At 66.7% G+C, this 223,621-nt stretch carries 204 protein-coding genes, 3 tRNA genes, 1 pseudogene and 2 riboswitches (1 of these 210 only partly in view); of the genes and pseudogenes, 108 read left to right on the top strand and 100 right to left on the bottom strand.

All coding sequences use genetic code 11. The features are described 5' to 3' along the window. Positions 1-621: 621 nt before the first annotated feature. The 3 genes from KW843_RS11765 to KW843_RS11755 all read right to left on the bottom strand — a co-directional run bounded on the left by KW843_RS11765 (position 622) and on the right by KW843_RS11755 (position 4,432). Positions 622-1,065, bottom strand: a complete 444-nt coding sequence (locus KW843_RS11765; protein WP_218295281.1) for an ASCH domain-containing protein — start codon at positions 1,063-1,065, stop codon at positions 622-624. A gap of 701 nt (positions 1,066-1,766) precedes the next feature. Then, positions 1,767-3,743 carry an ATP-binding protein gene (locus KW843_RS11760; RefSeq protein ID WP_255594679.1) on the bottom strand — a complete coding sequence of 659 codons (1,977 nt, stop codon included), beginning with the start codon at positions 3,741-3,743 and terminating at the stop codon, positions 1,767-1,769. Positions 3,744-3,754: 11 nt separating this feature from the next. After that, positions 3,755-4,432 (bottom strand): response regulator transcription factor, encoded by a 678-nt coding sequence (locus tag KW843_RS11755; protein ID WP_218295280.1) that lies wholly within the window; start codon positions 4,430-4,432, stop codon positions 3,755-3,757. Between the two features lie 176 nt (positions 4,433-4,608). On the opposite strand from KW843_RS11755, the gene KW843_RS11750 reads away from it, so the two are divergent. The 3 genes from KW843_RS11750 to KW843_RS11740 are packed head-to-tail and all read left to right on the top strand — an operon-like array spanning position 4,609 to position 11,219. After that, a complete protein-coding gene (locus tag KW843_RS11750) occupies positions 4,609-6,138 on the top strand; it encodes a choice-of-anchor Q domain-containing protein (RefSeq protein WP_218295279.1) in 1,530 nt (509 codons plus the stop codon). Between the two features lie 51 nt (positions 6,139-6,189). After that, positions 6,190-9,933 (top strand): IPTL-CTERM sorting domain-containing protein, encoded by a 3,744-nt coding sequence (locus KW843_RS11745; RefSeq protein ID WP_218295278.1) that lies wholly within the window; start codon positions 6,190-6,192, stop codon positions 9,931-9,933. Then, positions 9,930-11,219, top strand: coding sequence for a beta-propeller fold lactonase family protein (locus tag KW843_RS11740; RefSeq protein WP_218295277.1), 1,290 nt, complete (start codon positions 9,930-9,932; stop codon positions 11,217-11,219). Before KW843_RS11745 ends, KW843_RS11740 begins: the two co-directional genes overlap by 4 nt. A gap of 356 nt (positions 11,220-11,575) precedes the next feature. On the opposite strand, the gene KW843_RS27000 is transcribed toward KW843_RS11740, so the two are convergent. After that, entirely contained in the window at positions 11,576-11,686 is a 111-nt protein-coding gene (locus KW843_RS27000; RefSeq protein ID WP_370628488.1) for a hypothetical protein, read from the bottom strand. A gap of 716 nt (positions 11,687-12,402) precedes the next feature. On the opposite strand from KW843_RS27000, the gene KW843_RS11735 reads away from it, so the two are divergent. The 10 genes from KW843_RS11735 to KW843_RS11690 all read left to right on the top strand — a co-directional run bounded on the left by KW843_RS11735 (position 12,403) and on the right by KW843_RS11690 (position 19,740). Then, positions 12,403-12,960, top strand: a complete 558-nt coding sequence (locus tag KW843_RS11735; protein WP_218295276.1) for a TRAP transporter small permease — start codon at positions 12,403-12,405, stop codon at positions 12,958-12,960. A 26-nt stretch (positions 12,961-12,986) separates the two neighbouring features. Further along, a complete protein-coding gene (locus KW843_RS11730; protein WP_218295275.1) occupies positions 12,987-14,267 on the top strand; it encodes a TRAP transporter large permease subunit in 1,281 nt (426 codons plus the stop codon). 16 nt (positions 14,268-14,283) lie between these two features. Further along, positions 14,284-14,985, top strand: a complete 702-nt coding sequence (locus KW843_RS11725; RefSeq protein WP_218295274.1) for a GntR family transcriptional regulator — start codon at positions 14,284-14,286, stop codon at positions 14,983-14,985. Then, a complete protein-coding gene (locus KW843_RS11720) occupies positions 14,982-15,896 on the top strand; it encodes a fumarylacetoacetate hydrolase family protein (RefSeq protein ID WP_218295273.1) in 915 nt (304 codons plus the stop codon). The genes KW843_RS11725 and KW843_RS11720 overlap by 4 nt, the downstream gene beginning before the upstream one ends. A gap of 64 nt (positions 15,897-15,960) precedes the next feature. After that, positions 15,961-16,362, top strand: coding sequence for a cupin domain-containing protein (locus KW843_RS11715; protein ID WP_218295272.1), 402 nt, complete (start codon positions 15,961-15,963; stop codon positions 16,360-16,362). 46 nt (positions 16,363-16,408) lie between these two features. After that, positions 16,409-17,446: a TRAP transporter substrate-binding protein gene (locus KW843_RS11710; RefSeq protein WP_369643921.1), complete on the top strand. Its 1,038-nt coding sequence runs from the start codon at positions 16,409-16,411 to the stop codon at positions 17,444-17,446. A 28-nt stretch (positions 17,447-17,474) separates the two neighbouring features. Beyond that, entirely contained in the window at positions 17,475-17,765 is a 291-nt protein-coding gene (locus KW843_RS11705; protein WP_218295271.1) for a hypothetical protein, read from the top strand. Positions 17,766-17,789: 24 nt separating this feature from the next. Beyond that, positions 17,790-18,566, top strand: coding sequence for an SDR family oxidoreductase (locus tag KW843_RS11700; protein WP_218295270.1), 777 nt, complete (start codon positions 17,790-17,792; stop codon positions 18,564-18,566). Between the two features lie 15 nt (positions 18,567-18,581). Further along, a complete protein-coding gene (locus KW843_RS11695) occupies positions 18,582-19,361 on the top strand; it encodes an SDR family NAD(P)-dependent oxidoreductase (protein ID WP_218295269.1) in 780 nt (259 codons plus the stop codon). Positions 19,362-19,434: 73 nt separating this feature from the next. After that, a complete protein-coding gene (locus KW843_RS11690; RefSeq protein WP_218295268.1) occupies positions 19,435-19,740 on the top strand; it encodes a Dabb family protein in 306 nt (101 codons plus the stop codon). Between the two features lie 464 nt (positions 19,741-20,204). Here the strand turns inward: KW843_RS11690 and KW843_RS11685 are convergent, their stop codons facing one another. After that, positions 20,205-21,293: a helix-turn-helix transcriptional regulator gene (locus KW843_RS11685; RefSeq protein ID WP_255594678.1), complete on the bottom strand. Its 1,089-nt coding sequence runs from the start codon at positions 21,291-21,293 to the stop codon at positions 20,205-20,207. 193 nt (positions 21,294-21,486) lie between these two features. Between KW843_RS11685 and KW843_RS11680 the strand changes: the two genes are divergently transcribed. The 3 genes from KW843_RS11680 (at position 21,487) to KW843_RS11670 (ending at position 24,243) form a co-directional block, all read left to right on the top strand. After that, positions 21,487-22,803 (top strand): choice-of-anchor Q domain-containing protein, encoded by a 1,317-nt coding sequence (locus KW843_RS11680; RefSeq protein WP_218295267.1) that lies wholly within the window; start codon positions 21,487-21,489, stop codon positions 22,801-22,803. 66 nt (positions 22,804-22,869) lie between these two features. Next, the gene (locus KW843_RS11675) at positions 22,870-23,550 is read left to right on the top strand and encodes a hypothetical protein (RefSeq protein ID WP_218295266.1); all 681 of its coding nucleotides are present in this window, start codon (positions 22,870-22,872) and stop codon (positions 23,548-23,550) included. A 15-nt stretch (positions 23,551-23,565) separates the two neighbouring features. Next, on the top strand, positions 23,566-24,243 hold the full coding sequence (locus KW843_RS11670) for an IPTL-CTERM sorting domain-containing protein (RefSeq protein WP_218295265.1): 678 nt from the start codon (positions 23,566-23,568) through the stop codon (positions 24,241-24,243). A 1,002-nt stretch (positions 24,244-25,245) separates the two neighbouring features. Here KW843_RS11670 and KW843_RS11665 read toward each other — a convergent pair. Both KW843_RS11665 and KW843_RS11660 read right to left on the bottom strand, forming a co-directional pair. Next, positions 25,246-25,719, bottom strand: coding sequence for a DUF2165 family protein (locus tag KW843_RS11665; RefSeq protein WP_255594677.1), 474 nt, complete (start codon positions 25,717-25,719; stop codon positions 25,246-25,248). Positions 25,720-25,730: 11 nt separating this feature from the next. After that, positions 25,731-27,182, bottom strand: coding sequence for an MFS transporter (locus tag KW843_RS11660; RefSeq protein ID WP_218295263.1), 1,452 nt, complete (start codon positions 27,180-27,182; stop codon positions 25,731-25,733). Between the two features lie 69 nt (positions 27,183-27,251). Between KW843_RS11660 and KW843_RS11655 the strand changes: the two genes are divergently transcribed. Then, on the top strand, positions 27,252-27,920 hold the full coding sequence (locus KW843_RS11655; RefSeq protein WP_218295262.1) for a metalloregulator ArsR/SmtB family transcription factor: 669 nt from the start codon (positions 27,252-27,254) through the stop codon (positions 27,918-27,920). A 299-nt stretch (positions 27,921-28,219) separates the two neighbouring features. On the opposite strand, the gene KW843_RS11650 is transcribed toward KW843_RS11655, so the two are convergent. Together KW843_RS11650 and KW843_RS11645 are read right to left on the bottom strand one after the other, a co-directional pair. Continuing rightward, positions 28,220-29,404, bottom strand: a complete 1,185-nt coding sequence (locus KW843_RS11650; protein ID WP_255594676.1) for a serine hydrolase — start codon at positions 29,402-29,404, stop codon at positions 28,220-28,222. Between the two features lie 146 nt (positions 29,405-29,550). After that, entirely contained in the window at positions 29,551-30,498 is a 948-nt protein-coding gene (locus KW843_RS11645; RefSeq protein WP_218295261.1) for a helix-turn-helix domain-containing protein, read from the bottom strand. 423 nt (positions 30,499-30,921) lie between these two features. Between KW843_RS11645 and KW843_RS11640 the strand changes: the two genes are divergently transcribed. Next, a complete protein-coding gene (locus KW843_RS11640; protein WP_255594675.1) occupies positions 30,922-31,641 on the top strand; it encodes an META and DUF4377 domain-containing protein in 720 nt (239 codons plus the stop codon). 19 nt (positions 31,642-31,660) lie between these two features. On the opposite strand, the gene KW843_RS11635 is transcribed toward KW843_RS11640, so the two are convergent. The 7 genes from KW843_RS11635 to KW843_RS11605 all read right to left on the bottom strand — a co-directional run bounded on the left by KW843_RS11635 (position 31,661) and on the right by KW843_RS11605 (position 37,569). After that, complete coding sequence (locus KW843_RS11635; RefSeq protein WP_218295259.1) at positions 31,661-32,104, bottom strand: DNA-binding transcriptional regulator; 444 nt, start codon at positions 32,102-32,104, stop codon at positions 31,661-31,663. A 100-nt stretch (positions 32,105-32,204) separates the two neighbouring features. Next, positions 32,205-33,116 carry a DMT family transporter gene (locus KW843_RS11630; RefSeq protein WP_218295258.1) on the bottom strand — a complete coding sequence of 304 codons (912 nt, stop codon included), beginning with the start codon at positions 33,114-33,116 and terminating at the stop codon, positions 32,205-32,207. Positions 33,117-33,261: 145 nt separating this feature from the next. Beyond that, on the bottom strand, positions 33,262-33,573 hold the full coding sequence (locus KW843_RS11625; RefSeq protein ID WP_218295257.1) for an HU family DNA-binding protein: 312 nt from the start codon (positions 33,571-33,573) through the stop codon (positions 33,262-33,264). A 445-nt stretch (positions 33,574-34,018) separates the two neighbouring features. Next, positions 34,019-35,566 (bottom strand): IPTL-CTERM sorting domain-containing protein, encoded by a 1,548-nt coding sequence (locus tag KW843_RS11620; protein WP_218295256.1) that lies wholly within the window; start codon positions 35,564-35,566, stop codon positions 34,019-34,021. A gap of 74 nt (positions 35,567-35,640) precedes the next feature. Then, a complete protein-coding gene (locus KW843_RS11615) occupies positions 35,641-36,891 on the bottom strand; it encodes a fibronectin type III domain-containing protein (RefSeq protein WP_218295255.1) in 1,251 nt (416 codons plus the stop codon). 50 nt (positions 36,892-36,941) lie between these two features. Beyond that, positions 36,942-37,082, bottom strand: a complete 141-nt coding sequence (locus KW843_RS11610) for a hypothetical protein (RefSeq protein WP_218295254.1) — start codon at positions 37,080-37,082, stop codon at positions 36,942-36,944. 46 nt (positions 37,083-37,128) lie between these two features. Then, positions 37,129-37,569, bottom strand: a complete 441-nt coding sequence (locus tag KW843_RS11605) for a hypothetical protein (RefSeq protein ID WP_218295253.1) — start codon at positions 37,567-37,569, stop codon at positions 37,129-37,131. A 312-nt stretch (positions 37,570-37,881) separates the two neighbouring features. Here KW843_RS11605 and KW843_RS11600 point away from each other — a divergent pair, with 312 nt between their 5' ends. Together KW843_RS11600 and KW843_RS11595 are read left to right on the top strand one after the other, a co-directional pair. Beyond that, on the top strand, positions 37,882-39,003 hold the full coding sequence (locus KW843_RS11600; protein ID WP_255594674.1) for a helix-turn-helix transcriptional regulator: 1,122 nt from the start codon (positions 37,882-37,884) through the stop codon (positions 39,001-39,003). A 37-nt stretch (positions 39,004-39,040) separates the two neighbouring features. Then, positions 39,041-40,138, top strand: coding sequence for a helix-turn-helix transcriptional regulator (locus KW843_RS11595; RefSeq protein ID WP_218295252.1), 1,098 nt, complete (start codon positions 39,041-39,043; stop codon positions 40,136-40,138). 229 nt (positions 40,139-40,367) lie between these two features. On the opposite strand, the gene KW843_RS26770 is transcribed toward KW843_RS11595, so the two are convergent. After that, on the bottom strand, positions 40,368-40,490 hold the full coding sequence (locus KW843_RS26770) for a hypothetical protein (protein WP_255590824.1): 123 nt from the start codon (positions 40,488-40,490) through the stop codon (positions 40,368-40,370). A 326-nt stretch (positions 40,491-40,816) separates the two neighbouring features. Between KW843_RS26770 and KW843_RS11590 the strand changes: the two genes are divergently transcribed. Together KW843_RS11590 and KW843_RS11585 are read left to right on the top strand one after the other, a co-directional pair. Continuing rightward, on the top strand, positions 40,817-41,098 hold the full coding sequence (locus KW843_RS11590) for a hypothetical protein (protein WP_218295251.1): 282 nt from the start codon (positions 40,817-40,819) through the stop codon (positions 41,096-41,098). A gap of 266 nt (positions 41,099-41,364) precedes the next feature. After that, positions 41,365-42,456: a helix-turn-helix transcriptional regulator gene (locus KW843_RS11585; RefSeq protein ID WP_218295250.1), complete on the top strand. Its 1,092-nt coding sequence runs from the start codon at positions 41,365-41,367 to the stop codon at positions 42,454-42,456. A gap of 93 nt (positions 42,457-42,549) precedes the next feature. Here the strand turns inward: KW843_RS11585 and KW843_RS11580 are convergent, their stop codons facing one another. The 3 genes from KW843_RS11580 to KW843_RS11570 all read right to left on the bottom strand — a co-directional run bounded on the left by KW843_RS11580 (position 42,550) and on the right by KW843_RS11570 (position 44,635). Beyond that, on the bottom strand, positions 42,550-43,740 hold the full coding sequence (locus KW843_RS11580; RefSeq protein WP_218295249.1) for an NnrS family protein: 1,191 nt from the start codon (positions 43,738-43,740) through the stop codon (positions 42,550-42,552). Between the two features lie 22 nt (positions 43,741-43,762). Continuing rightward, the gene (locus KW843_RS11575) at positions 43,763-44,056 is read right to left on the bottom strand and encodes a DUF2249 domain-containing protein (RefSeq protein ID WP_218295248.1); all 294 of its coding nucleotides are present in this window, start codon (positions 44,054-44,056) and stop codon (positions 43,763-43,765) included. A gap of 204 nt (positions 44,057-44,260) precedes the next feature. Next, on the bottom strand, positions 44,261-44,635 hold the full coding sequence (locus tag KW843_RS11570; RefSeq protein ID WP_218295247.1) for a PilZ domain-containing protein: 375 nt from the start codon (positions 44,633-44,635) through the stop codon (positions 44,261-44,263). 266 nt (positions 44,636-44,901) lie between these two features. Between KW843_RS11570 and KW843_RS11565 the strand changes: the two genes are divergently transcribed. The 3 genes from KW843_RS11565 (at position 44,902) to KW843_RS11555 (ending at position 46,846) form a co-directional block, all read left to right on the top strand. Continuing rightward, on the top strand, positions 44,902-45,396 hold the full coding sequence (locus KW843_RS11565) for a hypothetical protein (protein WP_218295246.1): 495 nt from the start codon (positions 44,902-44,904) through the stop codon (positions 45,394-45,396). 109 nt (positions 45,397-45,505) lie between these two features. Then, positions 45,506-46,285, top strand: coding sequence for a 2OG-Fe dioxygenase family protein (locus KW843_RS11560; RefSeq protein WP_218295245.1), 780 nt, complete (start codon positions 45,506-45,508; stop codon positions 46,283-46,285). Between the two features lie 123 nt (positions 46,286-46,408). Beyond that, positions 46,409-46,846, top strand: a complete 438-nt coding sequence (locus tag KW843_RS11555; RefSeq protein ID WP_218295244.1) for a universal stress protein — start codon at positions 46,409-46,411, stop codon at positions 46,844-46,846. A gap of 198 nt (positions 46,847-47,044) precedes the next feature. On the opposite strand, the gene KW843_RS11550 is transcribed toward KW843_RS11555, so the two are convergent. The 4 genes from KW843_RS11550 to KW843_RS11535 all read right to left on the bottom strand — a co-directional run bounded on the left by KW843_RS11550 (position 47,045) and on the right by KW843_RS11535 (position 50,785). Further along, on the bottom strand, positions 47,045-48,028 hold the full coding sequence (locus KW843_RS11550) for a tripartite tricarboxylate transporter substrate binding protein (RefSeq protein ID WP_218295243.1): 984 nt from the start codon (positions 48,026-48,028) through the stop codon (positions 47,045-47,047). Positions 48,029-48,201: 173 nt separating this feature from the next. Next, positions 48,202-49,386: a beta-ketothiolase BktB gene (bktB, locus tag KW843_RS11545; protein ID WP_218295242.1), complete on the bottom strand. Its 1,185-nt coding sequence runs from the start codon at positions 49,384-49,386 to the stop codon at positions 48,202-48,204. 93 nt (positions 49,387-49,479) lie between these two features. Continuing rightward, positions 49,480-50,241, bottom strand: a complete 762-nt coding sequence (locus KW843_RS11540; RefSeq protein WP_218295241.1) for an SDR family NAD(P)-dependent oxidoreductase — start codon at positions 50,239-50,241, stop codon at positions 49,480-49,482. A gap of 28 nt (positions 50,242-50,269) precedes the next feature. After that, a complete protein-coding gene (locus KW843_RS11535; RefSeq protein ID WP_218295240.1) occupies positions 50,270-50,785 on the bottom strand; it encodes a MarR family winged helix-turn-helix transcriptional regulator in 516 nt (171 codons plus the stop codon). Positions 50,786-50,862: 77 nt separating this feature from the next. Here KW843_RS11535 and KW843_RS11530 point away from each other — a divergent pair, with 77 nt between their 5' ends. Beyond that, positions 50,863-51,756 (top strand): EamA family transporter, encoded by an 894-nt coding sequence (locus KW843_RS11530; RefSeq protein WP_218295239.1) that lies wholly within the window; start codon positions 50,863-50,865, stop codon positions 51,754-51,756. Positions 51,757-51,780: 24 nt separating this feature from the next. Here the strand turns inward: KW843_RS11530 and KW843_RS11525 are convergent, their stop codons facing one another. Both KW843_RS11525 and KW843_RS11520 read right to left on the bottom strand, forming a co-directional pair. Further along, complete coding sequence (locus KW843_RS11525) at positions 51,781-52,494, bottom strand: RluA family pseudouridine synthase (RefSeq protein WP_218295238.1); 714 nt, start codon at positions 52,492-52,494, stop codon at positions 51,781-51,783. Continuing rightward, positions 52,481-54,697: an ATP-binding protein gene (locus KW843_RS11520; protein ID WP_218295237.1), complete on the bottom strand. Its 2,217-nt coding sequence runs from the start codon at positions 54,695-54,697 to the stop codon at positions 52,481-52,483. The genes KW843_RS11525 and KW843_RS11520 overlap by 14 nt, the downstream gene beginning before the upstream one ends. A 357-nt stretch (positions 54,698-55,054) precedes the next feature. Here KW843_RS11520 and KW843_RS11515 point away from each other — a divergent pair, with 357 nt between their 5' ends. Continuing rightward, positions 55,055-55,717 carry an NAD(P)H-dependent oxidoreductase gene (locus KW843_RS11515; protein WP_218295236.1) on the top strand — a complete coding sequence of 221 codons (663 nt, stop codon included), beginning with the start codon at positions 55,055-55,057 and terminating at the stop codon, positions 55,715-55,717. A gap of 107 nt (positions 55,718-55,824) precedes the next feature. Here KW843_RS11515 and KW843_RS11510 read toward each other — a convergent pair whose 3' ends face one another. The 4 genes from KW843_RS11510 to KW843_RS11495 are packed head-to-tail and all read right to left on the bottom strand — an operon-like array spanning position 55,825 to position 60,007. Further along, complete coding sequence (locus KW843_RS11510) at positions 55,825-57,195, bottom strand: MFS transporter (protein WP_255594673.1); 1,371 nt, start codon at positions 57,193-57,195, stop codon at positions 55,825-55,827. After that, a complete protein-coding gene (locus KW843_RS11505; protein WP_218295235.1) occupies positions 57,185-58,474 on the bottom strand; it encodes an acyltransferase family protein in 1,290 nt (429 codons plus the stop codon). The genes KW843_RS11510 and KW843_RS11505 overlap by 11 nt, the downstream gene beginning before the upstream one ends. 49 nt (positions 58,475-58,523) lie before the next feature. Continuing rightward, positions 58,524-59,585: a MerR family transcriptional regulator gene (locus tag KW843_RS11500; RefSeq protein ID WP_218295234.1), complete on the bottom strand. Its 1,062-nt coding sequence runs from the start codon at positions 59,583-59,585 to the stop codon at positions 58,524-58,526. Positions 59,586-59,593: 8 nt separating this feature from the next. After that, positions 59,594-60,007: an FKBP-type peptidyl-prolyl cis-trans isomerase gene (locus KW843_RS11495; RefSeq protein ID WP_370628486.1), complete on the bottom strand. Its 414-nt coding sequence runs from the start codon at positions 60,005-60,007 to the stop codon at positions 59,594-59,596. A 758-nt stretch (positions 60,008-60,765) separates the two neighbouring features. Between KW843_RS11495 and KW843_RS11490 the strand changes: the two genes are divergently transcribed. The 8 genes from KW843_RS11490 to KW843_RS11455 are packed head-to-tail and all read left to right on the top strand — an operon-like array spanning position 60,766 to position 69,720. After that, positions 60,766-62,439, top strand: a complete 1,674-nt coding sequence (locus tag KW843_RS11490; protein ID WP_218295232.1) for a sugar phosphate nucleotidyltransferase — start codon at positions 60,766-60,768, stop codon at positions 62,437-62,439. Continuing rightward, positions 62,432-62,836 (top strand): GtrA family protein, encoded by a 405-nt coding sequence (locus tag KW843_RS11485; RefSeq protein WP_255594672.1) that lies wholly within the window; start codon positions 62,432-62,434, stop codon positions 62,834-62,836. The genes KW843_RS11490 and KW843_RS11485 overlap by 8 nt, the downstream gene beginning before the upstream one ends. Further along, on the top strand, positions 62,833-63,528 hold the full coding sequence (locus KW843_RS11480; protein ID WP_218295230.1) for a glycosyltransferase family 2 protein: 696 nt from the start codon (positions 62,833-62,835) through the stop codon (positions 63,526-63,528). The genes KW843_RS11485 and KW843_RS11480 overlap by 4 nt, the downstream gene beginning before the upstream one ends. After that, a complete protein-coding gene (locus tag KW843_RS11475; protein WP_218295229.1) occupies positions 63,528-64,133 on the top strand; it encodes a phosphatidylinositol-specific phospholipase C/glycerophosphodiester phosphodiesterase family protein in 606 nt (201 codons plus the stop codon). The genes KW843_RS11480 and KW843_RS11475 overlap by 1 nt, the downstream gene beginning before the upstream one ends. Further along, positions 64,130-66,184, top strand: a complete 2,055-nt coding sequence (locus KW843_RS11470; protein ID WP_218295228.1) for a uridine kinase — start codon at positions 64,130-64,132, stop codon at positions 66,182-66,184. Before KW843_RS11475 ends, KW843_RS11470 begins: the two co-directional genes overlap by 4 nt. After that, positions 66,181-66,924, top strand: coding sequence for an HAD family hydrolase (locus KW843_RS11465; protein ID WP_218295227.1), 744 nt, complete (start codon positions 66,181-66,183; stop codon positions 66,922-66,924). Before KW843_RS11470 ends, KW843_RS11465 begins: the two co-directional genes overlap by 4 nt. Position 66,925: 1 nt before the next feature. Next, a complete protein-coding gene (locus tag KW843_RS11460; RefSeq protein WP_255594715.1) occupies positions 66,926-67,978 on the top strand; it encodes a class II aldolase/adducin family protein in 1,053 nt (350 codons plus the stop codon). Positions 67,979-68,001: 23 nt separating this feature from the next. Further along, the gene (locus KW843_RS11455) at positions 68,002-69,720 is read left to right on the top strand and encodes a hypothetical protein (RefSeq protein ID WP_218295225.1); all 1,719 of its coding nucleotides are present in this window, start codon (positions 68,002-68,004) and stop codon (positions 69,718-69,720) included. A gap of 919 nt (positions 69,721-70,639) precedes the next feature. On the opposite strand, the gene gcvP is transcribed toward KW843_RS11455, so the two are convergent. From gcvP to KW843_RS11425, 6 genes are all read right to left on the bottom strand, one after another. Then, positions 70,640-73,549, bottom strand: a complete 2,910-nt coding sequence (gene gcvP, locus KW843_RS11450) for an aminomethyl-transferring glycine dehydrogenase (RefSeq protein ID WP_218295224.1) — start codon at positions 73,547-73,549, stop codon at positions 70,640-70,642. Positions 73,550-73,619: 70 nt separating this feature from the next. After that, entirely contained in the window at positions 73,620-73,994 is a 375-nt protein-coding gene (gene gcvH, locus KW843_RS11445; RefSeq protein ID WP_218295223.1) for a glycine cleavage system protein GcvH, read from the bottom strand. An 84-nt stretch (positions 73,995-74,078) separates the two neighbouring features. Continuing rightward, positions 74,079-75,248: a glycine cleavage system aminomethyltransferase GcvT gene (gene gcvT / locus KW843_RS11440; RefSeq protein WP_218295222.1), complete on the bottom strand. Its 1,170-nt coding sequence runs from the start codon at positions 75,246-75,248 to the stop codon at positions 74,079-74,081. Between the two features lie 10 nt (positions 75,249-75,258). After that, a riboswitch (glycine riboswitch) is annotated at positions 75,259-75,380 on the bottom strand. A 13-nt stretch (positions 75,381-75,393) separates the two neighbouring features. Further along, positions 75,394-75,492, bottom strand: a riboswitch (glycine riboswitch). A 30-nt stretch (positions 75,493-75,522) separates the two neighbouring features. Continuing rightward, entirely contained in the window at positions 75,523-76,818 is a 1,296-nt protein-coding gene (locus KW843_RS11435) for a TRAP transporter large permease (RefSeq protein WP_218295221.1), read from the bottom strand. Further along, positions 76,815-77,327 (bottom strand): TRAP transporter small permease, encoded by a 513-nt coding sequence (locus KW843_RS11430; protein ID WP_218295220.1) that lies wholly within the window; start codon positions 77,325-77,327, stop codon positions 76,815-76,817. The genes KW843_RS11435 and KW843_RS11430 overlap by 4 nt, the downstream gene beginning before the upstream one ends. A gap of 205 nt (positions 77,328-77,532) precedes the next feature. Further along, entirely contained in the window at positions 77,533-78,507 is a 975-nt protein-coding gene (locus tag KW843_RS11425; RefSeq protein ID WP_218295219.1) for a TRAP transporter substrate-binding protein, read from the bottom strand. A 448-nt stretch (positions 78,508-78,955) separates the two neighbouring features. On the opposite strand from KW843_RS11425, the gene KW843_RS11420 reads away from it, so the two are divergent. From KW843_RS11420 to KW843_RS11380, 9 genes are all read left to right on the top strand, one after another. Further along, positions 78,956-79,414 carry an Lrp/AsnC family transcriptional regulator gene (locus KW843_RS11420; RefSeq protein WP_218295218.1) on the top strand — a complete coding sequence of 153 codons (459 nt, stop codon included), beginning with the start codon at positions 78,956-78,958 and terminating at the stop codon, positions 79,412-79,414. Positions 79,415-79,705: 291 nt separating this feature from the next. Beyond that, on the top strand, positions 79,706-80,644 hold the full coding sequence (locus tag KW843_RS11415; protein WP_255590818.1) for a LysR family transcriptional regulator: 939 nt from the start codon (positions 79,706-79,708) through the stop codon (positions 80,642-80,644). 335 nt (positions 80,645-80,979) lie between these two features. Then, positions 80,980-81,780, top strand: coding sequence for a putative hydro-lyase (locus KW843_RS11410; protein ID WP_255594713.1), 801 nt, complete (start codon positions 80,980-80,982; stop codon positions 81,778-81,780). Between the two features lie 15 nt (positions 81,781-81,795). Beyond that, entirely contained in the window at positions 81,796-82,764 is a 969-nt protein-coding gene (locus tag KW843_RS11405; protein ID WP_218295216.1) for a TRAP transporter substrate-binding protein, read from the top strand. A gap of 67 nt (positions 82,765-82,831) precedes the next feature. After that, positions 82,832-83,380, top strand: coding sequence for a TRAP transporter small permease subunit (locus KW843_RS11400; protein WP_218295339.1), 549 nt, complete (start codon positions 82,832-82,834; stop codon positions 83,378-83,380). 11 nt (positions 83,381-83,391) lie between these two features. Continuing rightward, positions 83,392-84,702: a TRAP transporter large permease gene (locus KW843_RS11395; RefSeq protein ID WP_218295215.1), complete on the top strand. Its 1,311-nt coding sequence runs from the start codon at positions 83,392-83,394 to the stop codon at positions 84,700-84,702. A gap of 82 nt (positions 84,703-84,784) precedes the next feature. Then, positions 84,785-85,747 (top strand): TRAP transporter substrate-binding protein, encoded by a 963-nt coding sequence (locus KW843_RS11390; protein ID WP_218295214.1) that lies wholly within the window; start codon positions 84,785-84,787, stop codon positions 85,745-85,747. Between the two features lie 18 nt (positions 85,748-85,765). Then, complete coding sequence (locus KW843_RS11385; protein WP_218295213.1) at positions 85,766-89,428, top strand: hydantoinase B/oxoprolinase family protein; 3,663 nt, start codon at positions 85,766-85,768, stop codon at positions 89,426-89,428. Positions 89,429-89,529: 101 nt separating this feature from the next. After that, positions 89,530-91,194, top strand: coding sequence for a methyl-accepting chemotaxis protein (locus tag KW843_RS11380; RefSeq protein ID WP_218295212.1), 1,665 nt, complete (start codon positions 89,530-89,532; stop codon positions 91,192-91,194). A gap of 71 nt (positions 91,195-91,265) precedes the next feature. Here KW843_RS11380 and KW843_RS11375 read toward each other — a convergent pair whose 3' ends face one another. Continuing rightward, positions 91,266-92,966, bottom strand: coding sequence for an electron transfer flavoprotein-ubiquinone oxidoreductase (locus KW843_RS11375; RefSeq protein WP_218295211.1), 1,701 nt, complete (start codon positions 92,964-92,966; stop codon positions 91,266-91,268). Positions 92,967-93,106: 140 nt separating this feature from the next. Between KW843_RS11375 and KW843_RS11370 the strand changes: the two genes are divergently transcribed. Beyond that, positions 93,107-93,889, top strand: a complete 783-nt coding sequence (locus KW843_RS11370; RefSeq protein WP_218295210.1) for an SDR family oxidoreductase — start codon at positions 93,107-93,109, stop codon at positions 93,887-93,889. Between the two features lie 142 nt (positions 93,890-94,031). Then, on the top strand, positions 94,032-94,451 hold the full coding sequence (locus KW843_RS11365; RefSeq protein ID WP_218295209.1) for a thioesterase family protein: 420 nt from the start codon (positions 94,032-94,034) through the stop codon (positions 94,449-94,451). A gap of 24 nt (positions 94,452-94,475) precedes the next feature. Here KW843_RS11365 and KW843_RS11360 read toward each other — a convergent pair whose 3' ends face one another. Genes KW843_RS11360 through KW843_RS11350 form a run of 3 tightly spaced genes read right to left on the bottom strand, consistent with a single transcriptional unit; the run spans position 94,476 to position 96,640 of the window. Next, positions 94,476-95,186 carry a hypothetical protein gene (locus tag KW843_RS11360; protein ID WP_218295208.1) on the bottom strand — a complete coding sequence of 237 codons (711 nt, stop codon included), beginning with the start codon at positions 95,184-95,186 and terminating at the stop codon, positions 94,476-94,478. A 4-nt stretch (positions 95,187-95,190) separates the two neighbouring features. Then, positions 95,191-95,772 carry a peroxidase-related enzyme gene (locus KW843_RS11355; RefSeq protein WP_218295207.1) on the bottom strand — a complete coding sequence of 194 codons (582 nt, stop codon included), beginning with the start codon at positions 95,770-95,772 and terminating at the stop codon, positions 95,191-95,193. A 52-nt stretch (positions 95,773-95,824) separates the two neighbouring features. Then, positions 95,825-96,640 (bottom strand): IclR family transcriptional regulator, encoded by an 816-nt coding sequence (locus KW843_RS11350; RefSeq protein WP_255594671.1) that lies wholly within the window; start codon positions 96,638-96,640, stop codon positions 95,825-95,827. A gap of 133 nt (positions 96,641-96,773) precedes the next feature. Here KW843_RS11350 and KW843_RS11345 point away from each other — a divergent pair, with 133 nt between their 5' ends. From KW843_RS11345 to KW843_RS11325, 5 genes are all read left to right on the top strand, one after another. Next, on the top strand, positions 96,774-97,781 hold the full coding sequence (locus KW843_RS11345; RefSeq protein WP_218295206.1) for a tripartite tricarboxylate transporter substrate binding protein: 1,008 nt from the start codon (positions 96,774-96,776) through the stop codon (positions 97,779-97,781). A gap of 275 nt (positions 97,782-98,056) precedes the next feature. Continuing rightward, complete coding sequence (locus tag KW843_RS11340; RefSeq protein ID WP_218295205.1) at positions 98,057-98,743, top strand: RraA family protein; 687 nt, start codon at positions 98,057-98,059, stop codon at positions 98,741-98,743. Beyond that, complete coding sequence (locus KW843_RS11335; RefSeq protein WP_218295204.1) at positions 98,740-99,684, top strand: NAD(P)-dependent oxidoreductase; 945 nt, start codon at positions 98,740-98,742, stop codon at positions 99,682-99,684. The genes KW843_RS11340 and KW843_RS11335 overlap by 4 nt, the downstream gene beginning before the upstream one ends. A 275-nt stretch (positions 99,685-99,959) precedes the next feature. Then, positions 99,960-102,170: a catalase/peroxidase HPI gene (gene katG / locus KW843_RS11330; protein ID WP_218295203.1), complete on the top strand. Its 2,211-nt coding sequence runs from the start codon at positions 99,960-99,962 to the stop codon at positions 102,168-102,170. Between the two features lie 120 nt (positions 102,171-102,290). Then, complete coding sequence (locus tag KW843_RS11325; RefSeq protein WP_218295202.1) at positions 102,291-102,680, top strand: carboxymuconolactone decarboxylase family protein; 390 nt, start codon at positions 102,291-102,293, stop codon at positions 102,678-102,680. Positions 102,681-102,684: 4 nt separating this feature from the next. Here the strand turns inward: KW843_RS11325 and KW843_RS11320 are convergent, their stop codons facing one another. After that, a complete protein-coding gene (locus tag KW843_RS11320) occupies positions 102,685-103,227 on the bottom strand; it encodes a PAS and helix-turn-helix domain-containing protein (RefSeq protein ID WP_218295201.1) in 543 nt (180 codons plus the stop codon). 77 nt (positions 103,228-103,304) lie between these two features. Between KW843_RS11320 and KW843_RS11315 the strand changes: the two genes are divergently transcribed. Next, the gene (locus tag KW843_RS11315; protein ID WP_218295200.1) at positions 103,305-104,012 is read left to right on the top strand and encodes a CoA transferase subunit A; all 708 of its coding nucleotides are present in this window, start codon (positions 103,305-103,307) and stop codon (positions 104,010-104,012) included. Between the two features lie 2 nt (positions 104,013-104,014). Further along, positions 104,015-104,653, top strand: a complete 639-nt coding sequence (locus KW843_RS11310; protein ID WP_218295199.1) for a 3-oxoacid CoA-transferase subunit B — start codon at positions 104,015-104,017, stop codon at positions 104,651-104,653. A gap of 139 nt (positions 104,654-104,792) precedes the next feature. Here the strand turns inward: KW843_RS11310 and KW843_RS11305 are convergent, their stop codons facing one another. The 6 genes from KW843_RS11305 to KW843_RS11280 all read right to left on the bottom strand — a co-directional run bounded on the left by KW843_RS11305 (position 104,793) and on the right by KW843_RS11280 (position 110,874). After that, on the bottom strand, positions 104,793-105,086 hold the full coding sequence (locus tag KW843_RS11305; protein ID WP_218295198.1) for a DUF4148 domain-containing protein: 294 nt from the start codon (positions 105,084-105,086) through the stop codon (positions 104,793-104,795). 281 nt (positions 105,087-105,367) lie between these two features. Beyond that, positions 105,368-106,210, bottom strand: a complete 843-nt coding sequence (locus tag KW843_RS11300; RefSeq protein WP_218295197.1) for a class I fructose-bisphosphate aldolase — start codon at positions 106,208-106,210, stop codon at positions 105,368-105,370. Positions 106,211-106,260: 50 nt separating this feature from the next. Further along, positions 106,261-107,268 (bottom strand): aldo/keto reductase, encoded by a 1,008-nt coding sequence (locus KW843_RS11295; protein ID WP_218295196.1) that lies wholly within the window; start codon positions 107,266-107,268, stop codon positions 106,261-106,263. Then, positions 107,265-108,299: an ABC transporter permease gene (locus tag KW843_RS11290; protein ID WP_218295195.1), complete on the bottom strand. Its 1,035-nt coding sequence runs from the start codon at positions 108,297-108,299 to the stop codon at positions 107,265-107,267. The genes KW843_RS11295 and KW843_RS11290 overlap by 4 nt, the downstream gene beginning before the upstream one ends. Next, a complete protein-coding gene (locus KW843_RS11285) occupies positions 108,296-109,816 on the bottom strand; it encodes a sugar ABC transporter ATP-binding protein (protein WP_218295337.1) in 1,521 nt (506 codons plus the stop codon). Before KW843_RS11285 ends, KW843_RS11290 begins: the two co-directional genes overlap by 4 nt. Before the next feature lie 11 nt (positions 109,817-109,827). After that, a complete protein-coding gene (locus KW843_RS11280) occupies positions 109,828-110,874 on the bottom strand; it encodes a substrate-binding domain-containing protein (protein WP_218295194.1) in 1,047 nt (348 codons plus the stop codon). A gap of 181 nt (positions 110,875-111,055) precedes the next feature. Between KW843_RS11280 and KW843_RS11275 the strand changes: the two genes are divergently transcribed. From KW843_RS11275 to KW843_RS11265, 3 genes are read left to right on the top strand one after another with little or no spacing between them, the layout of a single operon-like run. Next, positions 111,056-112,600: an FGGY family carbohydrate kinase gene (locus KW843_RS11275; protein ID WP_255594670.1), complete on the top strand. Its 1,545-nt coding sequence runs from the start codon at positions 111,056-111,058 to the stop codon at positions 112,598-112,600. Continuing rightward, positions 112,597-114,372 (top strand): glycerol-3-phosphate dehydrogenase/oxidase, encoded by a 1,776-nt coding sequence (locus KW843_RS11270; protein WP_218295193.1) that lies wholly within the window; start codon positions 112,597-112,599, stop codon positions 114,370-114,372. Before KW843_RS11275 ends, KW843_RS11270 begins: the two co-directional genes overlap by 4 nt. A gap of 1 nt (position 114,373) precedes the next feature. After that, positions 114,374-115,129 (top strand): GntR family transcriptional regulator, encoded by a 756-nt coding sequence (locus tag KW843_RS11265; RefSeq protein ID WP_218295192.1) that lies wholly within the window; start codon positions 114,374-114,376, stop codon positions 115,127-115,129. A 130-nt stretch (positions 115,130-115,259) separates the two neighbouring features. Here the strand turns inward: KW843_RS11265 and KW843_RS11260 are convergent, their stop codons facing one another. Together KW843_RS11260 and KW843_RS11255 are read right to left on the bottom strand one after the other, a co-directional pair. Continuing rightward, positions 115,260-115,556 carry a DUF4148 domain-containing protein gene (locus KW843_RS11260; RefSeq protein ID WP_218295191.1) on the bottom strand — a complete coding sequence of 99 codons (297 nt, stop codon included), beginning with the start codon at positions 115,554-115,556 and terminating at the stop codon, positions 115,260-115,262. A gap of 92 nt (positions 115,557-115,648) precedes the next feature. Then, positions 115,649-115,936 (bottom strand): DUF4148 domain-containing protein, encoded by a 288-nt coding sequence (locus KW843_RS11255; RefSeq protein ID WP_218293877.1) that lies wholly within the window; start codon positions 115,934-115,936, stop codon positions 115,649-115,651. Positions 115,937-116,409: 473 nt separating this feature from the next. Here KW843_RS11255 and KW843_RS11250 point away from each other — a divergent pair, with 473 nt between their 5' ends. Continuing rightward, positions 116,410-117,720 carry an HD-GYP domain-containing protein gene (locus tag KW843_RS11250; protein WP_218295190.1) on the top strand — a complete coding sequence of 437 codons (1,311 nt, stop codon included), beginning with the start codon at positions 116,410-116,412 and terminating at the stop codon, positions 117,718-117,720. Between the two features lie 66 nt (positions 117,721-117,786). Here the strand turns inward: KW843_RS11250 and KW843_RS11245 are convergent, their stop codons facing one another. Then, positions 117,787-118,407 (bottom strand): IPTL-CTERM sorting domain-containing protein, encoded by a 621-nt coding sequence (locus KW843_RS11245; RefSeq protein WP_218295189.1) that lies wholly within the window; start codon positions 118,405-118,407, stop codon positions 117,787-117,789. Positions 118,408-118,574: 167 nt separating this feature from the next. On the opposite strand from KW843_RS11245, the gene imuA reads away from it, so the two are divergent. Genes imuA through KW843_RS11230 form a run of 3 tightly spaced genes read left to right on the top strand, consistent with a single transcriptional unit; the run spans position 118,575 to position 124,259 of the window. After that, positions 118,575-119,453: a translesion DNA synthesis-associated protein ImuA gene (gene imuA, locus KW843_RS11240; RefSeq protein WP_218295188.1), complete on the top strand. Its 879-nt coding sequence runs from the start codon at positions 118,575-118,577 to the stop codon at positions 119,451-119,453. A 43-nt stretch (positions 119,454-119,496) separates the two neighbouring features. Then, entirely contained in the window at positions 119,497-120,939 is a 1,443-nt protein-coding gene (locus KW843_RS26765) for a DNA polymerase Y family protein (RefSeq protein ID WP_370628491.1), read from the top strand. Positions 120,940-120,959: 20 nt separating this feature from the next. Beyond that, positions 120,960-124,259: an error-prone DNA polymerase gene (locus KW843_RS11230; protein ID WP_255594668.1), complete on the top strand. Its 3,300-nt coding sequence runs from the start codon at positions 120,960-120,962 to the stop codon at positions 124,257-124,259. Positions 124,260-124,312: 53 nt separating this feature from the next. Here the strand turns inward: KW843_RS11230 and KW843_RS11225 are convergent, their stop codons facing one another. Beyond that, positions 124,313-126,652: an AsmA family protein gene (locus KW843_RS11225; RefSeq protein WP_255594667.1), complete on the bottom strand. Its 2,340-nt coding sequence runs from the start codon at positions 126,650-126,652 to the stop codon at positions 124,313-124,315. 300 nt (positions 126,653-126,952) lie between these two features. On the opposite strand from KW843_RS11225, the gene KW843_RS11220 reads away from it, so the two are divergent. Further along, positions 126,953-127,867: a pseudouridine synthase gene (locus KW843_RS11220; RefSeq protein WP_218295187.1), complete on the top strand. Its 915-nt coding sequence runs from the start codon at positions 126,953-126,955 to the stop codon at positions 127,865-127,867. A 101-nt stretch (positions 127,868-127,968) separates the two neighbouring features. On the opposite strand, the gene KW843_RS11215 is transcribed toward KW843_RS11220, so the two are convergent. Continuing rightward, a tRNA-Gly gene (locus KW843_RS11215) sits at positions 127,969-128,042 on the bottom strand. 166 nt (positions 128,043-128,208) lie between these two features. Here KW843_RS11215 and KW843_RS11210 point away from each other — a divergent pair. Both KW843_RS11210 and KW843_RS11205 read left to right on the top strand, forming a co-directional pair. Further along, positions 128,209-129,174 carry a sulfurtransferase gene (locus KW843_RS11210; protein ID WP_218295186.1) on the top strand — a complete coding sequence of 322 codons (966 nt, stop codon included), beginning with the start codon at positions 128,209-128,211 and terminating at the stop codon, positions 129,172-129,174. A gap of 174 nt (positions 129,175-129,348) precedes the next feature. Beyond that, on the top strand, positions 129,349-130,575 hold the full coding sequence (locus tag KW843_RS11205; protein ID WP_218295185.1) for a YeeE/YedE family protein: 1,227 nt from the start codon (positions 129,349-129,351) through the stop codon (positions 130,573-130,575). Between the two features lie 83 nt (positions 130,576-130,658). Here KW843_RS11205 and KW843_RS11200 read toward each other — a convergent pair whose 3' ends face one another. The 6 genes from KW843_RS11200 to gabT all read right to left on the bottom strand — a co-directional run bounded on the left by KW843_RS11200 (position 130,659) and on the right by gabT (position 138,024). Then, a complete protein-coding gene (locus tag KW843_RS11200; RefSeq protein ID WP_304505114.1) occupies positions 130,659-132,149 on the bottom strand; it encodes an NAD-dependent succinate-semialdehyde dehydrogenase in 1,491 nt (496 codons plus the stop codon). A 184-nt stretch (positions 132,150-132,333) separates the two neighbouring features. Then, entirely contained in the window at positions 132,334-133,155 is an 822-nt protein-coding gene (locus tag KW843_RS11195; protein WP_218295184.1) for an ABC transporter permease, read from the bottom strand. Between the two features lie 21 nt (positions 133,156-133,176). Further along, the gene (locus tag KW843_RS11190) at positions 133,177-134,442 is read right to left on the bottom strand and encodes an ABC transporter permease (protein WP_218295183.1); all 1,266 of its coding nucleotides are present in this window, start codon (positions 134,440-134,442) and stop codon (positions 133,177-133,179) included. Between the two features lie 34 nt (positions 134,443-134,476). Then, on the bottom strand, positions 134,477-135,508 hold the full coding sequence (locus tag KW843_RS11185) for an ABC transporter substrate-binding protein (protein WP_218295182.1): 1,032 nt from the start codon (positions 135,506-135,508) through the stop codon (positions 134,477-134,479). A 79-nt stretch (positions 135,509-135,587) separates the two neighbouring features. After that, positions 135,588-136,688 carry an ABC transporter ATP-binding protein gene (locus KW843_RS11180; protein WP_218295181.1) on the bottom strand — a complete coding sequence of 367 codons (1,101 nt, stop codon included), beginning with the start codon at positions 136,686-136,688 and terminating at the stop codon, positions 135,588-135,590. A 43-nt stretch (positions 136,689-136,731) separates the two neighbouring features. Then, on the bottom strand, positions 136,732-138,024 hold the full coding sequence (gene gabT, locus KW843_RS11175; RefSeq protein WP_218295180.1) for a 4-aminobutyrate--2-oxoglutarate transaminase: 1,293 nt from the start codon (positions 138,022-138,024) through the stop codon (positions 136,732-136,734). 188 nt (positions 138,025-138,212) lie between these two features. Here gabT and KW843_RS11170 point away from each other — a divergent pair, with 188 nt between their 5' ends. Further along, positions 138,213-139,631, top strand: coding sequence for a PLP-dependent aminotransferase family protein (locus tag KW843_RS11170; protein ID WP_218295179.1), 1,419 nt, complete (start codon positions 138,213-138,215; stop codon positions 139,629-139,631). Between the two features lie 105 nt (positions 139,632-139,736). Here the strand turns inward: KW843_RS11170 and KW843_RS11165 are convergent, their stop codons facing one another. The 11 genes from KW843_RS11165 to KW843_RS11115 form a co-directional block, all read right to left on the bottom strand. Next, on the bottom strand, positions 139,737-140,411 hold the full coding sequence (locus KW843_RS11165) for a GntR family transcriptional regulator (protein ID WP_218295178.1): 675 nt from the start codon (positions 140,409-140,411) through the stop codon (positions 139,737-139,739). Between the two features lie 104 nt (positions 140,412-140,515). Continuing rightward, positions 140,516-141,517, bottom strand: coding sequence for a TRAP transporter substrate-binding protein (locus tag KW843_RS11160; RefSeq protein ID WP_218295177.1), 1,002 nt, complete (start codon positions 141,515-141,517; stop codon positions 140,516-140,518). 57 nt (positions 141,518-141,574) lie between these two features. Then, on the bottom strand, positions 141,575-142,840 hold the full coding sequence (locus tag KW843_RS11155; protein WP_218295176.1) for a TRAP transporter large permease: 1,266 nt from the start codon (positions 142,838-142,840) through the stop codon (positions 141,575-141,577). 16 nt (positions 142,841-142,856) lie between these two features. Beyond that, entirely contained in the window at positions 142,857-143,495 is a 639-nt protein-coding gene (locus tag KW843_RS11150; protein ID WP_218295175.1) for a TRAP transporter small permease, read from the bottom strand. A gap of 128 nt (positions 143,496-143,623) precedes the next feature. Then, positions 143,624-144,670, bottom strand: coding sequence for an Ldh family oxidoreductase (locus tag KW843_RS11145; protein ID WP_218295174.1), 1,047 nt, complete (start codon positions 144,668-144,670; stop codon positions 143,624-143,626). After that, a complete protein-coding gene (locus tag KW843_RS11140) occupies positions 144,667-145,968 on the bottom strand; it encodes an FAD/NAD(P)-binding oxidoreductase (RefSeq protein WP_218295173.1) in 1,302 nt (433 codons plus the stop codon). The genes KW843_RS11145 and KW843_RS11140 overlap by 4 nt, the downstream gene beginning before the upstream one ends. Beyond that, positions 145,965-146,240: a 2Fe-2S iron-sulfur cluster-binding protein gene (locus KW843_RS11135; protein WP_218295172.1), complete on the bottom strand. Its 276-nt coding sequence runs from the start codon at positions 146,238-146,240 to the stop codon at positions 145,965-145,967. Before KW843_RS11135 ends, KW843_RS11140 begins: the two co-directional genes overlap by 4 nt. Beyond that, positions 146,237-147,358: an FAD-binding oxidoreductase gene (locus tag KW843_RS11130; protein WP_218295171.1), complete on the bottom strand. Its 1,122-nt coding sequence runs from the start codon at positions 147,356-147,358 to the stop codon at positions 146,237-146,239. Before KW843_RS11130 ends, KW843_RS11135 begins: the two co-directional genes overlap by 4 nt. Before the next feature lie 36 nt (positions 147,359-147,394). Further along, a complete protein-coding gene (locus KW843_RS11125; RefSeq protein ID WP_218295332.1) occupies positions 147,395-148,333 on the bottom strand; it encodes a 4-hydroxyproline epimerase in 939 nt (312 codons plus the stop codon). 85 nt (positions 148,334-148,418) lie between these two features. Next, positions 148,419-149,561: a branched-chain amino acid ABC transporter substrate-binding protein gene (locus KW843_RS11120; protein WP_218295170.1), complete on the bottom strand. Its 1,143-nt coding sequence runs from the start codon at positions 149,559-149,561 to the stop codon at positions 148,419-148,421. An 82-nt stretch (positions 149,562-149,643) separates the two neighbouring features. Beyond that, the gene (locus KW843_RS11115; RefSeq protein ID WP_218295169.1) at positions 149,644-150,558 is read right to left on the bottom strand and encodes a dihydrodipicolinate synthase family protein; all 915 of its coding nucleotides are present in this window, start codon (positions 150,556-150,558) and stop codon (positions 149,644-149,646) included. 476 nt (positions 150,559-151,034) lie between these two features. On the opposite strand from KW843_RS11115, the gene alaS reads away from it, so the two are divergent. Beyond that, the gene (alaS, locus tag KW843_RS11110; protein ID WP_218295168.1) at positions 151,035-153,668 is read left to right on the top strand and encodes an alanine--tRNA ligase; all 2,634 of its coding nucleotides are present in this window, start codon (positions 151,035-151,037) and stop codon (positions 153,666-153,668) included. 98 nt (positions 153,669-153,766) lie between these two features. Further along, complete coding sequence (locus KW843_RS11105; protein ID WP_218295167.1) at positions 153,767-156,745, top strand: HD domain-containing phosphohydrolase; 2,979 nt, start codon at positions 153,767-153,769, stop codon at positions 156,743-156,745. A 93-nt stretch (positions 156,746-156,838) separates the two neighbouring features. Here KW843_RS11105 and KW843_RS11100 read toward each other — a convergent pair whose 3' ends face one another. The 5 genes from KW843_RS11100 to KW843_RS11080 all read right to left on the bottom strand — a co-directional run bounded on the left by KW843_RS11100 (position 156,839) and on the right by KW843_RS11080 (position 161,869). Beyond that, positions 156,839-157,891 carry a GGDEF domain-containing protein gene (locus KW843_RS11100; RefSeq protein WP_218295166.1) on the bottom strand — a complete coding sequence of 351 codons (1,053 nt, stop codon included), beginning with the start codon at positions 157,889-157,891 and terminating at the stop codon, positions 156,839-156,841. Positions 157,892-157,925: 34 nt separating this feature from the next. After that, positions 157,926-158,693, bottom strand: coding sequence for a tRNA (guanosine(46)-N7)-methyltransferase TrmB (gene trmB, locus KW843_RS11095; protein WP_218295165.1), 768 nt, complete (start codon positions 158,691-158,693; stop codon positions 157,926-157,928). After that, entirely contained in the window at positions 158,690-159,667 is a 978-nt protein-coding gene (gluQRS, locus tag KW843_RS11090) for a tRNA glutamyl-Q(34) synthetase GluQRS (RefSeq protein ID WP_218295164.1), read from the bottom strand. The genes trmB and gluQRS overlap by 4 nt, the downstream gene beginning before the upstream one ends. Beyond that, positions 159,664-160,812 carry an NAD(P)/FAD-dependent oxidoreductase gene (locus KW843_RS11085; RefSeq protein WP_255594666.1) on the bottom strand — a complete coding sequence of 383 codons (1,149 nt, stop codon included), beginning with the start codon at positions 160,810-160,812 and terminating at the stop codon, positions 159,664-159,666. Before KW843_RS11085 ends, gluQRS begins: the two co-directional genes overlap by 4 nt. A 118-nt stretch (positions 160,813-160,930) precedes the next feature. Continuing rightward, complete coding sequence (locus KW843_RS11080; protein WP_218295163.1) at positions 160,931-161,869, bottom strand: LysR family transcriptional regulator; 939 nt, start codon at positions 161,867-161,869, stop codon at positions 160,931-160,933. 105 nt (positions 161,870-161,974) lie between these two features. On the opposite strand from KW843_RS11080, the gene KW843_RS11075 reads away from it, so the two are divergent. From KW843_RS11075 to KW843_RS11055, 5 genes are all read left to right on the top strand, one after another. Beyond that, the gene (locus KW843_RS11075) at positions 161,975-162,676 is read left to right on the top strand and encodes a pirin family protein (protein WP_218295162.1); all 702 of its coding nucleotides are present in this window, start codon (positions 161,975-161,977) and stop codon (positions 162,674-162,676) included. A 46-nt stretch (positions 162,677-162,722) separates the two neighbouring features. After that, positions 162,723-163,136 carry a DoxX family protein gene (locus KW843_RS11070; RefSeq protein WP_218295161.1) on the top strand — a complete coding sequence of 138 codons (414 nt, stop codon included), beginning with the start codon at positions 162,723-162,725 and terminating at the stop codon, positions 163,134-163,136. 138 nt (positions 163,137-163,274) lie between these two features. Further along, positions 163,275-163,829 (top strand): flavodoxin family protein, encoded by a 555-nt coding sequence (locus KW843_RS11065; RefSeq protein WP_218295160.1) that lies wholly within the window; start codon positions 163,275-163,277, stop codon positions 163,827-163,829. A gap of 51 nt (positions 163,830-163,880) precedes the next feature. Then, the gene (locus KW843_RS11060) at positions 163,881-164,288 is read left to right on the top strand and encodes an OsmC family protein (RefSeq protein ID WP_218295159.1); all 408 of its coding nucleotides are present in this window, start codon (positions 163,881-163,883) and stop codon (positions 164,286-164,288) included. Further along, positions 164,285-165,175, top strand: coding sequence for a pirin family protein (locus KW843_RS11055; protein WP_218295158.1), 891 nt, complete (start codon positions 164,285-164,287; stop codon positions 165,173-165,175). The genes KW843_RS11060 and KW843_RS11055 overlap by 4 nt, the downstream gene beginning before the upstream one ends. 117 nt (positions 165,176-165,292) lie before the next feature. On the opposite strand, the gene KW843_RS11050 is transcribed toward KW843_RS11055, so the two are convergent. The 4 genes from KW843_RS11050 to KW843_RS11035 form a co-directional block, all read right to left on the bottom strand. Then, positions 165,293-166,039: a sulfurtransferase gene (locus tag KW843_RS11050; RefSeq protein ID WP_218295157.1), complete on the bottom strand. Its 747-nt coding sequence runs from the start codon at positions 166,037-166,039 to the stop codon at positions 165,293-165,295. A 98-nt stretch (positions 166,040-166,137) separates the two neighbouring features. Continuing rightward, positions 166,138-166,995 carry a MinD/ParA family protein gene (locus KW843_RS11045; RefSeq protein ID WP_218295156.1) on the bottom strand — a complete coding sequence of 286 codons (858 nt, stop codon included), beginning with the start codon at positions 166,993-166,995 and terminating at the stop codon, positions 166,138-166,140. Between the two features lie 10 nt (positions 166,996-167,005). After that, positions 167,006-167,773, bottom strand: a complete 768-nt coding sequence (locus KW843_RS11040) for a GGDEF domain-containing protein (protein ID WP_218295155.1) — start codon at positions 167,771-167,773, stop codon at positions 167,006-167,008. Positions 167,774-167,857: 84 nt separating this feature from the next. Further along, complete coding sequence (locus KW843_RS11035; protein WP_218295154.1) at positions 167,858-169,570, bottom strand: SulP family inorganic anion transporter; 1,713 nt, start codon at positions 169,568-169,570, stop codon at positions 167,858-167,860. A 152-nt stretch (positions 169,571-169,722) separates the two neighbouring features. On the opposite strand from KW843_RS11035, the gene KW843_RS11030 reads away from it, so the two are divergent. The 4 genes from KW843_RS11030 (at position 169,723) to KW843_RS11015 (ending at position 172,648) form a co-directional block, all read left to right on the top strand. After that, positions 169,723-170,181, top strand: a complete 459-nt coding sequence (locus tag KW843_RS11030; protein ID WP_218295153.1) for a BON domain-containing protein — start codon at positions 169,723-169,725, stop codon at positions 170,179-170,181. A 74-nt stretch (positions 170,182-170,255) separates the two neighbouring features. Continuing rightward, complete coding sequence (locus KW843_RS11025) at positions 170,256-171,494, top strand: PLP-dependent transferase (protein WP_218295152.1); 1,239 nt, start codon at positions 170,256-170,258, stop codon at positions 171,492-171,494. Between the two features lie 73 nt (positions 171,495-171,567). After that, a complete protein-coding gene (locus KW843_RS11020; RefSeq protein WP_218295151.1) occupies positions 171,568-172,407 on the top strand; it encodes a DUF2189 domain-containing protein in 840 nt (279 codons plus the stop codon). Positions 172,408-172,456: 49 nt separating this feature from the next. Next, positions 172,457-172,648 carry a hypothetical protein gene (locus KW843_RS11015; RefSeq protein ID WP_218295150.1) on the top strand — a complete coding sequence of 64 codons (192 nt, stop codon included), beginning with the start codon at positions 172,457-172,459 and terminating at the stop codon, positions 172,646-172,648. Between the two features lie 15 nt (positions 172,649-172,663). On the opposite strand, the gene KW843_RS11010 is transcribed toward KW843_RS11015, so the two are convergent. Continuing rightward, a complete protein-coding gene (locus KW843_RS11010) occupies positions 172,664-173,344 on the bottom strand; it encodes an arylesterase (RefSeq protein ID WP_218295149.1) in 681 nt (226 codons plus the stop codon). 15 nt (positions 173,345-173,359) lie between these two features. Between KW843_RS11010 and KW843_RS11005 the strand changes: the two genes are divergently transcribed. The 4 genes from KW843_RS11005 to KW843_RS10990 all read left to right on the top strand — a co-directional run bounded on the left by KW843_RS11005 (position 173,360) and on the right by KW843_RS10990 (position 176,979). Further along, the gene (locus KW843_RS11005) at positions 173,360-174,073 is read left to right on the top strand and encodes an ABC transporter ATP-binding protein (RefSeq protein WP_218295148.1); all 714 of its coding nucleotides are present in this window, start codon (positions 173,360-173,362) and stop codon (positions 174,071-174,073) included. 90 nt (positions 174,074-174,163) lie between these two features. Then, entirely contained in the window at positions 174,164-174,910 is a 747-nt protein-coding gene (gene rlmB, locus KW843_RS11000; RefSeq protein WP_218295147.1) for a 23S rRNA (guanosine(2251)-2'-O)-methyltransferase RlmB, read from the top strand. A gap of 34 nt (positions 174,911-174,944) precedes the next feature. Beyond that, positions 174,945-175,676, top strand: coding sequence for an NAD-dependent deacylase (locus tag KW843_RS10995; protein ID WP_255594665.1), 732 nt, complete (start codon positions 174,945-174,947; stop codon positions 175,674-175,676). 136 nt (positions 175,677-175,812) lie between these two features. Continuing rightward, positions 175,813-176,979: an ABC transporter substrate-binding protein gene (locus tag KW843_RS10990; RefSeq protein WP_218295145.1), complete on the top strand. Its 1,167-nt coding sequence runs from the start codon at positions 175,813-175,815 to the stop codon at positions 176,977-176,979. A 90-nt stretch (positions 176,980-177,069) separates the two neighbouring features. Here KW843_RS10990 and KW843_RS10985 read toward each other — a convergent pair whose 3' ends face one another. From KW843_RS10985 to KW843_RS10970, 4 genes are all read right to left on the bottom strand, one after another. Then, positions 177,070-177,690, bottom strand: a complete 621-nt coding sequence (locus KW843_RS10985; protein WP_218295144.1) for a chromate transporter — start codon at positions 177,688-177,690, stop codon at positions 177,070-177,072. Then, positions 177,687-178,286: a chromate transporter gene (locus tag KW843_RS10980; protein ID WP_218295143.1), complete on the bottom strand. Its 600-nt coding sequence runs from the start codon at positions 178,284-178,286 to the stop codon at positions 177,687-177,689. The genes KW843_RS10985 and KW843_RS10980 overlap by 4 nt, the downstream gene beginning before the upstream one ends. A 239-nt stretch (positions 178,287-178,525) precedes the next feature. Continuing rightward, positions 178,526-178,810 carry a DUF6150 family protein gene (locus KW843_RS10975; protein ID WP_218295142.1) on the bottom strand — a complete coding sequence of 95 codons (285 nt, stop codon included), beginning with the start codon at positions 178,808-178,810 and terminating at the stop codon, positions 178,526-178,528. A 235-nt stretch (positions 178,811-179,045) separates the two neighbouring features. Beyond that, positions 179,046-179,678 carry a hypothetical protein gene (locus KW843_RS10970; protein WP_218295141.1) on the bottom strand — a complete coding sequence of 211 codons (633 nt, stop codon included), beginning with the start codon at positions 179,676-179,678 and terminating at the stop codon, positions 179,046-179,048. Between the two features lie 217 nt (positions 179,679-179,895). On the opposite strand from KW843_RS10970, the gene KW843_RS10965 reads away from it, so the two are divergent. Further along, entirely contained in the window at positions 179,896-181,215 is a 1,320-nt protein-coding gene (locus KW843_RS10965) for a sodium:proton antiporter (protein WP_218295140.1), read from the top strand. 94 nt (positions 181,216-181,309) lie between these two features. Here KW843_RS10965 and KW843_RS10960 read toward each other — a convergent pair whose 3' ends face one another. The 3 genes from KW843_RS10960 to KW843_RS10950 form a co-directional block, all read right to left on the bottom strand. After that, positions 181,310-182,359 carry a phytanoyl-CoA dioxygenase family protein gene (locus KW843_RS10960; RefSeq protein WP_255594664.1) on the bottom strand — a complete coding sequence of 350 codons (1,050 nt, stop codon included), beginning with the start codon at positions 182,357-182,359 and terminating at the stop codon, positions 181,310-181,312. Positions 182,360-182,456: 97 nt separating this feature from the next. After that, entirely contained in the window at positions 182,457-183,776 is a 1,320-nt protein-coding gene (locus KW843_RS10955; protein ID WP_218295139.1) for a type II toxin-antitoxin system HipA family toxin, read from the bottom strand. Between the two features lie 46 nt (positions 183,777-183,822). Beyond that, positions 183,823-184,131 (bottom strand): helix-turn-helix domain-containing protein, encoded by a 309-nt coding sequence (locus KW843_RS10950; RefSeq protein WP_218295138.1) that lies wholly within the window; start codon positions 184,129-184,131, stop codon positions 183,823-183,825. A 93-nt stretch (positions 184,132-184,224) separates the two neighbouring features. Here KW843_RS10950 and KW843_RS10945 point away from each other — a divergent pair, with 93 nt between their 5' ends. The 3 genes from KW843_RS10945 (at position 184,225) to KW843_RS10935 (ending at position 187,605) form a co-directional block, all read left to right on the top strand. Then, positions 184,225-184,746, top strand: coding sequence for a hypothetical protein (locus tag KW843_RS10945; protein WP_255594663.1), 522 nt, complete (start codon positions 184,225-184,227; stop codon positions 184,744-184,746). A 132-nt stretch (positions 184,747-184,878) separates the two neighbouring features. Beyond that, positions 184,879-186,438 (top strand): amidase, encoded by a 1,560-nt coding sequence (locus KW843_RS10940; protein ID WP_218295137.1) that lies wholly within the window; start codon positions 184,879-184,881, stop codon positions 186,436-186,438. A gap of 21 nt (positions 186,439-186,459) precedes the next feature. Then, positions 186,460-187,605 (top strand): FAD-binding oxidoreductase, encoded by a 1,146-nt coding sequence (locus tag KW843_RS10935; protein ID WP_218295136.1) that lies wholly within the window; start codon positions 186,460-186,462, stop codon positions 187,603-187,605. A gap of 31 nt (positions 187,606-187,636) precedes the next feature. Here the strand turns inward: KW843_RS10935 and KW843_RS10930 are convergent, their stop codons facing one another. From KW843_RS10930 to KW843_RS10920, 3 genes are all read right to left on the bottom strand, one after another. After that, entirely contained in the window at positions 187,637-187,852 is a 216-nt protein-coding gene (locus KW843_RS10930) for a YjfB family protein (RefSeq protein WP_218295135.1), read from the bottom strand. A 91-nt stretch (positions 187,853-187,943) separates the two neighbouring features. Continuing rightward, positions 187,944-189,359 carry a dihydrolipoyl dehydrogenase gene (locus KW843_RS10925; RefSeq protein ID WP_218295134.1) on the bottom strand — a complete coding sequence of 472 codons (1,416 nt, stop codon included), beginning with the start codon at positions 189,357-189,359 and terminating at the stop codon, positions 187,944-187,946. Between the two features lie 156 nt (positions 189,360-189,515). Next, positions 189,516-190,109 carry a YigZ family protein gene (locus KW843_RS10920; protein WP_218295133.1) on the bottom strand — a complete coding sequence of 198 codons (594 nt, stop codon included), beginning with the start codon at positions 190,107-190,109 and terminating at the stop codon, positions 189,516-189,518. Between the two features lie 207 nt (positions 190,110-190,316). On the opposite strand from KW843_RS10920, the gene KW843_RS10915 reads away from it, so the two are divergent. The 4 genes from KW843_RS10915 (at position 190,317) to KW843_RS10900 (ending at position 192,411) form a co-directional block, all read left to right on the top strand. Beyond that, positions 190,317-190,514: a hypothetical protein gene (locus tag KW843_RS10915; RefSeq protein WP_218295132.1), complete on the top strand. Its 198-nt coding sequence runs from the start codon at positions 190,317-190,319 to the stop codon at positions 190,512-190,514. A gap of 186 nt (positions 190,515-190,700) precedes the next feature. Next, a complete protein-coding gene (locus KW843_RS10910; RefSeq protein ID WP_218295131.1) occupies positions 190,701-191,276 on the top strand; it encodes a TetR/AcrR family transcriptional regulator in 576 nt (191 codons plus the stop codon). After that, complete coding sequence (locus KW843_RS10905; protein ID WP_218295130.1) at positions 191,273-191,623, top strand: SMR family transporter; 351 nt, start codon at positions 191,273-191,275, stop codon at positions 191,621-191,623. Before KW843_RS10910 ends, KW843_RS10905 begins: the two co-directional genes overlap by 4 nt. 179 nt (positions 191,624-191,802) lie before the next feature. Then, the gene (locus KW843_RS10900) at positions 191,803-192,411 is read left to right on the top strand and encodes a pentapeptide repeat-containing protein (protein WP_255590805.1); all 609 of its coding nucleotides are present in this window, start codon (positions 191,803-191,805) and stop codon (positions 192,409-192,411) included. Between the two features lie 33 nt (positions 192,412-192,444). On the opposite strand, the gene KW843_RS10895 is transcribed toward KW843_RS10900, so the two are convergent. Continuing rightward, on the bottom strand, positions 192,445-193,419 hold the full coding sequence (locus tag KW843_RS10895) for a bifunctional helix-turn-helix transcriptional regulator/GNAT family N-acetyltransferase (RefSeq protein ID WP_255594662.1): 975 nt from the start codon (positions 193,417-193,419) through the stop codon (positions 192,445-192,447). Positions 193,420-193,610: 191 nt separating this feature from the next. Between KW843_RS10895 and KW843_RS10890 the strand changes: the two genes are divergently transcribed. The 3 genes from KW843_RS10890 (at position 193,611) to KW843_RS26760 (ending at position 198,005) form a co-directional block, all read left to right on the top strand. After that, entirely contained in the window at positions 193,611-196,028 is a 2,418-nt protein-coding gene (locus KW843_RS10890) for a YgiQ family radical SAM protein (RefSeq protein WP_218295127.1), read from the top strand. A gap of 28 nt (positions 196,029-196,056) precedes the next feature. Next, positions 196,057-196,848: a helix-turn-helix transcriptional regulator gene (locus tag KW843_RS10885; protein ID WP_218295126.1), complete on the top strand. Its 792-nt coding sequence runs from the start codon at positions 196,057-196,059 to the stop codon at positions 196,846-196,848. An 86-nt stretch (positions 196,849-196,934) separates the two neighbouring features. Next, positions 196,935-198,005, top strand: coding sequence for a DMT family transporter (locus tag KW843_RS26760; protein ID WP_255594661.1), 1,071 nt, complete (start codon positions 196,935-196,937; stop codon positions 198,003-198,005). Between the two features lie 16 nt (positions 198,006-198,021). Here the strand turns inward: KW843_RS26760 and KW843_RS10880 are convergent. The 4 genes and pseudogenes from KW843_RS10880 to KW843_RS10865 form a co-directional block, all read right to left on the bottom strand. Beyond that, positions 198,022-199,746, bottom strand: a pseudogene (locus KW843_RS10880) (EAL domain-containing protein); the annotation flags it as partial. 969 nt (positions 199,747-200,715) lie between these two features. Continuing rightward, complete coding sequence (locus KW843_RS10875; RefSeq protein WP_218295125.1) at positions 200,716-201,177, bottom strand: hypothetical protein; 462 nt, start codon at positions 201,175-201,177, stop codon at positions 200,716-200,718. A gap of 191 nt (positions 201,178-201,368) precedes the next feature. Next, positions 201,369-202,070, bottom strand: a complete 702-nt coding sequence (locus KW843_RS10870) for a cold shock and DUF1294 domain-containing protein (RefSeq protein WP_218295124.1) — start codon at positions 202,068-202,070, stop codon at positions 201,369-201,371. A gap of 16 nt (positions 202,071-202,086) precedes the next feature. Then, positions 202,087-202,977, bottom strand: a complete 891-nt coding sequence (locus tag KW843_RS10865) for a CoA transferase (RefSeq protein ID WP_218295123.1) — start codon at positions 202,975-202,977, stop codon at positions 202,087-202,089. Between the two features lie 133 nt (positions 202,978-203,110). Here KW843_RS10865 and ygiD point away from each other — a divergent pair, with 133 nt between their 5' ends. Then, positions 203,111-204,016: a 4,5-DOPA dioxygenase extradiol gene (ygiD, locus tag KW843_RS10860; RefSeq protein ID WP_218295327.1), complete on the top strand. Its 906-nt coding sequence runs from the start codon at positions 203,111-203,113 to the stop codon at positions 204,014-204,016. A gap of 102 nt (positions 204,017-204,118) precedes the next feature. Here the strand turns inward: ygiD and KW843_RS10855 are convergent, their stop codons facing one another. Together KW843_RS10855 and KW843_RS10850 are read right to left on the bottom strand one after the other, a co-directional pair. Further along, complete coding sequence (locus KW843_RS10855; protein WP_218295122.1) at positions 204,119-204,721, bottom strand: nucleotidyltransferase family protein; 603 nt, start codon at positions 204,719-204,721, stop codon at positions 204,119-204,121. Positions 204,722-204,910: 189 nt separating this feature from the next. Then, entirely contained in the window at positions 204,911-206,107 is a 1,197-nt protein-coding gene (locus KW843_RS10850; RefSeq protein ID WP_218295121.1) for an amino acid aminotransferase, read from the bottom strand. A 105-nt stretch (positions 206,108-206,212) separates the two neighbouring features. On the opposite strand from KW843_RS10850, the gene uvrB reads away from it, so the two are divergent. From uvrB to KW843_RS10770, 16 genes are all read left to right on the top strand, one after another. Continuing rightward, complete coding sequence (uvrB, locus tag KW843_RS10845; RefSeq protein WP_255594660.1) at positions 206,213-208,303, top strand: excinuclease ABC subunit UvrB; 2,091 nt, start codon at positions 206,213-206,215, stop codon at positions 208,301-208,303. Positions 208,304-208,546: 243 nt separating this feature from the next. Further along, positions 208,547-209,083, top strand: a complete 537-nt coding sequence (gene iscR, locus KW843_RS10840; RefSeq protein WP_015013980.1) for a Fe-S cluster assembly transcriptional regulator IscR — start codon at positions 208,547-208,549, stop codon at positions 209,081-209,083. Between the two features lie 113 nt (positions 209,084-209,196). Next, positions 209,197-210,417: an IscS subfamily cysteine desulfurase gene (locus KW843_RS10835; protein ID WP_218295120.1), complete on the top strand. Its 1,221-nt coding sequence runs from the start codon at positions 209,197-209,199 to the stop codon at positions 210,415-210,417. Between the two features lie 36 nt (positions 210,418-210,453). Further along, the gene (gene iscU, locus KW843_RS10830) at positions 210,454-210,855 is read left to right on the top strand and encodes a Fe-S cluster assembly scaffold IscU (protein WP_218295119.1); all 402 of its coding nucleotides are present in this window, start codon (positions 210,454-210,456) and stop codon (positions 210,853-210,855) included. Between the two features lie 9 nt (positions 210,856-210,864). After that, a complete protein-coding gene (iscA, locus tag KW843_RS10825; protein ID WP_063459049.1) occupies positions 210,865-211,188 on the top strand; it encodes an iron-sulfur cluster assembly protein IscA in 324 nt (107 codons plus the stop codon). Between the two features lie 86 nt (positions 211,189-211,274). Then, positions 211,275-211,793: a Fe-S protein assembly co-chaperone HscB gene (hscB, locus tag KW843_RS10820; RefSeq protein WP_218295118.1), complete on the top strand. Its 519-nt coding sequence runs from the start codon at positions 211,275-211,277 to the stop codon at positions 211,791-211,793. Positions 211,794-211,865: 72 nt separating this feature from the next. After that, entirely contained in the window at positions 211,866-213,737 is a 1,872-nt protein-coding gene (gene hscA / locus KW843_RS10815; RefSeq protein ID WP_218295117.1) for a Fe-S protein assembly chaperone HscA, read from the top strand. A 34-nt stretch (positions 213,738-213,771) separates the two neighbouring features. Then, on the top strand, positions 213,772-214,110 hold the full coding sequence (fdx, locus tag KW843_RS10810; protein ID WP_218295116.1) for an ISC system 2Fe-2S type ferredoxin: 339 nt from the start codon (positions 213,772-213,774) through the stop codon (positions 214,108-214,110). Positions 214,111-214,196: 86 nt separating this feature from the next. Next, a complete protein-coding gene (gene dnaQ, locus KW843_RS10805) occupies positions 214,197-214,910 on the top strand; it encodes a DNA polymerase III subunit epsilon (RefSeq protein ID WP_218295115.1) in 714 nt (237 codons plus the stop codon). Between the two features lie 37 nt (positions 214,911-214,947). Next, a tRNA-Val gene (locus tag KW843_RS10800) sits at positions 214,948-215,022 on the top strand. A gap of 47 nt (positions 215,023-215,069) precedes the next feature. Then, positions 215,070-215,144, top strand: a tRNA-Val gene (locus KW843_RS10795). Between the two features lie 182 nt (positions 215,145-215,326). Further along, positions 215,327-216,364, top strand: coding sequence for a histone deacetylase family protein (locus KW843_RS10790; RefSeq protein ID WP_218295114.1), 1,038 nt, complete (start codon positions 215,327-215,329; stop codon positions 216,362-216,364). Positions 216,365-216,394: 30 nt separating this feature from the next. Next, positions 216,395-217,492 (top strand): NAD(P)/FAD-dependent oxidoreductase, encoded by a 1,098-nt coding sequence (locus KW843_RS10785; protein WP_218295113.1) that lies wholly within the window; start codon positions 216,395-216,397, stop codon positions 217,490-217,492. Between the two features lie 141 nt (positions 217,493-217,633). Then, the gene (locus KW843_RS10780; RefSeq protein WP_010458410.1) at positions 217,634-217,936 is read left to right on the top strand and encodes a DUF883 family protein; all 303 of its coding nucleotides are present in this window, start codon (positions 217,634-217,636) and stop codon (positions 217,934-217,936) included. A gap of 42 nt (positions 217,937-217,978) precedes the next feature. Next, positions 217,979-218,374, top strand: a complete 396-nt coding sequence (locus KW843_RS10775) for a phage holin family protein (RefSeq protein ID WP_218295112.1) — start codon at positions 217,979-217,981, stop codon at positions 218,372-218,374. Continuing rightward, positions 218,374-218,703, top strand: coding sequence for a hypothetical protein (locus tag KW843_RS10770; RefSeq protein ID WP_218295111.1), 330 nt, complete (start codon positions 218,374-218,376; stop codon positions 218,701-218,703). The genes KW843_RS10775 and KW843_RS10770 overlap by 1 nt, the downstream gene beginning before the upstream one ends. Positions 218,704-218,826: 123 nt before the next feature. On the opposite strand, the gene KW843_RS10765 is transcribed toward KW843_RS10770, so the two are convergent. Beyond that, positions 218,827-219,879, bottom strand: coding sequence for a quinone-dependent dihydroorotate dehydrogenase (locus tag KW843_RS10765; RefSeq protein ID WP_218295110.1), 1,053 nt, complete (start codon positions 219,877-219,879; stop codon positions 218,827-218,829). Between the two features lie 37 nt (positions 219,880-219,916). Here KW843_RS10765 and rpiA point away from each other — a divergent pair, with 37 nt between their 5' ends. Beyond that, positions 219,917-220,606: a ribose-5-phosphate isomerase RpiA gene (rpiA, locus tag KW843_RS10760; RefSeq protein ID WP_218295109.1), complete on the top strand. Its 690-nt coding sequence runs from the start codon at positions 219,917-219,919 to the stop codon at positions 220,604-220,606. Between the two features lie 115 nt (positions 220,607-220,721). Here rpiA and KW843_RS10755 read toward each other — a convergent pair whose 3' ends face one another. From KW843_RS10755 to folD, 3 genes are all read right to left on the bottom strand, one after another. Beyond that, positions 220,722-221,381 carry a glutaredoxin family protein gene (locus tag KW843_RS10755; protein WP_218295108.1) on the bottom strand — a complete coding sequence of 220 codons (660 nt, stop codon included), beginning with the start codon at positions 221,379-221,381 and terminating at the stop codon, positions 220,722-220,724. Positions 221,382-221,454: 73 nt separating this feature from the next. Continuing rightward, the gene (locus tag KW843_RS10750; protein WP_218295107.1) at positions 221,455-223,500 is read right to left on the bottom strand and encodes a M3 family metallopeptidase; all 2,046 of its coding nucleotides are present in this window, start codon (positions 223,498-223,500) and stop codon (positions 221,455-221,457) included. Positions 223,501-223,572: 72 nt separating this feature from the next. Then, positions 223,573-223,621, bottom strand: partial view of a bifunctional methylenetetrahydrofolate dehydrogenase/methenyltetrahydrofolate cyclohydrolase FolD gene (folD, locus tag KW843_RS10745; RefSeq protein ID WP_218295106.1) — the final stretch only. 806 nt of this gene lie beyond the right edge of the window; the window shows 49 of its 855 coding nt (coding positions 807-855); the start codon falls outside the window, past its right edge — the gene reads right to left on this strand; its stop codon occupies positions 223,573-223,575.

The following is a 223,621-nucleotide window of genomic DNA, read 5'->3' as shown; positions in this document are numbered from 1 at the left end:
ACGCTCGGTGATCTGTTTGACCGCTTCGGTCTTGAATTCTTCGGGGTATCTTTGCTTACTCATGGCACCTCCTATTGGGCCTCAGGTTTGAGGCTCAGAGGTGTCTAGAAAACCCGGGGCGATTCACCTTGATATAGCACCATCGGTGAGCAAAAAACGGGCACGCAAGTCGGCTTGTTTTCGAAGGTCAAGCCTTTGCGGGGATGCGCGAAATCGATCGAATTCCTCGCTGTCAAAGAACGCAAAGTCCCCGGCTGCCCCGGTCACGACGATGTGACCATCGGGAAGTAGGCGGTGTCTGGACTGCATAGCCCGAGGTGCGTACCTCACCCGAGCACCTGCGTAGATCGCCTGTCAGTCGATTTTTGATGCTTGACCTTGATCAAGACGCACAGTGCATTGATGCGAGCCATGCCCCCTCCTGTTCCTGAATCTCTTATTCAGAAACATTGTGCAACAACAATTCGCAAAATCGCACCGAAAAATGTGCGGCTTGGTGAGCAGTTGAGATTGAAGGTTCAATCCGAATTGAGGACGGATTCGATGTTGTACGGTCTGCCAACGGCCAGAAGTAGCTGGTGGCGGCAAGCAAAAGCGGACGCTCAACGCTTAGCGCTTAAGCTAACCGGCACTTTGCGCTGGCAGCGGATAAACCACCTTGAACTGCTCACAGGCCAAGGGAATAGAGTCAGAAAAGACGCGCATGGAAGAAGCGCATTCCCGCGTGAAGTAAGCTCTGTGCGCGTCCCGCCAATACGTGAGAGAACCATCACCTTCTCCCTCAATGGACGCGAACTCAGATGTAACTCGATCAAAGGGAACTATATCGACTTGAATGGTTTCGATGATGCATAACGGCTTTCCGCTGGAGTCAGTGACAACACTGAGATCGCCTTTCTTCGGAATTGGCTTCCCGGCATCTTCATACGACCAGACGGAGCCGGCGGTCGCCTGCTTTATGCGACTTAGAACCAACTGTCCGAGTTCGTCTGCCATTGCAGGAGAGTCGCCGAAGGAGAAAGCCTCATAGAAGCGACTTTCCTCGACATCACGAACGATGTCCAAGTACTCGCGCCACATGGATTGGACATTTGCGGGGATCACCATAATGCTGAAAGTGTGCGGCCTAACGTAACTTAGACCGCAAAACCTGGGGAATGGACTGGATTGTTCGGGATACTCTGGACAATTTTTCCTCCTGAAAGCGGCTTGCAGCCTGGGTTTGCAAGCGCAGGGCTGCTCAAACATTCAGGTGTAAAAATTCCCGCAAATCCCGCAGGCTTCATCTGGCCCAACTATAGCCTGCGAATTTGCTAAGGCAGGTCTCTCGACAGTCGCGTTTGGGCCGCAAGCAACTGGGGTACGAATCAATGACCGCTTAGGGGAATGGGGTCCAGCGTCGGCTTCGGGCCCGTTGCCGCTTTCACAACGGTGGCGAGCGGTCATTCAATCGACGATCCGGCGCCACCGGTGCGGTAAGGGCTCGTCGACGCGGCAGGCCGGCTGCCTAGGCAGACGCTCCAGGAGATCGTCTCAGGCATGACCTAGCGCTCGTCATCGACCTGCTTTTCAGCCACTGGCAACTACGCGCTTGCCCAGCAAGCGGCAGCCTTTGATGCCCCCGTTGGAGAAGAGCTTGTTTGGGGCCCGCAGGGCGATTTGGACATGTTCCGTTCCCTGATCAATTCCGTGCCGTTGGCTGATGCCGTAGACGGCCAGATTGCTAAAAGTACAAAAAATGACAACGTGATACTGCCATGCGGCGCTCATCCACCTCGCCGCAGCGGCAGCCATAGAGTGAACACCGTGCCTTGCGCGGAGGGCTGCAGGGGCTGCCAGCCGCAGTGCCCTCCCAGGGCCAGCGTGCGGCTGCGTACGTTGCCCAGGCCCCGGCGGCCGGGGGGCAGGGCGTCGGGAGGCAAGAAAGGGCGGCCATTGTCGTGCACACACACCTGCACGCCGGGCACACCGGGATCTACTCCTTGGGCGGCCTCGGCCGTGGAGACAGTGATGGCCGTGGCGCCGCTGTGCTTGACGATGTTGGTCAGCACCTCCTGAAGGATGCGCAGCACGTGCAGGGCGTTCTGTGCATCAAGCCAGGGCAGGGCGGGCACGTCGCTGGTGCGCCAGTACAGGGTGATGCCGGCCTCGCCCAGGCGCTGCTCCAGCCGAAAGCGCAGGCCCGCCAGTAGGGCCAGCAGGTCGGCGTCCACGGGTTCGAGCGAGTCGATGGAGATCTTCAGGTCGTCGATGCACTCCTTGAGGACCTGGGCCACGTCTACCGGCTGGTGGCGGGCCTGGCCGTGCTGCACCAGGCGCAGCGCGCTGGTCAGCGACGCGCCGACGCCGTCGTGCATCTCGCGCATGAGGCGCTGGCGCTCCAGCATCAGGGTCTGCTCGCGCTCGGCGGTGCGCAGGCGCTCGTGGGTGCGGCCCAGTTCGTGCTCCTGCGCGGCCAGGCGTTCGGCCAGGGTGGCGCGGGCGCGGGCGGCCTGGTCTTGCGCGTGGCTGTAGCGCGAGAATGCGAGGACCAGGAACAGCGTGAACAGGCCCACGCTGACATAGGGCGTGAGGTAGATGCCTTCGATGTTGCCCCAGTAGTTCTGCATGGCCATGTCGTGCAGGCTGATGGGTGCCACCATGGCGCCCCAGGCGGCCAGCAGCAGGTTGCTGGCGCTGCGCAGCCGCCAGGCCCCCACGGCGGCCACCGTGAGCAGCAGCAGCGTGGGCGGCACCATCAGCAGGCGCAGCAGCGGCAGCGTGGCGGTGTAGGCGGGCCACCACGACGGCAGCGCGGCGAGGGCCGCCGCCGCCAGGTACAGCGCCAGCGCCCGGCCCCCGCGCGGCCAGCGCTGGCCGTGAGCCAGGCACAGGAAGCACACCATGCAGCCCAGCGCGGCCAACTGCGCGGCCATGGCGATCCAGGTGAACCAGGCGAAGTCCATGTCCAGCCCCTCGCTGTCCACCAAGTAGGGCAGCGCGGCCACCGACTGGCAGGCCGCCATGGCGAAGAACAGCAGGAACAGGCGCACTTCGCCCTGCTGGCTGCGCCGGTACTTGAACCACAGCGCCAGCGCGAACAGGCTCATCAGCAGGAAGGCGGCGCGCCAGTACGACACCAGCCCCGTCTGCCAGAACATGCGCCAGCGCCAGGGTGTGAGCAGTTCCGTCGTGGGGCCGACCCACAACGACGACAGCGCACCGCCCACGCCCTGCTGGCTGGCCATGCGCAGGTGCACTTGCAGGTCGCCGGTGTGCGCGGCTTCATGAGGCAGGGCGCTCAGGCTGATCCAGATGGGGTCGTTGAAGCTGTTCCAGGGCCGGTCGCCGCGCGACTGCCAGACCAAGCGCCCCTGCACGTACACCGCCAGCGTCCCGATGGTCTGCCAGCGCGGGATGTACAGGCGTGTGCCCTGCGCCGTGGCGGCGAGCGCGCTGGCGGGCAGCGACAGGCGCCACCACTGCACCACGGGCGCGCCGCTGGCCAGCGCCGGATCGAGCACGCGCAGGGATCGGGGCACTGCGTGTGGCAGGTTGACCGCCTGCCAGGGCGTGCCGGAGGCCAGCACCGCGTCGTCTGCCGCGTGCAGCGAGGGCGGCGGCGCCCAGGCGGCACTGGGCGACTGCCAAGTCTGCGCTGCCGCCAGGTGGGCGGAGGTGGCGGCCTGGGCCAGGTGGCAGAAAACTATCAAAAAGAGAGCTGCCAGCGCTTTCTGGATAAGCGCCAGGGCCCGATTTTTCATGGATTGGCGGGTCACTCCAGCCAACCTTGACGCAACGCGGTGGTGACGGCTTCGGCGCGGGTCGTCACCTGCAGCTTGACGTACACGCGCCGCACGAAGGTGCGCACCGTGTTTCGCGACACGCCCATGGCCTGGGCCACTTCGTCCACCGAGTGGCCGTGCGCCACCAGGCGCAGCAGTTCGACCTCGCGCGCGGAGGGGGCGGCGTCGATCTGCGCCGGGGCGGGCGGCGGCAGGGAGGGCAGGGCGTGGAGGCGCTGGCGTACCAGCAGCTTGCGCGCCACCAGCGGGTTGATGGGGCTGCCGCCCGCGTGCAGGCTGCGCACCTCGTCCAGAACGGCCTGGGGCGGCAGGTCCTTGAGCAGGTAGCCCATGGCCCCGGCCTCGATGGCGTGCAGCACGTGCGCCTCGTCGCCGAACATGGTGCTGACCATGGTCGCCGCCGCGGGCCAGCGCGCCTGCAGAGCGGGCAGCACGTCAAGGCCGCTGCCGTCGGGCAGGCCCAGGTCGAGCAGCAGCACGTCCAGCGGCGGGCCGTCCTGCAGGGCGGCCAGCGCCTCGGCCCGGCTGCACGCCAGCCATTGCACGCACATGTCGGGTGCGGCTTGCAGCGCATAGGCCAGGGCGATGCGGCAGGCCGCGTCATCTTCCACCACGGCGACGCGGATGGGGTCGTTGGGCAAGTCCATGCCCGCGGATGCTGCCACAGCCTCCGGCGCGCGTCTGTCGTCCTATAGGGGGACAGACAGGGGCGTGGAGGCTGCGTAGCCTTGCGCTGTGTCAAACCGTAGCCTTGTGTTGCAAGGCGATACAGGTATCCCGGGGCTACAGGCCTTGCGGGACAAGCGCCAGCAGCTATCAAAAAATGACTCAACTCGCCCTCTACCGCCTTCTGTCCTTCACCACCACGCTGCTGCTGTCCTTGTCCGGCGCCAGCGCCCAGGCCGCCGTCTGCCGCGCCAGCCCCACGGGCACGGGCGATGGCAGCACCTGGGCGCAGGCCGCGCCGCTGCCCGCCGCGCTGGCGGATGCCGCCTGCACCGAAATTTGGCTCGCGCAAGGCAGCTACAGCCAGACGGCGGATGCCGAGGGCTTTCGCATCGCGCGCAACCTGGCGCTCTATGGCGGCTTCATGGGCACCGAAAGCACCCTGGCCGAGCGGCCCGCGCCCGTGAATGCCAGCGCCACCGTGCTCGACGGCGAGAACCAGCGCCGCGTGCTGCGCCTGGACGGCACCACGCCCGGCGGCCACATCACCGCCAGCACGGTGATCGACGGCCTGAGCATCGCCCGGGGCCACGCCGCCATGGACGCTGGCGGCGGCCTGCTGTGCCACGGCCCCTGCAGCCCGCGCATCACGCACGTCGTCTTCTCGGGCAACTTTGCCGCTGGCGGTGGCGGCGCCATCTTCAACCGCGCCATGAGCATGGCGCCCGCCAGCCCCACCATCAGCCACAGTACCTTCAGCGGCAACCGGGCCTCCTCGGGCGGCGCCATCGCCAACTTTGCCCCGGGCGCCATCGCCAGCCCCGCCATCAGCCACAGCACCTTTCACGACAACCACGCCGCCACGCACGGCGGTGCTATCTACAGCAACGGCGGCCACCTGGGCAACAGCAGCCCGGTCATCACGCACAGCACATTCAGCGGCAATACGGCGCAGGAAGGCGGCGCGCTCTACAGCCTCGGCGGCGGCGGCGGCATCAGCATGCCCCAGGTCATCGCCAGCATCTTCTGGGGCAACACCACCACCACGGGACCGCAGATCAGCGACATCATCGAGGCCAGCACCACCGTCAGCCACAGCATCGTGGAGGGCGGCTTCGCCGGCACGGGCAACCTGGCCCTGGACCCGCAACTCGGCCCGCTGCAAGACAACGGCGGCCCCACGCTCACCCGCATGCCCGGCGCCACGGGCAGCGCCATCGACGCGGTGGACTGCGCTGCCACCGGCGCCACCACCGACCAGCGCGGTGCCGCCCGCCCGCAAGGCAGCCAGTGCGACATCGGCGCGGTGGAGCGGCGCCTGGGCAGCTATCCGCTGAACGTCGGCATCACCGGCCACGGCACCGTGGCGGGCGGCCCGGCCCTGTGCGCGGCCACCACCACCGCCACCTGCGCCTTCACCTACACGGATGAGGGTGCGCCGCTGCACGTCACCCTGGCCGCCACGCCCGGCACGGGCCAGGCCTTCGCGGGCTGGGGCGGCGCCTGCACTGGCACGGGCGCCACCTGCACCGTGGCGATCGACGGGGCGCGCAGTGTGTCGGCCCGTTTTGCCCCCACCGCGGGCCCCGGCCCCGGCGGCGCGCAGCCCATTCCCACGCTGGGCGGCGGCGCACTGGCGCTGCTGGGTGCACTGCTCGGCCTGCTCGCGCTGCGCCGCAGGGTTTGAAGTGTTTTTGGCCTTTACCCCTTATCCAATAAGCGCAAGAAGCTATAAAAAATGAAGCAAACCATTCTTCCCACGCTCCTCGCCGCCTGCCTGGCGCTGCCCGCCGTGGGGCTGGCCCAGACCTGCGCCAGCCCCAACGCCACCAGTGACTACATCGTGGGCCAGGCCGAAGGCCGCGCCAGCGCGATGCACTGGGAGACGGGGCTGGTCTGGTCGCGCGCCATCGAGGGCAGCACGCTAGCCGATCAGCAAAAGCCCTGGACGGACTGGATTAACAACTGGCTGCCCACGCCGTTCGCCGGGCAGGAGGACTGGGGCGTCAACGCGGCCCTGGCGCAAGACCGCCTGCACACCGGCGTCTGGCGGCTGCCCTACAAGCTGGAGAACAGCGCGCTGGCAGCGGGCTGCCCTGACCCGGACTTCCGCCTCAACCGGGAGGTGCTGCCCACCGTGCATGGACAGGGGGGGCTGCACGGGTCGCTCTGGACGGCATCGCCCCGGCCGGGCAACCAGGGCAGCGCCTGGCAGACCTTGTTCGACCAGCAGCCGCAGGTGGGCACCTGGCTCTCCACCAACTCCGGCGGAGAAACGCGCCTGGTGCGCGGCGGACAGCCGTTTGCCAACCTGCCTGCGTCCCCGCCCGCCGATACCGTCCCGGCGGGCATGGTTGTGATCTACAACATCACCACCCCGCTGGCCAGCCAGTCGGGCGCAGGCGCATCGTGGGGCGGCGTGCGCATCAGCGGCAATGGCCGCCTGCGCGTGAATGGCGCAGGCTCCTGGGTGCGCGAGGCCATCGTGACCAGCGGCGACCAGATCCGCGTGCGCCTGCCGGCCCCGGCCACTGCGGGCCAGCAGGCCACGGCCACCCTGAGCCTGCGCAGCGGCGATACCACCGGCACCGCTGCCGCCGCCGCGAACGGCGGCGACGAAGCCACCCAGGTGCGCGAGAGCAGCATGCTCTTCACCCTCCATGCCAGCGCTGCGCCCGCGCCGCGCGCCTGCCGCGTCACGCCCAGCGGCAGCGGCGACGGCACCAGCTGGCCGCAGGCCGCCAGCCTGGACTTTGCGCTGGCCGAACCCAGTTGCAGCGAGGTCTGGCTGAAGCAATCCGCTGGCACTCCCTACGTGCCGTCCGGCGCGCAGGGCTTCGTCATCGAGCGCAACGTCAAGCTCTACGGCGGCTTCATTGGCACCGAGGCCGCGCTGGCCGAGCGGCCCCAGTCCGTGTCTCCCGGCCTGACGGTGCTGGACGCCAACAACAACAGCCGCGTGCTGTACCTGGACGGCAGCCTGGGCATCCCGCTTGATGACACGCTGATCGACAGCGTGTATCTGCTGCAGGGCGCGGCGGCCGGGCCTGGGGCCAACGGCGGCGCGCTGTACTGCAACGGCGCGGGCGTGGGCAGCGTGTGCAGCCCCTGGATAAACAGGGTGCACATCGGCGCCTCGTACGCCGACGGCGATGGCGGGGCCCTGTTCAACGACGCCAGCGGGGGCGGCGTCAGCAGCCCGGTGCTGACGAATGTCCTCATCAGCAACAACCACGCCGAGGGCCACGGCGGTGCCATCTACAACCGGGGCGAGGGCGGCACCAGCAGCCCCGTGCTGCGCAATGTTTCTATGGAAGGCAACGACGCCTACAACGGCAGCGGTGGCGCCATGTACAACCTCGCCAAGGGCAGCGGCGGCGTCAGCAGCCCGGTGATCGAGCAGGCCAGTTTCACAGGCAACGGCGCGGGTGTGTCCGGCGGCGCCATCCACAGCCTGACGGAGGGCGGCGGCACCAGCCATATGCAGGTGCGCAACGCCACCTTCGCCATCAACCAGTCCTCCGCCGGCAGGCCCGGCGGCGCCATCGCCATCGTGGGGGTGGACGGGGATGCCCGCGTGGACGCGGTGCACGCCACCTTCATGGGCAACATGGCCGGTGGCAACGGCAACGCGCTCTTCACCCAGGGCGGCGTGGTGGGGGTGCGCAACTCCGTGCTGTGGGGTAGCGCGGCCACGCGCTCTCAGGCCGTCACCTTTTTCACGGGCTCCACCACCATCACCGACAGCCTGATCCAGGACGGCTGCGCGGGCGGCAACGTGGCCCCCATGGGCGGCACCGCCACCTGCAACGGCGTGACGCTGGACGCCGACCCCGAACTGGGCGCGTTCGGCGCCAACGGCATGGATGGCTTCCCCAGCCTCTACGGCTACCTGCCCGATCTCACCAGCCTGCTGCAGGACGCCGTGGCCTGCACCCTGCCGATCGACCAGCGCGGCATCGCCCGCCCGCAGGGCATGGGCGCCACGCCTTGCGATATCGGTGCGCTGGAGCGGCGGACCCATGTGGAACTGGCGGTCACCGTCACCGGCATGGGCGTCGTGAACGGCGCCCCGTCGGCCTGCGCCACTGGCACCTGCAGCTACAACTACCCTGGCGAGGGCACCCCGCAGCTCCTTACCCTCGCTGCCATGCCCGCCATGGGCCACACCTTCATCGGCTGGAGCGGCGCCTGCTCCGGCACTGGCACGTGCAGCATCACCATGGACCAGGCGCGCGCCGTGAGCGCCGAGTTCTCCGGCCCCATCGCGCACACCCTGGGCGGCACGGTAGCGGGCCTTACGGGTATTGGCCTGGTGCTGCGCAACGGTGGCGAAGACCTGTCGGTGCAGGCCAACGGCGGCTTCACCTTCTTGCAACCGGTGGCGGATGGCGGCAGCTACGCCGTCACCGTGAAGACCCCGCCCACGGGCCAGACCTGCACGGTAACGGGCGGCAGCGGCACTGCCACCGCCAATGTGATCAGCGTGCAGGTGGCCTGCGCCGCTGCCACTTACGCCGTCACCGCCCTGCCTGCTGGCGCTATGGCCTGCACATCCAACGCGGTTGCCTACCTCGGCACCGTCACATGCCACGCCACGCCGCCTGCGGGCCAGATCACGCAAAGCATCAGCGGCTGCAACGGCACACCCACGGGCGTGGGCGACAACGACTACACCACCGCGCCGGTCACCAGCGCCTGCACCATCACGGCGACCTTTGCGCCGCTGCCGCAGCAAACCCACACACTGGGCGGCACCGCTACGGGCCTTACGGGCAGCGGCCTGGTGCTGCGCAACGGCAACGAAGACCTGGCGGTGCAGGCCAACGGCGGCTTCACCTTCTTGCAGCCCGTGGCGGATGGCGGCAGTTACGCAGTCACCGTGCAGGCCCAGCCCACGGGCCAGCGCTGCACCATCGCCAACGCCAGTGGCAGCAACGTCGCCGCCAACGTGGGCAATGTGCAGGTGGCCTGCGCGCCATACTTCGAAGGCACCACCGTGCCCGCCAGCGGCCCGGGCGGTACCGGCAGCGCTACCTTCACCGGTGGCGGCCCCGCCTGCCGGTTCAACCTGGGCGCCACCCGCTTCGAGGCCGCGCCCGCCGCGCTGCCGCCGGGCCACACGCTGCCTCAGGGCCTGCTGCGCATCAAGCTCGTGGGCTGTACCACCGCCGTTGCCATGCAGGTCACCTGGCCCGAGCCCGTGGCCGGCTACACCAAGTACGGCTTGGCCGCCCGCACCGACACTCAGCCCAGCTACTTCGAGCCTGCCGGCCTTGTCATCAGCGGCCACACGGCCCGCTTCACCCTGACCGACGGCGCGCAAGGTGACGACGACTGGACGCCCAACGGTGAAATCGCAGACCCTTCTGGCCCCATGGCCCTGGCGGCCGAGGCCATTCCCACGCTCTCGGCCTGGGGCCTGCTGCTGCTGTCCGTGCTGCTGGGCCTGATGGTGCTGCACACCAGGAGACTGTCATGACACAACCCCGCCTCCGCCGGCGGTCGCGCTTCCTGTGGCCGTTGCTCGCCGCCTGCGCCCTGGCCGGCCCCGCCCAGGCGGCCCCGTTTGCCTACATTCCCAACAGCAGCTCCGGCACTGTTTCGGTCATCGACGTAGCCAACGACACTGTCACAGCCACTGTGAACGTGGGCACCAACCCCTACGGCGTGGAGGTGAACCCGGCCGGCACCCGCGCTTATGTGGCCAACTCTGGCTCCGGCAATGTTTCCGTGATCAACCTGGCCACCAACACTGTTGTCGCCACAGTGCCTGTGGGCAACACTCCCACGGGAGTGGCGGTCAATCCGGCTGGCACTTATGCCTATGTGGCCAACTACGCCATCAACACTGTCTCGGTGATCGATCTGGCCACCAACACCGTCACGGCCGTTGTGCCTGTGAGTAGCCGCCCTTACGGTGTGGCGGTGAACCCGGTTGGCACTTATGCCTATGTGGCCAACTACGCCGCCAACACTGTCTCGGTGATCGACCTGGCCACCAACACCGTCATTGCCACTGTGCCAGTGGGCTCCAACCCTTCTGCCATAGCGGTGAATCCGGCCGGTACCCGTGCCTATGTGGCTAACCTCACCTCCGACAATGTCTCGGTGATCGACTTGGCTACAAATATCGTCGCAGCCACCGTGCCCGTGGGCAACGGCCCCATGGGGGTGGCGGTGAACCCTGCTGGCACCCGGGCCTACGTGAGCAGCCGCAGCACCGACAATGTCTCGGTAATCGACTTGACCACCGACACTGCCGTCGCCACCGTGTCAGTGGGCGACGGTCCTCTTGGTGTGGCAATAGACCCCGCCGGCACCCGCGCCTACGTGGTCAACCGCGGCTCCAACAATGTCTCGGTGATCGATCTGGCCACAAACACTGTCACCACCACCGTGGCCGTGGGGTGGAGTCCCGGAGCACTGGGCCTGTTCGTCGGCGGCCCCGTGCCAGCACCAGTCTCTCCCGCCGCGATCCCCAGCCTTCAGGCCTGGGCCTTGCTGCTGCTCGCGGCTGGGCTAGGGGGCCTTGGGCTGAAGCACCTGCGGCCTGCGCGGCGCGCTGGCGTTGCCGGACCGGGCTCAGGCTTCGGGGCGGGCCTGCGGGCATCCGGCGGCGCGGCTTGCGTCCCCGCAGCTCTCGAGCGCATATGTTGCCAGCACTGGCACATCCTCTTATGTACACCAATAGCGCCACCGGCAAACCCGCCGCTGTACTGCTCGTTTGGACAGCAGGATCCACTGGCATGCGCTCGACCATTGTAATTTTGCGCCACCTGGCACTGTGGGTCGCTGCGGGCCTGGCGAAGGTATTCGGATCGACCTTCCAGGCCCGATGGCTGAGCAGGTGGGAGGGTGGCTCGGCGTGCGTCTGAGTGCGCTGAAACTTTCCCATTGCCCATTGTCGTCTCAGACCGCCGCAGCTAGCCGGGCCGGTGAGCACAGTTCGCACGAAGTGGGTCTAGCGCCCAGGCTTTTCTGGAGCCTGCGCATGTCCATGCATGCCAGAACACGGCAAGGCAGAGCAACACGCGAACCAAAAAAGCCGCGGCGTTTTTGGCTGCGGCTTTTTGCGAGTTGGGGTTGTTAGAGGCTCTTGCGGAGCAGGGCCGCGAAGCGGGCTAGCGCCTACGGATACCAAAATGTCCACGTGGCATCCCGGGGAAATTGAAGTAGACCGTGCCTTTGAAGGGCTTGTGGCGCGCCAGATAGGCTGCTGCGCCCAGCAGCATGGGGGTATGGGCGTCGTGTCCGCAGGCATGCATCTTTCCGGCGCACTGGGATGTGTGTAGTGGGGCCAAGCTCCTGCATGTTGAGCGCAACTGGGTCTGCGCGTAGTGCAATGCTCGGCCCTTCGCCATTCGAGAGCTTTGCCACCGCACGTGTCACCGCCAGACCACGGTGCACTGGCAAGCCCATCAGCGAGCTGGGGCCGCTGAGTTGGATGGGCATTGATGGTCTCGGTCAGCGCTAGGCACTGCTCTGCTGCCTTGGCGGTAGTGAGGCCCGCATCTTTTTCCGTTTGCGCGGGCTTTGTGAAAAGCACACTGTTTTCTTCGAGCGCTAGGCGTGCGCAGGCCACCTCGACAAGAGGGGGCATCCGGTATGTGCTGCGCAATGACCTCGACCGCTGGCCCCACCGTCCCATGCGGGGTAGATGCACCCAGGGCGTTCGCTTCAGCGCCCGCCGCGCTCAATGCGCTCACACGCCCAGTGAAAGTTTCCGAACCTGCTTCCGTGACGCGAGCAATTTGTGTTGGCGAGGTCCGCCATAGGTCATTGGCTCTCCATTGGGGTAAACCCCAGAGCGGTTTTATGTATCCACGATGAAAATCCGTGCACGAAAATTATATTTTGCATACAAAACTATGAATTGCATACTGAATGGCTCAAAAGCACTGCGGGCAGTCGAGGCCTCGCGTGTTGGGCCGATTGCCAAGGATGGGTCATGAATCGCTTGTTGGATGCCTATTGCCAGGCCTTGGAAGCTGTGTGTGCGTTGTTGATGGCCGCCATGGTTGTCCTGGTATTCGGAAACGTGGTGTTGCGCTATTTCTTCAGCACAGGCTGGCTGATCTCCGAGGAAATCTCCCGCTGGATGTTTGTCTGGATGGTGTTCATGGGCGCTGTGGTCGTAATGCGCGAGCGCGGCCACATGGGCACGGACATGGTGGTCGTGCGATTGCCCGCCTGGGCGCAGCGACTCTGTTTGGTGGCGGTGCAAGTCATCATGCTTTACATCACTTGGCTGATGTTTACCGGCAGTTGGAGCCAGGTGGTGGTGAATCGCGAAACGGAGGCACCTGTCAGTGGCCTCTCGGTCTCCATCTTCTACTTTGCGGGCGTCTTGTTCGCGGTGTCCACGCTGCTCATCCTGCTGCACCAGTTCTGGCTGACAGTGAGCGGGAAGCTCTCAGACGCTGAACTGGTGATGGTGCAGGAATCCGAAGAAACGGCACATCTCGTGCTGCCTCCATCCGTCGTCGCTGTGGATAGGCGCAAGTAAGCATTCATAAGAAATCGGAGACGGAAATGACGGTGCTCATCTTTGTAGGCGCGCTGCTGGCGGCCATGGCGATCGGTATGCCCATCGCCTATGCGCTGCTCTTCTCGGGCTTGGCCCTGATGTTCCACCTGGATCTGTTCGACGCACAGATCCTCGCGCAGAACGTGATCAACGGTGCCGACAGCTTTCCGCTACTGGCTGTTCCGTTCTTTATGCTGGCCGGTGAGATCATGAACGTGGGCGGTCTGTCCAAGCGCATCGTGCACTTGGCTATCACTCTGGTCGGGCACATGCGTGGGGGCCTGGGATTCGTTGCGATCATCGCGGCCTGCCTGATGGCAGCGTTGTCTGGTTCGGCCGTGGCCGATACGGCAGCACTGGCCGCTCTTTTACTGCCTATGATGGTCAAGGCAGGCCACGACAAGGCGCGGGCCGGTGGTTTGATCGCATCGGCCGGCATCATTGCGCCGGTGATTCCCCCCTCCATCGGCTTCGTGGTGTTCGGGGTTGCGGCCAACGTGTCCATCGGCAAGCTGTTCATGGCGGGTATCGTGCCCGGCCTGCTGATGGGGGTGGCCATCGCCGTGGCCTGGTGGCTGGTGGCGTCCCGCGAGAGCGTGAATCTCCCCGCTGCGTCCACGACGCAAGAGAAGCTCCAAGCGCTCAAGGGGTCGCTATGGGCCCTGGGTCTGCCTGTCATCGTGCTTTTCGGACTGAAGTTCGGCGTGTTCACACCCACCGAGGCCGCCGTAGTGGCTGCGGTGTATGCGTTGCTGGTATCTACAGTGGTCTATCGAGAGATCAGCCTGCGCCAGATGTACACGGTGTTCGTCTCGGCATCGAAGATCACCGCGGTGATCATGTTCCTGGTGGCAGCGTCCATGGTCTCGGCATGGCTGATCACCGTAGCCGACATTCCAGACCAAGTGATCGGCATGCTCAAGCCCTTTATGGACAACCCCACTTTGCTGCTGGTGGCAATCATGGTGCTGGTGATGGTCGTGGGAACAGCCATGGACATGATGCCCACCATCCTGATCCTCACTCCTGTGCTCATGCCCGTCATCAAAGAGGCTGGTATCGACCCGGTCTACTTCGGTGTGCTTTTCATCATGAACAATGCCATTGGCTTGGTCACCCCGCCGGTGGGTTCGGTGCTGAACGTGGTGGCTGGTGTGGGCAGGATGCGCTTGGACGATGTGGCCAAGGGGGTGGTGCCATTCATGATCGCCCAGTTCATCGTCATGTTCCTGCTGGTGCTGTTCCCCTCGATCGTGATGGTGCCTCTGAACTTCCTGACCAAGTGATTCTGAGGGATCTGCAATGAATACCAAGCTTTCCCCAAAGTCCACGACTGCTGGCGTGTTCGAGGCCGTGAGCGCGCACCTCAATGAGTTGCGCTCTGCCATTACTGAGCCCGTCCGCGTGCGCGAAGAAGACCTGGCCAACCAACTAGGGGTGAGCCGCACGCCAGTGCGTGAAGCGCTGATTCGGCTCGACAGCACCGGAGTCATCAGCCTGCGCCCGGGGCGTGGTGCGCTGCTGCAACCGGTGAGCGATCGTGACTACCGCGAATGGCTGCAGCTGCGTGAGCAGCTAGAAGGATTCGCCGCGCGCGAGGCAACGCTGAACGCATCGCAGCGTGACGTGATAGCACTGCGCGCCATTTTCGAGCCCTTCCTGGAGCCGGGAGTGGCCGAAGCCAAGGCGGCCCAGTATTCCCAAGCCAATGTGGCCTTCCACGTAGAGGTCATTCGGCTGGCCAACAACCATCTGCTCGAACGTGTGTGGGCGTCTTTCGGCCACCCTCAGACCAGTTACCGCCGCCAGACCATCGCTCGCCTGCACCGCAGCGCCGATTCTCTGCGCGAGCACCTTGAAATCATCGATGCCATCGAGCGGCGAGATGCCGACCTAGCCGAAGCCCTGGCACGAGCCCATGTGCGCGCACTGCTTGTGGCCGTTGAACAAGGAGGCTCGCAGCAAGTCGTGCAAAGTATTTCCCCACAGAAGCAGTCCACATGAAGTTCCTCAATTTCCTCCACGGTGATGGCGTCCGACTCGGCGCCGTGATCGCAGATACCCACATCCTCGACTTGACAGCTGCATGGCCGGTCCAGCCGGCGCCCGCATCGGTGGATGAACTCATCGCAGGTGGTGATGCTGCCGTCGCGCTAGCGCAGCAGGCCATCCAGACGGCCGGCGATGCCCTTGCCAGCGGCAATACCGCCAGCACCGTGCTCTATGCGAGCGCGACCATCCTGCCGCCAGTGGCGCTCACCGGCCGCAACATCTTCAACGTGGGCCGCAATTACCGCGAGCACATCATCGAAGGGAATTTGGCCAATGGCCGCCCGGCCGATGCCTTTCCGCAGGCCATCGAGTTCTTCACCAAACCACGCACCGCCCTGGTGGGGCACCGCGGCTGTGTACTGCGCCACGGCCAGTTGACCAATAGCCTCGACTACGAGGTAGAGCTGGCCATCGTCATCGGCAAGGGTGGGCGCGACATCCCTGTGGAGAAGGCGCACGAATATGTGTTCGGCTACACCATCCTGAACGATGTAACAGCGCGCGACCTGCAGCGCCTGCATGGGCAATGGTTCAAGGGCAAAAGCTTGGACACCAGCTGCCCGCTTGGCCCCGTGGTCGCGCATGCCAGCGCCGTCGAGAATCCAGACAACCTGAACTTGGTGCTGGAAGTCGACGGCGAAGAGCGTCAGAACGACAACACCAACTCCATGATATTCAACGTGGCCACCGTCATCGCGCAGCTGTCGGCGGGCATGACGTTGTTGCCAGGGGACGTCATCGCTACCGGCACCCCCAAAGGTGTTGGTTTTGCCCAGCGCCCGCAGCGGTGCCTCCAGGTAGGCCAGACCGTGCGAGCACGTATCGAGGGGATTGGCGAGCTGACCAATACCGTCGTCGCCTAGCACGCCTCAATAGCTGCGCTGCGCAGCTGTTCCATTCAACTTCCGCTATTCCTGAGGAGACAACATGGCCTTGATGACCCCTTTCCTGCCCAACGCTGAAAAGTACGGCCCCCTTGATTCGCGCAACGTGGCGGTGAACGACCTGCCCTGGAAGCCCACCCCGACGCCGGGCATCGATATGAAGGTGCTGGTGAAGGACGACGACACCGGCTTGCTAACGGCATTGTTTCGCTGGCAGCCCGGCACGGTGCTCGCGTTGCATGAACACGTGGAAATCGAGCAGAGCTATGTGCTCGAAGGTGAGTTCGAAGACGACGATGGTGTCTACATGGCAGGCAATTTCGCCTGGCGCCCCAGAGGCCATCGCCATGTCGCCCGCTCGCCCAAGGGTGCGCTAGTGCTGTGTTTCTTCCTCAAGCCGAACAAGTTTCTGGGTGGGGAACTGGACGGCCAGGAACTGAAGTAATTGACGTAGACCCCTTTCGATGGCCCCATTTTTTTAGGAGACACACGTGACAGCACAAAAGACTTCCCCCCGTATCCGCAACCTGGGCCTGGCCATCACGACCGGCCTGATCGCCATGGGCGGCATGCAAGTTCATGCGCAGGACATCCAGGACCGCAAGATCAAGTTCAGCTACGCCGTCGCCAAGGACAACCCGATCGGCTTGGCCGTGGACAAGTTTGCCCAGATTGTCGGCGCCAAGACCGGGGGCAAGATCAAAGTCACTGGCTACCCTGGCGCCACGCTGGGCAACGAGATCCAGTCGATGTCGTCTGCCCAGGGCGGTATCTTGGAGATGTCGGTGGTCTCCACCGCAGGCGCTGCCGGCAACGTGAAAGAGCTTGCCATTTTCGACCTGCCTTTCATCTTCCGCAGCGAGAAGGAAGCCGATGCCGTCGTGGATGGGGAAGTCGGCCAGTCGTTGCTCAAAAAGTTCTCAGAAAAGAACCTCATTGGCCTGTGCTACATGGACTACGGTTTCCGCCAGGTTACCAACAGCAAGCATCCCATCAATCGCCTGGAAGACTTCCGTGACCTGAAGCTGCGCACACTGCAGAACCGCGTGTACATCGACGTGTTCAAGGCGCTGGGTGCCACGCCCTTGCCCCTGCCTTACCCAGAAACCTACACCGCGCTGGAAACCAAGGCCATCGACGGGCAGGAAAGCGCTTATCTGGTCACCAAGTCCAGCTCCTATCAGGACATCCAGACCTACCTGACCGAAACCCGCCACTTCTATCTGCCTGCCGTCGTATTGGTGAGCAAGAAGTTTTGGGATCGCCTGAGCACCGCCGAGCGTGGCGTACTGGAATCCTCGTGCAAGGAAGCCCAGACCTACCACCGTGAAGTGAGCCGAAAAATGGAAGCAGACGTGGTCAAGGACCTTATCAAGGCCGGCATGAAGTTCAATACCATCGAGCCCGCCGAACACGCCCGCATGGTGCAAGCTACCGCATCAGTGATCGAGAAGTACAAGCCGGAACTGGGTGTCGACTTGGTCAACAAGACCATGGCCACTATCGAGAAGGCCCGCAGGACTCCCTGAACCTGATATAGCGCCTCCCGGACCGGCCATGCCCGGTCGCTTCCTGACAGGACGAGCGGACCTCAACACGGTCGCTTTCCTGCCCCAGAGCTGGCACGGCGTACCGCGCCAGAAGCAAAGGCGAACGCGGTGGCACCGGGTGCCGTCGCAACTCCCCGTGGTAGCAGTGGCCGATCCGGTCACGCTGAAGAATGTGCCGGCACCACGCATTGGCGCGCCGGACGAGATCGCCTGGCTGCTGGCCTTCCTGTGCTCATCAGGTGCCAGTTTGGTCTGCGGCGCCAGGCTTGATGTCAATGGCGGTTCCTATATGCGCTGAAGAGCAACCACTGAGAAACAGAATATGGACATGCAGTTTCAAGATCTGCGCGTGATGATCACCGCAGGTGCTTCTGGCATTGGCCTGGCCATTGCCCAGGCCTTTGCGCAAGCAGGGGCTCGGGTACAAATCAGCGACATCTCGGCGTCTGCCATTGAAGCTGCCGTGCCCTCGCTGCCGGGAGGTGGCGGCTGGATTGCGGATGCGTCCAACCCCGCTGCGGTGGATGCCTGGTTTGCGCACGCCTTGGCGACGCTGGGCGGCTTGGATGTACTGGTGAACAATGCCGGCATTGCTGGTCCCACGGCGCGTATCGAGGAAATCGAACCGCAGCAATGGGACGAGACCATTGCGGTCAATCTGCGCAGCCAGTACCTGTGCGTGCGCCGCGCGATTCCGGCGCTGCGTACCTCGCATCGCGCCAGCATCATCAACCTCAGTTCGGTGGCCGGGCGCCTGGGGTACCCGCTGCGTACGCCCTATGCTGCATCCAAGTGGGCAGTCGTTGGGCTGACCCAAAGCCTTGCACTGGAACTGGGCGGCGACGACATCACCGTGAACGCCATCCTACCCGGCATCGTGGACAGCGAGCGCTCCCGGAACGTCACGGCGGCCAAGGCGCAGGCGCGCCAGATCAGTGAGGCCGACATGCTCACCGAAATCCTGGCTAACGTGGCCTTGCACCGCAAGGTGCAGTTGGCTGACGTAGCACAGACTGCGCTTTTTCTCGCGTCCTCAGCGGGGCGCAGTTTTACCGGCCAGAGCCTGAACGTTTGTGCCGGCATCCAATCCTTGCGTTGAAAGAAAGCAATCCACATGGCAAAGACCTATTTTGAAAAAAACTTTGGCTTACAGGGCCGCGTGGCCTGTGTGACAGGCAGTGCTGCGGGCCTGGGCCTGGCCATCGCCCGCCACCTGGGGCAAGCGGGAGCACGCATCGTGGTCAATGACCTGGACGCAGGCCGCTGCGAAGAGGCCGTGCGCTTGCTGACGGTAGAAGGCGTGGAAGCGCGTCATGCTGTGTTCGACGTATCCCAGGCCGAGGCGGTGGGCCAGGCCATTGACACACTGGCCTTCGACGGCTGGGCGCCCGACATCATGGTCAGCAATGCCGGAAACCAGAACCGCAAGTTGGTGACCGAGATGACGCTTGTGCAGTGGCAGTCGCTGTTCGATGTGCATGTGAACGGCGCCTTCAATTGCGCCCACGCGGTGTTGCCGCATATGACGCGCAAGGGCTTTGGCCGGATCATTTTGATGTCTTCCGTAGCCGGCCAAGCGTGTATGCCCGGTATCGCAGCCTACGCTTCGGCCAAGGGTGCTATCGCCGCATTCACCCGCGCGTTGGCGGTGGAGTACGGCAGCGCTGGCGTCAACAGCAATGCGCTGGCTCCGGGCTTCGTGCGCACCCAGTTCACGCAGGGTCTGCAGGAGCGCGAAGGTTTTGACAGCTTCCTGCAGAGCGCCGTGCCAATAGGTCGATGGGCAGAGCCCGACGACATCGCACCTGCCGTGGTGTATCTGGCGTCGAATGCCGGCTCGTTTGTCAATGGGCATGTTCTCGCCATCGACGGAGGAATGTTGGCCCGCATGTAGGACCGCAGTCCATTTGTCTCTACCCATTGTGTGATGCACCGTGCATCCCCACGAATCAGAAAGATCCCTGCCCATGTACATGCACCTCGTCATGATGGAGTTCATTCCCGATGCCGGCCCCGAGTTTTTCCACAAAGTGGAGGCCTATGCCGTGCGGATTCGCCAAGAATGCGCGGATGTGCTGACCTACCACTTTGGCGCCAATGAAGCAGCTCGATCCGATGGCTACACCCATGCGGTGGTGTCTGCGTTCAAGGGCCGCCCCGCGCACGACGCTTACCAGGCCAGTCCGGCCCATGTGGAAATGAAGACCTATATGGGGCCATACATCCAGCGACTTGTGGTTTTCGATGGCGCAGCGCCCCTGCAATTGCAATAGTCCTAGGTAGTACCTGGCATACGAACTTCTGCCCAGCTGTGGCGGCCATAGAGGGCAAGTTACGCCTGTTTCCGCTGCTGCTATTTACACAGAAAAAAGACGCCCAGCTCTGGGCGAAGGCAAATAATTTGGCCGACGATATTCAGTTCACGGGAGCGTAGTCAGCAATTCGAGACTCGGCACGACAGTGCGGGCCTGATCCTTCAGAGCCTGCTCGGTCGGATTTCTCGCGGTCTGGCTATGCACGGGAGATCCTAGTGCAACGTGGCCGCCATGGCGGCCTCAATTGATCTCGCAAGCTGTTAGAACTGATCGTTGGAGTCCGGGAGAGACAGCGCATTGCGGACCGCACGCGGAGCTGGTGGTCGGCATCCGAGAGGGTCCGTCGGCGGAGAGCCCGGTCCTATCTTTCGATGACTGCATTGCGCCGAAAAACGTGAGGTCAAATCCCCCTTCGCCGGGCTTCAATGCAGCGTAAACAAGAGTGCCTGCAGCTCCTGGCGATTGTGGACACGTAGTCGGTCATAGATCTGGCGTCGATAGGACGTAGTAGTGTGGGTGCTGATACCCATGTGCGCAGCGATCTGATCTTCGGGCAGGCCGCGTGCCAGCCAGTAGGCCAACTCGTGCTGGCGCTGCGGTAACCCAAGCGCACGCAGCGCGGGCAGCAGTTGCGTCACGCGCTGTACCCGCTGCGCGATGTGGATGCCCACCGCCCGGTCTTCGCCCTTGACGTCGGCCATCTGTGTGGCGCGCAGCGAGAACAAGCCGCTGGCGTTATGGAGGTCCATCTGCGGCAGTACGGGCGCGGCACCTTTCACCACGGAGCGCAGGCGCTCCAGCAACACCCGCAGCGCGCATGGCAGCTCGTTGCGCTGATACCACCGCAAGCCAAAGGCTAACGCCATCAACTTGTCTGCCTGGGGGGACGTCCACAGCAGCCGGCCCTGTGGCGTGGCCACCAGCATGGCACTGTCAACCAATACGCTGCCCTGCGGATCTAGTTCGCCAGGCTGCAGGATGCGCGCCAGCCAAGGTTCCAGCCGCCCGAGCATGGCGGCGTCTTCAGGCGCGAAGCGGGGTGCACCAGGCTTGCGGCACAGCTTGAGCGAGCCGACGCCCTGGCTCTGCGGCGTGCGCAGCACCAGGCTCAGAAAGTCTTGCCACTCGCACGGCCGCGCCAACTCGTTGTAGAACTCGCTGCGCATGAACTCATGGCGCGGCACGGTGATGATCTGCTCCATCGATAGCACTCCATGCTCGTGGCGCATGGCGGCAGCGAAGTCGTGCAGGCTGTAGCGCACCAGCTTGAGTTCCGACGCTCTCAGCTGCGGATCGAAATAGAGGTGCATCCACTCGCGCGCGGCCGAGGGTTCGCTATACGCATCCCACACCCCGTCGGTATCGGGGTGGAAGTACACGCCTGTATCAAAGCCGATCAAGCGATGCAGTTCATGCAGCACAGGTTCGATAAGCTCCGGCCCGCTGAAATCCAGGCAGGCCATTTGTTGCAGGCGCGCCACGGCCTGTTGCTGAATGCGGGGAAGAGACATGGAGCCGCGATCTAGTTGTACGTCGCAACGTATCAATGCGCTGCGCACGCAACAACTTAGCACATGGATAACTTTTTTGCCCCACCCCCAAGGGGGTGCTGGCATGCAATGAGCTTCACCCCCCTAGGGGCGTGGCGGCGGGGGATGAGATTTTCTACAGTGCTTGGGATAGAAGTTTTTGCTCCCGTATCACATGAAAAAACAATGCATCGCCGCTTTGCTCGCCCTCACTGCCTGCGCCTGGGCGCAGGCCGCCACCCTGGTCGCCGATACCGCCGCTGACCTGAGCGACCCCACCCCAGGGGACGGCATCTGCGGCACGGGCGTAGCGGGCACCTGCTCGCTGCGCGCCGCCATACAGGAGGCCAACGCGCTGCCCGGCGCCGACACCATCACCCTGTACTCGGGCAACTACGAGCTGACGCAAGCGCCCGCAAACAACCTCCTCACCATCAGCAGCGACCTCACCATCAACGGCATGGGCGTGAGCGCGGGTGCCACCGCCATCAACGGTGGCGGCGACCGCCTGGTGCTGCAAATCACCGGCAACCACACCGTCAACCTGACCAACCTCGCCATCATCGGCGGCACCGGCGCGGGCTCGGCGTTTGGGGGCGGCCTGGTCGTTGGGGGCGGAACGGCCACACTCACTCGGGTGGGGGTGCAAGGCAACAGTTCAGCGAGCTCCACCACCAAGCAGGGCGGAGGCATCTATGTGCACGACACGGCCACACTCCACCTGATCGACAGCGTCGTGACCGGCAACACCGCTGGTATTGCCGGTGGCGGGGTCATGGTGCGCGTCGGCGGCACCGCGCACATCAGCGGCAGCACCATCGACAACAACACCGTGGCCAGCCCTGCCGGCAGCGGGGGCGGCATCGGCGTCGGCGGCACGCTGCACCTCGTCAACTCCACTATCTCGGGCAACACGGCGCCACAAGGCAGCGGCATCAGCGTGACGGCCAACGGCACTGCCGACGTCCGCTTTGTCACCATCGCTGCCAACACAGCCACCCAGCCGGGCGGTGCCCAACTGGCAGCGGTCGGTCCTGCCCAGATCAGCGGCAGCATCGTGGCCAACCCGACGGTGGGCATCAATTGCTGGAACCTGACGGACCAACTGCAATCCGGCGGCAACAACCTCGATAGCGGCACCACCTGCGGCTTTGGCGCGGCGGGCGACATCGCCAGCGCCAACCCGCTGCTGGCGCCGCTGGCCTACGTCAACAACCTGATCGCCCCCATCCACGCACTGCAAGCGGGCAGCCCCGCCATCAACGCAGGCCCCACCAGCGGAGTGATCCCCGCCACTGACCAACGCGGCGCCGCACGTGTGCAGATGGGGCGGGCCGACATCGGGGCCTATGAGTCGGCCCTGGGCATCTGGGCCGGGGGGGGGGGTGGCGGCAACGTGCAGGCCGTGCCCGTGGACAACCCTTTTGCCTTGACGCTGACCGCCGTCGGTCTACTGGGCCTTGCCTTGCGTGGACGGCGCAAGAACTCATAAAAAAGATAGCTTTCTGCGCTTGCTAGATAAGTGCTGGTGGCACTTTTTCTGCCACACCCTCTTGCCATGAAAAAACAACTAGCCCTCATCACCCTGGCCGCATTCGCCCACACGGGCGCCTGGGCCGCCACCTATAGCTACACCGGCAACCTGTATGACTCGGCCACTGTGCACAACTTCACCGCCCCTTGCGGCGCGGGCGATTGCGCCAACTTCAGCACCGCCATGTGGCCGACGGCCACGATCACCACCACCGTGGCGCTCCCGCCCAACATGACGAGTGACTCCATCCCTCTGGGCAATATCACAGCGTTCTCGATTTTTGACGGCCTGGTCGCCTATGCCAGCGGCGACCCCTTGGTCACGCTGAACTTCGCCCAAGCCACCACCGATGCCGCAGGCCAACTGACCAAGCTGCAGATACTCGCTACGCGTTGGCAGCAATCCGGGCCGCATAACGGCGCCAACATGCGCTTGGACGACGTCAACACGACCTCTCGCAGCCGTCACAACGTGATCTGCCTGACCACTGCCCCAGCGCCTGGGGGTGGCGACACATGCACCCAGAGCGAGGGCAACGGCACCTGGGACGACAACACCAGTTGGGCCGACCCAGGCGCCCTGGCGCCTCCAGGCCCCTCCGCTGGCGTGCAGTCCGTGCCGGTGGACAACCCCTTCGCCCTGGCGCTGACCGCCGCCGGCCTGCTGGGCCTGGCCCTGCGCGGGCGGCGCAATCTCACTTCTTAAAACCCACCCGCTTCCATGAAGAAAACCCTCACACTGCTGGCTGCCGCCTTCCTCCAGGCCGGCGCCTGGGCCGCCACCTACACCTACACGGGCCCGGCCTACACCGCCCCCGCCCTGCACAACTTCACCAACTGCCTTGCCGGCAATTGCGGCGCCTACACCACGGCCATGGGGCAGGCAGGCTCGTTCTCCACGGCGTCGCCTTTGCCGAACAATCTCAGCAACCAGGACATCACGGCGCAGGTGACTTCGTTCTCGTTTACCGATGGACTGACCACCTATGCCAGCAGCGACCCGCAGGTGTCGCTGGCCTACATCACGGCCACCACCATGGGCGGGGTGCTGGATCTCGCCGTCGCCGTGCAGCGCTGGCAAACGCCCGCCCCGCATGCGCAGGGCGACCACATCGACTTCACGAACATCCACTACGGAGGCGCCCACAATGGACTGTGCAACGCGCCACCGGGTCTCACCGTGCAGGGCGCCGTGATGTGTGGAAACATCGACTCGGGCGACGCCTATTCGAGCCAATGGGACGGCGAACCGGGCGGCACCTGGGCACTCTCCGCCACACCGCCCACGCCGGGCGGCGTCAACGCCGTGCCCACCTTGGGCGAATGGGGGCTGCTGCTGCTGTCCGCCCTGATGGTGGGGGTGGGCGCGTGGCGGTGGCGCAAGCAGCGTTCTGCATAAAAAGAGGCTGAAGCAACTATGCAGCGGGCGTAAGCAGCTATTGAGTCGTTAGTGAGTTCACTCCATCTTTTGCGGGCAACAGCCCGCCTTTTTTTGTGCAGGAGTCTTTCGAGATCGCCCGAACAAATTCACCTAGTGCGCCAAGGCTTCGCGCAGACCAAATGCCATCAACTTCGATTCCGCAAAACGCTTGAAATGTGAGCAAAATGAAGGATGTAAAGACCGGGGAACAAGCCGGGGAACAAGACGGGTTTGTGTCGTGAAAGTTGGCTTATATAAGCTGTTTCCATAAATCATTCAGTAGACGCCAGCCCACCATAACCCCATCCAAGGGCGTCCACACCAATCCAGTGGACGCCCTTTTTCTTTGCTGAATCAACAACTTGCAGACCATGGCCGTCTACAGCCGTCCATGCCCAGCCAAGCAAAAGTGGGGGTACAAGTGGCGGTACAAACCCAGAAAGCTGGTGAAATCGGGCTTTTGTACCCCCACTTCCCTCTGTAGAAGGGGGTTCGCCATAGGGGAATCTGTACCCCGCCGGCTGCCCTCATCCATCGTTTTGTACCCCCGTGCCCCATCCAAGACACCGCCACGCACTGGAAACCGCTAGTCTGTGGCGGTTTTCTTTGCCCCGAAGTGTCTTCGTAGGGTGCTGAGAATCGCACCGAAGTCGCACGCGAATCGCACCGATCAGGCGCTTCCCACAATGCGCAATTCGGCCTTGGGCTTCTGGTAGTCCTTGCGGATGAACTTTCCGCAGGTCCGGAACACCTCCACGTCTTCATGTCCCAACTGCTGGGCGACGTACCAGGGGTTCTGGCCAGAGGTCGGCAGGGTGGAGGCAGAGGTGTGGCGAACTTGACAGGGGTTCCGGTAAGGTACCCCCGACCGCTTCAACGTCCTTCAGGCCGCCAGTCACCTCCGCTTCTGGCGTGCACTCTGTTGGGGAGCCTTTCCCAGTTTTCAGGCACCGATGGGCGGAGCACGTGGCACTGCCCCGCCTATGCCCACGCCATATTGAAGACAACAAAGGCAGCAGCCACCCAGATCAGCAGGGCGATGTGGGTCAGTTGCAGGCTCTGTTGCCGGATCCAATAGCCGAACCACAGCCCCCCGAGATGCATGGACAACAAGAACGCAGCGAAGGTGCTCAATGCCAGGTTCAGCCAGGGCCGGGCGGTGACCAGGTCGCCCACGGCGAGCAGTTGCCAGCAGCCCGCCCAGCACGCGGCTGCCGCCACGGTCTGCAGCGCCAGCACCCACAGCAGCGCGAGTCGGTGAACGGCGGGCGAATCGATGGCCCGTGAAAAGAGTGGCGTGTCGATCGCGGGCTGCTGCTTCAGCGGCGCCATCGACATCGTTGCGCCGATGGCAGCTGTAGAGCCGCCAAGCGCGTGGCAGTTGTTGATGACGCTGATGGACAGCCAGATCGCCAGGCCCAAGGCATGGACCGCCAGGAACAGCTCCTGTGACATACCGGCCCCCATCACGAAATTCCTTGCCGACGGGTGATCCGGCGCGCCAGCAGTATGGCCACTGCGGGCGGCAGCGCGAAGGTAGCGAACAGCCACAGCGCGGCAGACTGTGCGCCCGCCGCGCCTCCTGGGCGGGTGAGCCCCGCTGCATTGGCCACAAGCCCTGCCATCGCCGCCCCGATCGCCATGCCATAGAGCTGTACCGTCGTGATGGCGGCCGACGCCGTGTCGGTTTCACCGGGCGGAGCGAGTGTCAGCAGGCGGGTGACCAGGTGCGGCCAGCCCATGCCCACGCCGGCGCCGACGCCTGCCAACGCCACACCGCAAAGCGCCATTCCTGCGCTCGCCGGCAGACCGGCGCCGGCAGGCACCAGCACCGCCAGGGCCAGCAGGGCAGCCGCGCACAGCATCGGTCCCGCGCGCTGCAGGCGCTCGGCGCGGGCTCCGGTACATCCCGAAGACACCAGCGAGCTCACACTCCAGCCGGCTGCCATGGCGGCGGTGAGGTAGCCCGCGGCCAGTGGCGTCAGGCCCTGCAGCACCTGCAGAAAGTAGGGCACGAAGATCTCGGTGGTGGTGCCGATCAGCAGCAAGGCGATGCTCGCATAGACCGCTCCCAAAGGTGAGCGCAGCCGCGTGGCGCCCGAAGGCAGCAAGCGCACGGATGCCCGGCGATCCCATGCAATCGCCGCGGCGCCCAACGCCAGCCCCGCTGCGACACCCGCCCCCTGCACCATCAGTGCCGACGAGAGGCCGCCCACGGCGACCACCATCACCGATGCCATCAGCAACACGACCTGGGCCAAAGGGATGCCCGCCCGCGCAGGGACGGCCGCGGCCTGGGTGCGTGCAGGACGCAGCTTCAGGGCGGCCAGCAGCGCCTGTAGCAGCGCCACGGGTAACAGGGTCCAGAACGCCCATCGCCAATGTCCCGCCTGCGCGAACAGGCCGCCCACGGCCGGCCCGCACAGGGTGGCCACGCCCCACATGCCGGACACCAGGGCCACCGCGCGCGGCCACAGCGCAGGCGCGAAAACGATCCGTATCAGCGCATAGCTCAACGCGGCCAGTGTGCCGCCTCCCAGGCCCTGCACGCTGCGCCCGGCCAGCATCCACGGTATGGACGGCGCACCGGCGCAGATGGCCGAGCCGAGCGCGAACACCGCCAACGCCGCCATGCAGGCGTCGCGGGGCCCCGCTACACCGAGCAGCCGAACCGACAGCACGGCCCCCAGGATGGAGGCCACCACAAAGAGAGTGGTGCTCCAGGCGTACCAGTCCAGCCCTCCGATGTCCCGGACCACCGACGGCAATACAGTGGTCACGATGTGCACGTTGACGGCATGCAGCGCCACGCCACCGGTGAGGGCCAGGGCGAGCCAGCCATTCGTGCCGGTGAACAAGTCGCTCCAGGTGGCCGTTGAAACAGAAGGAGAAAGGGAAGGGGACACAGGAGAACTCATGGATTCACGGAGAGGGGAAAACGGGATGGCTTAAAATCCAAGTAATTCCTTGCATATTAAGTGGGCGCCATGCTTTATACAAGTAAAAACTTTGAAAATAAGGCAGATCTGCCGACGGCGGATCGCATCCTTTTTTTCATCAAGTCCAAGGGCGCCGCATCCACTGCCATGCTTGCGACGGCGATGGACCTGACGCCGGAGGCGGCCCGGCAGCAAGTCCAGAAACTGGTGGCGTCTGGATGGATCGAGGGGCGGCAGGAAGCGCTGCCTGGCGTGGGGCGCCCGCGCCAGAACTGGGTGCTGACCGAGGCCGGCAACGGCCGGTTCCCGGACACGCATGCGCAGCTGGCCGTACAGATGATCGGGTCGGTGCGCGCGTTGTTTGGCGAAGAAGGGATGGACCGTCTGATCGCGCAGCGCGAAGCCGAGGCGCGGGCCACGTATTTGCAGGTCTGCAAAGGCCGGACCCTGAAGGAGCGGCTTGAACAGCTCGCCACCGTTCGTACCGAAGAAGGCTACATGGCGCGTGTCGAACGTGACCGGAGCGGCTGGCTGTTGATCGAGGACCACTGCCCGATCTGCATCGCCGCGCGCACCTGCCAGGGTTTTTGCCGTTCGGAACTGCAGCTATTCCAGGAAGTCGCTGGTGCGGATGCCAGAGTCAGTCGTGAGCAACATCTGTTGGCGGGCGCGACGCGTTGCGTGTACCGCATCGTTGCCGTCAACCGCCAGTCCTGAGCGCTCTCAAGACACCTGCAAAGGTGAGATCGGCCTGCTGCAGGTGGAGTGTGGTCGTGAAAGCCTGGCAGTCCACGGGCTGCTTTTCCCGGTGGCTGCCATTGAGGGCCGACCCAAAAAAAGCACAGCCGAAGACTTGGCCTCGGCGGCTCGTCGGCAGGGGTGGATTTTTCAGTTTCGGCCTGGTGCATGCCGCCTGCTCCTTGCTCCTTCCCAACGGCGGCATGCATTTCCTGTTTGCTGTTTGCCTACTTGGCCAGCGCCACCGTTGAGTGGCGCTGGCGGTATGACCTTGTCCGTTATCCCTTCCTTGTCCGGCGCAGGGCGTCGTAGACGCCTTTCTCGTAGGCGTACAACAGATCCATGACCCTTGCATCCGCGAAAGGGAAGGTCTGGGTCGCCAGCAGTCCGGCGATGCCGGTGTGCGGATCGATCCAGAAGAAACTGTTGGCCAGGCCGGCCCACGAGAGGCTGCCTGCGGGGCGGCCCGTAGGGGCTTCCTCTTCATTGATCTGGAATGCCAAGCTCCAGGTTTTTCGCAGGCCCGGGAAGAACTCCGCGTCAGCGGTCAGCGCGATGGCAGCCTTGAGCAGGCTCACTCGCGCGTTGCCGATCTGGTTGAGCATCAGGTGGCTGACCACCGTCTCCGGCTTCAGTACACGCTCGCCGTCTAGTTGGCCGAGGTTGAGCACCATGCGCATGAAGCGGGCATAGTTGCCTGCGGTGCTGTAGAGCGCGCCACCTCCCATGTGGAACTCGGGCTCCTGAGTGATCTCGAAAGGGAAGGGGGCAAAGGCGCCGTCTTCGCCGCGCAGGTGTACGCCGGCAAGGCGCTGGCGCATGTCGGGCGTGATATGGAAGCCCGTGCTGGTCATGCCCAGCGGCCCCCAGAGGTTCTGGTGCATGAACTCACCCAGCGTGAGGCCGGTCACGGCCTCGACCATGCGGCCGGCCCAGTCGATGCCTATGCCGTACTCCCAACGCTCGCCCGGGTCGGCCACCAGAGGCAGTTCCAGCGCCTTCAAGCGGCAGTCGATGGTTCCGGGGATGCCGAGCGCCGCCTGCACTTTTTGCATGTCGGGGTTCCAGATCTCGTAGCTGCAGCCGGAATTGTGCGAAAGCAGATGCCGCAGCGTGATCGGGCGCTTCGGCGGGCGGGTGATCGGTTGCCCTTGCGCGTCAAAACCGGTCAACACCCCCAGCGCGCCAATGGCAGGTACCACACGGGAAGCTGGCGCATCGAGGTCCAGCAGGCCGCGCTCGACGCACTGAATGGCGGCTACCGAAGTAATCGCTTTGGTCATTGAAGCAATCCACAACACCGTGTCGGGGCCCATGGCCGCACCGCCTCCCAACTGGCGCTCACCGGCGCTTCCTTCGTACAGGATGCCGTCCCGATCGGCTACGAGAGCCAGTACGCCCGGTGCGTGACCTCGTTTCACGCCGTCGGCAAGAATTTCGTCGAGCGCATTTTTCATGTTCATGTTGTCTCCTGGGAATTTTTGGTCACTCGCTTCAACGCCGCAGCATTGCGGGCGTCAGCGAGGAAAGTCTAGGAAACGAAGTGCGCTGCGGCTGGCCGTATCACGCCAGGTCTCTGGCCGCCATGTGCCAGCGACGGCTTGCCTTGTCAGCGCAATGCATGCGCCCGGAAAGCCTGTGGCGTCATCTGGCGTTGCCGATGGAACTGGCGAGCGAAATGCGACGCATTGGTGAAGCCGCAGCGCCGGCCAATCTCGCCCACCCCCAGCCGGCGAAACCGCGGCTGAGCGAGCAAGCCCGCTGCCGCCTCCACGCGCAGGGTCATGAGCGTGGTCAGGTATCCCTGGCCTTGCGCGGCCATCGCCCGGTGCAGCGTGCGCAGCGACAAGCCGGCATCGGCTGCAACCTCTGCCGCTGTCAGCCCAGGCTGCATGAAACGGGCGCGCATGACCTGGAGGGACCGTTCGTAGGCCACCTGCATGGCGGGGCGCTGCGCACCATCGACATCGTCCAGCAGTGACAGCAGTCCTCCCAACTGGTCTTCGATCAACTCGTCCTGCGAGCAGGGTCGATCCACAAGGCCGCGAGGGACCAACGCTTCCTTGATGCCACGCAGCGCCAGCCCCCAGCCAGCGTCGCCCCGCAGCGGGCGTCCAATGAGCCGCGAAGGCTCGGGCAGCCACCGTTCAACCCAATCAATGGGCAGTTCGACCGACAGGTCGTCCAGGCCAACGCCAAAGTCGAACTCGTAGGGTTCGCGAGAGTCGATGAGGATGGAATCCCCGGGCTGCAAAATGCTCGTGCGGCCCACGTGTACGGCGCGCCATGGAAGCTGGGGCTGCGATAGCAGGTAGTAGGCATTGCGCGGGCCGCGGGCTATCTCTGCGGCGGAGCGCAGGACCTTCTGCGGCGCACCCCGTGCTTGGTGCGGCAGGATGCAGTGAAGCGTGCAGCGCTCAATGCTGCCGAAGAAACCGTCTCGCTGCAGCGGCAAGGCGTCCATCTCCAGCACTTCGGCATGCAGCGCATCGCGCCAGCCCCGCAACCGCATGGATTCAGGCAGATTTTCCGACGACCAGGAGCTCAGGCTTCGCATCTCAGACCTCGGCGATTGATGGGCAAGCATAACGCGGCACCCACCGGCTTGGCCACCTGGCGCAAGTTGTGGGGCCCAGGAGTCGGCGTGGCCGACCGTCAAGCGACGGGCGGCTGGCAGCAGCGCCAGGGCGGCGCGAAAGGTGTTCCCGATGCCCACCAGGTCAAAGCCATGCAAGCCGTGACACCCCCCGGCGTGAACCAATTGGAAGCGCGGGCATCGAAGGTACTTTGCCGCCCTTGGCATGGCCTCTGTTCACGGCCCCGCAGCTTGCGTGCGGGCACTCCACCCATCAGAAATCAACCCTTTGCAATGACAACGAGACTTGATCACCCCTGGCTACCCCTTCGGGCTGCGACCACCTTCGCTGCAGCCCTGCTGCTGTCGGCGTGTGCCACGGTTGCACCACCTCCAAAAGCACCCATGCCAGAGCCTTTTCCGCCTGCCAGCCTGCCGGGCGCAGTGCAGTCCCATGTGTGGGATGTGACGTCCGCGGTGGACAGCCAGGGGCGGGCGGCCGCCTACTGGCGCCTGGACGGCCGCGCGCCCGTCCGGCTGCAGTTCGACAAGGGGCAGCTTCTGGTGCGCAACCTCTGCAATGCCGTGGGAGCCGCATACCAGCTCGACGGCCATCGCATCCAGCTGGCGCGTCCCACCAGCACGCTGCGCGCCTGCCCCGACAGCGCGCTGATGGCCCTGGAGCAGCAGGTGCTGGCCCAGCTGCCGGGTGCCCAGCGCCTGGATCTGCTGCCCGGCGGGGCATCACAGCCGCGCATGGTCCTGCACTTTGGCGACGGCAGCCGCTGGGAGCTGGCGGGCACGCCCACGCCGCAGACACTGTACGGCAGCGCAGGCGAACGACTGTTCCTGGAGGTCGCGCCCCAGCGGGCGGCCTGCAGCCACGGCGTGATGAAGGGCGCTCAATGCCTGCGCGTGCGCGAGATCCGCTATTCCGCTGACGGCGTGAAGCAGTCGGAAGGCCCATGGAGCCTGTTTTACGACGAGATCCAGGGCTTTGCCCACGAGAGCGGCACCCGCACGGTGCTGCGCGTGAACCGGTTCAAGCGCCAGAACGTGCCGGCCGATGCATCGGCCTACGCCTACGTGCTGGACATGGTGGTGGAGACGGAGACCGTGCGCTGAGGCAGGTTCTCGACTGACTTCAGGCGTGCCCCAGTTTTCGCCGGGCGTTTTTCGGCCCCATGCTCCGGAGGTCGTCAATGCGCGCCAGCTGCGCGGCCCGAGGACGCGCCTTGCCCGACTCCCACCGGCTCACGGACAACTGCGAGGCACCGAGCAACTGCGCCATCTGCGCCTGGGTGATGCCCAATGCGGCGCGCATCTGCCGGACGACCTCGGGGTGGAACTCCGCCTTCGACCCCTGTGCGATGGCCTTCTTGGCAACAGGCGGGGTTTCTTCCGCCACCGGGGGCTGACGCTTCGCAGCCTTGAGCTGCGAAGCGAGCGACTTGACTTCGCGTTTCAGGGCAGCGATCTCCGAGCGGTGGTTCGTGATCGCCTTGCGCATGCTCTGCAACTCAGGCTTGAGCTCCTTGCGCGCCATGCGCACGACTTCGGCCCGGAATGCGTTCGAGAAGGAATTCATGGGCGGATGGTACGTGATCTGCACGCACCCCGCAGGGCGCGACACTGACGACATGACCGGCTTGCACCGGCGGCCCGGGACGCATCTGGCAGCGACCGTGTCACGCAAACCTTCGCCCCACCACCACGGTCGCCACCACCGCCAGCGCAAACCCCAGCGTGGTGGCATCCACCGGTTCGCCGAGCAGCGGTATGGATGCCGCAATGGCAAAGAACGGCTGCAAGAGCTGTACCTGGCCCACGCGCAGCGCACCCCCCAGCGCCAAGCCACGGTACCAGGCAAAGAACCCGGCCCACATGGAAAACACTCCCACATAGACGAATCCCGCCCACGCAGTCGCCGACACGGATTGCGCGGGCCACAACAGGAAAGTGGCGGGCAACGTCACCGGCAGGGCCATCACGCACACCCAGCAGATCACCCGCTCGGCACCCAGTGCAGGAGTCACCTGCGCCCCGTAGACATATCCCACGGAGGCGGCAATGACGCCCCCGACCAGGAGCAGATCCGCGACCTCGAAGCCCAACCCATGGCCGCCAGCACTGTGCGCCCGCAGCGCCGAGAACGCCACCACCAGCGCGCTGCCCAGCAAGGCACAAACCCAGAACCCCGGGCGCGCGCGCTGGCGCAGCACCAAGGCGGCACACACCGAGGTGACCAGGGGCAGCAGGGCCGTGATCACTGCCGCATGGCCAGCCGTCACGGTGCGCAGGGCATAGGCCAGCAGCAAGGGATATCCCAGCAGGTTCCCCAGCACCGCCATCCCGAGCGGCTTCCACTGAACCCGGGTGGGCAAGGGCGGCCTGGTGAGCGCGAGAAACAGGACGGACAGCATGCCCGCAAGCGCGGCGCGCCCCAGCGTGACGAACCAGGGGGACAGCTGCGGCGCATCGGCCGTGCCGGTGGCCAGGCGCGTGGCGGGCAGCGTGATGCCAAAAAACGCCACGCCCAGCACCCCCAGCCAAAGACCTGCGGTCTCGCGCCGGATGGACTGGAATGCGGAAAGCTTCATCGGAAGGGGCACAGGATGGAAGGAGTCCGGTCGTCTCGACACACAACACAAGGAAGCGCAAGGGTTGCGCGCACTGCGCGCAAAACTCCTGGCGTCTGAAGAGACAGGACCGCGCCGGCCCCGGGCCAGCGCGACGGACGCAGGCCTACTTGCCCGCCTTTTCAGCCTTGCGCTGGGCCGCCCTGGGATCCACCACCGCCTTGAACCTGGCGCCGGGCACGAACTTGGGCACCGTGCTGGCAGGGATCTTCAGCGCCGCGCCGGTCGATGGGTTCTTGCCCGTGCGCGCAGCGCGCTTGGCGGACTTGAAGGTGCCAAAGCCCACCAGTTGAACGGCGTCGCCCTTCTTGACCGCAGTCTGGACGGCTTCGATCAGGGTTTCCAGCACCGCATTGGCAGCGGTCTTGGACAGGTTGTTCCTGGAGGCCAGGATGTCAACGAGTTCGGCGCGGTTCATGGTGGTGGCTCTCGATGCAAAGAGATGGGGAAAGTCGAGTTATAGCGCAGACACCCGGAGCGCCGTCGCTCGGTGCGGGGAGGCACCTTTGGCAAGCACTCCACCCCGGTCCTCTCGGCCAGCGCTTGACCGCTGATCGGTTGGTTGGCCGTCTTCCCCTCCCAGCCCTCTTGAGCGGGATCCGCGCAGATTTGCGGCTGCCTGCACACCCGCTTCCCTCCAGGCAAAAAGAAAAGGCGCCCACAGAGAGCCCACAGGGAGCCCGGTCTGCCTGGCCAGTGCGGGTCTGCTCGACACCGGCGGTGGTTGGCCAAGCCTCCGGGCGTGTCCTGCGCGGTGGCCACGGCCGCCCTTGTGCGTGAGGGGGCTGGCAATTGCCGGCGCCCTGCTGCTGGCCTGTGAAACCCTGCCGGCGCTTGTCGGGGTTGCGCTGGCAGCTATCGAATCAGGAGCCCACAGCGCGGAGGCGCACGCCTGCGAGCAGCATCAGCGCGCTGAGCAGCAGCACGCCCCATTGCGACAGCGTGGGCACGGCCTGTGCGTTGCCCGGCCCGCCGGGGGCCGCCGCGCTGGGCGTGGCGGCGGCGGGCGGCGCCGAGGGGGCCGAGTCGATGCCGCCCAGGGCGGAAGCGACAACGGTGAAGGTGTAGGGCGTGCCGTTGGTCAGCCCCGTCACGGTGCAGCTGGTCGCGGGGTAGTTGGCGGTGCAGGTGCGGCCGCCGGGCTGGGCGGTGACGGTGTAGTGGGCGGGCGTGGTTCCGGTGCCTGCGGGGGCTTGCCAGCGCACGGTGACCTGGGTGTCGCCGGGCTGGGCGGTGACGTTGGCGGGGGGCAGGGGTGCGGTGTGGGTGTACAGCTCGCCGGTGTTCGTGACGGCGTCGCCAGTGGTTTCGCCGCCCAGCACCAGCACCTGGCCGCCAGCAAGCAGGGTCGCGGTGTGGCCCCGGCGGGCGGTGACCAAGTCGGGCTGCCGGGTGGCTTGACCCGGGCCGGAGGCAAAGGAGACTGTCGAGGCGATGACGCTGGCGCCACCCGCGCTGTCGCCCCCTGCCACCAGCACGTTGCCAGGGACACCAGGCAGCAGGGTGGCGCTGTTGCCGCCGAACTCGACAGCGGGGAGATTCGGGCCCGCCGCCCAGGTGCTGTCGGCGGGGTTGAACACCAGGGTGGTCGTGACGTGGCTGTTGCCGCCTGCCACCAGCACCCGGCCATCGGGCAACAGCGTGGCGGTGTGCCGCGCACGGTAGAAGGTGTTCAGGGCGGGGACGGGCACCTCCGTCCATGCGCCCGTGGCGGGGTCGCGCAGGTAGGCGCTTTGGGCGGCGATGTTGCCGTTGTCGTAGCCGCCCACCACCAGCACGCGGCCATCGGGCAGCAGCGTGGCGGTGTGCTCGCGCCTGCGGGCGGGCAGGTCGATGCCGCTGGACCAGGTGCCGGTGACGGGGTCGAAGATTTCCACGGAGGACAGCGCCTCCTGCCCCGCGATGCCCCGGCCGCCCACCACGAGCACGGTGCCATTGGGCAGCAGCGTGGCGGTGTGGTGAGAGCGGCGCAGCGTCAGCTGGCCCGTGCTGGCGGCGAAGGTGTTGGTCAGGGCGCTGTAGAGGAGGCTGTTGGCGTTGGCGCTGTTCACCGGGCCGGCCTCCCGCCCGCCGACCAGCAGCACATTGCCGCCGGGCAGCGGGGTGGCGGTGTGGCCGAAACGGGGGCTGGGCAGGTCGGGGCCGCTGCTCCAGGTGTTGGCCGCGGGGTTGTACAGGCGGGTGGTGGCGAGGGCGATGGGGTTGTTTCCGCCATCCACGTTGCCGGTGTCGCCGCCCGCCACCAGCACGGTGGAATCGGCCAGCCGGGTTGCGGTGTGCAGCGTGCGGGCCTCGTCCATGGGCGCGATGGGGGTCCAGCCCGCATGGGCGGCGGCCATGCCCAGGCACAGCGCGCTGGCGTGCAGCAGGCGCCGCAGGGCTCTGCGGTGGTGGTGGGTGGGTGAGTGCATGGGGGTGAGATCCTCTTTTTTGTGGTTAAAAGTGGCTCCAGCGCTTTTCTGGAAAGGCGCTGGCAGCTATCGAATCAGGAGTGGATGGCACGGCGGCGAACGACTGCCAGCAGTACCAGCACGCTCAGCAGCAGCACGCCCCACTGCGACAGCGTGGGCACGGGTTGCACACCACCGGGGCCTGGAGGCATCGCGCGGGGCGTGGCGATGACCAGCGGGAACGAGCTGGCGGACACGCTGCCATTGGCTCCGGTGGCCGTCACCCAGAGGGTGTAGGCCGTGCCATTGGTCAGGCCCGGCACGGTGCAGCGGGTGGTGGGCGCTGGCACGGTGCAGCTGGCGCCGCCTTGGCTGGCCGTGACGGTGTAGCTCACGGGCGGCGTGCCGCCCACGGGTGCCAGCCAGTTCAGTGTGATCTGGCCGTTGCCGGGCTGGGCCGTCACGCCCGTGGGGGCGCCAGGGGCGGGATTGGCGCTGGGTGTCGCGAAGGCCAATGAAGGAGGGGAGATGGACCCGTCCGCTGCGGCCGCCCTCACGAGGAAGCGGTAGCTGGTGCCGTTGCTCAGACCGCTCACGATGCAATTGGTGGCGGGGTGCGGCGCGGTGCAGGTGCCGCTGACGGCGCTCAGGTTCAGGGCGGTGACGGTGTAGCTCACCGGCGTGGCGCTCACCGCGCCGCCCGCGGGTGCTTGCCAGCGCACGGCCACTTCGCCATCGCCGGGCGTGGCGGCGGCCTGGGTGGGCACGCCCGGCGGCAGCGGCGGTGCCTCGCAGTCGCTGGCGACGGCGACGGGGTTGGCGGTGCCTATGCGCAGGCCCAGATTGAGCTGCCGGAAGCTCCGACCGCCCGATATGCCCTCGCTGAAAGTATTGATGCTCCCACTGAACTCGGCATTCCAGCTCGGGGCGGTGGCGAGCACCAAGCCATCGACGGTGTAGGGGTTGTTGTTGCTGGCCAGGCTGGTGATGTTCAAGCCGTTGGGCAGCAGCGCTCCGCTGGCATCCGTGGCGGTAAAGGGGCCCGAGAACTGCGCCCCGTTGAAGCTGGCCTGCGTGTAGACCACGTTGGCGGCATTGTTCATGCGCCAGATGACGCACCTGAGGTCGGCGGGCCGCCATGTCTGGCTTTGGGCGGTATTGCCCCCGTTGTCGTAGACCATTGTGACGGCGTAGCGCTCGCCATCGCGGATTTCGGCGAAGGTGGACTGGTCGATGGTGCCGGTGCTGGTGATGGCGAACGGCGCGGCATGCGCCGCGCAGGCCGCGGCAGTGGCCAGCACGGCTGCGAGCCAGTGGCGCAGGGGGTGGTGCATGGCGTGTGTCATGGGTTGTGGTTAAAAAGTGCCACCGGCGCTTATTTGTCAAGCGTTGGAAGCTATCGAATCAGGAGTGATTCCAATCGCGCCCGCTGGTCCTTGGCGGCGATGGAGCGTTCGTCCTCGTCGCCGAGGTAGGTGACGGGGGCGTCGGGAGCGCGCCACCAGGGCTGGCTGTGGCCGGGCATGGAAAGAAGCATTCCTCTGGATGTGCTGTTGTTGGGAAAAGGACGTGAAATAGAGTGCTCAAGGGCGCCCCTTGCGGCGCGCGCGCATCACTTCCACGTTGGCGCGCTGCTCGGGCGTGAAGCCTGGCGCGGGCTGGGCGCCGGGCGCCTTCTCCACGGCCAGCGCCATGCCCGCGTGCAGGGCGGCCAGCGTGGCGGTGGCGTATTCGCGGCTGGTCAGGCCCTGGCGCGCCAGCGCGGCGCGCACCTGGGGGTGGGCGTCGAGCTTGCGGGCGAGGTCCTCGACCGACTCGGCGTCGGCGTCGTCGTCGTCCTCATCGCCGCTGCTCCCGGGCGCCTGCGGCAGCTTGCGCAGCTCGGCCGCCGCCGCTTCCATGCGGTCCAGCAGCGCGGGCGTGAGGCGAAAGTGCGCCGGGTCGGCGGCGCCCGCCGCCCAGGCGCTGGCGGTGGTGGCGACCAGCGCCAGCGCGGCGAGGGTGTGGGTGATGGCAAGGGGCATGGCAGTGTTCACGAGGACAAGGTTTTGGTTTGAAGTAAAAATGGCCGAAAGCGCTTGCTGTACAAGCGCTGGCAGCTATCAAATTCGATGAGGATTTACGCAAGAACGGGTTCCGGAAAGACGTTTGCACCATGGCAAGGCCGCTGTGGCATCCTTGTTTGCGCACGTCCTGTCGATGTATCCAGGCAGCCGGGCCGGCCCGCCGTGGGGATGCGCGCAAGGCTAGGGGCGCACCGCCCGTGCGGCCCCACCCCGGCGGGGTAGTCGTGCGGCGGCGCGGCGCGCTACATTCGCGCTTTCGTGAAAAAAACCATGCCCACGCCCCGCCGCGCCACCCAAGCCGCCGCCCATCTGCGGCAACTGGCCTGCCTGGATGCCACCGGGCCGCACGCCATCGCGCCCGTGCTGGGCGAGCTGCACCACCTGATCGGGTTCGACGCGGGCTGCCTCATCCACCCCGGCGCGGGCGGCGAGATGGAGGTGTTCGTGGAGAGCCCCGTGTTGCAGGCCGCGATGCCCGACTATTTCGACCCGCGCATCCTGGCGAGCGAGGCGCGGGTGATGCACCGGGGTGCGCGCTTGTTTCAGGAGGCGCTGCGCGTGGAACGCGGCGCGCTGATGCTGCCGCAGATGGCCAAGGTGCCCCTGTCCGAGCTGGTGCGCAGCGACTTCTTCAACGCGGTGCTGCGCCCCGGCGACGTGGGCGATGGCCTGAAGCTGCCGCTGCACACGCGCGCGGGCCAGGGTGTCGGCATGTTGTGGCTGTACCGCCGCGAGGCGGACCGGCGCTTCACGCCCGAGGACGCCGCCGCGCTGGGCCGCCTCGAACCCGTGCTGGCGCGCGCGCTGCAGCCGCTAGATCCGGGCGAGGCCGGTGGCGACAGCGAGGTCTGCGGCCAGGGCCTGCTCGTCGTGTCGCCCGATGGGCGGCTGCAATGGATGTCGCCCGAGGCGCAGGCGCTGCTGGCGCTGGCCCTGGGCACGCGCTGGCGCGCGGGCGGCGGCAGTGATCTGCCGGACGTGGTGCGCCTGCTGGTGCAGCGCCTGTTCTGGCCCGCCACGGACGGCGAGGCGCCGCTGCCCGACCTGGCGGTGCGCAATGCCCACGGCGCGTTCTCGCTGCGCGCCACGCGCCTGGCGGGCGTGGCGGGCGCGGGCGAGGCGGCCGCCATCCACATCACCCGCCGGGTGCCGCGCGGCACCCGGCTGCTCGCGCACCTGCGCGCGCAGGACCTGCCCCGGCGCCAGGCCGAGCTGGCCTACTGGCTCGTGCGCGGTGCGCAGGAGTCGCAGATCGCCGAGCGCATGGGCGTGAGCATCAACACCGTGGCCTACCACCGCCGCCAGCTCTACGACGCTTTGGGCGTGCAGGGCCGCCAGGGGCTGGCCGAGCGGCTGCTGCCACCCCCATCGACAACTACCCCCCTGGGGTAGGCCGCGCGGCGCGCGGGGCCGATAGATTCGGCCCTCCATGCCCACGCACCACCAGGCGACGAACGCCATTGCGCACCTGCGCCACCTCGCCCGCCTGGATGCGAGCGGTCCGGAGCTGATCGCGTCCGTGCTCGCCTCGCTGCACGCGCTCATCGGCTTCGACTCCAGCGGCTACTTCTACCCCGGTGCGGGCGGCGAGCTGGACGTGCACATGGAACACCCCGCCGTGCAGGCCGCCGTGCCCGACCACTTCGACCCGCGCATCCTGGCGAGCGAGGCGCGGGTCTTTCACAACGTGTTGCAGCACGGCGACGACATCGCCCGCCACCCGCGCGGCCCGCAGTCGCTGGCGCAGATGCTGCGCGTGCCCGCCGCCGAGCTGCTGCGCAGCGACTACTACAACGTGGTGATGCGCCCCGCCGGCGTGGCCGACTGGCTCAGCCTGCCGCTGCGCGCGCCGCAAGGCCAGGGCATGGGCCAGGGTGTGGGCATGCTGTTCCTGTTCCGCCCTCCCGGGGCGCGGCCCTTTGCCGACGAAGACCTGGCCATGCTGGCGCGGCTGCAGGCGTGGCTGGCGCGCACGCTGTGGCCCGGCGGCGTGAACGCGGGCGGCGAGGTGCTGCGCGAGGGCGTGCTCGTCGCCACGCCCCTGGGCCAGCCACTGTGGGCCTCGCCCGAGGCCGAGGCGCTCATGGCCCAGGCGCTGGGCTGGCGCTGGCGCGGCGCGGGCCGCGCGCCGCTGCCGCATGCGCTGCAGCTGCTCATCCAGCGCCTGCGCCTGCCCGGTGCGCCCGCGCCGGAAATGGCGCTGCGCAACGCCCACGGCGCGTTCCACCTGCGCGCTGCACCCCTGGCCGCAGCCACCGGCCCCGGCGAGGCCGTGGCCCTGCACATCACCCAGCGCGTGGCCCCCGCGGCCCGCCTGCTGGAGGCGCTCGGCCGCACCGGCCTGCCCCCGCGCCAGCGCGAACTGGCCTACTGGCTTGCGCGCGGCCTGCCCGAATCGCGCATCGCCGGGTGCATGGGCATCAGCGCGAACACGGTGGTCTACCACCGGCGGCAGCTCTATGCGGCGCTGGGCGTGGCGAGCCGGGCGGAGCTGCTCGAGTGCCTGGCGGTGGGCGATATTGTCTGAGGTGTTTTGGCACTCTGGTGCTTGTGCATCAAGCGCTATAAGCTATCAAATTGGGAGCATCCTGGCCATGCGGCAGTCAGCCAGCCAGGCCAGCAACAGCAGGCCGGCGGCCAGAGCCGGCAGCAGGGCTCAGCGGTCCGTCGGGGCGTGAACCCGGTCCACCAGGCTCAAGACGACCCCAAGGCGCCGCACAACAAGCCATGACCTGGGAGGGCAGGGCGTGCGGAGGTCATGCCCATTTCCAAATCCTGCGCAGCACGAGGGCAACGGCGAACAGGCCCACGAGCAGGGGCGTCGTGGCTCCGGCAAAAAGCCAGCAGGGGAGGGCGTGGCTGAGCGCGGCGGTTTTCATGTTTTCGCTCCAGGGAAATACGAATACTGTGTAAATATACAGTATTTGGCTGGACATGTACCGCAGCGGCGCGAAGGGAAGGCCTGGCGGGAGCGGGTTTGGTGGGGCGCGCAATCAGCGAGAGCAAGCGGGGCCTGTCCGCAGGGCGGGACCGCTTGCAGCGGACGGTGGATGCCTTGCCTCTGGAAGGCCGACCACGCTGTCCGCAGGGGTATAGGGGAAACCATTGTTCGCCCTGTCCGCGCATGATGGGGACAAACCTTGGTTGCGACCGGAGCTGGGCAGTTCGCCGTAAGTACCGCAGCGCCCAGAATGGAAGGTGCGGTATGTCCATCACCATCACCGTCGCGCCGACGGTCGCCCGCGAGGCCTTCGAGCGAATAGAGGCCCTGGCCCAGGGGTTGCCAGAAACCGATCCCAACTTCGAAGGCCTGTCCATCCGCGTGGAGCGGCACGACTTCACCGGTGTGCGCGACCCGCACGATGAGTTGCGGGCAGCGCACCTGCTGCATCTGGTCGAGGATGCGATTGAATCCGAGACAAGCCATTTTGGCGAGCTGCAGCCTTCCCCCCAGTGGGAACGGCAGTCACCCTCATCCCTGTTCTAAAGAAACCGCGAGGATGCTGCGCGGCTTGCGGGGGGGGGCGGGTACCCCCAAAGAGACACGCGGCGGTTCGTGGCCGCGCTGAAACCTTGCATGGCGGCCCGGCCGGGGCGCCGCGCCACCACGGGCCGGGCGCCAAAAAGCAGAGGCCATGCGTCCCCGGGGCGCCGCGCCCCACCCCTGGGGGTGGGTTGCTGTGGGGGGCCGGTGTGCTAGCTTTGCCTCCACGCATTGCCTGGATGCGCTGTGGCACATAACTCAACTACTCCATGCCTTTTTCCCGTATTCAGCGGCGCGCCCTGGCGCGCCTGCAACAGCTGGCCTGTCTGGACGTCAACGGTCCGCAGCTCATCGAACCCCTGCTGCATGAGCTGCACCACCTGATCGCCTTCGACACGAGCGGCTACTTCCACCCTGGCAGCGACGGCGCGCTGGATGTGTACATCGAGCCATCGCTGGCGCGTGACTTGATGCACCTGTACTTCGAGCCGCAGGTGAGGGCGAGCGAGCACAAGGTGATCCGCCGCAGCGCCCACGATTTCGCCGCCGCCGTGCGCGACGACCATGGGCCGCAGGTGATGGAGCAGCTGATCACCGTGCCCATGGGCGAGCTGCTGCGCAGCGACTTCTACAACCTGGCGCTGCGCCCTGCGGAACTGCTGGACTGCCTGAGCCTGGTGCTGCGCACGCCACAGGGGGCGGGCGTGGGTGCGCTCAAGCTGTATCGCAGGCCGCAGGCGCCGCGCTTCGGGGCCGAGGACGCAGCCCTGCTGGCCCGGCTGGAGCCGTGGCTGGCGCGCATCCTGCAGCCCGGCGAAGTGGATGCGCACGACAGCGTGGTGCATGAAAGCGCCATGCTGGTGGCCTCGCCGCAAGGGCAGCTGCTGTGGACATCGCCCCAGGCCGACCGGCTGATGGCGCTGGCGTTCGGGCCGCGCTGGTACCGGCGTGCCGAACTGCCGCCCGCGCTCCAGGCGCTGCTGCAGCGCCTGGAACATGCCCGCCAGGGGGGCAGCGTCCGCGCGCCGCCGCAGCTGGACCTGCGCAACGCCAGCGGCGCGTTTTCGCTGCGCGCGACACTGATGGCCGCCGCGGCCGGCGAAGGCCGGGCGGCGGGCATCCACATCACCCAGCGGGTCTCGCGCGTGGCGCAGCTGCTGCCCGCGTTGCGCGCGCTGGGCCTGCCGCAGCGCCAGCACGAGCTTGCGTACTGGCTCGCGCGCGGCCTGCCCGAGGCGCAGATCGCCACGCGGATGGGCATCAGCGAGAACACCACCACCTACCACCGCCGCCAGATCTACACACGGCTGGGCGTGCAAAGCCGGCTGGAGCTGCAGGACTACCTCTTCGCACCGGCATGAGGGAGGGCACGGCCAGCCGCGCGCACGCACCATGGACCCGGTGGGCTGGCGCCGGAGTGGAGATGGCCTTGACGGCGGCGCGGCGCACGGCCGCTACCCCGGATGGCCGTCGGCCCGTGGGCGGGACAGCACCGGCCAGTAGCGCACGGCGTACAGCGCAAAGCCTGCCGACCAGAGGGCGGCGGACAGCAGGCTGGCGTGCACCGTCTGCGCGGGGCTGGCGAGCGGCACCGCCACACGCACGGCGGCGGCCAGCAGCACCAGCAGGTAGCAGGCGGTGTCGCAGCGGTCCGCGCGCAGGGGCCGCCCCGTGTGGCCGCGCGCCGTGCGCGTCATCATTCCGATGATGAGCCCACCCACCGCGCCCACCGTCAGGGCGTGGGTGGCCAGGGAGGAGGCCGCCAGGCCCAGGTCGCCCAGGCAGCGAAGCAGCAGGTGCACGGGAATCCAGAGATAGGCCATGTGCAGCACCCAGACCAGCGGCACGCGCAGCGCCGTCCAGGGCTGCCACAGCGCCCAGCGCCAGGTATGAGCCAGACAGGCGAATGCCGCGATGGTGGCCAGTGGCCATCCGCCCAGGCCCGTGGCGTCCGCGGCGAGCAGGGCCAGCACCGATCCCAGCGCGGCCTTTTCCACGGCAGGCCGCCGGGTTGCTTGCGCGCCCGCCACGCCGTTGTTGGTGAACATCGGGATCACGCGCCCGCCCATGACGGCCAGGATGAAAAGAACCACGTCCAGCGCGATCCGGATGCCGAGCCCTGCGGGGACGGGAAAGACGCCCAGCTGCGACAGATGGAAAAGCAGCATGGCGGCGCCCAGCAGCAGGAGCAGCGCCACAAAGAAATAGTTGCGCTGGTTCCGCGCCTTCCAGAACGCAATGCCCAGGCTGGCCGCCGCGGCCAGCGGAAACGCCACGTTCACCACGGCGGCCGTGGCTGCGAAGGGTGTGAGCACCAGAATCCGTCCCGCCACCCACAGGGCGGCCAGCGCACCCAGGCGCCATCCCGTCGGGGTGGGAAGGTTGGTCCAGTTGCGGCCGGCGGTGAAGAGAAAGCCCACGATGACCGCCAGCGCGAAGCCGAACAGCATCTCGTGGGCATGCCAGAGCGGGCCCGCCAGATAGGGGCGGCCCAGCGCGCCGGAGAACTGCAGCGCCCACAAGGGAACGGACAGCGCTGCGAACACGCTTGCCAGCAGGTAGAACGGCCGGAAACCGAGCGCGAACAGGGCCAACCGCCGGGACGGGGCGGGGCGCGGTTCTTCCATGCCGATAGGGAGTGCCATGGCGGTAGGGCCCCGGCCCGGGCTACGCACCGCCGCAGGCGCCGCAGCATTGCCCGCTGCCGTGGCCTGGGGCGCGTTGTTTCTGGATGCGCACGCGCCATTGTGCGGGCCCGTTCTCCAGGTAGCTCCAGGTGAACTGGCCCGGCAGTTCTTCCTGGAACTGGTAGTACAGCGGCCGGGGATCGTGGTCGTTGACCAGGTCCATGGCCTGCCCGGCAGCCAGCTTGCCAAAGGCGAGAAAAATGGACGGATGGCGCTCGCGGGGGGCGATTGCGCGCACGTCGATGGTGGCTGCGGTGGTTGCTTGGTCTTGCATGGTGCTTAAAGATTCATGTTTTATGAATCTATTATGGCGCGTGCCGCTGGAACGTCAATTGATGAGTGTCAATGAATGGATGCCGTGATGAATGCCGTCGCCATGCCGAGCCCGGGCAGGCACGGCGCGGTCAAGGGCGGGGCCTGCCTGTGCCTGCGCCCGCCGCAAGCCCGGCCGGCTTCGGCGCCGGGGGCCGTCGCTTGTTCAGGAAAGGGAGGAGGCCGCGGTCAGCTCGCCCAGGTCGCGTTCGAGCAGTGCGGGGTCGCCCAGTTGCAGCTCGATCAGGCGGCGCAGGTGGGTCACGCTGTCCAGGTCGATCCCGCGGCACAGCAGACCGGTGTGCAGCCCCTCCACGTGCGCGACCTCGGTGGACATGGCGATGTGGTTGCCGGTTTCGGCCAAGGGAATGGTCAGCTGGCACAGCATGCCGGTCTGCAGGTTCGCCTGCGCCGGTGCCACCAGCAGCGCGCCCTTGAGCGAAAGGTCCTGCACGTGGACGCTGAAGGCGTCGGTGGACGTGGTCAGCAAGGCCGGCGCGTCAAAGCCGACGCGGACAAAGTGGCGGCGTTCGTGGGGCATCGCTGTCTCCTGGACCGAAGCGGGTGGTGGCACATGCTACTCCAAGCCCGGCGGCTGCACGCATTTGCCGGGCACGCCGGGCCGCCGGATGAACCTGCTTCAGGCGGCGTGGGGCGGCGGCGGGCAGCCCGGTTCTGTCGCCATTTGCTTACATCTTTTGCGCGGATTCGGGTTTAGGGTAGGGCGGGCTTTGTTACAAATCAGGGTCCGCGCACCGCAGCCGCACATCGTGTGCTGTTCCGGGCGGTACAAGCAAGGAGTTCCCGATGAAAACCACAACCATGACCACGATGTCCACGATCCGTCTCCTCCTGTCTGGCGCGGCGGCCGCGCTGCTGCTCGCCGCGGCGGGCGGCGCGCACGCGCAGACCTACATCAATGCCACGGTGGGCGGCGAGCTGGCCCCCGGCGTGTACGGCCGCATCAACATCGGCAATGCGCCACCGCCGCCGCTGCTGTATGCCGAGCCGGTCATCATCCACCGCCCCGCGGTCGTGGTGCCGCGCTCGCCGATCTACCTCTACGTGCCGCCCGGCCATGCCAAGAACTGGGGCAAGCACTGTGCGCGCTACAACGCGTGCAGCCAGCCGGTGTACTTCGTGGAGGAGCCGCCACCACGCCGTGGCCCTCCGCACCGGGGCCCTGGCCGCGATGACCGCCGGTGGGATGACGACCATCGCCACGGCGGCAAGCAGGACCGCGACCATGACCGGGGCCGCGGCAACAATGGCAAGGGCCATGGACATGGCCACCGCGACTGACTGACTGACGGACCGCGCGGCGCACCTTCCTGCAAGGCCGCGCCGCGCTGCACTGCGTTTGCGCCATCGCAGACGCGGTGCCGGCACCAGCGGTTAAGCTCGGGCCTCTATGGCCCAAGTCACTTTTTCTCCCCCCTTCACCGCCCCCCAGGATGTCGCCAGCCAGCTGCGGCAGAACGGCTTTGCCGTCCTGTCGCCGGCGGACGTGGCCCGCTGGACGGGCTGCGCCCTGCCGGAATTGCTGGGCCTGAACGGCGACTGGGCGGGGCTGCCCCCCGATGATTTCCTCAAGGACGGCGGGCGCTACCGCCGCCGCCGCCATGCCTGCTTTGTGGTGCAGGACGGGCAGGTGCGGCAGGTGCCGCACCGCGCGCACTGGCAGCCTGTGGAGTACAACGCGCTGCATGGCGGCATGGAGCGCTGGTTTGCCCCCATGGAGCCCGCCACCGTCGCCCGGCCGGTGTGGCAGCAGCTGCTGGCAGCGCTGGCCGGGGTGTCCGATGCCGTGTTTGCGCGCTCCGAGGCGCCTGCATCCTGGTTCGTCGAGGCCCACCAGTTCCGCATCGACACCACCGACGGCATTGGCCGGCCCACCCCCGAGGGCGCCCACCGCGACGGCGTCGACCTGGTGGCCGTGTTCCTCGTGGGGCGCGAGGGCATCAAGGGCGGCGAGACGCGGGTGTTCGAGGCGGCGGGCCCCAGCGGCCAGCGCTTCACGCTGACCGAGCCGTGGTCCCTGCTGCTGCTGGACGACGCGCGCATGATCCATGAATCCACACCCATCCAGCCCCTGGCCGAGGGGGGGTATCGCGACACCCTCGTGGTCACCTGCCGCCGGGGTGGTTTCCAGGGGGCGGATGTGGTCGGGCAGGCCCCTGCGGGCCGCTGAACGCCGGCAAGGGAGTGCGTCCGATTTGATGCGAATCAAGATGCGCGGTATGGTGGGCGTTCAAACTGATGTCCATGGCCGGGCCACAAGCCAGGTCCCACACTCAACTCAAGGAGAAGCACCATGTTCAAGCACATTCTGGTTCCAGTCGACGGTTCCAACACCTCGATGCTCGCGGTCTCCAAGGCCGCGGCCCTGGCCAAGACCTTTGGCAGCGCCGTGACGGCGGTCTACGTGGTCGATCCCTATCCCTTCACGGGCGTGGGGGCTGATTTCGCCTACGGCCAGGCCCAGTACATCAACGCGGCCACCGCCGAGGCCAACAGCGCCCTGGATGCCACCAAGAAGGCCATGGCCGAGGCTGGCGTGCCGGTGACCACCGTGGTGGGCGAAGGCCACGCAGTGCATGAAGGCATCCTGCGCGCGCTGGAAAGCACGGGCGCCGATCTCATCGTGATGGGCTCGCACGGCCGCCGCGGGCTTGAAAAGCTGGTGCTGGGCAGCGTCACGCAGCGCGTGCTGGGCGTGGTGCACATCCCGGTGCTGGTCGTGAGGGACTGAGCGCCATCCCCCATGAGGAACGGCTCCGAAAGGAGCCGTTCTTCATTTCAGTTCTCGATGGCGCCGCGCACCAGCGCATCCCACATTCCACAGCTCGTGGAACAGGCACGCCCTTCGCCAGTGCACCCGTGGATCTGGCTTTGCCAGGCCACCGGCTGCGTCCCCCTTCAGGGGGAAGGCGCGAAGCGCCTCAGGGGGTCACTCAATCTTCGCGCCCGAGGCTTCGACGATGCCCTTCCACTTGGCGTAGTCGGTCTTGAGCAGGGTGCCGAACTGCGCGGCGGACATGGCTTCCGGCTCCGCGCCCTGGGCATGGATGGCGGCCTTCATGTCGGCCGTGGCCAGGAGCTTGTTGATCTCGGCGTTGATGGCACTCACCACGGCGGCCGGCGTGCCGGCGGGGGCGAACACGCCGTACCAGGTGCTCACGTCGAAGTCCTTGAAGCCCGACTCGGCCACGGTGGGCACCTCGGGCAGGGACGAGCTGCGCTTGGCCGAGGTCACGGCCAGGGGGCGCAGCTTGCCGGACTTGATCTGGCCCATGGCCGAGGGCAGGGACGAGACCAGCAGGTCCACATTGCCCGCCAGCGCATCCATCAGCGCGGGATTGGATCCCTTGTAGGGAATGTGGCTCAGCTTCACGCCCGCGGCCTTCTCGAACAGGTCGCCCGCCAGGTGGATGGACGTGCCGTTGCCGGGCGAGCCATAGGTGATGGTGCCGGGCGCGGCCTTGGCGGCGGCCACCACGTCGGCCAGGGTCTTGTACTTGGAGTTGACGCTGGTGGCGATGACCACGGGCGTGTAGGCGACGTGGGCCACGGCGGTCAGGTCCTTGGTGGGGTCCCAGGGCAGGTTCTTGTAGAGCCAGGGGCCGATCACGAGGTTGTCCTTCTGGCCCATCACGAGGTCATAGCCCGTGGGGGCCGCCTTGACGGCCTCGCCGATGCCGATGGTGCCGCCGGCGCCCGCCTTGTTGTCGGCCACCACGGTCCACTTGGCGCTTTCCGTGAGCTTGGTGGCCACCAGGCGCGAGAGGATGTCGGTGCCGCCGCCGGGCGGGAAGGGCACGATCAGGCGGATGGGCTTGGTGGGGTAGGCCGCAGCCGGTGCGGGGGCCTGGGCGTGCGCGGTGGTGCCCACAGCGAAGGCGAGGGCGGTGAAGGAAAGCAGGGTGCGAATCATGGTGAGAGATGTCTCCGTCGGTTCAATATGGACAGGCGGCCGCGCAGGCGCGCTCCGCTCTGCTGGTCTTGGTGCCAGCACCCACGGATGATCGCCGATCCTGCGCGGGGCTGGCCTTGCCGATACAGGGTGGCAACATCGCCACTGGCGATGGCAAGGCCGGGCGGCACGGGTCAGATGCGCTCGAAGATCGCGGCGATGCCCTGGCCGCCGCCGATGCACATGGTCACCAGCGCGTAGCGGCCCTGCACGCGCTGCAGTTCGTGCAGCGCCTTCACGGTGATCAGCGCGCCGGTCGCGCCGATGGGGTGGCCCAGCGAGATGCCCGATCCGTTCGGATTGACCTTGGCCGGGTCCAGGCCCAGGTCCTTGGTGACGGCGCAGGCCTGGGCGGCAAAGGCCTCGTTGGCTTCGATCACGTCGAGGTCGTTCACCGTGAGGCCTGCCCTTTTCAGCGCCAGCTGCGTGGCGGGCACGGGGCCGATGCCCATGTACTTGGGGTCCACGCCCGCGTGGGCATAGGCCACCAGGCGTGCCAGCGGCTTGGCGCCACGGGCCTTGGCGGCGCCGGCTTCCATCAGCACCACGGCTGCGGCGGCGTCGTTGATGCCCGAGGCGTTGCCGGCCGTCACCGTGCCGTTCTCCTTCTGGAACACGGGCTTGAGCCTGGCCAGGTCCTCCATCGTGGCGCCGGGGCGGAAGTGCTCGTCGGTGGCGTACAACACGTCGCCCTTCTTGCTTTTCAGGGTGACGGGCACGATCTGGTCCTTGAACACGCCGGCCTGCGTGGCGCGTTCGGCCCTGTTGTGGCTCTCTACCGCCAACTTGTCCTGGTCTTCGCGGCTGATGCCCCACTTGGCGGCGATGTTCTCCGCCGTCACGCCCATGTGGATGTTGTGGAAGGGGTCGTGCAGCGCGCCGATCATCATGTCCACCATCTTGGTGTCGCCCATGCGGGCGCCCCAGCGCATGTTCAGGCTGGCAAAGGGCACGCGGCTCATGTTCTCGGCCCCGGCGCCAATGGCCACGTCGGTGTCGCCCAGCAGGATGGACTGACTGGCGTTGACGATGGCCTGAAGGCCCGAGCCGCACAGGCGGTTCACGTTGTAGGCGGGCGTGCCTTCGCCGCAGCCGCCGTGGATGGCGGCCACGCGCGAGAGGTACATGTCCTTGGGCTCGGTGTTGACCACGTGGCCGAACACCACGTGGCCCACGTCCTTGCCTTCCACGTTGGCACGCGCGAGCGATTCGCGCACCACGAGCGCGCCCAGCTCGGTGGGGGGCACGTCCTTGAGGCTGCCGCCAAAGGTGCCGATGGCGGTGCGCACTGCGGAAACGACGACGACTTCACGGGTCATGGGGAGGTCCTTTCAGATGAGTTTCAGATCAAATTGGCCGCTAGCGCTTGTCCATAAAGCGCTGGTAGCTATAAAAACAGGAGTATTGGGGCTCTAGGCGTCCCGGACATCGGCCACCGGGTTGGTGCCGAAGTCTGCGCGTTCCAGCCAGGCGAGCACGCGGGTGGCGGCGTCGGCAGGCGATGTGAGCTGGCCACCCGTCTTGAGGTTGGCGAAATTTTGCTGGTCCGGGAACGCCTCGGGGGCGGCGCCGCGCAGCTGCACCTGCATGTCGGTGTCGATCACGCCGGGGGCCAGCGAGCATACCTTGGCGCCCTGGGGCTTGATGGCTTCGTCCAGCGCCACGCAGCGCGTGAAATGGTCCATGCCCGCCTTGGCGGCGCAGTACGCGGCCTGCGAGGCCATGGCCCGGCGGCCCAGGCCCGAGGAGATGTTGAGCACCTTGCGCGGCACCGTCCAGGCATCCGTCGCGCCCAGGAAGGCGGCGGTGAGCTGCATGGGCGCCTCCAGGCCCACGCGCAGGGCATGGGCCAGGTCGGCGGCATCGCTGCCCGAGAGGGGGGCGATGCGCGGGATCACGCCCGCGTTGTTGATGAGCGTGGCGCTGGCGAACACCTGCGGGCCCTGCGCCGCGAGCCAGCTTTGCAGCCTGTGCGCCGCCTGCTCGCCCTGCGAGAGGTCTTGCTGCCATTGTTCGAGGGTGACGCCCGCCGCCTTGGCTTCGGTGGCCAGGTCCGCATTGGCGCTGCGCGCGATGCAGATGAGGGTGTTGCCGCTGCGCAGGAGTTGCTGGGCCATGGCCAGCCCCATGCCGCGCGATGCGCCGGTGAGGATGTAGAGGTGGGTATGAGGCATCCCCCCATCGTACTGCGGGACGCCCGGCTCAGCTGTCTCCGGCAGGCTCCAGCGCCGCGAGCAGCAGCGACAGCCGCGCGTCCAGCGCCGCGAGGTCGGCGGCCTTGAGCGGCGCCAGGATGCGGTGCTCGTTGGCGACGTGTGCCTCGACAGCGCGGTCGATCAGCGCCAGCCCCTCGGCGGTGAGCTGCACCAGCGAGCTGCGCGCATCGTCGGGGTTGGGCAGGCGCGTGATCCAGCCCTGGGCCTCGAGCTTGCCCATGCGGTGCGTCATGGTGCCCGAGGTGACCATGAGGGTGGAGAACAGCGTGGTCGGCGCCAGGCAGTAGGGCGCGCCGCTGCGGCGCAGCGTGGCCAGCACGTCGAACTCCCAGAAGCTCAGTCCGAACCCGGCAAAGGTCTCGTCGAGCCTGCGCTGCAGCAGCGCGGCGCAGCGCTTGATGCGCCCGATGGGGCCCATGGGGCTCACATCCAGGTCGGGGCGCTCGCGGCTCCACTGGGCCAGGATGGCATCTACGGCGTCGGGCTGGCGTGGGGTGGCCATGGGCTTTGTGATCGATTTATCTTGATTTCAAGATTGTATGGTAGAGTATTTTTATCTTGATTTGAAGATAAATTGCCATGCAAAGCACCCGCACCTCTCCCTGGCTGGATGCGCTCGCCACGGCCGTGGGCCCGGTCATCTGGGGCTCCACCTACATCGTCACCACCGAGCTGCTGCCGCCCGACCGGCCCTTCACCGCCGCGCTGCTGCGCACCTTGCCCGCGGGCCTGCTGCTGGTGCTGTGGTGCCGCCGCTGGCCGGCGTGGGGCGACCGGGTGGGCTGGCGGCGGCTGATGGTGCTGGCGGCGCTCAACATCGGCGTTTTCCAGGCGCTGCTGTTCGTGGCCGCCTACCGGCTGCCGGGCGGCGTGGCCGCCGTGGTGGGCGCGGTGGGCCCGCTGGTGGTGATGGGCCTGGCCTGGGCACTGGATCACCGCCGCCCGCCCGCCCTGGCCCTGGGCGCGGGCGCGGCCGGCGTGCTGGGCATGGCCGCACTGCTGCTGTCGCCCGGTGCGCGGTGGGACATGGTGGGCGTCGGCGCGGCATTGGTCGGCACCGTGTGCATGGCGGCAGGCACCTTCTGGTCGCGGCGCTGGCGGTCCGACCTCCCGGTGCTGGCGTTCACGGGGTGGCAACTGCTGGCCGGCGGCATCATGCTCGCGCCCCTGGCCTGGCTGGTGGACCCGCCGCTGCCCGCGCTCACCGCCCCCCAGGTGGGCGGGTATCTTTACCTGAGCATCGCGGGCGCGTTGCTGGCTTATGCGCTGTGGTTTCGCGGCATAGCGCGCCTGCCGTCGGTGGCGGTGTCGTCGCTCGGGCTGCTCAGCCCCGTCACGGCCGTGCTGCTGGGCTGGGTGCTGCTGGGCCAGGCCATGACGGGCGTGTCACTGGCCGGCATGCTGGTGGTGCTGGCCAGCATCCTGGCGGTGCAATGGGCGATGTCGCGGCCCGTGGCGCCGGCGCGGCTGTAGCGGCGGGCGGTACCGGCCGCAGGGTCAAAAATCCGCCGCCCATTCGAGGGCAAGGTGCGCTCCGGTGGCCGGGTGTGCAAAGGCCAGGTGGCTGGCATGCAGCAGCAGGCGCGGCGCGAGGCCCCGGGTGGCCGCGTCGGCATACAGTGCGTCTCCCAGGATGGCGTGGCCCACGGCCGCCAGGTGCACACGCAGCTGGTGGGTGCGGCCGGTGACGGGCGCAAGCTCGACCCGCGTCGTGCGGGCGGCCAGGTCGCAGCTCAGCGCGCGCCAGAGGGTCAGGCTGGGCTTGCCCTGCGTGGCGTCGATCACCCGCAGCGGGCGCCGGGCCCAGTCGGCGGCGATGGGCAGGTCGATCTCCTGCCATGCCGCGGGGTCGGCAGTGCCTTGGCCCATGCATCCCCGCACCACCGCCTGGTACCGCTTGTGCACCGTGCGCTCGGCAAAGGCACGGCTCAGGCGGCGCTGGGCCTCCAGGTGGCGCGCCATCAGCACGAGGCCCGAGGTGGCCTGGTCCAGCCGGTGAACGATCAGCGCCCCTGGCCAGTGCTGCTGGGCGCGGGTGCTCAAGGCATCCTGCTTGTCCGGGCCGCGCCCGGGCACGCACAGCAGGCCCGACGGCTTGCAGAGCACGAGCAGGTCCGCGTCCTCGTACAGCGCCCGTGGGGCGGGGCAGGCGGCGGCTCCAGGCGCGCACGCCTGGGCCGCGGGCGCGGAGGGGCCTTCACCGGGCGGCATCGTCGCCGCCCACCAGGCGCTGCACGGTGGCGCAAAGCTCTTCCACGTCGTTGGGCTTGTGGATCAGCGCCTGCGCTCCCTCGGCCAGCGCGGCCTGTTCGATCTCGGCCGTGACGTAGCCCGAGGCCAGGGCCACCGGCAGGTCGGGCCGGATGAGGCGGGCCTCCCGCACCAGGTCCACGCCGCAAAAGCCCGGCATGTTGTAGTCGGTCACGAGCAGGTCGTAGCAATCGGGCGCCGCGTTCAGAGCTGCCTTGGCCTCGTGCGGGTCGGTGAAGCCGCTGACCTCGTAGCCGCGGCGGCGCAGCAGGCGCTGCACCAGGAACACCAGGGCCTCGTCATCGTCCACGTACATCACATGGGGCTTTCTCGGGGGCGGCTCGCACCCTGGGGGCTCTGGTGTGTCCGGCGCGGCGGCGGGGGCGGTGGCCGTCGCTGCCGGCATCGGCACCGGGGGCTCGGCGGCGGCGCTTGCGGCGGCCACCGGGAAATACAGCGTGAACCGGCTGCCCTGGCCCGGCGCGCTGTGCACGTCCACGCCGCCCTCATGGGTGCGCATCACGCCATGCACCACCGCCAGGCCCAGGCCGGTGCCCTGGCCCACCGGCTTGGTGGTGAAGAACGGCTCGAAGATGCGTTCCAGCGTCGCCGCATCCATGCCCGGGCCGCTGTCGCGCACCGACAGGGCCACGTAGTCCACGGGCGCCAGGCCCAGCCGTTCGCTCAGGCGCTGGTCGGGCTGCACGGTGGCCGCCTCCACATGGATGCTGCCGCGCTCCGTGCCAATGGCGTGGACCGCGTTCGTGCACAGGTTGAGCAGCGCCTGCTCCACCTGCGTGGCATCCGCCAGAACAGGCGGCAGGCCCGCCTGCAGCTGCATGTGCAGCTCGATGGCGGGTGGAAGGGTCACGCGCAGCAGGCGCTCGGTGTCGTGCACGACCTCGGCCAGCGACACGGCCGAGCGCTGTGGCGGTTCGTTGCGGCTGAAGGTGAGGATCTGGCGCACCAGGTCGCGCGCGCGGCGGCCGGCCTTGTCGATTTCCCCCAGGCTCACCAGCACGGGAGAGCCCGGCGCGCAGTCGGCCTGGGCCAGCGCCACGTTGCCCAGAATGGCCCCCAGGATGTTGTTGAAATCGTGCGCGATGCCGCCGGCCATGGTGCCCACGGCCTGCATCTTCTGCGACTCGCGCAGCTGCGCCTCGAGTTCGTTGCGGTGCGCCTCGGCCTTCTTGCGGCCCGTGAGGTCGCGGGCGAAGACGGTGGTGGTTTCGCCTTCGGCGTGGCGCTCGAACGAGACGCTCACTTCCACGGCCAGCTCCTTGCCGCTGGCGGTGAGGGCGGTCATCTCGCCCAGCATGGCCTGCGTGGTGAGCTGCGCAAACGCCAGGGCCTGGGCGGCATCGGGCAGGAAGCGGTCGAGGGTGCTGCCCAGCGCATCGCTCGCGCTGCACTGGAACAGCGCGGCTGCTGTGGGGTTGAAGACCGTGATGCGCCGGTGCTGGTCCACGCAGATGATGGCGTCCAGCGCCGAGTTGATGACGGCTTCGAGCCGCCTTTCGCTCGCGTGCAGCTGCTCGTTGCGCTGCTGCAATGTGGCCGCGCTGTGCTGCAACGCCTGGCGTTCCGCGAGCAGCGGGCCCTGGTCGATCACCGCGCACAGGAACTGCGGCAGCGGCGGGCCGTTGCTTTGTGGTGCCTCGATGTGCGCGATGTGCAGGTCGCCGGTGATGCGCGTGTCCGCATTGATGGAAAACACGACCTCCTTGGCCTCGCTGCGGCCCAGGTCCCGCGCCAGCGCGAAGGCCTCGCGCACGCGCCTGGCGTCCTGCGCGCGCACGAAGGGCATCAGCGCCGAGAGAGGGCGGTCGCGCTCGGTGGGCTGGAATGATCGGTGCGCCATGGAGTTCGCCTGCACCACCAGATCGTGCTCGTCCACCACCATGAGGGCCAGCGGCACGCTGGCGAACAGCGTCTCGAAGCGCTCGTAGGCACTTTCGGCCACCGTCTGGCTGTAGCGCAGGACCTTGTTCTGGCTCTCGAGTTCGGCCTGGTAGGCTCGCAGCTCCGCCACCAGGCTGTCGGCCGGCGAGCCCTCCCGCGCGGCAGGCGGCGCCGTCCGCACGACGGGTGGGCCCGCGGTGTCCGCCGCATGGGCTGGCATCCGGCGGGCAGGATCCAGAAAGGACAGGTCGGGTTCGCTCATGAAGGGGGCGTGGCGTCAACGTGAAGGAGAGGCAGGCGCGGGCGTGGTGGGGCGCCCAGCCGGGGCCGCCCGGGGCGCATGCGCGCAAGTGTACGCCCGTGAGGCCTGGCCCCTGGGGGGCCCACGGCGTAACCCCTGGACGCACAAGGGAGCCGCCGCAGGGCACCCCCCGCGAAGCGGCGCACGCGAACGGGCACGGACCGGTAACCCGCATTTCAAGGGCCGATTGTTGGCCAAATGGGAACAATGCTTTTCCCAGGGATGGCTTACCGAACCGGGGGTGTTTGCCTACAGTTCATTACACCGGGCCCTTGTCACCCATGCCCTGCAAATACCCTTTCACCACAGGATTCGACCATGACCACCCTTGATACCACTGCGGCCGCCCAGCCCCTGCTGAACAAACTGCAATGGCGCTATGCCGCCAAGAAGATGAACCCCGCCAAGGCGGTGCCGCAGGACAAGGTCGAGCGCATTCTCGAAGCCGCGCGCCTCGCCCCCACCTCCAGCGGACTGCAGCCCTTCGAGATCATCGTGGTGACCGACCCCGCCGTGCGCGCGCGCATCCAGCCCATCGCATGGAACCAGGCGCAGATCACCGACGGCTCCCACCTGCTGGTGTTCGCGGCGTGGGACAACTACACGGCCGAGCGCATCAACATGATGTTCGACCTGACCAATGACCAGCGCGGCTTCAAGAACGAGGGCTGGGAAAACTACCGCCAGATGCTGCTCTCCAGCTACCCCCAGCGCGATGCGGAAGTGAACTTCCAGCACGCGGCGCGCCAGGCCTACATCGGCATGAGCGCGGCCCTGATTGCCGCCGCGTTCGAGGAGGTGGACTCCACGCCGATGGAGGGGTTCGACCCCAACGCGCTCGATGAGATCCTGGGCCTGCGTGCACGCGGCCTGCGCAGCGTCTCGATTCTCCCGCTGGGCTATCGTGCCGAGGAGGGCGACTGGCTGGTGAGCCTGAAGAAGGTGCGCCGCCCCCGCGAGCAGTTCGTGACCGAGGTCTGAGCCCGGCGGGGTTTCCCGCGTGCGCCTGCGCTAGGCAGCTTGTCCCAGGCCTCGTATACCGACCCTCCCGGCCGCCCCCTTCCTGGGTGCGGCCGGGTTCTGGGGTTTCAGCGCACCGCCGCAGGTGCATCGCTCACGCGGCGCATGGGCGTCAGCACGAAGGCCAGCGCCGCCAGCACGACCAGCGTGCCGCCGCTGGCCGCGAACAGCTGGGCCAGCGTGATGCTCTTCATCACCCAGCCCGTGACGGCGGCGGAGATGGGTGCCAGGCCCATGAAGATGAACATGAACAGGCTCATCGCGCGGCCCAGCAGCGCGGGAGGCACGCGCTGCTGGATCCAGGTGAACACGCTCACCTGCATGAAGCCGCCCAGCAGGCCGATGGCGAGCATCAGCACAGAGCCCTGCCACACGGCCGTGATCAGGCCCATGGGCATGAACAGGGCGCCGATGACCGCATCGAACGCGAGGATGGTCATGCCCAGGCTGCCGATGCGCAGCCGGGGCACCATGCCGGACACCACCATGCCCAGCAATGTTCCCGCGCCATGGGCGCCCACCATGATGCCGAAGGCCGCCGCGCCCAGCTGCGGCGTGCTGCTGGCCAGCACCGGGATGGCGATGTGGATGGGGCCCATGATGAACAGGGCAATGGCGCTCCAGTAGAGAAAGCAGGTGCGCAGCTCGCCGTCGCGCCAGAAATGAACCAGTCCTTGCGCCACCGATGACAGCACGGCCTGCGGGGCCGCCGCGGGCTGTGGCGTGCCGCCGTGGGTGCGCACCTTGGAGAGCGTCCAGGCCGACAGCGCAAAGCTCAGTGCGTCCAGCGCGAAGGCCAGGCCAATGCCGGTGGCGTTGGCGCGGGTGCCGCCATGGCCGCCGGCGCCGGCCGTGGCGGCGTCGCCAAACAGCGCGATGAGCAGGCCCGCGAGCAGCGGGCCCAGGAACATCGTGAGCTGGCGCAGGCCCAGGTTCACGCCATTGGCGGCCTGCAGCTGGTGGCGGGCCACCACGTGCGGCATCATCGCGACCCCCGCCGGGATGCTGAACGCCGTGGCCAGGCCAATGCCCAGCGACAGCGCGTACACCATCCACAGCGTCAGGCTGCCGGCCAGCACCAGGGCGGCCAGCACGGCCAGCAGCACCAGATTGATGTACTTGGTGATCATCAGCACCTGCTTGGGCGAGTGGCGGTCCACCAGCGCACCGCCGATCAGGATGAACAGCGCGCGCGGCACGCTGATGAGCGCCAGCACGGTGCCCAGCACCAGCGTGTCGCCGGCCATCTGCAGCACCAGCCAGGGCAGGGCGATGAGCGTGAACTGGTCGCCCAGCATCGAGAGGAATGCGCCGCCGGTCAGCCAGCGGAAGTTGCGGTCCTTGAGCAGCACGGCGCGCGGGTCCCCGTTTGCCGGGGCGGGCTGGGCATGCTCGGTGCGCGGCGGCGGATTGTCGCGGGTGGGGGTGTCAGTGGGCATGGGCAGGTTCTCCAGGGTAGGGGCGGGAATGGCGGTGGCCGTTGAGCAACTGGCCCACCGCGGTAAAGCGGACACACAAGTGATAGCTGGCCAAACACAGGGCTGTGGTCGCCAGCACGTTGAGAAAGATCTTGGCCGTCGCGGGGATCGGCACGCCGTACAGCAGCGCGCCAAAGCCCACCGTCAGCGGCAGGTGCACCAGGTACACCCAGTACGCGCTGTCTGCCAGGTAGGCCAGCCAGGCCCTGGGCCGCGCCACATGCCGCAGAAACAGGCCGATGAGCGCAAAGCTCCACAGCCAGGACGCCGCGTTGTAGGCCAGCGCCATCCAGAACTGGAGGTGCCGGGTGGCCGACACGGGCGCGGCCAGCACGTCGGTGAAGCCACCGGTCAGCAGCACCAGCGCGAAGGCCGATGCTTCGGGCTGGGCCAATATCTCCGACAGAAACCCGGTCACCACGAAGCACGCAAGACCCGCGGCGGCGAACACCGGCCACAGCCGTTCGTAGCGCGCCATGAGCCGTCGCCGCTGGGCGTACAGGCACAGGCCGAATGCATAGAACAGGCAGTTGTGCACCCATTCCGCAAGCGGCGGCAGGAAGGACCCACTGGGTGTGACGATGCCGTGGTCGTAGTGCGCGCCGATCCAGGCCAGCGGCAGCGTGAGCACCACCCCACCCACCGGCGATGCGCACAGCCATGCCGCGATGGCCTGCAGGGCGCGCTGCGCGGACTGTGGCAGCGCCCGGGCCATGGCCCACACCGGTGGGGTGAGCAAGGTCAGCCACAGCAGCATCCACAGGAACCACAGGTGCATGGTGGGCGGGCCTTGCGGCACGTTGGGGCCCCGGGGCAGCAGGCTGCGGTCCACACCCCAGGTGCCGTGCGCCATGCGGTGCAGGAACATCAGCCCGAGCAGGGTGGTGGCGATGAACAGCGGCGGCCAGAACACCGCGAACGGCAGGCCCAGGCGGCGCACGCGGTGGCGGGCCATGCCGGCCAGCCCACGCTGCTGCACCAGCAGTGCCACGAAGAACCCCGCCAGGATGAAGAACAGCGGCATGCGAAACGCGTGGATCACCGCCACCAGCAGGTCGGCCACGGGCGTGGACAGGTCGTCGTGCCAGGGCAGGGGCGAGGGGGCTGCCATGTACGCGATGGATGCGTGCAGCACGATGCCCAGCCACATCATGGTGGCGCGCAGGTGGTCCAGCGCGTGCAGGCGCCCTGCGGCGGCAGGGGACGCGGGGAGAACGGGAGAGGAAGGGTCGGCAGTCATGGGTCGGTCTGTCAGAAGACCGACTGTCAAGCCTCACGTTGCGTGAGGGTCAAGCGATTTTTACTGCTTTTTTACGGATGGGTGGCGCGGCTGGCCCCGCAGCGGCGGCATGCACGTGGGCGAGGGCAGCGTGCAGGTACGCACGCACGGGCGCGCTCAGTGGCGAGCCCGCCTGCAGCAAGGGCTCCTGCATCGACGCGGTGAGCAGCTTCTGGCGCAGCGCCGCATCGTTGCGTGTCAGCTGGCCGAACAGCGCATCCCAGCGCCGTGCCGCCGCCGCAGCGTCGGCGTGCTGCGGGGCCACTCCGCGCGCCAGCAGTTGCTGCACCGAGCACTCCAGCGCCGCCCACTGGGTGTGGGGCACATGGCCCAGCGCGCGCAGGTCGTCGCGGGTCAGGTACTTGTCGAGCAGGTTCATGCGCAGCTTGATGGCGACTTCGACGTACTCGATCATTTCGCCCGGCGGCGCATGGTTGCGGCCGTGGGTGGTGGGCTCGGTGCGGAACATGTGGCCCCAGCGCTCCAGCAGGTCCATGTCGCCGCCCATCCAGTGCAGCATCAGCGCCATCCAGCGGTACGCCAGCGCCTGCACCTCCGGGGCGTCGGGCGGCAGCTGGCGGTCCATGGCGCTCTGCACCAGGTCCTTCACGACCAGCCAGTCGGCTTCGATCAGGCTCCAGTTGGTGAAGATCTGCTTGAGCTCGGCCGAGCTGAAGTACTTGCCATAGGTCGTCATGAGCGCCAGCGCTTCGAGCCAGTTGCCCATGTCGGGCTCGGCCCCTGCCATCAGGCCATCGCGCAGCATGGTCAGGCGGCCGCGCAGTTCGGTGGCTTGTGATATCTGTTGGTCGAGCGCGCGGATCTGCTGGCCGATGATGCGCTCGGGCGCCATGGTGTCGCCCACCAGCAGGTCGCCGATGTCGCTGAGCGGCAGGCCCATCTGCCGCATGGTCTGGATGCCATGCAGCCGCTGCACGTCGGCCTGGCTGTACAGCCGGTAGCCGGCGTCCGACCGGCCCGAGGGCTTGAGCAGCCCGATTTCGTCGTAGTGGTGCAGCGTGCGCACCGTGAGGCCGGTGCGCCGCGCGAGGTCACCGACCTTCAGCAGCATGGGTCTTCTTACTTGCGCACCGAGATCAGCTCGATCTCGAAGTTGAGCGTGCTGTTGGGCGGAATCACCCCGCCAGCGCCGCGCTCGCCATAGGCAATCGCTGCCGGGCAGGTCAGCTTGGCCTTGCCGCCGGGTTTCATGCGCTGCACGCCTTCGGTCCAGCAGGGGATCACGCGGTTGAGCGGGAACTCGGTGGGCTCGCCGCGCTTGTAGGAGCTGTCGAATTCCTTGCCGTCCAGGAACGTGCCCTTGTAGTGCACCTTCACCGTGTCGGTGGCCTTGGGCGATTCGCCCGTGCCTTCCTTGAGGGACTCATAGACCAGGCCGCTGGCCGTGGTCACCGGGCCCTGAACCCGTGCGTGCGCGCAGAAAAATGAAGCGGCCAGCGAGCCGGCAAGTATGAGGGAAGAGGAGAGGCGCACGGAATTCCTTAGTAATCTAACGAGGGACGCAAGTGCATGCATGGCGTCAGTGGCGCGCCAGTGTAAGCGTTCGGAACTGGCTCCACCCACAGTCATCGTTTTGGGACGGCGGGCGAACCGTTGTTGTCAGTACCTGTTTAACAACAAGCGATTTACCACTGTCAGCTTTGTACTCCAACTCCTGTGCAGCAATTTAACGAAACTGATGGCAATAAAAGCAAAAAATGCGTAAAACCAATCGAGTAGCGTCGAACGCTTGACATAAGGTCGACGTTGAAAGCGAGATATTGACCTGGAGGACTCTCTCCGCTTGCTGCATGCCTCTTGCCCTTTGTGCGGCATGGAGGAGAAGAACGAGACAGGCGCAGCACGCGCCGATGGTCTTAGGCTTCGGCAGGCTGCTCCGAAGCTATGATCAAGCAAGTCGTGACATCTGGCAAACCCTAGGGGAAGCGCTGCGGACAGGACTGGGGCGCATGCGTTCGAAATCAATGAGCGGCTCTACCGCATGTGAGTCTATGCATGTCCGTGAGATCACCCTATGTGCAACTTGCCAGTCCTCTCCGAGGGTGTTCAACCACTGTGGGGGGAACGGTGTCTGCCTTGTCCATAGACCGATTGATAACCGGTGTCGGCCGGCACAAGATTGAACTGCGCAGTTCTCTGCACGATAAGTGTGTTAGTGGGATGAAGAGAGCATGTCGCAATTTGCTGGACCCGCATATTGCATGAGAATTTTAAACATTAAGAGGCGAACTTTGCAAATAGTTATCCCTATGTCAGGTTTTGGAGAAAGATTTCGTCGCGCCGGTTATGAAGTTCCGAAACCACTGATAGAAATTGAAGGAAAACCGATTGTGGCGCATGTCATTGACATGTTCCCGGGTGAAGAAAACTTCGTTTTTATCTGCAATCAGGCACATCTGGATGAGCCATCATACCGTATGGAAGCAATTTTGCGGCAATATTGCCCATCAGGAAAAATTGTTGGCATACCGCCGCACAAGCTCGGTCCGGTAAATGCGATTCGTCAAGTTGCACATCTGCTTGACCCAAAGCAGGAAGTAGTCATTAATTATTGTGATTTCACGTGTTACTGGGATTGGCATAACTTTAAGGATTTTGTTAAACAGACGGGCTGTTCAGGAGCTGTACCAGCCTATAAAGGATTTCATCCGCATTCGTTGGGGAATACAAACTACGCATACATGCTCGAAAAAGACGGATGGATGCAGGATATCCAGGAAAAGAAACCATACACATCCGACCGCATGAATGAGTATGCATCAAGTGGTACATATTATTTTTCATCTGCACAGCTTATGAGCCGGGCATTTGACGCGGTGATTGATCGGGATCTGAATGTTGGGGGCGAATATTATGTAAGCCTTTCTTGCAAAGTACTGGTTGAAGATGGAAAATCGGTAGCAGTTTATCCATTGCAGCACTTCATGCAGTGGGGTACACCCGAGGATGTTGAAGAATACAATGCCTGGTCAAGAGTATTCAAAGCTTTGATTGCGCCACCGAAGAATAAATCTGTCCCACGTGGGGCTCTGGTAATCCCCATGGCTGGATTGGGCCAGCGTTTTGTGAACGAGGGTTACGTCCAGACTAAGCCTCTTATTCCAGTCTCGGGTCGATCGATGGTGGCTCAGGCTACTCATGATCTCCCCAGCGCAGAGCAGCACGTTTTTGTCCTTCGATCGGATATGGCAGGATACGAGAATATAGTTGATGAGCTAAAAAACCTATATCCCGACGCGATCATTAAAAAAGTCGATCATGTTACGGAAGGCCAAGCATGTACCGCGTCAATTGGTGTGGAGGCACTGGTGCAAGAGCGAGGGCAAAGCATGACTCCAATCACCATTGGTGCTTGTGACAACGGAGCGCTCTATGATATGGATATCTTCTCCAGGCTTGCAAACGATCCTCAGGTCGACGTGATTGTTTGGGGTATCCGGTCATATCCGAACGCCACGCGTCATCCGAATATGTTCGGATGGATAGATGCAGAAGATGGCATAGTCAAGCATATTTCGGTAAAAAAACCACTGGATGCGCCTGCCTCTGACCCCGTGGTCTTGGGAACTTTCACCTTCCGTCGTGAAGCGGATTACCGACGCGCCTACGAGCGACTCCTTGAGCGTGATGGCCGGGTTAACGGCGAATTTTATATTGATTCCCTCATTAATGACGCGATCGCGCTCGGCTTGCGATGCCATCTTTTTGAGGTAGACAGTTACTTATGCTGGGGTACCCCGGCGGATCTGAAAACTTTCGAATACTGGCAATCCTGTTTTCACAAATGGACGAGCCACCCTTATCGGCTGGGCCTAGACCCCCGCATACCTCCCGAGCAAGTGGCGGTCCTAGAGCGAGGCTACCAAGCAATCATTCCCGAATTGCCGAAAGATCCGCATGCTTAGACGCGAGTTGACGATATTTCTGGTTGTCGGCGTGACTACAGTTATCCTGGATTTTTTGACTTACCGCAGTATTGTCGCTTTGGAATTGACCAGGGTCGAAATGGCAAAAACAATTGGATTTTTGGCAGGAACTTTGTTTGCATACTTCGCGAATCGAATCTGGACCTTTGGTCATAAGCCGAAGGTATCCGGCACTATGTGGCGATTCGCAATGTTATATGCAGGGACACTTCTTGCCAATGTTGTTGTCAACTCATTGATGCTGAAATTCTTTAGAGCAAATACTTTTGTAATAAATATTGCATTCATTGTTGCAACAGGGTTTTCGGCTTGTCTTAATTTTTTGGGTATGAAATTTTTCGTTTTCCGCAGTCGCACTGCGGGGAGGCCCCAATGAAATTTTCCTTGGTCATTCCCTGTTATAACGAGGCAAAAAATATCCCGTTACTTCTGGATCGCTGCAAGACACTGACAGAAAGTGAGAATATTGAGGTCATTCTCGTGGACAATGGTTCCACTGACAATACGGGTGAGGTGCTCGATCGGTTGCTTCCCTCGTATCGCGGGTGCAGAAGTACTCGTGTTGAAATCAATCAAGGATACGGATACGGTATTATTGCCGGGTTGAAGGCGGCGCGAGGAAGCCTACTAGGATGGACTCATGCCGATATGCAAACAGACCCCCAGGACGTACTTTCCGGTCTTGATCTGTTTGAAAAGCATGGAGAAGATATATTTGTAAAAGGGCGCCGTTATGGTCGGCCCATTATGGATGTATTTTTTACTGTTGGAATGAGTATGTTTGAAACAGTACTTCTCATGCGTCCGATGTGGGACATCAATGCCCAGCCAACAATGTTCTCGCGAAGATTCTTTGAATCTTGGGAAAGTGCTCCAACAGATTTTTCCCTTGATCTTTATGCATACTATGAAGCTCAGGAGCAAAGGATCAAGGTGTATCGTTTTCCGGTTGCGTTTGGCGAGAGAGCGCATGGCTTTTCGCACTGGAATATAAATTGGGCAGCAAAGAAAAAATTTATAAAAAGAACCATTGATTTCAGCTTCCAATTGAGGAAAAGAGCCAAATGATGGAAATCATCTCTCATCGTCGTAACACAATAACAGAGTTGATATCGACCGATTCGAAGTATGGTGTGGAAGTTGACGTCAGAACGGATCATGGGCAACTTATTATCCACCATGATCCCTGCAAGCCCGGGGAATCTTTCGAGGAGTGGATTGGTCTATATCGACACGGCACTCTTATACTCAATGTGAAAGAAGAGGGGTTGGAGCCATATCTCATCTCATTGATGAAATCCAACGGCATATCTAATTATTTCTTTCTAGATCAATCGTTTCCATTTATGATTAAGTGGTCTAATGCTGGCGAAAGACGTTGCGCGGTACGAGTTTCAGAATTTGAATCCATCGAAACAGCACTATCTTTGGCTGGTAAAGTTGATTGGGTCTGGGTGGACTGCTTCACGCATTTTTCATTGGAAGAAGAAGAAGCGGGCAGATTAAAAGATGCTGGATTCAAACTTTGCCTTGTTTCTCCCGAGCTTCAAGGCCGAGACGCTACTGTGGAAATTCCCGAACTGGCATCGCTTCTGACGGAGCGACACATCGTGGCAGATGCTGTTTGCACTAAACGCCCTGACCTCTGGGAAGCCACGATTAATTTCAAATGAAAAAGCTGTTTATACATCCATTTTTTCTTTTAGGGCTGATGCTGCGGGTGGTGCTGATAATTGCGTTGAGCCCACTACCCATCGCAAACTGGTATGCCCCATTCCTGGATATAGGCACCTCGGTATTAACTGTCGACCCCTGGTCGGTCTGGATGAGCCAGGGCGGTGACCTAGTTGCTTTTCCCTATGGATATGCAATGTGGCTGCCGTTCCTTCCTTTTGTGTTTGCGGCGAAGGTCATTGGCGCTCCTTTGGAATACGCCTATGATTTCACACTGCTGTGCGCTGATTTTTGTTTGTTGCTGACGCTTCGAAAACTACTTCCCAATCAACAAAAATTAATTTTGTTGGCCTATTGGCTGTCCCCCATCATTATTGTTGCGAGTTATGGGTTTGGTTTAAATGATCTAATCCCTGCCTTGTTCTTGGTTCTTTCGATGCTTTGTGTGCGCAGAGTGGATTTAAGATGGGGTGGGGCACTTTTGGCAGTCGCAATTTCAGCAAAATTAAGCATGATCGTGGCCGCTCCATTTTTTGCGATCTATTTAATCCACAATCGCGCTCTTAGGCAGCGGGCACTGGAGTTCGCCGGTGGCTTTTCCCTCGCTGTTCTTGTGCTCGGTGGCGCCTTCGTGTTCTCATCTGCGGGCATGCAGATGCTGTTGAACAATCCAGAAATGGAAAAGATATACCAGCTGGCGGTAGGTCTTGCGGGTAATGTTTACATTTTTATTGTTCCCTTGACTTACCTGCTAGTCCTTTACTTGACATGGCGAGTGCGGCGTCTGAATTTTGAGCTGTTTCAAGCCACTATTGGAATGTCATTTTTGCTCGTTGTCGTATTAACACCTTCTTCACCCGGGTGGTTTGTATGGTGCATTCCATTCCTTGTTCTCTATCAAGCGATGAGTGGTCGCATTGCGGTCTTGCTGGTGGGGGCATTTTCAGTGGTATACGTGGCAAGCGCTCTGCTATTAACACCTTTGCATTTCTCGAATGGCAATAAATTCGCGCTTGCCAGCTTGTTTCCCATTACCGCTCCATTAAGTGGGCACGCAGCATCGCTTCTTTACACGATGATGGCTGCAATCGGTGGAATTCTTGCCATCAGAATTTGGAGGGAAACTATCAGTCGAAACGATTTCTTTCGCCTTAGCCGCAACCCTTTTGTTGTGGGAATTGCGGGAGATTCTGGGGCGGGCAAAGATACATTCGCTGATGCGATTTCAGCATTGTTCGGTGACCACTCGACAGTCAAGCTTTCAGGTGACGATTATCACTTGTGGGACAGGCAGAGGCCGATGTGGCAGGTAATGACACATTTGAATCCCATGGCGAATGACCTAGAAGGATTTTGTAATGATCTTGTCTCGTTATCGGATGGAAAAAACATCCTCTTGCGGCATTATGATCATAAAACAGGAAAAATGAGCAGGCCCTTTGTGCTTCACAGCAATGATTTTATCATTGCGAGTGGATTACACGCACTGTACCTTCGTGCACTTCGAGACTGTTATAATCTCAAAATATATCTTGAGATTGATGAAGGGTTGCGTCGCTATTTCAAGATAAGACGTGACGTGCACCAGCGTGGGCACACGCTGGACAAGGTCTTGGGGTCATTCAAGAAAAGAGAACCGGATTCCGAGCAATTTATTCGACCACAATCCAAGCATGCGGATTTGGTCCTTTCTCTGCAGCCGATTCATCCTGGAATGTTAGAAGGTGTGGATGATAAACATCCGCTTCGTTTGAAATTAATTGTAAATACTAGGAATGGGTTCAACGAACTTACTATTCATCGAATTCTCGTTGGCGTTTGTGGCTTGCATGTTGATGTTGTCATGAGCGATGACGGCTCGGACGTGCAACTCACAATTGAGGGAGAAACATCTGCTGAGGATGTTGCCATGGCTGCGGAAATTCTATGCCCTCGTGTTCGTGACTTTCTAGATATTTCGCCAATATGGCAGGATGGTATGTTGGGGTTGATGCAATTGATCACGCTCACCCATATTAATCAAGCTCTGACTACGCGATTTATTAAATGAAGATTATTAATAATGGGCGATTTGATCGTCTTCCCGATGCGATTTTGTTTGACACGGATAATACGTTATATCCGTATGAGCCCGCGCATTTCGCAGCGCAGCAAGCGATCCGGCAAAAGGCTGCAAAAAGCTTTTCAATATCTGCAGATGATTTTGATAAAGCGTTTAGTCAAGCCCGATCAGAAGTTAAAGAGCGTCTAAAAAATACTGCATCTTCCCATAGTCGGTTACTTTATTTGCAGAGGATGTTGGAGATCATGGGATTGGGTTCCCAGGTGCTTCTGGCGCTCGATTTTGAGCAAACCTATTGGCGAACATTTCTGAGCAATGCAATTCTATTTGACGAAGTCAAGGAGTTGTTGGATGATATTCGTCTGCTGGGTATTCCTACTGCCATTGTTACAGATCTGACTGCGCAGATTCAGTTTAGAAAAGTAGTATATTTTGGTCTTGATCACTATTTCGATTATATCGTCACGAGCGAAGAGGCTGGATTCGATAAGCCACACGAAGCACCCTTTGAAATTGCACTACAAAAAATGCGGCCGAAGGGTGCCTGTATTTGGATGATCGGTGATAGCGCTATCAACGATATACAAGGGGCGCGCGAAAAAATCAATGCTGTGACGCTTCAAAAAATTCATCATGGAGTAAAAGTAGGTGAGGGTTTGGCCGAAGCCGATGCTACATTTGGTGAATTTTCTGAGCTGCGACACTTGCTTAGAAAAATAGGTGGCTGAAATGATTGGCTCTAGAACTGCAATGGAACATGATGTCCGGAGTTACTGCGCAAAGATTGGCACGGACCCGCTGCTGGTTCAAGGAGCTGGAGGGAACGCTTCTTGGAAGGAAGGCGATACGCTTTGGATTAAAGCTTCTGGAACTTGGCTGTCAAATGCTGAAAAGGAAAATATCTTTGTTCCGGTTGACTTGAGCGGGCTGAATGCGGCCATTGCGCGGGATTGTTTTTCTGAAACACCCAGAGTTGTAGGAGATTTCACACTAAGGCCTTCTATTGAGACCATGCTGCATGCATTAATGCCGCATCGAATTGTCTTGCATCTGCATGCCGTAGAAGCCTTGGCGCACTTGGTTCGAAAAAATTATCTTGATGATTTACAGGCCCTCTTGAGGAGAGTTGTTGATTTTGCGGCGATAGAGTATCTGAAGCCGGGAGAGTGTCTTGCGCGTGCGACGGCAAAGGTTTTGAGGGGCCGCCCGGACGTGAATGTAATATTCCTGGCAAATCATGGCGTAGTGTTGGGAGGAGAGAGCATCGCGGAAATCGATGATTTGCTTTCTAACCTACTGACGTGCCTTAGGTGTGAGCGAATTATGAAGGATGCTGAATTTCTGCCATTTTCTGCGGCTAGTGCTGTATCTTCTTATATGCCCGTCGATGACATAGGGATTCAGCAATTGGCGCTGGATGACAGGCTTTTTCGTAGACTGCAATCCGACTGGGCCTTGTATCCAGATCATGTCGTTTTTCTTGGACCTGTTGCCCACGTCTACGCATCGGGTGAGACTTTTCAAAACGAAAATTGCCATAGCGATTCTTCTCCTGAAATTGTTTTTATTAATGAAAAAGGAGTTTTTGCCAAGTCGTCGTTTACACAAGCAAAAAAGGCCCAACTTCGGTGTTACTTCGATGTCTTGGTGCGGCAGCAACCCGAATGTAAATTGAATGTTCTGACAGGCGACCAAATTGCGGAGTTGTTGAACTGGGATGCTGAGAAATATAGGGTGACTCTGGCAAAAAGTGCGACAAATGTGAGCTCTCGTCCGGTATGAAAAACGTGGAGCGACTTCGCCAAATGCGTGATGAGTTGTTCGCTGTCAGTGCATTACCGTCACGCGCCGATCTGAGTCCTGATCGGCGCCCCGGGTGGTTGTTTTCTGCCTTAGTTTTGCTCTACTTGATGGGCCAATTGGTGATGCAGCCTAACTGGATGCTGGGCGGTGAAATGTGGGCCGAGATGGCTACCAACTACTATGCTCACGCCGATTCACCATCAGTTTTGCATAAGCTGTTTTCAACGGATGCCGGGTACATTCCCTTTCCTCAGCGGCTGCTTGCTTTTTTGGGAAATCAATTTAGGATTTCCGCCGCCTGGATTCCATATTTCTATACTTGGTCATCGGTTTTGCTTTCGGCCATGTTGGTTGGCGTATTTTGTTTGGCGCCTTTTAGGAAATTGGCAAGCAGTGACTTGCTGCGTTTTTTTGTCGCATTTTCGGTATTGGCAGTTGCAGATTTTGAAACAAAGACCTTTATAAATTTTAGTTATTTTGCTGCTTTTTTTGTGGCAATTGTCACTGCGCTTGCATTGGTAGATGTGGCGGATGAGAGTCCGTGGTGGGCTTGGTTCGCGCCCATCTTTATGTTGTCTAAACCTGCGCTTCTCGCCGCTTTGCCCGCAATGGTTATCGTGGCGATTGTCAGTCGATCTAGGTTTCGCATGATCGCATTCGCCGCCCTTTTGATGGGATTGATCCAATGCGTGCAAATGATCATCAGCTCTCAGTCAGGTGTCATGCCGTTTAGGGAGAACGAGGTAGTTTTGGGGGTGAAAATACTCGCTGCCATTAAGTATTTTTTAGGCTTTTTGGGGATTTTCGCGGTAGGCCCAATTTTGGTGCTTAAAAAATCCATCTTCATGCTTGTGGGATTGATTATTCTATCGCTCAGTTTATATTTGATTGTTTTGAGAAAATCTACTGCCAATGCATTGATTTTGGTTGGGTTGTGCCTTTCGTTTTTTAACTTCCTGTTGAACGCTTTTGCATTGAGTGATTCATGGACCGTCAATGCGGTGAAGCTGTTGGGTATTCCGATTTATAGGCATACCATTGTTGGTTTTTTTGGATCGATTTTGTTGATGTGTGGGGTGTTTTGTCATCTCGGTCGCATGCTTGAGATGCATTGGGATCTGCGTCTCTCGAAGAAGTTGGTGGCGATTTTATTTTTGATCTGGTTCGTTTCAGTGGGTTGGTTCGCATTTTCGATTCGTACGAGTAAAGAACCTCTCTCTCCCACCATAGGTAATTCTCAGTGGCAAGTGCTGGCGCCTGCGATTGAGGATGGGACTACGCCGCTTTGTGTTCCGATAAACCCGTGGTGGAAAAATGCGAATTGGATTTACCAAAGAGGCTGTACTTCTCTGAATCCGCCACCAGCGTGGGAAGATGGGCACCTTCGGGTCAAGGAGAACCGCATTTTTCAAAGCGAGCCGCCCGCAGTTTTGCTAGATAAAAATGTGGTTTCGGCAGCTGTGCTCGTTAAACCGACGACGGCAGGAATGCACTTGGTAGAGGTGAAAATGCGCGTGCAGCTGAAAAGTGGAGATGTCGAATATTTTTCGGGCTCCCGCGAGGTTGATAAGGAGGGCGGATTGATTATGTTGATTGGAAGGCGTGTAGTTGCCGGTAACGAAATTCAACGGGTTAATATAGAATTTAATTTACCTCTTGATGTCGCACGCGGTGTGAGAGACTCCGGCGATTTCCCAGGTGTTGCCTGGATGGGAAATTAGTTAATTTGCGAAACACCCATCTCTGGATGGTTTTTTTATTTGCGCAAGGAATTTCTGTCGGTGAGGTCTTTCGCTTTCCCATTAACCACTGGGCGAACCGAGCCGTGCTTTGAATTGGCGAAGCGCCATCACGTAGCCCCTAAGCCATAAAGATGGAGAGGGCGCTTGCGCCTCCATCCCTCAAGGGGGAGGCATTGTTTTTCCTGTGACTGATCTTGGCCGCACCGCGCGGCTTCTGCGCATCCGCTTCGGGCCGATTCTGTGCGTGCTCGTCACCTCGCTAGCCGTTGCTTTCGTCGCTATCTGCCTGCCGGTACACAGCAAGCGTTGCAAGCGCACGCAGCAATAGTGCCAGTCGTTGGCCGCGCTATGGCGTATCACCGCACGGATCGCTGCCACTTGAGGTAGAACTACGCGGTGATCGGCTTCACGGTGTGAATGTGCCGGCTGCTGTGTTTGGTAGGCTGCGACCTTTGGCAACCCGGTGCGCATGGATGGCGAGATGGGCTGTCCACGACGGAGGGGGAGCCGTTAGTTGGCAGCTTATTTTTGCGGGAACTGACTCTCGCGCTGGAAGAAAGCGGTACACACCGATCCCTCCACTAGTCACTAGTTGTACCACTGGTCTCAGCTCCGCAGTCGCTGCCGATGACCCCTGCCGCTTTTGAATATTCGAGGTTGGACCAATGCTGCCCCCTCCCAAGGAGGCAGAGGCACCATCATCGGTGGTCACCCAGCACTACGACCTTGCTATTTCGCCAATACTTCGTACTGCAGCGAAGTACTTGCGCTGAGCTGGTACGGCGGCGCGTGTCGCCCCCCGCAGCCAAGTCGGGCAAATGCCGGATGCGCGGTTCCGGCGCGGCAGGTCCGCAAGCGCTGCGAGTGCTGGTCGCGGCGCTCAAGGCACCGCACGCGGTCAGGCGTAGTCGGACACCGGGATGCAGCTGCACGCCAGGTTGCGGTCGCCCCACACGTTGTCCACGCGCCCCACGGGCGACCAGTACTTGCTGCTGCGCAGGGCGGCCACGGGATAGGCGGCGGTCTCGCGGGCGTAGGGGCGGGTCCACTGCGCGCCCAGCAGGCTTTGCGCCGTGTGCGGCGCGTTCTTGAGCGGGTTGTCGTCCTGCGGCAGCGCGCCATTTTCGATTTGCCGGATTTCCTCGCGGATGGCGATCATCGCGTCGATGAAGCGGTCGATCTCGAACAGCGTTTCGCTTTCGGTGGGCTCCACCATCAGCGTGTTGGGCACGGGGAAGGACAGCGTGGGCGCATGGAAGCCGTAGTCGATCAGGCGCTTGGCCACGTCCTCGGCCATCACGCCGCTGGTGTCCTTGAGGCCGCGCAGGTCCAGGATGCACTCGTGCGCCACATGGCCGTTGGCCGAGGCGTAGAGCGTGGGGTAGTGGTCCTTCAGGCGCGCGCTGATGTAGTTGGCGCTGAGGATGGCTGTCTCGGTCGCGGCCTGCAGGCCCTCGGCACCCATCATGCGGCAGTACATCCAGCTGATGGGCAGCACCGCGGCGTTGCCCAGCGGGGCGGCGCTGACGGGGCCGACCTTGCCGGCGCTCGGCTCCAGGGGCTGGTCGCCACGGCCGGGCTGGCCGGGCAGGTAGGGCACGAGGTCTTCCACCACGCACACGGGGCCCACGCCGGGGCCGCCGCCGCCATGGGGAATGCAGAAGGTCTTGTGCAGGTTCAGGTGGCTCACGTCGCCGCCGAACTCGCCGGGGGCGGCCACGCCCACCAGGGCGTTCATGTTGGCGCCGTCCACGTAGACGCGCCCGCCGTGGCTGTGCACCAGGGCACACAGCTCCTTCACCTGGGTCTCGAACACGCCGTGCGTGCTGGGGTAGGTGATCATCACGCAGGCAATGTGCGCGCTGTGCAGCTCGCACTTGGCCTTCAGGTCCGCCAGGTCCACGTTGCCATTGGCGTCGCAGGCCGTCACCACCACCTGCATGCCCACCATCTGGGCACTGGCGGGGTTGGTGCCGTGCGCGCTGCTGGGGATCAGGCAGATGTTGCGGTGGCCCTCGCCCTGGGCCTCGTGGTAGGCCTTGATGGCCAGCAGGCCGGCATATTCGCCCTGCGAGCCGGCGTTGGGTTGCAGGCTGATGCCCGCGTAGCCGGTCGCTTCGCACAGCCAGGCACGCAGCTGTTCATCCAGTTCGCGGTAGCCCTGGAGCTGGTCGGCGGGGGCAAACGGGTGCACGCCGGCGAATTCGGGCCAGGTGATGGGGATCATCTCGCTCGTGGCGTTGAGTTTCATGGTGCAGCTGCCCAGCGGGATCATGCTGCGGTCGAGCGCGAGGTCCTTGTCGGATAGCTGGCGGATGTAGCGCAGCATGCCGGTTTCGGAGTGGTGGGTGTTGAACACCGGGTGCGTGAGGTAGCTGCTGGCGCGGCGCAGCCCGGCGGGAATCAGCGGCTCCACGCCGTGCTCGAACGCCTCGAAGGTGGGCAGGACTTGGCCGTCCTGGGCGAAGATCTTCCACAGCAGTTCGACATCGGCGCGCGTGGTTGTCTCGTCGAGCGAGATGCAGAGGTAGTTTTCGAAGTAGATTCGCAGGTTGGCGCCCATCTGCACTGCGCGAGCAGCTATTGATTTGGTAGCGCCGTCGGTTTTGAGCGTGAGCGTGTCGAAGCAGCCCTGGGGGCGCACAGGGGCGCCCAGCTGCGTGAGTCCCCTGGCCAGGATGGCCGTGTAGCTGGCCACGCGCTGCGCGATGCGTTTCAGGCCGTCCGGGCCGTGGTACACGGCGTACATGCTGGCGATCACGGCAGGCAGCACCTGCGCAGTGCAGATATTGGACGTGGCCTTTTCGCGGCGGATGTGCTGCTCGCGCGTCTGCAGCGCCAAGCGGTAGGCGGGCTGGCCGTGCACGTCCACGCTCACGCCCACCAGGCGGCCGGGCAGGCTGCGCTTGAACTCGTCGCGGCAGGCCATGTAGGCGGCGTGCGGGCCGCCCGCGCCCATGGGCATGCCAAAGCGCTGGGTGGTGCCGACCACGATGTCGGCGCCGTATTCCCCCGGGGGCGTGATGAGCGTCAGGGCCAGCAGGTCGGCGGCCACGATGAAGGCGGCTTGCTTGGCATGCGCCTTGTCCACATCGGCGCGCAGGTCGTCGATGCGGCCGCTGGTGGCGGGGTACTGGGCCAGCACGGCGAAGTAGTCGCCGGCCAGCAGGTCGTTCCATTCCTCGGCGGAGTTGGCCAGGCGCACTTCCAGGCCCAGGGGCCTGGCGCGGGTCTGGATGACTTCGATGGTCTGCGGGTGCGCGTCGCCGGCCACCACGAACACATTGCTCTTGCTCTTGACCGAGCGCCTGGCCAGGGTCATGGCCTCGGCGGCGGCCGTGGCTTCATCCAGCATGGACGCGTTGGCGATCGGCATGCCGGTCAGGTCGCACACCATGGTCTGGAAGTTGACCAGCGCCTCCATGCGGCCCTGCGAGATCTCGGCCTGGTAGGGCGTGTAGGCGGTGTACCAGGCGGGGTTTTCGAGAATGTTGCGCAGGATGACGCCCGGCGTGTGCGTGTCGTAGTAGCCCTGGCCGATGAAGCTCCGCAGAACCTTGTTCTTGGACGCCATTGCCTTGAGTTCGGCCAGCGCAGCGGCTTCCGTGGCGGGCCGGGGCAGCGACATCGCGCGGCTGCGCGCGATGGAGCGCGGCACGATGCTCTCGATGAGCGCGCTGCGCGAGGCTTCGCCGATCACGGACAGCATGTGGGCTTCGTCGGCTGCGTCGATGCCGATATGGCGGGGCAGGAACTCGGTGGTGTTCTCGAGTGCGGCGAGGGTGGGCAGGGGGGCTTGGGAGGTCATCGGCGGCGGCACAGTGCAAGGAAACACATTGGCCCGGCCGGGAGGCGCCGGGCCGCGGGGCATCGGAGGGTCAGGCGTTCTTGGCGAACTCGGCGTAGGCGGGTTCGTCCATGAGCGCATCGAACTGCAGCATGTCCGTCACATGGACCTTGAAGAACCAGCCGGCACCCATGGGATCGCTGTTGGCCAGCGAGGGGTCGGCGCGCAGTGCTTCGTTCACTTCGACGACTTCGCCGGTGACAGGCATGTACACGTCGGCCGCGGCCTTCACGGACTCGACCACGCCGGCCACGTCACCCTGGGTGAAGGTCGTGCCGACCTCGGGGAGGTCCACGAAGACCACGTCGCCCAGGGCGTCCTGGGCATGCAGCGTGATGCCCACGGTGGCGGCTTCGTGGTCGGAGATGTCGATCCACTCGTGGTCCTTGGAATACTTGATGGTCATGGGGGAAGCTCCAAAAAAAGGGGTAAACAGAAAAAGTGCCGATGCCAGCCGCCACTTTAGCCGGGCTGGGGCGGTTGCAGAGGGTCAGCCGCGGTGGTAGCGCGCAGGCGTGAACGGCATGGACACCACCTCCATGGGCACGGCCTTGCCGCGCACGATGGCGTTGACGCGCGTGCCGACGGCGGCAAAGGCTGGCGCCACGTAGCCCATGGCCACCGGCTTGTCCACGGTGGGACCCAGCAGGCCGCTGGTCACTTCGCCGATCTTCTGCCCGTCGGGGCCTTGCAGTTCGGTGTGCTCGCGCACGGGCACGCGTTCCAGCGCGACCAGGCCCACGCGCTTGCGTTGCAGGCTGGCGGGGTTGTCGATCTGCGACAGCACCTTGTCGGCACCGGGGAAGCCGCCCGCGCGCGCGCCGCCGGTGCGGCGCACCTTCTGGATGGCCCAGTTCAGCGCCGCCTCGGGCGGGGTGGTCGTGGTGTCGATGTCGTTGCCGTACAGGCACAGGCCGGCTTCCAGGCGCAGCGAGTTGCGGGCGCCCAGCCCGATGGGCTTGACCTCGGGCTCGGCCAGCAGCGCGCGCGCCAGGGTTTCGGCCTGGGACGCGGGCACCGAGATCTCGAAGCCGTCCTCCCCGGTGTAGCCGCTGCGGGTCACGAAGCAGTCGCAGCCCGCAATGGAAAAGTCGCCACCCGTCATGAATACCAGCTTTTCGACGCCGGGTGCCAGGCGCGCCAGGGCGGTGACTGCCTGCGGGCCTTGCAGCGCCAGCAGGGCGTGGTCGGGCATGGGGATGACGTCGCAGCGCTGGCCGATGCGTGCCTGGATGTGCGCGATGTCGCCTACCTTGCAGGCGCCGTTGACGATGACGAACAGGGTGTCATTGCCCTGGTTGAAGAACATCAGGTCGTCGATGACCGTGCCTTCGTCGGTGAGCAGCAGGCCGTAGCGCTGCTTGCCCACGGGCAGGTCGATCACGTCGACGGGCATCAGGGTTTCGAACGCGGCAGCGGCGCCGGGGCCGACAAGCTTGAGCTGGCCCATGTGCGAGACGTCGAACAAACCCGCCGCGTTGCGCGTGTGCAGGTGCTCGGCCATCAGGCCGGCAGGGTACTGCACGGGCATGGAGTAACCCGCAAACGGCACCATGCGGGCGCCCAGCTCGGTGTGCAGGGCGTTGAGGGGGGTGGTCAGCAGCGGGGCGGTAGGGGTGGTCAAGGCGGACTCCGGGGCAAATGGTGGCCGCGGCCCCATGGGTCGCGGGATTTGCCCTGCTGTCCGCTTTACCTGAGAGATTCACCGCAGCGCCCTGGCTGGCCGCGCGGCTTGCTCCTTCGGTGGATGGGTGCCGTGCTGCACGGTCCATCTCTCTCCAGCAAGGGAACGCCCGCATCACTGCGGGCGGTTGCCAGTCCTTTTGCCTGAGCGTTCGGCTGCTGCCTGCGCCTTCGGCGGCCCCTTTCGTTGATGGGAAGGGGCTCTCTCCTGACGGCCGCCAGTATATCCGCTGGAAGAAGCCGCGCAGACGCTATTTGATGAACCCGAGCACCTTCGGCAGCCAGGTCGACAGCTGCGGGATGAAGGTCAGCACCACCAGCACCACGCCATGCGCCCACAGGAAGGGCACCAGCTCGCGCACCAGCTGCGACATCGGTACGCGCGAGACGTTGCAGGTGACGAACAGCAGCCCGCCCACGGGCGGCGTGATCATGCCCAGCGTGAGGTTGTAGATCACCACCATCGCGAAGTGGATGGGGTCGATTCCCAGCTTCACGGCCACGGGCGCGAGGATGGGCGCCAGCACCATCACGCCCGGCAGCGGCTCGATGAAGATGCCGAACAGCAGCAGGAAGATGTTCACGATGATGAGGAACATCCACGGCGAGAGGTTCATGCCCACCAGCCAGTCGGCCATCTGCTGCGGAATGCCCTCGATGGTCAGGATCCACGCGAACGCGGCCGACAGCCCGATGATGATCAGCACCGAGGCCGACAGCAGGGCCGAGCGTGCCAGGATGTCGGGCAGCGCCTTCCACTGCAGCGTGCGGTAGACGAACTTGCCGCACACCAGCGCATAGAACACCGCCACCACCGAGGCCTCGGTGGGCGTGAACCAGCCGGCGCGCATGCCGCCCAGGATCACCACCGGCAGCAAAATGGCGGGCAGCGCCTTCCAGGTGGTCTGCAGGATCTCGGCCAGCGGCGGCATCCGGCCGTCGCCCTTGTAGTTGCGCTTCTTGGAGACGTGGAAGTTCACGACGCACATGGCCACCGCGATCAGCAGGCCCGGCAGCAGGCCGGCCACGAACAGCGCACCCACCGACACCGTTTCATCCTGCAGCGCATAGATGATCATGATGATGGACGGCGGGATGATGGGCCCGACGATGGCCGTCGAGGCCGTGAGAGCCGCCGCGTACGAACGGTCGTAGCCGGCCTTGTCCATCATGCGGATCAGCATCGACCCCGGCCCCGCCGCATCGGCCAGCGCCGAGCCCGAGATGCCCGAGAAGAAGGTCAGCGAGACCACGTTGGTGTAGCCCAGCCCGCCGCGCTTGTGGCCCACGAACTGCCCGGCAAACCTCAGCAGCACCTCGGTCAGCGAGCCGCCGCTCATGAGCTCGGCCGCGAGGATGAAGAAGGGCACGGCCATCAACGGAAAGCTGTCGATGCCGGTGAAGGTCTCCTTGAGCAGCACCATCAGCGGGTAGCTCTCGGCCAGGATCAGCGTGGCCGCGGTGGCCAGGCCCAGCGCAAACGCCACGGGCACGCCCATGGCCAGGAACAGGCAGGCCGAAACGATGAGGATGATGGACGCGCTCATAGGGAGGCACTCGCATTCGCATCGAAGTGTTCATCGGCCGCAAAGTTGCGGTCGAGCACGTAGCCGCGCACGATGAACAAAAAGTGCACGATCAGCAGCACGCCGCCGATCAGCATGGCGCTGTAGATGTAGGCGAACGGGATCTGCGTCACGGCCGTCATCTGGAACATGGTGCGCTGCATGTACAGCCAGCCGTACCAGACCATGAAGCCGAAGAAGGCGAACAGCAAGGCCGCGACCACGGCACGCAGGGCGATGGCGCCCGCGCGGGGCAGGGCATCCTGCAGGTTCTCCACCGCGATGTGGCCGCCATAGCGCAGCACGGGGCCGGCGCCCAGGAAGGTCAGCCAGATCATCATGTGGCGCGACACCTCCTCGGCCCATTCGAGCGAGTTGTGGGTGACGTAGCGCATCACCACGTTGGTGAAGATGATGATGGACATGGCCGCCAGCAGCAGGATCAATGCCCAGCGGTTGGCGGCCAGAAAATAGCGTTCGAAGGTTTTCACGGGACGGTCTTGGACAAGGGCGTGCAGGGTCAAAGCAAAAGCGCCCGGCGCCTTGTGTGGGCCGGGCGATGCGGGGCGCGGGTCAAGAGCGGCTCACACAGCCCAGCGAAGCGGTCCTGGCTAGGCGTTGCGTCGCAGACAGTACAACCAGTACGGCAAGACGCAACAACGACGCCAGGAGGGCTGTGTGAGTCGCTCAAAAGAGTTAACGAACGTCCTGGATCTTCTTGATGTTGTCGGCGCCGAACTCCTTGGCGTAGCCCACATAGGCGGGCTTGAGGGCTTCGCGGAAGGCCGCGCCGTCCACCGTCTTGGTGACCTTCATGCCTTGCTGCTCCAGCAGGGCGATGCCGTTGTTCTCGTCGTCGTTGACCTTCTTGCGCTGGGCCACCGAGGCGCTCTTGGCGGCATCGGTAAAGACCTTCTTGTCCGCGTCATTGAGCTTGTTCCAGACCTTGGGCGAGAGCAGCAGCAGCGCCGGCGAGTACACGTGGCCGGTGAGCGACAGGTGCTTTTGCACCTGCGAGAACTTGGCCGACAGGATCACGGGGATGGGGTTCTCCTGGCCGTCCACCGTGCCCTGCTGCATGGCGCCGAACAGCTCGGGGAAGGCCATGGGCGTGGGCAGGATGCCGAAGGTGCGGTAGCCGTCCATGTGCACCTTGTTCTCCATGGTGCGCATCTTCAGGCCCTTGGCGTCCTCGGGCTTGACGATGTCGCGCTTGCTGTTGGTCATGTGGCGGAAACCGTTCTCCGTCCAGGCCAGCGCGATGATGCCCTTGCTCGGGAACTTGGTCAGGATGTCCTGGCCGATGGGGCCGTCCATCACCTTGCGCGCATGGTCGTAGTCGCGGAACAGGAAGGGGATGTCCACGATCTTCACTTCGGGCACGAAATTGCCCACGGGGCCGGTGGAGGTGTTCACCAGGTCCTGCGTACCGAGCTGGATGGCCTCGATCTGCTCGCGCTCGCCGCCCAGCGCGGAGTTGGGGAAGTACTGGCACTTGTAGCGCCCCTGCGTGCCCTTCTCGACTTCGTCGCAGAAGACCTTGGACCCCACGCCGTAGTGCGAATCGGGCGCCGTGGCGTAGCCGATCTTGAGCGTGGTGGTCTGCGCGCTGGCGGTGGCCATCAAGCCGAGCGCAAGGCCCAGGCCCGCAGCGAGGGAAGTCAATTGCATGGTGTCTCCTGTGAGTATGTTTCTTGCCGCGCCCCCTTGCACGCACCAGCGGAAAGGGTGCTGGCAGCATGGGTTGGCGGTCCTGAAAATTATGGCGCTGCAGCATGGCCCGGGGCATCGGGGTTTGTGCTGGTAAGCGTGCTTATTAACGCGCAGGAAGGAGGCAATCGTCGCCGAGGCGACAAAGGCAGGCTGCTGGCCTGGGCCAGGCAAGGGGGAGGGGGAAGGGGGCAGCCGGGCGGCCGCGAAGGTAGGTGCTTGCTTGTCAAGCGCCCCGGTCTGGCGGTAACCAGTCCGGGGCCCTGTCAGTTTGTGCGCTCCGGTAAGAGCGCCTTGATGTCCAAAGTATGCGCTGCAAGGCGCAGCAGTTCTTTCCATCTTTCGCTTGAATTTTCAAATTTGCAGAAAAATTTGCTGCATATGGTGATATTCATGAATAATTGTGGCCATGGACCGCCTTGACAGAAAAATTCTCGCTGTGCTTCAGGGGAACGCCCGTGCCAGCCTGCAGGAGATCGGCCAGGCGGTGGGCCTGAGCGCTTCGCCGTGCTGGGGCCGCATCAAGAAGATGGAGGAGGCCGGTGTCATCCAGGGCTACACCGTGCGCATCAACCCGCAGTCGCTGGACCTGGCGGACATGGTGCTCGTGCAGGTCACGCTGGACAGCCATTCGGACAACACGCTTGAAAAGTTTGGCGAAACGCTGGCCAGCATTCCCGAGGTGATCGAGGCGCATCTGGTCTCCGGTGACTATGACTATCTGCTGCGCATCGTGGTCAAGGACACGCGCGACTACGAGCGCCTGCTGCGCGAGAAGCTCTACAAGATCAAGGGCATACGCCACAGCCGCTCGAGCTTCGTGCTGCGCACGCTCAAGAAGGCAGACCTGCCACTGTTTGCGGGCTGATTCGCCTCAGCGTGGCGCTGCAGTGCAGAGGGAGGGGTTCGGACATCGATGGTCCTGATCCGTGTCGTCCATGCACTGCGCTGGCGGCGCGCCATGCCCTGGGTCAGCAGGCGTTGCGTCGTGGCCTCTTTTTTCCTGCCGGCAAAAAGTGTTGTGGAGTCGGCCGTTGCAGAATGGCGCCGTTTTTGCACCGGACGGCATGACGCCACCCAGCCTGGCGCGCTCCTGCGCACCACGGCGGTGCGCGCGCCCCGTCAGCCATTCGTCAGTGATGCCCTGGGACCCCTCGCCATGAACCTGCGTTTCGTCGAAGCCTTCTACTGGGTGGCCTCCCTCAAAAGTGTCACGCGCGCCGCGGAAAAGCTGTTTCTCACGCAGTCGGCCATGTCCAGCCGCATCGCCGCGCTGGAGGAGGAGCTGGGTGTGTTGCTGCTGGACCGGCGCGACAAGCACTTCAAGCTCACCGTGGCCGGCACACGGTTTCTGACCTACGCCAAGCGCATGCTGGAGCTGCAGCGCCAGCTCAAGACCGAGATGGGATCGGGCGGGCCGCTGGAGGTGTCGATCCGGCTGGGCGCCATCGAATCGGTGCTGCACTCCTGGCTCATTCCATGGGTGGAGCAGCTGCGCAAGGACAACCCCTTGCTGGAGCTCGAGCTCACGGTCGAGTCCACGCCCGTGCTGCTCGATCAGATCCGGCGGGGCTCGCTCGACGTCGTGTTCGCGGCGCTGCCTGCATCGGCCGACGGCATGCGCAGCCAGGCGGTGACGCCCATGGAGATGGTGTTCGTGGGCAACGGCAATATCCACCGCAAGCGCCGCTATGTGCTCGATGATTTTGCCGACACGGACATCCTCACCTTCCAGCGCGGCTCGCAGCCGCACGTGTACCTGCTCGACACCTTTCGCAATGCGCAGGTGGAGCCGCGCCGCGTGCACACGGTGTCGTCCATTTCGGCGATGGTGCAGCTGGTGCAGGGCGGCTTCGGCGTGGCCACGCTGCCGCGCCTGGCGGTGGAACGCATGCTGGCGTTTCCAGACCTGCGCGCCCTGGCGTGCGACACCGTGCTCAAGCCCCTGCCCATCCACGTGAGCTACCGCGAGGATCCTTCCTCGCCCGCGATGGAAGCCATCGTTCGCTCCTCGATCGACTTCATCGAGAACATCCAGCCGGGGCCCAAGGGGCCCACCCGCACTCCCCGCAAAAGAAGCAGCGCCCCGCGGTCCTGAGAGGCACAGGGCACCCGAGCACAGGCGTGCCACTCCACGGCCCAGGGCCATGCATCTGCGGATGCCGCAGTGCCTCGGTGTCGCCATCGCAACCGTCCCCGTGGCGGGCGCTCCACAACACCCTGGGGTTAACCCTGAAGCGGATATCAGGGTAATCCCTTGGCACCAACTTGGTTCCCCTTGCCCCAATGAAGTGCATCGAAAAAATCGATGACCTGAGCAAAATTTTTTGAATTTGCCAGCGCCTGCCGCCCCCCAACACAATCCGCCCAACGCCAGACAAATGGCATTTCCCACGACAAGGAAACACGGTGGATTCAGTTCAAGAAAAAGCGCTGGCGGTTTTTGGGTCCGAGGGCATCGACGACCCCGTCCATGTGCGCAGCGTGATCCGGCGAGGCGGCTGGGCATCACACACCAGCGGCCTGGCCCATGGCCGGGTGCAGGGCAACCTGGTGATCCTGCCTGAAGTGCAAGCGGGCGACTTCCTGCGCTTTTGCCAGCGCAACCCCAAGCCCTGCCCGGTGCTGGCGGTGAGCGAGCCCGGCCAGTTCGCGCTGCCCACGCTCGGGGGCGGCATCGACATCCGCAGCGATGTGCCGCAGTACCGCGTCTGGCGCCACGGCGAGCTCACGCAGGAGGTGCCAGACATCGCCGACCTGTGGCGCCCCGACCTCGTGACCTTCATCCTCGGCTGCTCGTTCTCGTTCGAGTCCGCGCTGCAGGAGGCCGGCATCAGCCTGCGCCACATCAACGAAGGCAAGAACGTGGCGATGTACCGCACGAACATTGCCACGCAGCCGGCAGGGCCCTTCGGGGGCGCCATGGTGGTCTCCATGCGGCCCATGCCTGCGGCCGACGTGATCCGTGCGGTGCAGGTCACATCGCGCTTTCCCAACGTGCATGGCGCGCCGGTGCACATCGGCGACCCTGCGCTCATCGGCATTGCGGACATCGCAGAACCCGACTACGGCGACGCCGTGCCGCTGATGCCCGGCGAGATCCCTGTCTTCTGGGCCTGCGGCGTCACGCCACAGTCCGCCATCCTGAACGCCCAGCCCGCGTTCTGCATCACCCATTCCCCAGGGTGCATGTTGGTCACCGACCTTCTCAATCACCACCTCGCCAGCTTTTAACCAAGGAGTTTCCCCATGAAGAAAATGATGTTCGGCCTGTGCGCCGCGGCCGCCGCATGCCTGGCCCATGCCGAGACCAGGTGGGACCTGCCCTCGGGCTATGCCGTCAACACCTTCCAGGTGCAGAACCTGCAGCAGTTCGTGCAGGACGTAGGCAAGGCCAGCGGCGGCAAGCTCAAGATCACGGTGCACCCCAACGCATCGCTGTTCAAGGCCAATGAAATCAAGCGCACCGTGCAGTCCGGGCAGGTGGCGATCGGCGAGTTCATCCTTTCCGGCGCTGCCAACGAGGCGGCGGTCTACGGTGTGGACTCCATTCCGTTCCTTGCCACGAGCTATGCGGACTCCAAGCGCCTGGACCAGTCCTCGCGCCCGCTGCTGGTCAAGACGCTGGGGGCACAGGGCATGAAGCTGCTCTACACCGTGCCATGGCCGGCGCAGAGCCTGTATTCGGTGAAGCCTGTCACGGCCCTCAAGGACCTCAAGGGCACCAAGATGCGGGCCTACAACCCGGCCACGTCGGCCATCGCCAACCTCATCGGCGCGCAGCCGGTGACGATCCAGCTGGCCGAGCTGTCGGCGGCGCTGGCCACGGGCACCGTGGACAACTTTCTCACCTCCAGCGCCAGCGGCGTGGACAGCAAGCTCTACGAAAGCGTGAAGTACTTCTACGGCGTGGCGGCCTGGCTGCCGCGCAATGCCGTGGTGGTGAACCAGAAGGCCTTCGACAGCCTGGACAAGGCCACGCAGGACGCGGTGCTGGCGCAGGCCGCGATTGCCGAGCAGCGCGGCTGGGCGCTGAGCGAGCAAAAGGACCAGGAGTACCTCAAGGAACTGGCCGCCAAGGGCATGCAGGTGGACGTGAGCGCCGAGAACCTCAAGAAGGAGCTCAAGACCGTGGGTGAGCGCATGACGGCCGACTGGATCAAGACCGCGGGCGATGACGGCAAGGCTGTCATCGATGCCTACAACGGCAAGAAGTGAGCAGGCCGCCATGTCCCTCATGCCTCCTACATCGGCCATTGCGGGCGATGCGCCCCCGGCCCTGGCCATGCCGCCGCACGTGCTGCGGCGCGCGCTGGACGGCGCGTACCTGGCCGCCGGCGCCGTCGGGGCTGCCTGCATCGCCGTCATCTGCGTGCTGATGGTGGTCCAGTCGCTCGGGCGCCAGTTCGGCTTTCCGACCGGCGCCATCAACGACGTGGTGGCCTGGCTGTGTGCCGCAGCGGCCTTCCTGACCATGGCCCATGCCTTCAAGCACGGCGATTTCGTGCGCGTGACGCTGGTGCTGGAGAAGCTGTCTCCCGCCACGCGCCGCAAGTACGAGGTGGCCTGCCTGACCGTCGCGGCCGTGGCCATCGGCTACCTCACCTGGTGGGCCTGTGTCTTCACCTACGAAAGCTGGCAGTTCAAGGAACTGGCCCAGGGCCTGTGGGCGATTCCCATCTGGATCCCGCAGATGAGCTTTGCGCTGGGCTCCGTGCTCTTTCTCGTCGCCGTGGTCGATGAGTGGTGGATCGTGGTGCAGGGCGGCGTGCCTACCTTTGTGCGGCTGGTGGAAGAGCGCCACGCCAAGGGCGACTTTTCTTCGGATCTTTAAGGAGCATCCCCATGGACATTCTTTCCATCGGCGCCTTCCTGTTGCTGCTCATGCTGCTCATGCTGTCCGGCGGTGTCTGGATCGCCATGACGCTGGCCATCTGCGGCTGGGTCGGCCAGGCCTTCTTCACCAGCAGCCAGCCCGGGCTGAACCTCTTTTCGGCCTTCTGGGAGAGCAACGCGAGCTGGGAGCTGGCGGCGCTTCCCCTGTTCATCTGGATGGGGGAGATCCTGTTTCGCACCCGGCTGAGCGAGGACATGTTCAGCGGCCTCGCCCCCTGGCTGAGCCGTGTGCCCGGCCGGCTGTTCCACACCACCATCCTGGGCTGCGGCATCTTCGGCTCGGTGTCGGGTTCGTCGGCGGCCACCTGCGCCACCATCGCCAAGGTCTCGCTGCCTGCGCTCAAGAAGCGCGGTTACAACGAGAGCATCGCGATCGGTTCGCTGGCCACGGCAGGCACGCTCGGTATCCTGATTCCGCCGTCCATCACCATGGTGGTGTACGCCGTGGCGGCCGATGCCTCCATCATCCGCATCTTCCTGGCGGGCTTCTTGCCCGGCTTGCTGCTGATGCTGCTGTTCTCGGGCTACATCGCCTGGTGGTCCGTGCGCAACAAGCAGCTCATGCCTGCCGACGAGCCGCCCACCACCTTCCGCGAAAAGCTGTATCTGTCGCGCAACCTGATTCCCTGTGCGCTGCTGATCGTGTTCATCTGCTGGTCCCTGGTGGCCGGCTGGGCGACGGCCACCGAGTGCGCGGCCTACGGTGTGGTGGGTGCCCTGGCACTGGCCGCATGGTGCAGGGCGCTGACCTGGCAGAACTTCAAGGAAGGCCTGGCGGGCTCGGCGCGCACCAGCTGCATGATCATGTTCATCCTGGCGGGCGCCGCGTTCCTCACCAAGACCATGGCCTTTACCGGCATACCGCGCGAGCTGGCCGAATGGGTCGATTCGATGCACCTGTCGCCCTACGCGCTGATCGCCTGCCTGGTGGGCGTGTACCTGGTGCTGGGCACCGCGCTCGACGGCATCAGCATGATCGTGCTGACCGCTGCGGTCGTGATGCCCATGGTCGAGAAGGCCGGGTTCGATCTCATCTGGTTCGGCATCTTCGTGATCCTGCTGGTCGAGATCGCCGAGGTCACGCCGCCCGTCGGGTTCAATCTCTTCGTGCTGCAGAACATGACCGGCAAGGACAGCAACCTGATCGCCAAGGCGGCCATACCGTTCTTCCTGTGCCTGGTGGTGTGCATCGGCCTGATCACGGTCTTCCCGCAGATCGTCACCATCGTCCCTGACCTCGTGATGGGCCAGCCGAAGTAGCAACCGCGGCCTGCGTCGGCCCGTTTTCCCCTGTGTCTGCCGGCCCCCGCGCCGGCCCCTCATCCCCCAACAGGAGCTTGCCATGAAGATGGTCTTGCTGGCCGCGCTCGCCGTGGCCCCGGCGCTGCACGCCCAGACACAGTGGAAGCTGGCCACCGGCTACCGGGTGGAGTCGTTCCACACGCGCAACATCGTCCAGTTTGCGCAGGATGTGGAGCGCGCATCCTCAGGCGCCCTGCGCATCGAGGTGCACGCCAACAACACGCTGGCCAGGCTGGCGGACATTCCGGCCGCAGTGCAGGGCGGCAAGGCCCAGGCGGGCGAGACCATCATGACCAGCCTGGTGGCAGACATGCCCATCGCCGGGGCCGATGCCGTGCCCTTCGTGGTGCACAGCTATGCCGATGCGCGCCGCCTGTGGGACCTGCAGCGGCCTCTGATCGACACGCACCTTGCGGCCAAGGGCATCAAGGCGCTGTACGCCGTGCCCTGGCCGCCGCAGGGGCTCCTGAGCGTTGCACCCGTGCGCTCATCGGCCGATTTCAAGGGCACCCGCATGCGCACGTACAACCCCGCCACGGTGCGCATCGCGCAAATGCTGGGCGCCACGCCGGTGGATGTGCCCATGGTCGACGTCAACAAGGCGCTGTCGGCGGGCAAGCTCGACTCCATGATCACCTCGGCCCTGACCGGGGTGGAAAACCAGGTCTGGGGCCAGATCCGGCAGTACTACGGCATCAACGCCTGGTTTCCCAAGAACATCGTTTTTGTCAACCAGCAGGCCTTCGATGCGCTGCCCGCCAGCGTGCGCGAGGCGGTGGTCCAGGCCGCCGCGCAGGCCGAGGCGCGCGGCTGGGCCCTGAGCGCGGCGGTGGCCGAAGAGTCGGTGGCCGAACTTCAGCGCAGGGGCATCAAGGTGGACCGCGCCCCTGCCGAGCTGGACTCCGAACTCCGGCGCCTGGGAGAACGCTTCTCCCGCGAGTGGGTGCAGTCCGTCGGCAATGAGGCCAACAAGATTTTCATTCCGTACTACTTTCAACGTTAACCAGTGAGTCTCATCACCATGCAAGTTCCCTCTACAGTGACCACCGCACCGGCTGGCAACCGCTGGCAGTTCTGGATCGACCGGGGCGGCACTTTCACCGACATCGTGGCCAGGCGGCCCGATGGGTCGCTCACCACCCACAAGCTGCTGTCCGAAAACCCCGAGCAGTACAAGGACGCGGCGGTGGCGGGCATACGGCACCTGCTGGGGCTGAAACCCGGCGAGCCGGTCACGTCAGCGCAAGTGGAGTGCGTGAAGATGGGCACCACGGTGGCCACCAACGCGCTGCTGGAGCGCAAGGGCGAGCCCACGCTGCTGGTCACCACGCGCGGCTTTCGCGACGCGCTGCGCATCGCGTACCAGAACCGCCCACGCCTCTTCGACCGCCACATCCAGCTGCCCGAGCTGCTGTACAGCGACGTGATCGAGGCCCGCGAGCGCATGGGCGCCCGGGGGGACGTGCTGCAGCTGCTGGATGAAGCCACGCTCCGGGGCGACCTGCTGGCCGCCTATGGGCGCGGCCTGCGCAGCGTGGCCATCGTGTTCATGCACGGCTACCGCTACGCGCAGCACGAAAAGGCGGCGCAGCGCATCGCCCTGTCGGTGGGGTTCACGCAGATCAGCACATCGCATGAAACCAGCCCCATGATGAAGTTCGTGAGCCGGGGCGACACCACGGTGGTGGATGCATACCTCTCGCCCATCCTGCGCCGCTACGTGGACCAGGTGGCCAGCGAGATGCCAGGGGTCAAGCTGTTCTTCATGCAGTCGTCGGGCGGCCTGACCGATGCGGGCACCTTCCAGGGCAAGGACGCGATCCTGTCCGGCCCGGCGGGCGGCATCGTGGGCATGGCGCGCACGGCGGGCCTGGCGGGGCACGAGAAGGTCATCGGCTTCGACATGGGCGGCACGTCCACCGACGTGAGCCACTACGCCGGTGCGTTCGAGCGCGAGTTCGAGACTCATGTGGCGGGTGTACGCATGCGCGCGCCCATGATGAGCATCCACACGGTGGCGGCCGGCGGCGGCTCGGTGCTGGCGTACGACGGCTCGCGGTTCCGCGTGGGCCCGGAGAGCGCGGGTGCCAACCCCGGCCCCGTCAGCTACCGCCGGGGTGGCCCGCTGGCCGTGACGGACGCGAACGTGATGGTCGGCAAGGTGCAGCCACGCTACTTCCCCAGCGTGTTCGGCCCGGCCGCCAATGAGACGCTGGACGCCGACGCGGTGCGCGAACGTTTTCAGGACATCGCCACGCAGACCCGGCGCAAGCCCGAGGAAGTGGCCGAAGGCTTCATCCAGATCGCCGTGCAGCAGATGGCCAACGCGATCAAGAAGATCAGCGTGGCGCGCGGCTACGACGTCACGCGCTACACGCTGCAATGCTTTGGCGGCGCGGGCGGCCAGCATGCTTGTTTGGTGGCCGATGCCCTGGGCATGACGCGGGTGTTCGTGCACCCGCTGGCGGGCGTGCTCAGTGCCTACGGCATGGGCCTGGCGGACCAGAACGTGATCCGCGAGCAGGCGGTGGAGATGCCACTGGCCGCCGAGGTGCTGCCTCTGATCGCCGAGCGCCTGGACACGCTGGGCTCTGCCGCCCAGGCCGAGCTGGAGCGCCAGCAGGTCAGTGCCAACCCGGTGCAGGTGCGCCACAACGTGCATGTGCGCTACGAAGGCACCGACTCCGCGCTGGTCGTGCCCTTTGGCGACATGGCGGCCATCCAGTCCGCCTTCGAAGCGGCGTACCGCCAGCGCTTTGCCTTCCTGATGGTGGGCAAGGGCCTGGTGGTGGAGGCCGTGTCGGTCGAGGCGGTGATCGCCGGCGATGCGCCCGCAGAGCCGCGCCTGCCGGTGCACGCCCACCGCAAGCACCCGCTGCGCGAAACGGTGAAGATGTATTCGGGCAGCGAGTGGCACGACGCAGCCCTGGTGGTGCGCGAGGACCTGCGCCCCGGCGACGTGGTCCCCGGCCCCGCGATCATTGCCGAGAAGAACACCACCACCGTGGTGGAGCCGGGCTGGTCGGCGCGCCTGACCGACCTGGACCACCTGGTGCTGGACCGCGTGACCGCGCGCAAGGTGCAGTACGCCGCCGGCACCACGGTGGACCCGGTGCTGCTGGAGGTGTTCAACAACCTGTTCATGAACATCGCCGAGCAGATGGGCCTGCAGCTGCAGAACACCGCGTACTCGGTGAACATCAAGGAGCGGCTGGACTTCAGCTGCGCGCTGTTCGATGCCACCGGCAACCTGATCGCCAACGCGCCGCACATGCCGGTGCACCTGGGTTCGATGGGCGAGAGCATCAAGACCGTGATCCGCGAGAACACCGGCAAGATGCACCCCGGCGATGTGTTCATGCTCAACGACCCCTACCATGGCGGCACCCATCTGCCCGATGTGACGGTGATCACGCCGGTGTACGTGGCCGAAGGCGCGGAGCCCACGTTCTACGTCGGCAGCCGGGGCCACCATGCGGACATCGGCGGCACCACGCCGGGCTCCATGCCGCCGTTTTCCACGCGCATCGACGAAGAGGGCGTGCAGATCAACAACGTGAAGCTGGTGGACCGCGGCATCTTCCTGGAAGAGGAGGTGCGCACCCTGCTGGCCACGGGCGGCGGCACCACGGCGTACCCGAGCCGCAACCCAGAGCAGAACCTGGCCGACCTGCGCGCGCAGATCGCGGCCAACGAAAAGGGCGTGCAGGAGCTCGCGAAGATGGTGGAGCAGTTCGGCCTTCCCGTCGTGCAGGCCTACATGCGCCATGTGCAGGACAACGCCGAAGAATCGGTGCGCCGCGTGATCACGCAGCTCAAGGACGGGCAGTTCACCCTGCCGCTCGACAACGGCGCGCAGATCAGCGTATCGGTCAAGGTCAACGTGGCCGAGCGCAGCGCGGTGATCGACTTCGCGGGCACCAGCGCGCAGCAGACCAACAACTTCAACGCGCCGCGTGCGGTGTGCATGGCCGCGGTGCTGTACGTGTTCCGCACGCTGGTGGACGACGACATTCCGCTCAACGCCGGGTGCTTGAAGCCCTTGCAGGTCCTCATCCCGCAGGGCTCCATGCTCAACCCCAACCCGCCGGCCTCGGTGGTGGCGGGCAATGTGGAGACGTCCACCTGCATCACCAATGCGCTGTTCGGCGCCTTGGGCGTGATGGCGGGCAGCCAGCCCACCATGAACAACTTCACCTTTGGCAACGCGCAGTACCAGTACTACGAAACCATCGCCGGCGGCAGCGGCGCGGGCGCGGTGTTCGATGCCTCGGGCCGCACGGTGCGCGGGTTCGACGGCACCAGCGTGGTCCAGACCCACATGACCAACTCGCGCCTGACCGACCCCGAGGTGCTGGAGTTCCGCTTCCCGGTGGTACTCGACAGCTACGAGATCCAGCGCGGGTCCGGCGGCGCCGGGCGCTGGGCCGGCGGCGATGGCGGCGTGCGGCGCGTGCGCTTTCTGCAGGCCATGACCGCCAGCATCCTGTCCAACGGCCGGCTCAATCCCGCCTTTGGCATGGCAGGCGGCCAGCCGGGCCGTGCCGGGTCCAACCGGGTGCTGCGCGCCAATGGCCAGGTTGAGGAACTGGGCCACATCGGCGCCGCGCTCATGGAGCCGGGCGATGTGTTCGAGATCTCCACGCCCGGCGGCGGCGGCTATGGGGAATGTGCGGCGCATTGAGCCGGGGCAGGAACGCCGCGGCCAGGGGCAGGCACGGCGCTTGCGTTCCTGCACGCCAGCCGCCCCCGTGGGGCGCATGTTGAACCAGGGAAGGGATTTTCATGAGCTATCTGCCTGCCACCACCGCGTCGGCATTGCCCGCCCAGGCAAGGGCTTCGCCACGGGCCCAGGCGTCGGCGCGCACCGCCGACGGCGGCGGCACCGCGGCGCCCCCCCGGCGGCGCAACCTGAGCGTGGGCCAGAAGCTCGCCACCAGCTTTGGCCTGCTGGGCTGCGCGGTGGCCCTGCTGGGTGCGATGACCTGGATGACAGGCGAGGGCACCCGCCGCCAGGCCGCTCTGCTTGCGGGTGAGCAGCTGCCCATCGAGCGCTCGGTGCGCGACTGGAAGACGCAGTCCGTCACCATCGGCCAGATCGCGCTGCGCGCCACGGTGTCGTCCGACGTTTTCCCCCTGGTGGCCGAGCTGCGCAAGCAGCTGGCGGATGAAGACGCCATGCGCGGGCGCATCGAGGCGGCGCTGGCCGGTGCTTCCACCGCCGAGCACACCAAGCCCCTGTGGGCGGCGGCCCAGGCGCAGCGCCAGCAGTACGCGGCACTGCGCGACACGCTGGTGCAGAACGCCCTGGAGTCCAAGGTGATCAGCCAGAAGGAGCTGCAGGACCATGCCGCAGCGCTCACGCGCTACCTGCAGGCGATCGACCTGTTGCTCGATGCGTCGGAGCAGTCATCGCTGGCGGCGGCCGACACCATGGTCGCCGACGCATTGCGCGCGCAATGGATCAGCGCCATCGCCGTGCTGGTGGTGGTGGGCCTGTCGGGGTTGTTCGGGTGGCTGCTGCGGCGCTCCATCGTGCTGCCGCTGCGCCAGGCGTGCGAGGCCGCCGCGCAGGTGGCGAACGGCGATCTCACGGTGCACCTGGAGACCCGCCGCACGGACGAGATCGGGCAGTTGCTCACCGCGCTCAACGCCATGGTCGAGTCCTTGCACTATGTGGTGACCGAGGTGCGCGATGCGGGCGATTCCATCCACGTGGCCAGCTCCGAGGTGGCGGCGGGCAACACCGACCTGAGCGCGCGCACCGAGCATGCGGCCAGCAGCCTGCAGCAGACGGCGGCGAGCATTGCCCAGCTGGCGCAGATGGTGGCGGCCAATGCCGACAGCACCGGTCAGGCCCATGCGCTGGCGCGCAATGCCAAGGGGGTGGCCAGCAAAGGTGGCGAGGTGGTCGGCCAGGTGGTCACGACGATGGAAGAGATCAATGCCAGCAGCCAGAAGATCGCCGACATCGTGGGCATCATCGACGGCATCGCGTTCCAGACCAACATCCTGGCGTTGAACGCGGCGGTGGAGGCGGCCCGTGCCGGTGAGCAGGGCCGCGGATTCGCCGTGGTGGCCAGCGAGGTGCGGGGCCTGGCCGGGCGCAGCGCCAACGCGGCGCGCGAGATCAAGGCGCTGATCGCCGACAGCGTGGACAAGGTGAGCGACGGCGCGAGGCTGGTGGTGACCGCGGGCTCCACCATGGACGACATCGTCCGCAGCGTGGAGCGCGTGACTGCGCTGATGTCCGAGATCAACGAGGCCAGCACCGAACAGAGCACGCAGATCGGCCAGGTGAGCCAGGCGGTGGACCAGCTCGACCACATGACGCAGCAGAACGCCGCGCTGGTGGAAGAGGGCGCGGCGGCCGCGCAGAGCCTCCAGGACCAGGCGCACCGGCTGGCGCAGGCCATGGGGCAGTTCCAGCTCGTTCGTGCAGCGGTTTGAGTTTGGAAAATCCAATAAAAAAAGGCCTGCAGCGCAGGCCCATCAAGCGCAAGGCGCTATGATTTTTATAGCTACATGCCCGAGTAGTTGGGGCCGCCGCCGCCCTCGGGCGTGACCCACACGATGTTCTGCGTCGGGTCCTTGATGTCGCAGGTCTTGCAGTGCACGCAGTTCTGCGCGTTGATCTGCAGGCGCTGCGCATCGCCGCCCTTGGCGGTGTCGGGCACGAACTCGTACACACCCGCCGGGCAGTAGCGGGCCTCGGGGCCGGCGTACTTGGCCAGGTTGATGTTGACCGGCACGCTCGCATCCTTGAGCGTCAGGTGGGCGGGCTGGTTTTCTTCGTGGTTGGTGTTGCTGATGAAGACGCTGGAGAGGCGATCGAAGGTCAGCTTGCCGTCGGGCTTGGGGTAGACGATGGGCTTGCACTCGGCCGCGGGCTTCAAGTAGGCATGGTCGGGCTTGTCGCGGTGCAGCGTCCAGGGGATGTGGCCGCGCAGCACGAACTGCTCGAAACCGTTCATCAGCGTGGCCGTGGTCAGGCCGTACTTGAACCAGTTCTTGAAGTTGCGGTCCTTGTTCAGCTCGGTGTAGAGCCAGCTGGCCTCGAATGCCTCGGGGTAGGCCTTGAGTTCGTCGTGCTGGCGGCCGGCCACGATGGCGTCGTAGGCAGCCTCCGCGGCCAGCATGCCGGTCTTGATGGCGGCGTGGCTGCCCTTGATGCGGCCCACGTTCAGGTAGCCCGCGTTGCAGCCCACGAGCGCGCCGCCCGGGAAGATGGTCTTGGGCAGGGCGTTGATGCCGCTGGCGTTGATGGCGCGCGCGCCATACGACAGGCGCTTGGCGGTGATCTCGCCCTTGTCGTTCTCGAAGTAGTAGCGGACGTTCGGGTGCGTCTTCCAGCGCTGGAATTCCTCGAACGGGCTGAGGTAGGGGTTCTGGTAGCCCAGGCCGGTCACGAAACCGAGCGCGACCTTGTTGTCGTCCAGGTGGTACAGGAACGCGCCGCCGTAGGTGTCGTTCTCCATGGGCCAGCCGGCGGTGTGCATCACGAAGCCGGGCTGGTGCTTCTTGGGGTCGATCTCCCACAGCTCCTTCACGCCGATGCCGAAGCTTTGCGGGTCGCGGTCTGCGTCCAGCTTGTAGCGCGCGATCAGCTGGCGGCCCAGGTGGCCGCGTGCGCCTTCGGCGAACACGGTGTACTTGCCCAGCAGTTCCATGCCCAGCTGGAAGTTCTCGGTGGGCTCGCCGTCCTTGCCGACACCCATGTTGCCGGTGGCCACGCCCTTGACGGAACCGTTGTCGTTGTAGAGCACCTCGGCGGCCGCGAAGCCGGGGAAGATCTCCACGCCCAGCGCCTCGGCCTGCTCGGCCATCCACTTGGTCACGTCGCCCAGGCGAACGATGTAGTTACCGTGGTTCTGCGCGAACGGCGGCAGGAAGACGTTGGGGACACGAAAGCCCGACTTTTCCGACAGGAAGATGTAGGCGTCATCGGTCACCGGCTGGTTCAGCGGGGCGCCGCGTTTTTTCCAGTCGGGGATCAGCTCGGAGAGCGCCTTGGGGTCCATGATGGCGCCCGAGAGGATGTGCGCGCCGGGCTCGGAGCCTTTTTCCAGCACCACCACCGAGACATCCTGGCCTTTTTCAGCGGCCAGCTGCTTCAGGCGGATCGCGGTGGCCAGGCCGCCGGGGCCGCCGCCAACGACCACCACGTCGTATTCCATCGATTCACGGGGACCATACTGGGCGATGATTTCTTCGTTTGTCATGGGCTTCTCGTCGGGCGTTTGATAATGGGCTATTTTCTACAGAGCAGGGTGCAATGCCCTGTCTGGCTGGCGACTGATTGTATTCACGGAATAGAGACAATCGAACGACCGTTCTATTTTGATCAGTGGGGAAACTCTAAATGGCTTACAGCATCGACTTGTCCGGCCGCGTGGCCTTCATCACGGGCGCCTCCAGCGGCCTGGGCGCGCAGTTCGCCCGCACGCTGGCCCGCGCCGGCGCCGGGGTGGTGCTGGCCAGCCGCCGGGTCGAAAAGCTCAAGGAACTGCGCGCACGCATCGAAGGCGAGGGCGGCGATGCCCATGTGATCGAACTCGACGTGACGGACCATGCCTCGATCAAGTCCGCCGTGGCGCATGCCGAGACGGAGATGGGCTCCATCGACATCCTCGTGAACAACTCGGGCGTGAGCACCACGCAGCGCATCCAGGACGTGACGCCCGAGGACTACGACTTCATCTTCGACACCAACGTGAAGGGTGCGTTCTTCGTCGCGCAGGAGGTGGGCAAGCGCATGCTGGCCCGCTCGCGCGGCGCCGCGCCAGGCAGCTTCACGGGCGGGCGCATCATCAACATCGCCTCGATGGCCGGACTCAAGGTGCTGCCGCAGATCGGCGCCTACTGCATGAGCAAGGCCGCCGTGGTGCAGATGACCAAGGCCATGGCCATGGAGTGGGGCAAGTTCGGCATCAACGTGAACGCCATCTGCCCCGGCTACATCGACACCGAGATCAACCACCACCACTGGAACACCGAGCAGGGCAAGAAGCTCATCGACATGCTGCCCCGCAAGCGCGTGGGAAACGCGCAAGACCTGGACGCGCTGCTGGTGATGCTGGCCAGCGACCAGAGCCATTTCATCAACGGCGCGGTCATTGCGGCGGACGACGGTTTTGCGGTATAGGTTCCCCCTGAGTCGCTGCGCGCCTTCTCCCTGAGGGAGACGCCACCCTGCGGTCTGGCAGGGCCAGTTCCACGGTGGCACGGGTGTTGGGTGGGGCGCGCCAGCTGCGTAGGCCGTGATCGTGCAAACAACTGAGTCAACGATGAAGATCGAAATCCCTGAGGTCAAGAAACTCGTCCATGAAATGCGCTTTCCCGTGCGCTGGGGCGACATGGACGCCATGGGCCATGTGAACAACACCGTGTATTTCCGCTACCTGGAAACGGCGCGCATCGACTGGATGGTGTCCGTGGGCTGCAACCCCGACCCGCGCGGGCAGGGCCCGGTGATCGTCAACGCCTTCTGCAACTTCTACCGCCAGCTCGAATACCCGGCCGACGTGCTGCTCAAGCTCTATGTGAGCGATCCGGGCCGCACCACGTTCGAGACCTGGGGCACGATGGAGCGGGCGGACCAGCCGGGCGTGGTCTGCGCCGCGGGCGGCGCCACGACGATCTGGGTGGATTTTCCGCAGCAGAAGGCCACGGAACTGCCTGACTGGATGCGGGCGCTGGTCAGCTGAGGCGGTGGCGGACGGCCCGCGGGCTCAATCGGCCGGCAGCGCGATGCAGTGGGCCAGCGGCACGCCGCGCTCCTGCGCTGCGCCCAGCAGCAGCACCCGCCGCAACTCGGGCAGGTAGCGGACCGCGGTCTGTGGCGCGCTGTAGCCATTGGTGTCGGACAGGCTTTCCTGCATGCGCAGCATCCGGCCCGTTGGCCGGTGTTCGATGGCCAGGGTGCGCACGCCCGTATAGAAAGTGCTGTCGATGCGGCCTTCGGTGCCGAAGAAGCCGCCGCCCACGCGGGCCTTGCGGTGCGTGCCCTGGAACGTGGTGGCGATGCGCAGCTGGCCGTCGCGGCTGGTGCAACTGCCCTCGAATGCGGCCGCGCAGTCCATGGGCAGCGGGTTCTGCCGCACCATGACGGGCTGCACGGCCGGTGCCCGCAGCGCTGCGACGGGCACCGGTTCCAGGTGGGCGCAGTCCGTATCAGGCACCACCTTCCATGCCGTGGCGCCGGGGGAGTCCGCGATCTGCAGCCGTGGTATGCCCACGCCCGCGCCCAGGTAGTAGGCCGGTGCCGCGTCCCCGCTGCGGTAGAGCGTGGACGACAGCAGCGGCGACAGCGCGCCGGGGGGCACGGCCAAGGGCAGTGGGTGCACGGTCAGCGTTCCGGCGGGAGGCCCGAACCCGGCGCACCGCGCCGCACCCGCCGTGAAGGCGAGCGCCAGCAGCAAGACCCCGGGCGCGGCGCGCATGGCGTCAGGCGGCCGGCTTGGCCTTGGGCACGCGGCCCATCAGGTAGAACTCGGGATTGGGCAGCATGCCCGCGAAGCTGGCCATGCGGTTGGACAGGCCGAAGAACGCGGTGATGGCCGCGATGTCCCAGATGTCCTCGTCGTCGAAGCCGTGGGCGTGCAGCGCGGCGAAGTCGGCATCCTCGATCTCGTGCGAGCGTTCGCAGACCTTCATCGCGAAGTCGAGCATGGCGCGCTGGCGCGGCGTGATGTCGGCCTTGCGGTGGTTGACCGCCACCTGGTCGGCCAGGAAAGGCTTCTTTTCGTAGATGCGCAGGATGGCGCCATGCGCCACCACGCAGTACAGGCACTGGTTGGCGGCGCTGGTGGTGGTGACGATCATCTCGCGCTCGCCCTTGGTGAGGCTGCCTTCTTCCTTGAGCATGAGCGCATCGTGGTACGCAAAAAACGCGCGCCACTCGGCCGGGCGCCGGGCAAACGCCAGGAACACGTTGGGGATGAAGCCAGCCTTCTCCTGCACTTCGAGGATGCGGACGCGGATGTCTTCGGGCAGGCTGTCGAGCGAGGGCACAGGGTAGCGGGTCACAGGGGTCTCCTTGTCGATTTTTCAGTAGGTGGCAGGCATCAGTATCCGGGATTCAGGGATGCCACTGCGTGGCGCGCACGGGGCTTTGCGCGGGCGCTGCCGTGTTGCCCGCCAGCGCATACGACAGCTGCGTCGCGGCGCCGATCACCGTCTGGGCCAGGGCTTCGAGCTTTTCGGCCGGCAGGCGCGATGCGGGGCCGGAGATGCACACCGAGCCCATCAGGCGCCAGTGCATGCCGAACACCGGCGCCGACACCGTGGCCACGCCTTGCTCGCGTTCGCCGATGGACCAGTGGTAGCCCTTCCTGCGGATGTCTTCATAGGCCTTGCCTGGCTCGCCCGAGAACGCCAGGATCACGCGGCCCGGCGAGCCCTTGTCGAGCGGCAGGCCTTCGCCCATGCGGGCGTGGTGGCGCAGCGCCTGGGGGCCCTCCACGCGCACCAGGCAGGTCCGCACGTTCCCCTCGCGCACGTAGAAGGCCGCGCTTTCGCCCGTGGCGTGGGTCAGCTCGCGCAGCGCGGGCTCCAGCACGTTCTGCACGTCAAAGCCCGCCTGGTAGCGCGCGCCCAGCCAGCCCGCGGCCGGGCCCAGGCGCCAGTCGCCGTCCTCGCGCTGCACCATGAAGCCGGACTGTGCCAGCGTGCGCGCCAGGCGCAGCACCGTGGTCTTGTGCAGGCCGCAGCGGCGGCTCAGCTCGGCCAGCGGCAGGCTGGACTCGCCCAGGGCAAAGGCCTCCAGCACCTGCAGGGCCCGGGTGACGGCGATGACGCCCCCGGAGGGCTCGGCCTCGCCTGCGGAGGCCGGTGCGGCAGGCTGGGGCGCGCGGGGCAGCGGAGGGTGTGCGGGCTGGCGGGGGCTGTTGCTCATGGTGCCATTCGTTTCACTGTATGCAACTGCATTGTATGGGTTGAAACGTCTGCGTAAAGTCGCGGCCACGGCGCCGGGCCCTTGCAGGTTCTGCGGACCGGCGTGAAGCACCACCATAAACGGAGACAAATCCATGCCAGCTTTTTCATCGCTTTCGCGTGCCGTCGGCGCGCACCTGTGCCATGCGGCGCTGGGCCTTGCCGCCCTGGCCGCACCCGCAGGCGCAGCCCTGGCGCAGGCCACCTACCCGAACAAGCCCATCCGCCTGATCGTGCCGTTCCCGCCCGGCGGCGGCACCGACATGATCGCGCGCACCGTGGCGCAAAAGCTCACGGACCAGAACAAGTGGAACGTGATCGTGGACAACCGCCCCGGCGCGGGCGGCAACCTGGGCGTGGACGCCGTGGCCAAGTCGGCCCCCGACGGCTACACGCTGGTCATGGGCCAGACCAGCAACCTGGCCATCAACCCCACGCTGTACCCCAAGCTGCCCTACGACCCCATCAAGGACCTGGTGCCCGTGGCACTGGTGTCGTCGTCGCCCATCGTGATCGCCGCGCCGGCCAATTCGCCCTACAAGACCTTTGCCGACGTGGTGGCTGCGTCCAAGGGCAAGCCCGACGCGCTCACGCTGGGCTACTCGGGCAACGGCACGGTGGCCCACCTGGCCGGCGAGCTGGCCGAGAACGCGGCGGGCATCAAGCTGCGCCACATCCCCTACAAGGGCGCGGCCCAGGCCATGACCGACCTGGTGGGCGGGCAGATCGACCTGTACATGTCCTCCGTGCCCACGCTGCTGGGCCAGGTGCGCAACGGCAAGCTCAAGGTGCTGGCCATCACGTCGGCCAAGCGCTCGTCGCAATTGCCGGATGTGCCCACGCTGGCCGAGTCCGGCTACAAGGGCTTCGAGGCCGTGACCTGGTTCGGCATCCTGGCGCCCGCCGGCACGCCCGCACCCATCGTGGCGCAGCTGAACAAGGCGATCAACCAGGCGCTGCAGCACGCCGAAGTGGCCGACAAGCTGCGCTCCGAAGGTGGCGACGTGCTGGGCGGCCCGGCCGATCAGTTCGGCCAGCTGCTGCGCACCGAAGTGCCGCGCTGGGGCAAGATCGTCAAGGACTCGGGCGCCAGCCTGGACTGATTTAGGGCATTGCCTTCAACAGGCCCGTCTCCTTGGGGAGCCTTGCCGTGTACCGCACTGCCTGCGGCTCCCCGCCCAGCGATCCGTTGAAATGCCAAGCGCGCCCCACGCCCGGGCCCCACACGTCGCCCGTCCATCTTTTTCCAACCGCATTGCCTGCAGCCGCTCCACGTCCGCGGTCGCGCTGCGGCATGGGCATTGCGCAGCTGACGCCGTGCCACCGCCGCAGCCGCGCAGGCCCCACCGTTTTCCGTGCTCTCTACAAGGAATTCACCATGAGCCAACCCCCCGACATCATCCGTGACATCGACCGCGTGAGCGCCGAGGTCGTGCACAAAGCCGCGACCTTCCAGGCCGCCATCCTGGCCGACGTGGCGGGCCGCCGCGGCACGATGCATGGCCGCGTGGCCCCGGTGCACCAGGGCATGCAGGTGGCCGGCCCGGCCTTCACCGTGGAAGTGCGCCCCGGCGACAACCTCATGATCCACGCCGCCATCGCGCTGGCCCAGCCGGGCGACGTGCTGGTGATAGACGGCAAGGGCGACCTGACCGCCGCCCTCATGGGCACGCTGATGCTCAGCGCCTGCAAGAAGCGCGGCCTGGCCGGCGTGATCGTGGACGCGGCCATCCGCGACAAGCTCGAGATCCTGGAACTGGACTTCCCCGTGTTCAGCGCGGGCTTCAATCCCGCCGGGCCCACCAAGTACGTGCCCGGCCGCATCAACCACCCCATCTCTGCCGGCGGCGCCACGGTGAACCCCGGCGACCTGGTGGTGGGCGATGCCGACGGCGTGGTCGTGATCGAGCGCGCCAAGGCCCCCGGCATGATGGCCCTGGCCGACAAGAAGGTCGCCGACGAGGCCGCCCGCATCGACGCCATCGCCCGCGGCGACACGGCCTCGAAGTGGCTGCCCGCCGCGCTGCGTGCGGCGGGTGTCCTCCAGGAAGGGGAATCGCTGTGAGCACCAACCCCACCATCATCGTCACGGGCGCCGACCTGGCGCAGCAGGCGCTCGGTCTGCTCACCGGCTACGACATCGTCTACGCCGGCAAGACGCCGACCGAAGACGACCTGGTCGCCCTGGCCAGGCAACACGACCCCGTGGCCATCATCGTGCGCTACGGCAAGGTGGGCCCGGCCGTGATGGACGCGGCGCCTTCGCTCAAGGTGATCTCCAAACACGGCAGCGGCACCGACACCATCGACAAGGTGGCGGCCCAGGCGCGGGGCATCGAGGTAGTGGCCGCCGTGGGCGCCAACGCCGCAGCCGTGGCCGAGCAGGCGCTGGCGCTGCTGCTGGCCTGTGCCAAGTCAGTGGTGCAGCTGGATGCGCGCATGCACGCCGGCCACTGGGACAAGGCCACGCACAAGAGCCTGGAGCTCTACGGCCGCACGGTGGGCCTGGTGGGCCTGGGCGCCATCGGCCTGCGCTTTGCGAAGATGGCCGATGCGTTGGGCATGCGCGTGATCGGTTTCGACCCGTTCGCCAAGAACCTGCCCGACTACGTGCAGAGCGTTCCGCTCGAAACGATCTGGCGCGAGGCCGATGCCGTGTCCCTGCACTGCCCGCTGACCGACGAGAACCGCGGCATGCTGAACGCCGCCACGCTCGCACAGTGCAAGCGCGGCGTGATCGTGGTGAACACCGCCCGCGGCGGCCTCATCGACGAAGCCGCGCTGCTGGCGGCCGTGCGCTCGGGCCAGGTGATGGCGGCGGGCCTGGACAGTTTTGCGGTGGAGCCCATGGTGGCCGGCCACCCGTTCCAGGGCGAGAAGAATTTCATCCTCAGCCCGCACATCGGCGGCGTGACGAGCGACGCCTACGTGAACATGGGCGTGGGTGCGGCCCAGAACCTGCTCGCCGTGCTGGCCCGTGAGGCGGCAGCCGCCCCAGCCGCGTAGCCAGGGCGGGGGACATGCTCGTGAGCACAATTTCCAAGCAAAAATGGCCTCTAGCGCTTACCTGCAAAGCGCTGGAAGCTACGCTATTGATAGCGCCTGCAGCGTGCCTGGCGCAGGCTGGCGACTACCCATCCAAGCCCGTGAAGCTACCGGCCTTTGTGGTTTGATAAATATTGACTATCAATCGAATTCAATCGATTCAATTTACGTGTCATGGATTGCTTCCTACCATTGGTCTCGCCAAGTGCCTGAACCGCTTACACAAGGAGAGACCCATGACGACAGAAGCCCAATGCCCTTTCGACCACGGTAAGGTCGCCGCGCCCAAGGGCCGTGGCAACGCGGACTGGTGGCCCAACCAGCTCAACCTGCGCCCGCTCAACCAGAGCTCTCCGCTCGTCGACCCCATGGGCGACGGCTTCAACTACGCCGAAGAATTCAAGAGCCTGGACCTGGCCGCCGTGAAGGCCGACCTGCACGCGCTGATGACCGACTCGCAGGACTGGTGGCCGGCCGACTTCGGCCACTATGGCCCGCTGTTCATTCGCATGGCCTGGCACAGCGCCGGCACCTATCGCCTGGCCGACGGCCGCGGTGGCGCGGGGGCCGGGCAGCAGCGTTTTGCGCCGCTCAACAGCTGGCCCGACAACGCCAACCTGGACAAGGCGCGGCGCCTCCTGTGGCCCATCAAGCAGAAGTATGGCCGCAAGATCTCCTGGGCCGACCTGATGATCCTCACCGGCAATGTGGCGCTCGAGTCCATGGGCTTCAAGACCTTCGGCTTCGGCGGCGGCCGCCCCGACGTGTGGGAACCCGATGAAAACGTCTACTGGGGCGCAGAGACCACCTGGCTGGGCGGCGACAAGCGCTACAGCGGCGAGCGCGACCTGGCCAAGCCCCTGGCCGCCGTGCAGATGGGCCTGATCTACGTGAACCCCGAGGGTCCCAACGGCAACCCCGACCCCATCGCGGCGGCGCGCGACATCCGCGACACCTTTGCCCGCATGGCCATGGACGATGAAGAGACCGTGGCGCTGATCGCCGGCGGCCACACCTTCGGCAAGACCCACGGTGCGGGCGACGCGGCCCTGGTGGGCAAGGAGCCTGAAGGCGGCGGCATCGAGGACCAGGGCTTCGGCTGGATCAGCAAGCACGGCAGCGGCTTTGGCGGCGACGCCATCACCAGCGGCCTGGAAGTGACGTGGACCACCACGCCCACGCAATGGAGCAACAACTTCTTCGAGAACCTGTTCGGCTTCGAGTGGGAACTGACCAAGAGCCCGGCTGGCGCGCACCAGTGGACGGCCAAGGGCGCCGAGGCGACGATTCCCGATGCGCACGATCCCTCGAAGAAGCGCGTGCCCACCATGCTCACCACCGACCTGTCGCTGCGCTTCGATCCGGCCTACGAGAAGATCTCGCGCCGCTTCCTCGCGCACCCCGAGCAGTTCGCCGACGCGTTTGCGCGCGCCTGGTTCAAGCTCACGCACCGGGACATGGGCCCGCGCGTGCGCTACCTCGGCCCTGAGGTACCGGCCGAAGTGCTGATCTGGCAGGACCCGATTCCCGAGGTGGACCATGCCCTGGTGGACGACCAGGACGTGACCGTGCTCAAGGCCAAGATCCTGGCGTCGGGCCTGTCGGTTGCGGAGCTGGTGTCCACCGCCTGGGCCTCGGCCTCCACCTACCGCGGTGGCGACAAGCGCGGCGGGGCCAACGGTGCCCGTGTGCGCCTGGCACCGCAGAAGGACTGGGAAGTGAACCAGCCTGCGCAACTGGCCAAGGTGCTGGGCCAGCTCGAAGCGATCCAGCAGGACTTCAATGCCGCGCAGAGCGGCGGCAAGAAGGTCTCGCTGGCCGACCTGATCGTGCTGGGCGGTGCTGCGGCCATCGAGTCGGCCGCCCGCAGTGCAGGCCAGGAAGTGGTCGTGCCTTTCACGCCAGGCCGCATGGACGCCTCACAGGAGCAGACCAATGTGCCTTCGTTCGAGGTCATGGAGCCGCTGGCCGATGGCTTTCGCAACTATGTGCGCCCCGGCCTCGAAGGCGCGGTGGCCGAGCTGCTGATCGACCGCGCCAACCAGCTCACGCTGACCGGCCCCGAGATGACCGTGCTGGTGGGCGGCCTGCGCGCCCTGGGCGCCAATGCAGGGCAGGGCGGGCACGGCGTGTTCACGCAGCGTCCCGGTGTGCTCACGAACGATTTCTTCGTGAACCTGCTGGACATGCGCACCCGGTGGCAGAAATCGGCCTCCGAGGCCGGCGTGCTGGAGGGCGTGGACCGTGCGAGTGGCGCTCCGAAGTGGACGGGCACGGTGGCCGACCTCGTGTTCGGCTCCAACTCGCAGCTGCGCGCGCTGGCCGAGGTGTATGGCAGCAGCGATGCGCAGGCGGTGTTCGTGCAGGACTTCGTGAAGGCATGGACCAAGGTCATGAACCTGGACCGCTTTGATCTCGCGCCCGCGGCACATCCAGCACAGGCCTGAGCCCCCGGACTGACGACGTCACCGGCCTGGCCTCCTTGGGGCAGGGCGCTGGTGGCGTTGTGCTTTTCGGGCGGGCAGGGCGGCTACCATGGCGGCCCCAAACCGAACCGGAGAGCCCGCATGACGCAACCCCCATCCTCCAAGGATTTCGACAAAGGCCTGGCCACGCGCAAGCAGGTCATGGGCGAGGACTTCGTGGCCAATGCCTTTGGCAATGCCACGGAGTTCACCCAGCCGATCCAGGAGTTCATTACCCGCAATGCCTGGGGCGATGTCTGGCAGCGCCCGGGGCTGGACATGAAGACGCGCAGCCTGATCACCGTGGCGTTCCTCACCGCGCTGGGCAAGCAGCACGAGCTCAAGGGCCATGTGCGCGGTGCACTCAACAACGGCGCCACGGCGGCCGAGATCCAGGAGGTGCTGCTGCATGCCAGCATCTACTGCGGACTGCCCACCGCCGTGGAGGCTTTCCGCACGGCCGCGGACGTGATCGACGGGCCGAAAAAATAAGGCTTCAGCCCGCCAGGAGCTTGTGCACGAGATCGGCTGCGGTCGACGCGTTGTACTTGCGCATGAGGCGGGCGCGGTAGATCTCCACCGTGCGGTGGCTGATCTCCAGCGTGCGGCCGATCTCCTTGGAGGTCAGGCCTTCCAGCAGGCGTGCCGCCACTTCGCGTTCGCGGCCTGTCAGCTCCGCTTTCACGGGGCGCTGGGAACTCAGGTCCTCGAAGCTCCAGATGCCCGATTCATGCGGTGCATTGCGATTGAGCGCGCGCCCCGATACATGGCACCAGAAGACCTCGCCGTTGGCGCGCTTCATGATGCGGTTGTCGGCGTAGTGGCCCTTGGCGTTCAGGATGGGCTCCATGTGGGCGCCCAGGCGCTCATACTCGTCGGCGCTCGGATAAAGTACCTGGAAGGACTGGCCGATCAGCACCTCGCGCGAGGCACCGAACATCTCGCAGACCTGCCGATTGCAATCGACCATGGTGCGGTTGCGTGACAGCACCAGGCCCACGGGAGCCATGTCGAAAGCGAGCCGGTAATCAACGTCCATAGTGCAAATCTTTAGGGGATACTACTTATTCGGGTACGTAGTATCGTAGCGCATCCAAAATTCACAAGGAGATCGTGGTGAACAAGATATTCCCCTCCGCGGCCGAGGCCCTTCGGGGTGTGGTTGCAGACGGCCAGCTCATGGCTGTGGGCGGTTTCGGGTTGTGTGGCATTCCGGAGGCGCTGATCGATGCGCTGCGCGATTCGGGTGCCAAGAATCTCACCGTGATCTCCAACAATGCGGGCGTCGACGGCTTTGGCCTGGGCAAGCTGCTCGAGACCCGCCAGATCAAGAAAATGATCTCTTCGTACGTGGGCGAGAACAAGGAGTTCGAACGCCAGTACCTCGCGGGCGAACTGGAACTGGAGTTCACGCCCCAGGGCACGCTGGCCGAGAAGCTGCGCGCCGGCGGCGCGGGCATTCCGGCCTTCTTCACCAAGACCGGCGTGGGCACCATCGTTGCGGACGGCAAGGAGCTGCGCGAGTTCGACGGCGAAACCTATGTGATGGAGCGCTCCCTGGTACCCGAGGTGTCGCTTATCAAGGCGGATGTGGCGGACAAGTCCGGCAACCTGCGCTTCAACCTCACCGCGCGCAACTTCAATCCCGCCGCGGCCACGGCCGGCAAGGTCTGCATCGTGGAGGTGGAGCGCATCGTGGAAACGGGCGAGCTTGCGCCCGATGACGTCCATCTGCCCGGCATCTACGTGCACCGGATCGTGCTCAACGCCAACCCTGAAAAGCGCATTGAAAAACGCACCATCACCGAGAAAGCAGGAGCCTGACCATGTCGTGGACCCAAGACCAGATGGCCGCACGCGCGGCGCAAGAACTTGAAGACGGCTTCTATGTGAACCTGGGGATCGGCATCCCCACGCTGGTGGCCAATTTCACGGGCGACAAGGAAGTGTGGCTGCAGTCCGAGAACGGCATGCTGGGCATCGGCCCTTTCCCTACCGACGACAAGGTGGACCCCGACCTCATCAATGCCGGCAAGCAGACCGTCACCACGATCAAGGGCTCGTCGATCTTTGGCAGCGACCAGTCGTTCGCCATGATCCGCGGCGGCAAGATCAACCTGTCGATCCTGGGTGCCATGCAGGTCAGCGAGAAGGGCGACCTGGCCAACTGGATGATCCCTGGCAAGATGGTCAAGGGCATGGGCGGCGCCATGGACCTGGTGGCTGGCGTCAAGCGCGTGATCGTGCTCATGGAGCATGTGGCCAAGAAGAAGGACGGCACTGAAGACCTCAAAATCCTGCCCCAGTGCACGCTGCCCCTGACGGGCGTGGGCGTGGTCGACCGCATCATCACCGACCTGGCCGTGCTGGACGTGACCCCCGAAGGCCTCAAAGTCATTGAACTGGCACCCGGCGTCACCTTCGAAGCCCTGCAGGGCAAGACGGGCGTGACGCTGCTGCCGTAAGGCGTTGCTTCATGCGCCGCCGCATGCGGCGGCGGGTTGACCCTTCAGGCATGCAAGACAAAAAGGCCGGAGCCCTTCACGGGGCTCCGGCCTTTTGCGTGGCGGCTGCGGTGCGCCTGCACCGCATGGCGGTGGCCTTTTACATCGCGCCGATTTCACCAGCGGGGATCTGGCCGGTGCGCACGGCTTCGGCAGCCTGGGCACGCACGGCGGCACGGTCGGCCGTGGACTTGTAGGTCACCACGCGCGAACCTGCGGGCTCGATGGAGCGGGTCTGTGCCACGGTGGCGGCTTCGGCGGCCACTTCGGCGCGCGTGCGGTTGGTGTCGAACTTGGTGGCGAACTGCGAAGCATCGGCCTCGTCGGCCTGGGCACCGAAAGAAGCGAAAGCAGCCACGGCGGCGATGGAGAGGAAGCGGGCGGTCTTGTTCATGATGAAATCCTTCAGGAAGAAAAAAGCGTCTCAGAAAAACCGGGACAAAAACCATTTCTGAACCGGGTTCGGTGAGTCGCCTTGCGGGTTCGGCTCATCGATGGGTTGAACTGTACGCCTGGGGTATCCAAAGAAAAACCATCTGGTCGCGAACTAACTGTTCCAGTTTTGGCAACAGTTGACGGGCGCATGGCGGCACACGCCGCGTCCTGCGCCGGGGCAACAAAAAAGGGCCCGTGGGCGTCTGGCGACCACAGGCCCTCCGGTTTCAGGGATTCATCTCACGCCGCTGTGTAGAGCTCCCAGGCCTCGGATGCGCTCGCGCCGCGGTGGATCATCGCCATCAGTGCGTTGACCACCGCCGACGGGTTGGCGTGCTGGTACACGTTGCGCCCGTAGACCATGCCCACGGCCCCCTGGTCCAGCAGCACGCGCGAGCGCGCGAACACCTGCTGCAGGTCTTCGCGGCCGCCGCCGCGCACCAGCACCGGGCAGCGCGCTGCCTGCACAACGCGGTGGAATTCGGCGGGGTCGGTGGTGGGGTCGGCCTTCACGATGTCGGCCCCCATCTCGCGCGCCAGGCGCACCAGGGTCACGATCTTCTCGGCGTCGCCATCGACCATGTAGCCGCCTTGCTCGCTGTGCGGGCGCATCACCAGCGGCTCGATCATCAGCGGCATGCCGTAGCGGTCGCAGTCGGCGCGCACGCGCGCGATGTTCTGCACGCACTGGCGAAACAGGTCGGGTTCATTGGGCAGCATGAACAGGTTGACCACCACGCAGGCGGCATCGCGCTGCACGGCCGGCAGCACCGGGTCGTGCTCGTTCTGCAGCACGGCCCACATCACGCGGTGGGCGGTGGCGTTGTAGGGGTTGCCCATGTCGATGCGCATCACCAGCGCCGGCTTGCTGCGGCCCGGGCGGTCCTGCAGCAGGTCGGCCTGGCCGTAGTTGAGCTGGATGGCGTCGGGCGCGGCGGCCACGAGCTTGTCCATCACGCCGGGCATGTCCTCCAGCCCGTTGAGGAACGAGGGTTCGTTGCACACGCCGTGGTCCAGGGCGATGTCCAGGCAGCGCCCGTGGGTCAGCAGGCGGTTCAGGCGTGCGGTCTTGTCCTTCGACATACGAAGAGGTCCTTGGTTGGTGGGAGTAAGAAAAAGGGGGAAGAGGTTCGTCAGGCCAGCGCCTTCAGGTGCCGGGCGGCGGCCGTGTCGATGCGCAACACGGCCTCCTCGGGCAGGTCCAGCGCGCCGGCGGTGGCGTTCTCGGTGGCCTGTGCCCGCGTGCGTGCACCGCACAGCGCCACCGATACATTGCCGCTGGCCAGCGTCCAGGCGATCATCAGCTGACCGAAGGAGCAGCCCAGTGGCCGGCGCACTGGTTCGAGTTCGTCGAAGAAGGCCTTGAGCCTGGCGCGGTTGGCCGCGCTGAAACGCGGGTTGCTCGCGCGCTGGTCGTCGCCCGTGAATTCGCGCGCCGGGTCGATGGGGCCGGCGAGCAGGCCCAGCGCCAGCGAGGAGTAGCCCAGCATGGCCACGTTATGGCGGCTGCACAGGGGCAGCAGCGTCTGCTCGATCTCGCGGTCGATCAGGCTGTAGCGCTCCTGCGCCGCGTCCACGGGGCCGTACTGCAGGTACTCGGCCAGCGTCTCGGGGCTCGCGTTGCTCACACCGATGGCGCGGATCTTGCCCTGCTGCTTGAGCGTGAGCAGGGCGTCCATGGTCTCCTCGACCGGCGTGGTGGCGTCCTGCCAGTGGGTGATGTACAGGTCGATGTAGTCGGTCTGCAGGCGTTTCAAGCTCTCCTCGGCCTCGTGGAAGATCGATTCGCGGCCCAGGTGGCGGTACACGGGGTGGCCGTCTTCGTCGAAGAAGTGCGTGCCCTTTTGCGTGTGCCACACCAGGCCGCACTTGGTGGCGATCACCGCCTCGTGGCGGCGGCCCTTGAGGGCGGCGCCAACGATGTTTTCGGAGGCGCCCAGGCCATAGGCCGGCGCGGTGTCGATCAGCGTCACCCCGGCGTCGAGCGAGGCGGCTATGGCGTCGGTGGCGGCGGCACTGTCCTGGCCGCCCCACATCCATCCGCCCATGGCCCAGGTACCGAGGCCGATGGCCGAGCACTGGATGCCCGACGGGCCCAGGGTGGTGGTCTTCATCGCTGCGTTCATCATCACGGCATTCATCGTTGGGTCTTTCGGGTGTTCATGAGGTGGTCGATGGTCACGGCGGCCAGCAGGATCAGGCCCTTGATCACGTCCTGCCAGTACGGCGAAACGTCCAGCAGGATCAGCGAGCTGGTCACCACCGAGAGCAGGGCCAGGCCCAGCACGGCACCGAGCACCGTGCCCGAGCCGCCCTTCAGGCTGGCGCCGCCGATCACGGCCGCGGCGATCACGTTGAGCTCCATGCCCACGCCGAAGGTGGGCGTGGCCGCGCCGAAGCGCGCGGTGTAGATCACCCCGGCCAGGCCGGCGGATGCGGCGCACAGCACCGTCACCCAGAACTTCACGTGGCCCACGCGGATGCCCGAGTACAGCGCCGCCTTCTCGTTGCTGCCGGTGTAGAACACGCGGCGCATCAGGCTCGCGCGGCGCAGCACGAAATCGCTGACCACCACGATGAAAAGGAAGATCAGGATCACCGCCGGGATGCCGAACAGCGTACCCTGGCCGATGAACTTGAAAGAGGCCGGCAGCGAGAACAGCGACTGGGGCGTGCCCTGGGTGAGCGCCAGGCACAGGCCGCGCACGATGACCATGAAGGCCAGCGAGGCGATGAAGTGGTTGAGCCCGATGCGCACCACGCAGCCGCCGATCATGGCGCCGATGAGCGCGCTGGCGGCGATGGCGATGAGCCCGGCCGTCCAGGGATCGAACCCCATCAGGAACAGCTTGCCCGTGACCACCATCGCGAAGCACACCACCGAGCCCACCGACAGGTCGATGCCGCCCACGATGAGCAGGATGGTCATGCCCACGACCACGATGCCCTCGATGGAGAAGGACAGCAGCATGGCGCGGATGTTGTCCCAGGTCAGGAAGTAGGGCGACGCGAAGCTCATGCCCACGCACAGCGCGAGGATGATGACCAGAAGGCCCATCTCGCGCATGCTGGTGAGCTTGGGGGCGCCGGGCTTGCCCGGCCCCCCGGGCGCCTCGCGCGGCGGCTGCAGGCCGGCGACGGAGCCGGCGTCCAATTGTGCGGGGTGATTCATGCCATTTCCTCTTGCTGTCGTTCCAGTCCCGAGGCCAGCCGCAGCAGGGCCTCTTCCGTCATGTCCTTGCCTTGCAGCTCGCCCGCCACGCGCCCATCGCGGATCACCAGGGCCCGGTCGCACAGCCCGATGATCTCGGGCAGCTCCGAGGAGATGACCACCACGCCCACGCCCTGGCTGGCCAGGTCGCGCAGGATGTGGTGGATCTCCGACTTGGCGCCCACGTCCACGCCGCGCGTGGGCTCGTCCATCAGCAGCACCGACGGGTTGGTGGCCAGCAGCTTGGCGATGGCCACCTTCTGCTGGTTGCCGCCCGACAGGCTCGCCACCTCGATCTGCACGCCGTCGGACTTGAGCTTCAGGCGTGCGCCCAGCTCCTGCGCCAGCCGGTGCTCGGTCGCACGCTGCAGCAGGCCCAGGCGCGAGCTCACGCGCGCCAGCGCCATGGAGGCGATGTTCTGCGCGATCGGCAGGTCCAGGTACACGCCTGCGGCCTTGCGGTCCTCGCTGAGGTAGGCGATGCCTTCGCGCAGCGCGTCGCTGTACTTGCGGATGGCAAGCTGCTTGCCGTTGAGGCGCACGCTGCCGCCAGTGGCGGGGCGCAGGCCGCACAGGGTCTGCGCCAGCTCGCTGCGGCCGGCGCCCATGAGCCCTGCAATGCCCAGGATCTCGCCGCGCCGCACGGTGAAAGAGACTCCGTGCACGCGCTCGCCGTCGGACAAATCGCTCACTTCGAGCACGTGCTCGCCGTGGTCTGCGTCCTGCTGCTTGGGCGGGTAGTAGTTGCCCAGGTCGCGCCCGACCATGCGCCTCACCAGGCCGTCGGCATCGAGCTCGGCCAGCGGGCCCGAGTGCACGTTGCGGCCATCGCGCAGCACCGTCACGCGCGTGCAGTGCGCAAAGATCTCGGCCATGCGGTGGCTGATGTAGATGATGGCTATGCCCTGGTCCCGGAGGTCGTGCAGCACGCGGAACAGGGCCGCCGACTCGTTGTCGGTGAGCGCGGCGGTCGGTTCGTCCAGGATCAGCACCTTGCAGTCAAGCGTGAGCGCCTTGGCGATCTCGATCAGCTGCTGGCTGCAGATGGGCAGGTCCCCCACGCAGGCGGCGGGGTCGATGTCCTGGCCCAGGCGCTGCAGTACCTTGGCGGCGCGCGCGTTCAGGCCGGCGTAGTCCATCCACGCCTGCCGGCCGGCATTGATCTCGGGCATGAAGATGTTCTCGGCCACGGTGGCGTCGGCGCACAGGGCGATCTCCTGGTGCACCAGGCCGATACCCAGGCGCATGGCCTGGGCCGGACCATCGATGGCCACCACGCGGCCGTCCAGCAGGATCTCGCCTGCGTCCGGCTGGTGGATGCCATCGATGATGTTCATCAGCGTGGACTTGCCCGCGCCGTTCTCGCCGCACAGGGCGTGGATCTCGCCCGCCTGCAGCGAGAAGTCCACGCCCGAGAGCGCATGCGAAGCGCCGAAGCGCTTGCAGATGCCGCGCAGCGCGAGCAGGGGGGCGCCCATGGTGGTGGTGCTCACTCGCTGATGCCCTTGGTGCCGCGGCGCGCGAGGTACTTGTCCCAGTAGAAGTCGTCGGCGTTGGCCTTGCTGACCACGGCCAGGCCGTTGTCCAGGAAGGGCACGGCCATGGGGTTGGTGCCGTTGCGCTTGGCGTCATTCATCGGGTCGATGAGGCCGGGGTTTTTGGCCAGGAACAGCATCATCATGCCCATGTAGCCCTGCATGCCCTGGTTGGGGTTGATGGCGCCGAACACGTCGCCGGACTTGATCATGTCCAGGATCTTGGCGTTCACGTCGCAGCACATCACCTTGATGTTCTTCTTGGTCTCCACCTTGGCCTGGGCCGCACCGAGCGCCGAGTTGGCCTCGGGCATGAACAGGGCGCCCAGGTTGGGGTTGGCCTGCGCCAGGCTCTGCACGGCCTGGTAGGCCTTGTTCGGGTCCTGGTTGCTCGCGGCGCGGCCCACCAGCTTCATGCCCGGGTGCTTGGTCTTCATGCGGTTGATGAAGGCGGCGATGCGGCGGTCGTGGTTGTCCTGGCCGGGGTTTTCCAGCACGGCGAACTCGCCCTTGCCGCCCAACGATGCGGCGATCGCGTCGGCGGCCTGCGCGCCTTCGCGGTCATTGTCCGAGGTGATGAACGAGGTGCGCTTGGAGTTGGGCGAGTCGGCCGCGAAGGTGACTACCGGGATGCCCATGGCTGCTGCGCGGTTGATGGGCTCGATGAACGGGTCGGGGTTCATGGGGTGCAGCAGGATGCCGGCGGGCTTGCGTGCCAGCTCCTGCTCGAACGAGGCCAGCTGCTTGTTCACGTCGTACTCGGGGGTGCCGGTGTAGCGGGTGCGGACACCCAGCGTGCGGCCCAGCTGCTTCATCATCTCGTAGACCGGAAACCAGTACTCCACGCCCGAGACCATCACGTTCATCACGTAGACGTCGCTGGGGTTGCCGCGCAGGCCACCCGCGGCGGCGGGGGTTGCCGCAGGTTGCTGCGCGAACGCGCTGGTGCCGGCCAGGCCGATACCGGCGGCGGCTGCGGACTTCAGGAAATTACGCCTCATTGATGTCTCCTCTTGTTGAACGGAGCAGCGTGTGATTGCTGCTTTCTCCAGGGCTGTGATGGGGTGCTTGGTGTCACGACAGTTGTTATGACAGGTAGAATGTAATCTTGGATCGAAGCGCCAGATAGTTAGGGGAAACACTACTGGATATGCCGGCTGGTTCGGTGGAAGCTGTTATGACATGAAGACCCAACTACTGATTGGCATCGACCTCGGGTCGAGCAGCCTCAAAGCCCTGGCCCTGGAGGCCGCGAGCGGCCGCACCGTCGCCCTGTCCCGCATGCCCCTGCAGCACGACCGCCTGCCCGGTGGTGGCTGCGAAGTGGGGGCATCCATGATCCGCTCGGCCCTGTCCACCGTGCTGCGCGATGTGGCGCACCAGCTCGGCGACCGCGTGGCCGATGTCCGTGCCATCGGCTGCACGGGGCATGGAGCGGGCCTGTATGCGCTGGATGCCCGCAATGAACTGGCCGGCGGCCGCGCCGTGGCCTCGACCGACCAGCGCGCCGGCGCGCGGGCCGAGTCCCTGGCAAGCAGCCATGGCCTGCAACTGCGCGCCGAGGTCGGCTGCCAGCCCTGGCCGGGCCAGCCCACCGTGATCGCGGCCGAGTTGCTGGGCAGCGACGCTGTGCGCAGCGGTGCCTTGCAACGCCTCATGTTCGCCAAGGACTACGTGGGCTTTCTGCTCACGGGCGAGATCGCCACCGACGCCAGCGACGCCAGCACGGCGGGCCTGCTCTCGGTGGCCACCGGCACATGGTCGCCGCTGGCCTTTGCGGCCTCGGGCGTCGCCGATCTTTCACCGAAGGCCTTCGGGCCGCTGGTGGACAGCGGCGAGGTGATCGGCACGCTGCACACTTCGGCGGCCGAGGCGCACGGCCTGCCAGCGGGCATCCCGGTGGCCATGGGCGCCATCGACCTGCTGGCGTCGATGACCGCCATCCGTGCCGAGGAGCGCGGCCGCGCCGTCTCGGTGTTGGGCACCTGGTGCGTCAATGCCGTCATCGGCCCGGTGGTGGAACCCCGGCCCGACGTGGTGGCCGTCGTGAATTTCGGGCCGAGCGACCGGCGCCTGTACATGGAGAACAGCCCCTCGTCGATGGCCAATATCGCCTGGCTGGCCGGAGTGCTTGGCCTGCCCGATGCGCGGGCCGTGGTCGACCTGGCGATGTCGGTGCCGTTCGGGGCCGGGGGACTGCGCTTTCTGCCTTTCGTGAACGGCGGTGCGGGCGTCTCGGCCGGCTTTGTCGGCCTTCAGAGCCACCACACACGCGGCGACATGGCGCGTGCCGTGGTCGATGCGGTCGCGGCGCTGCATGCACGCCATACGGCGCGCCTGGCGGCCGGCGGGCTGCCGGTGTCGGCCTCCACCGTGCTCGGTGGCGGCGCCAGCGACACGCGCCTGGTGCGCCTGCTCGCGGGCCTGCTCGGGCACCCGGTGGAGCGCTGCGCCGACGACGAGACCGGCGCGCGCGGCGCGGCGATCTACGCGGCGATGTCGCAAGGCATCGACACCCACCCCTTGCGCGCGCCCTGCGACACGGTCGAACCCGACGCCAGCCAGGCGCGGGCCCATGCGGACTTCAATGCCAACTTCAACGAACTGATAGCCACCATGTCCCCTGTATTCGGCCATCTGGCGGGCACATCGCCGGGCATTGCTGCGCCGCTGCCAGCGCTTGCGCCCACCCCCACATCCGCGCAGAGCATGGAGGCCTTGCCATGAGCACGCCTGCACCATTGCCTTTCGTGCGCCCGGCCGCCGTGTCGGGGCACCATTTTTCGACCGTGATCGTGGGCGCCGGCATCAACGGCGTGGGCGTGTTCCGCGACCTCTCGCTGCAGGGCGTGGACTGCCTCATCGTGGACAAGGGCGACTTCAGTGCGGGTGCCAGCAGCGCGCCCTCGCGCATGATCCACGGCGGCCTGCGCTACCTGGAAAGCGGCAGCTTCTCGCTGGTGGCCGAGGCCACGCGCGAGCGCAACCTGCTGCTGCGCAACGCGCCGCACCTGGTGCAGCCGCTCAAGACCGTGGTGCCGCTGTCGAGCTTCTTCGGCGGGCTGATGAGCAGCGCGCTCAAGTTCCTGGGCCGCACGCCGCCCCAGCGCACGCGCGGCCTGCTGGCCGTGGCCACCGGGCTGCGCCTGTACGACCTGCTGGGCTGGCGCCAGCGCGTGATGCCCAACCACCGCATCAGCCGCGTGCAGCCGGCCGACCGCCTGCTGTTCCGGGCGGCCGTGCGCTGGACGGCGACCTTCTTCGACGCCTGGATCAGCCACCCCGAATGGCTGGTGCTGGAGCTGGTGCGCGACGCCTGCCGCGACCAGCCCCGCTCGGCGGCCGTCAACCACTGCCGCGTGACGGGCTGCACGGGCAAGACCCTCACGCTGCGCGACGAAGTCACGGGCGAGGTGGTGCAGGTGACGGCCGACACGGTGGTCAATGCCAGCGGCGCCTGGCTGGACCGCAGCACCGAACTGCTGGGCGGCCCCGGCCCGCGCGTGATGGGCACCAAGGGCTCGCACCTGGTGCTCGACCACCCCCTGCTGCGCGACGCGCTGGGCGGGCGCATGGCCTATTTCGAGGCGCTGGACGGGCGCGTGTGCATCGTCTACCCCTTCCTGGACCGGGTGCTGGTGGGCTCCACCGACATTCCGGTGGACGACCCCGACCAGATCGCCACCGAACCTGCCGAGGTGGACTACCTGCTGGAGGTGCTGGGCGAGGTGTTTCCCAACCTCTCCTTCGGCCGCGGTAACGTGGTCTACACCTATGTGGGCGTGCGGCCGCTGGCGCGCTCGGACGCCGACAAGCCGGGGCAGATCTCGCGCGACCATTCGGTGGTGATCGATGCACCGTCCCCATCGCGCGATATCCCGGTCGTGGGCCTGGTGGGGGGCAAGTGGACCACCTTTCGCGCGCTGGCCGAGGAGGCCACCGACGAGGTGCTGCGCCTGCTGGGGCGGGCACGCACCGCCTCGACCCGGCAGTTGCCCATTGGCGGCGGCACCGACATGCCGCAGGGCGGGCCGGCGACCGAGCGCTTCATCGACCGCATCGCCCAGGATTCCGGCCTGGGCCGTGTCCGCGCCCAGGCACTGCTGCGCCGCTACGGCACCCAGGCCCTGGGCATGGCCCCGCATTTCAAGGTGGCGGGGGACCTGCCGCTGCAGCATGCACCCGACTACTCGGCGGCGGAGGTGGCCTGGCTGTGCACCGACACCGGCGTGATCCACCTCGACGACCTGGTGATCCGCCGCACGCTGCTGGCCATTCGCGGCCTCGTCACGGACGCGGCGCTGGCCGAGATGGCGGGCATCGCCGCACGGGCGCTGGGCTGGGATGCGGGGCGCGAACGGCAGGAACTGCACAATTGCACCACCGCACTGCGCGAGCGCCATGGCGTGCGCCTGGCTCCCGCAGTCCCTGATCACACCGATGCAGCGCCGGCTTTCCATGCATCATTGACCATCCACCCGGCCCTGAGCCCGTCCTGACGTGAATTCACCGACCGAACTCCAGCCCCTGCTCGACCGCAACTCCGAATCGCCCCTGTGGGCGCAGTTCCGCGATGCCCTGCGCCTGCAGATACTGCAGGGCGAACTGGCCATCGGCGCCAAGCTGCCGTCCGAGGCCGAACTGGGCGAGCAGTTCGGCATCTCGCGCATCGTGGTGCGCGAGGCGCTGGCCGACCTGGTGCGCAACAACCTGATCTACAAGATCAAGGGCCGTGGTGCGTTTGTCGCGGCGCGCGAGCGCGACGAGGATTTCGTTTCCACCGTGCTCGGCTTCTCCGACGAGATGGAGCGCAAGGGCCGTTCGGTGCGCACCCAGGTCCTTGGTCAGCAGTTGCGCGCACCCACGCCGCAGGAGATCAGCGCGCTGGGCCTCACGGACGACACCCAGGTGGTGGCCTTGAAACGGCTGCGCAGCGTGGATGGCGAGCTGCGCCTGCTGGTGGAAACCGTGGTGCCCGCCGACCTGGCGCCCGGCCTGCACCGCATGCGCCTGGACGACCGCTCGCTCTACGACGTGTTGCGCCGCCAGTACGGGGTGCGGCTGGTGCGCGCCGAGCGCTGGATCGACGCCGTGCTGCCCGACGCCGAGACCTGCGAACTGCTGCAGCTGGCAAGCCCCGAGCCGCTGCTGCGCATCGAGTCCATCGCCTATGGCGCCAACGGCCGCCGCCTGGAGTACTACAACGCCTTGCACCGCTGCAAGTCGAGCCGCCTGCACGTGCAGACAACGACATGATGACCTCCTGAGGCGCGGGCAGTCTCTCCAGGCAAAACGGGCTCCCGCAGGAGCCCGTTTGTCATTCATGCCTTCATGGCAACCACCGCGCGGAAGGAACGGGGGGCATGGCCGCCCCGCCGCACGGCAATTACATGGCGTTGCCGATTTCGCCCGCCGAGATCTGGCCGGTGCGCACGGCTTCAGCAGCCTGGGCACGCACGGCGGCACGGTCGGCCGTGGACTTGTAGGTCACCACGCGCGAACCTGCGGGCTCGATGGAGCGGGTCTGGGCCACGGTGGTGGCTTCGGCGGCCACTTCGGCGCGCGTGCGGTTCGTCTCGAACTTCGTGGCGAACTGCGAAGCATCGGCTTCGTCGGCCTGTGCACCGAAAGAAGCGAAAGCGGCCACGGCGGCGATGGAGAGGAAACGTGCGGTCTTGTTCATGGTGAAACTCCGGTGAAATTCAAAAAAATGAGGGCGATGTACTTGGAAATACGCAGCAGGAGAGGGCCTGGATTCAGCGAATCAAGCGCTGATCAACCACGCTCACCCGAAGGGATCTGGCCGGTGCGCACGGCATCGGCGGCCTGGGCACGCACGGCGGCGCGGTCGGCCGTGGATTGGTAGGTCACCACACGCGAACCTGCGGGCTCGATGGAGCGGGTCTGGGCCACGGTGGCGGCTTCGGCGGCCACTTCGGCGCGGGTGCGGTTCGTCTCGAACTTCGTGGCGAACTGCGAGGCATCGGCCTCGTCGGCCTGGGCACCGAAAGAAGCGAAAGCGGCCACGGCGGCGATGGAGAGGAAGCGGGCGGTCTTGTTCATGATGAAAATCCTTGAAGTTAAAAAAGCGTCTCAAAAAAGCCGGGACAAAAACCATTTCTGAACCGGGTTCGGTGAGTCGCCTTGCGGGTTCGGCTCATCGATGGGTTGAACTGTACGTGGATGGGGCGCGAAGAAAAACCACCGGGTCGCAAACTAACTGTTCCGGTATTGGAAACAATGAGGGTGTAAGCAGGCAGGGTTTACCCATATTTTTGTGGCAGCAATGGGGTTTTGGCGCCTCGAATCCTGGCGAGTAGGGCGTTTTTCAGGAACGATGGGAAACCGGGGCAATGCCCATGCCAAGGACGGCTGGCGCGAGTTCCGCCTACGTGGCGCCCCCAGGATTGCGCCCGGCATCCGCGTACTGCCGCCAGGCGCTTGATCTGCATCAAGGTACCGCATGCCCAAGGCGGCCGGGGCGATACACAGGGAGGGAACGTCATATAGTCCAAGGTAACCCTTTGTGTTCTTGCATGACAGACTCTCTTGTACCTGCGGGCATCGACACCGCGGACAGCCCCCACTACCTGCGCGCGTTGACCGACATGGCCGATCGGCGCATGGTGGTCGCTGACGCCGCCATCTACACCGACAACGGCATCAAGCTGGTCGAGAAGGGGGCCCGCATCGATGGCCGCCTGTACGACCGCCTGGTGCAGCACAAGCTGCGCGAGCCGATTGACCGGCACCTGTCCATCGACAATCCCGTGGATGTGCCTGCCTTGCTGGCTGCGGGGCAGGCCTTGGTGGAGCGGGAGGTGCTGCCCCGGCTGCTGGCCGAAACGCTGGGTTCGGCTGCCCGGCTGCTGGCGCCGCTGCGCTCGCTGCCCTTGCCTCCCTCCATGGCCTGCAAACTCACCGTGATGCGCGAGCAGCGGCCTGAACTTTTCCAGCACAGCCTGCAGATGATGACCGTGGCCGTGTTTCTGGCCATCAAGAGCGAGCTGGGCGAGCGCGACTGCGCCAACCTCGCCGCCGCAGCCTTGCTGCACGACCTGGGCGTGCTGCACATGGACCCGGCCTGGAGCGATCCCGACCACAAGGTCGTTGGCGTGCAGCGCAAGCACCTGGTGGCGCACCCCATCACCGCCATGCTCATGATCCGCGACACCCAGGCCTACCCCCGGCCGGTGGAGGTGGCGGTGCTGGAACACCACGAGCGCATGGACGGCAGCGGCTATCCGCGAGGGCTGGCGGGTGCGGATATCTCGGTGCTGGGCCGCATCCTGCTGCTGGCCGAAGTGGTGGCTGCGTTCTACGAGAAATACGACGACATGCCCGCGCAGCGCCTGTCACTGGTGCTGCGGCTGAACCATCGCAAGTTCCCATCGGCGTTGGTGGCGCATCTCCTGCCCCTGCTGCAGGAGGAGGTCGCCCGCGACTCCGCGCTCATGCCCCTGGGCAACGATGCCCCACGCCAGATGGACCTTCTCGCCGAAGCCTTTGCCTGCTGGGACCAGCTCAAGGCCGCATTGCCCCCCGGAACCAGCGCGAAGACGCTGCCGGGGAGCGCCCTCGCATTTGTCGATGCCCGCCTGCTGGCCCTTCAGAAAGCCCTGACGGAAGCTGGTTCGCACCCCCAGCAGCAGGGCGAGTTCATGGCGCAGCTGCGGGGCGACACCATGGGCATGGCCGAAGTGGCCCTGGTGGGGCGCGAGGCGCTGTGGCAGCTCCAGAGCATCCTGAATGCCAGCCACCGCCGTTGGCCGCAACTGGCGCAGCGCGCCACGCCCGCGGATGGGGCGGTGGCGGATTGGTGTGATTGGGCCCTCCGAAAGCTCTGAGAACCTGTTCAGGATCTTTTCGGGGGCGCGCAAGCGTCTTGCCGGGGCCCGTGAGTCAACGTGTTTTCAGGCCGCCTTGTTGCGGCGCCGCGGGAGGCGATGGCGCATCGCCCATCCCGCCATGAGGGCCGAGAGGATCGCCAGGCCCCATTCGGACAGCGTTGGAATGGAAGCCGGGGCGGCGGGTGGCGCGATGCCCACGTGGACCGTGAACGAATCGGCGGTGGGGCCCGCGCCCCAGGTCCAGGTGTAGGAGCCTGGCGTGAGCCCCAGGCTGGCCAGCGAGGTCCCCGTCCACGTGGCCGAGGAAGCGAGCGCCGATCCGGAGACGTAGCCCAGGGGGGCGAAGACAAACCCCGGTGCCATCATGCCGTCCAGTCCCACCATGTCGCCCGACGATGTATCGGCGAGGACAGGGCCTCCCGCCCCCAGCATGGGAGGCCCGGAGACGCCCATGTAGGCCTCCACCGTCCCGGCCGTGCCGGTGAAAATCAGCGCAGCCGAGGGGATGACCACGGAGAAAAGAGGCCCGTTGCCGGCCGGGGTGAGGGCTGCCATGTTCATGCGGCCGCTGCCGCTGGCGACCACATTGCCGCCACTTTCGAAAACGTAGACCGCATAGGCGGCGAACGTGTTGCCCGACAGGAGAAGCAGCAGGGCGACTGCTGCCGACTGGATTGCCTTCATTGAACGACTCCCTCTGTTTCCTTTTGCGACCCATTGTAGGGAGCGCGGCGTGTGCCGCCCAGCTCTGAATGGCAGGGCCTTCCCGGGCCTTTCCGAGGTTTTCATGCTGCTGGCAAAATACTGGTTATATTTACAGTATTCGTGTTTTCGGACCCTCTCTTCCCACCATGCCTGCGCAACGCCACTCCCCGCGGGTTGTCGCCTCCGATCTGCCATTTGCCGTGCCTGGCGTCTGGCACGCGGACGGGCTGGTGGGCACGGGACAGCACCAGGCGCAATCCACGGGGTATGCGCTGCTGGATGCGCAGCTACCGGGTGGAGGGTGGCCTGTCGGGGCGCTGAGCGAGGTGTTGCAGCCCTTGGCGGGCCTGCATGAATGGCAGCTGGTGCTGCCCGCCCTGGCCCAGGCCACGGCCGCGCGGCATGGGGCCGTGGTCGTGGTGGCGCCCCCGTGCGAGCCTTTTGGCCCGGCGCTCCAGGCCCAGGGGCTGCCCCCCGGGCGGCTGGGCCTGGTGCGGGCGGATACGGCCATGTCGGCGCTGTGGGCCGCCGAGCAGGCGCTGCGGTGCCGGGATGTGCTGGCCGTCATGGCCTGGCTGCCGCAGGCACAGCCGGCGGCCTTGCGCCGGCTGCAGCTGGCCGCGGCCCAGCAACAGCAGCTGCTGTGGGTGTTTCGGCCCGTCAGCGCGGCCCCCCAGGCGTCGCCAGCCTTGCTGCGGCTGCAAGTCCAGGGCATGCCCATGCCCGCGGGCACGCCCGTGTTCCCCGGGATGCAGGTGCACATTCTCAAGCGCCGGGGGCCGCCCCTGGCGCAGGGGCTGCCATTGCCCGGATGCCACCTTCTGCTGGCGCAGGTGCTGGCGGCGCAGGCCGAACGGCGGCGTGCTGCCCAGGCCGCGGCGGTGGGCATGATGGAGGAAGGCCGGGGCGCATTGGCCGTTGCACTCCCCGCCGGGGGCGCCGTGCCGCGTCGGGCGCCCGCGCCCGCATCGCCAGGGGGGAGGGGGCATGCACTGGATCGCGCTGCCATGGCCACGGCCGGATGAGAGGGAGGGCGGTTCCACGGCGCTGGCAGGAGCCGCCGTGGCGATGGAGCCGTCGGCGGGCTGGTGGGCGCTGCGTTTTACACCGCGCGTGGCGCTGGTGGACGATGAGGCCGTGCTGCTGGAAGTGTCCTCCACCGAACGGCTTTGGGGCGGGCGCGATGTCTTGCTGGCGCAGGTGCTGCAGGCCTGGGCCGTGGCGGCTTCCACCTCGGGCGGGCAGGGAGAGCCTGTTTTTTCTGAAGGAAGCAGGCCCTGTGCGCAGCCGCCGTGGGGCTGCGGCCCCACGGCGCTGGTGGCGCACGGCTTTCTGAGGCTGGCCCTGGCGGGCCGGGCGCCGCCTGCGCAGGGGCCGCCAGGGCTGCCCTTGCATGCGCTGACCGCCTTGCGCCCGCATGTGGCTAGCCTGGAGCGCATGGGCTGCCGCACCTGGGGGGCGCTGCGTGCGCTGCCGCGTCCGGGGGTCTCGCGGCGCTTTGGCGCGGGGGTGCTGCGGGCCCTGGACCAGGCCTTTGGCGATGCCCCCGAAGCGCATGCGTGGCTGGAACTGCCCGAACAGTTCGCGCTGACCCTGGAGCTGCCCGCGCTGGCGGCGTCGGCCGATGCGCTGCTCTGGAGTGCCCACCGTGGCATCGCGGCCCTGCATGGCTGGCTGCAGGCACGCCAGCAAGGTGTGCTGGGGCTGGAGCTGGCGTGGCGCCACGACCTGCGGCGCATCGACGGCGTGATGATCGCGCCCGTGCAGGCGCTGCAGGTGCGCACGGCGCAGGCCACGCAGGACATGGCGCATCTGCGGCGGCTCCTGGCGGAAAACCTGGCGCGGACCACGCTGGCCGCGCCAGCGAACCAGATCACGCTGCGCCTGCTGGATGCGGCCCCGCTGGCGCACCGCAGCGCCAGCCTCCTGCCGCCGGATGGCCGTGGGGGCAGCGACCCGGGCCTGCCGGGTGGCGTGCAAGGCGAGGCCTTGCACCAGCTGCTCGAGCGCCTGTCCGCCCGGCTGGGGGCCGAGCATGTGCAGGCGCCGGTGCTGCAGGCCGACCACCGCCCCGAGCGCATGCAGCAGTGGCGCCCGGCGGCCGAGGTGCTGCGCGTGGCGGCGCCCCCCCGCCCCGCGGCCCGGGGTGCATCCGCCAGCGCTTCCGGCGCGGCCCTGGACGCCACGCCCGGCGGGCTGCTGCAGCCCACCTGGCTGCTGAACCCGCCACGGCGCCTGGCCGTGCAGGGCAACCGCCCGTGCCACCACGGCCTGCTGCGCCTGCTGGCCGGTCCCCACCGTTTCGAGGCGGGCTGGTGGTCCGGGGCCGGCAGCGACGATGCAGACCCGGCCCATCCCTGCGCCGGCCTGGCCTTGCGCGACTACTTCGTCGCGCACAACGATGTGGCGGGGCTGGTGTGGGTGTTTCGCGAGCGCCTGGCATCCGTGCCGGAGGGCGCGCAGGCCGCGGCGCGCCCCCACCGCTGGTTCCTGCATGGAATCTTCGGGTGATGGCGCCAGGGAGTTTCACGATGTCTTCGCCCATGCCAGGGAATGCCGCTGTGGCCGGGTTGCCGGACTACGCCGAGCTGCATTGCCTGTCCAACTTCAGCTTTCAGCGCGGGGCATCGCACCCGCAGGAACTCGTGGCGCGTGCGCTGGAGCTGGGCTACCGGGCGCTGGCACTGACCGACGAATGCTCCGTCGCGGGCGTGGTGCGGGCCTGGGAGGCGGCCCTGGAATGCGGCTTGCACCTCATCGTGGGCAGCGAGTTTGTGTGGGGCGATCTGCGGGTGGTGGTGGTGGCGCGGGATGCCGAGGGCTGGGGCAACCTGTGCGAGTTCATCACCGCCGCCCGCGCGGCCGCGCCCAAGGGGCAGTACCACGTGGGCGCGGCCAGCCCATGGGCGGCTTTGAAGGGGTGCGAATTGTTGCTGTCCCCCTGCCGGCATGGCTTTGATGCTTCTGATTTGATAGCTGTCAGCGCTTGTCTGTCAAGCGCCAGAGGCCAATTTGACTCATATTTTGACGGCCACCTCTGGCTGGCGGTCGAGTTGCACCTGGCCCCGGACGACAGCCTGTGGCTGGCCACGCTGCAGCGTGCGGGCGCGGCGCTGGGCTTGCCACTGGTGGCAGCGGGCGATGTGCACATGCACGCCCGTTCGCGCAAGCCGCTGCAGGACGTGATCACCGCCGTGCGCCTGGGCTGCAGCGTGGGCGAATGTGGTTTTGCGCTGCAGCCCAATGCCGAGCGCCACCTGCGCCGGCGCGTGCGGCTGGCGGGCATCTACCCGCCCGAGTTGCTGGACGCCACGCTCACGGTGGCGGGGCGCTGCACTTTCCGCCTGGATGAAATCAAGTACCAGTACCCGCTGGAGACCGTGCCCGCCGGCATGACGCCCGCGCAGGCCCTGGCCTGGCTGGTGGATGTGGGCGTGCAGGGCGAATACCCGCAAGGCGCGCCAGAGAAGGTGTGGGTGCAGATCCGCAAGGAGCTGGATCTGATCGCGCACTGCCAGTACGAGATGTACTTCCTCACGGTGCATGACATCGTGCGCTACGCACGCAGCCAGAACATCCTGTGCCAGGGCCGTGGCTCGGCTGCGAATTCGGTGGTCTGCTACATGCTGGGCATCACGGCCGTCCCGCCCGAGAACACCAACCTGCTGTTCGAGCGCTTCATCAGCAAGGAGCGCAAGGAGCCGCCCGACATCGACGTGGACTTCGAGCACGACCGGCGCGAGGAGGTCATCCAGTACATCTACGAAAAATACGGCCGCGAGCGCGCCGCCATCGCTGCGGTGGTCACCACCTACCGCACGCGCAGTGCCCTGCGCGATGTGGGCAAGGCCCTGGGTGTGGCGCCGGCCTTGGTCGATGCCTTTGCCAAGGACCACCACTGGTTTGACGAACAGTTCGCCACCGACCGGCTGCAGGAACTGGCGGAAAGCCTGGGCGCACCGCTGCACCGGCACACGGCCCAGCTGTGGCTGGAACTGGCGGCGGACCTGAAAGGCTTTCCGCGCCACCTGAGCCAGCATGTGGGCGGTTTCGTGCTCACGCAGGGCAAGCTCACGCGCCTGGTGCCGGTGGAGCCGGCGAGCATGGAGGATCGTTCCGTCATCCAGTGGGACAAGGACGACCTGGACACCATGGGCTTGCTCAAGGTCGATGTGCTGGCCCTGGGCATGCTCAGTGCCTTGCGCCGCTGCCTGGATTTGCGCGATGCCTTGCGCGGTGAGCGCTGGGATCTCAAGGGCATCCCCCGCGAAGACCCTGCCACCTACGACATGATCTGCGCCGCCGACACCGTGGGCGTGTTCCAGATCGAGAGCCGCGCGCAGATGAGCATGCTGCCGCGCCTGCGGCCGCGCAAGTTCTACGACCTGGTGGTGGAGGTGGCCATCGTGCGGCCCGGGCCCATCCAGGGTGGCATGGTGCATCCGTACCTGAAGGCGCGAGAGGTCGAGCGGCAGATGCGCAGTGCGGGCAGCACGGAGCCTTTTCCGTTGGAGTACCCGGAGCTGCGCAACGCGCTCGAACGCACGCTGGGTGTGCCCATCTTCCAGGAACAGGTGATGCAGATCTCCATCGATGCCGCCGGTTTCACGCCGGGCCAAGCCGATGACCTGCGCCGCTCAATGGCGGCCTGGAAGCGCAAGGGGGGCGTGCACCGGTTTGAAAAGCCGTTGAAAGACGGCATGGTCGCCCGTGGTTATGCCGCCGAATTCGCCGACCGCATCTTCCAGCAGATGCTGGGCTTCGGCGAATACGGCTTTCCCGAAAGCCACGCCCACAGCTTTGCCTTGCTGGCCTATGCCAGCAGCTGGCTCAAATGCCACGAGCCCGCGTGTTTTCTGGCCGCGCTGCTCAACTCGCTGCCCATGGGTTTCTACACCGCCTCACAACTGGTGCAGGACGCGCGCCGCCACGGCGTGCGCGTGCTGCCCGTCGACGTGACCCTCAGCCACCACGATTGCACGCTGGAAGGTCCGGCCGAATACTTGCGGCCTGCCAAGGGGCTGCCCGCGCCACTGCTACCGCAGCCTGCTGTGCGCCTCGGCCTGCGGCTGGTGGGCAGCCTGCAGGAAGAGGCTGCCAAACGCCTGGTGCAAGTCCGCGTCACGGGCCCTGCCTTTGCCAATACCGAAGACCTGGCCCTGCGGGCCCGCCTGAGCCCGCAGGACCTGCAGGCCCTGGCCGCTGCCGATGCCCTGGCCAGCCTTTCGGGCCACCGGCGCCAGCAGATGTGGGACGCTGCCGCGCAGCACCCCGCCCCCGCGTTGCTGCGCGATGTGCCCGTGCACGAAGCGCCGCTTGCCTTGCCAGCCGCGCCCGAAGGGGAGGAAATCCTGTTCGACTACGCCGCCACCGGCCTCACGCTGCGCCGCCACCCGCTGGCCCTGCTGCGCCCGCGCCTGGACCGCTGGCGCCTGCTGAGCGCGCTGCAATTGAATGCCGTACCCCATGGCCGCAAGGTGCGCGCCTGCGGCATCGTCACCGTGCGCCAGCGCCCCGGCACGGCCAAGGGCACGATGTTCGTCACGCTCGAAGACGAGACCGGCCCCGTGAATGTGATCGTGTGGCCCGCGCTGGTGGACACCTGGCGCAACGCGCTGCTGCGCTCGCAGTTGCTGGCGGTGGAAGGCATGTGGCAGTGCAGCGTGCCGGAAGGCGACGGCGCGCCCGCCCCGGGTTCCATTCCGCCATCGTCCCCGCAGGCGCCGGCACCCACGGTGGTGCGCCACCTGGTGGCCCAGCGTTTCAAGGACCTGACCCCGCTGCTCGGCCGCATGGCCCATGCGCTGCAGGGGAGCCGCGATTTCCATTGATGAAGGAGGGTGGCCCCCCTGACCCGCAATTGACCGGGCGCCGTCCGGTCAGGTCAGCGCGCGGGCGATGCTTTGCTGGCGGCCTGCCGCGCAGGTTGCGAGGCGGTGCCCGCGGCCCCCTGGGCGCCTGGCCGGACGGGTTCCCTGGCGAGATCCAGCAGGGGCTTGCAATGCGTGTCGTCGTCGGCCGCGGGCACGGTGATGGGCACCAGCGCCAACGCGGCGGGAGCCACGGCCGCTGCCACCACCGCCGCGCCCGCGCGCAGCAGCAGCGGGCCGGCTTCCACGCCGACCTTCGGGTCGCCGAACGTGCCTTTCACGTACAAGGGCGAGCGCAGCGAGAAGAACTTCCATTGCAGCGACTCGGGCTTGATGCGCAGGTTCATCTCCTCGGTGCCCAGGTCGATGGTGCCGGTGGCCTCGACGATCGCGTCTTCGGTGCTCATCTTCACCACGCGCGTGGTCGCCAGGCCGTCCACCACCGTGAAATCGGCCACCGCGCAGCGCAGGTGCACTTCCTTGTTTTCACCAAAGAGCTTGCCCACGATGATGCTGCCCACGTTCAGCGCGGCCAGGTCCAGCATCTGCTTGCTCAGCGTGCCGTCCCGCACGTACAGGCGCATCTCGCCCGTGCCCTGGCCCAGCAGTCCGGCCAGGCTGTTGCCGCGGCTCTCCAGTGCGATGGCGCCGTCCATGTGGCCAAAACTCTTCTGCATGAGCTGTACCTTGGGGAACAGCGCCGAAAGCTGCAAGCCCTGCACGGTGCCGCGTATCTGCGCCTTCAAGGGCGCGGCGCGCCCGTCGATGCTCACCTGCGATTCGATCTTGCCCTGCGCCACGCCAAACGTGAGGGGCGCGAGCTTGAGCTGCGCGTTTTCCATCACGGCCCGCACGCTCAGGTCTTCCAGCGGCAGGCTCTCGGGGCGGATGATGTGGCGGCCCTTGAACACGATGTCCATGTCCATGGCATTCCAGCGCTCGGCCGCGAACTTGGAGTCCGGCAGCACCTTGCCACGCTGGTCGCGGCCACGGTGCGTGTTGTCGGACTTGGTGGTCCCGATGGTCGGCCCCAGGTCCGCCAGGCGCAACTGGTTGGACGCCATCGTCCCGGTGAGCCGTGGGCGCGGCTTGCCCGACGTGTACTTGAGCGACCCCTGAAGATCGCTCTGGCCCACCTTGCCTCGGAAGCCGTTGTATTCCCAGACCGCCCGTTCGGGCTCCAGGCTCCCGGTCAGCCGGCCGGTGGTCTCGAAGGGCGGGGTGTTGGGCAGCACCAGCCCGGTCAGGTCGTACAGGTCGGCCATGCTGCCGCCCTTGAGCCGGACCTGGAAGTCCAGGCCGGACAATGCGCCAGGGTTGGCCAGAATTCCTTGCGCCGACAGCGACACGCTGCCGGCGCTGGCGTCGATCTGAAGGGGGTAGTTCACCACCTTGTTGCGCAGGCTGATGACCTGGCCCGCTCGCCCCTGACCCCTGACCTGGGCCTTGGCATACCGGCCCTGCAGTTCGAAGCGCAGGCCATAGGGCACCGGCCCCGCCGCCGCATCGGCCCCGGAGGCAGCGGCGCTCGCGGATGAGGATGTCCGCGCCAGCGCGGGCTGCGCCGGGGTCGATGCGGCGGCGGAGGTGCCGGATGGCGTGGCCGCCGGCCCGCCGGGGAGCACCGGCTCGGTGGTGTCAATGCGGGCCTGCAGGTCCAGGTCCTTCATGCCGTCGGCATAGGCCAGGACGCCCTGGTGGACCACCAGCCGGTCCACGTCGAAGCTCCATCCGCTCCTGGGCCCGTCCTTGCGCTCGAAGGTCCAGTTGCTCGCACCGCTGGCCGTGCGGGCCAGCGCCACCTGGGGGCCGGTGAGCGCCACGGTGTCGATGGAAAGATGCCGCCCCAGCAGGGGCAGCAGGCGCACGGTGGCGGTCGCGCTGCCGATGCGGGCCATGGTGGCTGGGCTGCCGTCGGTCTTGCCGGCCGTCTCGGCCGGGCCGGCTGCGCCTTTTGAAACCGCTTTGCCATTGGCACGCTGGAAGGGGGGCGTGAATCCGGAGGGGTTGTCCATGACCAGGCGTTCGGCCTTCACCGTGACGCCCGGCACCCAGCGCTGCCACCCTTCTTCCAGGGGCTGGGGCCAGCGCCATTGCGCGGACAAGTCACCTTCGATCGCAAAATGCCGGCCCGTGGCTTCGCTCACTTTTTCATTGACCCAGGGCTTCGCGCGGTTCCAGTCGATCCAGGCGAGCAGGACCCCCAGCAGCACCAGCACCATCGCCACCAGCCCGACGGCCCACAAGGTCCACACCACAAGGCGCCTCCCGATGCCGGGTGCAGGCCGCTGGCGGGCCTGGGCCACGGCGGGGCTAGGCATGTCGGTGGAAGGCGCGGCAGGTGTGGATGGCATGAAGTCAGTCGGCGGGCAGCGTGGGTGTGGAGTGGGACTGTTGGGCGTGTTTTCAGCGGTAAGCGCATCCGGCCCAGGGGGAGCGGTGTGCGCGTCCACGGGGCCTTTTGGCGTTCATGCTAGCCCGCATCGGCGCGTATCGCAGCAGCACGGGCGCAACTGCCGCCCTTGTCCTACAGGGGCAAGAACCCCGCATGCCCGTGGGCCCCGGCGGGTCCGCGCAAGGTCAAGGGGGCTGCCTTCTCGGGTGCAGACGGGTTGTGCGGCATCGAAGGAGAGGGTTCATAAAATGTGCCCACCATGCACAACCCCCGCCATACCCATGCCCCTGCCGTGCGCGATGGCGTGGGGCCCAGCTGCGTGGTGCTGCCCAGCCAGGGGCAGGGCAGCATGCTCGACTTCCTGGCGCGGCGGCTCCCGGCGGTGGCCCGTGAGGAGTGGCTGCGGCGCATGCAGGCGGGCGATGTGGTGGATGAGCGCGGCGACCCCGTGGCGCCCGCTCGCCCGTTTGAAGGCGGCCTCAGGCTGTACTACTACCGCAGCCTGCCCGCGGAGCCCGCGCTGCCCTTCACGGAAACGGTGCTTTACCAGGACGAGCACCTGGTAGTGGCCGACAAGCCGCATTTCATGCCCGTGACACCGTCCGGCCGCTACCTTCACAACACGCTGCTCGTGCGGCTCAAGCGCCAGCTGGGCCTGCCGGAGCTTTCGCCCCTGCACCGCATCGACCGGGACACCGCGGGCCTGGTGCTGCTGTCGGTGCACCAGCGCACGCGCGGGGCCTACCAGGCGCTGTTCCGCGACCGCCAGATCACCAAGCACTACGACGCGATCGCCCCCTGGCGCGCGGATATCGCCTTTCCGCGGGAGCACATCAGCCGGCTGGAGGAAAGCCCGCAGTTCTTTCGCATGCAGGAAGTCCCTGGCGAGCCCAACAGCCACACGCGCATCGAGGTGCTGGACGTGGCAGGCGCGAGCGGGTGGGCGCGCTACCGCCTGTCGCCGGTCACGGGCAAGCGCCACCAGCTGCGGGTGCACATGGCGGCCCTGGGGCTGCCGCTGCGCAACGACCCGTTCTACCCGGTCGTGAACGATCCGCCCGAGGGCGACTATTCACGGCCGCTGCAGCTTCTGGCGCGCTCGCTGGAGTTCGTGGACCCGCTGTCGGGTGCGCGGCGGGTGTTCGAGAGCGGGCAGCGGCTGGGCCTGCCCTGAGGGCTGGGTTTTAAAGAGACGCCGCCAAGGTACAGCAGGGCTTGCGGGTGACGCAAATAAAAAAACCTGCCATGCAGCAATGCAGGGCAGGTTTCAGAATCTGGAGCGGGTGAAGGGAATCGAACCCTCGTATGAAGCTTGGGAAGCTGCCGTTCTACCATTGAACTACACCCGCGAAGCCTGCAATTATAGGCAGCATCCGCCCGGTCCCCGACGGGCGCCTGGTGCAAACGCGCAAAACGCATATGCATAGCCGATCTTGTTGGTTGGTCTGATGCACTGCGGGCTCTAAATTCCTTTCACCTGCAGCGCGGCGCAGGCTCTTCACCGAAAGGACGCGAATGACAATGCAACGCAATCCCTCAATGCCACCAGGCTGGCGTGCCTGGCTTCGCGCCTGCGTGGCAGGAAGCACGGTGCTCTTTTGCAAAGCGCTGTGGGCCGCCACTCCCATTCCCGCTGGCCCCCTGGTGACCACCGAATGGCTCGCGCAGAACCTCGACAACCAGCAGGTGCGCATCGTCGAGGTGAGCGTGAACCCGGGCCTGTACGAGCGGGGCCATGTGCCTGGGGCGGTCAATTTCTCGTGGCATCAGGACCTCAACGACCGCGTGCGGCGCGACATCGTGGGCAAGGAAGGCTTCGAGGCGCTGCTGTCCAGGGCTGGCGTGTCGCCCGAGACCACGGTGGTGCTGTATGGCGACACCAACAACTGGTTTGCGGCCTGGGGGGCCTGGGTGTTCGACATCTACGGCGTGAAGAACGTCAAGCTGCTCGACGGCGGGCGCAAGAAGTGGGAGGCCGAGAACCTGCCCCTGAACAACCGCGTGCCCGAGTTCGCCGCCAGCAGCTACAGGGTGGGCCAGGTCAATACCCAGCTGCGCGCACGCCTGGCGGACGCGCTGGCCGCCGCCGAGGGCAAGAGCAATGCGAAGCTGGTGGATATCCGCTCGGCGGATGAATACACCGGCAAGATCTTCGCGCCTGCCGGTGTGCCGGAGCTCAGCATCCGCGCGGGCCACATTCCAGGCGCGGCCAACGTGCCATGGGGGCAGGCGGTGAGGGAGGACGGTACCTTCAAGTCCGCCGACGAGCTCAGGAAGCTCTATGCCAGCGCGGGCGTGGACGGCAGCCGGCCCATCATCACCTACTGCCGCATCGGCGAGCGCTCCAGCCACACCTGGTTCGCGCTGTCCAGGATCCTCGGCTACAGCGTGAAGAACTACGACGGCTCCTGGACGGAATATGGCAACTCGGTGGGCGTTCCCATCACGAATCCGGCGGGCACCGTCTGGGCGGCCAAATGAGCCCGCGGGCCGTGCCACGCCCGCGATTGAGGGGGTGAATGAAGCGGCGATCGGGAGACGGCGAAAGGCCACGATTTTTTGGTAGGGGTCTCCTTTACAGCCCGCTTCGTGCGGGCTTTTTTTCTCGGTGCCCGCGATGGCCGCGCGGGCCACACAGCGAACCATCGACGACCCATGAGCCTTCCATTGCGCACTGTTCCAGCCACTTCCTCCTATATCGCGCTGGCGCTGCTGGCCGCCCTGCTGGCGGCCGTCCCGTGGCTGCAGGGCCAGGCGGGCGGGCGCACGCTGGTGTTTGCGCTGGCCTGTGGCGCGGTGCTTGGCGTCGTGCTGCAGCGTTCGCGCTTTTGTTTTTACTGCCACGCGCGCGACTGGTTCGAAGACCGCAACCCGCGCGGGCTGCTGGCCATCGTGCTGGCGCTGGCCGTGGGTGTGTTGGGCCATACCGTGGTGCTGGGCGGCTGGCTGCCCGTGCCGCAGCCGGGCAAGCTGCCGCCGGACATGCACATCGGCCCGGTGAGCTGGGTGCTGGTGGCGGCGGGGCTTTCGTTTGGCGCGGGGATGGTGGTCTCGGGCTCCTGCATCAGCGCGCACTGGTACCGGCTCGCCGAGGGCTCGGCGGTGTCGCCCTTCGCGCTGCTGGGCTCCGCGCTGGGTTTCATCGCGGGCTTCAGGACCTGGAATGCGCTGTACAGCTGGAGCGTGGCCGATGCGCCCGTGGTGTGGCTGCCCGCGCACCTGGGGTATGGGGGCGCGCTGCTGGTGCAATGGGGCGCTCTGGCGCTGGTGGGCGCCTGGCTGTGGCGTGGCTTTGCGCAGGAGGGCGCGGCGGGCGATGCACCCGGGGTGATGAAGCCCGTGCCCGGCCTGGGCACCGTGTGGCGCAACCTGTGGACCGGGCGCTGGCACTACTGGGTTGGGGGCCTGGCCGTGGGGCTGATCGGCACGTTTGCCATCGTGCGCATGCGGCCCCTGGGCGTGACGGCCACGCTGGGCAGCGCGGCGCGCCAGTGGGCGCAAGGGCAGGGGTGGATTCCCGAGCGGCTCGACGGGCTCGACGGCTTCGCGGGCTGCGCCACCTTGCCGCAAGCCACCTGGCTCACGCCCAATGCCTTGCTGCTGGCAGGGCTGGTGGCGGGGTCCTTTGTCGCGGCGCTGGCCAGCCGCCAGCTGGTCCCCCGCTGGCCCACCTGGCGCGATGCCGCGCGGGGGCTGTCGGGCGGCGTGTTGCTGGGCTGGGGCGCGATGACGGGGCTGGGCTGCACCATGGGCACGCTGCTGTCGGGCGGCATGGCCGGAGCGCTGTCAGGCTGGGTATTTGGGGCGGCGGTGTTCTTCGCGGTGTGGGCGGGCCTGCGCGCGAAGGCCGCCCCGTGGCGCCAGGGATGGGGGGCGAATTAGTGCATTTTTGGCCGCCAGCGCTTATCCAGAAAGCGCGGGCAGCTATCAAAAACATATCAAAAAGGTACCCGGCCCGGGGCCGGTCACTTCTGGATATCGCCCAGGCACAGGTACTTGATCTCCACATAGTCGTCCATGCCGTGGTGCGAGCCTTCGCGGCCCAGGCCCGACTGCTTGACACCGCCAAAGGGCACGTGCTCGGTGGCCAGAATGCCCACGTTGGCGCCGACCATGCCGTATTCCAGCGCCTCGGTCACACGGAAGATGCGGCCCACGTCGCGGCTGTAGAAGTAGCTGGCCAGGCCGAACTCGGTGTGGTTGGCCGCGTCGATGGCCTCCTGCTCGGTCTTGAACTTGAAGACCGGAGCAAAGGGGCCAAAGGTTTCCTCGCGTGCGCACAGCATGTCGGCCGTGGCGTTGGCCACCACCGTGGGCTCGAAGAACTGGCCCGAGCCCAGGCTGGTGAGGCGCTGGCCACCGGCCACCACCTGGCCGCCCTTGGCAATGGCATCGTCCACGTGGCGCTGCACCTTGGCCAGCGCGGCTTCCTCGATCAGCGGGCCCTGGTTCACGCCGGCCTCGAAGCCGTTGCCCACCTTGGCTGTCTTGACCTTGGCGGCGAACTTGGCCACGAACTCGTCGTACACGCCTTCCTGCACGTAGAAGCGGTTGGTGCACACGCAGGTCTGGCCCGCGTTGCGGTACTTGCTGGCGAACGCGCCTTCCACGGCGCTGTCGATGTCCGCATCGTCGAACACCAGGAAGGGCGCGTTGCCGCCCAGTTCCAGCGACATCTTCTTGACCGTGGGGGCCGACTGCGCCATCAGGATGCGGCCCACCTCGGTGCTGCCGGTGAAGCTGATGTGGCGCACCACGTCGCTCGCGCACAGCACCTTGCCGATGGCGATCGAGTTGTCGCTGTCGGCGGGCAGGATGTTGAACACGCCAGCCGGGATGCCCGCACGCAGGGCCAGCTCGGCGGCGGCCAGGGCCGTGAGCGGCGTGAGCTCGGCGGGCTTGATGACCACGGGGCAGCCGGCGGCCAGGGCGGGCGCCACCTTGCGCGTGATCATGGCCAGCGGAAAGTTCCAGGGCGTGATCGCGGCGCACACGCCGATGGGCTGCTTGAGCACCATCAGGCGGCGGCTGTTGTCGAACTGCGGCAGCACCTCGCCGTTCACGCGCTTGGCCTCTTCGGCGAACCATTCCACAAAGCTGGCGCCATAGGCGACCTCGCCCTTGGCTTCGGCCAGCGGCTTGCCTTGTTCGGCGGTCATGATGCGGCCCAGGTCGTCCTGGTTGGCCATCAGCAGGTCGAACCACTTGCGCAGGATGATGCTGCGTTCCTTGGCGGTCTTGATCTTCCAGGGGCCCCAGGCGGCATTGGCGGCGGCAATCGCGGCTTCGGCATCGGCGGGGCCCAGGTTGGCCACGTCGGCCAGCTTGAGGCCGGTGGCCGGGTCGTTCACGTCGAAGCGGCTGCCGCCCGCCACCCACCGGCCGTTGATGAGGCCGTCGGTCTTGAGCAGGCTGGGGTCGTTGAGCAAGGCGAGGGGCGAGGTCTTCATGTCCATGAGATTTCTCCAGATGCAGTGGGTTGATGAGCGGTAGGCAAGGGCTCGCCGCCGGCAAAGGCGGGCAGGGCGGCGGGGGCCTGAAATTGGCGCAGCGGGCAGGCTATCACGGGTGAAATGGCCCACTGTCGCCAGTGTTTCAGTTTTTCAGGAAGGCAGGGATTCAGGCCGTTTTCACCGTGGCTCAGCCCCTGCGCGTGCGCAGCCACTCCAGCGCCAGGAGCAGGCTGGTGGTGAAGAGGATGAGCAGCGTGGCCACGGCGGCGATGGTGGGCGAGATGTTCTCGCGGATGCCGTTGAACATCTGGCGTGGCAGCGTGGACTGGTCGGCGCCGGCCAGAAAGAGCGTGACCACCACTTCGTCGAACGACGTGGCGAACGCGAACAGCGCCCCCGAGATCACCCCCGGCGCGATCACCGGCAGCGTGACGCGAAAGAAGGTGTTGAAAGGCGTTTCCCCCAGGCTCAGCGACGCGCGCACCAGGTTGTGGTTGAAGCCCGCGAGCGTGGCCAGCACGGTGGTCAGCACGAACGGCGCCCCCAGCGCCGCGTGCACGATGATCAGGCCGGCATAGCTGTCCGCCAGGCCCAGCGGCGCGAAGTACAGGTAGGTGCCCACGCCCACCACGATGATGGGCACCACCATGGGCGCGATCAGGATGCCCATGAGCAGGCCCTTGAAGCGGAAATCCGCCCGTGACAGCCCCACCGCCGCCAGGGTGCCCAGGGCCGTGGCGATCAGCGTGGCCGCGGGCGCCACGATGAAGCTGTTGCGCGTGGCGCGGGCCCACTCGGGCGAATCGAACAGGTGGCGGTACCACTTGAGCGACCAGCCGTGGATGGGGTAGGCCAGGAACGAACTCTCGGAGAACGACAACGGCACCATCACCAGGATGGGGGCCAGCAGAAACACCAGCACGGCCACGCACAGGGCGCGCACGGCCCACCAGCCGAGCTTGTCGGCCCAGGTGGCGTACAGGGGGAATTGGGGGAGAAAATGGCGCATGGTGAGGGTCTTCAGAAGTGTTTAGCCCAGGCTCAGTTCTGCCTTGCCAATGCGGCGGTACACGCCGTACAGCAGCAGCGTGGCGGCCAGCAGCAGGGCGCCCAGCGCACAGGCCATGCCCCAGTTCACTTCCACGTTGGTGTAGCGGGCGATGTAGTAGCTCAGCATCTGGTCGTCGGCGCCGCCCAGCAGCGCGGGGGTGACGTAGTAGCCGATGGCCAGGATGAACACCAGCAGCGCACCCGCGCCCACACCCGGGTAGGTTTGCGGCACATACACGCGAAAGAACGCGGCGATGGGCGAGCTGCCCAGCGACACCGCCGCGCGCAGGTAGGTGGGGGGCACGCTTTTCATCACGCTGTACAGCGGCAGCACCATGAACGGCAGCAGGATGTGCACCATCGCAATCACCACGCCCGTGCGGTTGAACAGCAGCGCCAGTGGCTGCTCGATGAGGCCCAGGCCCATCAAACCGCGATTGACCAGGCCTTCGGACTGCAGCAGCACGATCCAGGCGGCCACCCGCACCAGGATCGAGGTCCAGAACGGCACCAGCACCAGGATCATCAGCACGTTGGCCTGGCGCGCGGGCAGCGAGGCCAGCCACCAGGCCAGCGGGTAGCCCAGCAGCAGGCAGAACAGCGTCACCACAAAGCTGATGTGAAAGGTGCGCAGCAAAATGCCGCCAAACGCGCGCTGCTCCTCGGGCATGCGTTCGACCTGGCCCAGCGCATCGCGCTGCAGGTCCACCGAGGCGAGCAGGTAGTCGGGCGTCCAGCGCGCGCCGTTCTTGGCGATGGCGCGCCAGAAAGGTGCTTCGCCCCAGCGCGCATCCTTGCCGAGCAGCTGGTCGCGGATGGATTCGGGTGTGCCCTGCATGGGCAGGGCGCGGAAGGCGCCCATCACCATCGAGCGCGCGCCGGGCACTTCCGAGTTCAGCCTGCGCGCCAGCGCGCCAGCGTCAGAGCTGTCGGGCAGGCGCGCCAGGTCCTTCATGAGCGCGGCGTAGGCAGCGGGGCCCGGTGCCTCATGGCGGTCCCAGCCATGCAAGGCCTCGATGGTGGCGGGCAGCGTGTTGGCCACCTCGGGGTTCTCCACCCCGCGCTGCAGCAGCGCGGCAATGGGGACGAGCAGCGTGAGCAGCAAGAACACCAGCAAGGGCAGGGTCAGGGCAAAGGCCCGCCATTTGCGCCGCGCTTCGGCACGCGACAGCGCCTTGCGCAGTGCGCCGGGTGCGTGGGCGTCCAGCGCAAGCGCGGCGGGGGCGATGGCAGAAGAGGCTTGCATGGTGTCTTGCGCTCCGAGGGTGCGGGTTACTGACTTACTGGGTGGCCCAGGCGGCGAAGCGTTTCTCCAGCGCTTCGCCCTGGTCGGCCCAGAAGCTCACGCCGAACTGGATGGCTTCCTTGGCGTTGGCGGCCGATGTGGGCAGGTCGTCCAGCACCTTCCTGTCCAGCTTGGCGAGGGCCGTGGTGTTGGCCGGGCCGTAGGCGATGTTCTGCGCGTAGGCGGCCTGGCTGGTGGTCTGCAGGGTGTGGGCAATGAACTTGACCGCAGCGTCCTTGTTCGGCGTGCCCTTGGGGATGGCCCAGTAATCCAGGTCATAGATGCCGCCGGGCCAGTAGATCTTGAGGTTGCGGCCCTCGCGGTTGGCCGCGTCGATGCGGCCGTTGAACACGGTGGTCAGCACCACGTCGCCCGCCACGAGGAACTGCGGTGCCTGGGCACCGGCTTCCCACCATTGGATGTGGGGCTTGAGTTCGGTCAGCTTCTTGAAGGCGCGGTCGGCGCCGTCCTTGGTGGCCAGCACCTTGTACACGTCGGCGGGCTTCACGCCATCGGCCATCAGCGCGAATTCGAGGTTGTAGCGCGCGCCCTTGCGCATGCCGCGCTTGCCGGGGATCTTCCTGGTGTCCCAGAAGTCGGCCCAGCTGGTGGGGGCGGTCTTGAGCCTGTCGCCGTTGTAGGCCATGACGGTGGACCACACGAAGATGCCCACGGCGCAGTCGGACACGGCGGCGGGCAGCAGGTCGGCCTTGCTCACGATCTTGCTGTAGTCGAGCTTTTCATACAGGCCCTCGTCGCAGCCGCGTGCGGCGTCTGGCGATTCCAGCTCCACCACGTCCCAGGTCACCTTCCTGGCCTCGACCATGGCCTTGACCTTGGCCTGCTCGCCGTTGTATTCCACGGCCACGATCTTGTGGCCCAGCTTTTCGTAGGGCTCATAGAACGCCTTTTTCTGCGCGTTGGCGTTGGCGCCACCGAAGTTCACGACGGTGAGTTGCTGCTGCGCGAAGCTGGGCAGTGCCAGGCAGGCGGCCAGGGAGGCGCAGGCGATGAGGCTTTTTTTCATGGTGCAGTTTTTCCTTGGGTTGTGGAGGAACGGGGACTCGGGGACAGGGCTCGGAAACGGGGTGTGGCGGGGACAGTGCTCAAACGGCATAGATGCGCGTGGAGGCCGGTGGAAACTCCAGCAGCACGGCATCGCCCGGCTGCGGATGCATGCCCGTGCCGGTGGGGTTCAGGGGCAGTTTCACCACGGCCTGCTCCTGGCCGTGGCCCAGGTCGCACATCAGGCGCTGGTGGTCGCCGTAGTAAATGGTGCGCGCCACGGTCGCCGGGACGGCCGAGCCCCTGGGGTAGTGCGAGTGCGGGTGCAGCACGATGCGCTCGGGCCGCACGCAGGCCTGCACGGGGGCGCCCCGGGCGGTCTGGTTCACGTTGACACCGGGCAGCAGGTGGCCGCCCGGTAGCTGGATGGCCGTCTCGGCGCCCGCGCCCTGCAGGGTGCCGGTGAGCACCGTGCTGTCGCCCACGAAACCGGCCACGAAGCGGTTGGCGGGGGTTTCATACAGCGCCTCCACGCTGGCCAACTGCTGGATGACGCCTTCGTTGAACACGGCCACGCGGTCGCTCATGGTCAGCGCCTCGCCCTGGTCGTGGGTCACGTACACGAAGGTCACGCCCAGCTGGCGGTGCAGCTCCTTCAGCTCGATCTGCATGTGTTCGCGCAGCTGCTTGTCCAGCGCGCCCAACGGCTCATCCATCAGCACGAGCTGGGGGTTGAACACCAGGGCGCGGGCCAGGGCCACGCGTTGCTGCTGCCCCCCTGACAGACGCGCGGGCAGGCGGTCGGCCATGCCGGTCAGGCGCACCATGTCCAGGGCCTTCTTCACGCGGTCGGCCTGCTCGGCCCTGGGCACCTTGCGCACGGTGAGCGGGTAGGCCACGTTCTGCCCCACGGTGAGGTGCGGGAACAGCGCGTAGTTCTGGAACACCATGCCGAAGTTGCGCTTGTGGGGCGGCGTGCCGGTGATCTGCTTGCCATCGAGCAGGATGTCGCCCGCGGTGGGGGACTCAAACCCCGCCAGCATCATCAGCGTGGTGGTCTTGCCCGAGCCCGAGGGCCCCAGCAGGCTCAGGAACTCGCCGCGCTGGATGTCCAGGTCCAGCGCGCGCACCACCAGTTGTTCTCCGTCGTACGTCTTTTGCACGCCGCTGAAGCGGACCAGGGGCTCTGCCGATGGGTTCATGGTTGGGGGCACCTTGTAAGCAGAATGAAGGCCGGGCCGCATGTCAGCCCAGCGCGGCAAAGCTGTCGGCCAGGATGGCCAGGCCCTCGTCGAGCAGCTCGTTGGAGGCGGTCAGCGGCACCAGGATGCGGATCACGTTGCCATATGTGCCGCACGACAGCAGGATGAGCCCGCGCTGGGCGGCCTCGGCGACGACTTTCTTGGTCAGCGCGGCGTCGGGGCGGTGGACATCACCGTCTTCGAACAGCTCGATCGCCACCATGGCACCCAGCCCGCGCACATCGCCGATGGCGGGGACTTTGGCGGCCATGCCTTTCAGCGCCCTGACCAGCAGCGCGCCCATGTCCTGGCTGCGGGCCAGCAGGTTTTCTTTCTCAAAGGCTTCGATCACGGCCAGCGCTGCGGCGCAGGCGACGGGGCTGCCCGCGTAGGTGCCGCCCAGGCCACCGGCCGCCGGGGCGTCGATGACGTCGGCGCGGCCCACCACCCCCGACAGCGGAAAGCCGCCCGCCAGCGATTTCGCGGTGGTGATGAGGTCCGGCGCCACGGGCCACTGCTCGCACGCAAACCAGGTGCCGGTGCGGCCTGCGCCGGTCTGCACTTCGTCGGCGATCAGCAGGATGCCATGGCGGTCTGCCAGGGCCTTGAGTCCGGTGATGAATTCGGGTGGCGCCACGTAGAAGCCGCCTTCGCCCTGCACGGGCTCAAGAATGAAGGCCGCCACACGCTCGGGCTCGATGTCGTTCTTGAAGATCAGCTCCACCGAGTGCAGCGCCTGCTCCACGCTGATGCCATGCAGTGCGTTGGGGAAGAGGGCGTGGTACACCTCGCCGGGGAAGGGGCCAAACCCCGTCTTGTACGGCACCACTTTGCCGGTCAGGCCCAGCGTGAGGTTGGTGCGGCCGTGGTAGCCGCCCGTGAAGGCGATCACGCCGGGGCGCCGGGTGTGGGCGCGGGCGATCTTGATGGCGTTTTCCACGGCCTCGGCGCCGGTGGTGAGCAGCAGGCTCTTCTTGGCAAACGCACCCGGGGCCAGGGTGTTCAGGCGCTCGCACACTTCCACGTAGGGCTCGTACGCCACCACCTGGAAGCAGGTGTGGGTGTACAGGTCGAGCTGCGCCTTCACGGCGGCGATCACACCCGCGTGCAGGTGGCCGGTGTTGAGCACGGCGATGCCGCCGGCGAAGTCGATGAAGCGGCGGCCTTCCACATCCCACAGTTCGGCGTTGCGGGCCTTCTGGACGAAGATGTCGTGGGCCTGGCCGACGCCCCGGGCCACGGCGGCATGGCGGCGGGCGAGGAGGGCGGCGTTGGTGAAGTGGCGGTCTTGCTGCATGGCGGTGGGCGGTGGTGTGAACACGGAATGAAGGAATGGGCGAATTCTGGAAGCCGCGCCGCGCACCGTCCATGTACAGCGGAGTGCGGTTTTGCGCGCACTGTGCAGGTCTAGAATCCTGTACAGGCAATCCCTGATCTGGTGTGCGCCAAGTCGGTGCACAATTCGCCCCCTTTTTGGCTCTCCTGATGCTCACTCTCAGCCCCGACCTCCAGACTCCCCTGGTCAGCCAGATCGTCGATGGTCTTCGGGGTCTCATCGCCGGGCAGGTGCTCAAGCCCGGCAGCAAACTGCCCTCCATCCGTGCCTTTGCCGCCGCACATGGCGTGAGCGTGTTCACCGTGGTCGAGGCCTACGACCGCCTGGTGGCGCAAGGCTGGCTGGTGTCGCGCGCCAATGCGGGTTTCTTCGTGAAGCGCCGCAGCGAAGAAGGCGCCGTGCCCGGCGCCGGGCCTCAGGAGCGGCCGGTGCCCCGTTTTGACGCACGCTGGTACCTCAAGCAGATCTTTGAAAACCGCAACCTGCCCATGAAACCGGGTTGCGGCTGGCTGCCGCACGACTGGCTGTTCGGCGATGCCGTGCGCCGCAGCATGCGCCAGCTGTCTTCCGACGGCCCCGAGCTCGACGGCTATGGCCTGCCGCATGGCCACATGGCGCTGCGCATGGTGGTGGCCGAGTCGCTGGCCGAGCACCATCTGGCGGTGGACGCCGACCAGGTGCTGCTCACGCAGGGCTCCAGCCAGGCGCTCGACCTCGTGGCGCGGCGCCTCGTCAAACCCGGCGATGTGGTGCTGGTGGATGACCCCGGCTATCCCAACCTGCTGTTCATGCTGCGCTTCGCGGGCGCGCACCCGGTAGGGGTGCCGCGCACCGCGGGGGGCTATGACCTGCTCGCGCTGGAAGCCCTGCTGGCCGCGCACAAGCCCACGGTGTTCTTCACGCAGCCGCGCCTGCAGAGCCCGACCTGCTCGGTGGCCTCGGTGGCGCATCTGCACCGCCTGCTGCAGTTGGCCGAGCAGCATGGTTTCATGCTGGTCGAGAACGACATCTATGCCGATATGGACACCGGCGTGCGCCCCTCGCTCGCCAGCCTGGACCAGCTGCGCCGGGTGATCTACCTGGGCAGCTTCTCCAAGACCATCTCGCCGAACCTGCGCACGGGCTTCGTGGCGGCGCGGGGCGACCTGCTGGACGAGCTGGTGCAGCTCAAGATGATCTCGGGGCTCACATCGTCCGAGATCACCGAGCGCATCACCTTCGGCGTGGTGACGGATGGCCGCTGGCGCAAGCACCTCAAGTCCCTGCGCGAGCGCCTGGCCGAGGCGCACGGCGTGGTGGGGCGGCGGTTGCTGAACCTGGGCTTCGAGCTCTTCCATGAGCCCGAGGCGGGCATGTACCTGTGGGCCCGCCACCCCGATCTGCCCGACAGCGCGGAGCTGTCGAAGGAGGCCACGGGCGCGGGCATCATGCTCGGCCCGGGCCAGTTGTTCCTGGTGGAGCCGCGCCCCACGGGCTGGCTGCGCTTCAACGTGTCGTTCAGCCAGGACGAGCGCATGTGGCGCTTCCTGGAGCAGCGCATCCTGCTGGGGCAGCAGGTGGCGGAGTAGCTGGCGGCAGGCTGCTGGATTCAGTGCCTTTCAGGCCCCGGGCGCAGAGTGGTAAAGCGCTGGAAGCTATCCTATTTATAGCAAATTGGTGCTCTGTGCCCTGTCTTACTGGTCGATGATGCGCCGCGCGAACCGCTCCAGGTAGTCCATGAGCTGCTCCGCACCGGCCACGGCCCTCGCTTCGTCGCCCGTGGCGATGCCCTGGGCCAGGTGCATGTGGGCGCGCGCGCCCTCGGACACCTCGCCCTCGTGCTGGTAGGCGTACCAGAACCGGCGGCACTGCACGATGAGCGGCGACACGCATTTGACGGCCGAGTGGTTCTGGCTGGCCTGGTGCGTCACCACGTCCAGCTCGTGGTCGGCCAGCATGTAGTCGTCCAGATGGCCGCGCGCGGCGGCGTCCACCATCTTTTCCGCGCAGCGCACGATGGCCTGGCGCTGCGGCGCGGTGGCGCGGCGTGCCGCGCACGAGGCAACCAGGCGTTCCAGCACGCGGCGTGTCTGGATCACGTCCAGGTGGTCGGCCAGGTCGATGTGCGATACCAGCAGCCCGCGCCGGGGCTGCTGCGCGATGAGTCCGATGGAGACCATGCGCAGCAGCGCCTCGCGCACCGGGGTGCGGCCCAGGCCGGTGCTTTCGGCGATCTCGGCCTCGACCACCGGACTGCCGGGCTGCAGTTGCAGCGTGGAGATCATGGCTTCGATGGCGTCGTAGGCCACGTCGGCCGCGCGCCGTTTGGGGGCGGGGTCTCGCGGGAGGGATGCGCTGCTCGGTTTCATGCTGGGGGAATGGCGTTCGTTGTCCTGGCCGCGGGGGCGCGGTGCCGCATCTTAGAACCTGTTGGCGGTCCGTGGCACGGGGAGCGCTCCCGCCCGCACCCTTCCTACAGGCCCGCGCCCGCCTTGCGCAGCTCGGCGATCTGAGGAGCCTTGGGCAGCCACAGCTTGTCGAACTCCTGGATGATGCCGTCGGGGTTGTAGCTGGAGGCGCTCTTGAACGCGATGCCCGAGCCCTTGAACTTCTCGATCAGGCCGGCTTCCGTGGTGACGATGTCGTTGATCTGGGCGTCCAGCGTCTGGGCCACCAGCTTGCGGATCAGCTCCTTGTCCTTGGCATCCAGGCCCTGCCAGATGCGGCCCGACACCAGCGGGGCAAAGGGCATGAAGAGGGCGTTCATCTGCAGCAGGGTCTTGGAAACCTTGTCGAAGCGCTGGTTCCACGAGAACTCGATGTCGGCTTCCAGCCCATCCACCTGGCCGTTGCTCATGGCGTCGAACACGGCGGGCGTGGGAATGGGCGTGGGGGCGGCGCCCAGCAACTGGTAGAAGTCGCGGTACACGGGGGTGGGGTTGATGCGCAGCTTCATGCCCTTGAGGTCGGTCGGCACCGCGATGTCCTTGGTGGCGAACACCGCGCGCATGCCGGTGATGCCCCAGCCCAGCCCGATGGTGCCGGTCTCGCGCGGCAGCACCTCCAGCAGCTTCAGCGCGGCGGGGGTGCGCACCAGCTTGGCCACCGCGGGGGTCGAGCGCACCAGGTAGGGCGCGTTGATGGCCGCCACGCTCGCCACCCGCGAGCCCAGCTCTGCGGCCTGGATCCAGCCCATGTCCAGGGCGCCGGATTGCAGCTGCTGCATCATGGCCGTCTCGTTGCCCAGCTGGCCCGAGTGGAACACGGTCACGCTCAGGCGGCCATCGGTCTCTTTCTTCAGCGCTTCGCCGAACTGCAGCGCGGCGCGGTTCCATGAGTGCCCCGCCGGGGTGATCAGGCCCAGGCGGAATTCCTTGGCATCGGCGGCGAGCACGACGGACGGAAAGCCCAGCGGGGCCGCTGCGGCGGCTGCCGCGGCGGTGGACTGGATGAAGTGGCGGCGGGAAATGGTCATGGTGAACTCCTGGAAGTTGTGCGAGGCAATGCGAAGAGGGCGAAGGGATGGAGCCGCTTACTTGATCAGGGCAAGCGACAGGCTGGGGAACAGGGAGAGCATCACCAGCGCCACGCAGCTGATGAGGAAGAAGGGCAGGGTGACGATGAACATCTTGCCGGGCTTGGCGCCGGTGACGGCGGCCGCGACGAAGAAGCTCAGCCCCACGGGCGGCGACATCAGGCCCAGCACCAGGTTGATCACCACCACCACGCCGAAGTGGCGCGGGTCGATGTGGTAGATGTCGGTGGCGATGGGCAGCAGGATGGGCACGGTCATGATCAGCCCGGGGATGCCGTCGATCACGGTGCCGATGACCAGCAGGATGACGTTGACCAGCAGCAGGAAGGTGATCGGGTCGTGCGCCACGGTCTGGATCCAGGCCGCCACCATCTGCGGCACCTTGCCGTAGATCAGCAGCCAGGAAAACACCGCGGCGGCGGCCACCAGGAACAGCACGATGGCCGAGTAGATGGCCGAGCGCAACAGGATGGCGGGCATGGAGCCGAGCCGGAATTCCTTGGTCACATACCGCCCCACCAGCGCCGCGGCCAGGGCGCCCACGGCGGCCGCTTCGGTCGGATTGGCCAGGCCGCCCAGGATGGAGCCCACGATCACGATCGGGATCAGCAGGGTGGGGCTGGATGTCACCACGGTGCGGGCCCGCTGCGCCAGCGTGCGCCTTTCGCTGCGCGGGTAGTCGTAGATGAAACCCATCAGCGCGATGATGATGAAGAACAGGATGGTGAGCAGGATGCCCGGCAGGATGCCCGCGATGAGCATGTCGCCCACGGCCACCTGTGCCAGCACGCTGTAGACCACGAACATCACTGAAGGTGGAATGATCGGCCCCAGCATGCCGCCGTAGACCGTGAGGCCGGCGGCGAAGGTCTTGTCGTAGCCCTGCTTTTCCATCTCGGGCACCATCACCTGGGACATGATGGCCACCTGGGCCGTGGCCGAGCCGATGATGGACGAGACCAGCATGTTGGCCAGGATGTTCACGTAGGCCAGGCCTCCCTTGACGGAGCCGACGAAGGCCATCGACATGTCCACCAGGCGGCGCGTGATGCCGCCGCTGTTCATGATCTCGCCGATCAGGATGAACAGCGGAATGGCGATGAGCCCATAGCTGTCCACCCCCGCGAACATCTGCATGGGAAAGGACTGGAACAGCACGGTGTTGCCGGTGCTGAAGATGTACGCGATGCCCGAGATGCACAGGCACACGCCGATGGGCACGCCCACCATGAGGGCCGCGCAGAAGAAGAGGGAAGTGAACATGGGGCGGGCTCCGGGGTCAGTTCACGGCGTCGGCGCTGACGACGTCGAAACCAGGGTGGCTGCGGCGCGGCGCCAGGCCCATGTCCTCGATGAGGTTGGCCAGCGCGTGCAGCGTGAAGGTGAGGGAAAACAGCGGCAGGATCAGCTGCAGCACCCAGGTGGGCCAGTTCAGGGTCTGGGTGCGCTCGGTGTAGAGGAAGTTGAAGGTCTCGGCACCGAATTCCTTGGCGTCGAAGCCGTAGCGGGCGATGCCCACCGGGTCCATCCACAGCCAGCACATCACCAGCATGGCGATGCCAAACAGCAGCACCCCCGTGGTGGCGATGATCTTGGCCGCCTTGGCCCATTTCTCGGAGAGCTTCTCGGTCAGCATGCCCACCGCGAAGTCCATGCGCAGCCGTGTCATCACCGAGGCCCCCACGAAGGTCAGCCAGACCACGGTGTAGACCGCCGCTTCGTCGATCCAGTAAATGGGAAAGCCGGTGTAGCGGGTGGCCACGTTCAGCAGGATCAGCGCCACCAGCAAGGTCATCAGGGCGGTGAGGCAGTTGCGCTCCGCGCGCAGCACCAGGCTGGACAGGGCGAGGACCGCGCGGGCCGGCGCTGCGGGCGCGGGCCCGCCGGGTGGGGTGGGAGAAGCGGTGGCGGTGGACATGGGGTGGGCTCCGTGGTCTGGGTGTCGGGAATGGGGCGCCGGTTTAAATATCTTCTTGATATATGTAGAAGCAAGATGAATGCCCGCGGGTGGCGCGCTTACCGGTCGGCGCGCCCGCGCTGCCGGGTTCAGCCTGCCATCGCGAGGATCTCTTCGTACAGGGCGCGCGGCACCGCCGCGCCCTCGGCCAGGCTGAGCGCCCGGGCGGCGAAGCGGCGCTGCGAGGGCAGCCGGGCGCCCTGGCCGGTGATGGCATCGAACATCGCCTCGGCACGCGCCTGGTGGGGGGCCGCATCGCCGCCCGCAAACTGGGCGGGGTCGAAGGCCAGCACCAGTTCGCCATGCAGGGGCGTGGCGCCGGCGCCCGCGTCGTGGGCGATGGATTCGCGGCTGGTCCAGTCGCCGATCAGCGTGCCGGCCATGAGCTCGACCATGGTGGCCAGGGCCGAGCCCTTGTGCCCGCCAAAGGTGCGCATGGCGCCCCGCGCCACGGCCACCGGATCGGTGGAAGGCCGGCCCTGGCCGTCCACCCCGCAGCCCTCGGGCAGGGGCTGGCCCGCGCGGCGGTGCAGCTCCAGGTCGCCGCGCGCGATGGCGCTGGTGGCGAAGTCGAACACATAGGGGTGGGGACCCGGGCGTGGCCAGCCGAAGGCGATGGGGTTGGTGCCGAAGACGGGCTGGTGCCCGCCGGCCGGCGCCACCCAGGCGTGGCTGGGCGTGAGTGCCAGGGCCGCCAGGCCGTGGGCGGTGAGGGCCTCGATCTCGGGCCACAGTGCCGAGAAGTGCACGCAGCGGTTGATGACCAGCGCACCCATGCCGTGGCGGCGGGTGGCCTCCACCAGCGCGGGCAGGCCTTGTTCGAAAGCCAGGGGTGAAAACGCCCCCTGGGCGTCCACCCGCACCACCGGGCCGGCGCCCGCCTGTAGCACTGGCAGGGCCTGCAGCTCCACCTTGCCGGTGCGCACCGTGTGGGCACAGCTGGTGAGCCGGTAGACGCCGTGCGACTGGCAGGCATCACGCTGCCCGGCCACGATGACGCGGGCCATGGCGCCCGCGTGGGCTTCGCCCAGGCCCAGACGCAGCAGCACGGCACGCGCCAGGGCCATCAGGTCGTCCAGGGGGACGTGCACCATCGCGGAGCTGGCGGGGGCGGGAAGGGGAGTGGTGTCGTTCATGGGCGGATGCCGGTGGATTCGTCCACCGGGGTGGGGCATTGCGCCAGCGTGCCGATGCGCGCGGGCGCCAGCAGATGGCGGGGTGGGGCGGGCGTCCAGCCGAACAGCGCATGGGTGGCGGCACCACACACGCGGCCCTGGCAGGCGCCCATGCCGCAGCGCGTGTGCAGCTTGGCGTCGATCCAGCTGCTGCGGGAGGCCAGCTCGCGCAAGGGCACGTCTTCGCAGCGGCAGACGAGGGTGTCCGGGGCGGCCAGCTGGCGCACCGCCTCGCCGAGCTCGAACTGGGTGCGCAGCAGGTCCGCGAAACCTTGCCAGCGGGCCAGGGCGGCTTGGCGGGCCTGGGCCCGGGCCGTGTCGCCCGCGGCGGCATGCCCCGCGATGGCGCCCTGTGCCAGCGCGCGTTCGCTGCCGCCAAAGCCGGTGCATTCCCCTGCGGCATACACATGGGGCACGCTGGTGGCCATGAGGCTGTCCACCTGCAGGCCTTGGCGATCGTTGAGCGCGCAGCCCAGCAGTTGGCCCATCTGGGTGTTGGGCACCAGCCCAAAGCCGCAGGCAAGCCGGTCGCAGGCCAGGGTTTCCTGGCGCGTGCCGCGCTGGATCCGCACGGCCTCCAGCCGGCCCTGGCCCTGTGCATGCAGCACGTGGCTGGAGGCGCGCCAGTGGTGGTTGAACAGGGTCGTTGCCTGCAGCGCCTTGGCGGGCCAGCGCGGCAGCTGCAGCGCGAAGGCGGCCAGGGCCCGCCAGGAAGCCTGTTCGGCAATGCGGATGACCTGGGCGCCGGCCTTGCGGGCGGTGTCGGCGCAGGCCAGCAGCAGGGGACCGGTGCCGGCCACCACGATGCGCTGGCCCTGCACCGGCAAGCCGGCCTTGATCAGCGCCTGCAGTCCGCCGGCGCCGGTCACGCCGGGTAGCGTCCAGCCGGGAAAGGGCAGCAGCAGCTCCCGTGCTCCGTTGCACAGCACCAGGCGGTGGCTGTGCTGGATCCAGCCCTGTTCGGCGTCTTCCAGCAGCAAGGCGGGGGCATCTTGCGGCGCCGAGGGGCCACCCAGCCCCACCACGCGCGTGCCGCACAGCAGGCGGATGTTCGGGTAGCGCTCCAGCGCCTCGCGGTGCTGGCGAGCGAGCGGGGGCAGGGTGCTGCCGGGGCCGTCGCGCCAGATCTGTCCGCCGGGATGGATGTTGTCGTCCACGAGGGTGATGGCAAGGCCCCGGGGCGCCGCCGCCAGGGCGGCCGCCATGCCGGCGGGACCGGCGCCGATGATCAGCAGATCGCAGCGCTGGCGGGGGGTCATGGCATGCCTGCCTGCGGCTGGCCGCGTGTGTCGATCACCATGCCGTCGGTGCACGGGGTCTGGCAGGCCAGGCGCTGGCGGCCGTCCACAAGCACCCGGCACTCGTGGCAGATGCCCATGCCGCAGAAAGGCGCACGGCGCTCGCCGGTGACCGACGTGCGGGCGCAGCCCGGAGGCAGCAGGGCCAGGGCCGCCGCGACGCTGTGGCCCGGTGCCAGCTCGATGGTGGTGCCGTCGATGACGGCGTGTACCAGGGGAGTGGATGTGCTCATGCCGCCAGGCCTTCCAGGCTGAAGCGCTGCGCCGCGAAGGGGGCGGGGTCCAGGGGCAGGGGGCCACCGGTCAGCTGCGCCGCCAGTAACTCGGCGGTGGCGGGGGCGGTGGTCACGCCCAGGCCTTCGTGGCCCACGGCCAGCCAGAGCTGGTCGCGGGTGGGGTGGCGCCCGATGATGGGCAGGCTGTCGGGCGTGGTGGCGCGAAATCCCGTCCAGGTGCGGATGGCGTTCAGCCCGGCCAGGCCGGGCATGTAGTCCAAGGCGCGGCGCAGCATTCGGGCCAGCACGTCCTGGTCGATGGCCGGGTCGGTGGTGTCGAACTGGCGCGATGAGCCCAGCAGCAGTTGCCCGGTGGGCCGGGGCTGCAGGTTGAACGCCACGGAGGTGCCGTCGGTCTGGTGGGCGTTGCTGATGTAGCCCAGCTCCACCAACTGGTGCCGCACCACGCCGGGGTAGCGGTCGGTGATGAGCAGGTGGCCCTTCTTGGGCCGGATGGGGAGCTCGGGGCACAAGCGCGTGGCATGGATGCCGGCGGCCAGCACCACGGCCTGGGCTTCGCGCCAGCTGCCGTCCACCAGCTGCACCCGGCCGCCCTCGATGCGGCATGCCTCGGCCTGCTCGAAGCGGATCTGGCGCGGTGCCTGCTGCAGCAGCCACTGGGCGGCATTGGGGGCATACACCACGCTGTCGCCGGACACCTTCAGTGCGCCCTGCAGTCCGGGGCGCAGGGCGGGTTCCAGGCGCCGCAGGGTGGCGGCGTCCAGCAGTTCACAGGGCAGGCCGTGGCGCTGCAGGCGCTGGGCTTTTTCTTCGGCACCGGCCATCTCGGCGTCGTTGGCGGCCAGCCAGAGCGTGCCGCAGTTGGTGTAGGCGCAGCCGGGCTGGTCGGCCGTCATCCGTGGTCCCCACGCATGCCACAGCGCCAGGGATGCCTGGCTCAGCGCCAGCTCGGCGGGGTTGTCGTCCATCACCACCAAGTGGCCCATGCCGGCCGCCGTGGCGCCGCCCAGCCGGGCGTCCAGCACCAGCACATGCAGGCCACGGCCTGCGAGGACATGGGCGCAGGCCGCGCCGACGATGCCTGCTCCGATGACGATGACGTCCGCGTGTCGCATGGTGCCTGCCGGGTGGGTGTGCCTGAAAAGGGGGGCTTAGAGCCGGATGCCCCAGCCGAAGGGGTCGCTGGCCTCGATCAGCAGCGTGGCCTCGGCGCTCATGTGGGCCGTGCCGCGCAGCGTGGGGATGATCCTGCCGGCCTGGGTGTCGGGTTCGTAGCGCGCCTCGAAGCTGCTGCCGATGATGCTGGCCTGGCGCCACGCCTGGCCGGGCTGCAGCGTGCCGTCGGCCGCCAGGCAGGCCAGCTTGGCGCTGGTGCCGGTGCCGCAGGGCGAGCGGTCGTAGGCACCGCCCGGGCAGAGCACGAAGTTGCGGCTGTCGGCCACGTCGTCGTCGGCAAAGAGCTCGATGTGGTCGATCTCGCCGCCGTTGTCGCCGCGGACGCCCTGGTCCTTCAGGGCCTGCTGGATGGCGCTGGTGTAGTCGGTCAGCGCCTGCAGGTTGTCGCTGGCCACGCGCTGGCCGTGCCCGCTCATCAGGAAGAACCAGTTGCCGCCCCAGGCCACGTCGCCCGTGACGGTGCCGATGCCCGGCACCTGGAGCGACAGGCCCTGGTGCAGCCGGTAGGCCGGCACGTTGCGCACGCTGACCGAGCCATCCTCGTGCAGCGTGGTGGTCACCGTGCCCACGGGCGTCTCGATGCCGTGCACCCCGGGCTCGATGCGGCCCAGGTAGGCCAGCGAGGCCACCAGGCCGATGGTGCCGTGGCCGCACATGCCGAGGTAGCCGGTGTTGTTGAAGAAGATCACGCCCGCCGCATTGGCCGGGTTCTGCGGCGCGCACAGCAGCGCGCCCACGATCACGTCGTTGCCGCGCGGCTCGAGCACCGTGGCCGCGCGCCAGGCATCGTGCTGGCTGGCCAGCAGGGCGCGGCGCTCGGCCATGCTGCCGGTGCCCAGGTCGGGAAAGCCGCCCACCACGAGCCGCGTGGGTTCACCCCCGGTGTGGGAGTCGAGGATCTGTATGCGCTGCATGCGGGTGTCGTGGGTCATGGTCGGTCACATGGCAGAAAGGTGCAGGCATCGTAGCGGCGGGCCGCCACGATTTCGCGGCGGAGTTTCAATAGCTGGCCAGCGGCACGGGGGCGGCGTTCTTGAACGTGAGCACCGTGATGGGAGCCTGCTTGAGGTTGCCCTTGTCGTCGTAGGCATAGGTGCCCGCCACGCCCTGGTGGCTGCCCTGGAGCATCTGCGCGCCGACCTTGGCGGGTTCCACGGACTGGGCTTTCTGCATGGCATCGGCCATGAACATCACCTGGTCGTAGTAGGAAGCCGCGTAGGCATCGGCATCCAGCTTGAAGCGCGCCTTGTATTTCGCCTTGAAGGCCGGGCCGCTCGCGGCCTTGTCGAGCATGGTGCCGCCCTGGGCGCAGAACACGGTGTCGTTCACCGCTTCGCCACCGAGCTTGCCGACCTCGGGGCTGCACAGCGTGTCGCCGCCCAGCAGCTTGGCCGTGAGGCCCAGCTGCTTCATCTGGCGGGCCATGGGCGCGGCCTGCGGGGCGTAGCCGCCAAAGAAGATGGCCTGCGGCTGCTTGCCCTTGAGGCTGGTGAGGATGGACAGGAAATCGGTGGACTTGTCGGTCGTGAACTCCTGGCCCACCACGGTCAGGCCCTGCTTCTTCGCCTCCTTGGTGAACTGGTCGGCCACGCCCTGGCCGAAGGCGGTGCGGTCGTCGATCACCGCCACCTGCTTGACCTTGAGCACCTGGGCGGCATACACGGCCATGTTCGAGCCGATCTGGGTGTCGCTGGCGATGATGCGGAACAGGTTCTTGTAGCCGTTCTCGGTGACCTTGGGGTTGGTGCCCACGGTGGAGACCATGGCCCCGCCTTCGCTGTAGACACGTGAGGCGGGAATGGCCACGCCCGAGCAGTACGGTCCCATGACGAACTTCACGCCGCTGTCCACCATCTTCTGCGCCACGCTCACCCCGGTGCGGGCGTCGCACTGGTCGTCCTCGGACACGAGGTCGAACTTCAGGGTCTTGCCCCCCACCACGATCTTCTTCGCGTTGAGCTCCTCGACGGCCAGGCGCACGCCGTTCTCGTTGTCCTTGCCCGCGAAGGCATTGGGGCCGGAGAGCGGGCCGCTGTGGCCGATCTTGACCAGCTGTTCCTGGGCGCCGGCATGTGTGGCCAGCATCAGCGCCGCGATGGCGGCGGGCGTCAGGGTCCGAAATCCGAAAGATGCACGTGTCATGGGAAACCTCTTGTGTGTGCGAAGGGGAAGGGCCGCTGTTGTCTCCTGCGGCCCGGGGGGCAGCCTGTCGGTCGGTACCGTCTCAGGCCACGGACTGGTACTCGGCGGGGCGTGTTTCCAGCGCCTTCCTGACGATGCGCTCGATGAAGGCGCGCTCCTCGCCAATCAGGGGCAGGCGCGGGCGGCGCATGTGCTCGGTGCCCACACCCACCAGCAGGTCGATCAGCTTGAGGTTCTGCACGAGCTTGGTGGAGACGTCGAGGTGCAGCATGGGCGTCATCCATTGGTAGAGCTTGAGTGCCTCGGCAAAGCGGCCGGCCTTCATGAGGTCGTACAGCGCCACGGTCTCGCGCGGGAAGGCGCAGCCCACGCCGGCCAGCAGGCCGTCGCAGCCCAGCGCCAGGCCCTCGTAGGCCAGGTCGTCCACGCCCAGGAAGATCTGGTAGCGGTCGCCCAGCGCGATGCGCAGGTCGGTCACGCGGCGGATGTTGTCGGTGCTTTCCTTGATGGCTTCGATCCACTTGCAGTCTGCCAGCTCGGCGAAGTGCTCGGGCTTGAGGTCCACGCGGTAGGCCACCGGGTTGTTGTAGACCATCACCGGCTTCTGCGCGGCCTCGGCCATGGTGCGCACGTTCAGCATGGCTTCGCGCGCGTCGGCGACGTAGATCACCGAGGGCATGACCATGTAGCCGGCCACTCCGAGCTTGTTGCCGCCGTCGATGTAGCGCAGGGCTTCCCGGGTGCTGGTCTCCGAGACATTCGCCAGCACGGGGATGCGGCCGTCGGCAGCTTCCAGTGCGATCTTGGCGACCTGCAGCTTTTCTTCCAGCGAGAGGGTGCTGGCTTCACCCAGCGAGCCGCAGGTCACCAGGCCGTGGATGCCGTTGCGGATCTGGAAGTCGATGTGGCGCGCCGTGCCTTCGGCATCGATGCTCTCGTCGGCGTGGAACTTGGTGGTGATGGCGGGGAAGATGCCTTGCCAGCGGGGATGGTTCATGGATGGACTCCTGAGGAAAAAGAAGGATGGGGAAAAGGGCGGGGGTGGGTGGTGACGATGAAGTCGCGTTGCTGTAAATATATTAAAAAGATATTTAAAATATCTTGTCAGGGTATTTAGCATCTTGCGTGCCAGCTGGATTTGCGCTTGGATGGTCCCAAAGCGGGTGTCCCGGGCGCCGGCATGCCCCGCAGCGGGGCGCGGGCGGCCCCAGCGTAGTGCGCGGGGTGGATGCATGCCCGGCGCAGGTGCGCCCAGGGCCCGGGCCTGGCCGAGGTGTCCCCGCACCCGGTTGCCCGGTTGACCTATCGGCAGGCAGCCCGTGCCCGGGCGGCATTGAATGAAGGGGCCTCCAGGGCCGGAGGCCGGTTCAGGCCGCCGTCTCGATAGAATCCGTGGTTCTCCCCATAAACCGGGTGGCCGCGCCGCGTGCGCGAGGCCCCTCACTGATCCAGGCCTGTTGCCCCTTTTCGCACATGACCCACAACACCACGCCTTCGTTCTCGGTTGCCGACATCCGCAAGTCCTTCCTGGATTTCTTTGCCTCCAAGGGCCACACCATCGTGGCCTCGAGCTCGCTGGTGCCGGGCAACGACCCCACGCTGATGTTCACCAACTCCGGCATGGTGCAGTTCAAGGATGTGTTCCTGGGCACCGACAAGCGCCCCTACAACCGCGCCGTGTCGGTGCAGGCCTGCCTGCGCGCCGGCGGCAAGCACAACGACCTGGAGAACGTGGGCTACACCGCGCGCCACCACACCTTCTTCGAGATGCTGGGCAACTGGAGCTTTGGCGACTACTTCAAGCGCGAGTCGCTGAAATGGGCCTGGGAACTTCTCACCACCGTGTACAAGCTGCCGCCCGAGCGCCTGCTGGCCACCGTGTACGAAGAGGACGACGAAGCCTACGACATCTGGACCAAGGAAATCGGCCTGCCGCCAGAGCGCGTGATCCGCATCGGCGACAACAAGGGCGGCCGCTACAAGTCCGACAACTTCTGGATGATGGCCGACACCGGTCCCTGCGGCCCCTGCAGCGAGATCTTCTACGACCACGGCGACCACATTCCCGGCGGCCCCCCCGGCAGCCCCGATGAAGACGGCGACCGCTTCATCGAGATCTGGAACAACGTGTTCATGCAGTTCGACATGGCCGAAGACGGCTCGGTCACGCCGCTGCCCGCGCCCTGCGTGGACACGGGCATGGGCCTGGAGCGCCTGGCCGCGATCCTGCAGCACGTGCACAGCAACTACGAGATCGACCTGTTCGACGCGCTGATCAAGGCCGCCGGCCGCGAGACCGGCGTGGCCGACCTGAACAACAAGAGCCTGCGCGTGATCGCCGACCACATCCGCGCCACGGCCTTCCTGGTGAGCGACGGCGTGATCCCCAGCAACGAAGGCCGCGGCTACGTGCAGCGCCGCATCGTGCGCCGCGCCATCCGCCACGGCTACAAGCTGGGCAAGAAGACGCCGTTTTTCCACAAGCTGGTGGGCGAGCTGGTGCGCCTGATGGGCGACGCCTACCCCAAGCTGCGCGAGCAGGAGCAGCGCATCACCGACGTGCTCAAGGCCGAGGAAGAGCGCTTCTTCGAGACCCTGGCCAATGGCATGGAGATTCTGGACGCAGCCCTGGGCGGTGGCGCCAAGGTGCTGCCCGGCGACGTGGCCTTCAAGCTGCACGACACCTACGGCTTCCCGCTGGACCTGACCAACGACGTGTGCCGCGAGCGCGACGTCGAGGTGGACGAGGCCGGCTTCAAGGTCGCCATGGAAAAACAGAAGGCCCAGGCCCGCGCCGCTGGCAAGTTCAAGATGGACAAGGCGCTGGAGTACACCGGCGCGGCCAACCAGTTCACCGGCTACGAACACCTGGCGGAAACTGCAAAGATCGTAGCTATCTACGTGGACGGGACAAGCGCTGCCGCCCTGAAGAGTGGCCAAAACGGCGTGGTGGTGCTCGACACGACACCGTTCTATGCCGAAAGCGGCGGCCAGGTGGGCGACGAAGGCGTCATCACCAGTGGCTCGGCCCGCTTCGCGGTGGGCGACACGCTCAAGATCAAGGCCGACGTGTATGGCCACCACGGCACGCTCGAAGAGGGCACCCTGAACGTGGGCGACACCGTGCAGGCCCAGGTGAACACGGCCGTGCGTGCAGCCACGGTGCGCAACCACTCGGTGACGCACATCATGCACAAGGCCCTGCGCGAAGTGCTGGGCGGCCACGTGCAGCAAAAGGGCAGTCTGGTCAATGCCGACCGCACCCGCTTCGACTTCACGCACAACGGCGCCGTCACCGCAACGGAAATCCGCGAGGTGGAGCGCCGCGTGAACGAGGAAATCCTGGCCAACCAGCCCACGCAGGCCCGCGTGATGGACATCGAGTCGGCCCAGAAGACCGGTGCCGTGATGCTGTTCGGCGAGAAATACGGTGAAACCGTGCGCGTGCTGGACATCGGCACCAGCCGCGAACTGTGCGGCGGCACGCACGTGCAGCGCACCGGCGACATCGGCCTGTTCAAGGTGGTCGCCGAAGGCGGCGTGGCAGCGGGCGTGCGCCGTATCGAAGCCGTGACCGGCGCCAACGCGCTCGCCTACCTGCAGCAGCTTGAAGACACCGTGACCCAGGCCGCCGGTACGCTGAAGGCCCCCGTGAGCGAACTCAATGGCCGGATCGCCCTGGCACTCGACAACGCGCGCGCGCTGGAGAAGGAAGTGGCGGCGCTCAAGGGCAAGCTGGCGTCCAACCAAGGCGACGAGCTGGTGAACCAGGCCGTCGATGTGAAGGGCCTCAAGGTACTGGCCGCTGCCTTGCCCGGCGCCGACGCCAAGACCCTGCGCGACACCATGGACAAGCTCAAGGACAAGCTCAAGACCGCCGCGATCGTGCTGGCCGCCGTCGATGGCGACAAGGTGCAGATCGCCGCCGGCGTCACGGCCGACAGCGTGGGCCGCCTGAAGGCGGGCGAGCTGGTCAACTTCGTGGCCCAGCAAGTGGGCGGCAAGGGCGGCGGCAAGCCCGACATGGCCATGGCGGGCGGCACCGATGCCTCCAGCCTGCCCGCGGCGCTCGCCTCGGTGGCCGGCTGGGTGGCGCAGAAAATCTGAGGACCTGGACGCCCTGCGGAGCGGTGGTCCGGGCGGCCACCGCCGAGCGGCGAAATAGGGGATGACGGGCCACCGCCTTTCCCCCTACATTGGTGCGCATGGACACCCTGCGCGAAAGCCCGCCAGAGCCCGAGCCAGGCCATGGCGCCCGCTCCAGCCCCTCCTCAGCCCCGGGGGCTGACGGACTGCCCTGGTGGCGGCGCATCACCGTTCCGTTCGAGGTGGTGATCGCCTCGGTGGTGGTGTCCGCCATGCTGCTGCTCACGGTGGTGCTGGTCTACCAGGTGGGTACCAGCGCGCGGGAGGCGATCATCGCGGCTTCGGACGACAGCGCCCGGCACATCAGCCAGCTGATCAGCGAAAGGGTGCACCACATCGTGGACCCCGCCGATGCCACGATCCGGCTGCTCGCGTTCGATCCCATTGCCTCAGCGACCAGCCTGCAGGCCCGGCTGCGCCGCCTGCCGGTGTTTGCGCGCCTGCTGGAGCAAAATCCCTTGCTGTCGGCGGTTTTCATCGGATATGCCGACGGGCAGTTCCTGCTGGTGCGGCCGCTGCGCGATGCGCAACTGCGCACGCGGCTGGACGCGCCAGCGCAGGCCGCGTTCCTGCTCCAGTCGATGGCCCGCGAGCGCGGCACCACAGGCCTGGTGGGGCGCTGGAGCTACTACGACGCGCAGCTGCGCCTGCTCGAATCCTCCGTGCGCCCTGGCTACCTCTACGATCCCCGCTCGCGCCCCTGGTACGCCGAAGCGGCAGACAAGAACACGCAGATACTGACCGCGCCCTATGTGTTCTTCACCACGCAGGAGGTGGGGGTCACGCTGAGCCACCCCAGCGAGGACGGGCGCGCCGTGATCGGCCTGGACGTGGCGCTCACCGACCTCGGGCGGGAGATTGGCAGCCTGCGGCTGATGCCCCGCACCGAGATCGCCGTGGTGGACCCGGCCCAGCGCGTGCTGGCGTATCCGGACATGTCGCGCGTGCTGCTGCGCGAGGGTGGGGAGACCAGCCTCAAGCTGCGCACGCTGAAGGAGCTGGGTGTGCCCAGCCTGCAGGCCCTGGGCGGCGGGGGGACGGCGAAGGGGCCGTCGCGCCGCTTCATGGCCGATGGCGAGGAGTGGCTCGCCACGGTGCTGCCCCTGAAATCGCAGCGTTGGCAGGGGCTGCACATCCTGATGGCGATCCCCACCGCCGAACTGCTGGCGGATGTGAATCAGAACCTGTGGCGCCAGGTATGGCTGTCCCTGGGGCTCATCGTGCTGATGCTGCCCGTGGGATGGATGGCCGGGCGGCGCGTGGGGCGCAGCCTTTCGGGGCTGGCCACCCAGGCGCAGGCGCTGGCGCGGTTCGATTTCCGGCGGCCGGCGCACCGCCTGTCGCCCGTGCGCGAGGTGCGCGAACTGGGCCAGGTGATGGACCGCATGTCGGACACCATCCAGGAGTTTCTGCACATCACCCACCACATCAGTGCCGAGTCGCGCATGGAGCTCATGCTGTCCAGCGTGCTCTACGAACTGGTGCGTGCCACCAGCTGCACGGGCGGGGCGGTGTACCTGGTGGAGGAGCAGCGGGCGGGGCTGCTGCGCACGGCGCGGTACTGCGAAGACCCCGAGCACCAGCCACGGTACCCGGAGCACCTGCCCATGGTGCATTTCATCAACCATGTCGAGCCGCAGCCCGGCGACCAGGAGGAGGGCGATGGGGACGCCATGCCCCAGCGCGTGCTGCGCGTGCAGTTGCGCACGCGCGATGGGCAACCCCTGGGCCTGCTGGTGCTGCGCTACCTGTCGGACCCGCGGCAGGAGGATGTCCATTTCCGGGCGTTTGTCGAGAAGCTGTCCGGCACCTTGTCGGTGGCGATTGAAACGCGCGGCCTGATCGAGGGGCAAAAGAAGCTGTTCGACGCCGTCATCCGCCTGCTGGCCGATGCCATCGATGCGAAAAGCCCCTACACGGGGGGGCACTGCGAGCGTGTGCCGCAATTGGCCGAATCCCTCATGCAGCGCATGTGCGAGGCGAAGGAGGGGCCTTTCGCGCAGGTGGCGATGACCGATGCCGAACGCTACGAGTTCCGTCTGGGCGCCTGGCTGCACGACTGCGGCAAGGTCACCAGCCCCGAGCACATCATCGACAAGGCCACCAAGCTGGAGGCGCTGTACAACCGCATCCACGAGGTGCGCATGCGCTTCGAGGTGCTGTGGCGCGATGCCGAGCTGGACTACTGGAAGCAGCATGTCTCCGGCGTGGACCCGGTGCGCCTGCAGCGCGAGCTGCTGCAGCGGCGCGACCGGCTGCAGGAAGAGTTCGCCTTCGTGGCGCGATGCAACGTAGGGGGCGAATTCATGCCCGATGCGGACGTGCAGCGGCTCGCCGGGATTGCCCGCCAGGTGTGGCAGCGGCATTTCGACGACCGGCTGGGCCTGTCGATGGCGGAGATGGGGCGCCTGGCGGACGTGCCGGTGCGCCCCCTGCCCGCCAACGAGCCCCTGCTGGCCGACCGGGCCGAGCACATCATGCCCTGGGGTTCCCGGCGCCCGCCGGTGGAGGCGGGCAACCCGGCCAACAAATGGGGCTTCGACATGGCGCTGCCGTCCCAGGAGGCGCATCTGGGCGAGTTGCACAACCTCTCGATACGGCGCGGAACCCTGACCGCGGAAGACCGCTTCAAGATCAACGACCATATCGTGCAGACCATCGTCATGCTCAGCGGCCTGCCGTTTCCGCCGCACCTGGCGCGTGTGCCGTCCATCGCGGGCTCGCACCATGAAAAGCTCGATGGCACCGGGTACCCGCGGCGCCTCAAGGCGGCGCAGCTGACACTGGCGGACCGCGTGATGACGCTGGCCGACATCTTCGAGGCGCTGACGGCGGCGGACCGTCCCTATAAGGCCCCCAAGACCTTGTCCGAGTCGCTCCGGATCATGGCCCACATGGTGCGTGACCGCCATATCGATGCCGAGGTGTTCCGCTTCTTCCTGTCCAGCGGGGTGTGGCTGGACTACGCCGAGCGCTTCCTGCCTGCCGCGCAGCGCGATGCGGTGGATGTGCCGGCCCTCGTGGCGTCGCTGGACTGACGGCGCGCGCCGGGTACGGGCGCTGCCTCCTTCGAGCGGCTGCGGCGCGATGGCTGCCGCCGGGGAACGCCGCGCGAGACAGCCGGCCGCTTGCTAGAACAGCTCGACGTCGTCGTTGGCGACCTTGGCGGACAGATGGCCGGTGGCCACCAGTTCATCGTAGAAGCAGACCTGGTTGCGGCCATGTTCCTTGGCGTAGTAAAGCGCCTGGTCGGCCTGGCCCAGTATTTCCACCGGCGAGCCCCGGGCCGTGCTCACGAAGCCCAGGCTCACGGTGACCTGGCCCACCTGGGGAAAAGGGTACTCCTGCACCGCCAGGCGAAAGCGGTTGAAGACCCGGTGGGCCGTGCTCAATGTGGTGGAGCGCAGCAGCACCACGAACTCTTCGCCGCCAAAACGGAAGATGCGGTCATGGCTGCGGAACGAACTGCGCAGGATGTTGGCAATGAGGATCAGCACCTCGTCGCCATACAGGTGGCCGAAGCGGTCGTTCACCAGCTTGAAATGGTCGATGTCCACCACCGCCAGCCACTGCTGCACCGGTTCGCCGGGCAATGAGCCTTCTTCAGGCGGGAACGATTCGGTCAGGGGCCCCGAACGGCTGCTGGCCAGCCCGCTCACGGCGTGGCGCGAGAACTGTTCGTCGAAGGTCTTGCGGTTGAACAGGCCCGTGAGCGCGTCGCGTTCGCTGTAGTCGAGCAGGCTCTGGTAGTTCTGGTAGACCTGGAACACGCCCTTGAGCACTTCGAGCTTGTGCGCCGAGAACGGGCGGGAGTGCGTGATTTCCAGGCAGGTGTTGACCTTGTCGTGCATCCACACCGGCAGCCAGAGCACATGGCGGCCCTTGCGCGGCGAGGCCAGCGCGCTGTCGCCGTGGCTCGCGACGCATTCGCGCAGGGCGGGATACTGGTCCAGCGTTTCCCGCCGGGGGTCTGCGGCGGCTTCCGAGTCGGTGGACACCAGGTGCCCCTCTTCCACCCAGGTGCGTGGACGCACGTGGGGCACGCCGGCATGCGTGAACAGCTCCAGGGCCCTGACTTCAACGATGCCGCTGAGCTTTTGCAGCGTGGACAGCACCGACACCTCCAGCCGCAGGTGGTCGCGGTGGCCGGTCATCTCAACCAGGTTCTGAAGAATGGGCTTCATGGGTGGTGTACGGTGGGCCGGCGCGGTCATGTTGTCAATGGCGTCGCACGAACACAACATCCCACACACCGTGCCCCAGCCGCAGGCCGCGGTTCTCGAACTTGGTGAGGGGCCGGTAGCCGGGTTGCGGGGCGAAGCCCGTGGCGGTGTTCTGGAGCCGGGGCTCGGCGGCCAGTACCTGCAGCATCTGCTCGGCATAGGGCTGCCAGTCCGTGGCGCAATGCAGGTAGCCGCCGGGCTTCAGCCGCGCGGCCAGCTTGGCCACCAGGGGCGCCTGGATCAGGCGGCGCTTGTTGTGTTTCTTCTTGTGCCAGGGGTCGGGGAAGAAGATATGCACGCCATCCAGGCTGCCGTCGGGCAGCATGTGGTCGATCACCTCCACGGCATCGTGCTGGAGGATGCGGATGTTGGTCAGCCCCTGCTCGCCGATGCGCTTGAGCAGGGCGCCCACGCCGGGTTCGTGCACTTCGCAGCACAGGAAGTTGTCGTCCGGGCGGACCCCGGCGATATGGGCCGTGGCCTCGCCCATGCCGAATCCGATCTCCAGCACCAGCGGGGCCGTGCGGCCAAAGGCCGCGGGGGCATCCAGCGGCGCGGGCGCATAGGGCAGGATGAAGCGGGGCCCCAGGTGTTCAAAGGCCTTGGCCTGGCCCGTCGTGGTGCGGCCGGCGCGGCGCACGAAGCTCTTGATGGTCTTGGGATGGCTCACGCCGGCGGGGGCTCCACCAGTTGTCGTGGAGGCCGCAGAGGGCGCGGCTGGCGCGGCGGCGGGGGTGGAGGCGTTGTGGGTCAGTTCGGTCACGGTGCGACATTGTAGTTTCGTCGCCACGCTGCCACCCAGAGGGTCAGCGCATCCGAGATGCAACGGGTGTTCGGATCTGTCAGCGGCGGCAGGCCCAGCACCTGCGCGGCCCCGGCCAGTGCCTGCAGGGGGACGGCCAGCTCCAGCGCCCGGGCCCCGTTCTGCTTGGACAGCTTTTCGCCGTTCTCGCCGCACACCAGCGGCGTGTGCAGGTAGCGGGGCGTGGGCACGCCCAGGGCCTGCTGCAGCAGGATCTGCCGGGGCGTGTTGTCGGCCAGGTCCTCGCCGCGCACGACATGGGTCATGCCCTGGTCCGCATCGTCCACGACGACCGCGAGCTGGTAGGCCCAGAGCCCGTCGGCCCGGCGCAGCACGAAGTCGCCCACGGCATGGGCAACGTCCTGCCGCTGTGTGCCCAGGCGGCGGTCCTGCCAGTCGAGGATGCCGGATGCTATCGAATATGTAGCTACTTGCGCTTGATCCGTATGCGCCAGGGCCTGATCTGGCTGAAACTCTGTGGCATTGAAGCGCCAGGAGCGGCCGGTGCGCCCGTGCAGGCCGTGGCGGCAGGTGCCGGGGTAGGGGAGTGCCGCATGCCGCTCGCGCGCATGGCCCAGGGCCGCCTGGGCTTCTTCGATGTCCTTGCGCGAGCAGGCGCAGGGGTAGGCATGGTGCTGCGCGATCAACTGGTCCAGCGCCCGCTGGTACAGCGCGCCGCGGGTGGATTGCCAGACCGGCGGCGCATCGGGCACCAGGCCGCAGGTGGCCAGCTGCCGCAGGATGAACTCACCGGCGCCTTCCACGCAGCGTGGCGTGTCCACGTCCTCGATGCGCACCAGCCAGCGCCCCTGGTGGGCCCGGGCGTCGAGCCAGCTGGCCAGGGCGGCCACCAGCGAGCCCGCGTGCAGCGGGCCCGTGGGAGAGGGCGCGAACCGGCCGGTGTAGCGGGGCCCCGCGGCCACGCCCGCCGTCATGCCACCGCGAGTGCCAGCTCCAGGCCCGACACGAAGGCATCCTCCACCCGGTGGCCCAGGCACCAGTCGCCGCAGGCGCCCAGGCCCATGCCCGCGTCCCACAGGTGGCTGCGGCCCAGCGGGTGCGTGGTTTGCGCGTAGCGCCAGCGGCGCGTGTCGGCATGGGCGGGTTCGGCCCGGATGCCGGTGACCTCGGCGAACGCCTTGATGAGCTTGGCCTGCACGCGGCCTTCGTCGTCTTCCAGGTGCTCGGCGGACCAGGCCGGGCTGGCCTGGACCGTCCAGCGCTCGATCACGTTGCGGCCGGGCTTGGACGATTCGCGCGCCAGCCAGGCAATCCGGTGGTGGGTGCTGCGCGCTGCGTTCCATTGCGGGCCCAGCGTGGTGAGCCCGGGGCGCACGGCCTGGGGGTAGGCCAGCATGAGCGTCCAGCAGGGAGCGATGGCGACGGTGGAAAGCGCTTCGGTGAGCGGCGTGTCCAGCGCCGAGCTGGCCAGGAGCGCCTGGGCGGGCACCGACGGCTGCGCGAGCAGCACGGCGTCAAAACCCGCGTAGACGCGCTGGGTGCCGCCCGGGCCTTCGGTGCGAAGCTGCCAGCCGGGGGCATTCACGGAGTCGCGTTCGATGCGGACCACGCGCGTGCCGGTGACCAGCTGGCCTGCCTGGTGCAGCGGCTCGGCCCAGGTGGCCACCAGCGACTGCATGCCCGGGCTGGCCACCCAGTGCGCCTCGCGATGGGGCAGGCCGGCGGCGGCCACGCGGCCGGTGGCGTCGAGCACCTGCACGGAATTGGCGCTCCAGCGCTTGCAGATGCCGGGCACGGTGTCGATGGCGCGCGCGAAGCGCGGATCGCGCACGGTGAAGTACTGCGCGCCCGCGTCAAAGTTGCCGAACGGGCTGTCGATGGTGGCGGTGCGGCCACCGGCCTGCGCCGATTTCTCGAACACCGTCACGCGGTGCCCTGCCTGCACCAGCGTGCGGGCGCAGGCAATGCCCGCCATGCCGGCGCCGATGATGGCGAAGTGCCGCTGCGCGGCCCCCGAATACGTGGTGGGCGCCGCGTCCGTGGCCGGCACGGAGGCGGATGGCCCGAAGGCTGCGGTGCGTCGGTGCCGTTTGGCGGGGCGTGGAACGGGGTTGCTCATGGAAGGCCTTTCGATGACGGTCGGCAGGTGAAATACACGGCCCTGCGCGCGTGAGCGCAAATGCCATGCAACAGGAACCACTCTACACGCGCTGCGGCGCGTGGGCGTGTGCGCCGGATCAGAAATGATGGTGGTTTTCCAGCAGAGCGCGGCGGGTGGCGGGGCTTTGCAGCTGATGGAGCCACCATTGCAGCGCGCGGCCGGGGGCCGTGAAGCCCGGGCCGCCCCAGGCGTAGTGCACGCGGACGTTGCGTTCGGGGCGCGCCACGCGGCGCGCCACCAGCCTGCCGGCCTCGAGGTACGGGCGCACCATGGGTTCGGGCAGGAAGCCGCCGCCCAGGCCGCGCAGCTGCACGCGCACCTTGGCCTGCATGGTGTCCACGGTGAGCACGTCCTGTCCGCCCAGCAGGCCCATGGTGGCGCCGCCGCGTGTGGCCGAATCGGCCACCGCCACTGCGCGGTGCTGCAGCAGCATGGCATCGGTGATGGGCTCGGGCGCGGAGGCCAGCGGGTGGTGCGGCGCCACCACGTAGATGAACAGCAGGTCCCCCAGGGGCGCCTGCTGCAGGCCGGCCACGTTGGCGCCGGCGACCGACACGCCGATGGCCAGGTCGGCCCGGCCCGAGGTCAGGGCCTCCAGGGTGCCGGTCATGATGCCGTCGCGCAGTTTCAGCCGGGTGGGCGGGGCCATGGCGTAGAACGCGTCCACCAGCTCCAGCATGGTGTGCGGCGAGATCGCGCCATCGACCGAAATGGTGAGCTGCGGCTCCCAGCCGGTGGCCACGCGGCGCACCCGGTGGGCCACGGCATCGATGTCCTGCAGCAGGCGTGCGCCTTCGCGCAGCAGTTCGACGCCCGCCTCTGTGGGCTTGGCCTGCCGGGCGCTGCGGTCGAACAGCAGCACATCCAGCGCGTCCTCGATCTGGCGCACGCGGTAGGTGAGGGCGCTGGGCACCAGGCCGAGCTGCCGGGCGGCGGCGGCGAAACTGCCCGCCTCGGCGATCACCTGCAGCATGGTCAATGCGTCAGGGGTCAGGACATCACGGGCATTTTGCATGGTGGCGCCATGTTAATTCAGATTATTTGAACGGTTCCATCAATCTGGCAGCCCCTGCGTGCTGGACCCGGGTTCTACAGTGGGGGCTTGAAAGGAGCACGCGCCATGCTGACTGTTCGCAAATCACAAGACCGGGGCCATGCCGACCATGGGTGGCTCCATTCGTTCCACAGCTTCTCGTTCGCCGGCTACTACGATCCGGCCCACATGGGCTTTGGCAACCTGCGTGTCATCAACGAAGACCGCATTGCGCCGGGCACGGGGTTTGGCACGCACGGCCACCGGGACATGGAAATCATCAGCTACGTGCTGTCGGGCGAGCTGGCCCACAAGGACAGCATGGGCAACATCCTGGGCATTCCGCCGGGCGACGTGCAGCGCATGAGCGCGGGTTCGGGCGTGATGCACAGCGAGTTCAACCATGCGCCGGGACAGACGACGCACTTCCTGCAGATATGGATCGAGCCGAACGCGCGCGGCATCCCGCCAAGCTATGAGCAAAAGACCTTTGCCGAGGCGAGCAAGCGGGGCGCGCTGTGCCTGGTGGCCTCTCCCGACGGTGCGCAGGGCTCGGTCACGATCCACGCCGACGCCTCCCTGTACGCCGGCTTGCTCAATGCCGGCGAGGCCGTCACACTGGCCCTGAACCCGGCGCGCAAGGCCTACGTGCACCTTGTGCGTGGCGGGCTCACGGTGAATGGAAATGCTCTGTCGGGCGGCGACGCCGCGCTGATCGAGAACGAAACCGCCTTGTCGTTGACCCATGGCCACGATGCCGAGGTGCTGGTGTTTGATCTGGCCGCCTGATAGTTACCTGACGTTCTTTTAGCAACCACTTCTCCAGGAGTTCACCATGTTCACATCCCTGCAAAATCCCCTGGCCCTGGCGTCCCGCCTGCTGCTGGCGGCCCTGTTCCTGCCCGCGGGCATCGGCAAGATCACCGGCTTTGCCGGTACCGTGGGCTACATCGGTTCGGTGGGGCTGCCCATGCCGACCGTCGCTGCCGCCGTGGCCGCGGCCGTCGAGGTGCTGGGCAGCCTGGCGCTCATCTTCGGCCTTGGCACGCGCTTTGCGGCCCTCGCGCTGGCGCTCTTCACGCTGGTGGCCAGCTTTTTCTTCCACGCGTACTGGAGCCTGCCCGCCGACAAGCAGATGATGCAGCAGCTCATGTTCTTCAAGAACGTCGCCATCAGCGGCGGCCTGCTGGCCCTCGTCGCGTTTGGCGCGGGCGGCTGGAGCCTGGACGCCCGGCGCGGTGCGCGCTGAACTGCGCTGACGGGGCCGGGCCGCTACGGCTGCGGCGTGCGCGGGCAGCGCAGCCCATGCACGCCCTTGCGCCGCGCCTGTTTTTCTGATTTCCACCTGTTTTCATTCACTGCTTGCTTCCCCATCAGGAGTTTCTTCATGGCACACATCGCCGTTGTTTACCACTCGGGCTACGGCCACACCCAGCGCCTGGCCCAGGCCGTGGCCGAAGGCGCGGGCGCCGAGCTTGTCGCGATCGATGCGGACGGCAACCTGCCCGAGGGAGGCTGGGACACGCTGGCCGGCGCCAGCGCCATCATTTTTGGTTCGCCCACCTACATGGCGGGGCCGAGCTGGCAGTTCAAGAAATTCGCCGATGCCTCGTCCAAGCCCTGGTTCAGCCAGGCGTGGAAGGACAAGCTCTTCGCCGGCTTCACCAACAGCGCCAGCACCAACGGCGACAAGCAGGTCACGCTGGACTACCTGTTCCACCTGGCCATGCAGCATGGCGGCCTTTGGGTGGGCAACGGCATGATGCCTGCCAACTCCAAGGCCGCCACGCGCCAGGACGTGAACTGGATCGGCTCCTTCAGCGGCGCCATGGCGCAGTCGCCATCGGACGCCTCGGCCGCCGAGATGTTCCCGGGCGACCTGGCGACCGGCCGCCAGTTCGGCGAACGCGTGGCGGCCGCGGCCCTGCGCTGGGCCCGCTGAGCGCGCGCTTCACGCTACAGTGGCCCGCACGAGAACAAAGGAGAAGCTCCCATGACCATCGAACTGCGGCGCATCCCCGGTGCGCCGATGGCCCAGGCCGTGCACATCCGCGGCCACGAATTCGTGGCCGACGGCAGCGTGCAAGAGGGCGGCGCCGACAGCGGCCCGAACCCGCATGACCTGTACGACGCGGCGCTGGGCGCCTGCAAGGCGCTCACCGTGCTGTGGTACGCGCGCCGCAAGGGCCTGCCCGTGCAGGACGTGCACACCGTGATCGAACGCGACGCCTCGGCCGAGCGTGCCGGCACCTACCGCCTTTCGGCACGGCTGCAGATCAGCGGCGACCTGACCGACGCACAGATCAGCGAGCTGGAAACCGTTGCGCAGAAATGCCCGGTGCACAAGCTCATGACCACCGTGACGACGGAGATCGGCACCTCGGCGGAGCGCATGCCATGAGCGGGCCGATCCTGCAACTCACGGGCCACGCCAAGGACCTGGGCGGCGGCTTCACCGTGCGCCGCCTGCTGCCCGCCGTGCAGCGCCAGGCGGTCGGGCCGTTCCTGTTCTTCGACCACTTCGGCCCCGTGACCGTGGTGCCGGGAGACAGCCACGACGTGCGTCCCCATCCGCACATCGGGCTGGCCACCGTGACCTATCTGTTTTCCGGCGCCATCATGCACCGCGACAGCCTGGGATACGTGCAGCAGATCGAGCCTGGCGCCATCAACTGGATGACGGCCGGCCGGGGCATCGTGCATTCCGAGCGGCGCCCGGAAAGCCTGGCGGACACGGCCTACGTGAACCACGGCATCCAGTTGTGGGCGGCCCTGCCCACGGCGCACGAGGAGGCGGAGCCGTCGTTCGTGCACACGCCGGCGGCCACCATCCCCGAGGTGCGCGTGGGGGACGCGACGGTGCGCGTGCTCATCGGCACCGCGTTTGGGCAGACCTCCCCGGTGGCGACCTATTCCCCCACGCTGTATCTCGACGTGCAGCTGCCCGGGGGCGCCACGCTGGAAATCCCGGCGCTGGCCCAGGAGATGGCGGTGTACACGGTGGACAACCCCGTGCAGCTCGATGGCGAAGCCCTGGGTGCGCAACTGCTCGCCGTGGTGGAGCCGGGCCAGGGCATGCGCCTGTCCGTGCCCGGCGAGGCCGCTGCGCGCCTCATGGTGATCGGCGGCGATGCCCTCGATGCGCCGCGCCACATGTGGTGGAACTTCGTCTCCAGCCGCAAGGAGCGCATCGTGCAGGCGGCGGACGACTGGGATGCGCAGGCCCTGGGCCAGGTGCCCGGCGAGGTGGAGTGGATACCGCTGCCCGAGCGCCGCTTCATCAAGTAGGCAGCCACCTTGGCGAAGGCCCCTGCCCGTTCATGCGAGGCGGTGGCCCCGCATGGCTGCTTGCTGAATTTTCAAGCCAAACAGGGTGCCCGCGCTTGTCCAGCAAGCGCTGGTTGCTCACTTTTTTGATTCTTCGGCCGCCGACAGGTCGCTGGCCAGCACCGCGCGTTCGTCGAACACAAAGCAGCCACCGCGGTAGTGGGCGCCATCGGTCAACTCGAAATACTTGAGGATGCCGCCTTCGAGCTGATAGACATGGGAGAGGCCTTCCTCGCGCATGAGGATGGCTGCCTTCTCGCAGCGGATGCCGCCCGTGCAGAAGCTCACCACGGTCTTGTCCTGCAGCGCATCCTTGTGCGCGCGCAGGGCGGGGGGGAATTCGGTGAACTTGCCGATGCGCCAGTCAATCGCGTTGTCGAAGGTGCCGTGGTCCACCTCGAAGGCATTGCGCGTGTCGAGCGTGACCACTTCGCGGCCCTCGTCGTCGTGTCCCTGGTCCAGCCAGCGGCGCAGCGTGGCCGGGGCCACGGAGGGCGCGCGGCCCTCCGCGGGCTGGATGGCGGGATGGTCCATGCGGATGATCTCGCGCTTGACCTTCACCAGCATCTTGCGAAACGGCACCGTGGCCGACCAGCTTTCCTTGGGGTCGAGGTCGGCGAAGCGCGCATCGGTGCGCAGCGCATCCACGAACCCGCGCACCGCGTCCGCAGGTCCCGCCAGGAAGAAGTTGATGCCTTCGCCTGCCAGCAGGATGGTGCCCTTGAGGTCCGCCGCGGTGGCGCGCGCTTGCAGCAGGTCGCGCAGCGCCGCCGCGTCGGGCAGGGGCACGAACTTGTAGCAGGAGATATTGAGGATGTTGTCCATGGGATTCACGGCAAGGCAGCGCAATGGGGCCGCTGCGCTTCGCCTTCCGCGCGGGCCGCCGCCGTGCAGCCAGGGGCCCGCAGCAGCCCGCGGGCTGCTCAGGGGGCGGGCGTCAGCAGCGTGGTTTCGATCTTGTTGGCCAGCTGGGCAATGGCCAGGGCCGCGGGGCAACCCGGGGTCTGCAGCAACAGCAGCTGGCGGCGCATCACGGCGTCGCGCACGGAAGGGTCGGCCGGGATGTCGCCCATGTGGATGAGGCGCATAGGGCGGCCCGACTCGGTGCTCACAAAGCGGTCCAGCACCTGTTGCAGCTGGCTGGTGATGGCACGGCCATCGCCCGGGCGCGCGGCCTGGTTGATGACCATGCGCACGTGCTGGCGCTTTTGCTGCATGGCCAGCACCTTGATGGCCGCATAGGCGTCGGTCAGCGAGGTGGGTTCGGGCGTTGCCACGATCAGCACCTCGGAGGCGAGCGAAATGGAGAACAGCACCACATCGGAGATCCCGGCGCCGGTGTCGAGCAGCACCACGTCGTACTGGGGCGTGAGCGCCTGGATCACGCTCAGGAACTGGTTGCGCACCTCGGGCGTCAGGCGCGAATACTCGACCATCCCCGATCCCGCCAGCAGAACGTTGAAGCCGCCGGGCGCCTGGATCACGGCTTCGTCCAGCGTGGCCTTGCCGGTGAAGACATCGTGCAGCGTGATTTTCGGGTGCAGGTTCAGCACCACGTCGAGGTTGGCCAGGCCCAGGTCGGCATCGAGCACCAGCACACGCTGGCCGCGGCGGGTCAGGGCGGCGGCCAGGTTGGCAGAAACAAAGGTCTTGCCCACCCCGCCCTTGCCGCTGGTGACCGCAATGATGCGGGCGCCCCCGGGGGCGGGAGCGTGGGGCGTGGCCGGGCCGGCAGGAACTGCTGGCGATGTGGGTGGGGAGGGGGACAGCGCGTCGCTCATCTTCTAACTTTCAGTAGGCGCTGCCTGTTGGGTCCAGCGGGGGCAGATCGCCCCAGCCCGAGGGGGTGTAGAGCGGTCCGAACAACAGGCTTTTCTCTTCGGCACTGACCGTGCTGTCGGGCTGCTCCTCGATGCTGACGCGGTTGCGGCCTTCGGCCTTGGCCTGGTAGAGCTGGTGGTCGGCACGGTCCGTCCACAGCAGCGTGGTCGAACGGATCCACTGCATGGCGAAGGCGCCGCCTATGCTCACCGACACGTTGAGCTCCACCGTGCTGGAAACCCGGATGGGCGTGTTGGCCACTGCGCGCCGGATGCGCTCGGCCACCACGCGGCCAAACCCTGCCTGGCATGCGGGCAGCACCACCGCGAACTCTTCGCCGCCATAGCGTGCCAGCGTGTCCATGGGGCGCACACAGGCATTGAGCGTGCGGGCCACCGACTGCAGCACGATGTCGCCGGCCAGATGGCCATGCGTGTCGTTCACTTTCTTGAAGTGGTCGATATCGAGCATGAGCAGCAGCGCGGCCTCGCCGGAGCGCGTGACGCGGTCGATTTCGCGCTCGAGCACCGCCCGGAAATGCCGGCGATTGGCCAGGCCGGTGAGCGGGTCCTTGAGGGACAGCTCGCACAGGCCGTCGATCAGGCCCTGCAGGTAGCGCGAAGGCACCTCGCGGTGCAATGCAGCTTCGCTGCCGCTGGCCTGAGCCACCAGCGCGTGTGCAGTATCCAGGCGAAGGTCGCGCAGATCTACAAGGTAAGAGGCCGCAGAGTCAGACACAAATGGAGCAAAGAGAGTTTATGAAGTGTACCAGTGCGTCAGCAAAAAGAGGGCCAGCCCTGTGTCTAGGTGAAACCCGCAAAGCTATCCCTGGGCGGGGGCCGTAGAAGGGGGCAATGGCGAGGGTGGCAGCAGCTGCAGCGCCATCAAGGCGTCGGCATCGGTGCGGTACATCGCCAGGCCGGCGCCGGCGTCCAGCAGGCCCGCCTGGCGCAGCACCCGCTCCACGGGCAGCTTGAGGCCGCTCAGGTGCAGCGTGCCGCCGCGGGACCGCAGCAAGGCCAGCAGGTGGGCGAAGGTCTCCACGCCCGTCACGTCGATGCGGTTGATGGGCTGGGCCAGCAGGCACAGGTGCACCACCTCCGGGTGGGCTGCCAGGTGTTCGGTGACGCGGCGCTCCAGCGCGCTGGCGGAGGCGAAATCGAGTTCCGCATCCATGCGCAGCGCCAGCAGCCGGGGGGCGAGCGCGGGAAGATGCCACAAGTGCCGGTCGCGCAGGCTGCCGTCAGGGTGCAGGCCCACCTCGATGATGCGGGGATGCAGCCGCTGGTACAGGAAGTGGCTCAGGTTCATCAGCAATCCCACCAGCACTCCCCAGTACATCCTGGGTGCCGTGGCGAGCGTCAGTGCGAAGGTGACGCCGCCGATCACCGCCTCCACCCGCGATACCCGCCACAGCCGCAGCAGCGTGCCAGGCTTGATGAGGCTGGTCACCGCGGTCACCACCACGGCCGCGAGCACCGATTGCGGCACGTGGTAGAGCGCCGGCGTGAGCCAGAGCAGCACCACCAGCACCAGCGCGATCGCAAAAACGGTGGCCCAGCCGCTTTTTGCGCCCGCGTACAGGTTGATGGCCGACCGCGAGAACGAGGCGCTGGTGGCAAAGCTGCCGCACAGCCCGCTGCTGATCTTGGCCAGGCCCTGGCCAATCAGATCCTGGTTTTCGTTCCAGCGCTCGCCCGAGCGCTGGCTTTCCACCTTGGCGCTGGACGCGGTTTCGAGAAAGCTCACCAGCGTGACCACCAGCACCGGCATCACCAGGGCGGCGAATCCCGACCAGGGGAGGGCGCCGGGCCAGTAGGGGGCGGGCAGCCCCGAAGGCAGCGCCCCCACCACGGCGCCACCAGCGTCCGCATAGCCCAGCGCCCAGCTCAGCGCGCCCGCAGCGCCCACGACGACGATGGCGGCGGGGAAATTGGGCCGCCAGCGGCGTGCGAGGGTCAGCAATGCCAGGCTTCCCAGGCCAAAAGCGGCCGCGGCGAGGTCAAACAGGCCGGGCGAGGGCGTGGACAGCAGCGCGCCCCAGTCCGACCGCAGGCCCGTGAGCGCCGCGAGCTGAGAGCCCAGGATCAACAGGGCCGCCGCCTGCGTGAAGCCACTGAGCACGGGGGATGTCACCAGGTTCAGAAGCCAGCCAAAACGCGCGATGCCCATCACCAGCTGCAGCAGTCCGGACATCAGGGCGATCCATGCCGCCATGGCCACCCATTGCGCGCTGCCCGGCTCGGCCAGGCCCGTGAGCGAAGCGCCGATCAGCAGGCTGGTGAGCGCCGTGGGACCCACGCCCAGACGGGTGGACGCACTGAACAGCACCGCCACCAGGGCGGGAATCAGCGAGGCATAGATGCCCGTCACGAGCGGCATGCCGGCCAGGGCCGCATAGGCGACCCCCTGCGGCACCAGCATCAGGCCCACCGTCATGCCGGCCCAGAACTCCCCCTTGAGCAGGGCACGGTCGGGCCGGGGCCAGGAGAGAAAGGGAAGCCAGCGGGTCAGCGAGGAGGGGAAAGCAAGCATGCATACATTGTCGCCCCTGTCCTGAGGTGGCCCTGGCATCTGCGCGGCCGCCTGGCGGCACCGTCCTACAGTCGCTTCGGTGGCGTCCGACCCGGGGCCAGCGCAAGGTTGCCTAGAGTCGAGCCCATGTTTCAACCGCAAGGAGTTTTCGCATGAATACCCAGATGATTTCCCAGCGTCCCGCACACCGTATTGCCAGTATCCTGGCTGTGAGCGCCCTGGCCTTGGGCCTGTCGGCATGCGGCAAGAAGGACGAGCCTACCGTGGGCCAACGCTTGGACTCCGCGGTCGAGAAGACTGAACAGGCTGCCGCGGATGCCCGCATGAAAGCTGAAAGCGCCATGCAAAATGCGGAATCTTCTGCCAAGAAGGCTACCAATTCGGCTGCGGGCGCGATCGATGACGCCACTATCACTGCCCAAGTCAACGCAAGCTTGGCCAAGGACCCTGATTTGAGCGCGGTGAAAATCAATGTAGATACGGTGAACGGTAAGGTGACTTTGAACGGCCCCGCACCTTCCACCGTCGCCCGCGACCGTGCTGAAACGATTGCCAAGGGCGTTACGGGCGTCACGGAGGTCAACAACCAGCTGGTCGTGACCGCCAGCTGATTCGCCTGCCAGCGCGCCGTAGCCGCGCCGCACGCCATACGCGCCGCCAGGGGTATCCCTGGCGGCGCGCTACCATGGCTGGCATGAAAGAGCACGACACCGATCCCGCCACCCGCATCGTCCACCACGGCTACGTGCCACCCAGCGGGTTCGCGGCCCCGCAGCCGGGGGTCTACAAGGCCTCCACCGTCATTTTTCCCAACGTGGCGGCCATGCGCTCGCGCGAGTGGAAGGACAAGAGCGGCTATACCTACGGGCTGCACGGCACGCCCACCACCTTCATCCTCGAAGAGCGCCTGTGCACGCTGGAAGGGGGCCTGCAGTGCGTGCTGGTGCCCAGCGGCCTGGCGGCCATCGCCAACGTGGGGCTGGCCTTGCTCAAACCGGGCGATGAGGTGCTGATACCCGACAACGCCTACGGTCCCGGCAAGGATTTCGCCCACGGCGAACTCGCGCGTTTCGGCGTTTCCCATGGGCTGTACGACCCGCTGGACCCCGCCGACCTGGCGGCCCGCATCACGCCGGCCACGCGGCTGGTCTGGCTGGAGGCCCCGGGCTCGGTCACCATGGAGTTTCCGGATCTCTGCGAGCAGGTGCGCATCTGCCGTGCCCGTGGCGTGATCACCGCCCTGGACAACACCTGGGGAGCAGGCCTGGCGTTTGCGCCCTTCGATCTCAGCGGCGATGGCAGCCTGGGTGTGGACATCTCGGCCCATGCCCTCACCAAATACCCCAGTGGCGGCGGTGACGTGCTCATGGGCAGCGTGATCACGCGCGACCGGGGCCTGCACATGAAGATCAAGCTGACCCACATGCGGCTGGGCCTGGGGGTGGGCGGCAACGATGCCGAGGCCGTGCTGCGCGCCTTGCCCAGCATTGGCTTGCGCTACCGCGCCCATGACAGGGCGGCCCGCAGCCTGGCGCAGTGGATGCAGCAGCAGCCTGCCGTGGCCCAGGTCCTGCACCCGGCGCTGGCGGGGGCGCCTGGCCACGGCCACTGGAAGGCGCTGTGCGGTGCTGCCGACGGCGGCGAGGGCACGGCCGCCGGGTTGTTCAGCGTGATGATCCACGCGCGCCACACCCAGCAGCAGGTGGACGTGTTCTGCGACAGCCTGCGCTTGTTCAAGCTCGGCTACAGCTGGGGCGGGCCGATGAGCCTGGTGGTGCCTTACCACCTTTCCAGCATGCGCAGCCGTCCCACGGCGCATCTCCAGCCCGGCACGCTCGTGCGGTTTTCCATCGGGCTGGAAGCGGAGGAGGATCTTCGGCAGGACCTGCAGCAGGCCCTGGAGCGGGCCTTCCCGGAGGCCTGACCCCCGCCGGACGGGCCAGGGGGTGGTAGTTTCCGCAGTGGCGTGCAGGTGCCGGGGGGCTTAGTGTGGCGGCATGACTGCCACCTCTTCCAAGCCCGCCCCCGACGCGGCAGGCCCCGCGGGCTCCACGGCCGCCGACACCGGCACCGCGCAGCAGGTCACCCTGCAGCGCCTTCGCTTGGCCGACCCGTTGCGCTGGCTCGCCAGGGGCCTGCGGGACGTGCGCGCCGCGCCTGGCATCGCCGTGTTCTACGGCACGTGCTTCTGGGCCATGGCGCTGGTGCTGGGCTGGGTCTTTCGCACCCGGCCGGAGTACACGATGTCCCTGGCCAGCGGCTGCCTGCTGCTGGGCCCTTTCCTGGCCATGGGGCTGTATGACACCAGCCGGCGGCGCGAGGCGGGGCTGGCGCCGGCATTGAGCGAGTCGCTCACCTGCTGGGACAGCCACATGGGCAGCATGGGCATGCTGGTGCTGGTCCTCGTGGTGCTCGAGCTGCTGTGGGGCCGTGCCTCGCTGGTGGTGTTCGCCGTGTTCTTCAACACCGGCATGCCATCGACCACGGGCGTGCTGCAGGCGGTCTTCAACCCGCAGAACTGGAGCTTCGTCGCGGTCTATGCCGTGGTCGGGGGCGTGTTCGCGGCACTGGTGTTCTCCACATCCGTCGTGTCCATCCCCATGATCCTCGACCGCGACACCGACGCCCTCACGGCCGGCATCACGAGCATGCGCGTGGTGGTGGAAAACACTGCCGTGATGCTGCTCTGGGGGGCGATCATTACCGCCGCGGTGGCCGTTTCGCTCTGGTTCTGGGGCATTGGGCTGCTTCTGGCGGGCCCTGTCCTGGGCCATGCCAGCTGGCATGCGTACCGTGCATCAGTAACCCCACTGCGGCCCGCTGCGGCATGTGCCTGAAAAAAGACCATGCTGTTACAGTGAGCCTCTACTTCAGGAAGCAACTACCTTGGCAACACCCAACTACGGATACGAAAAACGCCAGCGCGAACTCGCCAAAAAGAAAAAAAAGGAAGAGAAGCTGAGGGCCAAAACACAGCGCCGGCCCGATGACCCGCAGGGGGACCAGCCCTCGGACGGTCAGCCGGCCGAGGGCGCGGATGCCCCTGCCGGTCAGCCCGCGGATTCCACCGGCGCCTGAGGCGCCGGGCCCATTTCAGCGCAGCAATTTCCTGAGTTCCGGCCATACGTTGGCCAGCATCTGCGGATGCGCCTCGGCGCGTGGGTGGATGCGGTCCGGCTGGAACAGGCGGGTCGGGTCCGCCCCGTCCGCCACGCCCTTCAGGAAGAAGGGGACCACGGCGGCCTTCTGGGCCTGCGCGACCGTGGCGAACAGGCCCGCAAACCGGTTCGCGTAGTCGGCGCCATAGTTGGGCGGCACCTGCATCCCCACCAGCAGCACCCTGGCGCCGGCCTTTTGCGCCGCCTGCGTCATCCACGTCAGGTTCTCTTCGGTATTCTTGAGCGGCAGCCCGCGCAGGGCATCGTTGCCGCCCAGTTCAATCACCACATGGCTGGGCTTGTGCTGCGCCAGCAGCGCTGCCAGCCGCGAGCGCCCGCCCGCGGTGGTCTCCCCGCTCACGCTGGCGTTGACCACGGTGGCCGCGAGCTTGTCCTGGGCGAGCTGCTTTTCCAGCAGGGCCACCCAGCCCGTGCCGCGCGCCAGCCCGTACTCGGCGCTCAGGGAGTCTCCCAGCACGAGGATGAAGGGAGGGCGAGGCGGCGTGGCCGCGGCTTTCGCGCTGGCCTGGGCCCAGGCGGCGGGGGCGCAAGCCCCCACCACGGCGCCGGTGGCGGCGCTCAGGATAAAGTGGCGCCGATGCAGATCTCGAATCAAAGTAAAGAGCCTTTCATGTCCGAATCCCTCTCATCGCCCGTGGCATCGGCCACGGCGCCGTCCGCGGCACCCATTATTGCCGTGGAGCATGTCTTCAAGTCGGTGACGGATTCCACCGGAACGCTCGACATTCTGCGGGATATCGATTTCCGCCTGGCCTCCAGGGAAACTGCGGCCATCGTGGGGGCTTCGGGATCGGGCAAGAGCACCTTGCTGTCCATCATCGCGGGGCTGGACACCCCCACGCGGGGCACCGTGCGCCTGGACGGGCACGACCTCTTTGCCATCGACGAGGATGCGCGCGCCGCGCTGCGCGCCCAGAAGGTGGGCTTCGTGTTCCAGAGCTTTCAGCTCATGGGCAACCTCACCGCGCTGGAGAACGTGATGCTGCCGCTGGAGCTGGCCAACCGGCGCGATGCGCGCAAGGCTGCCGCCGACATGCTGGCCCGCGTGGGCCTGGGGCAGCGCCTCGCGCACTACCCCAAGGTGCTGTCGGGCGGCGAGCAGCAGCGCGTGGCGCTGGCGCGCGCCTTCGTGGTGCAGCCGGCGGTGCTGCTGGCCGACGAGCCCACGGGCAGCCTGGACTTCGCCACCGGCGAGACGATCATGAAGCTCATGTTCGACCTCAACCGCGAACAGGGCACGACCCTGGTGCTGGTCACGCACGACCGGGCCATCGCCGACCAGTGCGAGCGGCGCATCACCATCGAGGCCGGGCGGGTCGTTTGAGTTCAAGTGCTGTTTGCACTAAAGCGCAAGCAGTGCAAGCGCCTGCAGCTATAAAAATGATAGCTATGACGTGCAACGGATAATCACGCCATGTCCAGCCCCAAAGTTCTCTTCGGCTTTCACGCCGTGGGCGTGCGTCTGAAGACCGCGCCGAAATCCATCATCGAGATTTACTACGAAGCCACGCGGCGCGACGCCCGCATGCGCCAGTTTCTCGACCGTGCCCGCGAGGCCGGTGCCCGCCTGATCGAGGCCGACAGCGTGCGCATCGCCAAGCTGGCCGGCAGCCACGGCCACCAGGGCGTGGCTGCGCGGGTGGAGCCCGTGGCCCAGGTCACCTCGCTGGATGAGCTGCTGGAGAACCTGGAAGCCGCCGGCATCGAGCAGCCTTTGCTGCTGGTGCTCGACGGCGTGACCGACCCGCACAACCTGGGCGCCTGCCTGCGCGTGGCGGATGGCGCGGGCGCGCATGCCGTCATCGCCCCCAAGGACCATGCCGTGGGCATCAACGCCACGGTGGCCAAGGTGGCCAGCGGCGCGGCCGAGACCATGCCGTACTTCATGGTCACCAATCTGGCGCGCACGCTGGGCGAGCTCAAGGAGCGCAACATCTGGTGCATCGGCACCAGCGACGATGCGCCCAAGACGGTCTACCAGGTGGACCTGAAAGGCCCCGTGGCCCTGGTGCTGGGCGCCGAGGGCGATGGCATGCGCCAGCTCACGCGCAAGACCTGCGACGAACTGGTGAGCATTCCCATGAAGGGCGCGGTCGAGAGCCTGAACGTGTCGGTGGCCAGCGGCGTGTGCCTGTATGAGGCGCTCCGTCAACGCTCCTGATTCCTGCGCCGGCCCGGACGACGCAGGAGGGGCCTTGCTGGACACCGTGAAGGACTGGGTGCGGCAGGCCCGCCACATCGCCGTGCTGACCGGGGCGGGCGTGAGCGCGGAATCGGGGGTGCCCACCTTCCGTGACGCCCGGACGGGCTACTGGGCCCAGTTCCGCCCCGAGGACATGGCGACCGAGGAAGGCTTTCGCGCCCACCCCCAGCGCGTGTGGGACTGGTACCAGTACCGGCGCGATCTGCTGCAGGGGGTGGCGCCCAATGCGGGGCATTTTGCGCTGGCCGATTTTCAGCGCGGCGATCCTGGCCGCCTCACGCTCATCACCCAGAACGTCGATGGCCTGCACCAGCGTGCCGGCAGCGCCGGAGTGCTGTGCCTGCACGGCGACATCTTTGAGGACCGCTGGCTGGATATGCCGCGCAACTGCTGCCATGTCGACCACGCCGTGGCGGGCCGTCCGCCATATTGCGACCGCTGCGGCAACCTGCTGCGCCCCGGGGTGGTGTGGTTCGGGGAGGCCCTGCCGTATGCAACGCTCGAGGCCGCGCAGCACGCAGCCGGGCGTTGCGACCTGATGCTGGTCGTGGGCACGGCCGGTGCGGTCTACCCGGCGGCCGGCCTGGCGCACCAGGCGCGCGCGGCCGGTGCCCGGGTGGCGGTGCTCAACCCCGCGCCCAGCGAGCTGGATGGCGCCGCGCATGCGGTGCTGCGTGGCACCGCCGCCACGCTCCTGCCGCAACTGCTGCTGGCCCGCGGCTAGGGCGCAGGCAGGTTCTTTGCTGCGGGCCGGCGGCCGTGGTGTGACGTGATGCGCACAGCTGTCGCGAAGCTGACAAGTGAAACCCGCATCTGCCTGTAGCCTGCGCCACCTTTGCACTACTTTGGGGCGTATCGACATGAGCCGTAGACACTTTCTTTTGCGCGCCACCCAGGCCGTGGCTGCCACCGGCTTGCCTGCATGGGCCCAGACCGCCATGGCCGCAGAAGAAGCCCTGACCGCCCGGAGCGTCAACCTGGGCTGCTCCATCGCGCTGACCGGCCCGCTGGGCCAGGCGGGCATCGAGCAGGTGGCGGGCATGAAGGCGGCGTTTGCCGAAGTGAACAGCGCCGGCGGCGTGCACGGCCGCGAGATCCGCATGGAGATCAAGGACGACGGCTATGTGGCCAGCCGCACCCTGCAGAATGTGACCGGCATGGTCGAGGCGCAGTCGGTGTTCGCGCTGATCTCGCCGCTGGGCACGGCCAACACCGCGTCCATTCTTCCGCTCATCGAATCCAAGGGCATTCCCACCGTGGGGCCCGTCACGGGCGCCACTTCCCTGCGCATGCCCGAAAACCGCCATGTGTTCTTCCTGCGCCCCACGTACCGCGAAGAGACGCAGCGCCTGGTCAAGCAGATCGTGGACATGGGCCTCAAGCGCATTGCCGTGGTCTACCTGGACAACCCCTTTGGCAAGGAAGTGCTCAAGGACATGTCCAAGGTGCTCGATGAGATCAAGGTCGAGCGCGCGGGCGAGTTTGCCCTGGCCGTGGATGGCAAGAACGGCGCCGAGCTGGCCGACAAGGTGGCCGCCGAGCGCCCGGGCGCCGTGCTGCTGGCCACCACCGGCACGGCCAACACCGCCTTCGTGCAGGCCTTTCGCGCCAAGGCGCAGGGCGTGCCGCTGGCGGGCCTGTCGGTCACGGTGATCTCCTCCGAGCTGCCCAAGCTCGCCGCTTCCACGCGCGGCCTGGCGCTGGTGCAGGTGTTCCCGGATGCCAACTCGCAAAAGTCGGTGGTGGTGCGCAAGTTCCAGAGCAGCATGAAGGCCACGGGCGGCGATGCGGCGTTCCTGAACAGCGGCAGCGCGCTGGAAGGCTGGCTCAACGGCCAGATCATGATCGAGGGCCTGAAGAATGCCGGCAAGGACGTCACGCGTGAACGCCTGCGCTCGGGCCTGGCCGGCATCCGCTCGCTGTCGTTCGGCGACTTCAACGTGGGCTTTGGCAACAAGGCGCCCTACATCGGTTCGGACGCGATCTACCTGGCGGTGTACGCGGAGAACGGACGCCGCATCAGCTAGGCGAGCAGCAGCGGCCCAGCCCCCGCTGGGCCGGCGGCCTCGCGGGGCCCACGCCGCCGCCTGCCCCGTGCCCGGCCGGCGCGCTAGACCCTAGACCCAGCCCAAGGCCCCCAGCACGGCGCCCGCGGCCAGCATCCACAGCAGGTGCAGCCTGGTGCGCCACACCAGCACCACGGTGACGGCGCTCAGCAGCCACAGGGGCCAGGCCGTGGCCGGGCCGCCATGGGCGCGCGCCAGCACCCAGGAGGTGGCCAGCAGCAGGCCGATGACCACCGGCGCCATGCCTTGCTTGAAGGCGCGCACGCCCCGGCGCTCGCGGTTGCGGTGCCCCCAGCGCGTGGCCAGCCAGGTGAGCAGGCTGCTGGGCAGCATCACGCCCAGCATGCACACCGCCATGCCCAGCGCGCCCAGCAGCCAGCCGGCCATGCCGGGGCCTCCGGCGTTGATGCCCACGTTCCATCCCAGCAACGCGATGAACAGCACGTTGGGGCCGGGTGCGGCCTGGGCGATGGCGATGGAGGCGTTGAACTGCGGGTCGGTCAGCCAGGCCTGGCGCTCGACCAGGAAGCGGTGCATGTCGGGCGCGGTGGCGATGGCGCCGCCCACGGCCAGCAGCGACAGCGACATGTAGTACAGGAAGAGGTTGAACCAGTCAGCGGGGCCGAGCGCGAGCAGCGGGGCGGTCAATGCGGTGGAGGCGGACGTGTTCATGGCGCGAGCTTCCTCCAGGTGAGCAGGCAGGCCGCGCCGCCGACCACCGGCAGGATCCACAGCAGCGGCCAGCGCAGCACCACCATGGCCACGATGGTGAGCGCCACGAAGGCCACGCACAGCGGGCGGCCCAGGGGGTGTTTCTGGATGGAGGCGAAGAGCTTGATGCCCACCCCGGCGATCAGCCCCGCCGCCACGGCGCCCATGCCGCGCAGCGCGCCCGCCACGGCCGGGTGGCTGGAGAACTCGGCATAGACCACGGCCAGGGCCAGCACCAGGATCAGCGGAAAGGTCAGCATGCCCGCCAGCGCCGCGAGCGCGCCGCGCAGGCCGAAGTAGCGGTCGCCGATCATGATGCTGAGGTTGACCACGTTGGGGCCCGGCATGATCTGCGCCACCGCCCAGTCCTCGACGAACTCCTCGTTCGTCATCCAGCGCTTTTTCTCCACCAGTTCGCGCTGCACCACGGCCAGCACGCCGCCAAATCCCTGCAGGGCCAGCCAAGTGAAGGACCAGAACAGGTCGGCAGGGTTGCGCGGCTGTGGCCGGGGCGCGGGTTCGGGGGGCGGGGACGGCAGATCGGTGGCTGTGGCCATGGAGAAAATTTGGTCAAAATGGCCACTAGCGCTTTTGCAGTAAGCGCTGGAAGCTATCAAATCAGGAGTATTCGGGGTGCGCGGTCCGGCGCGCGGCGCCCAGGCGCCATGTTACGCGCGCCACGCCGCGCGCGCGGGGGGCGCAGGCCTCGCGTTGCGGCAAGGCTGGGCCTGCGATTCGCGTCGCCAGCACCGGGGCAGGGTGGCGTTGGGGCTGCGCCCTGGCCGCGCGCCGGGGCTCAGCCCAGCTTGCCGCGCAGCAGATGGTCCTTGTTGCGCCAGCCTGCCTGTTCGGGAGTGCCCACCTTGAACAGCTTCAGGTCCGCCTGGCTGGCGTGCCTGACCCGCAGGACCTTGAAGCTGGCCTGGTTCGCGTAGGCCACGAAGAACCAGATCGCATCGCCGCTGGCCTGCGTGGCATAGGCCACCTCGTGCCAGCACAGGTCGGCCAGGCTTTCGTGGGCGACCTCGCACACGCGCGCATCGGCCTGGTGCTCATACTTCACTTCCAGGATCTTGGCCATGGGCATCCTTTCTGGCGGTCAGGCGGTGAAGGTGGCTGTGCGCAAGGGAAGCCGCCGCGCCGCGCAACCACCGGCCCCGCCACCCGAGTATCCGGGCTTTGGGGGCGCTGCGGTGCGTGCCCTGCGGGTCTGTCGTATTTTTGGGCCGAAACCGCGCTGGGCGCTGGTTGGGTCGGCGTGCGACGCTATCATTTTGGAAGTTGCCGTGGAAATGCCCCCGGGCCTGGCCCGCCGCTCAGTCTTCCACCTGCGCGGATTCCACGAACACCAGCTCGCACGAATGCGCGCCCGAGTCCGACCGCGTGAGCGAGCTGGTCCAGCGCCAGCCGCTGGGGTGGGAGACCTCGACCAGCTTGCCCGTGATGCGGATGTACCCTCCCTTGCGTGCCTTCTTGAGCGCCCGCTCCACCGTGGGCGTGGCCGCGATCATGTGCATGTTGGCGGACGATTCGATGATCTCCTGCAGCGGGATGGGCGGCTGGTCGCGCCAGGAGTAGCGGTACCAGCGGTTGCCCTGGGTGATGCCCAGGGGCTCGTACACGGCCGGCTCCGCCATGCGCTTCCACCCCAGCGCCAGGTCCAAAGAGGACAGCTCGGCTTCCTTGCCCGCGTGGTAGTCCTCGCGTGCCAGCACCCGTGCGCGCACCGCGAATGCCGCCAGCGGCTTGACCTGGTAGCCCCGGAACTCGAAAGGCGCCTCGCTGGTGGCGGCCTGCACCGGGCTGTCCGCGAACTGCTGCTGCTGCGTCACGGCGGCGGGCCCCAGGCTCTGCAGCCGCTGGTCGGCCCGGTGCACCCGCAGCTTCTCGATGGCGAAAAAGGCCACCGCCAGCGCGATGGCGATCTTGAGGAGCATTGACAGGTTCATGCGCGGGCCGAAGAAGGGTTTGCGCGATTGTGAACAGGTTTCGGTACTGGCGGCATCCGCTGACAGCCGCAGGGGCCGTGCCCCGGCACAGCCTTGCCGGGGCACGGCCATACAGTGGCGTGATGAGCGTGCCATCTATTCGCCACCCAGCCCGGCCCCTGCCCCCGCGCGCCAGGGGCGCCCTGGCCGTGCGCCGGGGGTGTGGCGCGGTGTCTCCATGAGCGAAGCCCTGCTTGTCCCGCTGGGCTTCCTGCTGGTGGGCCTGCTGCTGGTGGTGATGACATTGACGAGTTCGCTGATCTCGCGCGTACCGCTCAGCTCGGCCATCCTTTACCTGGCTGTGGGCGTGGGCATCGGCCCGTGGGGGCTGGGCCTGCTGGTGCTGGACCCGCTGGGCGATGCGGCGCTGCTGGAGCGGCTCACCGAGATCGCCGTGCTGATTTCGCTCTTCACCGTGGGCCTGAAGCTGGAGCTGCCGCTGCGCGATGCGCGCTGGCGCATCCCGCTGCAGCTGGCCACGGTCTCCATGCTGCTGACGGTGGGGGCCATCGCGGCCGTGGGCGTGTGGCTGCTGCGGCTGCCGCTGGGGGTGTCGGTGCTGCTGGGGGCCATCCTCGCCCCGACCGACCCCGTGCTCGCGTCGGACGTGCAGGTGGCCGACCCCCAGGACCGCGACCGCCTGCGCTTTGGCCTGACGGGCGAGGGCGGGCTCAATGACGGCACCGCGTTTCCCCTGGTGATGCTCGGCCTCGGGCTGATGTCCCTGCATGACCTGGGCGAGGGGGGATGGCGCTGGTGGGCGGTGGACGTGCTCTGGGCCGTGGCGGGGGGCGTGGGCATCGGCTTCGCGCTGGGCGCGGTGGTGGGCCGGGCCATCCTGTACCTGCGCATGCGCCACCGCGAGATGCTGGGGCCGGACGAGTTCATGGTGCTGGGCCTCATCGCGCTGGCCTATGGCACGGCCCTGCTGTGCCATGCCTACGGGTTTCTGGCCGTCTTCGCCGCCGGGCTGGCGCTGCGGCGCGTGGCGGCGCAGCCCGCCGGCCCTGCGCCGACGTTGGCGGAGGTGGAGGGCGCCACGGAAGTCGGGCACATGGAGCCCGCGCAGGCGCCGGGCCACATGATGCAGGCGGTCGAGCGCTTCAACGCCCAGCTCGAGCGCATCGCCGAAGTCGCCGTGGTGCTGGTGGTGGGCGCCCTGCTCACCGTGGTGAACTTTGATGCCGAGGTGCTGTGGTTCGTCCCCCTGCTGCTGTTCGCCATCCGCCCCTTGGCGGTCTACGCCGGTTTGGTGGGGACCCGGGTGAAGCGCTCCCAGCGCCGCCTCATCGCGTGGTTTGGCATCCGCGGCATCGGCTCCGTGTACTACCTCATGTACGCCATCACGCACGGCCTGCACCCGGTGATCGCGCAGCGCCTGCTGGCGATCACGCTGGCGGTGGTGGTGGCCTCGGTGCTGCTGCACGGCATCTCGGTCACGCCGCTGATGCGGCGCTACGAGAAGCGCAAGGAGGCCAGGCGGGTGGCCGAGGACTGAAGGGCGCCGGCCGCCGGCCACGGTGGATGCCACCCGATGCCGCCGGATGGAGCGGCGCCTTGCCGGGACGCGCGGGGCGAAGGGGCGGGCGGCGTCAGATCCAGGTGGCGTGGCTGGGGACGTGGGCGGGGGCCATGTTGATGTACTGCACCAGGCGGGGCCGCGCGCCCCGGTTCGGGCTGGGGCCATGGGGCAGGGCCTGGTGCCAGATCACCAGGTCGCCCGCGTGGGCGCCGATGGGCGTGGCGCCCAGCGCGTGCAGGTCCTGCTGGCGCGGGTCGGCGCCGGCGGGCAGGTGCTCCAGCCAGCCGCCCACCCGGCGGTGAAAACCCGGCACCAGGGTGAGGGCGCCCTGTTCGGGGGGCGTGTCGGTCAGGTACAGGATGCCCTGGGTGGCGAAGGGGATGGGCTGGTGCAGGCTCACATCCCAATGCATGCCCTGGCCGCCATAGGGGTAGCCCGCGCGTTCGGGTGGATTGAACCCGCAGCGGTCCGTGCTGCGCCACAGGTCCGCCGTGCCCCACAGCTGGGCAAAGGCCTTGTGGATGCGCAGGGAGCGCCGGTTGGCCTCGAAGGCGGGGTGCTGGAACAGCTGGACCATGGTGTTGCGCGGGGCGTGGGCATACCACGACGCCGTATCGGCGGGGTCGGCGCGCACCGCGTCCCACACGGCGTGCGCCGCGGCGGCGCTGTCGTGCGGCGGCACGGCAGCGCGCACCACCACGTAGCCATGCTCGTCCCAATGCGCAAGGTCCTCCGCATTCAGCACGGGCTCCATCGCGTCGATCCGGGCATGCAGCTGCAAGGCCGCTTCGGGCGCCGGGCCGCCATCCACAAGGGCTTGAATCCGCGCCACGGTGGTTGCATCGGGCGCGCCCGCCGTGCGCACGATCCAGTCCTCGAAGGCGGCGAACTCCGGGGCCTCGCGCAGCACGTACTGCATGGTCTGCTCCAGCCCCACCCCCAGCGCGGCCAGCACGATCTGCGTGCGGTGGCCTTCCCCGTGGGAGCTCTGTGCCAGGCCCCTGCGGGCGGCCATCCAGCGGGCCCAGCAGCGCTTGAGGTGGGGGACCCGCAAGGCGCCCGTCTCCGTGTCTGGCGGCAGTGGGTGGGGCAGGGGCGTGGGGGCGGCAGCGGCGGACATGGAGGGGCAGGGGCAACAGGAGAATGGAAAGAGGGCACGGCCGATCGGGGACACGCGTGCCCGTGGGCGCCCTCCCATTTTGCAACGTCGCCTGCTGTCAACGTGCCAGGGCCACGCCCCCGGCAAGCCGCTGGGTGACGGCGGCCCGCAGGGAATCGGGCGCATCCGCGATCAGGCGGGGCCATTGCTCCCGGGCCCGCGCCACCGTGTCGCGCAGGAGCGCCAGGTGGCGCGGTACGCGCAACAGTCCGGCCGACTTCATGAGGCCTTCCATGTCGTCCCAGCTGAACGCGCGCAGCGCGCGGTCGATGGAGCGGTTCATCGCGTACTGGCCCTCGGGCACGCCCTCGAAGAACGCGGCCACGCACACCGGGTCGTACACCGGCGCCAGTTGCGGCACGCGCCCGTCGGGGTAGACCAGCGCCCAGTTCTTCAGGTGCGCATCGGTGTTGCCCATGAGGATGAACGCCACCATGCGCGCCAGGAACTCGCGTGTGTCTTGCACCGGCTGGCGGCTCAGGCGGTTGAGCACGCGCAGCATGGTGGCCCAGTCCTGCAGGATGCCCTTGCCGTACTTTTGCCGCGGGGTGTAGCCCAGCACCTGGTTGAACTCCTCCATGTGCACGCGGGCGCCGCCGGGCAGGTGGTCAAAGCGCTGCACGGCCAATATCTCGTTGAAGGGCACGGTGCCCGGCAGGTCGGCCTCGGCGCGGGTGATGACGCGTGCATCGGCGCAGTGCAGGCCCAGCGCCTTGCACAGCTGGTAGCCGGCGAACTCGTTGGCCACCAGGTCGGGGTGCGCGGTGGTGGGCAGCTTCAGGATCACGCTGCCGGCCGCGCCCTGGCGGCGCACGGTGTAGCGGCGGCCGTCCAGCACCGCGCTGAACTTGGTGACCACGCCGGGCAGCGATGCGGCGTCTTCCACCGGGAATTCGACAAAGCCCGGCTCCAGCACGTCCAGCCCTTGCGTGGTGTGCCAGTGCCGCACCACGTCGGGGATGCCGTCTTGCGCGGGCACGGGCTCCACCTCCAGCGCGCCCATCAGGTCGTGGCCCGCGGCGGCCAGCAGTTCGAACTCGTCGTCGGGGCTGCAGCCGCGCTCGCGCGCCAGCCGCTCGCGGTTGTGGCCCTCAGGCAGCAGGTTCTGAAAATACACGGGCCAGCGCCAGTCGGTGCGCACCAGCCGTGCATCCCGCGCCGACGCCAGGATCTGCTGCGTGGCCGCCTCGTCGGCACCTTGAAAGCTGAGCGACAGGGTGGGGCGCTGCGGGTTGCGGATGTAGCTCTCGTCAAACGACACGCGCAGGATGTCGCCGTACTGCGAAAGGTAGCCAATCGCCTCGCGCCCGCCCGCCGCGCCGTCTGCCAGGGCGGGGCGGTGCAGGTACAGGCGCAGGTAGCGGATGGAGGTGCTCATGGGGCCGGGTATGCGCAGGCGCGTGCGGGTGTGGGCGCTGGCGGCCTCAGCCGGCGCGGCTCAGGCTGTCCACCACCGACGGCGGCGCGTCCACTCCCGCGGGCTGGCCCAGGAACTTGCCGCCCGACTGGATGAACGCCTCCAGGCTGGGCCGCAGGCTGCTGGGCACGGCAATGATGTCCATGCCCAGCACGCGGGCCATCTCGGCCAGGGTGGAGTAGCGCGGGTCCAGGTCGCCACCTTCGGTGCGCTGGACGGTCATGCGGGAGAGGCCCGCGCGCTCGGCGAGTTCGGCCTGGGTGAGCTTGCCGGCTTTGCGGGCGATGGCCAGGCTCTGAATGAGATCGTTGTTCATGATTATATTTATACTCTTTTATTTGAAAAAGATAAACATAGGTATCATTATCGCCATTGGTCTTGGCAAAAATACAGTTCAAGGAATCCACCATTGACCCAGCTGCTGCGAATCCATGTCACCGGTGCTTCAGGCTCTGGCACGTCCACGCTGAGCGCGGCCCTGGCCGCAGCGTTGAACGGGGCCCACCTCGACGCTGACGACTACTACTGGCTGCCCACCACGCCGCCGTTCACCAGCAGGCGGGACCCTACACAGCGCCTGGCCCTGCTCCTCGGCGACTTGCGCGCCAGCAAGGTGGCGGTGCTGGCCGGTTCCGTGGCCGGGTGGGGGCAGGAACTGGAAGACTGCTTTGACCTGATCGTGTTTCTCTACCTGGATGCTCCCGCGCGCCTCGCGCGCCTTCGCCACCGGGAGGCGCAGCGCTTTGGCCAGGCGAATCCTGCTTTCCTGGAATGGGCGGCTCAATACGATGACGGGGTGTTGCCAGGCAGAAGCCTGCAGAGGCAGCGGGACTGGCTCGCGGCACGGCGCGGTCCCCATATCGAACTGAGCTCGGACGCTCCCGTCCAGAATCTGGTGGCGGCTGTGATGAGGGCATTGCCCGGGTTCTGAAGCAACGGGTGGGGGCGCCCCCACCATGCCAAGATGGCGGCCGTGGGTTCGCGCCGTTTCACGCCCCGGCCAACACCGCCGCCAGCCGCACCAGCGGAAAAACCACAGAACGACGAAAGGGACACCAACGCCATGACCACTCCACACAACGCCCTGGTCGAGCTGACCGCCAATGAACTGCGCCACCGCATCGGCACGGGCGAGATCTCGCCCGTCGAGCTGCTCGACGCCTGCATGGCGCGCATCGAGGCCGTCAACCCGCATGTGAATGCCATCACCGCCACCTGCTACGACCGCGCCCGCGCCGAGGCCCAGGCCGCCGAGCAGGCGGTGCTGCGCGGCGAGCCGCTGGGCCTGCTGCACGGCCTGCCGCTGGGCGTGAAGGACCTGGAAGCCACGGCCGGGCTGCTGACCACCTATGGCTCGGAGATCTACCGCGGCAATATCCCGGCGGAGGACAACGTGCTGGTGGCGCGCCTGCGCGCGGCGGGCGCCATCGTCACCGGAAAGACCAACATCCCCGAGATGGGCGCCGGTGCCAACTCGCGCAACACCGTGTGGGGCGCCACCGGCAATCCGTTCAACCCCAACCTGAACGCCGGAGGCTCGTCGGGCGGCTCTGCCGCCGCGCTGGCGTGCGACATGCTGCCGGTGTGCACGGGGTCGGACACGGGCGGCTCGCTGCGCATTCCAGCTTCTATCTGTGGCGTGGTGGGCTTCCGGCCGTCGCCCGGCGTGGTGCCCAGCTCGCGCAAGCTGCTGGGCTGGACGCCGATTTCGGTGGTGGGCCCCATGGGCCGTACGGTAGAAGAGGCCTGCCTGCAACTGGCCGCCACGGCGGGTATGTCGGCGGGCGACCCGCTGAGCTACCCGCTGGACCCGATGAGTTTTTTGTTGCCCGAAGCGGTGGACCTGAGCCGCCTGCGCGTGGCGTACACCGAAGATCTTGGCGCCTGCGCCGTGGACAACGGCATCCGCGCCGTGTTCCGCCAGAAGGTGCAGGCCATGAAGCACCTGTTCGCCAACTGCGACGCCATTGACGTGGACCTGGGCGACGTGCACCGCTGCTTTGACGTGCTGCGCGCCGAAGCCTTTGTGGCCAGCACGCGCGAAGCCTATGAGCGCGACCCTGCCAGTCTGGGCCCCAACACCCGCGCCAACTACGAGATGGGCGCGGCGATGACGTTGCTGGACAGCGCCTGGGCGCAGGCCGAGCAGACGCGCATCCTGGCGCGGTTCCAGAAGTTGTATGAGCAGTACGACGTGATCCTGGCGCCCACCACGCCCGTGTCGCCTTTTGCGTGGACGCAGCTGTTCGCCAGCCACATCAACGGCGAGCCGCAGGCCAACTACTACCGATGGCTGGCGCTGACCTATGTGACCACGTTGACCACGCACCCAGCGCTCAGTTTGCCGTGCGGGCTGGATGACGTGGGGATGCCGTTTGGTCTGCAGATCGTCGGGCGCTTTCGCGCCGACCGCCACACGCTGGGCGTGGGCCACGCGCTGGAGCAAGCCTTCAAGGGCATCGCCGGGCTTGCCCGCCCACGGCCTGACATCGCCAAGCTGATGCAAACAAACGCCGCGCCCACGCTGACCTCCATCGTGACCGGTGCGCCCGATCCGCGCGATGCGCGCAGCCTGCCGCGTGATGACCGTGCCACCTCGGCGGCGCAAGTGTCAGCGGTGTAATTCGAGCCAGGAGACAGAACCATGCAATCAGCGGACACCATCGTCATTGGCGCGGGCATCGCGGGCGCCTCGGTGGCGTGGCAGCTTGTACAGGAGCGCGTCGGGGGGCAGGGCGCCAGCGTGCTGCTGCTGGAGCGCGAATCGCAGCCCGGTTACCACACCACCGGCCGTTCGGCCGCGCTGTACATGGCTACCTACGGCACACCGAACATCCAGGCGCTGACGCGGGCGAGCCGCGCTTTTTACGACGCGCCGCCGCCAAAGTTCGGGTCGGACCCCATCCTCTCGCCCCGTGGCGTCGTCTACGTGGCGGGGCCGGACCAGCTCGACATGCTGAAACAGGCCTATGCAGAGGCCCATGCGATCTCGCCCAACGTGGAATGGGTGGAGCAGGCCGCACTGCTGGCCCAGCTGCCGTGCCTGAAGCCCGAAGCCGTGGCCGCAGGCATGAGCGAGCCCGAGGCGGCCGACATCGATGTGCACGCGCTGCACCAGGGCTACCTGCGTGGCCTGCGCCAGCGCGGCGGCCAGGTGCTGACGAATGCCGAGGTCACGGCCCTGCAGCGCGTTGGCGATAGCTGGAAGGTGACCCTGGCCGATGGCCGGGTGCTGCAGGCCAAAACCATTGTGAACGCCGCAGGCGCCTGGGCTGACGTGGTAGCGGGCCTGGCAGGCGTGCCGCCCATTGGCCTGGAGCCGCGCCGCCGCACCGCCTTCACCTTCGCCGTGCCCGAAGGCATGGACGCGACCCACTGGCCCGCCGTGATCGGCATCGACGAGAGTTTTTACTTCAAGCCCGACGCAGGCCAGTTGCTGGGCTCCCCCGCCAACGCCGACCCGACACATCCCCACGACGTGGTGCCCGAAGAACTGGACGTGGCCACGGGGATTTATCACATCGAGGAAAAAACGATCTTCCAGATCCGCCGCCCCTCCCACACCTGGGCGGGCCTGCGCTCGTTCGTGCCCGATGGCGACATGGTGATTGGCTGGGACAACCATGTACCCGGCTTTTTCTGGCTGGCGGGGCAGGGTGGGTATGGGATTCAGAGCGCGGCGGGCGCCTCGTTGCTGGCGCGGCAGCTGCTGCGCGGCGAGCCACTGGCGGAAGAACTGGTGCGCGAGGGGGTGGCGCCGCAAGGGCTGTCGCCTGCACGGCTGCGATAGCTGCGCGTCTGCTTTTTGGCCGAAGGGGGCCTCAGGCGAACGTGTTGACCTGGGTACCCAGCGTGCCGGACGTGGCCAGCCCTGGCTGGGGCATGGATTGCTGCATGGCATCCAGCAGCGTGGCCGCTGACGTGGCCTGCATGTCCAGCGCCTTCTTCAGCACCACCATGTTCAGCGCATCGGACGTCTTGGCACTGGCCAGCGCGGTGGCGGTGTTGACGATGCTGTTGGTGAGGGCGACGTCCATGGTGATTCCTTGGGGTGATGGATTCATATCGGCATGCGTGCGGCAGGCTTGAGGGTTTTTACATATCCGGGCCCGCCTGGGGTTGCCATTCTCACTCCAGCGCCGCCGCCCCAATGGCTCCGCACGCCGCCAGGTCGGACGCGCGAACCCCGGGCAACTGCCGTGCTGCGTCCCGAAGCGCCGTGCGCAAGCCTTCCTCCAGCGTGGGGTGGTAGAACGGCATGCCCAGCAGGTCGTGCACCGTCAGTTTCTGCTGAATGGCCAATGCAAGCAGGTGGGCCATGTGTTCGCCCTGGGGCGCGCACATCTCGGCGCCCTGCAGACGGCCGGTGGCCCGGTCGGCGTGCAGGCAGATGCGCCCATGGTTGTGCTGGGCTGCCCGGGCCCGGCCCTGGTCGTCGAAGCTGGCCGTGCCCGTGATGGTGTGGACAGGGTCCATGTCGGCAAGGCGCTGGCCCACCATCGCGACGTTGGGATCGCAGAACACGATGGCCAGCGGGGTGCGGCGCTGAAAGCGCGCAGGTGTCTCCGCCAGGGCATTCATCCCGGCGATATGGCCTTCGTCGGCCGCCTCGTGCAGCAGCGGCACGTGGGCGTTCGCGTCCCCGGCCAGGAACACGGGCAGGCTGCCGATCTGCTGGGTCCGTGCATCCACCGTGGGCATGCCATGCTTGTCCAGCAGCACATCCAGGGTGTCCAGGCCCAGGTGCTCGATATTGGGTACGCGGCCCATGGCAGCGACGACCTGGTCCACCACCACGCGGTGGGAGCCGCTGCGCACCTCGATGCCGCCGGGCACTTCCCGCAGTTCGGCCGGGGCCCCGGCGTGCAGCACCATGTCCTTCTTGAGCAGCGCTGTCAGTTCGGCGTTGAGCGCCGGGTCGCTCAGGCCCGCCAGTGTGTCGCCGGTGGTGAAGGCGGCCACCTGCAGCCCGAGCCGGGCCAGCGCCTGGGAGATCTCCACGCCGATGGGGCCCATGCCAATCACGGCGATGCGGGGGCCGAGGCTGGGCTGCTCGAACAGGGTGTCGGTGGTGAGCATGCGGTCGCCAAACGCCAGCCATTCGTCCGGCACGCTCGGGCGCGAGCCGGTGGCGATGATGATGCTGCGCGTGGCATGGCGGGTGCCGTCGATGTCCACCGCGTGCGGGCCGGCCAGCGACGCGCGCCCGGATACCTGGGCGCTGCCCAGCCCGCTGGTGGCCTTCAGAACGCCCGCCACGAAATCATCGCGCAGGGCGCGCACGCGCCGCAGCACGGCCGGTATGTCGGCGGTCAGGGCCTGTGCGCCCCGCAGGCCGAATTCCTCGAATGCGTGGCGGCGGTGAAAGGCGTTGGCCGCCTCGATCAGTGCCTTGGAGGGCATGCAGCCTACCCGCGCGCAGGTGGTGCCCCAGGGCCCTTCGTTGACGATCAGGTAGCGGTCCGTGCGTTTGCGCACCTCGCGCAGGGCGGCCAGGCCGGCTGTGCCTGCGCCAATGATGATGGTGTCGAGCGGTTGGCTCATGGGTGGTTCCTTGGGAGCCCTGCAAACCCTGAGTGTCGCGGCCCGGCCGCGCGGCGCTTGTAGGCGCAAAGGCCTTTGTTGGTTCCCCCTGCCCGGGCAGCGCGGCGTGGCCGGCGAAGCCCTTGCCCTCGCGGCAGCCCCGAAAGGTGCCGTCGTTCAGGCCGCCGGCTCGGTCCAGCCCACGCGGCCCTGGCCGCAGTCGTTGATGCGCTGCACGAAGGCCGCGGCCCGCGCTTCGGGCAGGCGCAGCTGCACGGTGACCAGGCTGCCATGCCGCACCTCTGACAGTTCGGCCCCGGCCAGGTCGATTTCGCGGCGCAGCAGGCCTTCCAGGGCGTAGGGCACCAGGCACTGCAGGGTTGTCATGCGCTGCAGCGTGACCTTGGGGGCGGTGAGCAGTGCCTGGGCCACCGTGTCGGTGTAGGCGCGCACGAGGCCGCCCGCTCCCAGCTTCACGCCGCCAAAGTAGCGCACCACCGTGGCCAGCACCCCCTCCAGGTCCTGGTGGCGCAGCACGTCGAGCATGGGCCGCCCGGCCGTGCCCCCGGGTTCGCCGTCATCCACCGCCGCCGACTGGCCGCCCGCCAGCAGGGCCCAGCAGATGTGCGCGGCACCAGGGTGCTGCTTCCACAGCGCATCCACCGCGGCCTGCGCGCTGGCTCGGTCGGCCATGGGCTGCACGCAGCCAATGAACCGGCTTTTCTTGATGACAAGTTCGCTGTGAGCGGGCGCGGCCAGAGTGTGGGGCATGGGGCGCAGAGTGTAAGGGGGCGGCCCGTGTGTGAAAAAAGTCACAGCCCAGGGCCGCGGGAAGGGGTACGCCCGCGTGAAACGCCCGCGACCGTGTGTTCTGTCACACAGGAGTGCGGCGCGGATTCCTACACTGCGCATTGAAGCCCTGACTTACGCTGGCGCTCAGTTTTTTGCAGCGCCGAAGCCTTATAAAAAGGAACCGCCATGTTCGCCATCCCGTTCACCGCCCCGTCGCACGCCGCCTGGGGCCACCATCTTTTTGGCAGGTTCCTGTCGCGCTCGGCACCGCCCGCTGCTGGCGTGGCGGTTGCGCAGGCCATGCCTGCCGAGGCCGAAGCCGCGGTGGCGGAGGACGCGTTCCCGGATCTGGCGCAGCGGGTGCGTGAAGTCGGGGAATGGTAGCCAGGGCGACGGCGCTCGACGGGCGGCCCCGCCCTGTCCAGCACCCGGGCGCCTTCCTTCTTCCTGGGTAGCGGCAATGCAGGGCCGTGCATGGCCACGGAAAGTCCCCACGGTTCCCTGCGGGCTTTCGTCGATATCGGTCTGGCTCCTCGGTACAATAAACAATCCATCTGGATGGTTTGTTGAATGACCGAAGCACATCGCCGCCAAAAACAGCCTGAACTGATCCGCAGCCAATTGCTGGCCGTGGTCCGGGAACTCCTGGTGCGGGAGGGCCCCCACGCCGTCACGCTCGATGCGGTGGCCCAGCGGGCCCACGTGACCAAGGGCGGGCTCCAGCACCATTACCGCAGCAAGCAGGCCCTGCTGGATGCGCTGTCGGACCAGCTCTTCGAGGAGTTTGAACAGTGTTTTGCGAAAGCGCTGGCCCAGGAAGAGGACACGCCCGGGCGCCATGCGCGTGCCTACATCAGGACCTGTTTTGACAGCGGCTCGGACAGCCGCCAGGTGGAGACGCAGCGGGCGATCGGCCTGCTGGCCCTGACGTCCGCGCCGTGCCGCCAGCGGTGGCATGCCGCGATGGCGGCGGCACTGAAGGCCGACGGCGACGATCCCCACACGGCCAATGTGCTGCTGGCCTGCCGCCTGGCGGGAGACGGGTTCTGGTTCGCGCAGATGCTCGATGTCTACGCACTCGACCAGCCGCGAAAGGCCGCCATCCTGGACATCCTCCTGTCCCTGTGCCAAGGAGGCCGGCCATGACCTGGAGCACGTCCGCGGGCACCTATCTGATCCTGGGCGCCGCCATCTTGCTGGAGGTGCTGGGCACCACGGCACTGAAGGCCTCCGAGGGATTCACCCGGCTGGTGCCGAGCACGGTCACCGCGGTGGCCTACATGGCGTCGTTCTACCTGCTCTCGCTGGCGCTCAAGACGCTGCCGATGGGCATTGCCTATGCGGTCTGGTCCGGTGTGGGCATCGTGCTGATCTCCACCGTGGGCTGGGTGTACTACGGCCAGCGCCTGGATCTGCCGGCCGTGATCGGGCTGGGCCTGATCGTGGCGGGTGTCCTGGTGGTGAACCTGTTTTCCCACAGCGTGGGTCACTGAGCAGCCGCCAAGGCGGCCCGGCTTGCGGCCTCGCGGCATGTCCTATCCACCGATTCCCGTTTTCGTACCTGCTTCCCATGAACCTGCGACCTTCCCCGTCCGCCGGGCCTTTCTGCGTCACTGGCCAGACACCTTCGAGAGTGCAGCTGCAAGCGCTGCTGGCGGCAGGACATCCTGCCTTGCACTTTGAGCAATGCGACTTCGACGGGCTGGACCTGGCGGGCCTGCCGCTGCGCGGCGCCCAGTTCATTGGCTGTTCGTTCCTCGGGACCTCCCTGGACAAGGCGGATCTTGGCGGCACACGCTGGCTGGACTGCCGGGCAGGGCAGGCGCAGTTCCGCCTGGCGGACCTCACCGAGGCGCGCTTTCACCGCTGCGACCTGAACAACACCTCCTGGGACCGCGCCAACCTGGCCTCGGCACGGTTCGCCGAAGTCAAGCTCACCGGCGCGCATTTTCGCGAGGCCGGCACGCTGGGGCTGGGTTTTCACGATTCGCTGCTGGTGGGGGCCGACCTGCGCGGCGTCTCGTTTCGCAAGCAGACGGTGGAGCAGCTGGACCTGTCGGACGCCGATCTGGCCGGGTGCGATTTTCGGGATGCTGTGTTCGAAGGCGGAAGCCTGCGCGATGCGCACCTGAAGAACGCGCGCTTTGATGGCGCGGACCTGCGGTCGGTCGACCTGGGCGGGCTGCGCATCGCGCACCTGGCGCAGTCTTTCAAGGGCGCCATCATCTCGGCCGACCAGGCGGGGGTGCTGGTCAGCGAGCTGGGCATCCGGGTGGTGTGAAGCCGGCGAGGCGGCCGGATCGCCGGCGCTTTTCTACAGCCTGAGCTCCCAGGTTTCGCCCACGGCCTGCTGGCCGAAGCCCTCGTAGGGTTCCGACTTGACCAGCTTGAACCCGCGTTTGGCGTAGATGCCACGCGCGGCCGCCAGGCAGCTATTGGTCCACAGCACCATTTTCCGGTAGCCCTTGGCCCGCGCGAACGCGATGCACTCGTCGGTCAGGCGGGCGCCCAGCCCCAGGCCGCGCGCCCGGGGCGACAGGATGAGCATCCGCAACTGGGCCGTGCTGGCGGACTTGCGCACCACGAACACGGCGCCCACGCGTTCGCCCTCCAGTTCGGCGATCCAGCACCGCTCCCAGCCCGGCTGGAACTTGCGCACGAACTGCGCGGCGATGTCCGCCACCAGTGCCTCGAAGCGGCTGTCCCAGCCGTACTCGCGCCAGTAGATTTCGCCATGCTGCTGCACCACCCAGCCGATGTCGCCGGGCACGGGGTCGCGCAGCACGGCCACCTTGGGCGCCGCCGCGGCGCCGCTGGCGGGCTCCAGCAAGGCCTCGATGCGTTGCATGGCGTCCACCAGTTCGTGCCGCCGGGCCGGCGGCAACGGGGCAAGCAGCGCGGCGGCTTCGTCGCGCGAGCGCTGCTGCAGCGGTTCGAACGCAGCGCGCCCGGCAGGGGTGAGCGTGAGCACGCTCTGGCGCGCATCACGGGCGCTGGCGCTGCGCAGGATCCAGCCCGCGCCTTCAAAACGCCGCAGGATCCGGCTCAGGTACCCGCCGTCCAGGCCCAGGTCCCGGGCCAGCTCGCTGGCGACCGGCGCGTCGCGGTGGGCCAGCTCGTACAGCACGCGCACGTCGGTCAGCGAGAGATCGCTGCCCAGGTACGGGTCCAGCACGCCCACGCGGCGGGTGAAGAAGCGATTGAACCTGCGCACGGCCTTCACGGCGTCGGCGGCGACGGGCGCGCTGCCTGCGGCTGCGCTGGCCTGGGAGGATGGATTCGTGCTCATATATGCCTTTGTCATGTAATTAATTGACAAAAGCAAGTATATGCCTGATCTCCATCAAACCTTGGGGAGTGAAGGGCAAGTGCGTTCGGGGCGACAAAACACGCCTGCCAACGTAAAATCACGGGTTATCCACCACAGCCGCGCCCCACGAGGCCCCATCCGCACATGGGCTGGCCGCGCTCCCCATCTGAATGAACGCCCCCGTCGACGTCTCCTTTTTTGCGCGTGCCGCAAAGCCATTGACCAGCTACCGCCCGTACTGGGCCAAGCGCTTTGGCACGGCCCCGTTCTTGCCGATGAGCCGCGCCGAGATGGACAAGCTGGGCTGGGACAGCTGCGACATCATCCTGGTGACGGGCGATGCGTATGTGGACCACCCGAGCTTCGGCATGGCCGTGATCGGCCGCACGCTGGAGGCCCAGGGCTTTCGCGTGGGCATCATCGCCCAGCCCGACTGGCAAAGCGCCGAGCCCTTCAAGGTGCTGGGCAAGCCCAACCTGTTCTGGGGCGTGACGGCGGGCAACATGGACTCGATGATCAACCGGTACACGGCCGACCGGAAGATCCGCAGCGACGACGCCTACACGCCCGGCGACATTGGCGGCAAGCGCCCCGACCGCGCGGCCATCGTTTACAGCCAGCGCTGCCGCGAGGCGTTCAAGGACGTGCCCATCATCCTGGGCGGCATCGAAGGCAGCCTGCGCCGCATCGCGCACTACGACTACTGGAGCGACAAGGTGCGCCGCTCCATCGTGGTGGACAGCAAGTGCGACCTGCTGCTGTACGGCAACGCCGAGCGCGCCCTGGTCGAGGTGGCGCACCGCATCGCCGCGCGCGAGCCGGTCGAGCAGATCACCGATGTGCGTGGCACGGCCTTCGTGCGCCGGCCCGACGACGAGAGCGGCAAGGGCTGGTTCGAGATCGATTCCACCAGCGTGGACGAGCCCGGGCGCGTGGAGGCCCACGTCAACCCCTACATGACGACCAGCGAGCAGGCGGCGGCGCAGGGCACCACCTGCAGCAAGGAGGATGCTCCTGATTCTGTAGCTGTTGGCGCAGATCCATCAAGCGCTGGAGGCCAAAAAGACCTTCAAACGGCTGAACCCAACCCCGCCATCCAGCCCATGCTGTTCGTGGCCAACCCGGCGCTCAAGGCGAAGCTCAAGGTGCCGCCGCGCGACAGGAGCGTGATCCGCCTGCCCAGCTACGAGCAGGTCAAGAGCGACCCGGTGCTGTACGCCCATGCCAACCGCGTGCTGCACCTGGAGACCAACCCCGGAAACGCCCGCGCGCTGGTGCAGGCGCACGGCGAGGGTGCCACCGCCCGCGACGTATGGATCAACCCGCCGCCCATCCCGCTGACCACGGCCGAGATGGACCACGTGTTCGACCTGCACTACGCGCGCGGCCCGCACCCGAGCTATGCCGACGAGAACGGCAGCCACGACGGCGCGACCAAGATCCCCGCGTGGGAGATGATCCGGTTCTCGATCAACATCATGCGCGGCTGCTTTGGCGGTTGCACCTTCTGCTCGATCACCGAGCACGAGGGCCGCATCATCCAGAGCCGTTCCGAGGATTCCATCATCCAGGAGATCGAGGACATCCGCGACAAGGTCAAGGGCTTCACCGGCACCATCAGCGACCTGGGCGGCCCCACGGCCAACATGTACCGCCTGGGCTGCAAGAGCCCCGAAATCGAGGCCGCCTGCCGCAAGCCCAGCTGCGTGTACCCGGGCATCTGTTCCAACCTGGGCACCAACCACGACCCGCTGATCAAGATCTACCGCCGGGGCCGCGCGCTCAAGGGCATCAAGAAGATCCTCATCGGCTCGGGCCTGCGCTACGACCTGGCCGTGAAGTCGCCCGAGTACGTGAAGGAACTCGTGCAGCACCACGTGGGCGGCTACCTCAAGATCGCGCCCGAGCACACCGAGCAGGGCCCGCTGACCAAGATGATGAAGCCGGGCATCGGCAGCTATGACAAGTTCAAGCAGATGTTCGAGAAGTTCAGCGAAGAGGCGGGCAAGAAGCAGTTCCTGATCCCGTATTTCATCGCCGCGCACCCGGGCACCAGCGACGAGGACATGATGAACCTCGCCATCTGGCTCAAGAAGAACGGTTTTCGCGCCGACCAGGTGCAGACCTTCTACCCGAGCCCCATGGCCACGGCCACGGCCATGTACCACAGCAACAAGAACCCGCTGCGCAAGATCACGCGCGAGAGCGAGACTGTGGACATCGTGCGTGGCGAAAAGCGCCGCCGCCTGCACAAGGCCTTCCTGCGCTACCACGACCCGAACAACTGGCCGCTGCTGCGCGATGCGCTCAAGGCCATGGGCCGGGCTGACCTCATTGGCAACGGCAAGCACCACCTGATCCCGACCTTCCAGCCGCTGACCGACGGCGGCTACCAGAGCGCCCGGCGCAAGAATTCCACCCCCACCGGTGCCAAGGCTGCCGTGGTGCCCGCATCGCGCAGCGTGCAGCAGCCCACCAAGGGCCGCATCCTGACACAACACACGGGCCTGCCACCGCGCGTGACAGGGGGCGCCACCACCGCGCCCGGCGGCGGCAAGAGCGGCAAGGCATTCAAGAAGGCCCGCTAGGCGGGCCGCCACGCGCGCCACACCCGCCATGCCCCAGCAACGCACCCTGCTGCACGCCGGCGCCGCATGGAAGGTCGAGCGGGTTCTCAAGCATGCCGCGCCCGTGCGGTGGAGCGCGACCTATGAAGCAGCCTCCGGGCGCTGGGTGCTGCCCATGGACGGGCTGTCCGAGTTCCAGATGGCAGGGCAGGTGGTCCTGCTCGACGGCCTGACGGCCCTGGGTTTGCCGCAGGGGCTGCCCTACCAGATGCGGCCCCTGCAGCCCACGCCGCAGACCAGCATCGTGGTGAGCACGCAGGGGAATGGGCCGGTGGGCGCCCCGGGCAACCAGAACAACCTGTCGCCGCGCGTGCGCATGCTCACGCCGCGCCTGCTGTGGCGCCTGCGCATGCACTGGCGGGCGCTGGCCGATGGGCGCCCGCTGCCCGCCGGGGGCGCGGCGTTCGATGTGCTGCAGGGCACGCCGCCGCATTCGGCGCCGCGGACGGTAGGGCGCGCGCGGCGCTTCATGGCCCAACGGGTGGCCCTGGCCGATGGCGAGCGGTGGTCCCTGCAGGATGCGGCGGACGCGGCCGGCTGCTCGGCGTTTCACCTCGCCCACCTGTTTCGGCGGCATCTGGGCCTGGGCCTGCACGGCTACCGCCAGCGCCTGCGGATGGCGGCCGCGCTGCAGCGGCTGGAGGCGGGTGAATCGGACCTGGCCGCGCTGGCGCACGACCTGGGGTACTGCAGCCAGAGCCACCTGGGCGCTGTCTTTCGCGCCGAGGTGGGCGTGACGCTGGCGCAGGCGCGGTCCGCGCTGCAGGGGCGGGGCGGGTAGACCCCGCGAAAGCCTGCCAAGCCCGCGGCCGCGCGAAGCGCAGGATTCTGATATCCCGCCGGGGCCATGGGCGCGAGACTGGCGCCATGTCCTCTTCTGCGTTTTCCATTTCTCGCATTTTTCACGCGCGGCCTGCATCGCCGGCCCGGAACCTGGCCATCGGGGTGCTGGCCGCGCTGGCAGCGGCCCTTGTGGGCAGCGGCTGGCAGATCGTCACGCGCCACGGCGTCACCACGTCGCTCGGGCCGGTGGAGCTGGCCGTGCTGCGCTATGGCGTTCCCGCGCTGGTGCTGGCCCCGCTGTGGTGCCGGCGCACCGGATGGCCCGCCGCGATGTCCCTGGGACGGCTGGCCCTGCTGGTGCTGGGGGGCGGGCTGCCCTTTGGCCTGCTGGTGCTGGCGGGGGCACGCTGGGCGCCGGCGGCGCACATGGGCATCTTCATGGCCGGCTGCATGCCGCTGTTCGTGGCGCTGGGCGGGCGGCTGGTGCAGGGCGACAGGCTGGGGCGCCTGCGCGTGCTGGGCCTGGTGCTGATGGCGCTGGGCGTGGCGGCGCTGGGCCTGGGGGTGTGGCGCGATGGCCTGGCGTCCTGGCGCGGGGATCTGCTGTTTGTGCTGGCGGCCGTGCTGTGGGCCGCCTACACGCTGGCGTTTCGGGGCTGTGGCCTGTCGCCCTGGCAGGGGGCCGCCCTGGTGAACCTGGGATCTGCGGTGCTGCTGGTGCCCGTGGTGATTGCCTGGGGCGCCCCGCGTCTGGTGACGGCACCCTGGACCGACGTGGCCTTCCAGGCGCTGGGGCAGGGTGTGATGGCCGGTGTGCTGGGGCTGGTGGCCTACACGGTGGCCATTGCACGGCTGGGTGCCGCCCGCGCGGCGCTGTCCGCCGCGCTGGTGCCCGTGCTCACGGCGCTGGGCGCGGCCTGGCTGCTGGGAGAGGTGCCGCAGCGCAGTGCCTGGGCGGCACTGGCGCTGGTGGTCCCCGGCGTGGTGCTGGCCAGCGGCGCCGTCGTGCCGGGGCGCCTGGCAGCGGACCTCAGGCGGCGTGCCGCGCGTCGGGGAGCGCGGCGCCACCCGCCGGCGGTACCGCCTGGCCCAGGCACTCGCCCAGCGGAAGGGGCCGCGCCACCGCGTAGCCCTGGGCATAGTCCACGCCGATGAGCCGCAGCGCGTCCACGATGGCGGCGCTCTCGGCGAACTCGGCGATGGTCTGCTTGCCCATCACATGGCCGATGCGGTGGATCATTTCCACCATGGCGCGGCTAGTGGGGTCCTGCAGCATGTCCTTCACGAAGGCGCCGTCGATCTTGAGGTAGTTGACCGGCAGGTGCTTGAGATAGGTGAAGGACGACATGCCCGCGCCGAAGTCGTCCAGCGCGAACCGGCAGCCCAGCTGCTGCAGCTCTTTCATCAGGCGCACGGCGTTGGGCAGGTGCGAGATGGCGCTGGTCTCGGTGATCTCGAAGCACAGCAGTGCGGGGTCCAGGCCGGATTCGGTGAGGGTGGTGCGGATGTACTTGAGCAGGCTGTCGTCGCCCAGGCTGGTGCCCGACAGGTTGATGGCGCAGGTGTGCAGCGGCAGGGCGCCCGGCGTGCGCTGGTGTAGCGCCAGCGCCTGCAGCGTGTGCCGGATCACCCAGCGGTCGATGGAGGGCATCATTCCGTAGTGCTCGGCGGCCGGGATGAAGGTGCCGGGCGCCACGAGCTGGCCGTCTTCCTCGCGCAGCCGCAGCAGCACCTCCATGTGCAAACCCTCTTCAGCGTGGACCTGCAGCGCGCCGATGGCCTGCGCGTGCAGCTGGAAGCGGTCGTGCTCCAGCGCCAGGCGCAGGCGCCGCACCCAGTCCATGTCGCCTTCGCGCCGGGTCATCTCGATGTCCTCGGGCTGGTAGATGAACACCCGGTTGCGGCCGCCCTCCTTGGCGCGGTAGCAGGCCATGTCGGCCACGCGCATCGCTTCCTGTATGGACGTGAGCGCGGGGATGAGCTGCACCATGCCGATGGAGAGGCCGGTCGTGAGGTGCTGGCCCTCCCATGCCAGCCGCAGGTCCTGGCCAGCCTGGCGCAGCTGCTCGGCGATGCGCGCCGAGGGCCCGGCGGGGCAGTCCTTGAGCAGGATGCCGAACTCGTCCCCGCCCAGCCGCGCCAGCGTGTCGCCCTCGCGCAGGTGGCTTTGCAGCATGCGGCAGACCTCGCGCAGCATCTCGTCGCCCGCCTGGTGGCCGCAGGTGTCGTTGATGAGCTTGAACTGGTCCATGTCCACGTAGAGCAGGGAGCCCTCGCGGCCCGGCTGGCGCGGGCGGCTGAGCAAGGCCTCGAGCCGGTGCTCGAACTCGCGCCGGTTGACCAGGCCCGTGAGCGCGTCGTGGCTGGCCTGCCAGGAGAGCTGCTCCACGTAGTGCTGTTCGCGCGTGACGTCGTGCAGTACCAGCACCGCGCCGGTCACGGTGCCCTGGTGCTGGATGGGCGAACCCACCAGCTTCACCGGCACGACGGTCTGGCCGGGGCGCACGATGGTGCGGTTGATGTCGTCCTGCGTGCCCTTGGCGCTCCTTGCGCCGCCCGCGTTCGCGGCGCCGTGGCTGCCCTGCCGCAGTATCTGCTCGATGAGCGTCCCGGCGGCCTGGGGCCGGGGGTCTTCGCCATCGAACTTCAGGGCATCGTCCAGCGGTTTTCCCACGGCCTGCTGGGCGCTGCAGGCCAGCAGCTGCTCCGCCGCCGGGTTCATGTACATCACTTCGCCATGGATGTTGGTCGTCACCACCCCGTCGCCGATGGCGGTGAGCGTGGTGCGTGCCTGCTCGCGCTCCGCGCTGAGCGCCTGCTCCACGCGCCGGCGCTGCGCCAGCAGGGTGTGGGTGTGCCACAGGGTCAGCAGGATCAGGGTGGCCGCGATGCCCATGTTGGTCCACATCAGCAACGCCACGATGCGGCGCGAGCTGTCTCCCAGAGCCTCGCTGAAGGCGCGGGCGGCGGGGGTGACTCCCGCATTGATGTCGCGGATGGCGGTTTGCCACTGCGCGCGTGTATCGTCGTCCACCGAACCCAGCTCGGTATCGTGGCGGATCTCGTGGGACAGGTCGCGCAGCGCATTGATGTATTCGTCTCCCACCAGCCAATGCTGGATCGGCTTTTGAACGATGTCGAAATGGTGGAGGTAGCGCAGCAGCCAGATGAGTCCGTCGATGTCCTGCGGATGGTTGCCCCCGCGCAGGAAACCCTCGCGTGCCAGATCGACCTGCACCTGCCCGGGTTGCAGGGCCAGGCGGGCCGCCCGGTCTCCCAGCGGAATATCGATGGCCTGCGTGAACAGCGCGAATGCCTGGGGCGAGCCATTGGCCGCGTACTGGCCCAGGTAATAGATGGCATCCTTTTGCCCCTTCGTCCACAGGCTTTCGCCGGCGACGAAACCGCGCACGGTGGACAGCACATACAGGCTGGCGGTGGCGCAGGCGGCCAGCAGCAGCACCATCACGATGAAGGGCCAGGTGAGCCGCAATGTCAGCTGCACGGGTCTTCGCTCGTCTGGCTGCAACACAACATCCATGGACTGTTCTCCCGCCTGTTCGCCAAGTTGGTTGCCGGGCCGCTTCCTGGGGGCTGCGTCAGCGCCGGCGGCACAGGGCGGGGCATGCATCCCGGTGGCGCTGGCACAGGCTTCGGCAAGGCGTCGGACAGCCCGCCGGTGCGGTGCTTTGCACTATATAGCGATCAGGTCGCCCCTGCATGCAAAGCATGGCATTGCGGCGCGCAGCCCGGGCTGGCGGCGGGGGCTGCGAAGGCGCGTTCCCAAAAGACAGCGGCCCGGCGCGCTGGTCTGCGCGCCGGGCCGCTTCGCGGCGTCCGGGCCCCTGGAAAGGGCCGGGCCCTGTCAGGGTGCCGCGTGGGTGCCCACCAGTACCGATTGTGGGGCGTCGTCCTTGGCCGGGGGCGTGATGAGATCCTCGATGATGAACGTGCGGTAGTAGAAAGCCGCTACCGCGCCTTCCGGTGCGATGGCGCCCACCAGCCGCTCGGTGTTGTCCTTGTCGGCCATGTGCACCAGCATGCCGTGGTGTCCCGTGCCGGCCAAGTCGGCGATGCGGCGCACCATGTCGCCCTCGGCGCCCACCGACGGCAGGGGTGCGTCGGCCGTGCCCAGGGTGTGCACGATCTCCTGCAGGATGACCTCGGGGCTGGCGTAGGCAATCTCGCCCGCGTGGCCAGCGCCCTGCAGGGCCGTGGCGGCCTGGCGCACGCAGTCTTCGTCGGGGAAGAGGGCGAACACATGGCCCGTGGGGTAGAAAACGCCGCCCATGTTGGTCATGGTGGAATCAAGAACGAGGGGTTTCATGGGCATCTCCCGAGGTGTTTCAGACCTTTTCGATTGAAACCCCTCCCCCCGGGTGCGTGGTGTAGGCCAGCGGGCACTCTGCGCGTCAGCACCCTTTGGGAAGCAGCAGGAAATATGGGGGAAAATAGCCTCTCGCCCATATCCATCCAGCGCAAGCAGCTATCAAAATTGACGGTTCTTTGCAGCCCTGCCTAGCGCAGCCATCCGCCCAGCCAGGCCCCGAGCGCCGCGCAGTGGAGCACCACGGTGGCCCAGTAGACCGCGCGAAACTCCAGCTTGCGGGACTTGTGCCGCAGCCACTGCTGGGCGAACCATGCGCCCGGCCAGCCGCCCGCCAGGCCCAGCAGGTGCAGGTGGCTCTCTCTGGTGCGCCACTGGCCGTTTTGCGCGGCGCTCTTGTCGATGGCGTAGACCAGGAAGGTCAGGAGGGTGACGGCCATGGCAGCGCCCAGCACCCACCAGGGGAGCCGGCCGGCCCAGAAGCCCCAGGCCAGCAGGGCCGCCCAGCCCAGCATCAGCACCAAGGCCGGGCCCGCCGGGGTGGGCGGGCCGCTGGCATCCGCGGTGCGCCGATGGCGTCGAACCTGGGGCCGGGCGGCCCGCTGCGCCGGTGTGCGCCGAGCCGGGCGCGCAGCGGCTGTCGGCGGCGCCGTGACCGATGGGCGGGGCTGGGCGGTGGCACCCGGGTGCGCGGCAGGCTGCACGGCCATTGCCCTGGGCCCCTTGCCGCCCACATGGATTTCTTCATACACCACGGCCAGGCCCTCGCGGGGCGCGGCGCTGCCTTGGTAGTCCCGCACATGAAAGAACACATCGGCCGAGGTGTCCGGGCTGCGGATGAAACCGAAGGCGCGTGTGGCATCCCAGCGGATGACGGTGCCTTGCTTGTGCATCGGTGAAAACGGGTTCTCAGGCGAGGGTGTGCAGGGGAATGTCCTGGGCGGCGGCGAGCGCGTCCAGCTGCGCGCGGGTCTGGCCGTGCAGGAAGTTCGCCACGGCCTGGTGCGTGGCGGGCGCGCGCAGCTGGCCCGGGTCGCCAGAGGCTGGCAGCCCCGCAGCGGCGCACAGGCGCGCGGCGAAGTGGGGTTCCAGCGCGGCCACCGCCACGCGGCCGTCGGCGCAGGGGTAGATGCGGTAGCCCGCGTGGTTGCCGCCCACGTCGCCCTCGGGCGTGGTCAGGCCCCAGTCGCGCGGCTGGGCCAGCCAGGCGGCGGCATCGGCCAGCGCCACTTCGATGCACACGCCGCTGCCGGTGTGGGCGCGCTCCAGCAGGGCCTGCAGCACGGCCTCGCTGGCCATCAGGGCGCCGCCCATGTCGGCGTACAGCGTGGGCGGCATCTCGGTGCCGGTCACCAGCCCGGCGTCGGCCAGGTAGGTGAGGTCGTGGCCGGGCTCCTCGGCCCGCTCGGCGGCCGCGCCCACGATGCGCACCAGCGACAGGCGCGGGTATTTCGACTGCAGCGCCTCCCAGCCCAGGCCCAGCTTGGCCAGGGCCGAGGGGCGGAAGGAGGTGATCAGCACATCGGTGCGGGCCAGTTCCGCATGCAGCGTCGCCTGGCCTTCGGCGGTCTTGAGGTGGGCATGCACCACGCGCACGCCGCCGTGCAGCGTGGCATAGGCCGCCGGGCTGTAGATGCCCATGGGGTCGGCGCTGGGATGGCCGGGGGCGGGAGGGGGTTCGAGCTTGGTGCATTCGGCCCCCATGCGCGCGCAGCGCATCAGGGCGGCGGGGCCGGGCAGGTTGAGCGCGAGGCTCAGGACGCGGACGTTGCGCAGGGGCTGGGGCAGGGCGGTGGTCATGGGTTGGGGGTTGTCTCGGTGTCGTGGTCTTGAACGGAAGGCGCGGCGCCGGAACTTCAGGGGGCGCGCGGGCTCACTCCCTGCGTTATACATAATTTGTTACGCTCCCTGACCCATGCAACGCAGAACCTCTTTGGCCGCCCTCACGGGCCTGGCCGCCTTTCCGGGAGCATTCATGACCACGTCCCTGAGCAGCGCCGCCACCGCGCCGGCGCTGCAGGCGCTCAAGCCCTCGCCCCGCATGCCGGTGCTGTTCGTGGGCCACGGCAGCCCCATGAACGCCATCGAGGACAACGCCTGGCGCCGCAGCTGGCAGGCCATGGGCGCGGAGTTGACGGCGCGCGCCGTGCAGCCGCAGCTCATCCTGTGTGTGTCGGCCCATTGGCTCACGCGCGGCGGCTGGCAGCTGACCGGCATGGCCCATCCCAAGACCATCCACGACTTCGGCGGTTTTCCCCAGGCGCTGTTCGACCAGCAATACCCCGCGCCCGGTGCGCCGCAGGTGGCGCGCAGCCTGGCGGCCGAACTGAAGTCGCCCGCGACGGGCGGCGCATTGGGCGTGGATGAAGGTGAATGGGGCCTGGACCACGGCACCTGGTCGGTGCTCAAGCCCATGTTTCCCAAGGCGCAGATCCCCGTGCTGCAGCTGAGCATGGACTACAGCCGCGCCCCGGCCGAACACTACGCGCTGGGCCAGCAATTGAAGGCGCTGCGCGAGCGCGGCGTGCTGATCGTGGGCAGCGGCAACGTGGTGCACAACCTGCGTCTCACGCGCCGTGGCACGGCCGCCAACGAGGCGTACGACTGGGCCACCGAGTTCGACGCCGTGGTGCAGGAGCAGATCAAGAAGGGCCAGCTGGGCGCCCTGCAGGACTTCCAGAAACTGGGCGCCGTGGCCAAACAGGCGCACCCCACGCACGAGCACTATCTGCCGCTGCTGTATGCGGCGGGGGCCGTGTTGCCCAGCGAGATGCCCCGTTTCTTCAACACGGGCTACCAGTCGGCGTCGATCTCGATGCGGTCGGTGCTGTGGGGGTGATGGGCGCCCCCTGTGGTGGTCTGCTTCTATTTTTATAGCTGGTAGCGCTTATGGATCAAGCGCCAGAGGCCAAAATGACTTGAAAACCCTGTGCGGCGCCGATCAGCTCGGCAGGTCATCCGCCCGGACTGTCAGCCACGGCCAGCGTTCGCGGTAGCTTTCGGCCTTAGCCTGGAACAGCGGAAGGTGCGGGCACGCCGGGTTGGGGCGCATCAGTCCGGCATACAGCTCTTCAAGCCCATAGGGCGCGTACAGCGTGGGCTCCTCCATGCCAGGGCCGGATGCAGGCTGCAAGCCCACGCAGGTGCAGGGCACCAGAAAGCGCTCGATCCCGTTGCGCGCCGATTGCAGCGGCGCATACGGGTAGCCGAACCAGCGTTCGTACCAGAGGTGCACCCGGGCCTGGTTCTTGGCTTCCACGGTGATCGGCAGGTCGGAAAAGAGGGCGGTGACGCGGGCTTGCACGGCCTGTTCGGCGGCTTCGGACAGGTCCGACGCATCGAAATAGAACAGGTCGTAGTCCTTGATGCGCGCCGTGGGCTCCAGGCCGGAGCGCAGGTTCCACACCGTCTGGAACAGGCAGCCCGCCACCAGCCAGGCATCCGGCAGGCCCAGAAGCGGCAAACGCTCCAGAAGGACCGCGTTGTACGGGTTCTGGAGCGCTTCGCTCACAAAGCGGCTCTGAAGATCAGCGCCAGGGTTCATCAAGGGGGTATTCACCGAATTGCGTATCGCCACTGTCCTTTGAACAAGCGCAGCCAATGCGAGGTAGCCGCGCAAGGGCCGCCCAAGCTGCATAGCGGCGCTCCTCTTGCGTGCGCTGGCTGCGTCCCCCTTCCCGAATTGCGCAGCAATTCGAGAGGAAGGGGGAAGGCGCGTCAGCGCCTCAGGGGGTTACATCACTTTGGCGATCGCCTGGCAGACGTAGTCGATGTTCTTGCTGTTCAGGGCTGCGACGCACATGCGGCCGGTGTCGGTGCCGTACACGCCGAACTCATTGCGCAGGCGCACCATCTGGTCCTTGGTCAGGCCCGAGTAGCTGAACATGCCGATCTGGGTGGTGATGAAGCTCATGTCCTGCTTCACACCGGCGGCCTTGAGGCCATCGACCAGCTTCTGGCGCATGGCCTTGATGCGCACGCGCATTTCGGCCAGTTCCTTTTCCCACATCGCGCGCAGCTCGGGGTTGTTCAGCACCGCGGCCACCACCGCGCCACCGTGGATGGGTGGGTTGGAGTAGTTGGTGCGGATGACGATCTTGAGCTGGCTCAGCACGCGGGAGGCTTCTTCCTTGTCGGTGCACAGCACGGACAGGCCACCCACGCGCTCGCCGTACAGGCTGAAGCTCTTGGAGAACGAGGTGGAAACAAAGAAGGTCAGGCCGGCGGCCACGAACTTGCCGATCACGGCGCCGTCTTCCGCGATGCCGTGGCCGAAGCCCTGGTAGGCCATATCGAGGAAAGGCGTCAGGCCCCTGGCCTTGACGGCGGCGATCACCTGGTCCCACTGGGCGGCCGTGATGTCGTAGCCGGTGGGGTTGTGGCAGCAGGCGTGCAGCACGACGATGGTGCCGGGTGCGGCTGCGTTCAGGCTGGCCAGGAAACCTTCGAAGTTCACGCCGCGCTTGGCAGCGTCGTAGTAGGCGTAGGTATCGACCTCGAAGCCGGCGTTGGTGAACAGGGCGCGGTGGTTTTCCCAGCTGGGGTCCGAGATCAGCACCTTGGCATTGGGGCTGACCTTCTTCAGGAAGTCGGCGCCGATCTTGAGGCCACCGGTGCCGCCGATGGCCTGCACGGTGGCCACGCGGCCGGAGGTCACGGGTTCGCTGTCGGCACCGAACACCAGGCTCTTGACGGCGTTGTCATAGGCCACGATGCCGTCGATGGGCAGGTAGCCACGGGCCGTGGGGGTGGACATCATGGTCTTTTCCGCGGCCTGCACGCACTGCAGCAGGGGCAGCTTGCCGTTGTCGTCGAAGTACACGCCCACGCCCAGGTTGACCTTGTTGGGGTTGGTGTCGGCGTTGAATTGCTCGTTGAGGCCCAGGATGGGGTCGCGGGGGGCCATTTCGACGGCGGTGAAAAGAGACATGAAAATCCTTGAAAGGTTGTCAGTAGCGAAGAATCCGGGCGTGGTGTACTGTGCCGGGTTCCGCCGATTTTAACGGCCTGCCCCTCCCACTCGTTGACTGCACCCATGCCGGATATCACACAGGTCATAACGGAAAAGCAAGACGGCGAATTCGTCCGTTTCCCCGATTCCCCCTTTGAATTGTTCCAGCCCTATCCGCCGGCGGGAGACCAGCCGGAGGCCATCAACAAGCTGGTGGAAGGACTGCGCGATGGCGAGGCCTTCCAGACCCTGCTCGGGGTGACGGGCTCGGGCAAGACCTTCACCATGGCCAACGTCATTGCCCGCATGGGGCGCCCGGCCATCGTGTTCGCGCCCAACAAGACCCTGGCCGCGCAGCTGTACAGCGAGTTCCGCGAGTTCTTCCCCAAGAACGCCGTGGAGTACTTCGTGAGCTACTACGACTACTACCAGCCCGAGGCCTATGTGCCCCAGCGCGACCTGTTCATCGAGAAGGACAGCGCCATCAACGAGCACATCGAGCAGATGCGCCTGTCGTGCACCAAGAGCCTGATGGAGCGAACCGACGTGGTCATCGTGGCCACGGTGTCGGCCATCTATGGCATCGGCGAACCCGAGAGTTACCACCGCATGGTGATGACTTTGCGCACCGGCGACAAGCTGGGCCAGCGCGACGTGATCGCCCAGCTGATCCGCATGCAGTACCAGCGCAACGAGGCGGACTTTTCACGCGGCAAGTTCCGCGTGCGGGGCGACACCATCGACGTGTTCCCGGCCGAGCATTCGGAGCTGGCCATCCGCATCGAGCTGTTCGATGACGAAGTGGAGAGCCTGCAGCTGTTCGATCCGCTCACCGGCCGCGTCAAGCAGAAGATCCCGCGCTTCACGGTCTACCCGAGCAGCCACTACGTGACGCCGCGCGACAAGGTGCTGGCCGCCGTGGAGACCATCAAGCTCGAACTGGCCGAGCGCCTCAAGCAGTTGCTGGCCGATGGCAAGCTGGTGGAGGCGCAGCGCCTGGAGCAGCGCACGCGCTTCGACCTGGAGATGCTCAGCGAAGTAGGGCACTGCAAGGGCATCGAGAACTACACGCGCCACCTGTCGGGCGCCGCGCCGGGCGATCCGCCCAGCACGCTGACCGACTACATGCCCAAGGACGCGCTGATGTTCCTGGACGAGAGCCACCAGATGATCGGCCAGCTCAATGCCATGTACAGCGGCGACCGCTCGCGCAAGACCACGCTGGTCGAATACGGCTTTCGCCTGCCGTCGGCGCTGGACAACCGCCCGCTCAAGTTCGAGGAGTTCGAGCAGCGCATGCGGCAGGTGATCTTTGTCACCGCCACGCCGGCAGACTACGAGCGCACCCACTCCGGCCAGATCGTCGACCAGGTGGTGCGGCCCACCGGCCTGGTGGACCCCGAAGTGGAGGTGCGGCCCGCCACCCATCAGGTGGATGATGTGCTGCAGGAAATACGCATTCGTGTGGAAAAGCGCGAACGTGTACTCATTACCACGTTGACCAAGCGCATGGCGGAGCAGCTCACCGACTACCTGACGGACAACGGTGTGAAGGTCCGCTACCTGCACAGCGACGTGGACACGGTCGAGCGCGTGGAGATCATCCGCGACCTGCGCCTGGGCGCGTTTGACGTGCTGGTGGGGATCAACCTGCTGCGCGAGGGGCTCGACATTCCCGAGGTGTCCCTCGTGGCCATCCTGGATGCCGACAAGGAGGGCTTCCTGCGGGCCGAGCGCAGCCTCATCCAGACCATTGGCCGCGCGGCGCGGAATCTGAACGGGCGGGCCATCCTGTATGCCGACCGCATCACCGATTCCATGAAAAAAGCCATGGGCGAGACGGAACGCCGCCGCATCAAACAGATCGCACACAACGAGGCCCACGGAATCACTCCGCGCAGCATTGTCAAGCGGGTAAGAGACCTGATTGACGGCGTCTACAGCGAGAAAGCCGGTAAGGACGCCGAGCGGCTGGAGCAGGAAGCCATGCAGCGCGCCAAGGTGGAGGACATGTCCGAAAAGGATGTGGCGCGCGAAATCAAGCGGCTCGAAAAGCTCATGCTCGAGCATGCGCGCAACCTGGAATTCGAGCAGGCTGCCCGGGTGCGCGACCAGCTCACGCGTCTCAAGGACCAGGCATTTGGCGCGCATGGCAGCGATTCGGTGGCCTTGTGAGGGCATGTCGAAGACCGGGCGAATACACCACAGGTCAAATGACGACCGGTTGGTTTTTTAACCCGACAAATTCGATAGGGATTTGTGTTATACTTGCACAAAATACTCAAGAAAAAAGCCCAGCGATGAAGGGCTCCGTGCCAGGCAACTGTGCGGAGTAAGGGGCGGAGACGGTGCCTTGCTGGCCATCAGCCAGCGAAGGCGGTTTCTACAACGAACAAGCCTTAGCACAAGGAGCTTGCGATGCGTCTCACAACCAAAGGCCGGTTTGCGGTCACCGCCATGATTGACCTGGCCCTGCGCCAGAACAATGGTCCCGTCACGCTGGCCGCGATCAGCCAGCGCCAGCAGATTTCGCTGTCGTACCTGGAGCAGCTTTTTGGCAAGCTGCGCCGCCACGAACTGGTCGAGTCTACCCGTGGTCCTGGCGGCGGCTACACGTTGGCCCGCAAGGCAGGCGATATCACGGTGGCGGACATCATCGTTTCGGTGGACGAACCCATTGATGCCACGCAATGCGGCGGCAAGGAAAACTGCCTGGGCGAAGCGGGCCGCTGCATGACGCACGAGTTGTGGGCATCGCTCAACCAGCGCATGGTGGAGTTCCTCGATTCCGTCACGCTGCAAAAGCTGGTGGATGAACAGCTGGCCAAGGGCGTGCAGATCGAAGACAAGCCGGTGGTGCGCCGGGCGATTTCGACGACCCCGGTGGTCAAGCCCATCCGCGTCAACGCGCCCAATTCGGTGTTCGCACTGGGCAACGTCTTCGCGAAATCCTGATACCCGGGGCTCCGCTGCCGGCCCTGGGGTCGGCAGCGCCCTGAACGAGTTTTCAAGCATCGTTTCGTTTCTTATTTTTAGCTTGCCAGCCAGCAACTATCACTGAGCCAGCCATGGACATGACCCCGCACTTCCCCATCTATCTCGACTACGGCGCCACGACCCCGGTGGACCCCCGCGTGGTGGACGCCATGATTCCCTGGTTGCGCGAGCACTTCGGCAACCCGGCATCGCGCAGCCACGCCTGGGGCTGGGAGGCGGAGGAAGCTGTCGAGAAGGCGCGCGTGCAGGTGGCGGATCTGATTGGTGCGGATCCGCGTGAAATCGTCTGGACCAGCGGCGCCACGGAGTCCATCAACCTGGCCTTGAAGGGCGCCGCGCAGTTCTACAAGGGCAAGGGCAAGCACCTCATCACGCTCAAGACCGAGCACAAGGCCGTGCTGGACACCATGCGCGAGCTGGAGCGCCAGGGCTTCGAGGCCACCTACCTGGACGTCCAGGAAGACGGCCTGGTCAATATGGACGCCCTGAAGGCCGCCATCCGCCCCGACACCGTGCTGATCAGCATCCTGTTCGTGAACAACGAGATCGGGGTGATCCAGGACATTCCCGCCATTGGCGCGCTGTGCCGGGAAAAGGGCATCCTGCTGCACGTGGATGCCGCGCAGGCCACGGGCCGCGTCGAAATCGACATGAACACCCTGCCCATCGACCTGATGAGCATGACCGCGCACAAGACCTACGGCCCCAAGGGCGTGGGCGCGCTGTATGTGCGCCGCAAGCCCCGCGTTCGGCTGGAAGCACAGATGCACGGCGGCGGCCACGAGCGCGGCATGCGCTCGGGCACCTTGCCCACGCACCAGATCGTGGGCATGGGCGAGGCCTTCCGCATCGCCAAGGAAGAAATGGCCGAGTCCAACGCCAAGGCGCACGCGCTGCAGCAGCGTCTGCTCGATGGCCTGAAGGACATCGAGCAGGTGTTCATCAACGGCAGCATGGAGCGCCGCGTGCCGCAGAACCTGAACATGAGCTTCAACTTCGTGGAAGGTGAATCGCTCATCATGGGCATCAAGGGCCTGGCCGTGTCGTCGGGTTCGGCCTGCACGTCCGCCAGCCTGGAACCCAGCTATGTGCTGCGCGCCCTGGGCCGCAGCGACGAACTGGCGCACAGCAGCCTGCGCATGACCATTGGCCGCTTCACGACCGAGGAAGAGATCGATTACGCGATCTCCACCATCCGCGAGAACGTGGCTCGCCTGCGTGAGCTGAGCCCGCTGTGGGAGATGTACAAGGACGGCATCGACATCAGCACCATCCAGTGGGCTGCGCACTGAATCCCGGAATTTCGAAGAATTGAAGAGGTACACATCATGGCTTACTCAGACAAAGTGGTTGACCATTACGAAAACCCCCGCAACGTGGGTTCGTTCGACAAGGGCGACGATTCGGTGGGCACCGGCATGGTGGGTGCGCCTGCCTGCGGCGACGTGATGAAGCTGCAGATCAAGGTGAACCCCGAAACCGGCGTGATCGAGGATGCGCGTTTCAAGACCTACGGTTGCGGCTCCGCCATTGCCTCCTCGTCGCTGGTGACCGAATGGGTCAAGGGCAAGACGCTGGATGAAGCAGCGGCGCTGAAAAACAGCGAGATCGCCGAGGAGCTGGCCCTGCCGCCCGTCAAGATCCACTGCTCCATCCTGGCGGAAGACGCCATCAAGGCCGCCGTGCTCGACTACAAGACCAAGCACGCGGCAGCCGCCACCGCTGCTTGAGTGAGAGATATGGCCATTACGCTGACAGAAGCCGCTGCCCGGCACGTCAACCGCTATCTTGCCCGGCGCGGCAAGGGGCTGGGGGTGCGCCTGGGTGTCAAGACGACCGGCTGTTCGGGGCTTGCCTACAAGCTGGAGTATGTGGACGATTCCGAGCCCGAAGACATCGTGTTTGAAAACCACGGCGTCAAGGTGCTGATCGATCCCAAGAGCCTGGCCTATATCGACGGTACCGAACTCGACTTCGTGCGCGAAGGCCTCAATGAAGGCTTCAAGTTCAACAACCCCAACGAGCGGGACCGCTGCGGTTGCGGAGAGAGCTTCCGCGTTTGAGCGCCTGCCGACGCTTTTTTCGTGAAACCGCCAACGCGCTCTCCGTGCTGGCGGTTTTTTGTTGACCCGCACCTCGCGACCTGTGCATGAACCTGCAATCCGACGACTTTGAACTGTTTGGCCTCGAGCGCCGTTTCGCGCAGGACCGTGGTGCCATCGATGCGCGCTGGAAAGAGCTGCAGCGCGAAGCACATCCCGACAAGTTCGCGGCGCAGGGCGCGGCCGCGCAGCGCGTGGCCATGCAATGGTCGGTGCGCATCAACGAGGCCTACCAGCGCCTGAAGGATCCCCAGCGCCGCGCCGCCTACCTGTGCGAGCTGCACGGGGCCCCGATCCGCGCCGAGGACAACACGGCCATGCCGGCGGCGTTCCTCATGCAGCAGATGGAGTGGCGCGAGGCGCTGGAAGATGCCCGCGCCGAGAGCGAACTCGATGCGCTCGAGGATGGCGTCGCCCAGGCCCGCCGTGCCGCGCTGGCGCAGTGCGAGCAACTCATCGACCAGCAGCAGGACTACGCGGGTGCCGCCCGGCAGGTCAGAGCCCTCATGTTCATTGCGCGATTTGCGGACGACATTGAACGCCGCCGAGAGCAACTGGGACAATAGAGCGGTTTTGCTTTCCCCCTGGGGCCCCGTTCGTATGGCGGCGGACTCCACCACGTTGAGACCCGAAATTTCATGGCGCTTCTGCAGATTTCCGAACCCGGCCAATCCCCCGATCCGCACCAGCGGCGCATTGCCGTCGGCATTGACCTGGGCACCACCCACTCCCTGGTCGCCGCCGTGCGCAATGGCGTGTCCGAATGCCTGCCCGATGCGCAGGGCAGGGTGCTGTTGCCCTCGGTCGTGCGGTACCTGGAAAAGGGTGGACGCCAGATCGGATACGACGCCGTGGCAGCGCAGGCCCAGGATGCGCGCAACACCATCGCCTCGGCCAAGCGCTTCATGGGGCGGGGCCTGAAAGACGTGGCGGAGGCGGGCAAGCTGCCCTACGACTTTGTTCCCGCCAGCGAGGCGGGGGAGCAGGGCATGGTCAGCCTCGCGACGGTAGACGGCAACAAGTCGCCCGTCGAGGTCAGTGCCGAAATCCTGGCGACTCTGCGCTACCGGGCCGAGGACACCTTCAATGACGACCTCTACGGTGCCGTCATCACCGTGCCCGCCTACTTCGACGACGCCCAGCGGCAGGCCACCAAGGACGCGGCCAAGCTGGCGGGCATCCACCTGCTGCGCCTCATCAACGAGCCGACGGCCGCAGCCATTGCCTACGGCCTGGACAATGCGAGCGAGGGGGTCTACGCGGTGTACGACCTGGGCGGCGGCACCTTCGACATCTCCATCCTGCGCCTGACGCAGGGCGTGTTCGAGGTCATCGCCACGGGCGGCGATTCCGCGCTGGGCGGCGACGACTACGATGCGGCCCTGGCGGACTGGGTGCTGCAGCAACTGGGCCTTCAGGCCGTCACCCCGGCGGACAAGTCGGCGGTGCGCATGGCGGCACGCGCCTGCAAGGAAGCCTTGACTGCTATAGATTCAGTAGCATTCAGCGCACACCTATCAAGCGGTGGCGTGCATTTCGATGTCAAAAAATCGGACTTCGAGGCCATCACGGCCGAACTGACCGCGCGCTCCATGGCGGCGGTGCGCCGCGCGCTGCGGGACGCCCATCTGGGGCGTGACGAGGTGAAGGGCGTGGTGATGGTGGGCGGCTCCACCCGCATGCCGCAGGTGCGGCAGGCGGTGGCCGCCTTCTTTGGCAAGGAACCGCTGACCAACCTCAACCCCGACGAAGTCGTTGCGCTGGGTGCCGCCGTCCAGGCCAACCAGCTGGCGGGCAACAACACGGCGGGCGACCTGCTGCTGCTGGACGTGATTCCGCTGTCGCTGGGCATCGAAACCATGGGAGGCCTCGTGGAGCGCATCGTCGCGCGCAACGAGACCATTCCCACCGCCAAGGCGCAGGACTTCACCACCTACAAGGACGGCCAGACAGCGCTGGCGGTGCATGTGGTGCAGGGCGAGCGCGACCTGGTGCAGGACTGCCGCAGCCTCGCGCGCTTCGAGCTGCGCGGTATTCCGCCCATGGCCGCGGGCGCGGCGCGCATCCGCGTGACCTTCACCGTCGATGCCGACGGCCTGCTGAGCGTGAGCGCCAGGGAGCAGGGCAGTGGCGTGGAGGCTCGCATCGACGTGAAGCCCTCCTATGGCCTGTCGGACGACCAGATTGCGCGCATGCTGCAGGACGGCTTTGCCACGGCTGCCCAGGACGTGAAGGCCCGCGCGGTGGTCGAGGCCCGCGTGGACGCGGACCGCATGCTGATCGCCACCCAGAGTGCCCTCGATGCCGACGGCGATGTCCTCTCCACCCGGGAGCGCGCCGAGATCGATGCGCTGATGGTGGCATTGCGCCACCAGCGGGATGCGCAGGATGCCGCCGTCATCGAAGCCGCCACCGATGCACTGGCCAAGGGCACGGAAGCCTTCGCCGCGCAGCGCATGAACCGTGGCATCCGCCAGGCGCTGGCTGGCAAGAACGTGCAGACCTTGTAAGCCCCGGACAAGAAGCAATAAGAGCCCACACCCCATGCCCGTCATCAAGATCCTTCCCCATCCCGAGTACTGTCCCCAGGGGGCCGAAATCACCGCGCCCGCCGGCACGTCGATCTGCGAAGCCCTGCTCGACAACCACATCAACATCGAGCACGCCTGCGACATGAGCTGTGCCTGCACCACCTGCCACGTCATCGTGCGCCAGGGGCTGAACTCGCTCAACGAGGCCGAGGAAGAGGAAGAAGACCTGCTCGACCGCGCCTGGGGCCTGGAGCCACAATCGCGCCTGTCGTGCCAGGCCATCCTGGCGCAAACCGATCTGACCGTGGAAATTCCCAAGTACACGATCAACCATGCCAAGGAGAACCACTAGATGAGCGCAGCGCCGGGCCGCCCCAGGCAAGCTGGCGCCCCCTTGGGGGGCAGCGAGGACACGAAGTGCCGAGCGTGGGGGCGCGTATGACCCGCCAGATCGTTCTCGACACCGAAACCACCGGCCTTTCGGCCGACAGCGGGGACCGCATCATTGAACTGGGCTGCGTGGAGCTGCTCAACCGCAAGCTCACCGGCAACAACCTGCACCTGTACTTCAATCCGGGCCGCGACAGCCATGAAGATGCGCTGAAGGTGCACGGCATCAGCAACGAGTTCCTGAAGGACAAGCCCAGGTTCGCCGAGGTGGCGGACGAGATCCTGCAGTACCTGCAGGGGGCGGAGATCATCATCCACAACGCGGCGTTCGACGTGGGCTTCCTGAACAAGGAGCTGGAACTGACGGGACGCCCGGGCTTTCGCACGTACGTGGAGAGCGTGACCGACACGCTCGCCATGGCCAAGGAGATGTACCCGGGCAAGCGCAATTCGCTCGATGCCCTGTGCGACCGGCTGGGCGTGGACAACTCCGGCCGCACCCTGCACGGGGCGCTGCTGGATGCCGAGCTGCTGGCCGATGTCTACATCAACCTGACCCGTGGCCAGGATGCCCTGCTCATCGCCGATGATGCGCAGGAAGGCAGCGACGGCCTGAAGGTGGCCGCCATCGACCTGCGGCTGCTGAGCCTGCCCGTGCTGCGCGCCAGCGAGCAGGAGCAGACGGCCCATGCCGAAGTGCTGGCGCAGATCGACAAGGCCAGCGGAGGCAAAACAATTTGGAGAACTGTCCAGGCAGCCTGAAAAGCTGTGCCATAATAGAAGGCTGTCACAGCGACACGGGTGATTAGCTCAGCGGTAGAGCACTGCCTTCACACGGCAGGGGTCACATGTTCGATCCATGTATCACCCACCACGCTTGTTGACGGCCTCGCGACACACCCTGTTCAGGGTGCCAGCGACGGGTGATTAGCTCAGCGGTAGAGCACTGCCTTCACACGGCAGGGGTCACATGTTCGATCCATGTATCACCCACCAATTCAACCCCTGCAGATCTCTGGTCTGCAGGGGTTTTTTCATGGGCCGGGGCCTCCAGGGCCCATTTGGCGGCCGGGCGCCGCAAAGCGGCTACAGTGTCAGCCTCGAGTCCATGGCGGGACTGCCCCGCGGGAAGGCCACCCTGGCCTGCCACGGGCTTCCTTTGCCGACACGCCTGACCCATGATCACCTTTCACAACCCGCTGCACCAGGGACACGCTCCCACCCACGAATTCTTTCGCGGCGAACGCGTTCCCTGCTTCGAGAAGCCTGCGCGCGTGGACTATGTCGAAGAGGCACTGCGCGCGCGGGGCCACGGCCTCACGGCGCCGGATGTGGACAGCGGGCCCGTGCTGTCCCAGGTGCATGCGCAGCGCTATCTGGCCTTCCTGCAGACGGCCTGGCAGCAATGGATGGCGCTGGACCCCGCGAACGCCGATGTGCAGCCTTTTCCATCCGTGTGGCCCGTGCGCACCCTGCGCAGCGATCTGGAGCCGGAGAACTTCGTGGCGCGGCTTGGCCTGTACTCCATGGACAACGGCACGCCCATGGCCCCCGGCACCTGGGCGGCGGCCAAGGCAGGCGCGGATGCGGCCGCCAGTGCCGCCACCCGGGTGGCGCGGGGTGTGGGCGCGGCGTTTTGCTGCACACGCCCGCCAGGCCACCATGCCGGCCCGGACTTCATGGGGGGCTACTGCTTCCTGAACAACGCCGCCGTGGCGGCGCAGGTATTGCGCAACGAGGGCGCCCGGCGCGTGGCCCTGCTGGATGTCGACTATCACCATGGCAATGGCACGCAAAGCATCTTCTACGACCGCTCCGACGTGCTGTTCATCAGCATGCATGGCGACCCGCGCACGGAATACCCCTTTTACCTGGGCCATGCGGACGAAACCGGGTCAGGAGAGGGCGCGGGCTTCAATCTGAACCTGCCGCTGCCGGCCGGCACCAGCGCCGCCGCCTGGTTCGATGCGCTGGAAAGTGCCTGTGCGCGGATCGCCAGCCACGGGGCCGATGCCCTTGTGGTCTCGCTGGGGCTCGACGCGTTCGAGGGCGACCCCATTTCCCGCTTCGCACTCGCCTCGTCCGATTTCACCCGGCTGGGCGCGCGCCTCGCACGCCTGGGGCTGCCCGCTGTCTTCGTCCTCGAAGGTGGCTACGCGGCGGCCGAGCTGGGAACCAATGCCGTCAATGTGCTCGACGGCTTCGAGCAAGGCTGAGCACCGAAGGGCAAGGACGAGGGCGAGCGAATGGCGGATGTAGTCGACTGTGTGGTGGTGGGGGCGGGCGTGGTCGGCCTGGCCGTGGCCCGGGCCCTGGCGCTGCGGGGCCGCGAGGTCATGGTGCTGGAATCCGCGGATGCGATAGGCACCGGCATCAGTTCGCGCAACAGCGAGGTCATCCATGCCGGGCTGTACTACCCCACCGGGTCGCTGAAAGCGCGGCTGTGCGTCCAAGGCCGGGACATGCTGTATGCCTACTGCGCCGAGCGTGGCGTGCCCCACCACCGCTGCGGCAAGCTCCTGGTGGCAACCTCGTCGGGTCAACTGCCTGGTCTTGAGTCCATCCAGGCACGGGCGCAAGCCAACGGCGTGCCGGATCTGCGCTGGCTCGGCCGCCAGGAAGCGCAGGCGCTGGAGCCCGCGCTGGAATGCGTCGCTGCATTGTTTTCGCCCAGTACCGGTATCGTGGACAGCCACGCTTTGATGCTCGCGCTGCAGGGCGACCTGGAGCATGCGGGGGGACTCGTGGCCCTCAATTCGCCCCTGGCGCAAGCGGAATGTGCGCAGAATGCTATTGATTTGATAGCGTCCGATGGCACGCGTTTGCGAGCCCGTACCGTGGTCAATGCCGCGGGTCTGCACGCCCCCGGGCTGGCCCGCCGCTTTGCGGGGCTGGGAGCGGATCATGTGCCCCGTGCCCACTACGCCAAGGGCAGCTATTTCACGCTGTCTGGCAAGGCACCCTTCAGCCGCTTGATCTACCCCGTGCCCGAGGCTGCCGGCCTGGGCGTGCACCTGACGCTGGATCTGGGCGGGCAGGCCAAGTTCGGCCCCGACGTGCAGTGGGTTGATTCGCCGGACGACCTTTTGGTCGACCCCGCACGCGGGGACGCGTTCTACGCCGAGGTCCGCAAGTACTGGCCCGAGCTGCGCGACGGAGCGCTGGCGCCCGGCTATGCGGGCATGCGCCCCAAGATCCATGGCCCCGAGGAACCTGCGGCGGACTTCATGATCCAGGGGCCCGCGGTGCACGGCGTCCCGGGCCTGGTGAACCTGTTTGGCATCGAATCCCCCGGCTTGACAAGCGCTCTGGCCATTGCGGACCATGTAGCCACGCTGGTCTGATCTGCGGCAAACCATTTGCAATCCGTAACCTCTTGCGTCGCCGTCCTACGAAGCGGGGCGGGGGCAGGTGACTAAGATGAACCCGAGTCCTGTTCCGGCAGGGATGATTGATTTTTTTGTGTTGCTTCAAGAAAGGCTTGTATGACTGCTTCCGACACCACCACCACCCAGGGCGAACTGGAAAAGCTGGTTTCTGATCTGCGGGGGCTTCTCGCCAACAAGGATCTCGACGCGGTCCCTGAAATCAAGCTGCTGCGCCAGCGTCTGGACGACGGCATGCACAACGTGCGCGAATCCGCGGTGCGCGCGGCGCAGGATGCGGCCCGCCAGGCCAAGGATGCCGCCCTTGCGGCCGACCGCTATGCGCACGATGAACCATGGCGCGTGGCCGGGGCCGCGCTGGCCGTCGGCGCCCTGGTGGGCTTCCTGCTTGCGCGGCGCTGATTCCGGCCTGCCGCGCACGGCCGCACAACGCAGAGGTTGCACATGAACTGGCTTTCCCTTCTGGGGCTGGAGGCCCTGGTGGCCCGCTGGCGCGCCAACGTGATCGAAGGCGCCATCGCGGCGGAAGACCGCATGGACCTCGCACGCCTGGAGTGGCAGGATCAGAAGCAGCGCCTGCAGCAGATGCTGGTGCTGACCATTGTGGTGGCGGGGCTCACCGTGGTGGCCTTGATCATGCTCTCGCTGGCGGTGCTGGTGCATTTCTGGGATACCCCCCAGCGCACCCTGGTGGCCTGGCTCGTGGCAGCCGTCTGGACTGTCGGCTGGGCCGCCACGCTCATGTCGCTGGTTTCCGTCGTGCAGAAGGCGGGCCAGGGCTTTGCCCTTACCCGGCGCGAGCTGGCGCAGGACTGGCGTGACATCAAGGAGCGTTTGTAATGACTGCGACGAACTCATCGACCACTGCCCCGCAAGCCGTGGTTCCCGAGCCCACCATGGCCCAGCAGCGCGTGCTGGACCGGATTGCCACGCAGCGCGAACGCTTGCGCGCCCGCAGGGCGGCCCGGGCACAGTCGCTGGCATTGGCGCAGCGGGACCAGGGTGACGGCGGCCTGGACGAGTCCCTGGTGCTGCGCGCCGCGGGATTCGCCCGGGAACACCCCCTGGCGGTGGCGGCCATGGCCGGCGTCGCCGTCGTGGCGGGGCCGCGCCGGCTGATTCGCTGGGCCGGCGTGCTGCTGCCCATGCTGATGCGGTTGCGGCGCTGACCGGCCTTGCCGGCACCTTGCCGGGCGGCCGGCAGGAGCCTGCGTTCTGTCCCACGGCAAAAGAGCCGCCCAGATGGGCGGCTCTTTTTTTGGGGGCCTGGCGCGCGGGTGGCGTGCCGTGGCTCAGCCCATGGCCTTGATGGCCTTCGCGGCCTTCGCCACCAGCGCGGGGCCTTCGTAGATCAGCCCGGTGTAGATCTGCACCACATCGGCGCCGGCGCGGACCTTGCCCACCGCATCCTCGGCGCTCATGATGCCACCCACGCCAATGATGGGAAAACGGCTGCCCAGGGCCGCGCGCAGCTGGCGTATCACCTGGTTGCTGGCTTCAAGCACCGGGGCGCCGCTGAGCCCGCCGATTTCCTGCGCGTGGCGCAAACCCTGCACGGCCGCGCGGCTGATGGTGGTGTTGGTGGCGATCACGCCGTCCATGCCATGGCGCTGCAGCGTGGAGGCGATCACGGACACCTGGGCTTCATCGAGATCCGGGGCAATCTTCACGAACACCGGTACGCGCCGCGCGTGCCGCGCCGCCAGGGCTTCTCGGCGCTCGGCGATCGCGCCCAGCAGCGCGTCCAGCGCCGCATCGCTCTGCAGCGCGCGCAGGTTCTGGGTGTTGGGCGAGCTGATGTTGACCGTGACGTAGTCCGCGTGCGGGTACACGCCGTCCAGGCAGGCCAGGTAGTCGCTGGTGGCGTTCTCGATCGGGGTCGTGGCGTTCTTGCCGATATTCAGGCCCAGCAGCAGGGGGTGTTTGCGGCTCTGCGAGCGAAAGCGGGCCTGCTGCACGTTGTGCAGGAACGCATCCAGCCCTTCGTTGTTGAAACCCAGGCGGTTGATGAGCGCGCGCGCTTCGGGCAGGCGGAACATGCGTGGCTTGGGGTTGCCGGGCTGCGCCTTGGGTGTCACGGTGCCCACTTCCACGAAGCCGAAGCCCATGGCGCCCAGTGCGTCGATGCAGCGGGCGTTCTTGTCCAGCCCCGCCGCCATGCCGACGCGGTTGGGAAACGTCAGGCCCGCCAATTCGACAGGGTCGTCCACGGTTTCATTGCACCAGGCCCATTGCAATGGCGTGCGCTGTCCGCGCGCCAGCATGTCCATGGTGAGCTCGTGGGCGGTCTCGGCATCGAGGCCGAAGAGAAAGGGGCGGGTGAGGGCGTAGGGGATCAGGGACATGAGGGGATAATTCAAGGTTTCCCCCTGATTTTCTCCCATGACGACCTCCACCTCCCTGACCCAAGATGAACTCAAGACCCTGGTAGGCCAGGCCGCGCTGCAATATGTGGTGCCCGGCGAGATTGTGGGGGTGGGTACCGGCTCCACCGTCAACAAGTTCATCGACGCGCTGGCCACCATCAAGGACCAGATCAAGGGGGCGGTATCGAGCTCCGTGGCCAGTACCGAGCGCCTGAAGGCGCTGGGCATTGCGGTGTTCGATGCCAACGAAGTCCAGGCCCTTTCGGTCTATATCGATGGTGCCGACGAAATCGACGGCAAGGGCCACATGGTCAAGGGAGGCGGCGCGGCGCTGACGCGCGAGAAGATCGTCGCAGCGCTGGCCAGCCGTTTCGTGTGCATCGCCGACGAATCCAAGCTGGTTCAGGCACTGGGGCAGTTTCCTTTGCCCGTCGAGGTGATTCCGATGGCCGCCAACCACATAGCGCGGCGTTTTGTGGCGATGGGCGGCCAGGCGCAGCTGCGGCTGCGGGATGGCCAGCCCCTGGTGACCGACAACGGCCAACACATCCTGGACGTCCGGGGGCTCTCGATCACGGACCCGCTGGCGTTCGAGTCCGACATCAACCAGTGGCCGGGCGTGGTGACGGTGGGTGTCTTTGCCCACCAGAAGGCGTCGGTCTGCCTGCTGGGCACGGCGCAAGGGGTGAAGACGCTCACTTATTGAGCCCGGGGCCTGGCGGCGGGCACGGACGCATGTCCGCCGGAATGGACAAAGGGGCCTGAAAAGGCCCCTTTGTCCTGGCGGCCGCCGGCCCGCCCGTTCCCAGGGAGAGGGACGCTCAGAATCTGATGCCCGCCGGATTGCTGGGCGACGGCCCCTCATTGGCCGGAGCCGGGGGGCGCACCCTGGGTACTGCGGACGCCGGGGCCGACGCTGCAGCCGCTGCTGTTGCAGGCTCCACGGCCTTGATGGCCACCAGAGGGGTGGGGGCAGGCTGGCGGTAGTTGCCGGGCAGCTGCGATTGCTTGGGATAGCCTGCAGCATCCAGGTACTGCGTCCATTCCCCTTCAGAAAAACCCGCGAGCTGCTGGCCGCCGATGGTGCCAAAGGGCAGGCTGGAGTTGCCGCTCAGGCGCTGCAGTGCTGCGATGTCCTCGTTGCTGGACACGGTGCGCTCGGTGAACGGTATGCCGCGCGACGTGAGCAGATTGCGCGCGGAGGTGCACGGCGGGCAATCGTTGCCCGTATAGAGCGTGACGGGAAAGCGGCTGGCGGTCTGGCGCAGATCGTACGGCAGCGCGGCGTTGGCCGCTGCGGGCGGCGCAGCGGCTGCCCGCGCGGGCTGGGCGCTGGCGTCGGCCGGCGGGCGGTCCGAAAACGTCACCTTGCCATCCGGGCCAACGATCCGGTAGACGCCTTGCGCCTGGACGCTGGCGCTGGCCAGCACCATCAGCAAGGATGCCAGCAGGGGGGCGGTCAGCGGATTGTGCATCTTCATTTTTCTCACTCCATACAGGATCGATCGTCGGCCCCGGGCGCAGTGCAAGCTGCCCTGGGTGCCATGGATTCGCTCAGGCCGTCGACTCTTCGGCCATGCCCTGATGGCGCAGCAGGGCATCCAGGCTGGGCTCGCGGCCCCGGAAGGCCTTGAAGGACTCCATCGCGGGGCGGCTGCCGCCGGCCTCCAGGATGGCCTCGCGGTAGCGGCGGCCCGTTTCGGTGCTGGGCAGCCCATCGCTGCCGGCCGTTTCTTCGAAGGCCGCATAGGCATCGGCGCTCAGCACCTCGGCCCACTTGTAGCTGTAGTAGCCGGCGGCGTAGCCACCCGCGAAGATGTGGCTGAAGGTGTGGGCCGTGCGGCTGAAGGCCGGCGGCTGCAGCACGGCCACCTCGCGGCGCACCTGGTCGAGCAGCGGCATGATGTCCTGTGCCGGGTCGTGCTCGGTGTGCAGCAGCATGTCGAACAGCGAGAACTCGATCTGGCGCAGCGTCTGCATGCCGCTCTGGAAATTCTTGGCGGCGATCATCTTGTCGAACAGCGCGCGGGGCAGGGGTTCGCCCGTGTCCACGTGGGCCGTCATGTGCTTGAGCACGTCCCACTCCCAGCAGAAGTTCTCCATGAACTGGCTGGGCAGCTCGACCGCATCCCATTCCACGCCGCCGATGCCCGAGACGTCGCGCTCGTTCACCTGGGTCAGCATGTGGTGCAGGCCGTGGCCGAACTCATGGAAAAGGGTGATCACGTCGTCGTGCGTGAGCAGCGGCGGCTTGCCGTCCACGCCGCTGGCGAAGTTGCACACCAGGTGCGCCACGGGGGTCTGCAGCACGCCGGTGTCGGGGCGCAGCCAGCGGGTGCGCACGTCGTCCATCCAGGCGCCGCCGCGTTTGCCCGTGCGGGCGGGCTGGTCCAGATAGAACTGGCCCACCAGCGTATTGCCGCGCTCGATGCGGTAGAACTCCACGGCGGGGTTCCACACCGGCGCGCTGTCGCGGCGGATGGACACCTCGAACAAGGTTTCGATGATCTTGAACAGGCCCGCCAGCACCTTGGGCGCCGTGAAGTACTTCTTGACTTCCTGCTCGCTGAAGGCATAGCGCGCCTCCTTGAGCTTCTCGGAGACGTAGGGCCAGTCCCAGGCCTGCGGGTCGGTCAACGACAGCTTCTCGGCCGCGAACGCACGCAGGTCGGCGACGTCCTTCTCGGCATAGGGGCGGGCGCGGCGCGCCAGGTCGCGCAGGAACCCGATCACCTGGTCCGGCGACTGGGCCATCTTGGGCACGACGGAGACTTCGCCAAAGTTCGCATAGCCCAGCAATTGGGCTTCTTCGCGGCGCAGTGCCAGGATCTCGCTGATCAGTGCCGTGTTGTCGAATTTGCGCGCATCGCCCTCGGCCTGGTCGGAGGCGCGGGTGACGTAGGCGCGGTAGAGCTTCTCGCGCAGATCGCTGCGGGTGGCGAATTGCATCACCGGCAGGTAGCAGGGCATCTTGAGCGTGAGCTTGTAGCCGTCCTTGCCGTCGGCCTGCGCCGCCGCCCGCGCGGCCTGCTGCACATCGGCGGGAATGCCGTCGAGTTCCTCGGCGCTCGCGTAGTAGGCGTATGCGTCTGTCGCATCGAGGGCGTTCTCGCTGAATTTCTGGCTCAGCTCGGCCTGGCGTTCCTGGATCTGCGCGAAGCGCTCCTTGGCGGAACCCGTCAGCTCCGCGCCGCTGAGCACGAAATTGCGCACGGCATTGCGGTGGGCCTGCCGCTGCTCGCCCGTCAGGGTGGCAGGGTCGATGGCCTTGTACTTGGCATACAGGCGTTCATCGGCACCCAGGCGGGTCCAGAACTCCGTCACCCTTGGCAGGGCGGCGTTGTAGGCCGCGCGCAGTTCCGGCGTGTCGGCCACGCTGTTGAGATGGCTGACGCTGCCCCACGCGGTTCCCAGCTGCTCGGTCGCCACGTCCAGTACCTTGGCGATCGCGTCCCAGCGCGCCGGAAAGTCCGGTGCGGTGACTGTTTCCAGCGCCGCGTTGGCGCGCTCCAGCAGGACGTCGACGGCAGGGGCCACGTCCTGCGGTGCGATGCGGTCGAAATGGGGAAGGTCCGAGAAGTCGAGGAGGGCGTTGCTCATGCGAAATCAGATGGCGCCAGATGGCGCGAGTTCAAGTTGCAAAGCAGCCGGCATCGACGGCACTGACCCAGGTCAGTGCGCTGCGGTGCGCTCGGCGGCTTCGATGGTGTTCACCAGCAGC

It is taken from the genome of Acidovorax sp. sif1233, assembly GCF_019218755.1.
GTDB lineage: Bacteria > Pseudomonadota > Gammaproteobacteria > Burkholderiales > Burkholderiaceae_C > Acidovorax.
The sequence above is the reverse complement of the archived record's forward strand: the minus strand, read 5'-3'. Positions and strand labels throughout refer to the sequence as shown.

Coding starts and splice junctions, on each gene's coding strand:
- KW843_RS11580 (WP_218295249.1), bottom strand. CDS start 43,740: ATGGCACTCCCTATCGGCATGGAAGAACCGCGCCCCGCCCCGTCCCGG.
- rlmB (WP_218295147.1), top strand. CDS start 174,164: ATGTCCAGCCCCAAAGTTCTCTTCGGCTTTCACGCCGTGGGCGTGCGT.
- KW843_RS11470 (WP_218295228.1), top strand. CDS start 64,130: ATGAAAAAGCTGTTTATACATCCATTTTTTCTTTTAGGGCTGATGCTG.
- KW843_RS11170 (WP_218295179.1), top strand. CDS start 138,213: ATGCTCACTCTCAGCCCCGACCTCCAGACTCCCCTGGTCAGCCAGATC.
- KW843_RS11485 (WP_255594672.1), top strand. CDS start 62,432: ATGCTTAGACGCGAGTTGACGATATTTCTGGTTGTCGGCGTGACTACA.
- KW843_RS11130 (WP_218295171.1), bottom strand. CDS start 147,358: ATGCGACACGCGGACGTCATCGTCATCGGAGCAGGCATCGTCGGCGCG.
- iscU (WP_218295119.1), top strand. CDS start 210,454: ATGGCTTACTCAGACAAAGTGGTTGACCATTACGAAAACCCCCGCAAC.
- KW843_RS26760 (WP_255594661.1), top strand. CDS start 196,935: ATGTCCTCTTCTGCGTTTTCCATTTCTCGCATTTTTCACGCGCGGCCT.
- KW843_RS11070 (WP_218295161.1), top strand. CDS start 162,723: ATGTTCACATCCCTGCAAAATCCCCTGGCCCTGGCGTCCCGCCTGCTG.
- KW843_RS11220 (WP_218295187.1), top strand. CDS start 126,953: ATGCACAACCCCCGCCATACCCATGCCCCTGCCGTGCGCGATGGCGTG.
- KW843_RS11230 (WP_255594668.1), top strand. CDS start 120,960: ATGTCTTCGCCCATGCCAGGGAATGCCGCTGTGGCCGGGTTGCCGGAC.
- KW843_RS11595 (WP_218295252.1), top strand. CDS start 39,041: ATGCCCACGCACCACCAGGCGACGAACGCCATTGCGCACCTGCGCCAC.
- KW843_RS10870 (WP_218295124.1), bottom strand. CDS start 202,070: ATGCACAAGCAAGGCACCGTCATCCGCTGGGATGCCACACGCGCCTTC.
- KW843_RS11145 (WP_218295174.1), bottom strand. CDS start 144,670: ATGAACGACACCACTCCCCTTCCCGCCCCCGCCAGCTCCGCGATGGTG.
- KW843_RS11280 (WP_218295194.1), bottom strand. CDS start 110,874: ATGAGGCGTAATTTCCTGAAGTCCGCAGCCGCCGCCGGTATCGGCCTG.
- KW843_RS11155 (WP_218295176.1), bottom strand. CDS start 142,840: ATGTTCACTTCCCTCTTCTTCTGCGCGGCCCTCATGGTGGGCGTGCCC.
- KW843_RS10835 (WP_218295120.1), top strand. CDS start 209,197: ATGGACATGACCCCGCACTTCCCCATCTATCTCGACTACGGCGCCACG.
- KW843_RS10785 (WP_218295113.1), top strand. CDS start 216,395: ATGGCGGATGTAGTCGACTGTGTGGTGGTGGGGGCGGGCGTGGTCGGC.
- KW843_RS11360 (WP_218295208.1), bottom strand. CDS start 95,186: ATGCGCGCCGCGCCCGGGGTCTTGCTGCTGGCGCTCGCCTTCACGGCG.
- KW843_RS11050 (WP_218295157.1), bottom strand. CDS start 166,039: ATGGACAACATCCTCAATATCTCCTGCTACAAGTTCGTGCCCCTGCCC.
- iscR (WP_015013980.1), top strand. CDS start 208,547: ATGCGTCTCACAACCAAAGGCCGGTTTGCGGTCACCGCCATGATTGAC.
- KW843_RS11255 (WP_218293877.1), bottom strand. CDS start 115,936: ATGAACAAGACCGCCCGCTTCCTCTCCATCGCCGCCGTGGCCGCTTTC.
- KW843_RS11735 (WP_218295276.1), top strand. CDS start 12,403: ATGAATCGCTTGTTGGATGCCTATTGCCAGGCCTTGGAAGCTGTGTGT.
- KW843_RS11420 (WP_218295218.1), top strand. CDS start 78,956: ATGGACCGCCTTGACAGAAAAATTCTCGCTGTGCTTCAGGGGAACGCC.
- KW843_RS11550 (WP_218295243.1), bottom strand. CDS start 48,028: ATGATTCGCACCCTGCTTTCCTTCACCGCCCTCGCCTTCGCTGTGGGC.
- KW843_RS11425 (WP_218295219.1), bottom strand. CDS start 78,507: ATGCAATTGACTTCCCTCGCTGCGGGCCTGGGCCTTGCGCTCGGCTTG.
- KW843_RS10955 (WP_218295139.1), bottom strand. CDS start 183,776: ATGAGCACCTCCATCCGCTACCTGCGCCTGTACCTGCACCGCCCCGCC.
- KW843_RS11610 (WP_218295254.1), bottom strand. CDS start 37,082: ATGCTTCTTTCCATGCCCGGCCACAGCCAGCCCTGGTGGCGCGCTCCC.
- KW843_RS11740 (WP_218295277.1), top strand. CDS start 9,930: ATGACACAACCCCGCCTCCGCCGGCGGTCGCGCTTCCTGTGGCCGTTG.
- rpiA (WP_218295109.1), top strand. CDS start 219,917: ATGACGACCTCCACCTCCCTGACCCAAGATGAACTCAAGACCCTGGTA.
- KW843_RS10750 (WP_218295107.1), bottom strand. CDS start 223,500: ATGAGCAACGCCCTCCTCGACTTCTCGGACCTTCCCCATTTCGACCGC.
- KW843_RS11380 (WP_218295212.1), top strand. CDS start 89,530: ATGAGCTATCTGCCTGCCACCACCGCGTCGGCATTGCCCGCCCAGGCA.
- KW843_RS11750 (WP_218295279.1), top strand. CDS start 4,609: ATGACTCAACTCGCCCTCTACCGCCTTCTGTCCTTCACCACCACGCTG.
- KW843_RS11680 (WP_218295267.1), top strand. CDS start 21,487: ATGAAAAAACAATGCATCGCCGCTTTGCTCGCCCTCACTGCCTGCGCC.
- KW843_RS10790 (WP_218295114.1), top strand. CDS start 215,327: ATGATCACCTTTCACAACCCGCTGCACCAGGGACACGCTCCCACCCAC.
- KW843_RS11245 (WP_218295189.1), bottom strand. CDS start 118,407: ATGAAGGCAATCCAGTCGGCAGCAGTCGCCCTGCTGCTTCTCCTGTCG.
- KW843_RS11140 (WP_218295173.1), bottom strand. CDS start 145,968: ATGACCCCCCGCCAGCGCTGCGATCTGCTGATCATCGGCGCCGGTCCC.
- KW843_RS11250 (WP_218295190.1), top strand. CDS start 116,410: ATGACAGACTCTCTTGTACCTGCGGGCATCGACACCGCGGACAGCCCC.
- KW843_RS11555 (WP_218295244.1), top strand. CDS start 46,409: ATGTTCAAGCACATTCTGGTTCCAGTCGACGGTTCCAACACCTCGATG.
- KW843_RS10885 (WP_218295126.1), top strand. CDS start 196,057: ATGCCCCAGCAACGCACCCTGCTGCACGCCGGCGCCGCATGGAAGGTC.
- KW843_RS11745 (WP_218295278.1), top strand. CDS start 6,190: ATGAAGCAAACCATTCTTCCCACGCTCCTCGCCGCCTGCCTGGCGCTG.
- KW843_RS11150 (WP_218295175.1), bottom strand. CDS start 143,495: ATGTCCACCGCCACCGCTTCTCCCACCCCACCCGGCGGGCCCGCGCCC.
- KW843_RS11285 (WP_218295337.1), bottom strand. CDS start 109,816: ATGGGCGCCCCCCTGCTCGCGCTGCGCGGCATCTGCAAGCGCTTCGGC.
- KW843_RS11665 (WP_255594677.1), bottom strand. CDS start 25,719: ATGTCACAGGAGCTGTTCCTGGCGGTCCATGCCTTGGGCCTGGCGATC.
- KW843_RS11435 (WP_218295221.1), bottom strand. CDS start 76,818: ATGAGCGCGTCCATCATCCTCATCGTTTCGGCCTGCCTGTTCCTGGCC.
- KW843_RS10940 (WP_218295137.1), top strand. CDS start 184,879: ATGACCACTCCACACAACGCCCTGGTCGAGCTGACCGCCAATGAACTG.
- alaS (WP_218295168.1), top strand. CDS start 151,035: ATGACCCACAACACCACGCCTTCGTTCTCGGTTGCCGACATCCGCAAG.
- KW843_RS10970 (WP_218295141.1), bottom strand. CDS start 179,678: ATGAACCTGTCAATGCTCCTCAAGATCGCCATCGCGCTGGCGGTGGCC.
- KW843_RS11395 (WP_218295215.1), top strand. CDS start 83,392: ATGGACATTCTTTCCATCGGCGCCTTCCTGTTGCTGCTCATGCTGCTC.
- KW843_RS10780 (WP_010458410.1), top strand. CDS start 217,634: ATGACTGCTTCCGACACCACCACCACCCAGGGCGAACTGGAAAAGCTG.
- KW843_RS11605 (WP_218295253.1), bottom strand. CDS start 37,569: ATGCCCCTTGCCATCACCCACACCCTCGCCGCGCTGGCGCTGGTCGCC.
- KW843_RS11415 (WP_255590818.1), top strand. CDS start 79,706: ATGAACCTGCGTTTCGTCGAAGCCTTCTACTGGGTGGCCTCCCTCAAA.
- KW843_RS11500 (WP_218295234.1), bottom strand. CDS start 59,585: ATGCTGCTGAAGGTCGGTGACCTCGCGCGGCGCACCGGCCTCACGGTG.
- KW843_RS11515 (WP_218295236.1), top strand. CDS start 55,055: ATGACCACCCTTGATACCACTGCGGCCGCCCAGCCCCTGCTGAACAAA.
- KW843_RS11590 (WP_218295251.1), top strand. CDS start 40,817: ATGTCCATCACCATCACCGTCGCGCCGACGGTCGCCCGCGAGGCCTTC.
- KW843_RS11065 (WP_218295160.1), top strand. CDS start 163,275: ATGGCACACATCGCCGTTGTTTACCACTCGGGCTACGGCCACACCCAG.
- KW843_RS11165 (WP_218295178.1), bottom strand. CDS start 140,411: ATGAAACCGAGCAGCGCATCCCTCCCGCGAGACCCCGCCCCCAAACGG.
- KW843_RS11480 (WP_218295230.1), top strand. CDS start 62,833: ATGAAATTTTCCTTGGTCATTCCCTGTTATAACGAGGCAAAAAATATC.
- KW843_RS11105 (WP_218295167.1), top strand. CDS start 153,767: ATGGACACCCTGCGCGAAAGCCCGCCAGAGCCCGAGCCAGGCCATGGC.
- KW843_RS11100 (WP_218295166.1), bottom strand. CDS start 157,891: ATGAAGCCCATTCTTCAGAACCTGGTTGAGATGACCGGCCACCGCGAC.
- bktB (WP_218295242.1), bottom strand. CDS start 49,386: ATGACCCGTGAAGTCGTCGTCGTTTCCGCAGTGCGCACCGCCATCGGC.
- katG (WP_218295203.1), top strand. CDS start 99,960: ATGACGACAGAAGCCCAATGCCCTTTCGACCACGGTAAGGTCGCCGCG.
- KW843_RS11325 (WP_218295202.1), top strand. CDS start 102,291: ATGACGCAACCCCCATCCTCCAAGGATTTCGACAAAGGCCTGGCCACG.
- KW843_RS11385 (WP_218295213.1), top strand. CDS start 85,766: ATGCAAGTTCCCTCTACAGTGACCACCGCACCGGCTGGCAACCGCTGG.
- KW843_RS27000 (WP_370628488.1), bottom strand. CDS start 11,686: ATGCTGCTGGGCGCAGCAGCCTATCTGGCGCGCCACAAGCCCTTCAAA.
- KW843_RS10890 (WP_218295127.1), top strand. CDS start 193,611: ATGAACGCCCCCGTCGACGTCTCCTTTTTTGCGCGTGCCGCAAAGCCA.
- KW843_RS10960 (WP_255594664.1), bottom strand. CDS start 182,359: ATGTCCGCCGCTGCCGCCCCCACGCCCCTGCCCCACCCACTGCCGCCA.
- KW843_RS11630 (WP_218295258.1), bottom strand. CDS start 33,116: ATGAAGCTTTCCGCATTCCAGTCCATCCGGCGCGAGACCGCAGGTCTT.
- gcvT (WP_218295222.1), bottom strand. CDS start 75,248: ATGGGGCCGCGGCCACCATTTGCCCCGGAGTCCGCCTTGACCACCCCT.
- hscB (WP_218295118.1), top strand. CDS start 211,275: ATGAACCTGCAATCCGACGACTTTGAACTGTTTGGCCTCGAGCGCCGT.
- KW843_RS11560 (WP_218295245.1), top strand. CDS start 45,506: ATGGCCCAAGTCACTTTTTCTCCCCCCTTCACCGCCCCCCAGGATGTC.
- KW843_RS11340 (WP_218295205.1), top strand. CDS start 98,057: ATGAGCCAACCCCCCGACATCATCCGTGACATCGACCGCGTGAGCGCC.
- KW843_RS11505 (WP_218295235.1), bottom strand. CDS start 58,474: ATGACTGCCGACCCTTCCTCTCCCGTTCTCCCCGCGTCCCCTGCCGCC.
- KW843_RS11685 (WP_255594678.1), bottom strand. CDS start 21,293: ATGTCTCTTCCCCGCATTCAGCAACAGGCCGTGGCGCGCCTGCAACAA.
- KW843_RS11025 (WP_218295152.1), top strand. CDS start 170,256: ATGGCTGGCATGAAAGAGCACGACACCGATCCCGCCACCCGCATCGTC.
- KW843_RS11080 (WP_218295163.1), bottom strand. CDS start 161,869: ATGCAAAATGCCCGTGATGTCCTGACCCCTGACGCATTGACCATGCTG.
- KW843_RS11570 (WP_218295247.1), bottom strand. CDS start 44,635: ATGCCCCACGAACGCCGCCACTTTGTCCGCGTCGGCTTTGACGCGCCG.
- KW843_RS10875 (WP_218295125.1), bottom strand. CDS start 201,177: ATGAAACCCCTCGTTCTTGATTCCACCATGACCAACATGGGCGGCGTT.
- KW843_RS11660 (WP_218295263.1), bottom strand. CDS start 27,182: ATGAGTTCTCCTGTGTCCCCTTCCCTTTCTCCTTCTGTTTCAACGGCC.
- KW843_RS11705 (WP_218295271.1), top strand. CDS start 17,475: ATGCCCGGTCGCTTCCTGACAGGACGAGCGGACCTCAACACGGTCGCT.
- KW843_RS11455 (WP_218295225.1), top strand. CDS start 68,002: ATGCGTGATGAGTTGTTCGCTGTCAGTGCATTACCGTCACGCGCCGAT.
- KW843_RS10775 (WP_218295112.1), top strand. CDS start 217,979: ATGAACTGGCTTTCCCTTCTGGGGCTGGAGGCCCTGGTGGCCCGCTGG.
- KW843_RS11510 (WP_255594673.1), bottom strand. CDS start 57,195: ATGCCCACTGACACCCCCACCCGCGACAATCCGCCGCCGCGCACCGAG.
- KW843_RS11690 (WP_218295268.1), top strand. CDS start 19,435: ATGTACATGCACCTCGTCATGATGGAGTTCATTCCCGATGCCGGCCCC.
- KW843_RS26765 (WP_370628491.1), top strand. CDS start 119,497: ATGGAGCCGTCGGCGGGCTGGTGGGCGCTGCGTTTTACACCGCGCGTG.
- KW843_RS11200 (WP_304505114.1), bottom strand. CDS start 132,149: ATGGACATGAAGACCTCGCCCCTCGCCTTGCTCAACGACCCCAGCCTG.
- KW843_RS11540 (WP_218295241.1), bottom strand. CDS start 50,241: ATGCCTCATACCCACCTCTACATCCTCACCGGCGCATCGCGCGGCATG.
- KW843_RS11565 (WP_218295246.1), top strand. CDS start 44,902: ATGAAAACCACAACCATGACCACGATGTCCACGATCCGTCTCCTCCTG.
- KW843_RS11045 (WP_218295156.1), bottom strand. CDS start 166,995: ATGAGCGACGCGCTGTCCCCCTCCCCACCCACATCGCCAGCAGTTCCT.
- KW843_RS11135 (WP_218295172.1), bottom strand. CDS start 146,240: ATGAGCACATCCACTCCCCTGGTACACGCCGTCATCGACGGCACCACC.
- KW843_RS11465 (WP_218295227.1), top strand. CDS start 66,181: ATGAAGATTATTAATAATGGGCGATTTGATCGTCTTCCCGATGCGATT.
- KW843_RS11625 (WP_218295257.1), bottom strand. CDS start 33,573: ATGAACCGCGCCGAACTCGTTGACATCCTGGCCTCCAGGAACAACCTG.
- KW843_RS10935 (WP_218295136.1), top strand. CDS start 186,460: ATGCAATCAGCGGACACCATCGTCATTGGCGCGGGCATCGCGGGCGCC.
- KW843_RS11600 (WP_255594674.1), top strand. CDS start 37,882: ATGCCCACGCCCCGCCGCGCCACCCAAGCCGCCGCCCATCTGCGGCAA.
- KW843_RS10865 (WP_218295123.1), bottom strand. CDS start 202,977: ATGACCACCGCCCTGCCCCAGCCCCTGCGCAACGTCCGCGTCCTGAGC.
- KW843_RS11300 (WP_218295197.1), bottom strand. CDS start 106,210: ATGTCGAAGGACAAGACCGCACGCCTGAACCGCCTGCTGACCCACGGG.
- KW843_RS11060 (WP_218295159.1), top strand. CDS start 163,881: ATGACCATCGAACTGCGGCGCATCCCCGGTGCGCCGATGGCCCAGGCC.
- KW843_RS11405 (WP_218295216.1), top strand. CDS start 81,796: ATGAAGAAAATGATGTTCGGCCTGTGCGCCGCGGCCGCCGCATGCCTG.
- KW843_RS11270 (WP_218295193.1), top strand. CDS start 112,597: ATGAGCACGCCTGCACCATTGCCTTTCGTGCGCCCGGCCGCCGTGTCG.
- KW843_RS11115 (WP_218295169.1), bottom strand. CDS start 150,558: ATGAACCATCCCCGCTGGCAAGGCATCTTCCCCGCCATCACCACCAAG.
- KW843_RS11695 (WP_218295269.1), top strand. CDS start 18,582: ATGGCAAAGACCTATTTTGAAAAAAACTTTGGCTTACAGGGCCGCGTG.
- gabT (WP_218295180.1), bottom strand. CDS start 138,024: ATGCAGCAAGACCGCCACTTCACCAACGCCGCCCTCCTCGCCCGCCGC.
- KW843_RS11030 (WP_218295153.1), top strand. CDS start 169,723: ATGAATACCCAGATGATTTCCCAGCGTCCCGCACACCGTATTGCCAGT.
- KW843_RS11350 (WP_255594671.1), bottom strand. CDS start 96,640: ATGAGCAACAGCCCCCGCCAGCCCGCACACCCTCCGCTGCCCCGCGCG.
- KW843_RS11185 (WP_218295182.1), bottom strand. CDS start 135,508: ATGAAAAAAAGCCTCATCGCCTGCGCCTCCCTGGCCGCCTGCCTGGCA.
- KW843_RS11645 (WP_218295261.1), bottom strand. CDS start 30,498: ATGCGAAGCCTGAGCTCCTGGTCGTCGGAAAATCTGCCTGAATCCATG.
- KW843_RS11035 (WP_218295154.1), bottom strand. CDS start 169,570: ATGCTTGCTTTCCCCTCCTCGCTGACCCGCTGGCTTCCCTTTCTCTCC.
- KW843_RS10855 (WP_218295122.1), bottom strand. CDS start 204,721: ATGAACCCTGGCGCTGATCTTCAGAGCCGCTTTGTGAGCGAAGCGCTC.
- KW843_RS11210 (WP_218295186.1), top strand. CDS start 128,209: ATGACAATGCAACGCAATCCCTCAATGCCACCAGGCTGGCGTGCCTGG.
- KW843_RS10765 (WP_218295110.1), bottom strand. CDS start 219,879: ATGTCCCTGATCCCCTACGCCCTCACCCGCCCCTTTCTCTTCGGCCTC.
- KW843_RS11755 (WP_218295280.1), bottom strand. CDS start 4,432: ATGGACTTGCCCAACGACCCCATCCGCGTCGCCGTGGTGGAAGATGAC.
- KW843_RS11075 (WP_218295162.1), top strand. CDS start 161,975: ATGCTGACTGTTCGCAAATCACAAGACCGGGGCCATGCCGACCATGGG.
- KW843_RS11160 (WP_218295177.1), bottom strand. CDS start 141,517: ATGACCATTTCCCGCCGCCACTTCATCCAGTCCACCGCCGCGGCAGCC.
- KW843_RS11085 (WP_255594666.1), bottom strand. CDS start 160,812: ATGAGCAACCCCGTTCCACGCCCCGCCAAACGGCACCGACGCACCGCA.
- KW843_RS10990 (WP_218295145.1), top strand. CDS start 175,813: ATGAGCCGTAGACACTTTCTTTTGCGCGCCACCCAGGCCGTGGCTGCC.
- KW843_RS11375 (WP_218295211.1), bottom strand. CDS start 92,966: ATGACAAACGAAGAAATCATCGCCCAGTATGGTCCCCGTGAATCGATG.
- KW843_RS10950 (WP_218295138.1), bottom strand. CDS start 184,131: ATGAACAACGATCTCATTCAGAGCCTGGCCATCGCCCGCAAAGCCGGC.
- KW843_RS11700 (WP_218295270.1), top strand. CDS start 17,790: ATGGACATGCAGTTTCAAGATCTGCGCGTGATGATCACCGCAGGTGCT.
- KW843_RS11205 (WP_218295185.1), top strand. CDS start 129,349: ATGAGCCTTCCATTGCGCACTGTTCCAGCCACTTCCTCCTATATCGCG.
- KW843_RS11730 (WP_218295275.1), top strand. CDS start 12,987: ATGACGGTGCTCATCTTTGTAGGCGCGCTGCTGGCGGCCATGGCGATC.
- KW843_RS11180 (WP_218295181.1), bottom strand. CDS start 136,688: ATGAACCCATCGGCAGAGCCCCTGGTCCGCTTCAGCGGCGTGCAAAAG.
- KW843_RS11620 (WP_218295256.1), bottom strand. CDS start 35,566: ATGCACTCACCCACCCACCACCACCGCAGAGCCCTGCGGCGCCTGCTG.
- iscA (WP_063459049.1), top strand. CDS start 210,865: ATGGCCATTACGCTGACAGAAGCCGCTGCCCGGCACGTCAACCGCTAT.
- KW843_RS11370 (WP_218295210.1), top strand. CDS start 93,107: ATGGCTTACAGCATCGACTTGTCCGGCCGCGTGGCCTTCATCACGGGC.
- KW843_RS11225 (WP_255594667.1), bottom strand. CDS start 126,652: ATGCCATCCACACCTGCCGCGCCTTCCACCGACATGCCTAGCCCCGCC.
- uvrB (WP_255594660.1), top strand. CDS start 206,213: ATGCCGGATATCACACAGGTCATAACGGAAAAGCAAGACGGCGAATTC.
- KW843_RS11020 (WP_218295151.1), top strand. CDS start 171,568: ATGACTGCCACCTCTTCCAAGCCCGCCCCCGACGCGGCAGGCCCCGCG.
- KW843_RS11720 (WP_218295273.1), top strand. CDS start 14,982: ATGAAGTTCCTCAATTTCCTCCACGGTGATGGCGTCCGACTCGGCGCC.
- KW843_RS11760 (WP_255594679.1), bottom strand. CDS start 3,743: ATGAAAAATCGGGCCCTGGCGCTTATCCAGAAAGCGCTGGCAGCTCTC.
- KW843_RS10910 (WP_218295131.1), top strand. CDS start 190,701: ATGACCGAAGCACATCGCCGCCAAAAACAGCCTGAACTGATCCGCAGC.
- KW843_RS10980 (WP_218295143.1), bottom strand. CDS start 178,286: ATGGCCACAGCCACCGATCTGCCGTCCCCGCCCCCCGAACCCGCGCCC.
- gcvH (WP_218295223.1), bottom strand. CDS start 73,994: ATGACCATCAAGTATTCCAAGGACCACGAGTGGATCGACATCTCCGAC.
- KW843_RS11530 (WP_218295239.1), top strand. CDS start 50,863: ATGCAAAGCACCCGCACCTCTCCCTGGCTGGATGCGCTCGCCACGGCC.
- KW843_RS11120 (WP_218295170.1), bottom strand. CDS start 149,561: ATGACACGTGCATCTTTCGGATTTCGGACCCTGACGCCCGCCGCCATC.
- KW843_RS10930 (WP_218295135.1), bottom strand. CDS start 187,852: ATGGACGTCGCCCTCACCAACAGCATCGTCAACACCGCCACCGCGCTG.
- KW843_RS10965 (WP_218295140.1), top strand. CDS start 179,896: ATGAGCGAAGCCCTGCTTGTCCCGCTGGGCTTCCTGCTGGTGGGCCTG.
- KW843_RS11615 (WP_218295255.1), bottom strand. CDS start 36,891: ATGACACACGCCATGCACCACCCCCTGCGCCACTGGCTCGCAGCCGTG.
- gluQRS (WP_218295164.1), bottom strand. CDS start 159,667: ATGACGGCGGGCGTGGCCGCGGGGCCCCGCTACACCGGCCGGTTCGCG.
- KW843_RS10770 (WP_218295111.1), top strand. CDS start 218,374: ATGACTGCGACGAACTCATCGACCACTGCCCCGCAAGCCGTGGTTCCC.
- KW843_RS11400 (WP_218295339.1), top strand. CDS start 82,832: ATGCCGCCGCACGTGCTGCGGCGCGCGCTGGACGGCGCGTACCTGGCC.
- KW843_RS10850 (WP_218295121.1), bottom strand. CDS start 206,107: ATGTCTCTTTTCACCGCCGTCGAAATGGCCCCCCGCGACCCCATCCTG.
- KW843_RS11520 (WP_218295237.1), bottom strand. CDS start 54,697: ATGAGCGAACCCGACCTGTCCTTTCTGGATCCTGCCCGCCGGATGCCA.
- KW843_RS11190 (WP_218295183.1), bottom strand. CDS start 134,442: ATGCAAGCCTCTTCTGCCATCGCCCCCGCCGCGCTTGCGCTGGACGCC.
- KW843_RS11260 (WP_218295191.1), bottom strand. CDS start 115,556: ATGAACAAGACCGCACGTTTCCTCTCCATCGCCGCCGTGGCCGCTTTC.
- dnaQ (WP_218295115.1), top strand. CDS start 214,197: ATGACCCGCCAGATCGTTCTCGACACCGAAACCACCGGCCTTTCGGCC.
- hscA (WP_218295117.1), top strand. CDS start 211,866: ATGGCGCTTCTGCAGATTTCCGAACCCGGCCAATCCCCCGATCCGCAC.
- KW843_RS10755 (WP_218295108.1), bottom strand. CDS start 221,381: ATGAAGATGCACAATCCGCTGACCGCCCCCCTGCTGGCATCCTTGCTG.
- KW843_RS11475 (WP_218295229.1), top strand. CDS start 63,528: ATGGAAATCATCTCTCATCGTCGTAACACAATAACAGAGTTGATATCG.
- KW843_RS11305 (WP_218295198.1), bottom strand. CDS start 105,086: ATGAACAAGACCGCCCGCTTCCTCTCCATCGCCGCCGTGGCTGCTTTC.
- KW843_RS10985 (WP_218295144.1), bottom strand. CDS start 177,690: ATGAACACGTCCGCCTCCACCGCATTGACCGCCCCGCTGCTCGCGCTC.
- KW843_RS10895 (WP_255594662.1), bottom strand. CDS start 193,419: ATGAGCACGAATCCATCCTCCCAGGCCAGCGCAGCCGCAGGCAGCGCG.
- KW843_RS11295 (WP_218295196.1), bottom strand. CDS start 107,268: ATGAATGCCGTGATGATGAACGCAGCGATGAAGACCACCACCCTGGGC.
- gcvP (WP_218295224.1), bottom strand. CDS start 73,549: ATGACCTCCCAAGCCCCCCTGCCCACCCTCGCCGCACTCGAGAACACC.
- KW843_RS26770 (WP_255590824.1), bottom strand. CDS start 40,490: ATGAAAACCGCCGCGCTCAGCCACGCCCTCCCCTGCTGGCTTTTTGCC.
- KW843_RS11650 (WP_255594676.1), bottom strand. CDS start 29,404: ATGAACATGAAAAATGCGCTCGACGAAATTCTTGCCGACGGCGTGAAA.
- KW843_RS11275 (WP_255594670.1), top strand. CDS start 111,056: ATGAAGACCCAACTACTGATTGGCATCGACCTCGGGTCGAGCAGCCTC.
- KW843_RS10915 (WP_218295132.1), top strand. CDS start 190,317: ATGTTCGCCATCCCGTTCACCGCCCCGTCGCACGCCGCCTGGGGCCAC.
- imuA (WP_218295188.1), top strand. CDS start 118,575: ATGCCTGCGCAACGCCACTCCCCGCGGGTTGTCGCCTCCGATCTGCCA.
- KW843_RS11460 (WP_255594715.1), top strand. CDS start 66,926: ATGATTGGCTCTAGAACTGCAATGGAACATGATGTCCGGAGTTACTGC.
- KW843_RS11195 (WP_218295184.1), bottom strand. CDS start 133,155: ATGCGCCATTTTCTCCCCCAATTCCCCCTGTACGCCACCTGGGCCGAC.
- KW843_RS11640 (WP_255594675.1), top strand. CDS start 30,922: ATGCCAGAGCCTTTTCCGCCTGCCAGCCTGCCGGGCGCAGTGCAGTCC.
- KW843_RS11365 (WP_218295209.1), top strand. CDS start 94,032: ATGAAGATCGAAATCCCTGAGGTCAAGAAACTCGTCCATGAAATGCGC.
- KW843_RS11005 (WP_218295148.1), top strand. CDS start 173,360: ATGTCCGAATCCCTCTCATCGCCCGTGGCATCGGCCACGGCGCCGTCC.
- KW843_RS11390 (WP_218295214.1), top strand. CDS start 84,785: ATGAAGATGGTCTTGCTGGCCGCGCTCGCCGTGGCCCCGGCGCTGCAC.
- KW843_RS11575 (WP_218295248.1), bottom strand. CDS start 44,056: ATGCAAGACCAAGCAACCACCGCAGCCACCATCGACGTGCGCGCAATC.
- KW843_RS10905 (WP_218295130.1), top strand. CDS start 191,273: ATGACCTGGAGCACGTCCGCGGGCACCTATCTGATCCTGGGCGCCGCC.
- KW843_RS11655 (WP_218295262.1), top strand. CDS start 27,252: ATGCTTTATACAAGTAAAAACTTTGAAAATAAGGCAGATCTGCCGACG.
- KW843_RS10925 (WP_218295134.1), bottom strand. CDS start 189,359: ATGAGCCAACCGCTCGACACCATCATCATTGGCGCAGGCACAGCCGGC.
- KW843_RS11675 (WP_218295266.1), top strand. CDS start 22,870: ATGAAAAAACAACTAGCCCTCATCACCCTGGCCGCATTCGCCCACACG.
- KW843_RS11290 (WP_218295195.1), bottom strand. CDS start 108,299: ATGAATCACCCCGCACAATTGGACGCCGGCTCCGTCGCCGGCCTGCAG.
- KW843_RS11345 (WP_218295206.1), top strand. CDS start 96,774: ATGCCAGCTTTTTCATCGCTTTCGCGTGCCGTCGGCGCGCACCTGTGC.
- KW843_RS11125 (WP_218295332.1), bottom strand. CDS start 148,333: ATGCAGCGCATACAGATCCTCGACTCCCACACCGGGGGTGAACCCACG.
- KW843_RS11725 (WP_218295274.1), top strand. CDS start 14,284: ATGAATACCAAGCTTTCCCCAAAGTCCACGACTGCTGGCGTGTTCGAG.
- KW843_RS11670 (WP_218295265.1), top strand. CDS start 23,566: ATGAAGAAAACCCTCACACTGCTGGCTGCCGCCTTCCTCCAGGCCGGC.
- KW843_RS11310 (WP_218295199.1), top strand. CDS start 104,015: ATGTCGTGGACCCAAGACCAGATGGCCGCACGCGCGGCGCAAGAACTT.
- KW843_RS11320 (WP_218295201.1), bottom strand. CDS start 103,227: ATGGACGTTGATTACCGGCTCGCTTTCGACATGGCTCCCGTGGGCCTG.
- KW843_RS11535 (WP_218295240.1), bottom strand. CDS start 50,785: ATGGCCACCCCACGCCAGCCCGACGCCGTAGATGCCATCCTGGCCCAG.
- KW843_RS10975 (WP_218295142.1), bottom strand. CDS start 178,810: ATGGCCAAGATCCTGGAAGTGAAGTATGAGCACCAGGCCGATGCGCGC.
- KW843_RS10920 (WP_218295133.1), bottom strand. CDS start 190,109: ATGCCCCACACTCTGGCCGCGCCCGCTCACAGCGAACTTGTCATCAAG.
- fdx (WP_218295116.1), top strand. CDS start 213,772: ATGCCCGTCATCAAGATCCTTCCCCATCCCGAGTACTGTCCCCAGGGG.
- KW843_RS11635 (WP_218295259.1), bottom strand. CDS start 32,104: ATGAATTCCTTCTCGAACGCATTCCGGGCCGAAGTCGTGCGCATGGCG.
- KW843_RS11715 (WP_218295272.1), top strand. CDS start 15,961: ATGGCCTTGATGACCCCTTTCCTGCCCAACGCTGAAAAGTACGGCCCC.
- KW843_RS11585 (WP_218295250.1), top strand. CDS start 41,365: ATGCCTTTTTCCCGTATTCAGCGGCGCGCCCTGGCGCGCCTGCAACAG.
- KW843_RS11525 (WP_218295238.1), bottom strand. CDS start 52,494: ATGCCGCCCGGTGAAGGCCCCTCCGCGCCCGCGGCCCAGGCGTGCGCG.
- KW843_RS11055 (WP_218295158.1), top strand. CDS start 164,285: ATGAGCGGGCCGATCCTGCAACTCACGGGCCACGCCAAGGACCTGGGC.